The organism is Brevundimonas sp. DS20, from assembly GCF_001310255.1.
In the GTDB taxonomy this organism is placed as follows: Bacteria; Pseudomonadota; Alphaproteobacteria; order Caulobacterales; family Caulobacteraceae; genus Brevundimonas; species Brevundimonas aurantiaca.
Map to the genome: position 1 here is coordinate 2,999,218 of NZ_CP012897.1, position 224,176 is coordinate 3,223,393.

Annotated in this window: 218 protein-coding genes, 1 tRNA gene, 2 other RNA genes and 2 pseudogenes (2 of these 223 running past the window's edge); 114 read left to right on the plus strand and 109 right to left on the minus strand. The window is 68.0% G+C overall.

Going from position 1 to position 224,176, the window contains the following annotated elements:
• The 5 genes from JL11_RS14730 to JL11_RS14750 all read left to right on the plus strand — a co-directional run.
• Window positions 1-694 carry the 3' portion of an efflux RND transporter periplasmic adaptor subunit gene (locus JL11_RS14730; RefSeq protein ID WP_054766311.1) on the plus strand. Its footprint begins 572 nt before the window's first position, so 694 of the gene's 1,266 nt are visible here — the last part of the coding sequence; the start codon falls outside the window, past its left edge; the stop codon is at window positions 692-694.
• 15 nt (window positions 695-709) lie between these two features.
• The gene (locus tag JL11_RS14735) at window positions 710-3,895 is read left to right on the plus strand and encodes an efflux RND transporter permease subunit (protein WP_054766312.1); all 3,186 of its coding nucleotides are present in this window, start codon (window positions 710-712) and stop codon (window positions 3,893-3,895) included.
• Between the two features lie 80 nt (window positions 3,896-3,975).
• Window positions 3,976-5,064 (plus strand): acyltransferase family protein, encoded by a 1,089-nt coding sequence (locus JL11_RS14740; protein WP_197273319.1) that lies wholly within the window; start codon window positions 3,976-3,978, stop codon window positions 5,062-5,064.
• A complete protein-coding gene (locus JL11_RS14745) occupies window positions 5,061-5,792 on the plus strand; it encodes a HupE/UreJ family protein (protein ID WP_054766314.1) in 732 nt (243 codons plus the stop codon). Before JL11_RS14740 ends, JL11_RS14745 begins: the two co-directional genes overlap by 4 nt.
• Window positions 5,793-5,806: 14 nt before the next feature.
• A complete protein-coding gene (locus JL11_RS14750) occupies window positions 5,807-6,475 on the plus strand; it encodes a hypothetical protein (RefSeq protein ID WP_054766315.1) in 669 nt (222 codons plus the stop codon).
• Window positions 6,476-6,550: 75 nt separating this feature from the next.
• Here the strand turns inward: JL11_RS14750 and JL11_RS14755 are convergent, their stop codons facing one another.
• Window positions 6,551-7,885 (minus strand): MFS transporter, encoded by a 1,335-nt coding sequence (locus JL11_RS14755; protein ID WP_054766316.1) that lies wholly within the window; start codon window positions 7,883-7,885, stop codon window positions 6,551-6,553.
• Between the two features lie 139 nt (window positions 7,886-8,024).
• Between JL11_RS14755 and JL11_RS14760 the strand changes: the two genes are divergently transcribed.
• The gene (locus tag JL11_RS14760) at window positions 8,025-8,423 is read left to right on the plus strand and encodes a MerC family mercury resistance protein (protein WP_054766317.1); all 399 of its coding nucleotides are present in this window, start codon (window positions 8,025-8,027) and stop codon (window positions 8,421-8,423) included.
• Window positions 8,424-8,447: 24 nt separating this feature from the next.
• Here the strand turns inward: JL11_RS14760 and JL11_RS14765 are convergent, their stop codons facing one another.
• From JL11_RS14765 to JL11_RS14810, 10 genes and pseudogenes are all read right to left on the minus strand, one after another.
• Window positions 8,448-9,569 carry an acyltransferase family protein gene (locus JL11_RS14765; RefSeq protein ID WP_224760995.1) on the minus strand — a complete coding sequence of 374 codons (1,122 nt, stop codon included), beginning with the start codon at window positions 9,567-9,569 and terminating at the stop codon, window positions 8,448-8,450.
• Window positions 9,570-9,991: 422 nt separating this feature from the next.
• The gene (copM, locus tag JL11_RS14770; RefSeq protein ID WP_054766318.1) at window positions 9,992-10,432 is read right to left on the minus strand and encodes a CopM family metallochaperone; all 441 of its coding nucleotides are present in this window, start codon (window positions 10,430-10,432) and stop codon (window positions 9,992-9,994) included.
• A 28-nt stretch (window positions 10,433-10,460) separates the two neighbouring features.
• The gene (locus tag JL11_RS14775; protein ID WP_054766319.1) at window positions 10,461-12,965 is read right to left on the minus strand and encodes a heavy metal translocating P-type ATPase; all 2,505 of its coding nucleotides are present in this window, start codon (window positions 12,963-12,965) and stop codon (window positions 10,461-10,463) included.
• 174 nt (window positions 12,966-13,139) lie between these two features.
• Complete coding sequence (locus JL11_RS14780; protein WP_224760999.1) at window positions 13,140-13,784, minus strand: methyltransferase family protein; 645 nt, start codon at window positions 13,782-13,784, stop codon at window positions 13,140-13,142.
• Window positions 13,781-14,380 carry a cation transporter gene (locus JL11_RS14785; protein ID WP_054766320.1) on the minus strand — a complete coding sequence of 200 codons (600 nt, stop codon included), beginning with the start codon at window positions 14,378-14,380 and terminating at the stop codon, window positions 13,781-13,783. The genes JL11_RS14780 and JL11_RS14785 overlap by 4 nt, the downstream gene beginning before the upstream one ends.
• Window positions 14,377-17,605: pseudogene (locus JL11_RS14790) on the minus strand (efflux RND transporter permease subunit). The gene JL11_RS14785 and the pseudogene JL11_RS14790 overlap by 4 nt, the downstream one beginning before the upstream one ends.
• A gap of 9 nt (window positions 17,606-17,614) precedes the next feature.
• Window positions 17,615-18,818 (minus strand): annotated as a pseudogene (locus JL11_RS14795) (efflux RND transporter periplasmic adaptor subunit).
• Window positions 18,818-19,711: a TolC family protein gene (locus JL11_RS14800; protein WP_231681321.1), complete on the minus strand. Its 894-nt coding sequence runs from the start codon at window positions 19,709-19,711 to the stop codon at window positions 18,818-18,820. Before JL11_RS14800 ends, JL11_RS14795 begins: the two are co-directional and overlap by 1 nt.
• A 420-nt stretch (window positions 19,712-20,131) precedes the next feature.
• Complete coding sequence (locus JL11_RS14805; protein ID WP_054766321.1) at window positions 20,132-20,476, minus strand: hypothetical protein; 345 nt, start codon at window positions 20,474-20,476, stop codon at window positions 20,132-20,134.
• 40 nt (window positions 20,477-20,516) lie between these two features.
• Window positions 20,517-21,083, minus strand: a complete 567-nt coding sequence (locus JL11_RS14810) for a cation transporter (RefSeq protein WP_231681323.1) — start codon at window positions 21,081-21,083, stop codon at window positions 20,517-20,519.
• A gap of 155 nt (window positions 21,084-21,238) precedes the next feature.
• Here JL11_RS14810 and JL11_RS14815 point away from each other — a divergent pair, with 155 nt between their 5' ends.
• Entirely contained in the window at window positions 21,239-21,703 is a 465-nt protein-coding gene (locus tag JL11_RS14815; protein WP_054766323.1) for a MerR family transcriptional regulator, read from the plus strand.
• Between the two features lie 21 nt (window positions 21,704-21,724).
• On the opposite strand, the gene JL11_RS14820 is transcribed toward JL11_RS14815, so the two are convergent.
• From JL11_RS14820 to JL11_RS14840, 5 genes are all read right to left on the minus strand, one after another.
• Complete coding sequence (locus JL11_RS14820) at window positions 21,725-23,677, minus strand: ATP-binding protein (RefSeq protein ID WP_054766324.1); 1,953 nt, start codon at window positions 23,675-23,677, stop codon at window positions 21,725-21,727.
• Window positions 23,674-24,267, minus strand: a complete 594-nt coding sequence (locus JL11_RS14825) for a hypothetical protein (RefSeq protein ID WP_054766325.1) — start codon at window positions 24,265-24,267, stop codon at window positions 23,674-23,676. The genes JL11_RS14820 and JL11_RS14825 overlap by 4 nt, the downstream gene beginning before the upstream one ends.
• Window positions 24,264-25,541, minus strand: a complete 1,278-nt coding sequence (locus tag JL11_RS14830) for a dsDNA nuclease domain-containing protein (RefSeq protein WP_054766326.1) — start codon at window positions 25,539-25,541, stop codon at window positions 24,264-24,266. Before JL11_RS14830 ends, JL11_RS14825 begins: the two co-directional genes overlap by 4 nt.
• A 116-nt stretch (window positions 25,542-25,657) precedes the next feature.
• On the minus strand, window positions 25,658-26,059 hold the full coding sequence (locus JL11_RS14835; RefSeq protein WP_054766327.1) for a hypothetical protein: 402 nt from the start codon (window positions 26,057-26,059) through the stop codon (window positions 25,658-25,660).
• Between the two features lie 214 nt (window positions 26,060-26,273).
• A complete protein-coding gene (locus JL11_RS14840; protein WP_197273320.1) occupies window positions 26,274-26,516 on the minus strand; it encodes a response regulator transcription factor in 243 nt (80 codons plus the stop codon).
• 343 nt (window positions 26,517-26,859) lie between these two features.
• Here JL11_RS14840 and JL11_RS14845 point away from each other — a divergent pair, with 343 nt between their 5' ends.
• The 4 genes from JL11_RS14845 (at window position 26,860) to JL11_RS14860 (ending at window position 33,764) form a co-directional block, all read left to right on the plus strand.
• Complete coding sequence (locus JL11_RS14845) at window positions 26,860-27,348, plus strand: RNA polymerase sigma factor (protein ID WP_054766329.1); 489 nt, start codon at window positions 26,860-26,862, stop codon at window positions 27,346-27,348.
• A gap of 9 nt (window positions 27,349-27,357) precedes the next feature.
• Window positions 27,358-28,332, plus strand: coding sequence for a FecR family protein (locus tag JL11_RS14850; RefSeq protein ID WP_054766330.1), 975 nt, complete (start codon window positions 27,358-27,360; stop codon window positions 28,330-28,332).
• Between the two features lie 131 nt (window positions 28,333-28,463).
• Complete coding sequence (locus JL11_RS14855; RefSeq protein WP_183214894.1) at window positions 28,464-31,379, plus strand: TonB-dependent receptor; 2,916 nt, start codon at window positions 28,464-28,466, stop codon at window positions 31,377-31,379.
• A 27-nt stretch (window positions 31,380-31,406) separates the two neighbouring features.
• A complete protein-coding gene (locus JL11_RS14860; protein ID WP_054766332.1) occupies window positions 31,407-33,764 on the plus strand; it encodes a S9 family peptidase in 2,358 nt (785 codons plus the stop codon).
• Here the strand turns inward: JL11_RS14860 and JL11_RS14865 are convergent.
• From JL11_RS14865 to JL11_RS14875, 5 genes are all read right to left on the minus strand, one after another.
• On the minus strand, window positions 33,697-35,412 hold the full coding sequence (locus JL11_RS14865; protein WP_054766333.1) for an asparagine synthase-related protein: 1,716 nt from the start codon (window positions 35,410-35,412) through the stop codon (window positions 33,697-33,699). The genes JL11_RS14860 and JL11_RS14865 overlap by 68 nt on opposite strands.
• Before the next feature lies 1 nt (window position 35,413).
• Window positions 35,414-36,085 (minus strand): lasso peptide biosynthesis B2 protein, encoded by a 672-nt coding sequence (locus JL11_RS14870; RefSeq protein WP_183214895.1) that lies wholly within the window; start codon window positions 36,083-36,085, stop codon window positions 35,414-35,416.
• A 118-nt stretch (window positions 36,086-36,203) separates the two neighbouring features.
• Complete coding sequence (locus tag JL11_RS18105; RefSeq protein ID WP_257720134.1) at window positions 36,204-36,329, minus strand: hypothetical protein; 126 nt, start codon at window positions 36,327-36,329, stop codon at window positions 36,204-36,206.
• 92 nt (window positions 36,330-36,421) lie between these two features.
• Complete coding sequence (locus JL11_RS18110) at window positions 36,422-36,550, minus strand: hypothetical protein (protein WP_257720135.1); 129 nt, start codon at window positions 36,548-36,550, stop codon at window positions 36,422-36,424.
• A 70-nt stretch (window positions 36,551-36,620) separates the two neighbouring features.
• The gene (locus tag JL11_RS14875; protein WP_156314207.1) at window positions 36,621-37,187 is read right to left on the minus strand and encodes a GntR family transcriptional regulator; all 567 of its coding nucleotides are present in this window, start codon (window positions 37,185-37,187) and stop codon (window positions 36,621-36,623) included.
• A gap of 240 nt (window positions 37,188-37,427) precedes the next feature.
• On the opposite strand from JL11_RS14875, the gene JL11_RS14880 reads away from it, so the two are divergent.
• The 17 genes from JL11_RS14880 (at window position 37,428) to JL11_RS14960 (ending at window position 50,337) form a co-directional block, all read left to right on the plus strand.
• A complete protein-coding gene (locus tag JL11_RS14880) occupies window positions 37,428-37,910 on the plus strand; it encodes a helix-turn-helix domain-containing protein (protein ID WP_197273321.1) in 483 nt (160 codons plus the stop codon).
• Window positions 37,911-38,000: 90 nt separating this feature from the next.
• Window positions 38,001-38,264 carry a helix-turn-helix domain-containing protein gene (locus tag JL11_RS14885; RefSeq protein ID WP_054766336.1) on the plus strand — a complete coding sequence of 88 codons (264 nt, stop codon included), beginning with the start codon at window positions 38,001-38,003 and terminating at the stop codon, window positions 38,262-38,264.
• Between the two features lie 76 nt (window positions 38,265-38,340).
• Window positions 38,341-38,967 carry a lytic transglycosylase domain-containing protein gene (locus JL11_RS14890; protein WP_054766337.1) on the plus strand — a complete coding sequence of 209 codons (627 nt, stop codon included), beginning with the start codon at window positions 38,341-38,343 and terminating at the stop codon, window positions 38,965-38,967.
• A 5-nt stretch (window positions 38,968-38,972) separates the two neighbouring features.
• Window positions 38,973-39,284 (plus strand): TrbC/VirB2 family protein, encoded by a 312-nt coding sequence (locus tag JL11_RS14895; protein WP_054767017.1) that lies wholly within the window; start codon window positions 38,973-38,975, stop codon window positions 39,282-39,284.
• A complete protein-coding gene (locus JL11_RS14900; protein ID WP_054766338.1) occupies window positions 39,284-39,466 on the plus strand; it encodes a hypothetical protein in 183 nt (60 codons plus the stop codon). Before JL11_RS14895 ends, JL11_RS14900 begins: the two co-directional genes overlap by 1 nt.
• On the plus strand, window positions 39,459-39,794 hold the full coding sequence (locus JL11_RS14905; RefSeq protein ID WP_054766339.1) for a type IV secretion system protein VirB3: 336 nt from the start codon (window positions 39,459-39,461) through the stop codon (window positions 39,792-39,794). Before JL11_RS14900 ends, JL11_RS14905 begins: the two co-directional genes overlap by 8 nt.
• Complete coding sequence (locus tag JL11_RS14910) at window positions 39,787-42,162, plus strand: VirB4 family type IV secretion/conjugal transfer ATPase (RefSeq protein ID WP_054766340.1); 2,376 nt, start codon at window positions 39,787-39,789, stop codon at window positions 42,160-42,162. The genes JL11_RS14905 and JL11_RS14910 overlap by 8 nt, the downstream gene beginning before the upstream one ends.
• Entirely contained in the window at window positions 42,159-42,887 is a 729-nt protein-coding gene (locus JL11_RS14915; RefSeq protein WP_156314208.1) for a type IV secretion system protein, read from the plus strand. The genes JL11_RS14910 and JL11_RS14915 overlap by 4 nt, the downstream gene beginning before the upstream one ends.
• The gene (locus JL11_RS14920; protein ID WP_054766341.1) at window positions 42,884-43,108 is read left to right on the plus strand and encodes an EexN family lipoprotein; all 225 of its coding nucleotides are present in this window, start codon (window positions 42,884-42,886) and stop codon (window positions 43,106-43,108) included. Before JL11_RS14915 ends, JL11_RS14920 begins: the two co-directional genes overlap by 4 nt.
• Before the next feature lie 2 nt (window positions 43,109-43,110).
• Window positions 43,111-44,034 carry a type IV secretion system protein gene (locus tag JL11_RS14925; protein ID WP_054766342.1) on the plus strand — a complete coding sequence of 308 codons (924 nt, stop codon included), beginning with the start codon at window positions 43,111-43,113 and terminating at the stop codon, window positions 44,032-44,034.
• Window position 44,035: 1 nt separating this feature from the next.
• On the plus strand, window positions 44,036-44,260 hold the full coding sequence (locus JL11_RS14930) for a hypothetical protein (RefSeq protein ID WP_054766343.1): 225 nt from the start codon (window positions 44,036-44,038) through the stop codon (window positions 44,258-44,260).
• On the plus strand, window positions 44,257-44,940 hold the full coding sequence (locus tag JL11_RS14935) for a virB8 family protein (protein ID WP_054766344.1): 684 nt from the start codon (window positions 44,257-44,259) through the stop codon (window positions 44,938-44,940). Before JL11_RS14930 ends, JL11_RS14935 begins: the two co-directional genes overlap by 4 nt.
• The gene (locus JL11_RS14940) at window positions 44,937-45,755 is read left to right on the plus strand and encodes a TrbG/VirB9 family P-type conjugative transfer protein (RefSeq protein ID WP_054766345.1); all 819 of its coding nucleotides are present in this window, start codon (window positions 44,937-44,939) and stop codon (window positions 45,753-45,755) included. The genes JL11_RS14935 and JL11_RS14940 overlap by 4 nt, the downstream gene beginning before the upstream one ends.
• A complete protein-coding gene (virB10, locus tag JL11_RS14945) occupies window positions 45,752-46,888 on the plus strand; it encodes a type IV secretion system protein VirB10 (protein ID WP_183214897.1) in 1,137 nt (378 codons plus the stop codon). Before JL11_RS14940 ends, virB10 begins: the two co-directional genes overlap by 4 nt.
• Complete coding sequence (gene virB11 / locus JL11_RS14950) at window positions 46,888-47,895, plus strand: P-type DNA transfer ATPase VirB11 (RefSeq protein ID WP_054766346.1); 1,008 nt, start codon at window positions 46,888-46,890, stop codon at window positions 47,893-47,895. Before virB10 ends, virB11 begins: the two co-directional genes overlap by 1 nt.
• Window positions 47,861-49,714, plus strand: coding sequence for a type IV secretory system conjugative DNA transfer family protein (locus tag JL11_RS14955; RefSeq protein ID WP_054766347.1), 1,854 nt, complete (start codon window positions 47,861-47,863; stop codon window positions 49,712-49,714). The genes virB11 and JL11_RS14955 overlap by 35 nt, the downstream gene beginning before the upstream one ends.
• Window positions 49,711-50,337, plus strand: coding sequence for an LPD7 domain-containing protein (locus tag JL11_RS14960; protein ID WP_054766348.1), 627 nt, complete (start codon window positions 49,711-49,713; stop codon window positions 50,335-50,337). Before JL11_RS14955 ends, JL11_RS14960 begins: the two co-directional genes overlap by 4 nt.
• A 76-nt stretch (window positions 50,338-50,413) precedes the next feature.
• Here the strand turns inward: JL11_RS14960 and JL11_RS14965 are convergent, their stop codons facing one another.
• Window positions 50,414-51,145 carry an alpha/beta fold hydrolase gene (locus JL11_RS14965; protein ID WP_054766349.1) on the minus strand — a complete coding sequence of 244 codons (732 nt, stop codon included), beginning with the start codon at window positions 51,143-51,145 and terminating at the stop codon, window positions 50,414-50,416.
• Between the two features lie 82 nt (window positions 51,146-51,227).
• Between JL11_RS14965 and JL11_RS18160 the strand changes: the two genes are divergently transcribed.
• On the plus strand, window positions 51,228-51,851 hold the full coding sequence (locus JL11_RS18160) for a TetR/AcrR family transcriptional regulator (RefSeq protein ID WP_054766350.1): 624 nt from the start codon (window positions 51,228-51,230) through the stop codon (window positions 51,849-51,851).
• Between the two features lie 182 nt (window positions 51,852-52,033).
• Here JL11_RS18160 and JL11_RS14975 read toward each other — a convergent pair whose 3' ends face one another.
• Both JL11_RS14975 and JL11_RS14980 read right to left on the minus strand, forming a co-directional pair.
• Window positions 52,034-53,038, minus strand: coding sequence for a relaxase/mobilization nuclease domain-containing protein (locus tag JL11_RS14975; RefSeq protein ID WP_054766351.1), 1,005 nt, complete (start codon window positions 53,036-53,038; stop codon window positions 52,034-52,036).
• A complete protein-coding gene (locus JL11_RS14980; RefSeq protein ID WP_054766352.1) occupies window positions 53,035-53,556 on the minus strand; it encodes a MobC family plasmid mobilization relaxosome protein in 522 nt (173 codons plus the stop codon). Before JL11_RS14980 ends, JL11_RS14975 begins: the two co-directional genes overlap by 4 nt.
• Window positions 53,557-53,963: 407 nt before the next feature.
• Here JL11_RS14980 and JL11_RS14985 point away from each other — a divergent pair, with 407 nt between their 5' ends.
• The 3 genes from JL11_RS14985 to JL11_RS14995 all read left to right on the plus strand — a co-directional run bounded on the left by JL11_RS14985 (window position 53,964) and on the right by JL11_RS14995 (window position 56,355).
• The gene (locus JL11_RS14985) at window positions 53,964-54,464 is read left to right on the plus strand and encodes a helix-turn-helix domain-containing protein (RefSeq protein ID WP_054766353.1); all 501 of its coding nucleotides are present in this window, start codon (window positions 53,964-53,966) and stop codon (window positions 54,462-54,464) included.
• An 83-nt stretch (window positions 54,465-54,547) separates the two neighbouring features.
• The gene (locus JL11_RS14990; RefSeq protein ID WP_054766354.1) at window positions 54,548-55,231 is read left to right on the plus strand and encodes an Abi family protein; all 684 of its coding nucleotides are present in this window, start codon (window positions 54,548-54,550) and stop codon (window positions 55,229-55,231) included.
• Window positions 55,228-56,355, plus strand: coding sequence for a hypothetical protein (locus JL11_RS14995; protein ID WP_054766355.1), 1,128 nt, complete (start codon window positions 55,228-55,230; stop codon window positions 56,353-56,355). Before JL11_RS14990 ends, JL11_RS14995 begins: the two co-directional genes overlap by 4 nt.
• Window positions 56,356-56,391: 36 nt before the next feature.
• Here the strand turns inward: JL11_RS14995 and JL11_RS15000 are convergent, their stop codons facing one another.
• The 3 genes from JL11_RS15000 to JL11_RS15010 form a co-directional block, all read right to left on the minus strand.
• A complete protein-coding gene (locus tag JL11_RS15000) occupies window positions 56,392-57,276 on the minus strand; it encodes an ArdC family protein (protein ID WP_054766356.1) in 885 nt (294 codons plus the stop codon).
• Between the two features lie 72 nt (window positions 57,277-57,348).
• A complete protein-coding gene (locus tag JL11_RS15005; RefSeq protein ID WP_054766357.1) occupies window positions 57,349-57,642 on the minus strand; it encodes a DUF736 domain-containing protein in 294 nt (97 codons plus the stop codon).
• Window positions 57,643-57,989: 347 nt separating this feature from the next.
• A complete protein-coding gene (locus JL11_RS15010; protein ID WP_054766358.1) occupies window positions 57,990-58,568 on the minus strand; it encodes an SOS response-associated peptidase in 579 nt (192 codons plus the stop codon).
• A 151-nt stretch (window positions 58,569-58,719) separates the two neighbouring features.
• On the opposite strand from JL11_RS15010, the gene JL11_RS15015 reads away from it, so the two are divergent.
• From JL11_RS15015 to JL11_RS15045, 7 genes are all read left to right on the plus strand, one after another.
• Entirely contained in the window at window positions 58,720-59,478 is a 759-nt protein-coding gene (locus tag JL11_RS15015; protein ID WP_054766359.1) for an ImuA family protein, read from the plus strand.
• The gene (locus tag JL11_RS15020) at window positions 59,393-60,913 is read left to right on the plus strand and encodes a Y-family DNA polymerase (protein WP_054766360.1); all 1,521 of its coding nucleotides are present in this window, start codon (window positions 59,393-59,395) and stop codon (window positions 60,911-60,913) included. The genes JL11_RS15015 and JL11_RS15020 overlap by 86 nt, the downstream gene beginning before the upstream one ends.
• A complete protein-coding gene (locus JL11_RS15025) occupies window positions 60,910-64,167 on the plus strand; it encodes an error-prone DNA polymerase (protein WP_054766361.1) in 3,258 nt (1,085 codons plus the stop codon). Before JL11_RS15020 ends, JL11_RS15025 begins: the two co-directional genes overlap by 4 nt.
• A gap of 83 nt (window positions 64,168-64,250) precedes the next feature.
• Window positions 64,251-67,169, plus strand: coding sequence for a hypothetical protein (locus JL11_RS15030; protein ID WP_054766362.1), 2,919 nt, complete (start codon window positions 64,251-64,253; stop codon window positions 67,167-67,169).
• 76 nt (window positions 67,170-67,245) lie between these two features.
• A complete protein-coding gene (locus JL11_RS15035) occupies window positions 67,246-68,163 on the plus strand; it encodes a HEPN domain-containing protein (protein ID WP_054766363.1) in 918 nt (305 codons plus the stop codon).
• A 17-nt stretch (window positions 68,164-68,180) separates the two neighbouring features.
• The gene (locus tag JL11_RS15040) at window positions 68,181-70,028 is read left to right on the plus strand and encodes a DUF7380 domain-containing protein (protein WP_054766364.1); all 1,848 of its coding nucleotides are present in this window, start codon (window positions 68,181-68,183) and stop codon (window positions 70,026-70,028) included.
• Between the two features lie 95 nt (window positions 70,029-70,123).
• On the plus strand, window positions 70,124-70,363 hold the full coding sequence (locus JL11_RS15045; protein ID WP_156314209.1) for a hypothetical protein: 240 nt from the start codon (window positions 70,124-70,126) through the stop codon (window positions 70,361-70,363).
• A gap of 38 nt (window positions 70,364-70,401) precedes the next feature.
• Here the strand turns inward: JL11_RS15045 and JL11_RS15050 are convergent, their stop codons facing one another.
• Window positions 70,402-71,097, minus strand: a complete 696-nt coding sequence (locus JL11_RS15050; protein ID WP_156314210.1) for a hypothetical protein — start codon at window positions 71,095-71,097, stop codon at window positions 70,402-70,404.
• A 119-nt stretch (window positions 71,098-71,216) separates the two neighbouring features.
• Here JL11_RS15050 and JL11_RS15055 point away from each other — a divergent pair, with 119 nt between their 5' ends.
• Both JL11_RS15055 and JL11_RS15060 read left to right on the plus strand, forming a co-directional pair.
• Window positions 71,217-71,531: a hypothetical protein gene (locus tag JL11_RS15055; protein ID WP_054766367.1), complete on the plus strand. Its 315-nt coding sequence runs from the start codon at window positions 71,217-71,219 to the stop codon at window positions 71,529-71,531.
• Window positions 71,532-71,819: 288 nt separating this feature from the next.
• Entirely contained in the window at window positions 71,820-72,620 is an 801-nt protein-coding gene (locus tag JL11_RS15060) for a hypothetical protein (RefSeq protein ID WP_054766368.1), read from the plus strand.
• Here JL11_RS15060 and JL11_RS15065 read toward each other — a convergent pair.
• On the minus strand, window positions 72,607-72,840 hold the full coding sequence (locus tag JL11_RS15065; RefSeq protein WP_054766369.1) for a hypothetical protein: 234 nt from the start codon (window positions 72,838-72,840) through the stop codon (window positions 72,607-72,609). The two genes, JL11_RS15060 and JL11_RS15065, sit on opposite strands and share 14 nt — an antisense overlap.
• A 218-nt stretch (window positions 72,841-73,058) precedes the next feature.
• Window positions 73,059-75,122, minus strand: coding sequence for a ParB/RepB/Spo0J family partition protein (locus JL11_RS15070; protein ID WP_054766370.1), 2,064 nt, complete (start codon window positions 75,120-75,122; stop codon window positions 73,059-73,061).
• A 329-nt stretch (window positions 75,123-75,451) separates the two neighbouring features.
• On the opposite strand from JL11_RS15070, the gene JL11_RS15075 reads away from it, so the two are divergent.
• Complete coding sequence (locus tag JL11_RS15075; RefSeq protein WP_054766371.1) at window positions 75,452-75,760, plus strand: hypothetical protein; 309 nt, start codon at window positions 75,452-75,454, stop codon at window positions 75,758-75,760.
• Window positions 75,761-75,803: 43 nt separating this feature from the next.
• Here the strand turns inward: JL11_RS15075 and JL11_RS15080 are convergent, their stop codons facing one another.
• Window positions 75,804-76,703: an endonuclease/exonuclease/phosphatase family protein gene (locus JL11_RS15080; protein ID WP_054766372.1), complete on the minus strand. Its 900-nt coding sequence runs from the start codon at window positions 76,701-76,703 to the stop codon at window positions 75,804-75,806.
• A 266-nt stretch (window positions 76,704-76,969) separates the two neighbouring features.
• Here JL11_RS15080 and JL11_RS15085 point away from each other — a divergent pair, with 266 nt between their 5' ends.
• Window positions 76,970-77,164, plus strand: coding sequence for a hypothetical protein (locus JL11_RS15085; RefSeq protein ID WP_054766373.1), 195 nt, complete (start codon window positions 76,970-76,972; stop codon window positions 77,162-77,164).
• Between the two features lie 210 nt (window positions 77,165-77,374).
• Entirely contained in the window at window positions 77,375-77,533 is a 159-nt protein-coding gene (locus tag JL11_RS17585; protein ID WP_156314211.1) for a hypothetical protein, read from the plus strand.
• A gap of 232 nt (window positions 77,534-77,765) precedes the next feature.
• Here JL11_RS17585 and JL11_RS15090 read toward each other — a convergent pair whose 3' ends face one another.
• From JL11_RS15090 to JL11_RS15130, 9 genes are all read right to left on the minus strand, one after another.
• Entirely contained in the window at window positions 77,766-78,998 is a 1,233-nt protein-coding gene (locus tag JL11_RS15090) for a DUF3800 domain-containing protein (protein ID WP_054766374.1), read from the minus strand.
• Window positions 78,999-79,445: 447 nt separating this feature from the next.
• Window positions 79,446-80,477 (minus strand): hypothetical protein, encoded by a 1,032-nt coding sequence (locus tag JL11_RS15095; protein ID WP_054766375.1) that lies wholly within the window; start codon window positions 80,475-80,477, stop codon window positions 79,446-79,448.
• Between the two features lie 9 nt (window positions 80,478-80,486).
• Window positions 80,487-81,755, minus strand: coding sequence for a site-specific integrase (locus tag JL11_RS15100; RefSeq protein WP_224761007.1), 1,269 nt, complete (start codon window positions 81,753-81,755; stop codon window positions 80,487-80,489).
• A gap of 223 nt (window positions 81,756-81,978) precedes the next feature.
• Window positions 81,979-83,421 carry a M20/M25/M40 family metallo-hydrolase gene (locus JL11_RS15105; protein WP_054766377.1) on the minus strand — a complete coding sequence of 481 codons (1,443 nt, stop codon included), beginning with the start codon at window positions 83,419-83,421 and terminating at the stop codon, window positions 81,979-81,981.
• Window positions 83,422-83,461: 40 nt separating this feature from the next.
• The gene (locus tag JL11_RS15110; protein WP_054766378.1) at window positions 83,462-83,701 is read right to left on the minus strand and encodes a DUF3297 family protein; all 240 of its coding nucleotides are present in this window, start codon (window positions 83,699-83,701) and stop codon (window positions 83,462-83,464) included.
• Between the two features lie 303 nt (window positions 83,702-84,004).
• A complete protein-coding gene (locus JL11_RS15115; protein WP_054766379.1) occupies window positions 84,005-84,889 on the minus strand; it encodes a MotE family protein in 885 nt (294 codons plus the stop codon).
• A 17-nt stretch (window positions 84,890-84,906) separates the two neighbouring features.
• Entirely contained in the window at window positions 84,907-85,497 is a 591-nt protein-coding gene (locus tag JL11_RS15120; protein ID WP_054766380.1) for a DUF6468 domain-containing protein, read from the minus strand.
• A complete protein-coding gene (gene fliM / locus JL11_RS15125) occupies window positions 85,497-86,537 on the minus strand; it encodes a flagellar motor switch protein FliM (protein WP_054766381.1) in 1,041 nt (346 codons plus the stop codon). The genes JL11_RS15120 and fliM overlap by 1 nt, the downstream gene beginning before the upstream one ends.
• 3 nt (window positions 86,538-86,540) lie before the next feature.
• Window positions 86,541-87,224 carry a flagellar basal body-associated FliL family protein gene (locus tag JL11_RS15130; RefSeq protein ID WP_054766382.1) on the minus strand — a complete coding sequence of 228 codons (684 nt, stop codon included), beginning with the start codon at window positions 87,222-87,224 and terminating at the stop codon, window positions 86,541-86,543.
• A gap of 175 nt (window positions 87,225-87,399) precedes the next feature.
• Between JL11_RS15130 and flgF the strand changes: the two genes are divergently transcribed.
• From flgF to JL11_RS15170, 8 genes are all read left to right on the plus strand, one after another.
• Window positions 87,400-88,140 (plus strand): flagellar basal-body rod protein FlgF, encoded by a 741-nt coding sequence (gene flgF, locus JL11_RS15135; RefSeq protein WP_054766383.1) that lies wholly within the window; start codon window positions 87,400-87,402, stop codon window positions 88,138-88,140.
• A 12-nt stretch (window positions 88,141-88,152) separates the two neighbouring features.
• Window positions 88,153-88,941 carry a flagellar basal-body rod protein FlgG gene (gene flgG, locus JL11_RS15140; protein WP_054766384.1) on the plus strand — a complete coding sequence of 263 codons (789 nt, stop codon included), beginning with the start codon at window positions 88,153-88,155 and terminating at the stop codon, window positions 88,939-88,941.
• A gap of 3 nt (window positions 88,942-88,944) precedes the next feature.
• Window positions 88,945-89,538 (plus strand): flagella basal body P-ring formation protein FlgA, encoded by a 594-nt coding sequence (locus tag JL11_RS18150; RefSeq protein ID WP_054766385.1) that lies wholly within the window; start codon window positions 88,945-88,947, stop codon window positions 89,536-89,538.
• Between the two features lie 11 nt (window positions 89,539-89,549).
• Window positions 89,550-90,290 carry a flagellar basal body L-ring protein FlgH gene (gene flgH / locus JL11_RS15150; RefSeq protein ID WP_054766386.1) on the plus strand — a complete coding sequence of 247 codons (741 nt, stop codon included), beginning with the start codon at window positions 89,550-89,552 and terminating at the stop codon, window positions 90,288-90,290.
• A gap of 98 nt (window positions 90,291-90,388) precedes the next feature.
• A complete protein-coding gene (locus JL11_RS15155) occupies window positions 90,389-90,865 on the plus strand; it encodes a hypothetical protein (RefSeq protein ID WP_054766387.1) in 477 nt (158 codons plus the stop codon).
• A 52-nt stretch (window positions 90,866-90,917) separates the two neighbouring features.
• Window positions 90,918-91,361: a hypothetical protein gene (locus JL11_RS15160; protein ID WP_054766388.1), complete on the plus strand. Its 444-nt coding sequence runs from the start codon at window positions 90,918-90,920 to the stop codon at window positions 91,359-91,361.
• A gap of 11 nt (window positions 91,362-91,372) precedes the next feature.
• Window positions 91,373-91,873: a hypothetical protein gene (locus tag JL11_RS15165; protein WP_054766389.1), complete on the plus strand. Its 501-nt coding sequence runs from the start codon at window positions 91,373-91,375 to the stop codon at window positions 91,871-91,873.
• Window positions 91,874-91,929: 56 nt separating this feature from the next.
• Window positions 91,930-93,732: a DUF885 domain-containing protein gene (locus tag JL11_RS15170; protein ID WP_054766390.1), complete on the plus strand. Its 1,803-nt coding sequence runs from the start codon at window positions 91,930-91,932 to the stop codon at window positions 93,730-93,732.
• 154 nt (window positions 93,733-93,886) lie between these two features.
• Here JL11_RS15170 and JL11_RS15175 read toward each other — a convergent pair whose 3' ends face one another.
• Genes JL11_RS15175 through cysG form a run of 5 tightly spaced genes read right to left on the minus strand, consistent with a single transcriptional unit; the run spans window position 93,887 to window position 99,312 of the window.
• Window positions 93,887-94,885 (minus strand): cysteine synthase A, encoded by a 999-nt coding sequence (locus tag JL11_RS15175; protein WP_054766391.1) that lies wholly within the window; start codon window positions 94,883-94,885, stop codon window positions 93,887-93,889.
• Window positions 94,886-94,921: 36 nt separating this feature from the next.
• Window positions 94,922-96,001: a phosphoadenylyl-sulfate reductase gene (locus JL11_RS15180; RefSeq protein ID WP_082382729.1), complete on the minus strand. Its 1,080-nt coding sequence runs from the start codon at window positions 95,999-96,001 to the stop codon at window positions 94,922-94,924.
• Window positions 95,985-97,655 (minus strand): nitrite/sulfite reductase, encoded by a 1,671-nt coding sequence (locus tag JL11_RS15185; RefSeq protein ID WP_054766392.1) that lies wholly within the window; start codon window positions 97,653-97,655, stop codon window positions 95,985-95,987. The genes JL11_RS15180 and JL11_RS15185 overlap by 17 nt, the downstream gene beginning before the upstream one ends.
• On the minus strand, window positions 97,655-97,930 hold the full coding sequence (locus JL11_RS15190; RefSeq protein WP_007445714.1) for a DUF2849 domain-containing protein: 276 nt from the start codon (window positions 97,928-97,930) through the stop codon (window positions 97,655-97,657). The genes JL11_RS15185 and JL11_RS15190 overlap by 1 nt, the downstream gene beginning before the upstream one ends.
• On the minus strand, window positions 97,927-99,312 hold the full coding sequence (gene cysG, locus JL11_RS15195) for a siroheme synthase CysG (RefSeq protein WP_054767021.1): 1,386 nt from the start codon (window positions 99,310-99,312) through the stop codon (window positions 97,927-97,929). The genes JL11_RS15190 and cysG overlap by 4 nt, the downstream gene beginning before the upstream one ends.
• 122 nt (window positions 99,313-99,434) lie before the next feature.
• On the opposite strand from cysG, the gene gcvA reads away from it, so the two are divergent.
• The 7 genes from gcvA (at window position 99,435) to JL11_RS15230 (ending at window position 104,353) form a co-directional block, all read left to right on the plus strand.
• The gene (gene gcvA / locus JL11_RS15200; RefSeq protein WP_054766393.1) at window positions 99,435-100,364 is read left to right on the plus strand and encodes a transcriptional regulator GcvA; all 930 of its coding nucleotides are present in this window, start codon (window positions 99,435-99,437) and stop codon (window positions 100,362-100,364) included.
• A 50-nt stretch (window positions 100,365-100,414) separates the two neighbouring features.
• Window positions 100,415-101,716, plus strand: a complete 1,302-nt coding sequence (gene purB / locus JL11_RS15205; protein ID WP_054766394.1) for an adenylosuccinate lyase — start codon at window positions 100,415-100,417, stop codon at window positions 101,714-101,716.
• A gap of 43 nt (window positions 101,717-101,759) precedes the next feature.
• A complete protein-coding gene (locus tag JL11_RS15210; RefSeq protein WP_054766395.1) occupies window positions 101,760-102,005 on the plus strand; it encodes a type II toxin-antitoxin system Phd/YefM family antitoxin in 246 nt (81 codons plus the stop codon).
• The gene (locus JL11_RS15215; protein ID WP_054766396.1) at window positions 101,995-102,279 is read left to right on the plus strand and encodes a type II toxin-antitoxin system RelE family toxin; all 285 of its coding nucleotides are present in this window, start codon (window positions 101,995-101,997) and stop codon (window positions 102,277-102,279) included. Before JL11_RS15210 ends, JL11_RS15215 begins: the two co-directional genes overlap by 11 nt.
• A complete protein-coding gene (locus tag JL11_RS15220) occupies window positions 102,276-102,779 on the plus strand; it encodes a DNA-deoxyinosine glycosylase (protein WP_054766397.1) in 504 nt (167 codons plus the stop codon). The genes JL11_RS15215 and JL11_RS15220 overlap by 4 nt, the downstream gene beginning before the upstream one ends.
• Window positions 102,779-103,621 (plus strand): formyltetrahydrofolate deformylase, encoded by an 843-nt coding sequence (gene purU, locus JL11_RS15225; RefSeq protein ID WP_054766398.1) that lies wholly within the window; start codon window positions 102,779-102,781, stop codon window positions 103,619-103,621. Before JL11_RS15220 ends, purU begins: the two co-directional genes overlap by 1 nt.
• A 126-nt stretch (window positions 103,622-103,747) precedes the next feature.
• Entirely contained in the window at window positions 103,748-104,353 is a 606-nt protein-coding gene (locus JL11_RS15230; protein ID WP_227975973.1) for a fasciclin domain-containing protein, read from the plus strand.
• Between the two features lie 182 nt (window positions 104,354-104,535).
• Here the strand turns inward: JL11_RS15230 and JL11_RS15235 are convergent, their stop codons facing one another.
• Window positions 104,536-104,859, minus strand: coding sequence for a DUF1476 domain-containing protein (locus JL11_RS15235; protein WP_054767022.1), 324 nt, complete (start codon window positions 104,857-104,859; stop codon window positions 104,536-104,538).
• A 278-nt stretch (window positions 104,860-105,137) separates the two neighbouring features.
• Here JL11_RS15235 and purC point away from each other — a divergent pair, with 278 nt between their 5' ends.
• The 9 genes from purC (at window position 105,138) to JL11_RS15280 (ending at window position 110,350) form a co-directional block, all read left to right on the plus strand.
• Window positions 105,138-105,896 (plus strand): phosphoribosylaminoimidazolesuccinocarboxamide synthase, encoded by a 759-nt coding sequence (gene purC, locus JL11_RS15240; RefSeq protein WP_054766400.1) that lies wholly within the window; start codon window positions 105,138-105,140, stop codon window positions 105,894-105,896.
• Window positions 105,896-106,099, plus strand: coding sequence for a hypothetical protein (locus JL11_RS15245; RefSeq protein ID WP_054766401.1), 204 nt, complete (start codon window positions 105,896-105,898; stop codon window positions 106,097-106,099). Before purC ends, JL11_RS15245 begins: the two co-directional genes overlap by 1 nt.
• Window positions 106,099-106,383, plus strand: a complete 285-nt coding sequence (locus JL11_RS15250; protein WP_054766402.1) for a hypothetical protein — start codon at window positions 106,099-106,101, stop codon at window positions 106,381-106,383. Before JL11_RS15245 ends, JL11_RS15250 begins: the two co-directional genes overlap by 1 nt.
• Window positions 106,383-106,619, plus strand: coding sequence for a phosphoribosylformylglycinamidine synthase subunit PurS (purS, locus tag JL11_RS15255; protein ID WP_054766403.1), 237 nt, complete (start codon window positions 106,383-106,385; stop codon window positions 106,617-106,619). The genes JL11_RS15250 and purS overlap by 1 nt, the downstream gene beginning before the upstream one ends.
• Window positions 106,620-106,715: 96 nt before the next feature.
• Window positions 106,716-107,195 carry a YbhB/YbcL family Raf kinase inhibitor-like protein gene (locus JL11_RS15260; protein WP_054766404.1) on the plus strand — a complete coding sequence of 160 codons (480 nt, stop codon included), beginning with the start codon at window positions 106,716-106,718 and terminating at the stop codon, window positions 107,193-107,195.
• 126 nt (window positions 107,196-107,321) lie between these two features.
• A complete protein-coding gene (locus JL11_RS15265) occupies window positions 107,322-108,548 on the plus strand; it encodes an MFS transporter (RefSeq protein WP_082382731.1) in 1,227 nt (408 codons plus the stop codon).
• 25 nt (window positions 108,549-108,573) lie between these two features.
• The gene (locus tag JL11_RS15270) at window positions 108,574-108,804 is read left to right on the plus strand and encodes a hypothetical protein (RefSeq protein WP_054766405.1); all 231 of its coding nucleotides are present in this window, start codon (window positions 108,574-108,576) and stop codon (window positions 108,802-108,804) included.
• A gap of 33 nt (window positions 108,805-108,837) precedes the next feature.
• Window positions 108,838-109,500, plus strand: coding sequence for a phosphoribosylformylglycinamidine synthase subunit PurQ (purQ, locus tag JL11_RS15275; protein WP_054766406.1), 663 nt, complete (start codon window positions 108,838-108,840; stop codon window positions 109,498-109,500).
• Between the two features lie 31 nt (window positions 109,501-109,531).
• A complete protein-coding gene (locus tag JL11_RS15280) occupies window positions 109,532-110,350 on the plus strand; it encodes a hypothetical protein (protein WP_227975975.1) in 819 nt (272 codons plus the stop codon).
• A 315-nt stretch (window positions 110,351-110,665) separates the two neighbouring features.
• Here JL11_RS15280 and JL11_RS15285 read toward each other — a convergent pair whose 3' ends face one another.
• Both JL11_RS15285 and JL11_RS15290 read right to left on the minus strand, forming a co-directional pair.
• On the minus strand, window positions 110,666-110,899 hold the full coding sequence (locus JL11_RS15285) for a hypothetical protein (protein ID WP_054766407.1): 234 nt from the start codon (window positions 110,897-110,899) through the stop codon (window positions 110,666-110,668).
• Between the two features lie 260 nt (window positions 110,900-111,159).
• On the minus strand, window positions 111,160-111,579 hold the full coding sequence (locus tag JL11_RS15290; RefSeq protein ID WP_054766408.1) for a hypothetical protein: 420 nt from the start codon (window positions 111,577-111,579) through the stop codon (window positions 111,160-111,162).
• A gap of 117 nt (window positions 111,580-111,696) precedes the next feature.
• Between JL11_RS15290 and JL11_RS15295 the strand changes: the two genes are divergently transcribed.
• Window positions 111,697-112,494, plus strand: a complete 798-nt coding sequence (locus tag JL11_RS15295; protein ID WP_054766409.1) for a hypothetical protein — start codon at window positions 111,697-111,699, stop codon at window positions 112,492-112,494.
• Here JL11_RS15295 and JL11_RS15300 read toward each other — a convergent pair.
• Together JL11_RS15300 and JL11_RS17590 are read right to left on the minus strand one after the other, a co-directional pair.
• A complete protein-coding gene (locus tag JL11_RS15300) occupies window positions 112,491-112,730 on the minus strand; it encodes a hypothetical protein (protein WP_054766410.1) in 240 nt (79 codons plus the stop codon). The two genes, JL11_RS15295 and JL11_RS15300, sit on opposite strands and share 4 nt — an antisense overlap.
• The gene (locus tag JL11_RS17590) at window positions 112,730-112,876 is read right to left on the minus strand and encodes a hypothetical protein (RefSeq protein ID WP_152950781.1); all 147 of its coding nucleotides are present in this window, start codon (window positions 112,874-112,876) and stop codon (window positions 112,730-112,732) included. The genes JL11_RS15300 and JL11_RS17590 overlap by 1 nt, the downstream gene beginning before the upstream one ends.
• A 179-nt stretch (window positions 112,877-113,055) precedes the next feature.
• Between JL11_RS17590 and purL the strand changes: the two genes are divergently transcribed.
• From purL to JL11_RS15340, 8 genes are all read left to right on the plus strand, one after another.
• Window positions 113,056-115,266 carry a phosphoribosylformylglycinamidine synthase subunit PurL gene (gene purL, locus JL11_RS15305; RefSeq protein ID WP_054766411.1) on the plus strand — a complete coding sequence of 737 codons (2,211 nt, stop codon included), beginning with the start codon at window positions 113,056-113,058 and terminating at the stop codon, window positions 115,264-115,266.
• Between the two features lie 4 nt (window positions 115,267-115,270).
• Window positions 115,271-115,516 (plus strand): DUF4160 domain-containing protein, encoded by a 246-nt coding sequence (locus JL11_RS15310; protein WP_054766412.1) that lies wholly within the window; start codon window positions 115,271-115,273, stop codon window positions 115,514-115,516.
• On the plus strand, window positions 115,497-115,754 hold the full coding sequence (locus tag JL11_RS15315) for a DUF2442 domain-containing protein (protein ID WP_054766413.1): 258 nt from the start codon (window positions 115,497-115,499) through the stop codon (window positions 115,752-115,754). Before JL11_RS15310 ends, JL11_RS15315 begins: the two co-directional genes overlap by 20 nt.
• A 105-nt stretch (window positions 115,755-115,859) precedes the next feature.
• Window positions 115,860-117,245, plus strand: coding sequence for a cytochrome P450 (locus JL11_RS15320; protein WP_231681328.1), 1,386 nt, complete (start codon window positions 115,860-115,862; stop codon window positions 117,243-117,245).
• 171 nt (window positions 117,246-117,416) lie between these two features.
• On the plus strand, window positions 117,417-118,424 hold the full coding sequence (locus JL11_RS15325) for a glycosyltransferase family 4 protein (RefSeq protein WP_231681330.1): 1,008 nt from the start codon (window positions 117,417-117,419) through the stop codon (window positions 118,422-118,424).
• Window positions 118,425-118,491: 67 nt separating this feature from the next.
• On the plus strand, window positions 118,492-120,057 hold the full coding sequence (locus JL11_RS15330; protein WP_054766416.1) for an alkaline phosphatase D family protein: 1,566 nt from the start codon (window positions 118,492-118,494) through the stop codon (window positions 120,055-120,057).
• 58 nt (window positions 120,058-120,115) lie between these two features.
• Window positions 120,116-120,472: a type II toxin-antitoxin system RelE/ParE family toxin gene (locus tag JL11_RS15335; protein ID WP_054766417.1), complete on the plus strand. Its 357-nt coding sequence runs from the start codon at window positions 120,116-120,118 to the stop codon at window positions 120,470-120,472.
• Between the two features lies 1 nt (window position 120,473).
• The gene (locus tag JL11_RS15340; protein WP_054766418.1) at window positions 120,474-120,794 is read left to right on the plus strand and encodes an XRE family transcriptional regulator; all 321 of its coding nucleotides are present in this window, start codon (window positions 120,474-120,476) and stop codon (window positions 120,792-120,794) included.
• 49 nt (window positions 120,795-120,843) lie between these two features.
• Here the strand turns inward: JL11_RS15340 and JL11_RS15345 are convergent, their stop codons facing one another.
• The 7 genes from JL11_RS15345 to JL11_RS15370 all read right to left on the minus strand — a co-directional run bounded on the left by JL11_RS15345 (window position 120,844) and on the right by JL11_RS15370 (window position 123,822).
• Window positions 120,844-121,665: a TIGR00282 family metallophosphoesterase gene (locus JL11_RS15345; RefSeq protein WP_054766419.1), complete on the minus strand. Its 822-nt coding sequence runs from the start codon at window positions 121,663-121,665 to the stop codon at window positions 120,844-120,846.
• The gene (locus JL11_RS15350) at window positions 121,662-122,096 is read right to left on the minus strand and encodes a PIN domain-containing protein (protein WP_054766420.1); all 435 of its coding nucleotides are present in this window, start codon (window positions 122,094-122,096) and stop codon (window positions 121,662-121,664) included. The genes JL11_RS15345 and JL11_RS15350 overlap by 4 nt, the downstream gene beginning before the upstream one ends.
• Window positions 122,096-122,338, minus strand: coding sequence for a type II toxin-antitoxin system VapB family antitoxin (gene vapB / locus JL11_RS15355; RefSeq protein WP_054766421.1), 243 nt, complete (start codon window positions 122,336-122,338; stop codon window positions 122,096-122,098). Before vapB ends, JL11_RS15350 begins: the two co-directional genes overlap by 1 nt.
• A gap of 46 nt (window positions 122,339-122,384) precedes the next feature.
• The gene (locus tag JL11_RS15360; protein WP_054766422.1) at window positions 122,385-122,927 is read right to left on the minus strand and encodes a 5-formyltetrahydrofolate cyclo-ligase; all 543 of its coding nucleotides are present in this window, start codon (window positions 122,925-122,927) and stop codon (window positions 122,385-122,387) included.
• Window positions 122,928-122,981: 54 nt separating this feature from the next.
• Window positions 122,982-123,143: non-coding RNA, 6S RNA (gene ssrS / locus JL11_RS17305), on the minus strand.
• Window positions 123,144-123,208: 65 nt separating this feature from the next.
• Window positions 123,209-123,526 (minus strand): cell division protein ZapA, encoded by a 318-nt coding sequence (locus tag JL11_RS15365; protein ID WP_054766423.1) that lies wholly within the window; start codon window positions 123,524-123,526, stop codon window positions 123,209-123,211.
• Window positions 123,526-123,822 (minus strand): hypothetical protein, encoded by a 297-nt coding sequence (locus tag JL11_RS15370; RefSeq protein ID WP_054766424.1) that lies wholly within the window; start codon window positions 123,820-123,822, stop codon window positions 123,526-123,528. The genes JL11_RS15365 and JL11_RS15370 overlap by 1 nt, the downstream gene beginning before the upstream one ends.
• A 95-nt stretch (window positions 123,823-123,917) precedes the next feature.
• Between JL11_RS15370 and tkt the strand changes: the two genes are divergently transcribed.
• The 6 genes from tkt to JL11_RS15400 all read left to right on the plus strand — a co-directional run bounded on the left by tkt (window position 123,918) and on the right by JL11_RS15400 (window position 132,834).
• The gene (gene tkt / locus JL11_RS15375; protein WP_082382732.1) at window positions 123,918-125,909 is read left to right on the plus strand and encodes a transketolase; all 1,992 of its coding nucleotides are present in this window, start codon (window positions 123,918-123,920) and stop codon (window positions 125,907-125,909) included.
• A 182-nt stretch (window positions 125,910-126,091) separates the two neighbouring features.
• Window positions 126,092-126,925, plus strand: a complete 834-nt coding sequence (locus JL11_RS15380) for an alpha/beta hydrolase (protein WP_054766425.1) — start codon at window positions 126,092-126,094, stop codon at window positions 126,923-126,925.
• Between the two features lie 20 nt (window positions 126,926-126,945).
• On the plus strand, window positions 126,946-128,142 hold the full coding sequence (purT, locus tag JL11_RS15385) for a formate-dependent phosphoribosylglycinamide formyltransferase (protein ID WP_054766426.1): 1,197 nt from the start codon (window positions 126,946-126,948) through the stop codon (window positions 128,140-128,142).
• Between the two features lie 79 nt (window positions 128,143-128,221).
• Entirely contained in the window at window positions 128,222-129,301 is a 1,080-nt protein-coding gene (locus tag JL11_RS15390; RefSeq protein WP_054766427.1) for a site-specific DNA-methyltransferase, read from the plus strand.
• A 129-nt stretch (window positions 129,302-129,430) separates the two neighbouring features.
• Window positions 129,431-130,543, plus strand: a complete 1,113-nt coding sequence (locus JL11_RS15395) for a glycosyltransferase family 4 protein (RefSeq protein WP_054766428.1) — start codon at window positions 129,431-129,433, stop codon at window positions 130,541-130,543.
• Between the two features lie 143 nt (window positions 130,544-130,686).
• Window positions 130,687-132,834: an amylo-alpha-1,6-glucosidase gene (locus JL11_RS15400; protein WP_054766429.1), complete on the plus strand. Its 2,148-nt coding sequence runs from the start codon at window positions 130,687-130,689 to the stop codon at window positions 132,832-132,834.
• Between the two features lie 28 nt (window positions 132,835-132,862).
• Here JL11_RS15400 and mutY read toward each other — a convergent pair whose 3' ends face one another.
• Window positions 132,863-133,909 carry an A/G-specific adenine glycosylase gene (gene mutY, locus JL11_RS15405; RefSeq protein WP_054766430.1) on the minus strand — a complete coding sequence of 349 codons (1,047 nt, stop codon included), beginning with the start codon at window positions 133,907-133,909 and terminating at the stop codon, window positions 132,863-132,865.
• 21 nt (window positions 133,910-133,930) lie between these two features.
• Here mutY and JL11_RS15410 point away from each other — a divergent pair, with 21 nt between their 5' ends.
• From JL11_RS15410 to JL11_RS15430, 5 genes are all read left to right on the plus strand, one after another.
• Window positions 133,931-134,482, plus strand: a complete 552-nt coding sequence (locus JL11_RS15410) for a DUF721 domain-containing protein (RefSeq protein ID WP_054766431.1) — start codon at window positions 133,931-133,933, stop codon at window positions 134,480-134,482.
• 95 nt (window positions 134,483-134,577) lie between these two features.
• Window positions 134,578-135,222 carry a DsbA family protein gene (locus tag JL11_RS15415; RefSeq protein WP_054766432.1) on the plus strand — a complete coding sequence of 215 codons (645 nt, stop codon included), beginning with the start codon at window positions 134,578-134,580 and terminating at the stop codon, window positions 135,220-135,222.
• A 3-nt stretch (window positions 135,223-135,225) separates the two neighbouring features.
• Window positions 135,226-135,825, plus strand: coding sequence for a thioredoxin domain-containing protein (locus JL11_RS15420; protein ID WP_054766433.1), 600 nt, complete (start codon window positions 135,226-135,228; stop codon window positions 135,823-135,825).
• Window positions 135,826-135,837: 12 nt separating this feature from the next.
• Window positions 135,838-139,275: an AAA family ATPase gene (locus JL11_RS15425; RefSeq protein WP_054766434.1), complete on the plus strand. Its 3,438-nt coding sequence runs from the start codon at window positions 135,838-135,840 to the stop codon at window positions 139,273-139,275.
• Complete coding sequence (locus JL11_RS15430) at window positions 139,272-139,685, plus strand: surface-adhesin E family protein (RefSeq protein WP_054766435.1); 414 nt, start codon at window positions 139,272-139,274, stop codon at window positions 139,683-139,685. Before JL11_RS15425 ends, JL11_RS15430 begins: the two co-directional genes overlap by 4 nt.
• Here the strand turns inward: JL11_RS15430 and JL11_RS15435 are convergent.
• The 12 genes from JL11_RS15435 to rnpB form a co-directional block, all read right to left on the minus strand.
• Entirely contained in the window at window positions 139,636-140,844 is a 1,209-nt protein-coding gene (locus tag JL11_RS15435; protein WP_197273322.1) for a mechanosensitive ion channel family protein, read from the minus strand. The genes JL11_RS15430 and JL11_RS15435 overlap by 50 nt on opposite strands.
• A gap of 39 nt (window positions 140,845-140,883) precedes the next feature.
• Window positions 140,884-141,975 (minus strand): undecaprenyldiphospho-muramoylpentapeptide beta-N-acetylglucosaminyltransferase, encoded by a 1,092-nt coding sequence (murG, locus tag JL11_RS15440; protein ID WP_054766436.1) that lies wholly within the window; start codon window positions 141,973-141,975, stop codon window positions 140,884-140,886.
• Between the two features lie 252 nt (window positions 141,976-142,227).
• Window positions 142,228-143,406, minus strand: coding sequence for a peptidoglycan glycosyltransferase FtsW (locus JL11_RS15445; protein ID WP_054766437.1), 1,179 nt, complete (start codon window positions 143,404-143,406; stop codon window positions 142,228-142,230).
• The gene (gene murD / locus JL11_RS15450) at window positions 143,403-144,896 is read right to left on the minus strand and encodes a UDP-N-acetylmuramoyl-L-alanine--D-glutamate ligase (RefSeq protein ID WP_054766438.1); all 1,494 of its coding nucleotides are present in this window, start codon (window positions 144,894-144,896) and stop codon (window positions 143,403-143,405) included. Before murD ends, JL11_RS15445 begins: the two co-directional genes overlap by 4 nt.
• 4 nt (window positions 144,897-144,900) lie before the next feature.
• Complete coding sequence (gene mraY / locus JL11_RS15455) at window positions 144,901-146,010, minus strand: phospho-N-acetylmuramoyl-pentapeptide-transferase (RefSeq protein ID WP_054766439.1); 1,110 nt, start codon at window positions 146,008-146,010, stop codon at window positions 144,901-144,903.
• Window positions 146,011-146,019: 9 nt separating this feature from the next.
• Window positions 146,020-147,450, minus strand: a complete 1,431-nt coding sequence (locus JL11_RS15460) for a UDP-N-acetylmuramoyl-tripeptide--D-alanyl-D-alanine ligase (protein WP_054766440.1) — start codon at window positions 147,448-147,450, stop codon at window positions 146,020-146,022.
• Entirely contained in the window at window positions 147,443-148,900 is a 1,458-nt protein-coding gene (locus JL11_RS15465) for a UDP-N-acetylmuramoyl-L-alanyl-D-glutamate--2,6-diaminopimelate ligase (RefSeq protein ID WP_054766441.1), read from the minus strand. The genes JL11_RS15460 and JL11_RS15465 overlap by 8 nt, the downstream gene beginning before the upstream one ends.
• On the minus strand, window positions 148,897-150,669 hold the full coding sequence (locus JL11_RS15470) for a peptidoglycan D,D-transpeptidase FtsI family protein (RefSeq protein ID WP_054766442.1): 1,773 nt from the start codon (window positions 150,667-150,669) through the stop codon (window positions 148,897-148,899). Before JL11_RS15470 ends, JL11_RS15465 begins: the two co-directional genes overlap by 4 nt.
• Complete coding sequence (ftsL, locus tag JL11_RS15475) at window positions 150,666-151,091, minus strand: cell division protein FtsL (RefSeq protein WP_054766443.1); 426 nt, start codon at window positions 151,089-151,091, stop codon at window positions 150,666-150,668. Before ftsL ends, JL11_RS15470 begins: the two co-directional genes overlap by 4 nt.
• Window positions 151,088-152,056 (minus strand): 16S rRNA (cytosine(1402)-N(4))-methyltransferase RsmH, encoded by a 969-nt coding sequence (rsmH, locus tag JL11_RS15480; protein WP_054766444.1) that lies wholly within the window; start codon window positions 152,054-152,056, stop codon window positions 151,088-151,090. The genes ftsL and rsmH overlap by 4 nt, the downstream gene beginning before the upstream one ends.
• Window positions 152,053-152,529 (minus strand): division/cell wall cluster transcriptional repressor MraZ, encoded by a 477-nt coding sequence (locus tag JL11_RS15485; RefSeq protein WP_054766445.1) that lies wholly within the window; start codon window positions 152,527-152,529, stop codon window positions 152,053-152,055. Before JL11_RS15485 ends, rsmH begins: the two co-directional genes overlap by 4 nt.
• A gap of 394 nt (window positions 152,530-152,923) precedes the next feature.
• Window positions 152,924-153,303, minus strand: an RNA gene (gene rnpB / locus JL11_RS17055) — RNase P RNA component class A.
• A 111-nt stretch (window positions 153,304-153,414) separates the two neighbouring features.
• Between rnpB and JL11_RS15490 the strand changes: the two genes are divergently transcribed.
• On the plus strand, window positions 153,415-154,293 hold the full coding sequence (locus JL11_RS15490; RefSeq protein WP_054766446.1) for a hypothetical protein: 879 nt from the start codon (window positions 153,415-153,417) through the stop codon (window positions 154,291-154,293).
• On the opposite strand, the gene JL11_RS15495 is transcribed toward JL11_RS15490, so the two are convergent.
• The 3 genes from JL11_RS15495 to sppA all read right to left on the minus strand — a co-directional run bounded on the left by JL11_RS15495 (window position 154,290) and on the right by sppA (window position 157,282).
• On the minus strand, window positions 154,290-155,051 hold the full coding sequence (locus JL11_RS15495; RefSeq protein ID WP_054766447.1) for a peptidoglycan recognition protein family protein: 762 nt from the start codon (window positions 155,049-155,051) through the stop codon (window positions 154,290-154,292). The genes JL11_RS15490 and JL11_RS15495 overlap by 4 nt on opposite strands.
• Window positions 155,052-155,064: 13 nt before the next feature.
• A complete protein-coding gene (locus JL11_RS15500; protein ID WP_054766448.1) occupies window positions 155,065-155,388 on the minus strand; it encodes a hypothetical protein in 324 nt (107 codons plus the stop codon).
• Between the two features lie 115 nt (window positions 155,389-155,503).
• Entirely contained in the window at window positions 155,504-157,282 is a 1,779-nt protein-coding gene (gene sppA / locus JL11_RS15505) for a signal peptide peptidase SppA (protein WP_054766449.1), read from the minus strand.
• A gap of 224 nt (window positions 157,283-157,506) precedes the next feature.
• Between sppA and panD the strand changes: the two genes are divergently transcribed.
• Window positions 157,507-157,863, plus strand: a complete 357-nt coding sequence (gene panD, locus JL11_RS15510; RefSeq protein ID WP_054766450.1) for an aspartate 1-decarboxylase — start codon at window positions 157,507-157,509, stop codon at window positions 157,861-157,863.
• Between the two features lie 69 nt (window positions 157,864-157,932).
• Here panD and JL11_RS15515 read toward each other — a convergent pair whose 3' ends face one another.
• Entirely contained in the window at window positions 157,933-158,685 is a 753-nt protein-coding gene (locus JL11_RS15515; protein ID WP_054766451.1) for an SIMPL domain-containing protein, read from the minus strand.
• 223 nt (window positions 158,686-158,908) lie between these two features.
• Between JL11_RS15515 and JL11_RS15520 the strand changes: the two genes are divergently transcribed.
• Both JL11_RS15520 and JL11_RS15525 read left to right on the plus strand, forming a co-directional pair.
• A tRNA-Ile gene (locus JL11_RS15520) sits at window positions 158,909-158,984 on the plus strand.
• Between the two features lie 391 nt (window positions 158,985-159,375).
• The gene (locus JL11_RS15525; protein WP_054766452.1) at window positions 159,376-160,464 is read left to right on the plus strand and encodes a hypothetical protein; all 1,089 of its coding nucleotides are present in this window, start codon (window positions 159,376-159,378) and stop codon (window positions 160,462-160,464) included.
• Between the two features lie 137 nt (window positions 160,465-160,601).
• On the opposite strand, the gene JL11_RS15530 is transcribed toward JL11_RS15525, so the two are convergent.
• Complete coding sequence (locus JL11_RS15530) at window positions 160,602-162,095, minus strand: serine hydrolase domain-containing protein (RefSeq protein ID WP_156314212.1); 1,494 nt, start codon at window positions 162,093-162,095, stop codon at window positions 160,602-160,604.
• A 79-nt stretch (window positions 162,096-162,174) separates the two neighbouring features.
• Between JL11_RS15530 and JL11_RS15535 the strand changes: the two genes are divergently transcribed.
• A complete protein-coding gene (locus JL11_RS15535) occupies window positions 162,175-162,708 on the plus strand; it encodes a MarR family winged helix-turn-helix transcriptional regulator (RefSeq protein WP_054766454.1) in 534 nt (177 codons plus the stop codon).
• 12 nt (window positions 162,709-162,720) lie between these two features.
• On the opposite strand, the gene JL11_RS15540 is transcribed toward JL11_RS15535, so the two are convergent.
• The 4 genes from JL11_RS15540 to JL11_RS15555 all read right to left on the minus strand — a co-directional run bounded on the left by JL11_RS15540 (window position 162,721) and on the right by JL11_RS15555 (window position 166,174).
• Window positions 162,721-164,040 (minus strand): Hsp70 family protein, encoded by a 1,320-nt coding sequence (locus tag JL11_RS15540; RefSeq protein ID WP_054766455.1) that lies wholly within the window; start codon window positions 164,038-164,040, stop codon window positions 162,721-162,723.
• 67 nt (window positions 164,041-164,107) lie between these two features.
• Window positions 164,108-164,953 carry an HpcH/HpaI aldolase/citrate lyase family protein gene (locus JL11_RS15545; RefSeq protein ID WP_054766456.1) on the minus strand — a complete coding sequence of 282 codons (846 nt, stop codon included), beginning with the start codon at window positions 164,951-164,953 and terminating at the stop codon, window positions 164,108-164,110.
• Window positions 164,953-165,627 carry an SDR family NAD(P)-dependent oxidoreductase gene (locus tag JL11_RS15550; protein ID WP_231681332.1) on the minus strand — a complete coding sequence of 225 codons (675 nt, stop codon included), beginning with the start codon at window positions 165,625-165,627 and terminating at the stop codon, window positions 164,953-164,955. The genes JL11_RS15545 and JL11_RS15550 overlap by 1 nt, the downstream gene beginning before the upstream one ends.
• 37 nt (window positions 165,628-165,664) lie before the next feature.
• Window positions 165,665-166,174 (minus strand): GAF domain-containing protein, encoded by a 510-nt coding sequence (locus tag JL11_RS15555; RefSeq protein ID WP_054766458.1) that lies wholly within the window; start codon window positions 166,172-166,174, stop codon window positions 165,665-165,667.
• A 248-nt stretch (window positions 166,175-166,422) separates the two neighbouring features.
• Here JL11_RS15555 and JL11_RS15560 point away from each other — a divergent pair, with 248 nt between their 5' ends.
• The 4 genes from JL11_RS15560 (at window position 166,423) to JL11_RS15575 (ending at window position 173,120) form a co-directional block, all read left to right on the plus strand.
• A complete protein-coding gene (locus JL11_RS15560; protein ID WP_054766459.1) occupies window positions 166,423-167,928 on the plus strand; it encodes a tetratricopeptide repeat protein in 1,506 nt (501 codons plus the stop codon).
• 18 nt (window positions 167,929-167,946) lie between these two features.
• The gene (locus JL11_RS15565; protein WP_054766460.1) at window positions 167,947-169,389 is read left to right on the plus strand and encodes a hypothetical protein; all 1,443 of its coding nucleotides are present in this window, start codon (window positions 167,947-167,949) and stop codon (window positions 169,387-169,389) included.
• Between the two features lie 182 nt (window positions 169,390-169,571).
• Entirely contained in the window at window positions 169,572-172,250 is a 2,679-nt protein-coding gene (gene ppdK, locus JL11_RS15570) for a pyruvate, phosphate dikinase (RefSeq protein ID WP_054766461.1), read from the plus strand.
• Window positions 172,251-172,592: 342 nt separating this feature from the next.
• Window positions 172,593-173,120, plus strand: a complete 528-nt coding sequence (locus JL11_RS15575) for a porin family protein (protein WP_054766462.1) — start codon at window positions 172,593-172,595, stop codon at window positions 173,118-173,120.
• 67 nt (window positions 173,121-173,187) lie between these two features.
• Here the strand turns inward: JL11_RS15575 and JL11_RS15580 are convergent, their stop codons facing one another.
• The 8 genes from JL11_RS15580 to JL11_RS15615 all read right to left on the minus strand — a co-directional run bounded on the left by JL11_RS15580 (window position 173,188) and on the right by JL11_RS15615 (window position 185,207).
• Entirely contained in the window at window positions 173,188-173,448 is a 261-nt protein-coding gene (locus JL11_RS15580) for a hypothetical protein (protein WP_054766463.1), read from the minus strand.
• 136 nt (window positions 173,449-173,584) lie between these two features.
• Window positions 173,585-174,736: a beta-ketoacyl-ACP synthase III gene (locus JL11_RS15585; RefSeq protein WP_156314213.1), complete on the minus strand. Its 1,152-nt coding sequence runs from the start codon at window positions 174,734-174,736 to the stop codon at window positions 173,585-173,587.
• 28 nt (window positions 174,737-174,764) lie between these two features.
• A complete protein-coding gene (locus tag JL11_RS15590; protein ID WP_231681334.1) occupies window positions 174,765-176,819 on the minus strand; it encodes a capsular polysaccharide biosynthesis protein in 2,055 nt (684 codons plus the stop codon).
• A 228-nt stretch (window positions 176,820-177,047) separates the two neighbouring features.
• Window positions 177,048-179,360 (minus strand): glycine--tRNA ligase subunit beta, encoded by a 2,313-nt coding sequence (gene glyS / locus JL11_RS15595; RefSeq protein ID WP_054766464.1) that lies wholly within the window; start codon window positions 179,358-179,360, stop codon window positions 177,048-177,050.
• A 156-nt stretch (window positions 179,361-179,516) separates the two neighbouring features.
• On the minus strand, window positions 179,517-180,410 hold the full coding sequence (locus JL11_RS15600; RefSeq protein ID WP_054766465.1) for a glycine--tRNA ligase subunit alpha: 894 nt from the start codon (window positions 180,408-180,410) through the stop codon (window positions 179,517-179,519).
• 85 nt (window positions 180,411-180,495) lie between these two features.
• Complete coding sequence (locus tag JL11_RS15605; protein WP_054766466.1) at window positions 180,496-181,380, minus strand: 4-(cytidine 5'-diphospho)-2-C-methyl-D-erythritol kinase; 885 nt, start codon at window positions 181,378-181,380, stop codon at window positions 180,496-180,498.
• A gap of 223 nt (window positions 181,381-181,603) precedes the next feature.
• Window positions 181,604-183,508, minus strand: coding sequence for a tetratricopeptide repeat protein (locus JL11_RS15610; RefSeq protein ID WP_054767028.1), 1,905 nt, complete (start codon window positions 183,506-183,508; stop codon window positions 181,604-181,606).
• A 43-nt stretch (window positions 183,509-183,551) separates the two neighbouring features.
• Window positions 183,552-185,207, minus strand: coding sequence for an electron transfer flavoprotein-ubiquinone oxidoreductase (locus JL11_RS15615; RefSeq protein WP_197273401.1), 1,656 nt, complete (start codon window positions 185,205-185,207; stop codon window positions 183,552-183,554).
• A gap of 196 nt (window positions 185,208-185,403) precedes the next feature.
• On the opposite strand from JL11_RS15615, the gene JL11_RS15620 reads away from it, so the two are divergent.
• Together JL11_RS15620 and JL11_RS15625 are read left to right on the plus strand one after the other, a co-directional pair.
• Window positions 185,404-186,201 (plus strand): uracil-DNA glycosylase, encoded by a 798-nt coding sequence (locus JL11_RS15620; protein WP_054766468.1) that lies wholly within the window; start codon window positions 185,404-185,406, stop codon window positions 186,199-186,201.
• Between the two features lie 101 nt (window positions 186,202-186,302).
• On the plus strand, window positions 186,303-187,976 hold the full coding sequence (locus tag JL11_RS15625) for a lytic transglycosylase domain-containing protein (RefSeq protein WP_054766469.1): 1,674 nt from the start codon (window positions 186,303-186,305) through the stop codon (window positions 187,974-187,976).
• A 4-nt stretch (window positions 187,977-187,980) separates the two neighbouring features.
• Here JL11_RS15625 and JL11_RS17595 read toward each other — a convergent pair whose 3' ends face one another.
• From JL11_RS17595 to cysD, 4 genes are all read right to left on the minus strand, one after another.
• Window positions 187,981-188,124, minus strand: coding sequence for a hypothetical protein (locus tag JL11_RS17595; protein WP_156314214.1), 144 nt, complete (start codon window positions 188,122-188,124; stop codon window positions 187,981-187,983).
• Between the two features lie 90 nt (window positions 188,125-188,214).
• Entirely contained in the window at window positions 188,215-188,859 is a 645-nt protein-coding gene (locus tag JL11_RS15630) for a glutathione S-transferase family protein (RefSeq protein WP_054766470.1), read from the minus strand.
• Between the two features lie 29 nt (window positions 188,860-188,888).
• Complete coding sequence (cysN, locus tag JL11_RS15635) at window positions 188,889-190,802, minus strand: sulfate adenylyltransferase subunit CysN (RefSeq protein WP_054766471.1); 1,914 nt, start codon at window positions 190,800-190,802, stop codon at window positions 188,889-188,891.
• Window positions 190,802-191,761 (minus strand): sulfate adenylyltransferase subunit CysD, encoded by a 960-nt coding sequence (cysD, locus tag JL11_RS15640; protein ID WP_054767029.1) that lies wholly within the window; start codon window positions 191,759-191,761, stop codon window positions 190,802-190,804. Before cysD ends, cysN begins: the two co-directional genes overlap by 1 nt.
• Window positions 191,762-191,928: 167 nt before the next feature.
• Here cysD and JL11_RS15645 point away from each other — a divergent pair, with 167 nt between their 5' ends.
• The 9 genes from JL11_RS15645 (at window position 191,929) to JL11_RS15685 (ending at window position 203,094) form a co-directional block, all read left to right on the plus strand.
• Complete coding sequence (locus tag JL11_RS15645; protein WP_054766472.1) at window positions 191,929-192,480, plus strand: lipocalin family protein; 552 nt, start codon at window positions 191,929-191,931, stop codon at window positions 192,478-192,480.
• Between the two features lie 200 nt (window positions 192,481-192,680).
• Window positions 192,681-194,480 carry a long-chain-acyl-CoA synthetase gene (locus JL11_RS15650; RefSeq protein WP_054766473.1) on the plus strand — a complete coding sequence of 600 codons (1,800 nt, stop codon included), beginning with the start codon at window positions 192,681-192,683 and terminating at the stop codon, window positions 194,478-194,480.
• Window positions 194,481-194,566: 86 nt separating this feature from the next.
• Window positions 194,567-195,433: a flagellar motor stator protein MotA gene (gene motA, locus JL11_RS15655; protein WP_054766474.1), complete on the plus strand. Its 867-nt coding sequence runs from the start codon at window positions 194,567-194,569 to the stop codon at window positions 195,431-195,433.
• A gap of 137 nt (window positions 195,434-195,570) precedes the next feature.
• Window positions 195,571-195,885, plus strand: coding sequence for a hypothetical protein (locus JL11_RS17600; protein WP_054766475.1), 315 nt, complete (start codon window positions 195,571-195,573; stop codon window positions 195,883-195,885).
• A gap of 78 nt (window positions 195,886-195,963) precedes the next feature.
• The gene (mnmD, locus tag JL11_RS15665; protein WP_054766476.1) at window positions 195,964-197,739 is read left to right on the plus strand and encodes a tRNA (5-methylaminomethyl-2-thiouridine)(34)-methyltransferase MnmD; all 1,776 of its coding nucleotides are present in this window, start codon (window positions 195,964-195,966) and stop codon (window positions 197,737-197,739) included.
• A gap of 67 nt (window positions 197,740-197,806) precedes the next feature.
• Window positions 197,807-198,226, plus strand: a complete 420-nt coding sequence (locus JL11_RS15670) for a DUF6491 family protein (protein WP_054766477.1) — start codon at window positions 197,807-197,809, stop codon at window positions 198,224-198,226.
• Window positions 198,227-198,295: 69 nt separating this feature from the next.
• The gene (locus tag JL11_RS15675; protein WP_054767030.1) at window positions 198,296-198,736 is read left to right on the plus strand and encodes a hypothetical protein; all 441 of its coding nucleotides are present in this window, start codon (window positions 198,296-198,298) and stop codon (window positions 198,734-198,736) included.
• 139 nt (window positions 198,737-198,875) lie between these two features.
• Window positions 198,876-201,389, plus strand: a complete 2,514-nt coding sequence (locus JL11_RS15680) for a TonB-dependent receptor (protein ID WP_054766478.1) — start codon at window positions 198,876-198,878, stop codon at window positions 201,387-201,389.
• Window positions 201,390-201,399: 10 nt separating this feature from the next.
• Window positions 201,400-203,094 carry an alkaline phosphatase D family protein gene (locus tag JL11_RS15685; RefSeq protein WP_054766479.1) on the plus strand — a complete coding sequence of 565 codons (1,695 nt, stop codon included), beginning with the start codon at window positions 201,400-201,402 and terminating at the stop codon, window positions 203,092-203,094.
• Here the strand turns inward: JL11_RS15685 and JL11_RS15690 are convergent.
• From JL11_RS15690 to JL11_RS15715, 7 genes are all read right to left on the minus strand, one after another.
• Window positions 203,078-204,322: an MFS transporter gene (locus JL11_RS15690; RefSeq protein WP_054766480.1), complete on the minus strand. Its 1,245-nt coding sequence runs from the start codon at window positions 204,320-204,322 to the stop codon at window positions 203,078-203,080. The genes JL11_RS15685 and JL11_RS15690 overlap by 17 nt on opposite strands.
• Before the next feature lie 11 nt (window positions 204,323-204,333).
• On the minus strand, window positions 204,334-206,244 hold the full coding sequence (dxs, locus tag JL11_RS15695) for a 1-deoxy-D-xylulose-5-phosphate synthase (RefSeq protein WP_054766481.1): 1,911 nt from the start codon (window positions 206,242-206,244) through the stop codon (window positions 204,334-204,336).
• Window positions 206,245-206,304: 60 nt separating this feature from the next.
• Window positions 206,305-207,180, minus strand: a complete 876-nt coding sequence (locus tag JL11_RS15700; RefSeq protein WP_152951165.1) for a polyprenyl synthetase family protein — start codon at window positions 207,178-207,180, stop codon at window positions 206,305-206,307.
• Window positions 207,181-207,259: 79 nt separating this feature from the next.
• Window positions 207,260-207,511 (minus strand): exodeoxyribonuclease VII small subunit, encoded by a 252-nt coding sequence (locus JL11_RS15705; RefSeq protein ID WP_054766482.1) that lies wholly within the window; start codon window positions 207,509-207,511, stop codon window positions 207,260-207,262.
• Between the two features lie 48 nt (window positions 207,512-207,559).
• Complete coding sequence (locus JL11_RS15710) at window positions 207,560-208,222, minus strand: histidine phosphatase family protein (RefSeq protein ID WP_054766483.1); 663 nt, start codon at window positions 208,220-208,222, stop codon at window positions 207,560-207,562.
• A 41-nt stretch (window positions 208,223-208,263) separates the two neighbouring features.
• Window positions 208,264-208,536: a hypothetical protein gene (locus JL11_RS18115; protein WP_306414853.1), complete on the minus strand. Its 273-nt coding sequence runs from the start codon at window positions 208,534-208,536 to the stop codon at window positions 208,264-208,266.
• Complete coding sequence (locus JL11_RS15715; RefSeq protein WP_054766484.1) at window positions 208,511-208,876, minus strand: winged helix-turn-helix transcriptional regulator; 366 nt, start codon at window positions 208,874-208,876, stop codon at window positions 208,511-208,513. The genes JL11_RS18115 and JL11_RS15715 overlap by 26 nt, the downstream gene beginning before the upstream one ends.
• 91 nt (window positions 208,877-208,967) lie before the next feature.
• Here JL11_RS15715 and JL11_RS15720 point away from each other — a divergent pair, with 91 nt between their 5' ends.
• From JL11_RS15720 to JL11_RS15730, 3 genes are read left to right on the plus strand one after another with little or no spacing between them, the layout of a single operon-like run.
• Complete coding sequence (locus JL11_RS15720) at window positions 208,968-209,966, plus strand: zinc-binding alcohol dehydrogenase family protein (RefSeq protein ID WP_054766485.1); 999 nt, start codon at window positions 208,968-208,970, stop codon at window positions 209,964-209,966.
• Between the two features lie 16 nt (window positions 209,967-209,982).
• Window positions 209,983-210,510: a GNAT family N-acetyltransferase gene (locus JL11_RS15725; protein ID WP_054766486.1), complete on the plus strand. Its 528-nt coding sequence runs from the start codon at window positions 209,983-209,985 to the stop codon at window positions 210,508-210,510.
• 16 nt (window positions 210,511-210,526) lie between these two features.
• A complete protein-coding gene (locus tag JL11_RS15730; RefSeq protein ID WP_054766487.1) occupies window positions 210,527-211,171 on the plus strand; it encodes a hypothetical protein in 645 nt (214 codons plus the stop codon).
• Window positions 211,172-211,181: 10 nt separating this feature from the next.
• Here JL11_RS15730 and JL11_RS15735 read toward each other — a convergent pair.
• A protein-coding gene (locus tag JL11_RS15735; RefSeq protein WP_165906610.1) for an IS3 family transposase occupies window positions 211,182-212,371 on the minus strand; the annotation gives its coding sequence in 2 pieces (ribosomal slippage) (window positions 211,182-212,119 and window positions 212,119-212,371; 1,191 coding nt in all).
• A gap of 160 nt (window positions 212,372-212,531) precedes the next feature.
• Here JL11_RS15735 and JL11_RS15745 point away from each other — a divergent pair.
• Both JL11_RS15745 and JL11_RS15750 read left to right on the plus strand, forming a co-directional pair.
• On the plus strand, window positions 212,532-213,710 hold the full coding sequence (locus JL11_RS15745; RefSeq protein WP_054766488.1) for a vWA domain-containing protein: 1,179 nt from the start codon (window positions 212,532-212,534) through the stop codon (window positions 213,708-213,710).
• Window positions 213,711-213,762: 52 nt separating this feature from the next.
• Window positions 213,763-214,245: a hypothetical protein gene (locus JL11_RS15750; protein WP_054766489.1), complete on the plus strand. Its 483-nt coding sequence runs from the start codon at window positions 213,763-213,765 to the stop codon at window positions 214,243-214,245.
• A 63-nt stretch (window positions 214,246-214,308) separates the two neighbouring features.
• Here the strand turns inward: JL11_RS15750 and JL11_RS15755 are convergent, their stop codons facing one another.
• From JL11_RS15755 to JL11_RS15775, 5 genes are all read right to left on the minus strand, one after another.
• A complete protein-coding gene (locus JL11_RS15755; protein WP_054766490.1) occupies window positions 214,309-214,491 on the minus strand; it encodes a CsbD family protein in 183 nt (60 codons plus the stop codon).
• Window positions 214,492-214,576: 85 nt separating this feature from the next.
• The gene (locus JL11_RS15760) at window positions 214,577-215,020 is read right to left on the minus strand and encodes an NUDIX domain-containing protein (RefSeq protein ID WP_054766491.1); all 444 of its coding nucleotides are present in this window, start codon (window positions 215,018-215,020) and stop codon (window positions 214,577-214,579) included.
• Between the two features lie 15 nt (window positions 215,021-215,035).
• The gene (locus JL11_RS15765; RefSeq protein WP_082382734.1) at window positions 215,036-216,073 is read right to left on the minus strand and encodes a sensor histidine kinase; all 1,038 of its coding nucleotides are present in this window, start codon (window positions 216,071-216,073) and stop codon (window positions 215,036-215,038) included.
• A gap of 2 nt (window positions 216,074-216,075) precedes the next feature.
• Complete coding sequence (locus JL11_RS15770) at window positions 216,076-216,498, minus strand: response regulator (protein ID WP_224761032.1); 423 nt, start codon at window positions 216,496-216,498, stop codon at window positions 216,076-216,078.
• On the minus strand, window positions 216,495-218,021 hold the full coding sequence (locus tag JL11_RS15775; RefSeq protein WP_054767033.1) for a sensor histidine kinase: 1,527 nt from the start codon (window positions 218,019-218,021) through the stop codon (window positions 216,495-216,497). Before JL11_RS15775 ends, JL11_RS15770 begins: the two co-directional genes overlap by 4 nt.
• Window positions 218,022-218,153: 132 nt before the next feature.
• On the opposite strand from JL11_RS15775, the gene JL11_RS15780 reads away from it, so the two are divergent.
• Window positions 218,154-218,864 (plus strand): hypothetical protein, encoded by a 711-nt coding sequence (locus JL11_RS15780; RefSeq protein ID WP_054766493.1) that lies wholly within the window; start codon window positions 218,154-218,156, stop codon window positions 218,862-218,864.
• Here the strand turns inward: JL11_RS15780 and flhA are convergent.
• The 5 genes in view from flhA to JL11_RS15805 are tightly spaced (at most 46 nt apart) and all read right to left on the minus strand, a layout consistent with a single transcriptional unit that may run on beyond the window.
• A complete protein-coding gene (gene flhA, locus JL11_RS15785) occupies window positions 218,861-220,951 on the minus strand; it encodes a flagellar biosynthesis protein FlhA (protein WP_054766494.1) in 2,091 nt (696 codons plus the stop codon). The two genes, JL11_RS15780 and flhA, sit on opposite strands and share 4 nt — an antisense overlap.
• 10 nt (window positions 220,952-220,961) lie before the next feature.
• Complete coding sequence (gene bla / locus JL11_RS15790; RefSeq protein ID WP_231681337.1) at window positions 220,962-221,828, minus strand: class A beta-lactamase; 867 nt, start codon at window positions 221,826-221,828, stop codon at window positions 220,962-220,964.
• 32 nt (window positions 221,829-221,860) lie between these two features.
• Window positions 221,861-223,276 carry a sigma-54-dependent transcriptional regulator FlbD gene (gene flbD / locus JL11_RS15795; protein WP_054766495.1) on the minus strand — a complete coding sequence of 472 codons (1,416 nt, stop codon included), beginning with the start codon at window positions 223,274-223,276 and terminating at the stop codon, window positions 221,861-221,863.
• Between the two features lie 46 nt (window positions 223,277-223,322).
• Window positions 223,323-223,655 carry a flagellar motor switch protein FliN gene (fliN, locus tag JL11_RS15800; protein WP_054766496.1) on the minus strand — a complete coding sequence of 111 codons (333 nt, stop codon included), beginning with the start codon at window positions 223,653-223,655 and terminating at the stop codon, window positions 223,323-223,325.
• Window positions 223,655-224,176, minus strand: the 3' portion of a protein-coding gene (locus tag JL11_RS15805; protein WP_054766497.1) for a flagellar assembly protein FlbE. It continues 126 nt past the right edge of the window; only the last 522 of its 648 coding nucleotides appear in the window; its start codon lies beyond the right edge, outside the window; the stop codon is at window positions 223,655-223,657. Before JL11_RS15805 ends, fliN begins: the two co-directional genes overlap by 1 nt.

Here is a 224,176-nt window from a genome sequence, read left to right on the forward strand (position 1 = left end):
CCAAGCCGAGGTCCACGCCCGCTACCCCGGCCGTGTGGTCTCGCTGAACGTCCAGCTCGGTCAACGGGTGTCCCGCGGCCAGGTCGTCGCCCGGGTGGAGTCGAGCGAAAGCCTGCAGACCTATTCGGTCACCGCCCCGATCTCGGGCGTCATCACCGCCAAGAACATCAATCCGGGCGCCATCACGGGCAACGGGACGCCCATGCTGATGATCGGCGATCCGACCCGTCTGCATGCGGAGTTCTTCCTCTATCCGCGTGACGCCGAACGGGTGCGGGTCGGCCAGCGCGTCCAGGTGCGCAGGACCGCCGGCGAGAACACCACCACCGGCACCATCGAGGCGATCCTCCCGGCTGATGACGTGCTCAGTCAGACGCTCGTCGCCCACGTCGCCCTGCCGGCCCAAGGCGGCGTCTGGCGCCCGGGCCTGGGCGTCGACGGGACGGTCCAGGTCGGAACCGGGGAAGTGCCGCTCGCGGTCCGCACCCGTGCGCTTCAGCCCTTCCGGGACTTCACCGTCGTCTACGCCAAGGTGGGTAACACCTATGAGGTCCGCATGCTCGAGCTTGGGCGTCGGACGGACGAGTGGACCGAAGTCCTGGGCGGTATCGATCCAAACACGACCTATGTCGTGGACGGCGCCTTCCTCATTCGCGCGGACATCGACAAGTCCGGCGCGAGCCACGACCACTAGTGGGGGCGCGGCATCATGCTTGAACGCATCATCGCGCTGTCGATCCGGTTCCGCTGGGTCGTCATGGCGCTCGTCCTTGTGGCCTGCGCGGTCGGGGTCTGGAGTTTCCAGAAGCTCCCGATCGACGCGACGCCCGACATCACCAACGTCCAGATTCAGATCAACACGGAGGCCCCGGGCTACTCGCCCCTTGAAGCCGAACAACGCATCACCTTCCCGGTGGAGACCGCCATCGCGGGGGTGCCGGGCCTGAGCTACACCCGATCCGTCTCACGCTACGGTTTGAGCCAGGTGACGGTGGTGTTCGAGGATGGCACCGACATCTATCGGGCGCGTCAGCTGGTCAACGAGCGACTGCAAAGCGCGCTCGGCCAGCTTCCGCCCGGTCTGTCGCCTGAGCTCGGTCCGATCGCGACCGGGCTGGGCGAGATCTTCATGTACACGATCGAGGCCGAACCGAACGCGGGCAAGCCGGACGGAACGCCATACACGCCTGAGGATCTGCGCACCCTGCAGGACTGGGTCATCCGTCCGCAGATGCGCAACACGCCCGGCGTCACCGAGGTCAACACCATCGGCGGTTTCGAGCGGCAATATCACGTCACCCCGCGTCCGGAACGTCTCGCCGCCTACGGCGTGACCATGGCCGAGGTCGTGCAGGCGCTGGAGCGGAACAATGCCAACGTCGGCGCCGGTTACGTCGAGCGCTACGGCGAACAATGGCTCATTCGCGTGCCGGGTCAGGCCTCGTCGATGCAGGACCTCTCCAACGTCGTGATCACCACACGGGGCGGCGTGCCGATCCGGGTGGCCGAAGTGGCCGAGGTCGGTCTGGGCGAGGAACTTCGTACCGGGGCGGCGACCGAGAACGGCAAGGAAACCGTGCTCGCCACCGTGCTGATGCTGGCCGGTGAGAACAGCCGGATCGTCGCCCAGGCGGCCGCAGCCCGCCTGGAGGAGGCCGCCAAAGCCCTCCCCGCCGGGGTGATCGCCTCCCCGGTCTATGACCGAACCGATCTGGTCGAGCGCGCCATCGGCACGGTCGAGAAGAACCTGCTGGAAGGCGCGCTTCTGGTCATCGTGGTGCTGTTCCTGCTCCTCGGGAACATCCGCGCCGCCCTGATCACTGCCGCGGTCATCCCGATCACCATGCTGATGACCATCACGGGCATGGTGCGCACCGGGACTTCGGGCAATCTGATGAGCCTCGGCGCGCTGGACTTCGGTCTGATCGTCGACGGCGCCGTCATCATCGTGGAGAACTGCCTGCGGCGGTTCTCCGAAGCCCAGCACCAGCTCGGTCGGTTGCTGACTCGTCAGGAACGCTTCGACCTCGCATCCAAAGCGTCCAGCGAAGTGATCCGCCCGTCCCTCTTCGGCGTGCTGATCATCACCCTCGTCTACATTCCGATCTTCGCCCTCGACGGTGTCGAAGGAAAGATGTTCCACCCGATGGCGATCACCGTCGTCATCGCCCTGACGTGTGCGCTCGTCCTGTCCCTGACCCTGGTTCCGGCGGCCGTCGCCACCTTCGTCTCGGGCAAAGTGACCGAGAAGGACCCGTTCCTGATGCGTTGGGCGCGGGTCGGCTACCGTCCGGCGCTGGACTTCGCCCTGAAGTTCCGCACCGCGATGGTCGGCGCGGCGATCGCCCTGGTGGCCCTCGCCGCCTTCGGCGCCTCTCGAATGGGGTCGGAGTTCGTGCCGAACCTGGACGAGGGCGACATCGCCATGCACGCCCTGCGCATTCCGGGCACCAGCCTGAGCCAGGCCATCGAGATGCAGACCGCGCTCGAGGCGAGGCTGGCGGAGTTCCCGGAAGTGGAGCGCGTGGTCGCGAAGATCGGCACGGCCGAGGTCGCGACCGACCCCGTGCCGCCGTCGGTTGCCGACACCTTCATCCTGCTCAAGGATCGCAAGGACTGGCCCGATCCCCGCAAGCCGAAGCTGCAGCTCGTTCGCGAGATGGAAGAAGCGGTCAACGAGATCCCGGGCAGCAAGTACGAGTTCACCCAGCCGATCCAGATGCGGTTCAACGAACTGCTCTCGGGCGTCCGGGCGGATGTGGCCATCAAGGTCCACGGTGACGATCTGGACACCCTGGTTCAGCTCGGCTCCCAGATCGAGGAAATCGTCGGCTCGATCGACGGCGCGGCCGATCCGCAGTCCGAGCAGGTCACCGGCCTGCCCATGCTGCAGATCACGCCGAATCGGGCGGCTATCGCTCGCCTCGGCCTGAGCATCGAGGACGTGCAATCCGTTATCGCCACCTCCATGGGCGGCGCGACGGCGGGCCAGATCTTCGAGGGCGACCGTCGCTTCGACATCGTCGTTCGCCTGCCGGAAGACCTTCGGAGCAACACCGACGCCATCGGTCGCATCCAGGTGCCGCTGCCGTCGGCGGACGGCTCGCCGCGCGGCTTCGTGCCGCTCAGCGAAATCGCAACGATCGGACTTGAGACCGGACCCAACCAGATCAGCCGCGAGGACGGCAAACGCCGCATCGTGGTCACCGCCAACGTGCGCAACCGCGATCTGGGCTCCTTCGTCGGAGAAGCCCAGGACCGGATCGAGCGCGAGGTCGATCTGCCGGCCGGCTACTGGGTCACCTACGGCGGGACGTTCGAGCAGCTCATCTCGGCCGCCAATCGTCTGCAGCTCGTCGTTCCGGCGGTTCTGCTGCTGATCTTTGGCCTGCTGTTCGCCCTGTTCCGCTCGGTCAAGGACAGCGCCATCGTCTTCTCCGGGGTGCCGTTGGCGCTGACCGGTGGGGTCGCTGCGCTGATGCTGCGCGATCTGCCCTTGTCGATCTCGGCCGGGGTCGGCTTCATCGCCCTGTCCGGCGTGGCCGTGCTCAACGGCCTGGTGATGGTGACCTTCATCCGCAGCCTGATCCAGTCGGGCAAGCCGGTGCAGGAGGCCATCCACGAGGGCGCCCTGACCCGGCTGCGGCCGGTTCTGATGACAGCCCTGGTCGCCAGCCTCGGCTTCGTGCCGATGGCGATCAACGTGGGGGCGGGCGCCGAGGTCCAGCGTCCGCTGGCCACGGTCGTTATCGGCGGCATCGTCTCCTCCACGGTGCTGACCCTCATGGTCCTTCCGGCGCTCTACAGCCTCGTGCACGGCCGTGAACGGACCGTGGACGGCGCGCCGCGCGCCAGCTGGATGGATCGTCTGCCGTTCCGGAAACGGAGCGTCTGATGAACTCCGCTCTTCGCAGGAAGAGCGGGGGCGGCGCCGAGGCGGTCCCCAACGCGTCGGCGCCGGGCTTCCCGGACCGTTTGCCGGCCCTGACCGGCATTCGGTTCTGGCTCGCCCTCGGCGTCGTGCTCTTCCACTACCAGCTGAACATGACGCCCGAGGGCGGGACGGGGCTCGCCCTGATCGAGCGCGCACGCCTCGCGGTCGATTTCTTCTTCATTCTGTCGGGTTTCATCCTGGCGCACGTCTACGGGCGTCAGATCCGGAACGGGACCTACAACCACAAGCGCTTCCTCATCGCGCGGCTGGCCCGGATCTATCCGGCTCATCTCGCCATGATGGTGCTGATGGCGTTCATCGTCCTGGCGGCTATCGCCCTGGGTCAGCCGTTCGCGGCCGACAGTTACTCGCTGCCGGGGTTCGCGTCCGCCCTCGCCCTCACCCACGCCTGGTTCCCGGCTACCGTTCCCAATGAGTGGAACGGCCCGTCCTGGTCCCTGTCCGCGGAATGGGCCGCCTATCTGGCCTTCCCTGTGTTCGCCTTCATCGGGCTCAGGTCGGGCCGCCGCCCCTGGATGGTGATCGGTCTGTCGGTGGGCCTGTTCCTGGTGATCGACGGCCTCTACCGCTGGATCTTCAAGGACCAGCTCACCCATGCCGAGCTCGTGCTCGGCGTGCTGAGGATCATTCCCGAATTCCTGTTCGGGATCGGCCTTTACCAGCTCGGTTGCCGCATCCGTTGCGGTCGCCGGACGGCGACGCTCGCCGCCATCGGATCGCTTTTCGCCCTGATTTGCCTGATGGCGATCAGCGCCGACGAGCGCCTGATCGTGGCGGCCTCCGGCGTCGTCGTCCTCGCGCTGGCCCTCTGGGACCGCGCCGAGGATGACAGCGTCTTCAACCATCCGCTGCTGCTGGAGGCGGGCGAAGCCTCCTATGCCCTCTACCTCGTCCATCTCCCGCTTCTGATCATCTGGAAGAACGGGATGGCGATGCTGGGCGGCATCGACAGCACCTACCGGATGTCCGCTTCCGAAGCGGCTCTGTTGCTGGTCGTGACTTTGGCCAGCGCCTTCGCACTGCACGCCTTCTGGGAGCGGCCCGCCCGCACCCTGGTGCGCAGCCTTTTCCTCACCCCCTCCCCCAACTCCGCGAAAGGTCAATCATGACTTCTGCATTGCGCCGCGACTCCTGGTCGTGGCTCCGATCGCCCTGGACGGCGCTTCTGCTGATCCTCAGTTTCATGCTTCTGGACGGCGCCCTCAGTCAGGCCCTCGCCCACGGCGTCGCCGAGGGCGACAAGGGCTACATCCAGGAGACCACCGGCTTCCTGTTCTGGCCTTTCGTCTATCTGGGCGCCAAGCACATGGTCACCGGATACGACCACCTGCTGTTCCTCTTCGGCGTGATCTTCTTCCTCTACAGGATGAAGGACATCAGCATCTATGTGACGCTGTTCGCCATCGGCCACTCCTCAACCCTGCTGCTGGGCGTGCTGACCGACATCAGCGTCTCCAGCTACATCGTGGACGCCATCATCGGCCTGTCCGTCGTCTACAAATCCCTGGACAACATGGGCGCCTTCCAGCGCTGGTTCGGCTTCCAGCCCTCCACCAAGGCGGCGACCCTGATCTTCGGTCTGTTCCACGGCTTCGGTCTCGCGACCAAGCTGCAGGACTTCCAGATGTCGCCGGACGGCCTGATCGGCAACCTGATCGCCTTCAACATCGGCGTCGAGGCCGGCCAGCTGCTGGCGCTCGGCGGCATCCTTATCCTGATGGGCTTCTGGCGCCGCTCGAACAGCTTCTGGAACCACGCCTTCCTGACCAACGCCGTGGTCATGTGCCTCGGCTTCATTCTGACGGGCTACCAGCTCGTCGGCTTCTTCGTCATGTGATCGGAGCCCCCTCCATGTTTAACGCAAACCGCCCCGCCCGCTCCGAACTGCCCACCACGCAGGAGTTGCTGAAATCCACCGGCATCGCCGCCGTCGTCGCCGGCGCGATCCTCGTCACTGTGGTCCTTCCAGCCGAATATGGCGTCGATCCCACGCGTATCGGCTCGGTCTTCGGCCTGACGGAAATGGGCCAGCTGAAACGCCAGCTCGCGCTGGAAGCCGAGGCTGACGCTGCGGCGGACGCCGCCGCCGCCGGCCAGACCTCGGGCGTCGCCTCCACGCCGACGCCTGCCGCAGCACCGGCCGCAGCCACCGGTCCGGTGGCGCCGTCAGCCCGGCCGGTCACGGCTGAAGCCGCCGCAGCCGGCATCCGCTCGGACGAGACTGTGATCGAACTGGCCCCCAACCAGGGCGCAGAGCTGAAGATGGACATGGCCGAAGGCGCCAAGGTCCGCTTCACCTGGAGGAGCAGCGGAGGTGCGGTGAATTTCGACACCCACGCTGACCGCCCCGGCGTCCGCTATCACGGCTACGGAAAGGGCACCGATCTGCAGCAGTCCGGTGAGCTGACGGCGGCCTTCGACGGAAGCCATGGCTGGTTCTGGCGCAACCGGACCGGAGAGACCGTGACGATCACGGTCGAAACCGAAGGCGCCTACACCGAGATCAAGCGGGTGGTCTGACCCGCTTGTGGGTCGGCCGCCGCCAGTCGGCCGACCGGATGGCGGGGCGCTGGAACCCCCTGACGCGCCCCGCCATCATTTCTCGTCCGGTCGCGGCCAGCGCGGATGCGCCTCGTCGATCACGACCGGATGGGCGTGCCAACTGGACTGCCGGTCCGGACGCTCGCCTTCGGACAGGTGGGGGTCATCGGCGTCCAGGTCCGAGTGCGAGTGCGCGAGATTGGCCGGGTCGTAGCGGGGCCAGACCACGAGCGCGAGAACCACACCCACCGCGCAGAGGCCCGCGAGCACAAGGAAGGCCGCGCGGGGATCCGCCTCGGCGGAGACGAGCCCCGCGACCGGATAGGCGATCAGCCAGCAGGCGTGGGACAGGGCGAACTGGGCGGCGAACAGCGAGGGGCGGTCTTGCGAGGTCGAGGACCGTCGAAGCGCCCGACCGGCCGGCGTGATGGTCAGCGAATAGCCGAAGCCCATGACGATCCAGAGCCCCAAAAGGATGGGGTAGGACGTCGCCACAAAGGCGCCGAGCAGAAGCACGCCCGTCATGACGCCAGCGCCCGCGATCATGGCGGAGCGGTCGGGGATCCTTTGAAGGACGCGCGGCAGTAGCAGGGCGGCGGTCATCGACCCCGCGCCGAAGGCCGCGAGCGCCCAGGCCGTCGCCTGTTGAGAGAGGCCAAAGCTGCTCTGCACAAGCACGACGGTGTTCACGAACACCATCGCGCCGCCTGCGGCGGTCGCCAGGCTGACCGCCAGAAGGCCTCTCAGCCTCGGGGTCAGGGCGAACAGCCGGGCGCCAGCCGTCAGCCGGCGTATGAAGGGCAAGGGCGCTGCGCCGGCGGACCGGGGCAGGATCGCCCGGACGACAAAGACCGCCGAGAGCGCGAAGCCGAGAGCTGTCCCCACGAACAGATTGTTGTAGCTGATGAAGGCCAGCAGAACGGCGGCGACCACCGGACTGGCCACGCTTTCGAGGTCCGCCGCGAGGCGGGAGAGCGAGAGCGCCTTGGTATACTCCCCCTCGTCCTCCAGAAGGTCCGGGATCATGGCCTGGAACGCCGGGGTGAAGGCGGCGGAGGCCGTGTAGAGCACGGCCATCAGGGCATAGACTTGCCAGGCGGCGCCCACGAACGGCAGGGTGATGGCGACGCCCGCCCTGACGACGTCCAGCGACACGAGGAGGGTCTTGCGCGGCAAGCGCGCGGCGATGGCGCTCGCGAACGGCGCGACGGCGATATAGGCCACCATCTTGATCGAGAGCGCTGCGCCGAGAATTTCTCCGGCGTTGGCGCCGGCCAGATCATGGGCAAGCAGGCCGAGGGCGACGGTCGCCATGCCCGTACCGAGCAGAGCCGACACCTGGGCGATGAAGAGCCTGCGGTAGGCGGGATTGGACAGCGGAGAAAACATCTGCGGACCCGATCGGAAAGATACTCCCCCATAGTACCGCAAACCAATCCGCGGGTCGTCACGAAATCATCATCGCCGAGGCGCGTCCGCGACGACAATTCACTGGATCAACGGCGCGTTACACAATAACATTCTCAACATGCCTCCCGCCCCCACAGACACCGGTCGTTCCCGGCCAATCGACCTGTTCGGCGCCGGTCTTTCCGTGTTCTGCGTCGTCCATTGTGTGTCGAGCGCGGGGGTGCTTGGCCTTCTGCCCCTGGCGGGGCTCGCCGGCGGCGAGTGGCTCCACTGGACGCTTGCCGGCGTCGCGGCCTGTGCGGCCTGGATCGCGCTCGTCACACCTCGCGTGGGCGCACCCATGATGCTTCGGGGCCTCGCGATCGCCGCCATTCTGGCGCTTGTGGCGGGCGCGGCCGAACGCCCGACGGTGGAGACCGCTCCGATCGCCACCATCGTCGGCGGGTTGAGTCTCGTCCTCGCGCACCTCCTCAATGTTGTCCGGCTCAAGCGCGCAAGAACGCCCCAACCCGCCTGACGGCGACCCTTCCGGGAGAGCCCCTCAGGCGATGGGCCGCTCGGCGCTGACGCCGGGCGCCTGCGGTGGTCTTCGCGGCGGATTGAGACGGGCCTGAACAGGGCGGTCGAAGGCGTACCGGAAGATTGCAGCTCCGATGAAGGCGCTCGCCAGACCCGCAGTCCAGATCGCCCAGCGAACATCTGAGGACCAGCCTGCCTGTCCGATCGCATCGAAGACCCCGAACCAGAGGATCCGGACCACTTCATTGGTCAGGAAGATCGCGAACGACATCAGGCCGAGATGCTCGATCAGGCGTGAGGGTCTCGCGACCGGCGTCGCGCCCGCAGCCCAGATCATCACGGTCAGCAACAGAAGCGAGAGCAAGGCGGTGGTCCCGATCACCTGCGCGCAAACGAGGACGCCGAGGGCGACGATCCCCGCCATCGCGGCGAGCCTCGGCGGGATATAGACGCGCGCCCCGAACAGCGCCGCCGCAACACCGAGCAGGAACAGAGGCAGGGCTCGCAGAAAGCCGTGGCGGAAAGGCAGGCGATAGATCGGATCGCCGAGCCAGGCGCGGCTGGCGCAGTCCGCGAGGATCAGAAGCCCTACGGCGCCCGCCACGATCAGCCAGGGCCGCCTACGCCAGATCAGTCGGCATATCCACGGCAACAGGAGATAACATCCGAGCAGGGCCGAGAGCGTCCAGGTCGGCGCGTTCCAGCCCTGTCCCCCCGGAACGCCATAGGCCTGAAGCAGAGCCGCCTGCGCCGGGAGCTGCGCCCAGTCGAACCACTGGGGATTGCTCGGGCGAATGCCGACCGCGGCGGCGACGGCGACCATTGCGGCAAGTACGCCGATCACGACGAGATGAGACGGGACGACCCTGAGGACGCGCTGGCGGATATAGTCCAGGATGTTGAGCGAGCGGGCGGCGAAGCCGTCGCCATAGATCCGGGCCAGAATGTACCCGGAATCGATGATGAAGAAGTTGGTCAGCAGGAACCCCCGGTCAAACACCGGGTGGAGTTCGCCCAGCGGCGTCGGAGCCGCCTCGCGAAAATGATACAGGATGATCAGGGCGCCGGCGACGAACCGGAGAACGTCGAGCCAGCCGCCGCGCGCGATCCGGGCCGGCCTGCGGGGTTCTGCGACCTCGACCAACGTCAGTCCGCGCGCGTTGCGGCGACCGGGCCGGGGGTATCGTGGTGGTGACGGGACCCGAGGACAATCTGGTCGCGCCCGAGGAAGAGCGCAGCCGACCCAAGAACGCAGACCACCGCCATCACCCCCGCCATAACCCGTCCCGCCTTGTCTCGTCCGGCGACACGGTAGGTCATGAAGGTCAACAAAAGCATCAGCGCCCCGTAGGGGAGATACATCGGTATCCGGTAGAGCGATGCGAGCGGCACGGCGATGACGCAGACGACCAGGCCTGCGACGAGGCTGCCGGCGAGGGCGATCAGGGTATCTGGAACGGGATCGAACGGCCGAACCCGACGTTGTGTCCGCCCCCGAGGGCGATACCGGCCTGGCCGCCATCGGGGGGCGTGACTACGGATCGGGGAGCGTTTTCCGCCCATGATCTAGACCGCCGGCTCGACGGGACGCCCGGCGCGGTTGGCGAGCCACACACGCATGCGGACGATCTCTGCTTCCTGGGTGCGGATCACCTCTTCGGCGAGCCCGCGAACCTCGGCGTCCTTCCCGTGCTCCAGGGCGATCCGGGCCATCGCGACCGCTCCCTCATGGTGGGCGATCATCCCGCGCATGAAGTCGACATCGGCGTCGCCGCTGTAGTCGATCTCCATGGCCAGGTGCATGCGCTCGTTGGCCTCCTTGAAGGAGCGGGTGGCCGGACTGTCCGCCGCGGCGTCGGCATGACCCGCATGGGCGTCGATCGGACGCGCATCGACGGGCGTGCCCGCCTGAGGTCGGGTCGCGTTCTGGCGGGACAGCATCCCGAAGCCGAAGGCCGATATGAGAAGAAACAGCGCAATCACGCCGACCCATCCGGACCGTTTCATGGAAGTCTCCTTTTCTGGGATTTGAGGGTCAGGGCTCTGCGCGCGGATCGCGCCAGGCCAGCAGCCGCAGGGCGTTGAAGACGACGAGGAGCGTCGAGCCTTCGTGCAGGGCGACGGCCGGCCCGATCCCGAGACCGAGAATGGTGGCCGGGACGAGGAAGGCGACGACGCCGAGGCTGACGAAGAGGTTCTGGCGGATGATCCGGCGGGTCTGCCGACTGAGGCCGACCGTGAAGGGCAGCTTGGACAGATCGTCCGCCATCAGGGCCACGTCCGCCGTTTCCAGCGCGACGTCCGACCCCGCCGCTCCCATGGCGACGCCGACGGTCGCCGTGGCCATGGCGGGGGCGTCGTTGACGCCATCTCCCACCATGGCCACCTGGGCTTCGGCCCGAAGCTTCCTGATCGCCTCGACCTTGTCTTCCGGCAGGAGGTCGCCCCAGGCCTCGGTCAAGCCGACCTGTCCGGCGACGGCCTGGGCAGCCCTCTGATGGTCGCCCGAGATCATGATCATCCGACGGATGCCGAGGGCCCTCAGAGCCGTGAGCGTTTCGCGCGCCCTCTTACGCGGTGTGTCGAGCAGGCCGATCACGCCCAAGTCGTGTGAGCCCTGGCGAACCACCATGAGGGTGCGGCCCTGGTTGCGCAGGGCCGCGACGGCGATCTCGGCGTCGGGACCCAGCGGCGCGACGCCATCCGCCCCGAACATCTCCGGCTTGCCGATCCAGATCGTCTCGCCGTTCAGTGTCGCGGTGACGCCCTTTCCCGTCAGGCTGCGGAGATCCGTCGCGGTCTGCACAGGAGCCGCGATCAGGCGCTGGCTCCCGTCGCGGACGATCGCCTCCGCGAGGGGATGGTCACTGAGCCGCTCGACGGCGACGGCGACCGTCAGGAGATCGGTTTGCGAGGTCCGTCCGAGCGGAACAACGTCGGTGATCCGGGGTCGCCCCTCGGTCAGGGTGCCGGTCTTGTCGAAGGCGATGGCGTCGAGCGCACCCAGATTCTCCAACGGCGCGCCGCCCTTGATGAGCACGCCGGCGCGGGCCGCGCGGGCGACACCCGACAGAACCGCGCTGGGCGTTGCGATGGCCAGGGCACAGGGGCTGGCCGCCACGAGCACGGCCATGGCCCGGTAGAAGCTGTCGCGGAAAGGCTCGTCGACGACGACCCAGGCGAACAGCAGGACGAAGGCCAGGGCCAGCACGAGGGGTACGAAGATTCTTTCGAACCGGTCGGTGAACCTCTGCGTCGGCGACTTCTGCGTCTCCGCTTCGCTGACCATCCGCACCACCTTGGCGAGGGTGGTGTCGCTCGATCGTTTGGTCGTCTCGATCTCGATGGCGCCCGCGCCATTTATGGTCCCCGCGAACACGACCGAGGCGGCGATGACGCCCGCTGGACGCGCCCTCGCCTCTTCCGCGTTCGACACAGGCTGCTTGTCCACCGGCATGCTTTCGCCGGTGACCGGGGCCTGATTGATGCTGGTCGTCCCGACGACCACGAAGCCGTCGGCCGGCAGGCGCTCGTTCGGGCGCACCACGACGACATCGCCGATCTCCAGGTCCTCGACCGGAAGCTCCACGACCTCTTCGCCGCGACGCACATGCGCGGTGCGAGGCGCCAGGGCGGCCAGCGCCTCGATCGCCCGCTTCGCCCGCCCGAGCGCGTAATGCTCCAAAGCGTGACCCAAGCTGAACAGGAAGAGCAGCAAGGCCCCCTCGGCCCATGCGCCCAAGGCGGCCGCACCCGCCGCCGCGACCAGCATGAGGGTGTCGATCTCGAAGCGGCGTCGCTTCAGGTTCTCGACCGCCTCGCGGACGGTGAAGAAGCCTCCGAACAGATAGGCCGCAAGGAAGAGGACCAGTGGAGCCCACCCGGGAACACCGGGCGCGAACCGTTCGATCAGATAGCCGACGGCGAGAGCGCCGCCGCTGGCGAGAGCGAAATACAGCTCGGTGTTCGGCCCCAGCAAACCACCATGGGCATGGTCGTGCCTGTCCCCGGCCGCGTGATTGTGCCCTTCATGCCCCGCCTCGCCGGCTTTGCCGTCCTGACCGTGGCCGCTGTCCACGGAGACCGTGGCTTGGGGCTTCGCCGAGAGTTGCAGACCATGGCCCCGAAGCCGCGCCTCGAGGTCTGTGCGCTCCAGTTTCTGCCGGTCGAACTCGACCCGGATAGCTCCTGAAGCGTCGAGCGCCGCCTGCAGCACGCCGGGCTCTGCGGCCAGCGCCGCCTCCAGCGTCCTCGCATGCCGCGCGTGGCGCACCCCTTCGACCCAGCCGGTCAGGTGATCGTAGCGATCGCTGACCGATCCCCCGGCCTGTGTGGCCGCACGGCGAACCTGGGCGAGGGAAAGCCGCTCCGGATCGTAGTGGATACACAGTTTCGGTCCGTCATCCGTTTCCTCGACGTGCGCCTTTTCGACTCCGTCGGTGATGCGCAACAGACTGATCAGTCTGCCGACACAGGCGTCGGAGGCGTCGGGCGCACCCGGAAGGAGAACGGGCAGATCCAGTTTGACGGTCTTAGGCATGGTCGAACTCCACAGGAGCGGAAGGCGATGGGCGTTGCGGGGCTTCGGTCGGGCGACGCGGTTCCGGCCCCGTCCAGGCGAGGCGCGCCGCCGCCCCGGCGGCGAAGGCTGCGGCTGCCAAGCCGGCCGAAAGGAGCGTCACGAGACGTTTGCGGGTCATCCGAAGCCCTCCGGTCAGGGCAGGCGCAGGACGGCGTCGAACCAGCCGATCTGCTGCAGGCGCTCGAGGGACTCGAACACCGGCATCGCCAGCAGGAAGACGAGGCCGTCGCGGACGGTGCGCAGGAAGAAGGCGGGTCGCACCGAGAGCTCGGGCTCGTCGCGCCAGGCTCGCAGGTCGGGCCAGAAGCGCGGCGTACGACGGCGATAGTCGTCATAGACCTCCCCGAAGGTCTCGCTCAGATAGGCTTCTTCGCGCCCGACGACGGTGCGGAACACGATCCAGCAGGCCAGGGCGAAGCCCAGTCCGACCGTGGCGCTGCCTGTCTGGGCGCCGATCCCGAACGCCCCGATGAAGCTGAACAGGTAGAGGGGGTTCCGGCACAGCGAGTAGGGTCCCGCCGAAACGATCTCCTGCTTCTTTCGGCCGCCGATATAGAGGGAGCACCAGGCTCGCCCGATCACGCACAGCATGATGGCGATCAGACCGAGATGCTCCACCGGATGTTCGAGAACGGGCGTGGGTTCGACCAGCGCCGTCCAGGTGATGAGGGCGAACAGGCCGACGAGGATGAAGAGTTTCCGCCAGCGCTGGACCCGTGCGAGGTCGGGAGCTGAGGCTCCACCGGGGTGGAGATCGTGAGGCAGCAACGGGCTCACTGGGCCGCTCCTGTGTCAGAGGCCTTGCGCGCATCGCGCAGGATGTCGATGCCGCCCTTGGCGGCGATTGCGGCGACCAGAACGCCGACGAGAAGGTCCGGCCACGACTGGTCGAGCCACATGACGAGACCGCCCGCGACGAGGATGCCGCCGTTGGACGCGAAGTCGTTGAGACTGAAGGTCTCGGCGGCCTTCATGTTGACGTCGCCGCTGTGCTGCCGACGGATCAGCAGCAGGCAGACGAGGTTGATGACGGCGGCCACAACCGCGAGGACCATCATGGTCGGGCCGACTGGCTCGGTCGCGGTGAGGGTCCGCCGCAGCGCGTCGAGCAGGACGAGGACGGCGAAAATCAGGAGCATGACGCCTGAGGCTCGCGCCGCCCCCGTCTTCCAGACCAGGGCGCGTCCGACCGCCAGGAAGCTGATCAGATAGACCGCCGCGTCCGAACCGTTGTCGACCGCATTGGCCAGCAGGGCGCTGGAGTCGGCGGCGATGCCGCCGACTCCCAGGCCCACGAACAACAGGGCGTTCAGGACCAGCACCGTGAGGAGGGTGCGGCGCTGGACCTGCTCCGTTGCGTGGGCCTCGCTCATTCCTCGAGCCCTTCAGCCTTGCGGTGCTTCACGGCCTTGGCCGCGAAGGTCGGCAGGACCAGCAGGGTCAAGGCCGTCGCCGTCAGCAGGCCGCCGATTACGACGGTGGCCAGAGGCTTCTGCACCTCCGCCCCGGCACCGTGGGCGAACGCCATCGGAATGAAGCCGACGATGGCGACCAGGGCCGTGGTCAGGACGGCGCGCAGCCGGCTCGTCGCCCCTTCGATGGCGGCGAGGCGTGGGTCGGCGCCGCCTGTCAGGCGTTCCCGAATGGCCTGCATCAGCACCAGCCCGTTCAGGGTCGCGACACCGGATACGGCGATGAAGCCGACCGCCGCCGAAACCGAGAAGGGCATCCCCCTGAGGACGAGCGCCAAGGCGCCGCCGATCAGGGCCAGAGGCACGCAGGCGAACACCAGTCCCGCCTCCGCGAAGGATCCCAACGCCATGAACAGCAGGACGCCGATCAGGATGAAGACGATGGGAATGACCAGGCCCAGACGCTGTTCGGCCCGTTTCAGGTTCTCGAACTGCCCACCCCAGGTCAGGGAGTAGCCGGTGGGGAGATCGACCTCAGACTGCACCTTCGCCTGGGCCTCGGTGACAAAGCCGCCCAGATCGCGCCCGCGAACGTTGGCTTGAACCACCATCCGCCGGCTGCCGTCATTGCGGCTGATCTGGTTCTGCCCCTCGGCCACCTGGATGCGGGCGACGGAGGGAGAGCGGAACCGTCACGCCCGTAGCGGTGGGTGATCGGCAGGGCCGCGAGTGCCGCCGGATCGTTCCGGGCTTCATCCGCCGAGACGAACGACGACGCTGAAGCGGCGATCGCCCTCGAAGATCTGCCCCGGCCTCGGCGCCCCCGACCGCGGCCGAAACCGCTTCGGAGACATCGGCGGCGGACAGGCCGTAGTTGGCGGCCGCGAAGCGATCCACGCTGACAGTCAGGGTTGGGAGCCCCGACGCCTGCTCGACGCGAACGTCCGCAGACCCGGGCGTCGCGCGAAGGGCGTTGGCGACCCGGTCCGCCGTGGCCTGCAGCTGGGTGAAGTCATCGCCGTAGACCATGACCGCGAGGTCAGTCCGGACGCCGGAGATCAGCTCATTGAAGCGCAGTTCGATGGGCTGGCTGAACTCGAAGCTGTTGCCGAGCTGGCCGGCGGCGAGCTCTTCGAAGCGCGCGATCAGTTCCTCCTTGGGGAGGTTCGGATCGGGCCATTCCTTGCGGTCCTTCAGGACAATGACCGCATCGGAGATGTTCGGCGGCATCGGGTCCACAGCCGCCTCGGCCGTCCCGGTCCGGGCGAAGATGGTCTTCACCTCGGGCTGGGCCTTGATGACGCGCTCGAGCGCCATTTGCATCGCCAGGGATTGCTCCAGCGATGCTGACGGCACGCGAAGCGCCTGCATGGCGATGTCGCCTTCGTCCAGGGTCGGGATGAACTCACGCCCCAGGGTGCTGAAGGCGATGCCGCCGATGACGAGAGCGCCGAGCGCGGACGCCAGGACGATCTTCGGACGATCGACGGCCGCGCGGATGGCCGGTTCGATCCATCGGCGCGCATAGCGGAGGATGAAGGTCTCGTGCTCGTGCGCGTGGCCGTGCTCGTCGACCTCCACCTTCTTCGGATCCCGCACCAGCAGGGCCGTCATCGCCGGCACGAAGGTGAAGGAGAAGATGAAGGCGCCGACCAGGGCCAGCATGACCGTCGCGCCCATCGGGATGAAGGTCTTGCCCTCCACGCCCTCGAGCATGAGCAGGGGCGTGAAGACCAGCAGGATGATGAGCTGGCCGAAGGCGGCCGGCTTGACCATCTGACGCGCCGCGGCTCCGGCGACCGCCAGACGTTCCCGACGCGTCAGCATCCGGCCGGCCTCGGCCCGCTTCTGGCTGAGCATCAGCAGGGTGTTCTCGACCACCACGACCGCGCCGTCGACCAGAAGGCCGAAGTCCAGCGCGCCGAGGCTCATCAGGTTTCCGCTGATGCCGAAGCGGTTCATGCCGATGACCGCGAACAGGAAGCTGATCGGGATCATCAGGGCGGTAATCGAGGCCGCCCGGATGTTGCCCAGGAGCAGGAACAGAACCACGATCACCAGCAGGGCGCCTTCGATCAGGTTCTTGGCGACCGTCGAGATGGTCTTGTTGACGAGCGAACTCCGGTTCAGGACCGGTTCGGCGACGACGCTCGGCGGCAGGCTCGCGGAGACTTCCTCCAGACGTTCGGCGGCGGCCTGGGCCACCGTCCGGCTGTTGCCGCCGGCCAGCATCAGCGCCGTACCGACGACCGCTTCGTGGCCGTCGCGGCTGGCGCCGCCGAGACGCGGCGCCTGGCCGATTTCGACGGTGGCGACATCGGCGACCCGCACGACCAGTCCGTTGCGGTTGACCACGGGGGCCTGGGCGAGATCCGGAATGGTCTGCGCCAGGGCGTCGGTTCGGACGGTCAGGGCTTCACCGGACCGCTGAACATAGCCCGCACCGGCCTGGGTGTTGGCCCGCTCCAGAGCGACGATGAGGTCGTTGAGGCTCAGGCCGTATCCCGCCAGACGCGCAGCGTCGGGCCGAACCGCATACTCCTTCACATAGCCGCCGTTCACATCGACGCCGGCCAGGCCCTTCGCGGTCCGCATGCGCGGGGCGATGATCCAGTCCTGGACCGTGCGGAGATAGGTCGCGCGGGCCTGTGGCGTGGTCAGCAGTTCGCCTTCGGGCGTCAGATAGGCGCCGCCGGCCTGCCAGCCGGGCTCACCCGGTTTGGCGAGATTGGCGCTGTTGAACGGCTTGAAGTCGACCGTCCACATGAGGACTTCGCCGAGGCCGGTGGTGATCGGCGCAAGCGCCGGCTCCACACCCTCGGGCAGTCGCTCGCGCGCCTGGGCCATCCGTTCGGCCACCTGCTGGCGGGCGAAGTAGATGTCCGTGCTGTCGGAGAAGATGACCGTGACCTGGCTGAAGCCGTTTCGGCTCAGCGACCGGGTGGTCTGGATCCCCGGAATGCCCGCCATGGCGGTTTCGAGGGGATAGGTGACCTGGCGTTCCATCTGCTCGGGCGCGAGCGCCGGGGCGATGGTATTGATCTGGACCTGCCGGTTGGTGATGTCCGGGACGGCGTCGATGGGTAGCTGCGTCAGGTTGTAGAGGCCGAAGGCGGCGACAATCGCCGTCGCCAGGACCACGAACCATCGGAAGCGAACCGAGGCTTCGATAATCGCTTTGAACATGACGCCCCCCTAGTGCCCGTGCTCGGCTTCGCCCTTGGCCATCTCGGCCTTGAGCAGGAAGGCGTTGGCGGAGGCGACGCGTTCGGAGCCGGTCAGTCCCCGCAGGATCTCGGTGCGGCCTGCGGCCTGACGGCCCGCCAGTACCTGCACGGCCTGGAAGCCGCCCTCGACCTGAACGAAGACGACGGTGTTCCCGTCGACCGTTTGAACCGCCTCCGTGGGAACGGTCATCCCGCCGGCAGCCTGGCCGGTCACGACCGCGCCGGTGACGGCCGACCCGGCCGGCGGCAGGGTCGCGCCGGAAGGCCGGGCGCGGATCACGGTCGCACCGCTCTCGCTGAGACCGGCGTCGGCCGCGACACCGGTGACGACGGCGTCGAACTCCCCGTTCGGGCCGGTGACGCGCATGGGCGAGCCCGCGCGGACATTGGCCGCCAGGGCCGGCGGCGCGTTGAAGACCATTTCGACCCGGGCCGGGTTGCTGACCTCAGCCACCACGCCGCCCTGGGCGACGAAGCCGCCCCGGTCCGACCTGAACGCTGCTGACCACACCGGAGATCGGGCTGGTCACGCTCAGCCGTCCCGAGGCGTTCGGCGATCCTGCGGCCGCGGAACGGGCGCGGGCGGCGCGGGTCTGCGCCTCTGCACTCAGGAACTGGGCGCGTGACGCTTCGACTTCCTGACGCGCGACGATGCCCTGATCCGACAGGCTGCGATTGCGCTCATAGGCCTGACGGGCCGCCTCGGCGGAAGCTCCGGCTGCATCGGCCTCGGCGCGGAAGGTCGCCGCCTCGCCGCTGACGAGGCTGACGAGCGGCTGGCCCGCCCGGACCGACTGGCCCGGGGCGACGAGGACCCGCTCGACGCGCCCGCCGACGGCAGCGGCGACGGCGGCGCGGGAATCGACCATCGGCTCGACGCGACCGGCCAGACGGGTTTCGCCCCCGCCACCGCCGCCAACGCCGACGATCGTGATGCCCGCTGCCTGGATTTCTGCGGCGGTCAGTTCGACCCGCCCCTCGGTCTCGGTCTCGGCGGCCTCGCCCTCGGTATGTCCGCCCTCCTCTTCGGCATGGCCGGCCTCGCCTTCAGCGGCCGGCGGCGCAGCCGGTTCGGCGGACCGGGTAGCGAACCAGAGGCCGCCGCCTCCGAGTACGACCAAGGCGGCGACGCCGCCGATCAGCAGTGTCTTGTTGGATGTGCCTTTGCGCATCACTGGGCTCCTTCGAAGGGGGCGCGGCCGTTGAGGCGCGCGAGATCGATCTCGGCGCGGACACGCGCGAGACGCGCGTCCACGGCGGCGGACCGGGCGTTGACGAGGGCTGTGCGGGTGACCCGCAGTTCGACCTGGGAGATCCGGCCGGACTCGAAGCCGATCCGCGACAGGCGGTAGGCTTCCTCGGCGGCGGTGACGCCGGCGTCGGCGGCGTTGACGCGGCTGACGGAGGCCGCGAGGCGGGCGACCGCAGCGGCGCGATCCGCCTGGGCCTCCTGCCGTGCGCTCATCAGCCGGGCGTCGGCCGCGCGAAATTCGGCCTGGGCCGCCTCGATGTTCCCCCGGTTCCGGTCGAACAGCGGCAACGGCATGCTGATCCCGAAGGTCAGGGCCGTCGCGTCCTCCGCCTCGAAGCGGCGGATGCCGATGCTGGCGTTGATGTCCGGGCGGGCCTGAACCCGTTGAACATCGATGCGCCGTTCGGCTGCGGACCGCTGCGCCTCGGCCACGCGGACCGTAGGAGCGTCATCGATCACGGAGCCGATCGTCGCGGGCGTCTCGTCCAGGAGACTGTCGTCGATCCGGGTCACGGCGACCGGGGTCATGGCGACCGCGGTCAGGCGCGCGTAGGCGGCGTCGCGCTCAGCGACGGCCTCATCCCGCGTAGCGCGGGCCGAGGCGGCCTCGGCCTCGCCCTGGATGCCGCGCAGCAGGGGCTCGCGTCCCTCCTCCACCAGCGTCAGGGCGGCGCGGGCGTCCGCGACCGTGAGGGTCAGGGTTTCCTCGGCGAGGGTCGCGCGCCTCTGCGCCGCTTCCGCCTCGGCGTAGACGAGGGCGGAGACGGCCGGCGGCGTCGACCACGGCGAGATCCCGCTGCAGCCCGACCGCACCGGCCTCGGCGCGGGCGGCGGCGATACGCGTCGAAACGACGCCCCCACAGCTCGAGATCCTGGCTCAGCGCCAAGGTCATGTCCGCGTTGTTCAGGCCTGAATAGGGACCTGAGCCGTAGGCGTTCTCGACATCGAAGCCGAGGACGGGGTTGGGCCGCACCCGTGCCTGACGGACACGGGCCTCGGCGGCGTCATAGTTGGCGCCGGCTTCGAGTGTCGCCGGAGCGTCCCCGAGCTGGGCGAGGAGTTTGGGCATAGGTCGGGGCCGGGTCAGCCCATACGGGACTGGCCAGGCTCGCCGCGATCCGCGGCGAGGGCGCAGCCGACCGCGTAACGCGGCCGCCTGCGAGATGTGGGAGACATGATTCATTTCCAGAGTTTCTGAGGACGAAGAGGCGCGCGGAGGCGCAGGTCTTCGGTCAGACTCTGGGGGGGCGCTTCAGGCCGTCGGGCGTGATGGACGCCCGGAAGTCGTCGTGACGGCCGCTCTGCAACGGCGGTTCTCCGAACGCGGGTGCGATCGAGTCGACGCCGTTGGTGCGGGCGGTTGTCGTGTGGTGGCAGTGACCGTGCGAGCAGACGCCGTGACCGGCGCCCTTTCCACTGTGGTCGCCATCGCCCTGGTCATGATCGACCGCAGCATGAGCCGCGGGAGGTTCGGGCAGGCAGGTGGCGGCGTCGACGGCAGGCGCGAAGAAGAAGGCGGCGAAGACGATGGTCGCCGCCACGATCAGTTTCGCCCATGTCGTCATCGACCAGGTCATCTCGCGCTCGTTACTTCCGTTCCCGACATCAGGCAATGCGTTACAAAGTCCGCGCCGCAGACGTTGCTGCGCGGCTCTCCGCTCTTGCCTGTAACAGGATAGAGATCGCGGATTGCAGGAAGACCCCGCCCAACAGAAGGCCAGCCAGCAGGTCCGGCCACCGGGATCCGGTCAGCCAGACCAGCCCGCCGGCCGCGGCGACGCCGAGGCTGTGGATGAGGTCGTTCCGGGTGCAGAGCCAGACGGAGCGGACGTTGGCGTCGCCCTCGCGGAAGCGCACGAGTAGCAGGGCCGCAACCAGATTGGCTGCGAAACCGACCAGTCCAAGACCGGTGATGACGGCGCCTTCGGGCGGCTGGCCGGTGACGGCTCTCCAGACGGCGTAGCCGAGAATGGTCACGGCCATCACGAGGAGGCTCGCGCTCTTGAAGACTGCGGCGCCGGAGCGCACCCGCACGGACTTTCCGATGGCCCAGAGGCTGATGGCGTAGGTGGCGCTGTCGGCCAGGAAGTCCATCGCATTGGCGGCGAGCGCCGCCGATCCCTGCATGAGACCGCCCGCGGCGACCGCGAAGAACCCACCCAGATTAAGGGCGATGACGGCCACAAGCACGCGCCGATAGGCGGGCGAGGCCCCGTCGAACCGGACCTGGTGGCCGCAGCAGCCTCGGGACGGAGCGCAGGATTCTGTCGGAGCGGGCGTCGTCATGCACCCTTCATGCATCCTCTAGCCACTAGAGGATCAAGCCCTATATTTCGCGCATGGCCAGAGACCCATCCCTTCCCCCGCTCCGGACGATCGGTCGCCTTTCGGCCGAGACCGGCGTGAAGATTCCGACGATCCGGTTCTACGAGAAGATCGGCCTGCTGGCGGAGCCGCCCCGCACTGCGAGCGACCGGCGCCTCTACGACGGCGCTGCGACGCGGCGGCTGGCCTTCATTCGCCATGCGCGGCAGCTGGGGTTCGAGATCGACGACATCCGCGCCCTTCTGGCGCTGTCCGACGAACCCGACCGGCCCTGCACGGAGGTCAACCGGATCGCCGAGCGCCAGCTTGCGGCGGTTGAGGCTCGCATCGCCGGGCTTCAGGCGCTGCACGCCGAACTCGCCCGGATTCAGGCGGCGAGTTGCTCGGGTGGGAGGATTTCCGATTGCCGGGTGATCGAGGCGCTTGGAAACCACACGCACTGCGATGGTCACCACACTCGTTATTCGGCGCGCGATTAGCCGGGCGCCGGCTGCCGCCCTCTATTTGCCCCGGTAATAACGGATAAGCGGCTCGTGCTGGGTGCTGTCGGGCTGCATGTGCCGGCTGCGAATATCCAGTCCCAGCGCCGGATCAGGGGGTAGGTACTCCTTATCGATCAGGATGATCTGGGTCTCGGACAGCTCCCCGGCCTTCAAAGCGTAGACCATCCGATAGAAGCCTTCGAACTGCGCCCTGTTCTCTCGTTCACTGATGTTCTTCATCGGGGAGTCGATGATCAGAAGCTCCGGCAGGGGCGCGTCGAGCAGGGCCGCGATCCGGTGGACGGCTATGGCGAAGCAGCATTTGAACAGGGTCTTCTTCCCGCCGCTGCTCATTGAGGTGAAGGTCGAGGCCGTCAGATCGGAAGGGTCGCTACTGAAGACGGCGGGGTAGAAGGTCGGCGGCTCCAGGGCGACGCGGTCGTCGCGCTGGATGCCCGGCACGCCGGACTGGACTAGGGCGTCGAGGAAATAGTCGCCGAGTCTGGTCAGACTGGTCCGGTCGGCTTCGGCCGACGTGCGGGCGTCCTTCAGGGCCTCCTTCAGCGCGAGTTCCAGCGCGATGATCTGGGCAAGCGCGTCGCGCTGTTGCTGCAGGAGGTCGGGAAGCCGCAGCAGCCAGGCGAGGCTCTGTAGTTCGGCCTCGAGCGCCGCGCGCTCGCGCTCCTTCAACAGGACTGTCGACAGGAACGCCGAGTCCGCTTCCTCGCTCGCGCGGTTGCGGGCGGTTTCAAGGGACGCCTTCCGGTCCAGCGCGCGCTCCCGCCGCAGTCGGATACGGGTGAGACTGCGGTCGATCTCTTCGATCGCGCTGTCGAGGTCCGCCCGGCGCGAGGCGATGTCCAGTTCCAGAGCGGCCTGCTCCGCCGCGTCGGTCAGTTCGAGCCTGTCGTCCTGGCCGCAGACCTCGCAACAACGAGCCGGGCGCGCCGGAAGGCTCTGGGTGCATCGGGGGCAGTCCGCAAACCCGACGTCGCCGAGGATTTCCCGCGCCACGGCAGAGCGCCGGAACTTCAGGCCGAGGGTCTCGATCTCGTTTCGATGGCGCACATGTCGTTCGCGCGCGGCGAGCAGTTCATCGGCCGCGACGTCGAGGCGGGCGATGCCAGCGCCGAGACGGCGGGTCCGGCGTGCGAGGATATCGACGGCATGCTCGGTCTGGCCGACCCGCTTCAGCTCCCGCAGGGCCACGATGCTGGCCTCCGCTTCGGCCAGGGCCGCCTTCAGGGACGCTTCGCGCTCGGCGATCTGCGCTTCGGAGCCGGCGCCCACTTCGTCGAGGGTTCGGGTCAGGCTTTCGATGGCGGAGGCGCGGGCCGTGCGGTTGGCGCGCAGCTGGTCCAGTTCGGCCTCGAGATCGGCGACCCGTTCGTCGTGATATCCGATGACGTACCGGATCACGTCGCGGCTCTTCAGGCGCAGGTAGAACTCGGCGTCCTCTTCCAGATGGAAGAAGGCGCTGTCGATGTTGTCCTGATCCAGATAGCAGTACCAGAGCAGGTCCCTGACGGAGAGACGGACCGTCTTGCTGTCGTCCTTCAGCTTGCTCTTGCGAACGCGCGGCGGCTGGACGCCGGACAGCCAGAAGATGAGGTCCGACAGGGTCTCGACGCCGGTAAGGGGGATCAGCTCCCCGGCAGCGGCCCTGGCCGGCACGATCACCGACTGGACCTCGTCCCCGACGGTCCATGAGGCGAAGACATTGGCCCCGTCGCGCTGCCGCTCGATCGTGAGCGTGCTCCGCTCAAGCTCCACAGTGAGCGTCGCGGATACGAATTCGGCCTGCAGGGCCGGTGACAGCTGGATGCCGCCGCCGAGGCAGTAGTCTATCAGCCGGGCGATGCTGGACTTCCCGGCGCCCATCTGGCCCCAGAAATAGGTGATGTCCGAGAAGACGATGGTCTCGGTCGCATGCCTCAGATCGAGGCTCAGCGACTGCAGATGAAATTTCACGACTGATCACCGTCCAGGGCGGCGCCGTTTTCGGCGCCGATCTCCTGCCCCCACTTCATGCCCGTGATTTCCGGGACGATCTCGTAGACGAAGTCCTTGAGCTTCATGGCCGACATGTCTCCGACGGTCTTGACCACCAGCGTCCCTCGCTCGGCGAGGTCCGCGAACAGCGGCCGCTGCGCGAAATCGTCTGCGACCGCACGGCCGGCGTCGGTCAGCCCAATCTCGATCTTCCGGCCGGAGAGCGACAGGGTGACGAGGCCTCGCGCCGACAGCAGACTGAGCCACCGCCTGTAGCGCCCGTCCCATGGACCGTAGCGGAAGCGGATCATCCGCGTTTCCACGGTCGTCCGTTCACGCGGCGACAGATGAACCGCGTCGGGCGATTTCCCGCGCGCGACCAGGGCCCGCTCCAGATAGACGGGGTAGCGCAGAAGGAAGTCTAGCTTGGCCAGCTTCGTGATCCCTTCCACGGGCTTGGGCGTCCTGCCGCGCTTGTCGGCGCACCTGAGCAGGACCAGCAGCCGCATCAGATGCAGGCCATCGGTGTTCTCTGCCCGGGCGGCCGCCTTCAGGACCCCGAGGCTCATGGGCGCGGCTCCTGGACGTCAAAGCGCTTGCTCCACCAGACACGGCACTCCCGCGTCAGCATGGCGGCGACGCCGACCAGCACTTCGTAGGGCTGTCCACCCGTGAGCGACCTGCGGTCGCCCTCTAGCCTGCGCAGCCTGCCGGTCACATCCGTCAGCATGGCCGGGCCGAAGGTCTCGGAGTCGTTCGCGGCGGCGTAATAGGCCTCCACGCATTCGCCGTGGACGGCCTCCTCGATCTGCTTGAGCTGTTTCTCGGCGGCGACAGGGTTGCGCGCCTGATCCTCCAGCAGGGCGTATTCCGCGGCCATCTCCTTGGCGGTCATGTAGCTCACGGCTTCGCCCAAGCCGCCCGCTTCGAGCTTCTGTTCAAGGACGCCGGCTCGCCGGGGACCGCCGGGCGTCAGTCGGGACTGGCCCTGATAGGCGAAGGCCTTCAGGGCGATCGTGGGCGGGGCGAAGACGACATCGGCGCAGACGATGCGCTTTGCGGTGATGACGGGATCCTCGTCGTCCTCGGCCAGAAGGCTGCGGGTGTGGCGTCCCGGGGCGGTGACATGCAGGGAGGCGGCGCGGTGGACCCGCGCGACCAGGTCGTCACGAAGCTCGGACAGCTGGGCGGGTGTGAGGGCGTTGCAGTCGCCCAGCCCCCCGAGATGCTCGTGGGCCAGGGTCGCGTCAAACTCCGCCCTGGACGGTCCCTTGACCAGCTCCACCCGTCGCAGGACGTCGAACAGCCTCTGCCGGTCGGCGCCCAGGGTGGCCCCCAGTTCGTCGAAGGCCGCCAGGAAGGGTGGCGCGATGTCCGCAAGCGAGGGGCAGGCCCTCAGGTGCGCCAGCATCAGCGGAGGGCATCGGCCGCGGCGCTTCTGATCCTGGATGTCGTCGCCCACCACATCGAAGTCGGAGTTGGACACGAAGTACAGGACGCCAATCTGCGAGGGGTAGGTCGCGCACAGGTCGACGAAACGGCCGATCGACTTGACCAGGGCGGCATCGCGAAGCGTCCAGGGTCCGTTCTCCGGCGTGGACGTCTTGATCTGCCAACCGTCGAACAGGCCGTCCGGACGCTCGCACAGCAGATCCTCGTGGTGTTCGCAGTAGAGGTTCACGTAGGGGAAGGCGCCGCGCCGAACGGCGACGAGCAGAACCACCCCGTACTGGTGCTGATATCGGAAGTTGCGTTCGGCCTCATCGCCAGGGTCACCGCTTCTCGTTTCATCGAGACGCGGCTCCTCCAGGCCATCCGCCCCATCGCCATCAAGATCAATCACCTGCGGCCGCCCCTCCGCGAGCCCCCGTCGCCGTCCCCGGAACCGGCGACGCTACGCTGCGAGCCGAACCTGATCAACCGACACGACCTTGACGGGAAGAAATTCGCGCCCGGCGCTCACGGACGAAGGATCTGCGTCCTCCCGCCCCAGAACGCCACCGCGTCGGGCGTCTGATTGTCCGAAGGAATGACGGGCCCTTGGAAAACGCCGCTGGCTGTCTCGTAGAGCTGTGTCGCAACCCCTTTCATCCGATGGGCCTCATTGACGGTGATGGTATCGCACCGGACCGCATCGGCGTCGGCGGCGAAGGTCGCTTGTGCGACGAAACCGCCCTGCCACGTCGAGACGTCGAACCAGATCGCCCCGAAGCTCTTGGGCACCTCGATCGACCCTTCGGGGAAACGCTCCCCGATACGCGGGTCTTCGGGCGGCCCCGGCGGAAGACACCACATCACCACCCGATAGGGCTCGGCCGGATCGTCGATTTCGTACATCTCGAGTTTCGTGATCGGCTTCACGCGCTTCTCCTGGACCCGGACATCGGCCCGCCGACCACTTTCGACTTGTCCGGGCGCCACACCGCAGAGGATAAGCACCGTTGGCGGGTTCCGGAACGTATAGGCGCTGATCCTGAGCCAGGGGACGCATCGCGTCGGCGGCGATCAGGGCTGAAACCCCCGGCTTCCGTACAGAAGTTCCAGACCCGCCCCCTACTCTTCGTTGCACCAAACCTCACTCCGCGTCGGGATCGATGATGCCATCGCGAACGGCGACCGCGACCGCTTCGATACGCGTGCGGACGCGCAGCTTGGCGCAGGTCTTCTCCAGATAGCTGTCCACCGTGCGCGGCGAGAGGCCGACGATCTGGCCGATATCGGCCGAGCTCTTGCCCCGGCTGACCCACAGCAGGCACTCCGACTCGCGGGGGCTCAACGCCGGTATCTCGCGAGGCTGGGCCGGTGACGCGCAATCCATGGACAACTCCCTGAGTGAACAGGATTCACGTTGGGCGGGAATCGCCGTTTCAGGCAACGACAGTGAATTGCGGTCTCCCCGCCAGATTTTTGCGGAAAGGTTGCTGACGCCCCGCGACGCCGGGCGACTTGCACCCGCCCCACCTTTGATTCATGCTTCCCCTGCCGACGTCCGCGTTGGTGGGGCCTGGAATCCCCTGTGCGACATCAGATCATCGACGACCCCGTGCGACGCGCGGATGTCGGTTGCCGACGCCTGCGAAGGCGTGCGCTGACGCGCGCGCTGTCGTGTGCGCCGTCTCGCCCGGATTCCGGACCTTTTTGGAAGAGGTCGGAGAGGCGTGGTGACAGACACGAAGCAGCTGGGCGCGGAGGGACAGGATGGTCTTGGCCGTCTTTACCGTCAGTACGCACCCTGGCTGGGACGGCGTCTGCGCGGTCGGATCGGCGCGGATGCGGCCGCGGACGTGGTTCAGGAGACCTATATCCGCGCCGCGCCCTACGCCCTGGCCGACATCCGGCACCCCAAGGCCTTCTTGCTCCGGATCGCCTTGAACCTCCTGACTGACTCGCACAGGCAGGACGCCCTGCAGCGACGTCATCAGGTGGCGGCGCCCCCGCCTGTCAGCGAAGCGGCCGTGCAGTTCGACGCCGCGCTGCTGACGGAGACGATCCGCGATATGCCGCCCCTTTACCGCAAAGTCTTCGTTCTCAGTCGCTTTGGCGGTATGACTTACCCGGAGATTGCCCGGACCCTCGAGATCAGCGAGCAGACCGTGAAGTGGCGGATGGCCCGGGCGCTCGAGTATTGCGCGTCTCGGCTGGACCTTTAGGCAAGACGGATGACGATCGAGGCGGAGGCCGACATCAGGCGCAAGGAAGCCGTCGAGTGGTTCACTCGGCTCAATCAGCGCAAGGTCACGACGGCGGACGTGCGCGGTTTCAGCGCCTGGCGCCGCGATCCCGCCAATGCGCACGCCTTCCAGAAGATCGAGGCCATGTGGGACGCCGCGGGCGCGCTGGCCGGCAACCCCGAGCTGGCGGCCCTGACGGCCGAGGCCAGGCGCGGGACTGAAGCCCGAGAGAAGCGCAGGCCCTCGGGCCGTCTGGTCTCTCTGGGCGTCGCCGGTGCGGCGGCCGTGGCCGTGTGCGCTTTCAGTCTCGCCTGGCTCCAGCAGCGGCCCGCTACTTATGCCACGGCCGTCGGGGAGCAGAGGACGGTGCAGCTGCACGACGGCTCGCGCATCACTCTGGACACCAACACCCGGGTGGCGGTGCGCTACACGCGTGACCGCCGCGCCGTCACCCTCACCTCGGGCCAGGCCATGTTCGATGTCGAGGGCGACGCGGCGCGCCCCTTCGTGGTGGCGGCCGGGGACACAAGGGTGACGGCTCTGGGCACCCGCTTCGACGTCCGGCGCTCCGGCGCGGGCGCTCGCGTCATTCTGGTCGACGGGCGGGTCGCCGTCCGGCACGACATGGACCGACCGGCTCAGTGGTCCCTGACGCCGGGGCAGCAGGTCGTCACCTCCGCCCGCCAGCCCCAGGTGATGACCACAGACGTCGCGGCGGCGACGAGCTGGACGGTCGGACGGTTGACGTTCGAGAACACCCCGGTCTCGGTGGCGGTGGCGGAGGTCAATCGCTACAGCCGCGAGCCGATCGAGTTGCAGGACGCCCGCGTGTCCGAAATCCGGGTCAGCGGGGTCTTTAACGCGGGCGACATCGACGGCTTCGTCGCCGCCCTGACGGACCTCTATCCGCTTCAGGCCGCCCGGACGGAAGACGGTCGCATCGTGCTCAGCCGCGGCGCCTGAAAATAATTCGCTCCCGGACTTAGCCCAAGGTCCGCGACCCAACGTCTCCTCCCCGCCCCGCACATTCGCGGGTAGAAAAACGGGGGAAAGCCATGGGCCACGGATACACTTCAACCGCGTTCGCCGCGCTGATGATGGCAGTCGCGACGCCAGTGATCGCGCAGTCGTCGGACAGCGTCCGCCGCTTTGACATCGCTGCGGGACCGCTGGAGCGCACCCTGCCCGCCTTCGGCCGGCAGAGCGGTCTCCAGATCCTCTATCCCAGCGCTCTGGTCGCCGGCCGCCAGTCGACCGGCCTGAGCGGCGATCACGCACCGGAAGCCGCCCTTCAGATCATCCTGCGCGACACCGGTCTCTCGTACCGCCAAAGCCGGCCTACTGTCTTCGTTCTGTTCGACCCTTCCGCGCGGGCCGAGCTCGAGCCGGATACGGCCACGGAGCTGGAGGAAGTCGTGGTGACCGGGACCTATCTGCGCGGCGCCGACAGCCCCTCCCCCGTCACCGTCGTCACCCAGGCTGACATCGATCGGCAGGGACGGGGCACGGTCGCCGAGACGCTCGCCGCCCTCCCCCAGAATTTCACAGGCGCGGCCTATGAGGGGTCGGCCGGGACTGGGGCCGACCGCACGAGCCGCAACCTCGCCTATGCGACCGGGGTGAACCTGAGGGGTCTCGGCGCGGACGCCACCCTAGTCCTGGTCAATGGTCGTCGGATCGCGGGCACGGGCAGCGCCGGCGATTTCTCAGACATCTCCAACATTCCCACCAGCGCTGTTGCACGAACGGACGTGCTTCTCGACGGCGCCTCGGCCCTGTACGGCGCGGACGCGGTGGGCGGGGTCGTCAATGTCATTCTGAAGTCTCGTTTCGAAGGGGCCGAAACCCGCCTCCGCGTCGGAGGGACGAGCGACGGCGGCGCCGAGGAAGTCCTGCTGTCGCACAGCGGCGGCTTCGACTGGTCGAGCGGCGGAATCGTCGCCGCCTATGAATTTCACGACCGGGGAGAACTCCGGGCGGCGGATCGCCGGGCGACGGCCGATGCCGACCTTCGGGCGCTTGGCGGGTCCGACCGCCGCTTCTTCTACAGCGCGCCCGGCAATCTGATGGCGTTCGACCCTGTCAGCGGTTCATATGAACCGACCCATGCCATTCGCCCCGGGCAGAACGGGCTGAACCTCACGCCGGGTGACTTCCGGCCAAGGGCGGTCAATCTGACCAATCAGATGGAAGGACAGTGGAGCCTCCCGCATCAGAGGCGGCACAGCGTCTTTCTGGCGGGACGTCAGGATCTCCCGGGTGGTTTCAGTCTGGACGGCGACATCCGCTACACGGACCGGCGGTACGATCAGGACACGATGGCTGATATCGGCATCCTGTTCGTCACTCCCGACAACCCTTACTTCACCCCTGTCGCCGGTGAACCGTTCCAGGAAATCGCCTACTCCTTCATCAACGACCTCGGGCCTGGTCGGGACGAGGGGTTCTCACGGAGCGTGGGCGGGGCCCTGGGAATCAGCGGGACCCTGCTGGGCTGGAACACCGCCGCCTACATCAGCGGCGGGCGTGAGACGACGGGGCTGATGGCGACGAACCGCGTCCAGACGTCCCGGCTCGACGAAGCCATCGGCGCGACGCCCGACAGTCCGTCGACCGCTTTCCGCACCTCGGTCGACGGCTTCTTCAACCCCTACGGCGATCCCGCCTCTCACAGCGCGGCGCTGCTGGCCTTCATCGGGTCCGGCTACATTCGGTCGGAGAACATCAGCACGGTGGGCTCGCTGAACCTGAAGGCGGACGGCGTCCTGCTGAACCTGCCCGGCGGCGACCTTCGCATGGCCGTCGGCCTCGATGTCCGGCACGAGCGGTTCGAGACCTCCGGTGAAAATTTCATCTCCGGCGCGACGCCCCGTATCGCGGCCCCGACCCGGTTCGAGCGTGATGTCACCGCCGCCTTCGCCGAGCTTCGTATTCCGATCGCGGGGCCGGACAACGCCCGCCCCGGCCTCGAGCGGCTGGAGGTGTCGCTCGCCGGGCGGATCGAGGACCACGAAGGCGTCGGTCAGACGACCAACCCGAAAGTCGGACTGCTCTACAAGCCGACCTCGGACCTGCTCTTTCGCACGAGTTTCGGGACCTCCTTCAGGGCGCCCTCGTTGCGCGAGCTGAACAGCGCCTATCGTCTGGGTCCGGTTTTCCTCGACCGCGCGGGCTCCAATGTGATCAGCATCGTCCAGTACGGCGGCAATCCTGATCTGTCCCCGGAGACCGCCGAATCCTGGACCGCCGGGTTTGTCTGGACGCCGAACGCGGTTGAAGGGTTGCGGATCGAAGGCGGCTGGTTCCGCACCACCTTCGAGGACCGGATCGCGACCCCGGTCGCGGAGAACCTGATCGACGCCCTGAACGATCCGACGCTTGCGCCCTTCATCCGCTACGTCGCCCCTCGCACCAGTGCGGTCGATCTCGCCTATGTGCAGTCGCTCCTCGACCACCCCGGCAACTTCAACCCGCGCGTCTTCCCCGCGACGGCCTATGGCGCGGTGATCGACAACCGGTACGTCAACGCCTCGGCGGTGGAGGTGCAGGGACTGGATCTGTCGACGCGCTATCGCTTCACCCTGGGGTCCGGCGACCTGGCCCTCGACGCGACCGTTACCCACCTTCTCACGAACGACCGAACGATAACGCCGGCCTCGCCGACGGAAGATCTGCTCGGGAGCCCCAACTTCCCCGCGCGCTGGCGCGGCCGGGTCGGCGCGCAATGGATGCTGGGCCCTCTCACCATCGGGGGCGCCATCAATCACGTCAGCGGCGGACGAGACGCAGCCAGCGGCCGGGCGATCGATGACTGGATCACCCTGGACGGTCAGGCGCGCGTGGATCTGGAGTCCGGGTGGGCCAAGGGCCTGTCGCTCACCCTGAATGTGCTCAATCTTCTCAATGAGGAACCGCCCTTCTACGACGCTCCGGCGGGCATCGGCTACGACGCCGCCAACACCAACGTCCTTGGGCGTCAGGTCTCCCTCCAGCTCGTCAAGCGCTGGTGAGCATACATGCGCAGAGGTTTGGTTCTGATGGCGAGCGCCCTTGCGCTCGCCTGCCCTTCCGTCGTGCGGGCCGACCCCCTCACGGTTGAGGTCGTCCTGGGTCTGGAGAGCTACGGCCGCGTGGCGATCGATCCGTCCGGGGCGGTGGCTGTCTTCGAGGAACGCCTCAGCCGGATCGATCTCCCTCGGCATGACGTGGAGGCAGAGGGCGCCAATCGGTATGCCAGACTGTATCGTCTGGACCTCGACGAAGCCGCCTCGCCGCGGCCGCTTCTGCCGATGGCGGAGAACGCCGGCTACACGGCGGGCCCCTTCTCGCCCGACGGTAGTCGAATGGTCGTCTTCTGCCTTCAGGACGACGCCTGGCGTCTGGGTGTCGTCGTGCTGGCCACGGGACAGGTGATATGGACGGAGGTCGCACCGGACCTGGGGCTTTGGGGCCGGTCGGTCGAATGGGTGGGGAACGACAGCCTGATCGTGCTGGGGACAGCTGACGGTTCACTCCCCGCACGACTGGCGGGTCCTCGCACGGAGCAAGCCCGCCTGCTGGCGCTGAGGGCGGCGGCGATGGAGGGGGCCGCTGCGGCCGTCATGGTGGGCTCCGACGCAAAGGACACCCTGGCTCCTCGCCGCCTCTGGCGGATCACGGCCACGACCGGGCGCGCCTCCCCGATCGCCGACGGCCCCTTCCTGGACTTCGAAGTCTCGCCGGATGGCCGCCATGTCGCGCTCCTCCTCGATGGCCCGCTCCTGCCGCCTCCGGCCGCCGATGCGTCGACGGAGGTAAGGCGCGCTCGAGGTTTGCAGATCGTCTCGCTGGAGGATCGCCGGCTCGTGTCTCCCCCTGGAACCGGCGACATCTCCACCAGCCTTCTCGCCTGGTCGCCCCGGTCGGACGCGCTCCTGGTGGTCGCCATCGTCGGCGACCGCACGCGGCTTCTGACCGTGACGCCTTCCGGCGAGGTGCGGGATGAAACCCCGCCCGGCGTCACGCCCGTTGCCGCGATCGACTTCCAGGGCATGCCGACCGCCGAGGGCGGCTGGCTCGATGACACGCCGTTAGTCAAAGGCCGCACTGAACTCGGTGAAGGCTGGTTCCGCGCCGATGGCGGAGTCCGGCCCATTTCAGGGCTCGGACCAAACGCCCGGCTCGTGGCCGAACACCCTTCCGGTGTTCTCTTCAACCGCGCCAGGGACCTCGTTCGACTCGATCCCGATGGCGGTATGACCGTTCTCGGAGCGGCTGGAAGTTCAGTCGACCCTGGCGGACCGTTTGGCCTGCGGGCCATGAACGGCCCGATGAAGCGGCGCTTCGCGACCCTGTCCCAATCCGACGGGAGGCTTTGCCGGGTCTATGCCGACCCGACGCTCGACACAGCATGTGCTGTCGCCGCGCCCGGGGCTGCGGTCAGCTGGAGCCGTGGGGTGAGCCTCGATCGAAGTACACAGGAGGACGAGCCGGACGTGCTGCGACGGCAGGACGAACAAGGGCGAACCGTGATCCGGCGTCTCAACCCCGAGCTGGACCGGATCGAGGTGGCCGCGCCTCGCCGGGTTTCAGGTCCGGGCGGCGTCGGCGGGTGGCTCTATCTGCCGCGCGACCTGTCCTCGAAACCACCGGTCATCGTCGTGCCCTATCAGGGGGACGCCTATGACGCGCCGCCCTGGTGGATGCGACGGGAATCCACGAGCCTTTCCATGGCCCCTCAGTTGCTGGTGGCGGACGGCTACGCCATCCTCATTCCGGACCTTCCGCCGACGCGCGAGCCCGCTGATGGACTGGCCGGCCGCATCCTTGCGGTCGTCGATGCTGCGGGCGCCGAAGGGCTGATCGATGTGGAACGGATCGGTGTGTGGGGCTGGAGCTTCGGCGCCTGGTCGGCGGTCATGGGCGCCGCCCAGTCGGACCGCTTCGACGCCGTGGTCGCCTTGAACGGACCGATGAATTTCTCGACGGTCATTGGCGACGTCGGCTCAACGCTCAGGCTGGAGGGCGGACATCCGCTTGCTGCTGCGGCCAGCGCGCGTTGGCTCGAGTCCGGCCAGGCCGCCATGCGGACGTCCTACTGGAGCGCGGCCGACCGCTATCGCCGCAACAGTCCCTTCGACCAGGCGGATCGGATTCACACGCCGACCCTTCTCGTCGCCGGGGAATACGACCTCATGCTCGGCCAATCGGAACAGCTCTATGGCGCGCTTCACCGCCTGGGACGCCCCGTCGCCCTGACGCTCCTGATCGGCGAGGAACACGGCCTTCGGAGCCCCGGCAATATCCGGCTCTATTACCGACAGGTCCGGCAATGGTTCGACCGGTATCTCAGGCCGCTCGAGCCGCCAGCCGATCACGCCACCGCCGTACCCACGCTTCCGTCTGCGCCAGACTGAGCAGTTCCGAATGGCCGCCTCGCCAGAGCAGGTGTTCACGGGTCAGGCGGGCATCCAGCGAGGGGTCGATCAACCCGGCCTCCGCCAACGCGCCGCCGAGGAGGTAGTCTCTGAGGAAGGGAAGATGCTCGGCCACGGCTCGACCATAGTAGGCGCCGAGTTCGCCCTTGGACCGACGATCGAGGACGACCGACGGCACCGTGTCGGCGAACGCTGCCCGTGCCGCCGCGCGGTCGCGACCGCCCCAGGTCAGATCGACGGAAGATCGGGCGAGACCAGCCTCCATGACCGGCTGACTGAGCAGGGGGTTGATGCAGGGCCCGCGGCGGCTGCGCACCGACGGCCCCTGGAAGGTCTGGCAGAAGGACAGCGCCGAGATTTGCATGGCCTTGGCGGGCGGCACGCCCCGGAGATCCTCGAGCCACGGGTGCGTCCAGGACGAACGGTGACGGATTTCCTCGCGCCAGTCCCTGGCCAGGGCGGTCGGCCAGAGAGGGCGGCGCAACCAGCGGGACAGGCGATGCAGGACCTCGACTCTCGCCCCGAACCGGCGCTCCCAGATCTCGTCCAGGCCGATCAGCAGTGTCGGCATCTGGAAGAAGACGGCGTCGCCGCCCTGCCCTGTCAGTGAGCCCCAGGCATCGAGTGTCTCGATGCGCTCGGCGATGTCGTCATTGTAGTCGGGGTCGATATCATTGGACGCCGGCCGAAATCCGTCCGCGGCCACCTCGAGCCGCCGGGCTCCGAGACGCAATCCCACCCGACGCACCTCGGTCAGGGTCACCCCGTGACGCCGAGCCACCGCCAGCGCGTAGTCCCGCTCATCGCCTTCCCTGTGATCGACATAGTGATTGACCCAAGCTGCGACCCGGCCGCGCTGATCCGTGGTCAGGGCGGCCGCCACGATGGCGGAATCGAGCCCGCCGCTGAGCTCCGCGATCCACTTCCGGGTTCCGGCCAGCGCGGTGACGCCCAGGACCACGGATGCCCTGAGGTCAGGCGGCGCGGCCGGGTCGCGACGCCTGTAGACTTCGGCCGGGGTCCAGATTTGTTCGCTACGGTGGGTTCCATCCCCGATGCTGCGCAGCTCGCCGGCCGCGACGGGCGTCAATCCGGTCAGGGGCAGGCGATGCCGGTGCTCACCGGGGCGACGCACCAGGGCGGCGACCTCTCCCCAGTCGATCGACGTCGTATCCGGAAGCCAGGGATCTATGAGATCGCCGCCCCCGGTCGCAATGAAGGTCACGCCGTTCCGGCGCCAGACCACGCAATCGATCCCGCCGGATGGATCGCGGAGGATGGCGACCTCGCCCGAGAACCGGCGGACGAGGAGATAGCGACCCCAGTAGGTCGAGCACACATCCCGGGCGCGCGCGCTGTCGAGAGGACGGCAACCGAGGACGCCTCGTTCCCGTCCTTCCAGCCGACCTCCGTCCCGGTCGTAGAGGTCTCCGATCAGGATCCCATGGCCGTCCAGACCGCAGGTGATGTCGAGCCGCCCGGCGGAAGGCGCATAGGCCTCGAGAAAGGGCGCCTGGACCTTCCGGGACCAGCCTCGCCGGCTCAGGCGCTTTCGCATCGGCGCAATGGCCGCTTCGAGCGCGGCCGGATTGTCGCCGACGAGGATGATGGCTGAATCCGCGGCCATGTCAGATCACCATGATCGGGCGATAGACGGTCAGGGTCTCCGGCGCCTCGCTGACGCATTGATCTCCACACTGGATCCAGCAGTGGGCGAGGAAGGGGAACGTCCTCACGCCGAATACCCAGTCGGCGTCGAGGCCGTCCGCATTGAGAAAGCGGAGGAGCATCTCGGCCTGCAACAGGCAGGCCCCGGTCACTGGTGCGAAGGGCAAGAGTTGGCGGAACACCTCGACCCTGGAGGCGAGCGCGGAAGGGTCGTCCCGGCGCCCGCGGCGGCCGGTGTGGCGTCGCTTCAGCTCAAGCAGTGTCGACCGGCGCCCTGCGCATTCGGCCCATATGCGGGCAAAGACCAGGATGTCGCGAAGGCCGGGCCTGATCCGCGGCGGCGCCGGAAGGCGGGTGGACGGGAGCGTCGGCGCATCCGGTCGTTCGTCCTCGACCTGGTTGGGATGCAGGAGCTCTTCCGCTGCAAGGCGCAGAAGCGCGTCCATCGGACCGGCGACACTGCGGCCGGCGACAGCGATGTCCCCGCACTCCGGGAGGCAGAGATAGTCGTCTGCGTTGAGGTCGAGGAGGACGAGGTCGCCTCCGATCTGCACGGCGTAAAGCCCCTCGGCCAGGGAAGCGCCCTGTCGCTCCCCACCATCGAGACGATGCCCAGACGCGGAGACCCCCATGGCGGGGGCCCGTCGGTCGAAAGGGACGCGAGGCGGCATAAGGCGACTCCACAGGTCGACAAGGGCCCACCCAAAGCGGGGGCCGTCGGGGGTCGCCGGGAGGGCGACCCCTTCGGGATCATTCGGGCGGCATGGTCCAGTGCCGGGCCGGATTCAGTTCGGTGAACGGCCCCATCGCGATGGCCCGGGTCAGCCGGCGAGCGGCCCCCAGTCGCAGGATCGGCGCGTCGGTCCGGATCTTCATTGATCCATCTCCTTCACGAAAAACGCCTCTGATCGCGGGGTCCGGGGCGAGGCCCAGCCCGGACGTCCGGGCCGCCGAAGCGGCCCGTCCGCTCATTCGGTCGGCGGAATCGTGTACTTCAGCACGGGATTCAGCTCGTCGAATTCGCCGCGCGAGTTGGCGCGGGTGAGCTGGCGAGCGGCGCCCAGGCGAACGAGGCGCGAGATGCTCTTGGTGGTCATGGTCGTCTCCTCTTTCTGAAGGTCGACAGAAGGTCGACGACGCACCATCAGCGCCCTATCGCAAATCGATTCAAACAATATTGCGCGTGTATTCGGAGAGGTCTGGGTCGAGGCGTCGGACATGGGCGGCGAGCCGACCCGCCGCGACCCGCCACCGGGCATAGTAGGCGTCGAGCCGATCATCCGACTGCGGCGTGTCCTCATCCAGCAGCGCCTCGCCCAGCCGGCGCAGGGGCCCCAAGCGACGTCTGACCCTCACGAGGCTTTCAACGAGCGGCTGGTTCTCGCAGCGGGCGACCACCTCCAGGATCCAGAGATCGACAACCGCGTTGGCCGCATCGTGGGGTCCCGGAACCAAGCCGTCTCGCGCCGCGAGGCGCACATGGGCCGCCTCGAGATCCAGCAGACCGATGATGTCCTCAAACGGTGCGGCGCGGGTGAAGTATCCGAGCCCCCTGCGATCCTCGATCAGTCCCTCGCCACAGAGCCGGGAGAGCGCCTCCCGGACGGGGCTGGTGCTCAGCTTGAGCGAGGCCGCGATGTCCGCGACAGACAGATGCTGGCCCGGCGCAAGACCCTCCTCGAGGGCTGTTCGCAGGCTTGCCATGGCCATGCCGAAGGGATCGCGCTGTCTCAATCGGATCGCACCTGATGGGGAGGAACGCCCCGTAGATGGACGACCGCCCGCAAGAGGGTCGCCTGCGCGGGTGAGTGGCGCCTATGATGGGTTCCGCAATAAACTTGCGTCATGTCCGCAGCTTTTACGTCGTTGATATTTCTAGGGTTTCATTTGACGCATGGCTGAGGCATTTTTCAACCTGTAGGGGTGCGGAGGTTTTGATCGCGTGATGTGGATGGCGGGGGCATAGACTGACAGATGGACTCCCAGCACCCCCTGACGCCGAACGCCGTCCTCTCCACCAGCCTGCGCCTGATCCGCACGCACAGGCGTATGCGCACGATCGATGTGGCCCAGGGAATGAACATGGCCCTGCGATCCTACGAGCATTTCGAGTCCGGCGCGGGCCGGATCAACATCGAGCGGATCCACCGGTTCGCCGAAGTCACGGACAGTGACCCCCACGGCATTATCGCCGCCCTCGCCCTGGGCTCTCCCGACTTCGCCTTGCGGTGCGCCGACAACAAACTTGCGACCATTCTGGTCGTGGTGCTCCAGGAGTTCGACGAGGAAGCCGGCGATGCGATCAACGACCTCGACGCCCGGACCCTGATCAACACCTTCACCAAGACCCTGAGAGATCTGGCCGTCCAGTCGGTTCACCGTGACGCCGAGGCCGATGCCTGGCTCGAGGAGCGACGCACCCGTTTGATGCGGCCAATCCGGGACGAAGGGACCTGACTTCGCCACCGGAGCGCAACGACCGACCGTAGATCTACGGCGCCAGTCTCACGGGCTTCCCAGCGACGCGAAGGCGCGGATTCATGAGGCATGTCCCTCGTCCCGACATCGCCGGGCGCATCCGCGTCGTCGATCGACGACCTGTCCGACCGGCAGATCGCCTGTCTGCGGCTGGCCGCCACGGGCCTCTCCTCCCCAGGCATCGCCGAGCAGATCGGGATCTCTCCCCGCACGGTGGACGAGCATCTGGCGGCGGCCTGCGAGGTCCTCGGCGTGCGCACCCGGATCCAGGCCGTGGCGCAACTCGCCAAGGTCACGCGCGCCCTCGAGGAACCGCGCTCCTTCCTACCGTAAATCTCCCACGGGAATCTCGCGGGTGGTCCGCGAACCACCGCTCCTGCTGAGGTGAAGCCTTCTCGCTGGAGGCTCCATGCTCGAACTCGCCGCCGTCCTCGCCTTGTCGCAGGCTTGCGCCCCGTCGGTCGCGCCCGAGACGCTCGCGGCGATCGCCCATGTCGAAAGCCGGTTCGATCCGTTGGCGATCGGCGTCAATCGCGGCGGCCCGGCGCCCGTGCGATCCCGGGACGCCCGGGAAGCGGCGCGGACCGCCCGGTCGCTTCTGGCGCGCGGCGCCAACATCGATCTCGGGCTCGCCCAGATCAACAGCAGCAATCTCGACTGGCTGGACCTGTCGGTCGAGGACGCCTTCGACCCCTGCCGCAATCTGGCGGCGGCGGCGACCGTGCTGAAGGCCGGATACCGGGTTTCCGGGAGTACGCCGTCCGACCGCCAGTCGGCCCTGCGGGTCGCCCTGTCCCGCTACAACACCGGCGACGCCCGGCGGGGTTTCGACAACGGCTATGTCGGGCGGGTGGAGGCCGCGGCTGTCCGGCTGAGCCTGATGGCGCCGCCGATCCTCCGGGACGTCGCTCCCCCTCTCGAAACAACCGCCGTCGCGGCCTCGCCGGAGCCGGTGTCCCCGCCCGCGCCGCCCTGGGATGTCTTCGGCCGGGCGCGGGCCGGCGTCGTCGTCTTCTCAACCTCAGCCGAATGGTGATCCCGATGAGCCCGATCGCGTCCGCGCGCCGCCCTTCCCACACTCTGGCGGCGACCCTGGCCATCGCCCTGGCCGCCACCGCCCTGTCCGCTCAGCCGGCCATGGCCTCGGCCAATGTCGAGGGCCTCCTCCAGAATGTGGTCGACATGCTGACGGGCAATACCGCCCGTTTGCTGGCCGTCCTCGCGGTCGTCGTCGTCGGCATCCTCTGGATGTTCGGCCTGTTCGATCTGCGACGCGCGGCGATCGTCGTCCTCGGCATCGTCGTGGTCTTCGGCGCGGCGGAGATCGTCAATCTGATCACGGGCGGCGCCTGATGCCCTCGCCCGGCCTACTTCTGACGATCGGGGCGACCTCGGCCTTCCTGGCCCTGTGCCTGGCGCTCGGGCTCGGCCTCCTCTCGCCCAAACGGTTCGCCCAGAGCGTCGCCGGGGGCGCCTGCGGGATCGCCCTGGTGGTCGCCGGATCCTGGATGATGGAGGGCGGCGCCCATGGCTGAGGAACGTCTCACCGAGGACCCGTTGTTCCTGGCCTGCACCCGTCCCGCGATGGTGATGGGCGTGCCGATGGAGGCCATGGGGGTCAATGTCATCCTGTCGGGGGTCGTCTTCCTCGTCGGCGGCAGCCTCCTCTATCTGCTCGTGGCGCCGGCCCTGCACCTGGTGTTCCGGGCGATCTGCCGGGCGGACCACAACGCCTTCCGCCTCCTGTTCCTCTATGTGGACACCAAGGGCCGGTGCCGGAACGGCGCCCTGTGGGGCGGCAGTTCGGTGTCTCCCCTCCCGCTCGTCCGCCGCTACCGGCCGGTGGAGGTTCTCCGTGGGTGACGGCGGCGCGCCATCGTCCCGCCTGCGCCGGGAGACCGAGTTCCGGGCCCAGCTCCCCTATGCGCGCCATGTGAACGACCATGTGGTCGCGCTGGACAGCGGCGCCCTGATGATGGTGTTCCAGGTCGCCGGCGCCAGTTTCGAGACCGCTGATGCGCTCGACCTGAACGACTGGCACGTCAAGCTCAACCAGGCGTGGCGGAATCTCGCTGACGACCGGCTGGCGGTCTGGCACCACGTCGTCCGCCGCGAGGTCGAACCTTCGCCGTCGACGGGCCATGCCTCGGCCTTCGCTGCCGGTCTTGCCGAGGCCTATGACGCTCGGATGGCCAGCCGCCGGCTCTGGGTCAACGAGCTGTTCGTGACCCTGGTCCTGCATCCGGGACGCGACGGCGCGGATCGCGCCGCGGCCATGATGCGGCGCCTGCGTCAGGCTCGCCGGGACGACGGCGAGGTCATGACGGCCCAGGTGAGGCGTCTCGAGGAGGCCGGGCGCGACCTGGCGCAGTACCTCGATCGCTATACGCCGCGGTCCCTGGGCCTCTACGAGAAGAGCGGACTTTGGTTCTCCGAGCCTCTGGAGGTCATGGGTCTGATCCTGACCGGGCGCCGGTTCGCCGCGCCGCTCGTCCACGGCCACCTCGGAGCGGCGATCTACACCGTCCGCACGATCTTCGGCCGCGAGATCCTGGAGCTGCGCGACGCGGCCGGGGAGCGGTTTGGCGGGGTGCTGGCTATCAAGGAGTATCCGGCGACGACACGGCCGGGTCTCTGGGACGCCCTGCTGAACGCCCGGTTCGGCTTCGTCATGTCGCAGTCCTTCGCCTTCCTGTCGAAAGCCGCTGCCCGCGCGGTGATGGAGCGCAAGCAGAACCAGATGGTCTCGGCGCGCGATCGCGCCGGATCGCAGATCGAGGGCCTGTCAGACGCCCTGGACGAGTTGACCAGCAATCGGTTCGTCATGGGCGAGCATCAGGCCTCCGTCCTGATCCACGGCGAGACGCCGTCGGCCCTCGCGGACCATCTGTCCAAGGCCCGCGCGGTGCTCGCCGATTCCGGCCTCGTCGTCGCGCGGGAGGATCTCGGGCTGGAAGCGGCCTTCTGGTCCCAGTTCCCCGGCGTCTTCTCCAGACGCACCCGGCCGGCCGCGATCACCTCGCGCAATTTCGCGGCGCTTGCGCCTCTTCACGCCCACCCGGTCGGCAAGGCCGAGGGCAATCACTGGGGGCCGGCCGTTGCGGTGCTGCGCACCACGGCCGGCTCACCCTTCCACTTCAACTTCCACGTCGGCGACCTGGGCCACACCTTCATCTGCGGCCCCTCGGGATCCGGCAAGACAGTCGTCCAGAACTTCATGCTCGCCCAACTCGAGCGGTTCGGCGCCCAGCAGCTCTTCATCGACAAGGATCGAGGCGCGGAGATCTTCGTCAGGGCCAGCGGCGGGACCTATCTGGCGCTTCGCAACGGAGAGCCGACCGGCTTCGCCCCCTTCAAGGCGCTGTCGCCCTCGGCCGCCAACCGGGCCTTCCTCGTGCGCCTGATCCGCACCCTTGTGGCCCGACCGGACGAGACGCTGACGGTCGCACAGGCGCGCGCCATCGACGACGGCGTCAGCGCGCTCGAAGCCCTGCCGCGCGAACGCCGCTCGGTCGCGGCCCTGCGCAGCCTGCTGGGCCAGGCCGACGCCGGGGGCATCGGCGCGCGCCTGGAACGCTGGCAGAAGGGCGGGCCTCTCGGCTGGGTGCTCGACAATGACGAGGACGCGCTCAGCCTCGGCGCCCGGTTCACCGGCTTCGACATCACCCAGGTTCTGGACCACGACGAGGTCCGCACGCCAGCGATGCTCTATCTCTTCCATCGCATCGCCGAACGGGTGGACGGCCGCCGTCTGGTTCTGGACATCGACGAATTCTGGAAGGTTCTGGGCGACTCCGCCTTCACCGACCTGGCCCAGGACGGGCTGAAGACCTGGCGCAAGCAGAACGCCTTCATGGTGTTCGGCACCCAGTCGCCCGCCGATGCACTGCGGTCGCCGATCGCCCACGCGATCCTCGAGCAGTGCGCGACCCAGATCTTCCTGCCGAACGCCCATGGCCAGGCGCGGGACTACATCGACGGCTTCGGCCTGACCCGCGAAGAGTTCCGCCTCGTCCGTGAGGAGCTGACGCCGGAGTCCCACCGCTTCCTCGTCAAGCAGGGCCACGACAGCGTCGTGGTCGAACTCGACCTCGGCGGCATGGACGACGCCCTCGCCGTGCTGTCCGGCCGCGCTGGAACGGTCGCCCTTCTGGACCGCCTGCGGGCCGAGGTCGGCGACGACTATGCGCAGTGGCGCGCCCCCTTCCACGAGCAAAGGAGAAGCCTGTGATCTTCCGCCCTCTCGCCGCGACGGCCCTGGCCGCCGGCCTGTTGTTCGCCGCCCCCGCCGCCCATGCCCAGTACGTCGTCCACGATCCCCCGGCCCTGGTGCAGATGATCGAGGATGCGCGGACCAGCTTGGAGCAGTTGCGGGCCCTGCAAGCCCAGATCGAGGAACAGCGCGCCCTGTTCGACAGTCTGAACGATCTGTCGGACGTCAACCGCCTGGCCGAACGCCTCGGCCTGCCCGAGGTGCGCAACCCCCTCCCCGACAGCCGCGCGCTGCGCGCCGCCGCCGAGGGCGACCTGGGCGCGCTTGGCGCTCTGGCGGAGCGGGCCGATGCGATCCGCCGCCAGACCCGGCTCTACACCCCGGCTGAGGGCGACCTGTCCGAGGCCGACGCCTACTACCGGGACAGTCTGGAGCGGGCCGGCGCGCGAACGGCCCGGGACCTGGCGATCGGCGAGGCTGTCGGCGCGGCCTCCGATCAGAGACTGGACGGTCTGGAGGCCCTGCGTCGGGCGCTGGACACCGCGCCCAATGCAAGGGCGGTGATGGATCTGGAAGCGCGGCTCTCGGCCGAACAGGCGCTGATCCAGAACGAACAGCTCCGCCTCCAGGGCCTCGCCGTCACCCAGGCGGCCGAAGCCCGCCTTGAGGAACAACGCCACAGGGAGCGCGCCGCGGCCGCGCGCGCCGCGCGCCAATCCGCCTACGAACGGACGTTCCGGTGAAGCGGCTCGTCGGTCTCGCCGGGCTGCTGGTGGCGGCCTGTTCCAGTCCAGAGCGGACTGCGGCGGAGTTTGCCGCGGATCCGGAAGCGGCGGTGAGGACCGCGGCCGAGTGCGATGCGGGCGCCCGCCATCCGGACTGTTCGGCCGCGCGGGAAGGCCTGGCGGAAGCCCGTCGCCGGGAGCGGATGGACGTCTATGCCCGGACGATCGGCGAGCCCTGATCATGTCGTTCCGCGTCTTCGAGCCGAGCTACGACTTTATCGACGAACGCCTGAATGTGTTCCTGGGCGAGCGTCTCGCCTCGGTCATCGGCGAGGTGGACGGCCCGCTGCGCATCGCCCTGCTCCTCTATGTCGTCCTCTACGGCATCGCGATCCTGCGGGGCGCCATCGCCGAGCCGGTCATGGATTTCGCCGTCCGCTCGATCAAGCTGGCCTTCCTCTATGGCCTGGCGACGACGCCCGCCTATTCCAGCTTCGTCACCGAGCCCCTGTTCACCAGCCTGCCCAACGCCCTGACCCGGGCGGTCAGCGGATCGGAGACGCCGAGCGTCGGAGCCGCCTTCGACCAGTTCTTCGCCTATGCCGCCTGGCTCGGCGAGGACATCTCGCGCGACGCCTCGGCCTTCAACCCGGCGCCCTATATCGTCGCCGCGGCGGTCTTCATCATCGGCGCCTTGGCCGCGGCCCTCGGCTTCGGCGTGGTCCTCGTCGCCAAGCTCGCCCTGGCCCTTCTGGTCACCCTCGGCCCGATCTTCATCGCCTGCGCATTGTTCGACGCCACCCGCCGCTATTTCTTCGGCTGGCTGAGCCAGGCCGTGAACTATCTGGTCCTGTTCGCCCTGATCATCGTCATCTTCCAGCTGGTCCTCTCGCTGGTGCGTGACCAGTGGGGCGCCATCCAGGGCGCGGATCCGATGATTGGCGGCCTGATCTTCGTCGCCCTGTGCCTGCTGGGCGCGATCTTCTTCCTGCAGACCCCGGCGATCGCGGCGGGTATCGCCGGCGGCGCCAGCGCCGGCCTCGCCGACTTCGCCAACGCCGCCGCCCTCGGATCCGGGTACTCGGGCCGGGCGCGCGGACCACTGGAAGCCAGCCGCCAGCCGCCCAAGGGCGGCGGAACCATTCGACCGACGAACGGAGCCTGACATGAGCCTTCGCCTGCTGCTGATCCTGAGCTGCCTGCTCGCCGGCTGCGCCACCGGTCGCGGGGACCCGGCCCCGACCTGCGACGGGCGCGATCGCCGGCCCGCCAATCCCTATGGATCGATCCTCCTGCCGCCGTCGCCGCCTGCCCAGACGGGCGGCCAGCCGACGGCCGGCGAACTGCCCGACGCCTCCGAAGAGGCTCCCGTCGCGGGAGGTTGCGCATGACCGGCGTCCCGACCAACGACCTGAAGCAGTATTTCACGGAGGCCCGACGCTGGGACCAGGACCGATTGGCGGCGGCCCTGCGCTCCCGACGCCTCGCATGGGCGGCCGCCGGCGTCGCCACGGCCCTTGCCGTCTCGGCGACCGCCGCGGTCACCTTTCTGACGCCTCTGAAGACCAGCGAGCCCTTCGTCATACGCGTCGACCAGGCGACCGGGGCCGTCGATGTCGTGCGGGGCCTGTCGGAGGAGACCGCTCCCGTCCGCTATGATGAGGCGGTCAGCAAATACTTCCTCGGCCAGTACGTCCGGGCCCGGGAGGGCTATCTGGATCCCGCGGCGGAGGACGCCTTCCGGCAAGTCTCGCTGCTGTCGGGACCGGGCGAGCAACGCCGATGGGCCGATCTCTACCGCGGCTCCAACCCCGCCAGCCCGCAGAACCTCTACGGTCGCAACGGCGAGGCGGTCGTCTCCATCCGCGCCATCGGCTTCATCAACGACAGCGTCGCCAACGTGCGGTTCCGGCGCACGGTCCGGCAGGCGCAGCAGGTCACCGAGAGCGACTGGATCGCCACCATCGCCTTTTCCTACACCCGGGCGCCGATGACGGAAGCCGATCGCCTCCGCAATCCCCTCGGCTTCCAGGTTACGTCCTATCGCGCCGACCCGGAGGTCATCCGATGAAGCCCTTGAGCCTGCCCATCGCGGCGGCCCTGCTGTCGCTCGCCCCCCCGGCCGGACCCGCCCAGGCGAACGATCGGATCCAGGAGCTCACCTATGCACCGCATGCGGTCTATGAGATCTCCGGCGCCTTCCGCACGGCGACCCAGATCATCTTTTCGCCCGAGGAGACCATCCGTCACGCCGCGATCGGCGACAGCGTCGCCTGGGAGGTGGCGGCCGAGGGTTCGGTCCTGTTCCTGAAGCCCCGCGAACGCCACCAGGCCACGAACCTTCTGGTCGTCACAGAGCGGGGCGGTCTGGCCCGCCACTACGTCTTCGAGCTCGTCGCCCGCGATCCCGGCGCCCGCTCCGCCGCCTACCAGATCCGCTTCCGATATCCGGAGGACGAGCAGGCCCGGGCGGCCGCCCAGCTGGCCGCATCGGCGACCGCGGTCGAGGCGCGGCTGGTCGGACTGGAACTGCAGGCCGGCGCCGTCGAGGGGCGGCGCAACCTGGCCTATTCGCTTCAGGGCGACGCCCGTCTCCAGCCGAGCGAGGTCACCGACAATGGCCGGTTCACCGTCCTGCGTTTCCCGGGCAATCAGCCCATTCCGGCGATCTTCGAGGTGGCCGGCGACGGCTCGGAGCGGCTCGTCCCCTACGACGTGCGCGGCGAGTTCGTCGTCATCCACGGCGTCACGGCCGGGCTTCGGCTGCGCCATGGCGGCTCCGTCCTCTGCATCTTCAACGAGGCCTTCGATCCGCGCGGCGTTTCGACCGGTACCGGCACGGCCTCCCCGGTCGTCGACCGCACCGTGACGGGAGATCGGTCATGACCGCGGACTCGCCGACCCCGCCGCTCGCCCCCGAGCCCCGGGATTCACCGATCGCCCAGGATCGCGGCGTGTCCCCGATCGCCGGCCGCATCGGCGGCCGTCAGGGGCGTATGATCACCCTGGCGGCCCTCGCAGCCGGCTGCGGGGTCTTCCTGTTCGCCACCTGGGACCGGGGCGATGCGCGCGACCGCGACAATCCGGCCGAGGACACGCCGCCTCGTCAGCTCGCCCCGTTCGAGCCCGCCCGGCGACCGGAGCCGCCGCTGCTGGAGACGGCGGACGCCGATCCGGATGCGCCCCTGTTGGGCGACGAAGGCGAGGTGGTCCCCGCGATCGGCCCGACCGAACCCGACGCCCGGTCGTCCGGCCCCACAGCCGCGGAACAGCGACAGGCGCTCGCCGAAAGCGCCCGCCGCGCCCCGGTCTTGGCCTACAGCCGACCCGGGGCGATGGCGCCGGACCGCGCGCTGGTCGCCTCGTCGGGTCAGGTGGTCGCCCCGCAGGCGGGCGCCGACCACGCCCTGGACCAGTTGCGCCGGATCAGCCCGATCGGACAGGCGCGAGCCGGTCGGCTCCCGGACCGCAATCTCCTGATCACGGCGGGCTCCAGCCTGCCCTGCGTCCTCCAGACGGCGATGGACAGCGCCACCCCCGGCTATGTGAGCTGCCTGATCTCCCGGGACGTCTATTCCGAGAACGGCGCCGTGGTCCTGCTGGAGCGAGGCACCCGGGTCTTGGGCGAGTATCGTGGCGCGCTGGAGCCCGGTCGCGGTCGCCTGTTCGTGCTCTGGACCCGGGCGGTGACGCCCGGAGGCGTCGCCATCGCCCTGGCCTCCCCGGCCGCCGACGCGCTCGGTCGATCCGGCTTCGACGGCGCGATCGACACCCGGTTCTGGGACCGGTTCGGCGGCGCCCTTCTGCTGTCGATCGTCGATGACGCCGCCTATGCCGCCGCCGGCGGCGGCCAGGGCCTCCAGTCCACCGCCCGCGTGCCGTCCGACGCCGCGTCCGTCGCCCTTCAGGGATCGATCGGCATTCCGCCGACCCTGCGCAAGGCCCAGGGCTCGGAGGTCTCCATCTTCGTCGCCCAGGATCTGAACTTCGCCGATGTCTACGGCCTGCGTCCGAGGTGATGCGCGACACCTCCGTCATCGACCACTATCTCGCGCCGCTGCGCCCGTACCTGGAACCGGCGACGGTGACCGAGGTGGTCGTCAACCGGCCGACCGAGGTCGGGGTGGAAGGTCCGGACGGCTGGCGCTGGCACACGGCGCCGGAACTGACCGAAAGCTGGCTGCGCACCCTGGCCGTGGCGGCGGCCGCCTATACCGGACAGGATGTCGATGCGGAGCGACCGATCTGCTCGACCGTGCTTCCCGGCGACGCGCGCTGCCAGATCGTGCTCCCGCCGGTGGTTCCGGCGGGCACGGTCTCCCTGACGATCCGCAAGCCTTCCGGACGGCGGATGGGTCTGGAGGACTTCCACGCCGCAGGCCTGTTCGCCTCGGCCGAGACCGTAAGCGGCGGCGAGATCGACGAAACCGACGCGGCCCTGATCCGGCTGCGGGAGGCCGGCGAGTGGGTCGGCTTCTTCCGGTTGGCGGTGGAGAGCCGCCGCAACATCCTGATCTCGGGCGCGACGGGATCGGGCAAGACCACCTTCGCCAAGGGCCTGGTGGAGCTGATCCCGTCGCACGAGCGGTTGCTGACGATCGAGGACACGCGCGAGTTGATCCTGCCGCAGCGCAACGTCGTCCATCTGGTCTATTCGAAAGACGGACAGGGTCTGGCGAAGGTCGGCCCGAAGGCGCTGCTGGAAAGCGCGCTGAGGATGAGACCCGATCGGGTCCTGCTCCAGGAGCTGCGCGACGGGACCGCCTTCTTCTTCCTGCGCAACGTCAACTCCGGGCACCCCGGATCGATCACCACGGTGCATGCCGACTCCGCCAGTCTCGCCTTCGAGCAGCTGACGCTGCTGGTCCGTGAGTCCGAGGGCGGGCGCGACCTGCCGCGCGACGACATCCGCACCATGCTGCACCTGATGGTCGATGTGGTGGTCCAGATGAAGAAGATCGACGGCCGGTTCCTGATGACGGAGGTGTGGCATGACCCGCTTCGCAAGCGCCACGCCGGGAACTAGGGCGGCGCTGATCGCGGCGGGGATGGCAGCCGGGCTCGCCATCTTCTGCATCGGGACGTTCCTCGTCGCCCTTGTCGGCCTCGGCCGGTTCTCGGGCGATATCGATCCGGTCCGCGTCCCGGCCTGGTTTCTCTATTACCGCCACGATCCAGAGGTGCGGCGATGGCTGGGCGTCGGCGCGGGCGTCATGGGCCTCATCCTTCTGATCCTCGGGACGGCGATCGCCCTGGGCATCCGCCGTCCCCTTCACGGCGCGGCACGCTGGTCCACGGGCGGCGAACAGCGCCGCCATCGTCTCCGGGACCGGACCGGCATCCTGCTGGGCCAGACCGCCGAAGGCCTGCTGATCGCGGGAGGTCCCGACCATGTGATGCTCTACGCCCCGACCCGGACCGGCAAGGGCGTGGGCGTCGTGGTGCCCAATCTCCTGACCTGGCCGAGCTCCGTCGTGGTGCTCGACATCAAGCGGGAGAATTTCAACGCCACGGCAGGCTTCCGGCAAGACGCGGGACAACAGGTGCACCTGTTCGACCCGCTCGCCCCGGACGGTCGGACGGCGCGTTTCAACCCGCTCCACCATATCGATCGCACCGCCCCGATCATCGTTCTGGACGAGCTCCAGCGTATCGCGGGCATGCTGTTCCCGGCGCACAGCCACGCCGACCCCTTCTGGTCCGAAGCCGCCCGCACCGGCTTCATCGGCGTGGGCGCCTATGTCGCCGCGACGCCGGGCCTCCCGTTCACCCTTGGCGAAATCTACCGTCAGCTGACCGAGGGCGACCCGCGCGAGCGGTTCCCCAAACTGCTGGAGGAACGCCGCCGGATCGGCGATCCGGTCCCGGCCGGCGCCGCCTCCGCCGTGTCCGACTTCTGCAGTTCGGGCGAGAACACCTTCGCCTCGATCCGTCAGTCGATCACCACCCGGATGGGGCTTTGGCTCAATCCGCTGGTGGATGCGGCGACGTCCGCGAGCGACTTCGATCTGCGCGACATTCGCGGCGGCCGCCTGTCTCTCTATCTGGCGACCTCGCCGGAGAATATGGACCGGGTCGCCCCGCTTTACGCCCTGCTGTTCCAGCAGCTCGTCGATCTCAACAGCCGCACCCTGCCGCTGGCCGACACCCCACCGACGCTCGTCTTGCTGGACGAGTTCGCCCGGCTCGGTCGCGCCCCGGTCCTGGCGCACGCCTTCGCCTGGGTCGCCGGCTATGGCCTGCGGCTGCTCCCCGTCATCCAGAGCCCGTCCCAGCTCCGCGCCCTCTACGGTCCCGACGCGACCGAGGACATCCTCACCAACTGCGGCCTCGAGATCGTCTTCGCGCCCAAGGAGCTGAAGGTGGCCCAAGAGCTGAGCGAACGCCTCGGCTACTACACCTACCGGGCACGCAGCCGGAGCCGTCCGATTGGACTGGGCCAAGGCCGTCGCAGTCTGACGGACTCCGACCAGAGACGCGCGCTCATGCTTCCGCAGGAGCTGATGCAGCTGTCGGACAAGGCCCTGATCGTCTTGAAGGCGGGCCTCGCGCCGACGCGCGGCCGCAAGCTCGTCTACTACCGCGACCGGCGCTTCACGGATCGGCTGCGTCCGCCGCCCTCGCCGCCGCCGACGGCGCCGCGCGCGCCCGCGCCGCTCGCGCAGGAACCCCAGCCCCCGACCGAGGTGGAGACCGACATGGATTTCGACAGCATCGTCCGCCGCTTCACGGCTGAGGGTCTGAAGCCCCCGCCCCCCGGCGCGACGGAGGCCGAGGTGCAGGCCTGGCTGCAGCGGGTGGTGACGGCCCCCGTCGGCGCTCCGTCCCGGGAACGTCTGCCGTGAGCGCCGCCCGGCCAAAGCCCGATCCGGTCAACCGCGTCTCGCCGCGACCGGCGACGCGAGCGGACGGCCGCTCGCTCGACAAGGGTGATGTCCCGACCCAGCTGCTGGATCGCTATCTGATCGAGCGTGACCGTCAGGGTCGACCGGAGCGCTACTATCGCGACCACAAGGCGGCTGACGCGATGTTCCGCGACCATGGCCGGGCCCTGTCCTCACAACAGGCCTATCCGGACGCCGTCGCCTCCATGCTCCGGATCGCCCAGCACCGCGGCTGGTCCGGCATCAAGGTCTCGGGTGACGAGGCCTTCCGCCGGGAGGTCTGGGTGCAGGGACGATCGCTCGGCCTTGAGGTCGCAGGCTACAAGCCCACCGAACGGGATCGACAGGCCGCCAATGAGCCGGCCGAGCGGGCGGGCCGCCGCGCCGTGGAGCCGACGCGCGAGGAGGTGAAGCGGCGTCTGGACATGGCCGCCGTCGTAGTCCGCACCCTCATCTCGGACCCCGCCGCCCAGGCCCGCCTGCTCCAACAGGCGTGGGCGAGAGTGCGCCCCGAGCCGGACAAGTCCCGCAATCTCGAAACCCGCGGTGCCCGTCAGCGAGCTGAGCGAACCCGGCAGCGCTGATGAGACGGAGGCGGACGGCGGGTCGAGAAGCGGTGACTGGCAACGTCAGCCATGGGTGGGAAGCGGGCCTGCCAGGTCAGTTCAAGCTGTTCAGTATCTCGCTCAACTCGCCGGGAGCATCGATCATGATGTCATGTCCTGACGCAACCTCGAACACCCGCCAGCCGGGACGCTTCCTGGCGCGCTCGAACTGTTCTGTGATGGCGGGGAACCCCCACTCTGTCGCATAGATGTACGTGTGGCCCGGAATGCGATCAGCCTGGTCGCCGATGCTGATCCTTTCGCGCAGCGAGGGATACGGATGGGAAGTCATCAGCCTGTCCACCATCTTCCGGTCAGCCTTGTTGACCTTGAAGAAGCTGGCCGGCGGAGCGATGACCCTGGAGCCGCCACCCAGCAGTGCGACCATGATTTTCAGCATGACGCCGCGCCAGCCGGGGAAGATGTAGTCCGCCATGCAAGCACCATTGTCCGGCACGACAGCGTCCAGAAACACGAGGTTGCTGATGCGGTCCGGTATCTGATCGGCCACGCCGCTGATCACCATGCCGCCATACGAGTGACCGCACAGGACTACGTCGTGAAGATCCTCGCGGCTGAACAGTCCCAGGATGTCATTGACGTGGGTGGTCAGATTGATCTGGCGCGCGTCCTCGTTTGAGCGTTCCGCCAGCCCCGCAAGGGTCGGTGTGAAGACTCGGTGCCCGAGCGCTCGAAGCCGATCCGCGACGCGATCATAGCACCAGCCGCCGTGGCTGGCCCCATGGACAAGGACGAACGTTCGAGCGCTCGTGGGTAGACCAGTCATGACGGCCTCCAAAAACTGACGGCGAAATAAGATTGATCACTTGATCAGTCAAGACTGATCGTGCGATTAGGGCTCGAAGCTGATGGAGGCGCTGCTGTCTGAGTTGAGTCGAGCATTCGCCGAGGGAGACGCCCGCAACGTCATCATGGACGCCGCGCTAGAGGTCTTCGCGGCTCATGGCTTTCATGGTGCGGGCACGCGGGCGATCGCCCTGAAGGCGGGCGTATCGCAGCCCCTTCTGAACCATCACTTCGGTGGTAAGGAAGGTCTATGGCGCGCAGTCGGCGAGCGCATCACCTCCGACTTCATCGCCTTCATGAGCGGCGCTGTCGATCCGACGAAGCCGTCAGACGCCGGGATGGTCGCGATGCTGCGGGGTTACCTCGAGTTCTGGGGCGACCGTCCACTGGCTTTCAGGTTCAACAGGTGGCGACGTCTGGACGGCCTCACCGACGAGAGGATCGACCGCTCCGAGCAGATGACCCGGTACGGCGTCGCCTTCATGCAGAAGGCCCAGGTCGAAGGTGTCGTTCGCGACGATCTCCCCCCTGGACTGGCCTTGGTGATGAGCGGCGGTCTCATTCAGTTCTGGCTGGAAAGTCAGATTGAAGTACGCGATGCGGTCTCCGTCACCGGTGACGCCGATCTTTCAGACGAAGCATTCATCTCGCACATTATGTCGATGCTTCGCGCTGACCCTGAATAAGGTCTGCAACGGGTCGGGAGCCGTCATAGCCTTCATGGCGGATAGCAGGCACTGATCCGTCAGCTGGAGGCGACTTCCCTCATGGTCCCCCGCGGTGGGTAACCGATCAGCTCCCGGATTGAGAGCTTCCCTCGACCCTTGAGGCTCCGTTCAGTTGAGGTGTGGAGTCTCTTGTGACCTCGTCAACGGGTCCGAGCTCTGCCCCGCTCTTTCCGTCCCTGATCTTCGCCGAGCGCCCGGGCGAGGATTTCCCGCCGGGTCGCGACGGGCGGCAGGGTCCGGACGAATACCTCCAGATCTCGCCCTAATGTCCGGTCCGCGTCTGTCTTCGACGCCTGGAGCCGCAAGGCCTCGACCACGAGCGCTTTGCGGATCTGCGCCTGTCTTTGGCGCAGTCGGACTTCCCAAGGCGCCGCTTCCGCCGGCGACCGGGCCGCGTCTTTCAAGGCGCCCTTGAGGGTCTCCGGCATCGCCCCCTCTCCACGCTCGAACCGCTCACGCAGCTTCCGAACGGGCGTGCGTTCGCTCTTGCGCACCACGCCACGCGCGCGTCGGGGGGTGGCTTCGGCCTCGACGCCGCGATCGCGCAGGGCCGCCGCGAACGTCTCGCGCCAGAGCTGGAGGTCCGCCTTGCGCGGATTGAGCCTTTCCCCATCACGTCCCAGCGCCCGGACTGTGAGATGGACGTGGGGGTGACGATCATCCGTGTGGAGGGCGAAGACATAGGGATGTCGATCGCCGAACAGGGCGTCCGCGAAGGCGCGCGAGGCATCGTGGACCCGGCCGGGATCGACACCCGCCGGCATGCTCAGAACGATCGACAGAGAAACCGGGGTATCCTTTCGGGACGCCAGCACATCCAGTTCGGCACGCCAGTCCTCGGCCAGGGCGCGAACCTCCGCCGGTCCGGACAGACGCTCGCCGTCGGGTCCCTCCAGGACCAGTTTTCCGTTTCGGGTAATGTAGTCCAGGTGGCGCTGCAGATGGCCGCCGTCCCGCGTTCGTCCGGTGATCTTGACCATCACCTCCGGAACACGGCGCGCGACGCGCTGAAGCCTGGCGTTCGCCGGCTCGCTTCCCTTCCCCCGCGTGACCCGCAGCACCGCGTGCGCCAGCCTCGCCCGCCGCATGCGGACGGGAGGACGCAGCGCCTCCTCGAAGCCGGACGGGACGCGAAAGTCGGTCATGGTTCGGGGGACCAGTACGACAGGTTTCCCGCGAAGGCCTCCCGCACCCCGACCAGGTGCGCGCGGATTTCATGGACGTAGGCGTCCAGCTGAGCGACCTCCAGGTCCAGCACCGCGCCCTCCATCACGGCCGTGTTCAGGGCCCGGGCGATCTGGTTGATGTTGACGCCGATCCGCCGAAGCTCGCGCTGCACCTCCAGAAAGGCGATCGCCTCGCCACGGCCGAGCTGGGGTTGACCATGCAGCCGCGCACGGATCAGGGCCACGGCCCATTGTGTTCGGGACTGCCCTCTCAAGGCCGCCTCGCGCTCCAGGGCGACCATGTCCGCGAGGGTCAGCCGCAGACCCAATTTGGCCGCCAGGCGCGCGGGCGGTGCCGTCGGGGCCTCGGGAAACGGCGCCTGGGCCGCCGCCTCCATCAGCCGTCGAAGGAGCCGCGCGCGTCCGCCGCTCGAGGCCGCGGCGGCGTCGAAGCGGCGGATCAGGTCGGGCGGGACACGAAGGGTGAGGCGATCCATAGGGAGTGGGTCTGTCAGACATTGCCGGCGCAAAGCCTATCCTGCCCTAGACTCTCACCCCCTTCGCCCCGTAGGCCTACGGGGCTGCCCGCCCTCCCCTCGGCGGCCGGTTCCGGCCGCTCGCCCGCCGCCCTGAAGGGCGCCCCAACCAAGCGGGAAGAGGAAGACCTCGCGGCGCGCCCGCTCGGAGGGTGGGTCTTTTTCCTGCCCTACCGGTGGGGCTCGTGCGAACCCCACCTGGGTCCTCAGCCTGCCGCTGAATCAGCAAGACGTTAAGCAGCGCATCTGGCGTAACGATCGTAAGCATACCCAGTCAGGTAGGTCATGACGGCGCCATACCTCCGCAACCCCGGAACCTTGTTCGCCGCCCATCGCACCCATAGGTTCGTGGGGAAGGAGTTTCCGCCATGTCCACCCCCGCCTCGCCGAGCATCGTGCCGTTCCCGCCGCTCGTCCCCGCCCCGCCCCCCGCCAAGACCGCCGCGTCGCAGGACCGGATCTGGGGCAAGGCGGTCATCGCCAACGGCTATGCCGGTATCCCGTCGATCCTGATTCAGGCGCAGTCGCGACTGGGTCTGACCGCGATGCAGTTCAACATCCTGGTTCAGCTGCTGGACTATTACCGGGACCCGAACCGCGCCCCCTTCCCGTCGCGGGCGGAACTCGGCCGCCGCATCGGCGTGAAGCCGAAGACCATCCAGACCAATATGCGCCAGCTTGAACAGGCCGGTCTGGTGCGTCGCGAGATGCGCAAGACGGCGGCCGGCGACTGGGCCTCCAACGTCTATCATCTCGATGGTTTGATCGAACGGGTCCGCAAGCTCGAACCCGAGTTCACCCAGGCGCGCAAGGATCGGGAGGCCGCCCGGCTTCGCGTCTCCACTCCGGTGGGACTGCGCCAGCCGTAACGTCAGGGCCCAGAATTGATTTACCCCGGGGGCATGCTTTGCAGCAGAGGCGATCCCGGGGTGTACGCAGGTAGAGATAATCCATGACCCACCCCGACGCAAGGCCGGCGGCCGACGCCGATGCGGTGGAAGCCGCGCTCTCTCTCGAACGCTTCGCCCGTTATGTCGCGTGGGCGGAAGGCGACCGCGAGCGCGCCGTGGCCCTCTATACGCTGAACACCCAGGTCTCCGAAGCCCTCTATGTGCCCCTCCAGGCCCTGGAGGTCGCGCTGCGCAATCGCATCCATACGGTGATGTCCGAGGCCCATGGCCCGGGATGGTTCCAGCCCGAGGCCGGTCACGTCACCGACCGTCAGGCCGAACAGGTGCGCACGGCGATCGCCGAGCTGACCGAGGCGGGCAAGCCGATCGAGGACGGCCGCGTGGTCGCCGCCCTGACCTTCAGCTTCTGGACCTCGATGTTCGGGCGGGAGCAGGACGATCTGTGGAAGCGCACCCTGCACAGGATCGCCACGCGGGAGGGCCGCTTCCTGGCCCGGAAGGACTTCACGGCGCGACTGACGCAGGTGCGGCTCCTGCGGAACCGGATCGCCCACCACGAACCCATTCTCTACTGGAACCTGCCCAAGCTGCATCAGGCCATGCTGGAGATGACCCGCTGGCTGTCGCCGGCGATGGACGACTGGCGCGGGACGGTCGATCGCTTCCCCGAGGTCCACCCGGCCGAACGTCTCGCCCTGCCCCGTCCCGGCAAGGACGAGGCATGAGCGAGCCTTCCAAGCCGACGAGACGGGTCGTCGACGTGAACGCGCTGAGGCGGCCGTCCATCGAGGCGCACGGCCTGGTTGACGCCGACCGGGCCTACTGGCTCTACTACGACGAAACGAACAACATCCGGCGACTGCATCTCCAGGCCGACGCCTTCAACGTCCCGGACCTGAACTGCTGGGTGCTCGGCGGTCTCGGTCGTCGGGATTCGACCCCGATCGATGTCGCGCCGCTGAGGGCGCGGGCCTTCATCCAGCCCAACGCCGAGGAGCTGCATTTCGCGCTCTTCGGCCGGGGCGAGTTTCCGAAGGTCCTCGGGTCGAGGAAGCTGGAGACGTTTCTCGACTGGGCGCTGGAGGAAAACCTCCTCGTCCACTACCTCGCGCTCGACCCCTTCTACTGGTCCGTCGTCGACGTCGTCGACTCGGTGCTGGCGGCCGGGGAGATGCCGGACGGCTTCGGGGAAACCCTTAAGTCGGACCTCTGCACCGTGCTTCGCGCCGACCGGGCCCGGACCGCGGCCCTGATGGCCCGATTCGACTATCCGGACCTGAAGCCGGAAAACCGACGCGCCTTCATGACCGAGCTGATCACCTTCGCGGAAGATCACGCCGGTCTGCTGGATCATTTCGGCTACCAGATGCTGCGGGGCCTGCTGCAGATGGGACGCCACCATCCCCTGCCCTTCATCGAGGGCGGGGAGGCGCGGGTTCTGATCGACGGCTTCCGGGACTTCTTCCTGGAGCGCATCTGCATTCTGAAGAATGCGCACCACGTCTTCGACGCCGAGGACGTCGTCTCCGGCGAGCTCGCCCGGATGACGTTGACCGACGGCGACGCCCCCTTTTGCAACTATCGCTTCGTCGAGAGGTCGCATGACGATCCCGGCGTCCAGGTCTCCGATGTAATGGTCGGCTTCCTCGCCAAATTCTTCAGCTGGATCTCCAGTGTGGACGAGGACGAGGTTCGGGATTTGAAGGCCGCCCTGAGCCCGGCCCAGGCGCGCAACCGGGAGCGCCTCATCGGTCTTCTCGAGGCCAGCTACGCCGAGAACGCGGCGTTCACGCACACAGTCGTCAGCCTCGCGGACCGACAGAAGGGCGCGATCTTCCTCGACTTCTGAAGAAACGGGCCGACGGCTCGTCGGCCCGTCCCGGCCTCAGGGCTGCAGACCGTGCAGATGGTCGACCGCCTTCTGCGCGTGCGAGGCCGCCGAGACGATGAAGCGCTTGTCGTCCTTCAGGACCTCGAGCCAGTTGGCGATATAGGCCGCGTGGTCCTCGCGCGGTTCGAGGGCGAGCCCGAGGTCCGCGCAGAGGAAGGCGGCGCCGAGCTCGGCGACCAGCTCTTCGCGGGCATAGCCGGCGTCGCCGAAGCGCTGACGGCCCAGGTCCCGATCGAGACGGGTGGGATGGCGCGTCCAGTGGGTCATCTCGTGGCCGAGGGTGCTGTAGTAGTCGTCCGCCGTCTCGAAACATTCGAACGGCGGCATCTGCACATGGTCCGGACCCGGGGCGTAGTAGGCGCTGCCGCCGCCGTGCCGGACCTCGGCGCCGCAGTGTCTGAAGAAGGCGTCGATGCGGGCGATCCGCTCGTCCGGATTGATCTCGATCGTCTCCGGTTCGCCGTAGCGCTCCGGCAGGCCTTCGATCTGATCGACGTTGAAGACGGTGTAGGCCCTCAGAAACGGGATGCGTTGCTGGACCTCCGCTCCCGTGTCGTCGGTGTCCTCACGGACGATCTGGTTGGTGTAGACGACCGTCGCGCCGCGTTCGCCCTTGCGAACGTGGGCGCCGAGGGCCAGCGCCTGACGGAAGGTCATCCAGGTGGAGCGGCTGAAACCCCGGCTGGCCGCTTCGCCCCAGAGCAGGACGACATTGATGCCGTTGTAGGGCGTCCCATCATGGCGGAGCGGGCGGCTGACGGAGATCGAGGCCTTCCAGGGCTGGGTCCAGGGGCGGACCCCGGCTTCGAGCTGAGCGATGATCTGTTGGGTGATCCGGGTATGGATTTCCGGGCGTGCGGGATTGGCGGGGCGCGTCATGGCGGCCTCCTCGAAACGGAGTGTGGGAAGAAGGAGCGACGGCGCGGTCTCCGCGCCGCCGCGGCTCTTGGGTCAGCGGGACCAGATCAGGCTGTGTCCGCCCTCGACCTCCACCAGGGAGGCGTAGATCGGTCCCGGGAAGCTGGGATCGTCGAGCTTGACCGAGAGGTAGTCGCGGTCTTGCTGGCTCTTGCGCTTCCAGGCGGCGCCGAACTCGGTCTGGCCGGCGAAGATCCGGAAGTCGGGGGCCTTGTCGTCGGTCTTCTCGTTGGGCCGAAGAACCGCCGTCTTGACGTTCAGGGTGAGGGTCTTGATCGAACCGGTGTAGCCGTCGCCTTGGGCGGTGAAGGTGCCGATGGTGGCCATGTCAGTCTCTCCTTTGCTTCGGGCCACGCCTGCCGCGGCCTCGATGGCGATCGGGAGACCGGGGCCCGGGCGGCGCGCAGGGAGAGCGGAGCGAGCCCCCGCAGCGAAGCGGAGGACCGCGACAAGAGACTTTCTTGTTTCGCGAGGAAGGCCGTCAGGCCGGGGATGAAAGTCGCGCAAGCGGTTGCGCCAGCCGACCGGGTTTCGGTCAGATCCGCCTCATCGAGAGGCCGCGCCGGCTGGCGCGAAAAGGATGTGAGACCCCGGCCGCCCCGAACACCCCGTCATCGCCATTGGCCCCCGGCATGGTCGGTCAGGCCCCGACCCGCCCAGGCTCAACCCGGCGCTCAGGCTGCGGCGGGGAAGACCTTCTCGACGTCGAGGCTCCCGGCGGGCAGAGCCCGCAACAGTTCGGTCTGGGGCCGCTGGAGGTCGAGCCAGGCCGCCCCGTCCTCGGGCCGAAGCACCACGATCTGCCGGTCGTGATAGGGGGCAATATCCTCCCCCGGCTCGGTGGTCAGCATGGCGAAGGCGCCCTCCTTGATCAGGCCCGCCACCCAGAAGAGCCGCTGGCCTGACAGGGTGAAGCGCCATTTGGTCTTTCGCTTCTGCCCGGGTTCAGGGTCGGTGAACTCGAAGAAGCCGTCCGCCGGGATCAGGCACCGGTGCGAGCCCTCGAAGGATCGCCCGTCGGAGCGGAAGTTGAAGACCGGGCGTCCGCCCGGCCCCTTCCAGGCCCAGGGGGTCATGACGGCCTCGGGCCCCTCCGCCCCCATCTGGATGATCGGGGCCCGATCCCCGATGCGGATCGAGGCCATCGGGCCGAAGTTCGGCATGCCGCCGGGAAAGACGAGCCGGTTTCCCGTCAGATTGAACGCCGCAATCACATCGTCGAACGGCAGGATGAGTTGGTATTCGTTGCACATGACCTGAGCTCCCGTGACGTCGAGCCGAGGATTTCACGGCTCCGGGGTCGCCGCAAATCCCGGGGGAAAAGGCGCCGGCCGGATTGACTCCGACCTCACCTTCGAACCAGAACATTTCAGGAACATTATAGAGGCGAGGAGGAGTTCGTCCATGCCGGCCGCCCGCTCGGCCCACTTCGAGGACTTGCGCGCCAAGGTTCGCGCGCTGGAGCAGGCTGACCGTCGAGCGGTCGGCGTGCTGCCGTTCGAGGTGGCGAGACTGGACGCCGCCCTGCCGGGCGGAGGCCTCGCGCTCGGGGCGCTCCATGAGGTGGCCGGGGGCGGCGACGACGCCGTCGGCGGCGCGGCGGCCGCTCTTTTCGCGGCGGGCATTGTCGCCCGTCTGCCCGGACCGGTTCTGTGGTGCATCACCCGCCCCGACCTGTTCGCCCCCGCGCTCAGCCATGCGGGGCTGGGACCGGACCGGGTCATCTACGTCGAGGCGGGCGACGAGAAGGCGCTGATGGCGTGTTTCGAGGAAGGCCTGCGCCATGGCGGGCTGGCGGGCGTCGTCTGCGAGACGTCCCGCCTGACCATGACCGCCTCGCGCCGACTGCAGCTGGCCGCCGAGGCGTCGGGCGTTATCGGCCTTGCGGTCCGGCGATGGCGCCGGGCGGCGGAGGCCGCCGACTTCGGCCAGCCGACCGCCGCCGCCACGCGCTGGCGCGTCAGCGCCGAGCCATCAGCGCCCTTGCCGGTCCCCGGGATCGGTCGGGCGCGATGGCGGATCGAACTTATGCGTTGCCGCGGCGCCGACGCGGCGGACTTCATTCTGGACGCTTGTGATGAGACGGGTCGTCTCGCTCTTCCTGCCGAACTGGCCCGTCGATCGGTTGCGCCGCCGGTTGGGCGCCGACGCGCCGCCGCCTGAGCATCCTCTCGTCCTTACGGGCCGGATCGGTCGCAAGCGGGTCGTGACGGCCTGCAACGCCGCCGCCGCCGGCTCCGGCGCACGCGTGGGCATGGCCGCAACCCAGGCTCAGGCCCTGATCCCGGGTCTGGACGTGAGAGACGCCGATCCGCATGGCGACGCCGAGGCTCTGGATCGCCTCGCCCTGTGGGCGATGCACCGCTACGCCCCTGTGTGCCAGGCCGATCCGCCGGATGGACTGGCGATCGACGTCACCGGCGCCGCCCATCTTCAGGGAGGCGAGCCGGCGCTCCTGCGCGATCTGGCGGCGCGCCTCCAGGGCGTCGGCGTGACCAGCCGGGGCGTCGTCGGCCCAACGCTCGGCGCCGCCCATGCGGTCGCCCGTTTCCGCGCCGACCAGAGCCTCATCGCAGATGACGGCGTCGATGCGGCTCTCTCCCCCTTGCCGCTCGAGGCCTTGCGCCTGCCGGCCGACCTTCCCGTCGGGCTGAGGCGGATGGGGTTCGAACGGATCGGCGACGTCGCCCACCGGCCCCGCGCGCCCCTCCAGCTCCGTTTCGGAGCGGAGCTTGGCCGGCGTCTCGACCAGGCCTATGGCCGGTCGGGGGAGCCTCTGATCCCGGTCGAGGCGCCTGAGACGCCCCGCGTCGAACGGGTCTTCGCCGAGCCGATCGGGGCCCCAGAAACCCTGGCCCGGTACGCCGGCGCCCTGGCCGAAGCCCTGTGCGGGCAGTTGGAAACGCGCGGCCTGGGGGCGCGGCGGCTCGACTGGCTCTGCTACCGCGTGGACAACCGGATCGAGGCAGTCCGCGTGGGTCTGGCCCAGCCGGTGCGCGACGTGCGCCGGCTGACCCGGCTGCTGACCGACAAGATCGAAACGATCGCGCCCGGCTTCGGCATCGACCGCATGACGCTGGCCGCGAGTGCGGCCGAGCCGCTGAACTGGCGGCCCGCCGCCGCGCGTCTCGGCGCGGAGGTCGCGCCGGACGTGTCCATGCTCGTCGATACCTTGGCGAACCGGATCGGCGCTGACCGGCTCTACCGGCTGTCTCCGGTGGAAAGCGACGTCCCGGAGCGCTCCACCCGAAAGGTCGCGCCTCTGTCAGCCCCTACGGGAGTGTCATGGACGCCGGACTGGCCCCGCCCGACACGGTTGTTCGGCAAGCCGGAGCCGATCGAGACGATCGCGCTCCTGCCCGACAACCCGCCGACCCATTTCACCTGGCGCGGAGTCCGCCGTCGGATTCGCCGGGCCGACGGCCCGGAACGGATCTTCGGCGAGTGGGGGCGACGCGATGCGGAGATGCGGGCGGTCCGCGACTACTTCCAGGTCGAGGACGACGCCGGCGAGCGCTTCTGGCTGTTCCGGGCCGGCGACGGCGAGGATGCGACGACCGGCTCCCAGGCCTGGTTCATCCACGGCCGGTTCGGATGAGCGAGACCGCAACGCGGCGCTATGCCGAACTCCAGTGCGCCTCCCACTTCTCGTTCCTGCGCGGCGCCAGCGGCTGCGACGAGCTGTTCGCCCAGGCCGCCGTCTGCGGCCTGGAGGCGCTCGCCATCACCGACCGGAACAGCGTCGCCGGCATCGTGCGAGCGCATGAGGCCGCCAAGGCGACCGGGGTTCGACTGGTGATCGGCTGTCGTCTCGAACTCGTCGATGAGACCGCTATACTGGTCTATCCGACCGATCGGGCGGCCTACAGTCGCCTGTGTCGACTGCTGACCCTCGGGAAGGGGCGCGCAGGCAAGGGTGCGTGTCGCCTCGACTGGTCCGATCTGGCGGACCATGCCGGGGGCCTGATCGCCGTGCTCGTCACCGATCGCGCCGATGCGTCGTACCGCCGACGCCTCTCGGCCCTGGCCGACATCTTCGGCGCTGACGCCTATTGCGCCCTGACCCTGCGCCGCCGCCCCCGGGACCAGATGCGGCTGCATCAGCTTTCGGAGCTGGCCCAGGATCTTGGGGTGAACACTGTCGTGACCAACGACGTCCTCTTCCACCACCCGGACCGCCGCATCCTTCAGGACGTGCTGACCTGCATTCGCGAGGGCTGCACGATCGACGATGTCGGCTTCAAGCGGGAACGCTCGGCCGATCGTCACCTGAAGCGCGCCGAGGAGATGCACCGGCTGTTCGCCCGCTATCCGGACGCTCTGCGCCGGTCGGTCGAGATCGCCGACCGGTGCCGGTTCAACCTCGACGAGCTGTCGTATCAGTATCCCAGGGAGGCCGCCCTGCCCGGCCTGACGCCGCAACAGGCGCTGGAGCGATTGACCTGGGAGGGCGCGGCCGGCCGCTATCCGGACGGCTTGCCGGACAAGGTGCGCGCCAGCCTGAAGCATGAGCTGACGCTCATCGAGGCCCTGGGCTATGCCCCCTATTTCCTGACGGTGAACTCCATCGTCCGCTTCGCCCGAAGCCGGGACATCCTCTGCCAGGGCCGCGGATCGGCCGCCAATTCGGCGGTCTGTTTCGTGTTGGGCATCACCTCGATCGACCCGGGCCGCAACCACCTGCTGTTCGAACGCTTCGTCAGCCAGGAGCGGAAGGAGCCGCCGGACATAGACGTCGATTTCGAGCACGAACGGCGCGAGGAGGTGATCCAGTGGGTCTATGAGACCTACGGCCGCGATCGCGCGGCGCTGTGCGCCACCGTGATCCGCTACCGGTCACGCGGCGCCCTGCGCGCCGTGGGAAAGGCGCTCGGCCTGTCCGAGGATCTGATCAAAACGCTGTCGTCCCAGGTCTGGAGCTATTCCAGCGAGGGCGTCGAGGATCGACACGCCGAGGAACTGAACCTCAACCTCCAGGATCGGCGCCTTCGGCTGGCGCTCGACCTGTCCCGCCAGCTGATCGGCTTTCCCCGGCATTTGAGCCAGCACCCGGGCGGCTTCGTCCTGACGGACGACCGACTGGACGATCTCGTCCCCATCGAGCCTGCGGCGATGAAGGACCGCCAGGTGATCGAATGGGACAAGGACGACATCGACGCCCTGAAGTTCATGAAGGTCGATGTGCTTGCGCTCGGCATGCTGAGCTGCATGCGACGGGGCCTGGACCTGCTGCGGGACCACAAGGGCGTCGAGCTCGATCTGGCCTCGATCCCGGCCGAGGATCCGAAGACCTATGCGATGATCCGCAAGGCGGACACGCTGGGGGTCTTCCAGATCGAGAGCCGGGCCCAGATGGCCATGCTCCCCCGGATCAAGCCGCGCACCTTCTACGACTTGGTCATCGAGGTGGCGATCGTCCGCCCTGGCCCGATTCAGGGCGACATGGTCCACCCCTATCTGCGACGACGCGAGGGCAAGGAGCCGGTCGACTATCCCAAGCCGGAGCTGGAGCGGGTGCTGGGCAAGACGCTCGGCGTCCCCCTCTTCCAGGAACAGGCGATGCGGGTCGCCATCGAATGCGCCGGGTTCACGGCGTCCGAGGCGGACCAGCTGCGCCGGGCCATGGCGACGTTCAAATTCACCGGCGGCGTCAGCCACTTCAAGGACAAGCTGGTCAACGGCATGGTCGAGCGCGGCTATACGGCCGAGTTCGCCGAGAAGACCTTCAGCCAGCTGGAGGGCTTCGGCTCCTATGGTTTCCCCGAGAGCCATGCGGCGTCCTTCGCCCTGATCGCCTACGCCTCCTCCTGGCTCAAATGCCATCACCCCGACGTCTTCTGCGCCGCCCTGCTGAACGCCCAACCCATGGGGTTCTATGCCCCGGCCCAGATCGTTCGCGACGCCCGTGAGCACGGCGTCGAAATCCGCCCGGTCTGCGTCAACGCCAGCCGCTGGGACTGCACGCTTGAGCCCACCGACCGTGAGGACCGCTTCGCCGTTCGTCTCGGCCTGCGCATGGTGCGCGGCCTGGCGAATGCGGACGCGGGGCGCCTCGTCGTTCATCGGCGCGCGGCGGCCTTCACCAGTGTCGAGGATGTCTGGCGACGCTCCTCGACGCCGGTCGGCGCCCTCACCCGCCTCGCCGAGGCGGACGCTTTCCTGCCGTCCATGGGCCTGCAAAGGCGCGAGGCACTATGGGCGATCAAGGCCCTGCGTGATGATCCCCTACCCCTGTTCGCCGTCGTCCAGGACGATGGCGCGACAACACCGGAGGTCGCTGAGCCGGACGCGACCCTGCCCGGAATGCCGGCGGGCCAGGAGGTGGTCGAGGACTACAGCCATGTCGGCCTGACCTTGCGCGAGCATCCGGTCGCCTTCCTGCGCGACACCCTCCAGTCGCGCCATGTCATGACCTGCGCGGACGCCTCAGCGATGCGGGACCGCCGCCAGACCCGGGTCGCAGGTCTGGTGCTCGTCCGTCAGAAGCCCGGCTCAGCCAAGGGCGTGATGTTCATCACGATCGAGGACGAGACCGGCGTCGCCAATCTGGTCATCTGGCCCAGCCTCTACGAACAGCAGCGCCGCATCGTGCTCGGCGCCAGCCTTCTCGTCGTAGACGGGACGGTCCAGCGCGAGGGCGAGGTCGTCCACATCGTGGCGACACGCATGCACGACGCATCCGACCTATTGGCGTCACTGGGCCAGCGGGATCACTTCCCCCTGCCGCACGGCCGGGGCGACGAGGTTTATCGCGGCAGCGCGCCCGACGCCCGCACGCCCAAGGTGCGGGACATCTACATCCCCGATCTGTCGCTTGAGGCGATCAGGGTGCGAACGCGGGACTTCCGTTAGCCTTCCACAGCGACCAAATCAGCATCACAACTACAGCTAGGACCCGGAAACGGGCGCAAAAACCTAGACGGGACAAATACGCCTTGGCCGACGGCCCCTCGCCAGCACAGCTTTCTCGCGTTCTCCGCTATCACCTGAACGAGCTGGGCGCGCTCAATGCGCACCATGACTTCGAGCATCTGACGCGACACGTCGCGCGAGCTCGGCTCTATTCGAACATCCTGCCCGCGACCGGCCCCGTCAGTGCGGGCGGTGATGGAGGCCGGGATTTCGAGTCGTTCAGGACGAACCTGCCGCTTCCCTTGACCGCGAACTCGCCGTTCGTCGCACAGGCCTCCGGAGCCCGCGAGGTCGTGTTCGCCTGCAGTCTCGAGAAGCGGATCGAACCGAAGATCAAGAAGGATGTGAAGTCCATCGTCGCGGGCGGGGCCGTCGATGAGATCGTCTACTTCTGCGAGGCGGATTTCCCGATCGGTCGGCGCCGCAGATTGCAGAAGTGGGCGAGAGACGAGCACAACATCGAGCTCAGGATTTTCGATGGCCAGGCGATCGCCGAATGGCTGGCAGATCGCGATCTGTTCTGGATCGCCCAGCAGTACCTTTCGCTGCCGGCCGAGATCGGCCCCGCAGGTCCTGCGAGTGGCGACGGGTACGATGATCGTCTTGCCCGTTGGCGAGACCGCGAACCGCTGGTGATAAGCCAGGCCGACTTCACGGACATAAAGCGCGGTGTGCGGCGAGCGACCTTCGACATCGAAGCACGTCACGATCTCCGCTTCTGGATTTCGAAGATGGAGGTCTTCGCGGCGCACGAGGCGGCACCGCGTGGTCTCGCCCGGAACGCGGCCTATGAGATCGCGGTCGCGTCCCTTCGAGGGTTCGGGGATCTGAACCCCCAGGCGCACAGGCTCCGCGACTACTACTCCGACGTCGGGGAATGGACCGGGCAGGCTGACCTGCAGAACGCAGCCACCTTGCTCGTCTATGCGCACGGCGGCTTGCTCCACTCGACCTATCACGGCTCATTGGACGAGCTCGTTGAGTGGCGAAACACCCTTCTCGACGTGATCGATCGCGAGATCGAGACCGCGCCCGGCCCGGTGCGTCGCACCGGGCTGCTTCGCGTTCGCGGGCACATCAGCGGACTCCCGAGCGCTCCGGACGCGCCAAGCGATCCAAACGCATCTCGTTTGGACTGGGGACGGATGCTCGATGAAGCCAAATCTACGCCACTCTTCCCGATCGAAGACTTCTCGGATTTCCTGACCAAGGTGATCGCGATCGCGGGCGAGGATGCGGAGCTGCTCGCCTTGGCGGAACGCGCCGACGAACTGATCGCTGAACGGGCTGGCGGCGCGGTGGCAGGTGAAAAGGCCCTCAAAAGGGCGCTCGCGCTTCTGGACAATGATCATCCACTGACGGCGATCCGCGAGCTCCACAAGGCCAAGGCGAAGTGGTTTTCTGGGGACCGCATCGAGGGCGCCGTCCGCGTCATGCTCCTGCTCGCAGGCTGCTACCGGGATTTGGGGCTGACCTATGCAGCCAAGAACTACGCGCTCGCGGCGGCCTTCATTGCCGAGTACCACCCCGAGGACGCGCTCGGCCCGCTTCTGCCCACCGCGCGCTTGTCCGTGGCGGACTTCGAGGACAACGCAGGCTGCGCGGTTGGTTTCATTCAAGCGATGGCGGCGATGCTGCGCGCTCATGTCCAGCATCAAGCGGACCCTCTCGACCTTGAGAAGCACTCGGACCTCAACGTCAACATCGGGCAACTGACGACGTGGCGAGGGGCTCTTCTCAGGCTCGCCCCCGAGGCGCTGCCTACCTTTGACAGACTGTACGCCGACTGGCCGCCTGTGCTCTGGGATCCAATCCGGTCCGCCTCGGAGTCGGCGGACGGCTTCTGGATTCAGGATAACCCGGATGAACTGTGGGAGCGTCTCCAGGAGGCTTTCCTTGATCGTCCGTTCAGTGATTTTGGCCCCAAGCGAACCGTTCGCTGGCGCGCGATGGATATCGATTGGACGTGCGTGTTCGAGAACCGCTACGCCGTCGTGCCCGAGGCCGAACAGGTTATAGCCAGCCTCCAGCTTTTCGCCGTCATCCTGCTCCGGGTCGATCTGGTGACCCTTCCGGGTGAAGTGCATATCGATGTCCGGGTGGATCCGACACACGCGGAGCCTGCGTTCGAGGAAGTCGAACCCAGCACGCCGACCACAATACGCACCTTCAGTCTCACCCTTCCGTCTGGAGGCCCGCCAGACCCATGGCCGATGATTCAAGGGGTCCTCGCTCCGATCCTCGGAGCCCTGTCGCTGTTGCCGCCGAAGGAAGCGGCCGAAGCACTGAGCGACCAGGTGGAAGCGCTCGCCGGCGAGCTCTTCACCGCTCGCCCTTACCCGGAACTCTACCGAGACCTGATCTCTGAGGAGGCGTTCGGCGAGGCGATCCGCCAGGCGTTGCCGACCATCGAGCCCGAACGCGTCTTTGAGCTTAGAAAGATCGAGGCGCTGTCGGGGCCGACGGGGCCCGGGCCAGGATATGATGCGGATGAAGCCGCACTGTCGATTGAGCAGCGATACAATCGCTCGTTCGCCTATCTCCGCCACACCCTCCCAGTAATTCTAGCGGATCCGGATGTGCGCGCCCGCCTCGCGGCGATGCGCGACGAGGGACTCAAGGACTGGGAAATCCTGAGCATCCTGGCGAATATCGCCTTGAACGCCCGCTTTTCGTTCGATGTGGCGGGAAGACCGTCGCGCGAGGTGATGGAGAAGGCGAAAGCCGAATTGAACAGGCCTGAAGAACCGGATGAAGCGCTGTCCGCCGAGGCCTTTTCGGACGAGGCCATCAGAGTGAACAGGCTGATGTTCATCGGCGCCCACGTCGGTTCGTGGGGCTTGCAGGGCGGACGAATGAGAGATCCGGACGCGCTGGAAGCGCTGTTGATCCGGCGTTATGGCCTGCGGCGAGACGACGTCGATCACGAGCCCCTGTTCTGATGCCCGATCGCCGCTGCGACAGGGATGCGATGTTTTCGACCTTGCTTCGAGGCCGGGCATTTCCGAGACTCACCCCATGAAACGCCCTCTCCGCAAACTGTCGCCGACCAAGCAGCGTGAGCTGGAACGGTACGTCGACATCATCGAGGAGGGGTTCGCCAAGGCAATCTCGACGCGACGGGCCGACCGACTAAAGAACGGTCGCATCCTGAAGATCATCCTCTACGGGAGCTACGCACGAGGCGACTGGGTCCACGATCCTATCAGCCGTTACTTCTCGGATTTCGATCTGCTGGTCATCGTCGATCACGAGGACCTCACGGACATCGAGTTCTGGGAGAAGGTCAACGAGGAGCTGATGGAGCAGTGGACGCTCGGCGCCATGCGCACCTCCACCGAGCTCATCGTTCACAGCCTCGACGACGTGAACTTCAAGCTGGAGCACGGCCGTCCGTTCTTCATCGACATCGTCCGCGAGGGCATCGTCCTGAAGGATACGCCCGGCGTGAAGCTGTCGGACCCGCAGCCTCTTCCGCCAGCGACCGCACTGGAAGAGACGATGGAGTACGTCGAGGAGTGGAAAGCAGCTTCGAACGGCTTCACGAAAATCGCGCGGTTCTGCATCGACGATCACGAGCTAAAGCTCGCAGCGTTCAATCTGCATCAAGCGACCGAGTCCCTCTATCAGGGCTTGCTGCTCGTCCTGACGCTCTATGCGCCTCGCAGCCACAACCTCGTCCATCTCCGGAAGATCACGGAGCCGCTGGAACCGCGCCTTCGCGAAGTGTGGCCGCAGGAGACCAAGTTCCAGAAGCGCTGCTTCGAACTGTTGCGCGCGGCCTACGTGAAGGCTCGCTACTCGCGCCACTACCGCATCACGGAGGAGGAGCTCGCGTATCTCGGAGAGCGCATCGAGTTGCTCCGCCAGATTGTGGCCGAAGCCTCCGATCGCCGGCTCGCTGAGCTGCGGGCTGAGGGTTCGACCGAGACCTAGAGCCGCCGTCCACGACGATGTCCACGACCTCTTCCGAAGGCTTGACCTGGCCGCCGCCGACCACGGCGATCATCGGCTTCGATGTCGAAGCGATAAACGCCGAAACGGCGGACCATTCGCACGTCGATGCGGGCGTGTTCGAGCAACGCTTCATGGTGCTCGCGCGAGCGAGCGAGGGACAACTGGCCTCCGGGTGGTACTGGCTGTCCGGCGCCGTCGGACTCCTGCTCCGCCCCGCTGACCAAGGGTCGCCGTGGGGCCCGCGATATGTGGGCGAGGGCTGGCGGATGCCCGCGATCGAGGATTTCCTCCCTCAGGCCGGGGTTTTCGAAACCCTGGCGGCTCAACTCGATCACCCCGGGCTGAAGGCGCGACTGGCCGACATAGCCTGGACCAATGAACGCCATCGCGGTGCAGCGGGACGCTGTGCGATCGACGGCTATGTGGATAGCCTGGATCGGTTGCTCGATGGGCGCTCCAGACCGCGATACGGCGAAGCCGAGGGCGCGTCGTTTGAAGCGCTAGGGTTCGCCCAACGCGCCCTGCAGCTGGCGCTCAGGCTGACCGGCAAGAAGAAAACCGACCCGGCCGCGCGTGACGCCTTTTTGCGCCTCTATGGTAGAGCGGTGACCGACCGCGCGGTCACGGTCTTCGGTTCGGCGGCGGCACTTGCGCGCTACTACGATCTGGTCCCGGCCCTCGACGTCGCCGCCGACCTCGAGGCCGTCGCTCGCGACGCGCCGGATCGGTTCGATCCCTTGGCGTCCGCGCAGTTGCTGGGACACGCCGCGCACCTTCATTTGCAAGCCCGCGACGAGGACGCCAGCAGGCGGTGTCAGGTCGAGAGGGTCAGCACAATCCTGAAGATGGTGGACCAGGTCAGCACCTCCGGCGCCAAGGCGCATTGGGTGCAGTCCGCCCTGCACGCCCTGCGCGGCATAAGGGGACAGGATGAGTGGCGCCGTTCGCTCCGGCGGGACTTGCGTGATCTTCAGGAAGACGCCCTGTCCGAGTTCGTCATGATGACCGTTCCGCTCGACCTCGGCGAAGAGCGACGGGAGGCGTTCGAGACCTTCGCGCAGCTGGATCTCCCGGCGGCGTTGAAGGCCTTGGCCTGCATCGGACGGTCCCAGCCCGTCGAAACGCTTCGCGAGGACGCACTGGCCTCGCTCGATCAGTTCCCGCTCGGCGCCATGATGGGAACCCGGCACTCCGACGAAGACGGACGAACCGCCGCGAACACGCCATCCGGAGATCGGGAAGATCCCGACGAGGATTGGCTGAAGCAGAGGATCAACGAATCCGAGCGATTTCGTCGGCAGATCGTTGTGCAGGGGAGTTTCGACCCGGCCCGGCTGACCCTCTCCCAACGGCACAACATTCATGAACGGCATCTTGGGGCGATCGTGTCCCGCTCCCCGTTCGTGCGCTGGGAGCAGCAAGGTCTCATGGCGCTGGGCTTTACCCGCCTTCTGCAGGGTGACGATCAGTCAGCGGTCCATCTGCTCGTTCCGCAACTGGAGCCGTGCCTGCGCCATGTGCTCCGGGTTGCGGACCATGACCCGGTCGTCGATTTCGACGACATGACGGAGGAGAATGTGTCTCTGTCGGCGATGTTGGGCAGACTGCGCCCTCAGCTGGAAGCCATCCTGCCGCCGGCCACCGTTCTGGAGCTTGAGCTCTTGTTCGATTTCCGGGCGGGGTCGGCCCTGCGCCATGCGGTGGCCCATGGACGGATCGGCACCGGGGGATGCCATACGACCGAGGCCGTTTACGCCTGCTGGCTGCTGTACCAGCTGACGTGCTGGCCGTTGCTGCGGACGTGGGATTCCATCACAGCACCGGCTATAAGAGAGCAATGTTAGCCGACAGGCCCGCCCAACAGCGGCCCGCCCCGGTAGTCTTCGCATGAGGCCGCGCCATGAGTGACAAACGGACTGATTTTCTCTGGATCGTCCAGATGATCATGATCAAGCATCAGGAGCGTGTGACGGGTTGGTCCGGCGTGGCGGGCGACGCGGTTGCAGCGAGCCACCGCATTCCCGCAGAGATGACGGCGAGGGACGCCGCCCTCGCCTTCTGCAGCGTCTTCGTCGAAGGCTTTAATGGCGAGACGCGCGCTGAGGTCCCAGCCTGGCTGAGCGCCCTCCGCGATCCGTCCCGCTCGGTTTATGAGGACCGAGGGCTCCGCTCGGTCTGACGCGCAAGTGCGAACGGGAGCGATCGAGGGTGACCCCGTCAGCCCAGCGCGCCGAGACTGACCACCACCCAGGCCGACCGATCCGCGCCGTGGCGGGCCGACAGTTCAACCCAGACCATCTCGCCGACGCCGACGCCTTGAAGAAGATCGACCGGGGCCACGGCCGTGTAGCTTTCGATAGGGTCGAGATCATTCTTCTCGATGGTGATCTGCCGGGCGGCGCCGCGCGCAGGCAGGTCCAGGAGCTTGCGTCCAAGGTCGCCGAGATCCGCGTAGAGCTCCTTGATCCGGGTCGTGTCGACCTTCAGATCGCGCACGACGCCGATGAAGCTCTCGTGCTCACCCGGCATCGGGTCCATCGCCTTGACCCCGACAAGCTGGTGCGCCGGAGCGACGATGTGGGCGGGTGGCTCCGGCGTCGGTGCGCCCGTGCCGATGGCCACAAAGCCTTTGAGGGCCTCAAGAGGCTGTCCCTTTCCGGTCGAAGGATCGAGGCCGGCTTTCAGCCAGCCGCCCGCGCCCGCCATTGAAGCGCCGACGATCGCGGCGCTGCAGTCGTGTCGCGGCCACGGCGGCTGATTGGTTTCGAAGAAGACGCCGCTGCCGCAACTGCATTGATAGACGTAGATCGCCGAGGTGCAGTCCGGACATCGCCACGGATAGATCCAGGACCGGCACTCCGATCGATGCAAAAAATGTCCCATACACGCCTCCCGACGCGCAGCTATCCGCATCTTCGGCGAGTCCACAAGCGGAGGTTGACGGCGCGATGCGCCACAGCCCCTCAAGGTAGTCGGCTTGCGGCGATCGTACCGAGCGGGCAACGTGGCGCTCCGCCTGACAAGGAGCGCTCATGCCGCCATCCATCCTGACCTTCATTGCCTTCTATCTGAACGGGGCGATGGACTCCGGTCGCTACGACGACATCATGATCGATGAGGTCAAGGAGGAGATCAGGAACGGAACCGTCTTCGACTACCTGCGTCGTCGCCTCGGACGGGACATCGACCTGAGCCTGCTGGATTCGGCCCAGGAGGCGGAACTTCTCGGGGAGTGGCAGGACCTGCTCGACGCCGTGAACGAGCGCCGCAAATTCTGCGTGGAGCGCCGGGGCCTCACCCTGCTCGTCGCCTATCTGCTGGAAGGCGTGCAACGCCGGATGCCCTAAGGCGACGCCGGGCAAGCCTCGCCCGGCGCAGCCTCCCCGAGGTGCATGACCAGGCTGCCCGGGGGAAAAGCGCCATCGACGAACGCAGGGCGATCAGGATGCCAGTCGGCCCGGTCGTGCCACTCCTTGCGCATCCTGCGACTCACGGCATCTTGTGAGTCGGGTTAGGCGCCTGTGACCTGTCGCCGGGTCAAACGTCTCGTGGCTTGCAATCCCTTCCTCGGCCCCACGTTTTCCTCGTGTGCCGCAGCGTAATCGGCGACCTGCGCACCCACAGAGGCAAACGCCATGGTCGAACTCGACATCACTCTGAACCCTGTCACCCTCGAGCGCCTCAAGGCCGGACTTCGACAGACCGCTCCCGAAATCAAATCCTCCCACCGCGTCGAAGCGCTGGCGCGTGGACTGGGCTTCCACTCCAACGCCGAATTGCGCGCTCGCATCGACGCGGGCGGTTCTCGACGGATCGATCCTGAGCCGTTCGGCCGCTACCTGACCGAACGTGACTTCGATGCGCCGGCATCGATGCTGCTGCGCGCCGCAGCACATGCGATCACGCTCACGGCGATGGACCGCGACGATCGTCTCCATAAATGGGGATGGGGTTTCGGGCGGCCCGAACGCCGAAGCGATGGTCGCTGGGAGACGCCCTACGAGCACTATGACCGGGTCCAGGCGTATCGGGAGGAGCTGAAGGAGATCGCAGTCGCCGACCATGTGCTGCGCGCACTCGCCATGCTGGCGTCGGTGCCCGCGACGAAGACCATCCGCCCCGACACCGACAGCTATCGCCTGAAGCACATCGCGGAGAACTTCGCCTGCACCTTCCCCGACGGCGCGCCCTTGGGCCCGGACTATGTCGCGAACGGCCCTCTGATCGTGGCGGCCGTCCATCTTGGTTTCCGATACCGGACGGCGTACGACCGGGACGGAAACGAGTGGCCGAACGTCACCTTCAACATGTCGCAGTCACACCTGCTTGAGCTGGACATCGCCTGTCGGCCCAACGGCGCACGGGCACAGGACCGGCGCCGCAAACAGGAGGCGCGGAAGTACAGTTCGTTGTGGCCGCGGATCAGAGCGGCCTAGCTCTCGCGACGGCGCCCTGACGCTGGTGGGACGGTTTCTCGCGAGGGTTCTCAGGATCGGGTTCAGGCGCGTCGTCCAGCGCCTTCCACATCGCCTTGACCGTGTCGGACTGGCCCGTGGTCGTATCCTCGCGGGCCTGTTCGACGGCGTCGCGCTCGTCGTCGCTCAGCGCACGCTTCAGCCGCCGTTCCTGATGCGCGATGAATTTGCTCGGCTTCATGCGCGGATCACACCTTGACCGGGGGCCGTGGGCGACCCGACCCGGAGCCGTTCGGTTCGGAAAAGGTCGCCCGGGTTCCGGTCCATCGGTCCGTCCCCCCGACCATTGGACTTACAGCGTTATGCCGAAGCGGAACACCACGCTTCGCCGCCTTGCCCGGAGACAAAAAGCCGCGCGCCCCAAAGGGCGCGCGGCGAGTTTTCGGCCCCTTACACCGTCTATTCGGCGGCGAACCGGTAGGCGTCGTCATCGGCTGCGGGCGGCTCGGTCGCCTCGCCTTCCGGCTCCGGGGCCTCCGGTTCCGCCGCATCGGAGACGGTGCGCAGTACGGACGGAAGCCAGCCCTTGCCCTCGACCAGCCGCTCGGCGGCATCGGCCATGTCGCCCTTCTTGAACCCGGCGATCCGCCCGGCTTCCTCGGGCGTGGTCGCCTCGGTCACCGCTTCCAGAACCCGCGCCTTGGACACGCGGGAGAAATAGCTGGCGGCGGTGGCGGTCCACGTTCCTGTCATATCCAGACCGGTGGCGGTCGCCAGCGTCTCGGCATGGGCGAGGGCGTCCGGCTTGCGGTCGTGGGGGTCGCGCACGGCATAGAGGCCGACGCCCGCGCAACAGGCCATCAGGTCCAGAAGGTCCGACGGCGGCACGGTCATGAGCACGGCCCAGAGGTCTCGCGCCTCTTCCGGCAGACGGGCGCCCCACGCCTCCAGCCGGTCGGCCACCCGCCGCCCGGCCGGGCTGTCGCTGACGCCGGGCGCCAGCCGCTCCAGACCGGTCACGCCCAGACGCAGTTGCAGGGGCGTCCACGTCCCCCACGCCGGGTAGAAGACCTGCAAGGCCAGCGCATGGACCACCACCGTCAGGGCGATGTTTTCATCGGCCTGAACCGCATCGCGCAGCCCCATGGTCCGATGGGCGGTGAGGTCGATCACCAGCCGTTCGGACAGGGGCGCCGGTCCCTCGTCGGCCTCGGCTTCCGGCGCGGGCGGGGCCGTTTCGCCGTCCTGCGTCTCCGCCTCGGACCAGCTTTCCGGGGCGTCCGGATCGGGCGCCCGGTCGCTGACCGCATCCTCGGCCCTGACCAGACCCCGCTCGAACCGGGCCAGTCCGTCGTGGCCCAGCAGGACCATGACCCCGGCCCGCGCCTTGACCTCGGCGGGATAGTCGAAGTCCGGGCCGAAGGCTTGCAGGGCCTTGTCGATCTCTTCCAGCCGGGCGTCGGCTTCGGGCGTCAGCCCTTCCGGCCCGGCCTCGGAGACGAGGGCGTCGTATTCCTCGGACAGGGCGGCGATCTGCGCCGCATCGTCCTCGGACCGGACGACCTCGACCGGATAGACCCGGCCCAGGGCGTTGACGGCGACATAGTCGGACGCGGCCTCGGCCCATTTCCAGTCCTCGCGCTGGCGCGCCTCGTCGGCCAGAGCGGTGAGCTTGTCGCCCACCATCCGGTCCAGCAGGGCCGGGTCTTCCAGCCAGCCGCCGCCGTCCTCGGTGAACAGGTCGCGCAGCACCGAACCGCCCTCGGCCTCATACGCCTCGACGCCGACGAAGACGGCGCGGCGGTCGTCCGCCCTGACCTTGGCCTCGGTCATGGCCCGGCGAATGGCGTGGACGGGACGGTACTCGCCCAACTGCTCGAACACCTGACGCTGCCGGTCCTGATCGCCGCTGACGCAGAAGGCCATCAACTGATCAAGCGCCAGCGCCCCCTCCCGATAGGCCGCCATCAGCTCCGGGGCCGCCGCCCCGAGCCGCAGACGTTGACGCACTACGGTCGCCGTGACGCCGAACCGGGCGCCGATCTCCTCGGCGCCATAGCCCTTCTCGTCCGCCAGCCGCTTGAACGCCTCGAACTGGTCGGCGGGGTGCATGGCCTCGCGGGTGGTGTTTTCGTCGAGACTGATTTCATGGGCGTCATTCTCGGTATCTACGACAACCTTGACCGGATGGGTCCGCTTGATCTGCTTGCGCTTGGCCAAGAGCCTCAGGCCCTGACGGCGCCCCTCCCCGATGGTTACGAGGTAATTGCCGGTGGCCGTCCCGTCCTCGCCGCGTTCGATCTCGACCACGGGCGGCTGCAACACCCCCTTGACCTTGATGGAGGCGGCGAACGCCTCGATGGTCGCCGCGCTGTGCGGCACCTTCCGGGCGTTCTTCGGGGACGCCTTCAACCGGTTCAGCGGAACCACGATCTCCGCACCGTGAACCGGCTCCTGATCCGCTCCGGTCGCGGCGGCGCCAGCCGCCGCAGGGATACGGGCTTGGGTGGATTGAGCAGTCATGTCTGCCTCCTTTGGGCAAGGGTTGCAGGCACGCGAAACGCGCGCCTGAAACCCTGCCCGTCGGCGAGACCGGGGTAGCAAGGGCCAGGGCGGATCGGCCGGAGGGGGATCGCCCGGCCTGCACAAGCCTCGTATCGATCGCGGGCATCGCCCCTGTCGCCGGCGCGGAAGGCCGGGGAGACCGGCCGATCCGGCGGCGGAGCCGCTTCACCCTGGCCCGCGCGAGGGCGGAGCCCTTAGATCTTCAGAGGCATGCGATCGCGGTTCGGCCAGCCGAATCAGCGAGGGTGATGTCCCTTCGCCGATTGCGGCCCACACGGAGTGCCCAGATGACCACCGCTGCATCCCCCGCCCGACCCGTCTGCTACGCCCGGATCATTCTGACGGCCGCAGGCGTTCAACTCCCCCGTCAGCACTTTTTGGTCGCCGGATCCACGCCGGCTCAGATCAACAGCGTCGCAATCGGCCTACGCGACGCGCACGATCAGGCTGACAACTATCTTAACAAAACTGTTCCGGCCGCCGAAGTGCCGGAGCACGTCCTGCTCCAGGATGGTCAGTCGCTGCCTCTCGACGTCGAGCTGAGTTGGTTCGACAACGATCTGGGCAAGGTGGATTGGTCGAAGTTGAAGATTTGAACTACAGTACGCGGCGGCGAGCGTTCAGGACGTGTTGCCAGTGTCAGCCCACGAGCCGCACCGAGATCGGACAGTGGTCCGACGGGTGCTCGGCCTCGGGCACGCCGCCGTAGACATATTCCTCGAATGACCCCGGCTCGATCCGGGCGGTCGCGGCAGCGCCCGTGGCGATGAAGTCGATGTATTCGCGGTAGCGCGCCTTACAGCCGGCCGGCCGGTCGCCCGAGGTCAGGGTCAGGGTCGAGCCCTCTGGGTCGCCGTCGTTCAGGTCGGCCAGGAAGGCGTCGTTACGGCTGGCAAGACGACGGTTCCAGTCGCCCAGCACGACGAAGGCGGCGCCTTCGCGGGCGCGCGCCTCGGTCCATCCCTCCAGCACAGGGAGCTGGTCGAAGAGCACGGGGCAGTCCGGGTCGGTCGGCTCGCGGCCGGAGTTGCAGCCGGACTTCAGATGCACCGCCAGGAGCCGAACCGGCCGCCCGCGCGACACCGTCACATCCACGCCCCAGCGAAGATCGGGGTTACCGAGGGCCAGGGCGCTAAGGTCGGGATTGCGGGTCCAGGGCACGCCCTTGCGGATGGCGAAGCCGACGGCCTGGTTCTGGATAGAGAGCCCCGGACGCCCACGGCACTCGCCGCCGCGGGTGCTGGGCGGACGGCCGGACATGACCACGTCGTAGAGCGCCGGATCGAACACCCGTTCGGCGGCGGCCCGGTTCTGCACTTCCTGAAAGGCGATCACGTCGGCGCCGAGGGCCGAGGCGTGCGCCCGCAGACGGGCGTAGTCCGCCCCGGTGCGCGGGCTGCAGCCCTCCCCGTCCCGTTCGGCCAGATGCTTCATGTTCCAGCTGGCGATCTTGAGGCCGCCGCCGTCGCGGGGCGGCGTCATGCCGACGCAGCCCGACAGGAGGGCGGCCGAGAGGGTGAGCGCGATCAGGGATTTCATGACAGGGGGCCTCGCGGGGAAGGGTGCGGCCCGGCCGACGGCGGGTCGGCGCGGGACCGCTGCCGGGCGCAAGGTCGGTCGCGGTCCGGCGGTCCCCGCCTATCCCATCGAACCGATTCCCGCGATGCGTCATTCGCGGCGCCCCAGTTGAGGGGCGTTTCGGCGCCAGCAAAAGTGTTCAGACCCTCCCCGCCTTCGGCCATTGCCCAGCTTAAGGGCGAATTCACTGGCGAGCCCTAGCCTGTGATCCAACACGGAGAGGGTTCATGAAAAACGCCATCTTGCTGCGTCAGTCGGGTCTCAGTCTCATCAGTGTCACTGCGGTTCTCGCCGCAACGTTTACTGGCTGGGGTATCGCTATCGGACACGGTGCCGAGGCCCTGTCGATAGCCTCGTTCGCTGCCGCGCCGGTCGCTTTGGGCGCCTTGTTGATCCGCGCGGGAGCGAAGCGGCCCGCCTGAGCCTGCTTCAACGCCAGGTCATCTGCGGCCCGCTTCGATTGCGTCGGGCCGGTGAGCCTGTAGGCTGGCCAACGACGGGTTCCGGAACGATAGGGACCGATCGGGAGCCGGGGGACGTCCTCGACGTCGGCGGCGGCCGGTCCTGAAACACCGGGCTTCCTCGCAGAAGTTCCAGGCCCGTCCCCCATTCGCCGTCCCGAAAGGATCGCCGTGGCCGATGAGTTCACCGCCGAGGAAACGGCCCTCTATGACGAGCTGGCGGAACGGGCGGGCGAGGTCGCGCGCCGGATCCTGGCCGAACGCGGCCTGATCTATCTTGACGATCTCACTCCCGCGGCCGCCCGCGACCTGCTTCGGATCGCCTGGTGAGAAGCTGCCGAGGCGCGGTTCGCGAACCAGGATGTCAGCGAGCTTCATGCCGAGATCGACCTGATGGTCGACAGCCTCGTCATGAGCTCCGAAGGCGGCAGCGCCGCCCCGGCTTCGGTTCACTAGGCGGGAGCGCGCGAGTCCGCCGACGTGCGCGCCCTTGTGTCGCGATAGGGAGCCGGGGTCGACGACTTCATCCGGAAGCCGACCGACCCCGACCCTGAGACCTCCGCTAACCTTGAGCCAGCGGCGCCGGCGGCCGGGCCGTGGAAACGCCGGGAGGCGGGGTCCGCATGAACGGCGGCAGTCCGTCGATTTCGTACTGTTCCATCGACGCGACACGGCGTTCTTCGCTCATTTTCACCAGCGCACGACCCGCTTCCAGCTTCTCCTCGGGCATGTCTCCGAACATCACCTCTCCGAACTGATTGAGTAGCGAGTGTTCGACTCCCTCGAAGGAGAAGTCGTTTTGCCAGCCATTGGCGAGGATGAAGAGCAGCAGACGCTCGCAGTTCTCCGGAAGGACCTTGCCCTTCAGCCACTGACCGTAAAGCCACAGCGCGACGTCAGCCATCTGGATGCCGGGGCTCTGATCGTCGGGCTTCATGGCGAAGAGACTGCCAGGAGCCCGCTGCAGGGAGTAGCGCTCGCCAGCCCATTCGATGACATCCGGCGAGGCGTTGGAAAACAGACCGTGCCAAGAGCTCAGCGTGCGTCCGAACTCGTTCTGCTCATCGTGGATGATCGACGCGATCTTCTTGTTCAGGCGCCTGGACATGGACTGGAGCCCTTCCAGAAGGTTCGCGAAGGCCACCAGATTGGGGAAGTGGCCCTGCTTGGCGAGCTTCTGCTCGGTGGCGAACTGGACGCACTCCGGGTGCGCGATGATCCAGTCCAGCCCCTGCCCCAGCAACTCGCGCGATCGCGCATCCGGCAGGATGTCGAGCCGGGCCTTGATCGCCTCGCAGATCGGCGGAAGCGCCGCACGGGCGTCCGCCTCCTTGGGCATCAGCAGACACTTCCAGAAGTCCCGGGCGATATCGTCGGTGATGACACCAGCGAGCTTGAAGGCTCCGATGATCTTGAGCGGCTTCAAATTATAGGCGTGCCACGGGACGGCGGCGTTCTCCCCGGAGTCGAACAGGGTGTCGAACATCTTGGTCGCCAGCAGGTACTTCTTCTCGACCCGCGAGACGAAGAAGTTCGCTCCGGCGCGATGGAGCAGGCGGAGCAGGTCGTCGGCGATCAGTTCCAGCCGCCCGAGGCCAAGCTCGTTCGCGTGGATGGCGGTGGCGCCAACCTTCCCGGCGATGGCCCGAACCTGATCGCCATAGTTCCGGTCGAAGTCGCCCCGGCTGACCAGGGCGGCGGTGTAGTAGTCGGGCTGCGCCGTATCGAAGATGTTTCTTCCGGTGTTTCCGGACTCATCGACGTAGGCGAACAGCGGGGTGCGGGCTTCTCCCATGGTTTCTTATTCTCCGTTCTCAGGGGGGCCTGAGAGATCGGAAGCGGCCCTCGCCATTTCAAGGCGCAGCGTTCATCGAATTCGGGTTGGTGCGGGCGGCCGGGGTCGAACCGGCATGGGCAAAGCCCGACGGATTTTCATACCACTTCGACTTTCGCCGCCGCCGGATGGCGTTCGTGGTCTGGACTATCCCTTCGCCGTAGCCGAAGCCTTAGGCGCCGCCCGTCTAGTCTCTACACCTTCCCGTCCAAGGGGGACGGGCTTGGCTCGGGATCGCCATCTGACAGGGTTCCCCGACTTTGAGCGGTTCTACGTCCGGGATTTCCCCCGGCGCACTCAATCCTCAGCTTAAGTCCGTTGCGTCTACCAGTTTCGCCACGCCCGCGAGCCGAGGCTTCCCTATAGCGAGGAGCCCTCCCCGGTCCAAGAGACTTGGTTCTGTGAGCGTCAGGGCGGCGACCGCAGGCCGACCTCGGGACGGCGCAGTATCTCCCGGACGACGTTCCATCGGACTGCGCGGGCCCAACGCTGCTTCAGCTCGGCGCTCTGGATCGCGACGATCTTCATGGTTGCGGAAGGGGACCAGAGGCCCGCCCTTTCGCGGGCCGCCCAGATTGGGCCGCCGCTCAACCCCTTGATGCTTCCGATCGCCTCCGTCTCGCCGTCCAGCCGGGCGCCCTGCGCGTCGAGATAGATGAACAGGTCGTGGGAGTAGATCGGCTGGCTGGCTTTCTTGGGGATCGCGGTCAGGGGATCGGTCGCGAGATTGAGCATCCTTTGATGGACAATCCCGTCAACGTTCCGGGCTCCCTCATGAAGGAAGCCACTCACTACCAGGCGGTCGCCAACCCGGTCGTCGCCCCCTTGCTCCAGTGGCAGAAAGCCCCAGTTCTCCGCCAGCATGGCGATGGTCTCGGGCTCCTTGAGCTCTATCACGACGACGTCGGCCGTGACGGGCGGTGGTTGATGGTAAACGATGTGATGCCCGAACGTTCGAAAGTTGCCCCGCACCGGCTGTTCGGGAATGACGACCTCTTCGGTCGGGATCATCGCTGAAGAGGCGTCTTCGGGGTCCTCCCGGAAGAGGTGGTCGGCTGTGACCAGGAAGATTCTGTCTTCGTGTTTGAACAGGGTTCCGGTGCCTAGGATTTCGATCTCGCCGCCGGGCACATCACGCAGGATTGGCAGGGTGACCCGAAGGCGAAAGGCGTTCAGCGCTTTGTCGGCCTCGAGATGGACCGTCTCCGGCGGACTCTGATGCAGGTAGTAGAAGACGCCATCGGTCGTGACGTCGGCGAGCGCTGCTCCGGCGTCGAACGGAAGGGTCGCCGTGGGCCGGCTCAGGTCGGCTTCTGCGATCAGCATCCAGTGCTCAGCTTCCTCACCGCCCCGATCGACGCCCCACCCGGACGCCTTGGAGAAGACGGCGTGCTCGGCGGCCGAGGTGGAGTACGGGGAGCGGTAGATCTGGACGTCCATGGGGAAGACTTAGGTCTCCGACGCCGTTTCGCCAGCGCGCGCCCCTCGCTGTCTCGCCGGCTTCGGCTTGCGGACGTTGATTGCCGAGGCGTCGAGCACGTTCTTGATGTGCGAGGCGTAGTATTTCTCGATCATCTCCACGCTGGTCCGGCAGTTCTTGGCGACCTGGTAGATGTCCGCCCCCTCCATCAGCCGCATCGAGATGTAGGTGTGCCGCAGGCTGTAGGCCGTCCGCGGCTTGCCGTCCCGGTCCTTCTTAAGCCCGAGTTCGTCCAGGATGGCGTTCAGGAGCTCGCGCTGGACCAGTCCGAAAACGAGATCGGTCGGCTCGCCGTTCTTGCGCTTCAGGACCCGCTCGAAGGGACGCACGGCGCCCGGCATGCTCTTGCAGTACCCGACGCCCCGCTTTCCCCGGACCTCGATCTCAAGGATCCGCTCGCCGGTGGCCTCATCCTCGACGATGGAGACGTCCCTGAACTCAAGGCGCTGAGCCTCGTCGGGACGAAGGCCGGTGTTGACCATGAACAGGACGAAATCGTGGAACTGCTCGCACTCCTCGCGCCACCGTTCTTTTTTCGGGTTCTTCGCCCTCTCCCGCGTCGCTTCATAGAGTCGCTTGTACTCCTCGGGGGAGAACCACGCCCGATGGCTGATCTTCCCGGACGCCCGATAGGGGTTGCTCATATCGGGAAGGGCCGAAATCCAACCCTTGCGGTTGGCGCTCTTCAGGATCTGTCGGAGGCAGACCATCTCGTTGTGAAGCGTCTGCCGGCTCGGTCTCTTCCAGGCCTTGACCTTGCCGATCCGCTCCCGACCGTCCGACACGAAGCGCACCCGCTGTGGCTCCTCGGGAGGTGTAACCCGCTGAAGCCGATAGTCCTGGATCCGACCGGCCGAGACTTCGGAGATCGCCAGGTCGCCGAAGAACGGGTTCAGGTAGAGCCGGATCACCCTGCCTTTGCTCGCGACGTACTGAGCGTTGCGCTCGCCCAGCGTCATCGCCGCGTACTCCTTCTCGAACGCTGCTGCGGCTTCGCGGAATGTCTTCTCGCCGCTTCGGCGCGGCGCGATCCGCTCCGGAATCACGACCAGTGAGTTTGGAGGCGTCGGCAACACGCCGTGCCTCCGCAGCCGGTCCTCGGCTACGCGATCGAGATACCAGTCTCGAGCGAACTCTCGCGCGTAGGCGATGTTCGTTTCCTTCGTCGACTGACGGTAGTTGCGACCGCTCAGGTACGTCGCGCACTGCCAGAAGCGGCTGTTCTCGCGACGGTACACATGGAGCTTTCCGTCCATGAGGGAGTGAGACTCCGACACATGACCTCCTTGCCGATGACGGCAACTGTGTAAGGCATGTGTAAGTCTCTATCCCTCGTAACCGTTTGATTTAGATACGTAAATCTACGGTAGTGGGTTTTAAGTCTGCTGCGTCTACCAGTTTCGCCACGCCCGCGAGCCGGTCCGGCTCTATAGCCAGAACCGGCGGCCGGGGCCAAGCGGCTCAGCGCGCAGGCGTGGCCGGGGCGGCGGGGCGCATGGCGCGGAAATCGACGTCCGAATCGGCGATCAGCCACAGCAGCCCCGCCCAGGCGGCGACGTTCTGGCTCAGTTGGGCCGGGTCGATCTTGTCCAGGGTGTCGTTGGCCGTGTGGTGCAGGTCGAAATAGCGGGTTCCGTCCTGGGCCAGGCCGAAGAAGGGCACGCCCAACGGCCCCATAGGCCCGACATCGACCCCGCCCTCGGTCTCGACGCGGTCCGAGGCCAGGACGCCGATCGGATAGAGGACGCGCGTGGCGGCCTTCTGGAAGTCGGAGCCTTGCGCGCCGGCCGGCAGCCGCAGCGCATAGACCCGGTCGGCGCCGAAGTCGCTCTCGCCGGCGATGATGTGCTTGTCCAGGGCGGCGCCTTGGTTGCGGGCGTAGACGCCGCCGCCGTTGCCGGTCCGGGGCGTCGGCTGGGCCACCTCTTCGGAACCATAGAAGATGACGCGCAGGGTGCGCGCCGGGCGACGGCCGCTGTCGGCGATGGCCTTGGCTGCGGCCACCGTAATGGCGCCGCCCGCTCCGTCGTCGATCGCGCCGGTGCCCAGATCCCAGCTGTCCATGTGCGAGCCCAGGACGATGATCTCGTCCGGACGGCTGGCGCCGGGCAGGTCGCCGATCACGTTCTGGCTGTGGGTCTCATAGGTATGGGCCGTCGAGGTCAGGCGCATCCGCACCGGCTCGCCCAGGGCGACCAGGCGGCTGACCTGGTCGGCGTCCGGCGCCGACAGGGCGAAGGCGGGGATGGTCGGCTTGCCGTCTACATAGCGGGTGGTGCCGGTGTGCGGCATCCGGTCCTCGTCGGACCCGACCGAGCGCATCACGAAGGCCGCCGCCCCCTTGGCCGCGGCGACGCCCGGCCCGGCCCCGCGCACGCGGGTCTGGGGACCATAGCCCGAGCCGTCCTGCATCGGATGCATCTGGCCCAAATCGACATAGACGATCTTGCCCCGCACAGCGGCGTCCGGCGCGGCCTGAAGGTCTTCCATCGAGGCGAAACGGACGATCTCGGCCTCGACTCCGCCTGTGGGGGTGGCTGGCGAATGGCCCAGCGCGGCGGCGACCAGGGCCTGGGCGTGGTCGCCGACAATGGCGGCGGAGCTTTCGCCCCGCTCCCACCCGACCAGAGGAAACTCTTCGATGCGGACGTTCTGGAAGCCGTGGGCGCGCAGATAGTCGGCGGCCCAGGCGGCGGCGTCCTGTTCGGCTTTCGATCCCGCCGGGCGCGCGCCGAACCGGGTCGTCAGCTGGGTGACGTAGTCCAGGGCGATGTTGGAGCGCAGGGCCGCGTCGCGAATGGCGATCGCCCGCTCCACCGTCGCGGCGTCCTGGGCCGACGCCAGGGGCGCAAAGGCGACAAGGCCCAGCGCAAGGGCGCTGGCGGTCAGCAGACGAAGGGACATGGGCGCGGCTCCACTTGGAAAGCCGCGACCCTAGAAAGAGTCAGCCGTTCTGGAAATAGGGTTCCACCGTCCCCTGCAACTTGACGGTCAGGGCCTTGCCCTTGCGGTCCACGCGATTGCCCAGAGCCAGCCGCACCCAGCCCTCGGAGACGCAATATTCCTCGACATTGGTCTTTTCCTCGCCCTTGAACCGGACGCCGACGCCGCGCTGCAACGCCTCGGCGTCGTGATAGGGGCTGGACGGGTCGACGGAGAGGCGGTCGGGAGGCGTGTCGGACATGGTCGGTCAGCGGGCTCGTAGGTCGGAAAGGCGCGGTGATAGCCGCGCCCGGCCGCCCTGCCAACCGAAACCGCCGCTCAGAACCCGAGCCAGAGCCGCGCCAGCGGTATGGCCAGCCACAGGGGCGCCGTCAGCAGGCCGCGCGCCAGCGGGCGCCGAAGGCGGTGCGCAATATACAAGACTTCCCCGAGCATGGCGGACCATCCTCAATGCCTCGCCCCCAAATCGGGCGTGAAGGGAGGATGCGCCCAAATGGGTTAGCGGATCGCCGTCATCCCACTAAGGATGAATCCGCAAGGGACGTCACTGCACCGTCTGGCGCGGCTGGGCGTCGGCGGCCGAGGGCTGATAGGCTTGGGGACCGCTGGCCGGAGCGGCGGCGGGGGTCGCGGTCGGGCGGGCGGCTGGACGGTTCGCCGGGCGGCGGGCGGCCGGACGCGGGGTCTGACGCGCCGGGGTCGCCGCAGCAGGCGTCGGCGCCGGGGACGCAGCCGTCGGACCAGAACCCGGCGTCGCGGGCGCGGCGGCGGCCGGGGCGGGGGTCGCTTCGGCGGCGGCGGCGCGGGCCGCCATCTGCTGCGCCTGGAAGCGGGCGGCCATCTTCTCCGTCAGCTCCTTGGCCTGGGCCGGCGTCATCTGGGCCATGACGGCCGCCAGGGTGCGCGGCCGCATGGCCGCCGCGACCGGCAGACGAACCCGATCCTCCAGCGAAGCCATGACGGGGGCGGCGTCCTTGGGCCGCATGGCCGAATAGACCTGAACCAGCCGGTCGATCTCGGCCTTTTCGCGCTCGTCGACCTGGCCCAGCATCTGCTTCATCTCGGCCTTCAGCGCCTCCAGCGCCTTGACCTTGGCGTCCAGCTTCTGCTCGGCGGCGACCATCAGCGGCAGGGTGGTGGCGAAGTCCTGATCCCGCGCGTCCAGCTCGGTTCGGCGCGCCGACAGGGACTGGATGATCTTCAGCTCGGCCGGAGAAATGCCGGCCTGCTGCGCCAGCTGTTCGGGCGAGAGCGCGCAGGTCCCGGCCGGGGCGGGCTTGGGCGCCGCAGCGGCGGCGGCCGGCGCAGCCTCCTCGGCCCAGGCCTTGGCGCCTTCGAACAGGCCCGGCGCGACGCCGACGGCGCGCACGGCGACGACCCCGCCGATGGCGACGGCGATCAGGGGGAGAAGGCGGGGGATGCGGGCCATGAAAGAAGGTTCCGAACTCAGGCGGCGAACAGGTCGTCGTCCAGATTACGACGCGCGGCGTTGAGGCTTTGTTTTGCGGTTTGGTTAGCGGAGCCGACGGCGGTCAGGGCCTGGACGATGGCGGCGACATTGTCGCGCCCGGCCGGCGCCCGGCCCGTCGCGGCGCTCGCGACGGTCGGGGTCATGCCCTGGATGCGTTCGGCCAGGGCGGCCATGCGGCGGGCGCGCTCGTCGTCGTCATTGACCAGGGCGGCCGGCGAAGGGGCGATCGCGGCCGAACGAACCGGTTCGGGACGGGCGACCGCCTCCTCTTCCCGGCTCCGGCTCGTCGCGGTCGGGGCCCGCGCGATCAGAACCTCCAGCTGCTGCTTGACCTCGCGCGCCTTGATGATCCGGTCGTGCAGCAGATCCGTCTCCTGGCCCGAAGCGCGCAGATTGGCGAGGGCGGCCTCGGCGCGGCCGGCGGCGGCGTTCAGCTCGGTCACCGCCTGGGCGAAGGCGATCTGCCCGGTGCGAAGGGCCGCCAGCTTGCGCTCCAGCTTGATCCCGTAGCCGACCGCCGCGACCAGCAGCAGCATCAGGACGGCGTCCATGATCATTCCAGCCATCAGCGCGCGCCCTTTATTCTTGCGGCGGATTCAGGGCTGATCGGCCCTTCGACGCGCACGGCGATATGTTGTCCCTTTCGGCCCATGCGACCGGTCGTCAGGGGGATGGAGCCCGCACGGATCGAAACCTCCGAATCCGGCGTGGCGTTCAGCATCATCGTGTCCCCGACCTTCAGGTTCAGGACGCTGGACAGGGGCATGACCTGCTCGTCCAGCACCGCCCGCACCTCGGTTTCGGTGGTCCAGATCTCGGTGGCCAAGTGGCCTTCCCAGATGTTGTCGCGGCCGAACTTCTCACCCATGAACTGCTGCAGCAGCATCTTGCGGATCGGCTCCAGCGTCGCATAGGGCAGGAGCAGTTCGATCCGTCCGCCGCGATCCTCCATGTCGATCCGCAGCTTGATCAGGATGGCGGCGTTGGCCGGGCGCGCAATGGCGGCGAAGCGCGGATTGGTCTCCAGCCGGTCCAGATTGAAGGTGACCGGGGTCAAGGGCTCGAACGCCTGGCGGGCGTCGTTCAGCACCACCTCCACCATCCGCTGCACCAGCACCCGTTCGATGGTGGTGTAGGGCCGCCCCTCGATCCGCAGGGCCGCCGTGCCGCGACGGCCGCCCAGCAGCACGTCGACGATCGAATAGATCAGGTTGGAATCGACGGTCAGCAGGCCGTAGTTGTCCAGTTCCTCGGCCCGAAACACCGCCAGGATGGCCGGCAGAGGGATGGAGTTCAGATAGTCGCCGAACCGGATCGACGAGATGTTGTCCAGCGACACCTCGACGTTGTCCGAGGTGAAGTTGCGCAAGCTGGTCGTCATCAACCGCACCAGGCGGTCGAACACGATTTCCAGCATCGGCAGGCGTTCGTATGAGACGAGCGCCGAGTTGATGATGGCGCGAATGCCGGACTTTTCCGACCCGTCGTCGTCGCCGAGATCGAAGCCCAGCAGGCTGTCGATCTCGTCCTGGTTCAGGACGCGCTCGGACAGGGCGTCCGCAGGATCGCCCAGTCCGGCCAGGGAATCGATCGGCGCGTCGGTCATCGCCTATTGCACCAGCATTTCTTCGATCAGAACGGCGTCGACCTTGCCCGGCGCGGCGACCAGATTGATGCGGCGCAGAAGCTCGGCGCGCAGCTGATAGGTGCCGGCGGAACCGCTCAGATCCTCGGGGCGAAGCTCCCGCACGAAGCCCGTGAACATGTCCTGCAGGCGCGGCATTTCTTCCTGCAGATGCGTCGCCACCTCGGCGTCATGCATCTCCAGCGTCAGCTTCAGCTTCAGGAAGGTGGGGCGTCCGTCCGGCGACTGGATGTTCATCACCATGTCCGGCAGGGTGTAGAAGGTGACGCCGTCCGGCCCTTCCGAAATCTTGCCCAGCGACGGATCGGCCTCGCCCTCCTTGCCGCCCCCGCCGTGGCCGCCGCCCTTTTCCTCGCCCTTCTTCTCTTCCTTGCCGTGACCGCCCTTTTCCTCGGCCTTGGCTTCGCCGTGGCCGCCTTCCGCTGCGGCGGCTTCCTCGCCATGCGTCTCGGCCGGCTTGGGCTTCATCAGGAAGAAGGCCGCCGCGCCGCCGCCGCCCAGGACCAGCAGGGCGACCGGGGCGATGATGAACAGGATCGGCAGCTTCTTTTTCTTGGGCGCGCCTTCTTCGCCCTCGGCGCCCGCCTCGGCCTCGGCCTCGGCCGCGTCGGCGCTGGGGTCGCCCTTCTTCTTGCCAAGTTTCAACATGCGCTCGCCCCGGAGAATCTACAGGGGAAGATCGGCCCGGCTTGGTTAATGCGACGTTTACAAACGGCAGTTTTTGCCGGGCGAACCCGGCCCTCCTCCCCCGCAAAGCCCCGCCGCGCCTGAATTAACCCTGTTGGCACGGTCATTGCGTAAGGGATTTCGAAGGAGCCTCGTCGTGGAAAACGCCGCCTATATCGGACTGTCCCGTCAGATGACGCTGCGCCGCGAGCTGGACATCGTGGCCAACAACATCGCCAACGCCGACACCACCGGCTTCAAGGTGGAGCAGCTGATGGTCGGGACGGAAATCGGCCAGCGGGCGCGCAACGACGCCATCCGGCCGTCCGCCAGCTTCGTGCTGGACAACGGCGTCGGCCGGGACTTCGGCCAGGGCGCCATGTCCGAGACGGGCCGCACGCTGGACTTCGCCATCGCCGGAGAAGGCGCCTTCTTCACCGTCCGCGACGGCGCGAACGGCGAGGCCTATACCCGCGACGGCGCCTTCACCCTGGACCCTGAGGGCCGGTTGACCACCAAACAGGGCGCGCCTGTGCTGAGCGGCGGCGCCGAGGTCGTGCTGGACCCTGCGCTGGGCGCCATATCGGTCGGCGCGGACGGGACCATCACCCAGGCGGGCCAGATCACCGGCCGCCTCTCCGTCGTCCGCTTTGACACCCTCGGCGTTCTGGAGAAGGGCGGCGACGGCCTCTACCGCAACAGCTCGAACACCCAGCCGGTCGAGGCGAACGACGCCCAGGTCCATCAGGGCGCTCTGGAAGCCTCCAACGTCAACTCCCTCGTCGAGATCACCAACCTGGTCGAGATCAGCCGCGCCTATGAGAGCGTCACCCGGATGATCGAGAACACCACCGACCTGAGCCGTCGCGCCGTCGAGCGCCTCGGCAAGGTCGCATAAGGAACCCTGGACATGCGCGCACTTCGCACCGCCGCCTCGGGCATGGCCGCCCAGCAGCTGAACGTGGAGGTCATCTCCAACAACATCGCCAACATGAACACGGTGGGCTTCAAGAAGCAGCGCGCCGAGTTCCAGGATCTGCTCTATCAGAACGTCGAACGGATGGGGGCCCAGTCCTCCAGCCAGGGCACGGTCGTCCCGACGGGCATTCAGATCGGCGCCGGCGTCAAGGCCGGGGCGGTCTATCGCGTGACCGAACAGGGCACGCCCCAGCAGACCGGCAATCCCTATGACATGGCGATCGACGGCCGCGGCTATTTCCAGGTGACCCTGCCCTCGGGCGAGATCGGCTACACTCGCGCGGGCAATCTGCAGCTCAGCCCCGAAGGCCAGATCGTCACCGACGACGGCTATCCTCTGGAACCGGCGATCTCGATCCCGCAGGACACGGTCAAGCTGACCATCTCCAAGACCGGCCTGGTCCAGGCGACGCAGCAGGGTCAGACGGCGCCGACCACCGTGGGCCAGATCCAGTTGGCGACCTTCTTCAACGAGGCGGGGCTGGAAGCGATCGGCGACAATCTTTTGCTGGAGACGGCCGCCTCGGGCGCCGCCAACATCGGCTCGCCCGGCGACGTCGGTTTCGGCCAGATCCTGCAGGCCTATACCGAAGCCTCGAACGTCGATGCGGTGTCCGAGATCAGCGCCCTGATCATCGCCCAGCGCGCCTATGAGATGAACTCCAAGGTCATATCGACGGCGGACCAGATGATGTCGGTCACCTCCCAGGTGAAGGGCTGAGCCATGAAGATCGTTCGTAACGCCCTGGCCCTGACCGCCGTCTTCGCCGCGATCGCCGGCGCCGCCTCAGCCGGCTCGGTGGTCCTGAAGTCCAACCCTGTCGACGACGACGGCCGGGTGACGCTGGGCGACCTGTTCGAGGGCGCGGGCGCCGCCTCTGAGGTGGTGGTGGCCCAGCGCGTTGGCCCGTCCGTCGTTCTGGAAGCCGGCGCCCTTCAGGCCCAGGCGCGTCAGGCGGGTCTGGACTGGGACAATCCGACGGGCCTGCGTCGAGTCGCCGTGCGTCGCGCCGCCGCCGTCCCGGTTCAGACCGCCGCCGCCTCGGCCGGCCAGACGGCCCGCCCCGCCTTTGTCTCCGCCGGCGCCCAGGTCATCGCCCGCAACGACATGGTGCGCGTCACCTATCAGGTCGGGGGCGTCAATCTCAGCGTCATGGGCAAGGCGCTGCGCAACGCCGCCCTGGGCGAGCCCGTGGCGGTCATGAACACCTCCTCCAACCGCATCATCGACGCCGTGGCCTCCGGTCCCGGCCAGGCCGTCGCCGGTCCCGCCGCCGACATGGCCCGCGCCAATCCTCAACAATTCGCCGCCCGCTAGGGAAGTCCGTCATGCGTAAGCTCGTCCTCGCCGCCGCCGTCTCCGCCGCCGCCTCCCTGGGCGCCTGCTCCACCGCCGTCGAGGCGGTGCGCGGCCCCCAGCTGGCGCCCATCGGCTATCCCGCCGCCCTGGTTCCCACCCAGCAGGCCTATATGGCCGCCCCGGCGATGCGGACTGAATCGACCCCCGCCAGCGCCAACAGCCTGTGGCGGGTCGGCGCCCGCACCTTCTTCGGCGACCAGCGCGCCCGTCACGTCGGCGACATCCTGACCGTCCGCATCGACATCGACGACCGCGCCCAGACCCAGAACACGACCCAGCGGTCGCGGTCCAACGACGCCTCGACCGGAGTGTCCAACTTCTTCGGCCTAGAGAGCAGCCTGGGCCGCGCCTTCCCCGGCGGTTTCGATCCGGCCAAGATGGTCGGGCTGGAAGGCGAAACGAACGCCTCGGGCTCGGGCTCGGTCAACCGGTCCGAAAAGGTCTCTCTGACCATCGCCGCCGTCGTCACCGAGGTTCTGGCCAACGGCAATATGGTCATCCAGGGCCGCCAGGAGGTCCGCACCAATCGTGAGGTTCGCGAACTGACCGTCGCCGGCATCGTGCGGCCGGAAGACATCTCCTCGGCCAATTCGATCAACCACACCCAGATCGCCGAGGCCCGCATCTCCTACGGCGGCCGCGGCGACATCAGCCGGATGCAGGCCACGCCCGCCGCCCAGAGCCTGGTGGAGCGCTTCAGCCCCTTCTGACCCGCTGCGGCGCGAAAGCCACAACCATCAGCCGCACAAGCGGAGCCGTGAACTGTTGACGAATACCCGCGTTTGACCGTCAGACGCGAGTTAATGAAATGTTCAAGGTCCTGATCCCCGCCGCCGCCGCCATCGCCTTGGTCGCCTTCGCCGCCAAGCCGCAGGCGACCGAGCCCTCGGCCCCGATGTCGGCGGAAGCGCCGGCCATGGCCTGGCATCTGAGCCACGAGGGCGCCATGGCCAAGCTGGCCTACGGCGTGGCTAACTCCGATCAGTTGGCCCTGATGGTCACCTGCTCGCCCGGCGACCGGACGGCCGTGGTCTATGGCGACGTTCAGCCGGACACGCCTCGCCTGATCAACGCCTCGCACGGTCCCAGCCTTATCGATCCCTTGACCGGCGGCGACGCTACGGAGTCGCGCCTGTCCTTGCAGGACGCCAGTCTGAAGGGTCTCGCCGACCGCGGCGTGATGCGGGTTCAGGGCGATGCAGGCCAGTTCGACCTGACCGCTGACAGGGCCGAGCGGCGGATGATCGCGGACTTTCTGGCCTATTGCGGATCTTCGCGCGCTTGACAAAATACGCGGCTGACGCAGGCTTGACTTCCACCGCCAGCAGGGCCGACCGATGAACCTCATTCTCGCCGCCCTCCTGGCTTTCGGCCAGGCGGGAGCTCCGCACGCCGCCCCGGTCTGGACCTGGACCCTTTATGAGAACGAGGGTCCGGTCGTTCTGGCCAATGAGGCGCCCGACACGCCCAATCTTCGCGCCACCGTGGAATGTGATCCGCGCTCAGGCGTCGTGGACCTTACCGTATACAAGGAAGACGCCCCGGCGCCCGGCGCCGCCTTCGCGCGCCTGAGCTCCGGCGACGTCGCCGCGACCAGTCCGGCCCGGTTCGGACGGCGGGGACGGCTGCAGGTGACGGTCCGCACCGACCATCCGCTGTTCGCCGCCTTCGTCGGCTCGGGCGATCTGACCATTCAGACGGGCGATCGAACAGACCGGGTGGCCATCCCCCGCGCCCATCTTGCCAAGCTGCGCCGTTTGGCGGACCGTTGCGCCGGTTGAGGAGACCGACGATGTCCCGGCTTAAGCTGATCCCGCCCCTTCTGTCCGTCGCGGCCCTGGCCGCCTGCGCGACCCAGCCGCCGACGGCCGACCTGTCCCCGGCCGCATCCGCCCCCGCACCGACGCCGGGCTACGACTGGATCCGCAACACGGACGAGCCGCCGCAACAGGCTCTGGTCTACGGCATGGCCCACAGCGACGAAGTCAAGCTTCAGCTCTTCTGCCGTCCCGGTTCCGACACCCTGGATCTGGCCGCCATACTCGACAAGCCGGCGCGCCAGCTGCGGCTGGAGTCCGGCGGCGACACCGAAACCTATCGCGCCACTTCTGAAGAGGCGGCGATCAGCGACGGCTACTACGCCCAGGCCCGCGCCAGCACCAAGGACCCCGTCTTCCAGCGGTTCCGCCGGCTGGGCTGGATCGCCGTCTGGGACGGGGACGAACGTCACGCCTACGCCGCCCGCCCCGCCGCCCTGGCCGAGATCGAACGCTTCTTCGCCGCCTGCGGATGACGGCTTGACGCCCCCCGTCCGCTCCGCTTGCGTGGCGGTGGAAAGCGGAGGGCGTCATGAAGATCATCGGTTTGGCCGTTGCGGCCGGTTTGGCGACGGCGGCGACCGGCGCGGCTGCGGCCCCGCAGGCTGCGCAGACGGGGGGCCCGGTGACGGCGCCGGCGACGGCCCGCCCGGCTGAGGCGGCGCTGAACGCCCTGATCGCGGACTACGAAACCTATCTGAAGGCGATCGACCCCTTCGCTGCGGGCGGAGAGGGCGATGTGGAGGCCATGGGCCGGGTTCCCGACCTGTCGCGCGCCTTCGAACTGGCCCAGCGCGCGCCGCTGGAAGCCTTCGTCGCCCGGCTCGAGACCATCGACCCGGCAAGTCTTTCCCAGGCGGCGCGGATCAATCACGCCTTTCTGCTGTACAGCCTGAAGCGCGGCGTCGAGGGTCTGGATTACGACGCCTCTCGCCTGGCCTTCGACAGCGAAGGCGGGCCCGGAACCTGGGCCCTCTATGTCGGTCAGAGCACCCGGCTGAACACGGTGGCGGAGGCCCAGGCCTATATCCGGCGCATCCGGGGCTTCGGCGACATCTACGCCCAGACCACCGATAACGCCCGGCGGGGTCTCGCCACCGGCATGGTCCAGCCCCGCTCCGTCACCGAAAGCGCCCTGGCCGGGGCGCGCAACGACGTGGCGATCACGCCCGAGGACGAGCCCCTGCTCAAACCCTTCGCCACCCTGCCGGCCACCATCGCCCCCGCCGACCGCGACCGGCTGAGGGCCGAGGCCGCCGCTGCGGTCGCCGCCGTCATCGTCCCCGCGCGCCAAGCCTGGCTGACCTTCCTGGAGACCGAATACCTGCCCCAGGCTCCGATCGAGCCCGGTCTGGGCAACCGCCCCGGCGGCAAGGCCCTCTACGCCTATCTGGTGCGCGGCCACACCACCACGGACCTGACGCCGGACCAGATCCACCAGATCGGCCTGTCCGAGGTCGCCCGCATCCGCGCCCGGATGGAGATCGAGATGAAGGCCGCCGGCTGGACCGGCGACTTCGCCGGCTTTTTGAACTTCCTGCGCACCGACCCGCAATTCTACGCCCAGACGCGCGAGGACCTGCTGGAGAAGGCGTCGGAGATGGCCAAGCGTGCGGACGGCGGCCTGCCCGCCCTGTTCGCCACCCTGCCCCGCCTGCCCTATGACGTGCAGCCGGTCCCGCCCCAGATCGAGGCGACCTACACCACCGGCCGCTACAATCCCGGCTCTATGCAGAACGGCGTCCCTGGCCACTATGTGGTCAACACGTCGAAGCTCGACCAGCGCCCCCTGTACGAACTGCCGGCCCTGAGCCTGCACGAGGCCGTGCCCGGCCACCACCTTCAGATCGCCCTGCAGCAGGAGGCCGAGGACCAGCCCTATTTCCGCCGCCAGGCCAATGTGACGGCCTTCACCGAAGGCTGGGGTCTCTATTCCGAGTTCCTGGGCGAGGAGATGGGCTTTTATCGCACGCCCTATGAACGCTTCGGCCGCCTGTCCTACGAGATGTGGCGCGCCTGCCGCCTGGTGGCCGACACCGGCCTGCACTGGATGGGCTGGTCGGAAGAACAGGCCCGCGCCTGTTTCCGCGACAACTCGGCCCTGGCGCCCCACAATATCGAGACCGAGCTTCAGCGCTACATCGGCTGGCCCGGCCAGGCCACGGCCTACAAGATCGGCGAGATCCGCCTGCGCGAAATCCGCGCCCGGGCGGAACGCGAACTGGGGCCGAAGTTCAACATCCGCACCTTCCACGACGCCCTGCTGACGGAGGGCCCGCTGCCGCTGGCCCTGCTGGACCAGCGGATGGACGCCTGGATCGCGGCGGAGAAATAGGACCTTCCCCCGCTTGCGGGGGAAGTGTCAGGTCGTGGCGCGCAGCGACACGCCTGACGATGGGGGAAGTCTTCTGTTCAAACGAGACTCCCCTCTCCGACCCTGGTCCGCTGCGCGGACGCCGGGCCACCTCTCCCGCGAGCGGGAGAGGGTCTTAAGCCCACGCCGGAACCGGCAGGCCCTTCGACGTCAGGAATTCCGGGTTGAACAGCTTGGACGCATAGCGCGACCCCGGATCGCACAGGCAGGTGACGATGGTCTTGCCCGGCCCGATCTCGCGCGCCAGCCGCACGGCCCCGGCGATGTTGACCCCGGCCGATCCGCCCAGCGACAGACCTTCGTGCTTCACCAGATCGAACAGGATCGGCAGAAACTCCGCATCCTCGATCCGGTAGGCGTAATCCGGCTTGAACCCCTCCAGATTGCCGGTGATCCGCGCCACCCCGATCCCCTCGGTGATCGACGAGCCCTCGCCCGTCATCTCGCCCTTGGTGAACCAGTTGAACAGGGCCGCGCCGGCGGGATCGGCCAGGGCGATGGTCACCTCGGGCTTCTTCTCGCGCAGATAGGCGGCGACGCCCGAGATGGTGCCGCCCGACCCCACGGCCGAGACGAAGGCGTCGATCTGGCCGCCCGTCTGTTCCCAGATTTCCGGCGCTGTCGTCGTATAATGGGCGTCTCGGTTGGCGGTGTTGTCGAACTGGTTCGCCCAGATAGCGCCCGCCTCCTCGCTCTCGTTCAGCTCGGTCGCCAGACGGCCCGAATAATGGACGAAATGGTTGGGACTGGAGAAGGGGGCGGCGTCCACCTCGACCAGGCGTGCGCCCAGCGACCGGATGGCCGACTTCTTCTCCTCCGACTGGGTGCGGGGCATGACGATGACCACCGGATGGCCCAGGGCCGCCCCGACCAGGGCCAGGCCGATGCCGGTATTGCCCGCCGTGCCCTCGACGATGGCGCCGCCGGGCTTCAGCGCGCCCGACGCCCGCGCGCCCTGAACGATGGACAGGGCGGCGCGGTCCTTGATCGAGCCGCCGGGGTTCATGAACTCGGCCTTGCCCAGGATTTCGCAGCCCGTCTCGTCGGACAGGCGATTCAGGCGGACCAGCGGCGTATGGCCGATCAGGTCGATGACAGACGGTGTGACGGACACGTTTCAGCTTTCAGGCGAGGTCGAACGGGAGGACGATCAGGCGGCGACCTGACGCTTGCCTAGGTGGATGCCGCATTCGACCTTGTCCATCCCCGACCAGCGTCCGGCCCGCGCGTCTTCGTCGTCTTCGACGGCGCGGGTGCAGGGCCAGCAGCCGATGGAGCGGTAGCCCTGCTCGACCAAGGGATGACGCGGCAGGTCGTGCGCCTCCAGCCAGGCCTCGACAGCGTCGGCGTCCCAGTCCGCCAGTGGGTTGATCCGCAGCACCCCGTCCAGCACCTCGAACGGCTTCAACTCGGCGCGAGTGGCGGCCTGATAGCGTTTGCGTCCAGTGATCAGGGCGTTGAACCCGACCGTCGCCCGCGCCAGGGGCCGCACCTTCCGCAGGTCGCAGCAGGCGTCGGCGTCGGTCTTCCACAGGTCGTCGCGGGCGTCCAGGGCCGCCTTCTCGTTCGCATCCGGCGTGACCAGACGCACATCCGTCAGCCCCAGGGTCTTGGTCAGCTGGGTGCGATAGGACAGGGTCTGGAGGAAATGCTGGCCGGTCTCCAGGAAGACCACCGGCACGTCCCGGTCCGTCTCGGCCACGATGTGCAGCAGGGCCGCCGATTCCGCCCCGAACGAGGATATGGCGCCGACGCGCAGGCCCAGGGCCGGATCCAGCGCCGCCTTCAGGATCTCGGACGCCTCCTTGCCCTCGGTCTGGCGGTTCAACCGGTCGGCCAGGGCCTGCAGATCCCGATCGTTCGACGCCGCCCGCCGCCTTTGCCAGATGGTCGGGGCCGGATCGACAGCCGGCTGATAGGAGCCGCTGAAAGCCTGATCCATCCGCGCCCAGGCCGCCGTGTCAGCGCCCGGCGCCAGTTCCACCGCATCGAATCCCGACCGCCGCAGATGGCGCGCCTGGTCCGGCAGGACCTTGCCCGCCGCGATCAGCCGCCCAGCGTAGCCCCGCTCGCGCAGCACCGCCGCCAGCGAGAAGCCGCGCCCGTCGCGAAAGGCGTCAAACTCCAGCACCAGGACGTCGGTTGCGGCGGCGGCCGCCTCGACCTCCTCCAGCGGGGTCGTCACCGGCAGGCGCGGTCCGTTCTGAACTCCCTCAAGCGTTTGCAGCATCGAGCGTCTCATAGATGGCGTCGCGGAAGGGATCGGGTCCGACACGGCGCACCGTGTCGATGAACCGCTCGCCCTCGGCGCGGATTTGCAGATAGCGGTCCAGGGTCCGCTGAATGGCGGGCGCGACTTCGTCCGCCGGCAGGCTCTTGCCGACGATGTCGCCCAGGGCCGCCTGTTCGTCGGGCGAGCCGCCGACGGTGATCTGGTAGTATTCCTCGCCCTTCCGGTCGACGCCCAGCACCCCGATGTGGCCGACGTGGTGGTGGCCGCAGGCGTTGATGCAGCCGCTCATATTGATCCGGACCGGCCCCAGCCTCTCCTGATAGTCCAGGTCCGCCAGTCGCTTCGACAAGGCCTGGGCCACCGGGATCGACCGGGCGTTGGCCAGGCTGCAATAGTCCAGTCCCGGACAGGCGATGACGTCTGTCGCCAGATCGGCGTTGGCCGTGGCCAGCCCCGCCTCCAGCAGCGCCCGCCAGACCGTCGGCACGTCGTCCAGCTTCACATGGGGCAGGACCAGGTTCTGCTCATAGGCAGCGCGCAGTTCGTCGAAGGCGTAGCGTTCGGCGAGGTCCGCCACCGCGTCCATCTGGTCCGCCGTGATGTCGCCCGGCACCCCGCCGACCGGCTTCAGCGACACCACCACCGAGGCGTAGCCCGCCTGGCGGTGACGCCGCACATTGTTCCGCGCAAACCGCGCAAAGTCCGGATCGGCCAGCAGGGCGCGCTCGAACGGAGCGCTGGCCTTGGGCAGATCCTCGAACGGCGGCGGGGCGAAATAGGCCTTGATCCGCTCGGCCTCGTCCTCGGGGATCCGCAGGTCTTCCAGGCGCAGGGTGGCGTAGTGTTTGTCCACCTCCTCGCGGAAGGCCTCCAGCCCGACCGAGGCGACCAGGATCTTGATCCGCGCCTTATGGATATTGTCGCGCCGTCCCAAGAGGTTCCACGCCCGCAATATGGCGGTCAGATAGGCCAGCAGGTCCGCAGCCGGAACCGCCGAGGCGATCTCCTGGCCGATATGGGGCAGTCGCCCCTGCCCCCCGCCGACGAAGACGCGGAAGGCCGTCCCGCCGTCCTCGCCCTTTACGATCTGGAGGCCCACGTCATGGGTCCGGATCGCCGCCCGGTCCTTCTCGGCCCCGATCACCGCGATCTTGAACTTGCGCGGCAGGAACGAGAATTCCGGATGGATGGTCGACCACTGTCGGATGATCTCGCACCAGGGCCGCGGATCCTCGATCTCGTCCTCCGCCGCCCCGGCGAAGACGTCGGTCGTGGTGTTGCGGATGCAGTTGCCCGAGGTCTGGATGGCGTGCATCTCGACATCGGCCAGATCGCTCAGGATCGCCGGCAGGTCCGTCAGGGCCGGCCAGTTGTACTGGATGTTCGTCCGCGTCGTGAAATGGCCGTAGCCCTTGTCATAGGTGCGGGCGATATGGGCCAGCCGGCGCATCTGGCGGCTGTTGAACGTTCCATAGGGAATGGCGACCCGCAGCATATAGGCGTGAAGCTGCAGATAGACCCCGTTCATCAGCCGCAGCGGCTTGAACTCGTCCTCGGTCAGGGCGCCGGAGGCGCGGCGCGCCACCTGGTCGGAAAACTCCGCCACCCGCTCACGCACCAGGGCGTAATCGAACTCGTCATAGCGATACATCAGCCCACGCCTCCCGCCACGCTGTGGCCGACGGTCGGGCCGGCGGCGCGAATCCGCTCCTTCAGCCGATCCCGGCCCGACGGCGCGCGATCCTGCACCTCGACCAGATAGGGATTGACGAAGACGTCGGGCCGCCCGGCGACCTCCGCCAGCACGATCTCGGCCGCGGCCTCGTCCAGGGTCGAAGCCTCGTCCAGGCGCTCGACCGGCTGATTGTTCAGGCCGGCATAGATGACGCGGCCGTCCGACAGGCGGTTTGCGGTCACGATCTTCACGCCGCGAACTCCGCCCGGACGTCCAGCTGAGCCGCCGAAAACGCCGCCGTCTCGCCGACGAACAATAGGGCCGGACCGGTCAGATGGGCGCCCCGCACCAGGGCGCCGAGCCCGTCCAGCCGCCCCGTCAGCACCCGCTCGTCCGGCCGGCTGCCGTTCTCGACGATGGCGACTGGGGTCGAGCCAGACCGCCCCGCCGCCATCAGCCTGGCCGCCGTCTTCTCGGCCCGGTCCACGCCCATATAGATGGCCAGGGTATGGTTCGGGGCCGCCAGTCGGGTCCAGTCGGCGTCGACGCCGCCCGGCTTGGCCTGGGCCGTCACGAAGGTCACCGCCTGGGCGTGCTCGCGGTGCGTCAGAGGGATCCCGGCCGAAGCCGCGCAGGCCAGGGCCGCCGTCACCCCCGGCACCACAAAGACCGGAACCCCGGCCGCCCGCATCGCTTCCAGCTCCTCGCCGCCGCGCCCGAAGACGAAGGGATCGCCGCCCTTCAACCGCACCACCCGGTGACCGGCCTTGGCCTCCTCGATCATCAGGGCCTCGATCTGATCTTGGGGCACGGAATGTTCGCCGCGCGCCTTGCCGACATACAGCCGCTTGGCGTCGCGCCGCGCCCGTTCCAGCACGGCCTCGGGCACCAGCCGGTCGTGAATGATCACGTCGGCGTCCTGCAACACCCGCAGCGCCTTCAGGGTCAGCAGCTCAGGATCGCCCGGCCCCGCCCCGACGATATGGACCACCCCCTGTTCGGGCGCGGCGACGTTCAGCAGCCGCAGCATCTCGCGCCGCGCCTCGGCCGTGCGGCCCGCCGCCGCCAGATCGGCCGCCGGACCCCGGAAGGCCTTCTCCCAGAACCGCCGCCGGGCCATGAAGTCCGGCACGCTGGCCTTGACGGTGTCGCGCAGTTCGCGCGCCATTCGGGCCACATTGGCCAGGCCGGCCGGCAGAACCCCTTCGATCCGCGAGCGCACGTCGCGGGCCAGTATGGGCGCCGATCCCCCGGTGGCGACCCCGATCACCACCTCGTCCCGGTCGATCAGGGCCGGGGTCTGGAAGTCGCTCAGATGGGGCTTGTCCACCACATTGACCTGGGCCCCCGCCGCCCGCGCCAGGGCGCCCAGCCGCGTCAGTTCGTCCGCGTCGTCCAAGGCCATAAAGACCAGACGCGCCCCCCCCAGATCCTGGGCCTGGGGCGCGCGCAGCACCGGCTCCGGCGCGCTCAGCGGGATTTCCATCCGGGGCGGGGCGCCGTCAGGCGCGAACCACAGCAGCTGGGCCGGCGTGTTCAGGAACAGTCGCAGCTTGGCCAGGGCGGGCTCACCGCCGCCGATGATCACGATCTTGGCGGCCTCAAGCGGAATGGAGGCGAGAAATACACGCATCGTCTTGCTTTCAGGGCCGGCGTCGGGGAAGGAGGACGGCGGCGGAGCCCGAACCATCGGCCTCCCCGTCCAGACCCGCAAACCAGATTGCCTTTGGCACGCTGATAGGATTTCTAACGGCGATGGCCCGTTCCCTGCTCCCGCTCAACGCCCTGCGCGCGTTCGAGGCCGCCGCGCGTCACCTGAACTTCTCGCGCGCCGCCGACGAACTGGCGGTGACGCCCGGCGCCGTCAGCCAGCAGATCCGCCTGCTGGAGGACATTGTCGGCGGCCCCCTGTTCGTGCGCGAGGCGCGCGGTCTCCAGCTGACCGACCTCGGCCGATCCTCGGTCCCCCTGCTGCGCGAGGGGTTCGAGCGGCTGATGGACGCCTCGGCCCTGCTGCGCGAACCGCCGCGCCGCAAACAGGTGTCGATCAGCATCGCCCCCGGCTTCGCCTCCAAATGGCTGATGCCGCGCATGGACGACTTCCACGCCGCCCATCCCGAGATCGAGCTTTGGATCTCGGCCGACATGGAGCCGGCCGACCTGACCGAGGGCAAGGTGGATCTGGCCATCCGCTACGGCCCCGGCGACTACCCCGGCCTGACCGTGGACCGGCTGATGACCGAAACGGTCCTGCCCGTCTGCGCCCCGTCTCTGATGGACGGCGAACATCCGATCCGCAAACCCGCCGACCTGATGCGCCACACCCTGCTGCACGACATGTCCAACGACGGCGACCCCAGCCGCCCCGACTGGGCCATGTGGCTGAAGGCGCGCGGCGTGCGCCACCCCGACCCGCGCCGGGGCTCGCGCTTCAACCAGTCCAGCCTGCTGATCGAGGCCGCCGTCTCCGGCCGCGGCGTCGCCCTGGCCAAACGGACCCTGGCCCAGGCCGACCTGGCCTCGGGCCGTCTGGTCGCCCCCTTCCCCGACGGCTCGGAAGCGGTCGGCTTCGCCTATTACGTCGTCCAGCCCCGCGACCGCCCGCCCTCGCCCAGCGCCACCGCCTTCGTCGCCTGGCTGAAGCGGCAGGCCGTCGATCACGACAATACGATGGGACAGCTTTAGAGCACCGCAAACCTTGACTCCGACGGCGGCCGGACCGACACGACCGCCCCATGATCACGCGCTATTCCCGCCCCGACGCCGCCGCCATCTGGTCGCAAGAGACCAAGTACAAGATCTGGTTCGAGATCGAGGCCCATGCGGCGACCAAGATGGCCGAACTGGGCGTCATCCCCCAGCAGGCCGCCGACGCCATCTGGGCCAAGGGCAAGGACGCGACCTTTGACGCCGACCGCATCGACGAGATCGAGCGCACCACCAAACACGACGTCATCGCCTTCCTGACCCACGTCGCCGAGATCGTCGGCGAAGAGGCGCGTTTCCTGCACCAGGGCATGACCTCGTCGGACGTGCTGGACACCTGTTTCGCGGTCCAGCTGGCCCGGTCGTCGGACCTGCTGATCGAAGGCGTCGATCGCGTCCTGGCCGCGCTGGAAACCCGCGCCAAGGAGCATAAGTACACCCCGACCGTCGGCCGCAGCCACGGCATCCACGCCGAGCCCGTGACCTTCGGCCTGAAGCTCGCCGGCTATCACGCCGAGTTCCAGCGCGCCAAACGCCGCCTGATCACGGCCAAGGAAGAGATCGCCACCTGCGCCATTTCCGGCGCCGTCGGCACCTTCGCCAATGTCGACCCCGCCGTCGAAGCCTATGTGGCCGAACAGATGGGGCTCCAGGTCGAGCCGGTCTCGACCCAGGTCATCCCGCGCGACCGCCACGCCGCCTTCTTCGCCGCCCTGGGCGTGGTCGCCTCTTCGGTCGAGCGTCTGGCGGTCGAGATCCGCCACCTGCAACGCACCGAGGTGCTGGAGGCCGAGGAATTCTTCGACAAGGGTCAGAAGGGCTCGTCGGCCATGCCGCACAAGCGCAACCCCATCCTGACCGAAAACCTGACCGGCCTGGCCCGTCTGGTCCGCTCAGCCGTGACCCCGGCGATGGAAAACGTCGCCCTGTGGCACGAGCGGGACATCAGCCATTCCTCGGTCGAACGCGGCATCGGTCCCGACGCCACCATCCATCTTGACTTCGCCCTGCAACGCCTGGCCGGCGTGATCGAGCGGCTGAACGTCTATCCCGAGAACATGCAGAAGAACCTCGACCGCCTGGGCGGTCTGGTGCACTCGCAACGGGTCATGCTGGCCCTGACCCAGGCCGGCGTCTCGCGCGAGGCGGCCTATGCCGCCGTGCAGGAGAACGCCATGAAGGTCTGGCGCGGCGAGGGCGCCTTCCTGGACTTCCTCAAGGCCGACGACCGCGTCACCCTGCCCCACGATCAGCTCGAAGCCCTGTTCGACCTCGGCTATCACACCAAGAATGTGGACGTGGTGTTCAAGCGGGTATTCGGCGAGGGATGATCTTCAGTATTGAAAATGGCACCGATTTTCGTACTCTATCATCATGCAACGCGTCGAAGCCTCTATCGCGGTCAGCGTCTCTGACCTGAAGAAGAGCCCCAGCGCCGTCATGGACGACGCGGCGGGCCAGACCGTGGCCGTGCTGAACCACAACCGGGTCATGGCCTATATGGTCCCGGCCGCCGCCTATGAGGCGATGATCGAACGCCTGGACGATCTGGCCTTGATCGAGACTGTCCGCCAGCGGCAGGACGAGACGCCGGTGCGCGTCTCGCTCGATGCCCTTTGATCTTCAGTTCCTCCCCTCCGCGCTGAAGGAGTGGGAGAAGCTGGGCGCTCCGGTCCGGGTCCAGTTCAAGAAAAAGCTCGCCGAACGACTGGAGAGTCCGCGTGTTCCGAAGGATGCGCTCCACGGGATGCGCGATCACTACAAGATCAAGCTGCGCGACGCCGGATATCGGCTGGTCTATCGGGTCGAGGACGCAATCGTCACGGTGACCGTCGTCGCGGTGGGCAGACGCGACCGCAGCCAGGTGTATCGGGACGCGGCGCGTCGGGAATGACCAAGAGCCAGTTCCCCCCCGTCGTCGACGCCGCCACCCGCCTGCTGATCCTCGGCAGCCTGCCGGGCGACGCCTCGCTGAAGGCGGCGCAATATTACGCCCACCCGCGCAACGGCTTCTGGCCCTTGATCGGCGGGGTGCTGGACGAGCCCCTGGCCGCCCTGCCCTACCCCGACCGCCTGGAGCGGTTGAAGGCGCGCGGCGTCGGCCTGTGGGACGTAATTGCCTCGGCCCGGCGATCCGGCAGTCTGGACGCGGCGATCAAGTCGCCCGAGGCCGCCGATCTGCGCGGTCTGATCCAGGACCTCCCCGAACTGCGCGCCGTCGCCTTCAACGGCGGTCTGGCGGCCAAGCTGGGTCGGCGGATCCTGGCCGACCTCGCCGGCCTAGCCCTGGTCGATCTGCCGTCGTCCAGCCCCGCCCATGCAATATCCTTGTCGGCAAAGGCGGAAACCTGGGCCATACTCGGCAAGTTTCTCCCGGATAAGCCTGCCGTCTGATGATCCTGACCCTCTCCTGCCCCGACCGCCACGGCATTGTGGCGGCCGTGTCCGCCTTCCTGCTGGAGCGGGACGCCAACATCTCCGACGCCCAGCAGTTCGGCGACGCCGCCGGCGCCACCTTCTTCATGCGTGTGGTGTTCGAACCGCGCGAAGGCGACGACCCGGCCGCGATCCGCACCGCCTTCGCCCCTCTGGCTGGGCGATTCGACATGGACTGGACCCTGAGGGGGCCGGAACCGCGCAAGGTGATGATTCTGACTTCGCGCTTCGACCATTGCCTGGCGGACCTGCTGTACCGCTGGCGGATCGACGAACTGCCCATGGATGTGACGGCGGTCGTTTCGAACCATCCGCGCGAGATGATCGGCCACGTCGATCTGGGCGACCTGCCCTTCCATCACCTGCCCGTCAGCGCCGCCGACAGGCCGGCCCAGGAGGCCCAGCTTCTGCGCCTGATCGAGGAGACCGGCACGGAACTGGTCGTTCTGGCCCGCTACATGCAGATTCTGTCCGACGATCTCAGCGGTCGGCTGGCGGGGCGCTGCATCAACATCCACCACTCCTTCCTGCCCGGCTTCAAGGGCGCCCGCCCCTATCACCAGGCCCATGCGCGCGGGGTGAAGGTGATCGGCGCCACGGCCCACTATGTCACCGCCGACCTGGATGAAGGTCCGATCATCGAACAGGACGTGGAGCGAATCAGCCACCGCGACACGCCCGAAGATTTGATCAGAAAAGGCCGCGACATCGAGCGCCGCGTCCTGGCCCGCGCAGTCCGTCGGCACCTGGAAGACCGGGTTTTGCTGCATGGCGCCAAGACGGTCGTCTTCGAGGACTAACGGCCAAGCTGCGTCCTCTTGTCACGCCGCAGGCATCCTTTACCCGCCTCAAGCCGTAACCTTTCCGTCAACGCCGCAGTGCGGACCAACAGGGAAGGAACAACCATGCCAAATCTTCGGACACTTATGCTCGTCGCCGCCTCCGGCGGCGCCTTGATGGCGCTCGGCGCTTGCAACAACAACGAGACCGCCCCGGCCGAATCGACGGCCATGGCGCCGGCGGAAGGTACCGCCATGGCGCCTATGGCGGCCGAACCCATGGTCGGCGGCGCCGCCATGAGCTCGAACGAGACCATCGTCGCCAACGCCTCCAAGGCCTCGAACCTGTCGACCCTGGTCGCCGCCGTTCAGGCCGCCGGCCTGGTCGAAACCCTGCAAGGCCCCGGCCCCTTCACCGTCTTCGCCCCCGACAACGCCGCCTTCGACAAGATTCCCGAAGCCACCCGCACCGCCTTGATGCAGCCTGACATGAAGGCCGATCTGACCAAGATCCTGACCTATCACGTCGTCGCCGGGCGTCTGACGGCCGCCGACATCGCCGCCCAGGCCCAGGCGAACGGCGGAACCGCGACCCTGAAGACCGTTCAGGGCGAGGAACTGAAGGTTTCGGCGGGCCCGAACGATACCTGGGTCATCACCGACGCCAAGGGCGGAAAGTCCACCATCACCCAGGCGGACGTGGCTCAATCGAACGGCATGGTCCATGTCGTAGATACGGTTCTGATGCCGTAAAAATATTTACGATCCGCCCGGAACCGGCGGAAACCAAATCCCGCCCCCCGTGTTCTTAGGGGGCGCGAGACGCACAGTAAGCCGGGTGAGACATCCCCCCAACGTCCCCGGCATAAAGAAAGGGCCGCACTTTCCCCCGGGTGCGGCCCTTTCGACGTCTGAAGGCCCGAAGGCCGGAATCCTTATTCGCCGGCGCGAATCTGTTCGCGGGCGATCGAGGCCAGTTCGTCGATCTTGGAGCGGATTTCGCCCTCCGAGACCGTCAGGCCCGAGGCCTTGAAGTCGCCCGCCACCTTGCGGAACACGTCTTCGTCGCCCGGCTGCTCCATGTCGGCGCGCACGATGGCGGCGGCGTACTGGTCCGCGCTGTCGGCCGACAGGCCCATCTTCTCGGCCGCCCACAGGCCCAACATCTTGTTGCGCCGGGCGATGGCCTTGAATTCCTGCTCCTGATCGAGGGCGAACTTGGCCTCAAAGCCCTTTTCCCGATCGTCGAACGTCGTCATGTCGCTCAGCAAGCTCCGCACACCCCTGACCTCGGGGCAAGCGCCGTCTATAGCCCGCCCGCGCCCGAACGCAACATGGCTTGCATAGACCTTGGTCCTGTTGCGGCGTCGCACGCGGCGTTCATTTGTATCGGGCGCCGCCTTCCGCTAAGGAGACCGCGAACGAGATTGACTGCCCGAACGATTCCGAAACGCGCCGCCAGGACCGGGTCTTCCCCTTTCCACCATGGCCGCGCGATTTTTGTTTCTGGAGGGCGCCCGTAAGCCGGGACCGGAATATGAACAGCAAGCGCAAGAAGATTTACGAGGGCAAGGCCAAGATCCTGTACGAAGGACCTGAGCCCGGCACCCTGATCCAGTACTTCAAGGACGACGCCACCGCCTTCAACGCCCAGAAGAAGGCCGTTCTCGAAGGCAAGGGCGTGGTCAACAACCAGATCAGCGAATTCATCATGTCGCGCCTGAACGGCATCGGCGTGACCAATCACTTCATCAAACGCCTGAACCTGCGCGAGCAGCTGATCCGCGAAGTCGAGATCATTCCGCTGGAAGTCGTCTGCCGCAACATCGTCGCCGGCTCCATGAGCCAGCGCCTGGGCATCGAGGAAGGCACGCCCCTGCCCCGCTCGATCATCGAATTCTACTACAAGAAGGATGAGCTCAACGACCCGATGGTCACCGAAGAGCACATCACCGCCTTCAACTGGGCCTCGACCCAGGAACTGGACGACATCCTGGCGATGACGGTTCGGGTCAACGACTATCTGTCGGGCCTGTTCAGCGCGGTCGGAATCACCCTGGTCGATTTCAAGATCGAGTTCGGCCGAATCTGGGAGAACGACTTCAGCCGCGTCATCCTGGCCGACGAGATCAGCCCCGATTCCTGCCGCCTGTGGGACTCCTCGACCGGCGAGAAGATGGACAAGGACCGCTTCCGCCGCGACCTGGGCAACGTCATCGAAAGCTACACCGAAGTCGCGCGTCGCCTGGGCATCATGAAGGGCATGCCGACGGTGATTCAGGGCGGGCTGCACTGATGATTGACGTAGCGGAAGAGGGCGGCGAGTTCCGACGGTCCATTGACCTGGCCGGAACCAGCCGCTTTCGCCGCATCGCGGGCGTCGGGCCGGTCTATGAAGTGACCGCCATTGTCGGGGACCGCGTCAGGGCCTGTCTAATCGACAGCGACGAAGCCTTCGACTATCCGCTGGCCGACGCCGAAAACGACCCCCTGGCCTGATGTTCGCCATTTCCTTCGATCTGGACCTCAACGAGACGACCGCTATCCATCCCGCCGGGGTGAGGCAGGCGTATCGCGAGATCGAACGGACCCTGAAACGCTATGATTTCCACCGCGTCCAACAGAGCGTCTATCTCACTGAAATCCCGGACCTCGCTAATCTGACTCTGGCCATGACCGCCCTCAAGGCTCTGCCCTGGTTCCCCCAATGCGTGAAGGACGTTCGCGGCTTCCGCGTCGAGAACTGGTCCGACTTCACTCCCTTCATGAAAGGCAACGGCTGATGGCCAAAATCAAGGTTCACGTCTTCCTCAAGGCCGGCGTGCTGGACGTCCAGGGCAAGGCCGTTGAAGGCGCCCTTCAGGGTCTGGGCTGGTCGGGCGTATCGAACGCCCGCGTCGGCAAGCTGATCGAGTTCGACCTCGACGGCGTCGAGGATCCGCAAGGCGAGGCCAAGAAGATGTGCGAGCAGCTGCTCGCCAATACGGTGATCGAAGGCTACCGTATCGAGGCGGCTTGAAGCATTCGGCCTCTTCCGCGCGAAGGTGCGGAAGAGGCGCTTGCATCCATACAGCGGACTCCTAGTTAAGCTAACGGCTTGAACGACGGAGCACCTATGCCCTTCACCCTCACCTCCACCGACATTCAGGACGGCGGCGTCCTGCCCGACGCCCAGGTTCACGCCAAGGGCAACACCTCGCCCCACCTCGCCTGGTCGGGCGCGCCGGAGGGGACGAAGAGCTACGCCGTCACCTGCTATGATCCCGACGCCCCCACCGGCTCCGGCTTCTGGCACTGGACGGTCGCGAACATCCCGGCCGATGTGACCGAACTGGCGACCGGCGCCGGCTCGCCCGGCGGTCAGTTGCCGACCAGCGCCGTCCAGGGCCGCACCGACTACGGCAAGGCCGGCTTCGGCGGCGCCGCCCCGCCGCCCGGCCACGGCCCGCACCGCTATGTCTTCACCGTCTTCGCCGTGGACGTGGAGCGGCTGGACGTCACCGCCGACGATTCCGGCGCGGTGTTCGGCTTCAACCTGCATTTCCACACCCTGGCCAAGGCCTCGATCACCGCGACCTATGAGAACCTGGGCTGAGCCCGCCCCTCGGCGGCCGCGCCGCAACCTTATGTGATCGACGATCATTTCTGGCGGGTTGAAGCCCGCGAGGGGCCCCCTATGTTGCAGCGCAACACCCCTCCGTTCTCGCCCCAGGATTTTCGCATGGCCGTCTCCGGCGCCGTGGCCGACACTGACGTCGCCGTAAGACCCATGGCTGCGGGCCGTGTGGCCCTGGTCCTGATCGCCCTGGCCATGGGCGGTTTCGCCATCGGTGTGACCGAGTTCGCGGCCATGAGCATCCTGCCGGACTTCGCCGCCGGCCTGGGCGTCGACGCCCCGACGGCGGGCCATGTGATCAGCGCCTATGCGGCCGGCGTGGTGGTCGGGGCGCCCATCCTGGCGGTGCTGGGCGCGCGCAGCCCCCGCTGGCTGCTGCTTATCGGCTTCATGGCCCTGTTCGCCGTCGGCAACGGCCTGTCGGCCATGGCGCCCACCTATGAATGGATGTTGGTCTTCCGCTTCCTCAGCGGCGTGCCGCACGGCGCCTATTTCGGCGTGGCGGCCCTGGTCGCCGCCTCCATCGTGCCGCTTCACCTGCGCACCCGCGCCGTCTCGACCATTCTGATGGGGCTGACGGTCGCCACCGTCATCGGCGTCCCCTTCGCCAATCTGGTCAGCCACGCCTTCGGCTGGCGCTGGACCTTCGCCATCGTCAGCGTCCTGGCCGTGATCACCATGGGGTTGGTCGCCCTGTTCGCCGCGCGCGACCCGGCCCATGCCGACGCCAGCCCCTTGCGCGAACTGGGCGCCCTGAAGCGCAGCCAGGTCTGGCTGACGCTCGGCGTCGGCGCGATCGGCTTCGGCGGCATGTTCTGCGTCTACGCCTATCTGGCCTCGACGCTTCAGGCGGTGACCGGCGTGGGGCCGGAGATCCTGCCTTGGGTCTTCGCCGTCTTCGGCGTCGGCATGTTCCTGGGCAATATCCTGGGGGCCTGGGCGGCCGACCGGATCGGCTTTCCGGCGGCGGGCGGCCTGCTGCTGTGGAGCGCCGCCGCCCTGGCCCTCTATCCCTTCGCCGCACCGCACCTGTGGGCCGTCATGGTCGTGGTCTTTCTGATCGGCGGCGGCGGCGGCCTGGGCTCGGTGCTTCAGACCCGTCTGATGGACGTCGCCGGCGACGCCCAGACCCTGGCTGCGGCCTTGAACCACTCGGCCTTCAACACCGCCAACGCGCTGGGCCCGCTTCTCGGCGGTCTGGCCATCGCCGCCGGCTACGGCTGGACCTCGACCGGCTGGGTCGGCATGGGCCTGTCCCTGGGCGGGTTTGCAATCTTCGTGATCGCCTGGTTGGCGGGGCGCAAACGTGCTGCGTCCGAGCGTTTGGCGTAACCACAGTTTATGGTAGTATGGGCGTATGGCGGACGTCACCAATGACCTCATCTACGAAGTGCTGAAGTCGATGCAGACGCGCCTGGATCGGATCGACGGCAACATCGCCGACGTGAAGGGCGAACTTCAGGCCATGCGCCTCCACCTCAACGGCCTGAACCAAGACGTCTCCAACCTCTATCAGATCGTTGATCGTCAGGACGCCCGTCTCGGCCGGATCGAGACCCGCCTCGGACTTCTTGAACCCGCGCACTGACATTTGCTGAAAACGGTGCTAGAGGCCCGCGCCATGAGCGCAGCCGTCATCGTCTTCCCCGGTTCCAACTGTGATCGCGACTGCAAGGTCGCCGTCGAACGCTCCACCGGCGAGCCCGTCTCGATGGTCTGGCACGCCGAGACCGAACTGCCCCAGGGCCTGGACCTGATCGTCATTCCCGGCGGCTTCTCCTACGGCGACTATCTGCGCTGCGGCGCCATGGCGGCCCAGTCGCCGGTGATGCAGGCCGTGAAGAAGGCGGCGGACGACGGCGTCGCCGTGGTCGGCATCTGCAACGGCTTCCAGATCCTGTGCGAGGCCGGCCTGCTGCCCGGCGCCCTCTTGCGCAACAAGGGCCTGAAATACGTCTGCAAGCCCATCGCCCTGACCGTCGCCAACGGCCAGACCCGCTTCACCGCCGGCTATCAGGGGCAGCGCGAAGTGGTCATGACCCAGGGCAACGGCGACGGAAACTTCTTCGCCGACGCCGAGACCCTGGCCCGGATCGAGGGCGAGGGCCAGGTGGTCTTCCGCTACGTCGACAACCCCAACGGCTCGGTCAACGACATCGCCGGCATCCAGAACGCCCGCGGCAATGTGCTCGGCATGATGCCCCACCCCGACCGCGCCTTCGAAGCCGAACTGGGCTCCGCCGACGGCGCGGTTCTGTTCCAAAGCATCTACGCGGCGGCTTGACGGCAATCATGCGTTGAGGCGGAGTGGGGTTATGAAAGCCTTCCTCCCCGCCCTCGCCGTTTCCGCCCTCTTGGCCGGCGCCGTCTCCGCGAAGGCGCAGGACGCGCCGCCGCCCCAAGAAGACTGGGTGTTGACCTCCATCCCCGAGCGTAAGGCTACCCTGGCCCTTGCTGAATTCACTTCGGGCGTCACCCTGGTCGCCCGATGCATCGACGGGGCCTACGACCTTTTCATCACCGGCCTGCCCGAGGCCCCCTTACGCGCCACGACGCGCGATCTTGGGCTTTCGGTCGGAGAAGATGCGGCTCTTAAAACCACCGTCTGGACCGTGGGAGAGGATCGCACGACGGCTTTCAGCCGTCTGCCGGCCATGGTGGCGCGCCAACTGGCGGAAGGCGGCGAACTCCAGATCGTCGCCCAAGGCCCCGACCACCGACGCTACCGCTTCATCATGGCCCTCAACCCGTCCAGCACCGCCCTTGAGCAGACCTTGACCGCCTGCGGTCGGCCTCTGATCGATCCCCGCGACAAGGACACGGAGGGCGACGGGCGAGAAACGCTTCCTGCGCTCGCGCGATGGGAAATCGTTCCCCGACCCCGGTTCCCGGCCCCTGTCGGCGGCCGATCGCCGACGGAGGGTTACGCCGTCCTGTCCTGCGGCGCTGAAAACGACGGTCGGCTGGTGAACTGCCAGATCGAAAGCGAATGGCCGCGCGGTTACGGCCTGGGGCGAGAAGCCTTGCGCTCGGTGGATCGGGCGCGGCTCCGCCTCAGCGACGAGGCTGCAAGCGCTGGAAGGCGTCTTGAAGACGGAATAATCGTCTTCTCCGTCAGCTTCAGGATGGATTGAGACTCACGGTCGCCAGCCCCCTTCGAAGGCTGGGACGTAGGAAAACCACGGTTCTCTCGCGCTCGTGACCCGTGATGATCGCGTTCTTGGCTAACCTGAAGGTGCATCAGCGTCTCGGGGGTGATCATGGCGACTATTCTCGATCCACCGCCCCCAGGCGGTGCTGGACGACCTCCAGCGGCTGAACGCCCTGGGACGCCGTGGCGTCCAAGACGGCCGGCGACAGTCTGCTGATGGCGACCTGGAACATCCGCGCCTTAGGCGTGAGAGAGGGCGGCGCCCGCGCGCCCCGCGTTCATCCTCGGCAAGGTGGGATCAGCCCGCGTCGTCCACGCCCTGAACCGCCAGGTTCTCATCCAAAGCATCGTCGCCGTCCTCGATCACCGAGACGCCGTTCTCGAGTTGGGGGTCTTCATCGGCGGTGTCGACGCCGCCTGGCTCGCGCTGGGCGGCCAGTTCGCGGGCGCCGACGCCCTGACCGTTTTCGATGGCGCGGTTGGCGGCGACTTCATCGGTTTCGAAATGCGGGGTTTCGGTCTGATCGGCCATGTCGCCTCTCCAGTTGGAACTGGACTGACAACCGGCCGCACGGCCGCCGGTTCCTGACGTCGGTGCAATTCTCAGATGGAACCCTCGGCGCTTCAACGGCTTGCAGAAGCCCCAACCCAAACGACCCGCCGCTGCGGCAAGCGGGCGTATGGTTCAGGGGGTCTTTGACGGAGTCGGCGCCGGTTTCGGACACATCGGACACATCGGACACATCGGACACATCGGACACATCGGACACATCGGACACATCGGACAGTGTTTTAGGGCGCGCTCCGCCGCGTCAAGGGCTCCAGACTGGCGCGGGACAGGGGCCGGAAGGTCAGGAACCGCCCCCCCACGCTCAAGGTCGCCTCATAGGCCTGGGGCCTTTGCAGCAGGGCGGGATCGTCCGCCGCCGCCGCCCGGCCGGAGGCGATCTCGCGCGCGTCCATCGGCGGGACGACCGGTCGCCCGTTGGCGTTCGCCAGGGCCGCCATGAAGCGCCGCACGGCCAGGGCCTGCTGCGGCGGCGTCAGGGCCGCGCGCACCTCGGCCCAGGCCGCCTCGGCCGAGGCGTTCAGAACCAGCGCGGGCGCGGCCTGGGCCTGGGCCTGGGCCTGGCCCAGGGCCGGGTCGCTTCCCCACGCCCCGAGAAGCAGAACGGCCAGGCCGGCGCAGGCGTGAAGGCGGCAACGGATCATCCGGCGACACCAGCATGGGCCGTCCCTCTCTCGCAAGCTTCACATTTTCAACCCAGGCCGGTGAACCTTCCGTCCCCGTGGGGCGTACAGAGCGCTGAACCGTGAAGTGGAACCCCCATGTCTTCGATCCTTCGCCCCACGCCCGCTCAGCGCACCCGTCGCCTGGTGGTCCTGGCCGCCGCCGTCTTCGCCGTGGTCGTCCCCCTGGTTCAGAACCTGGCCGGGCTGGGCCTGACCCAAGCCGAGTTCGCCGCTGAAGGGAACCAGACCCTGCGGGTCGCCGGCTACGCCTTTTCGATCTGGGGCCTGATCTATCTGGGGCTTCTGGCCTACGCCGTGCGTCAGGTCTTGCCCCAGACGGGCGAGAGCGTCCTGATCAACCGGATGGGCTGGCCCTCCGCCGTGGCCTTCTTCGGCCTGGGTCTCTGGATCATCGTGGCGGCCCTGAACCTGAAGGCGGCCAGCGTCGTCATCATCTTCGCCACCCTGATCGCCCTCTTGGCGCCGATGCTGGCCCTGTCGGGCGAGGTGCGGCGGCTCGCCCGCTTCGATCGCGACCGGCTGCTGCTGGTCTGGCCCCTCGCCGCCCTGGCCGGCTGGCTGACGGTGGCGGCGCCGCTGAACCTGATCACCACCCTCACCGCCTTCGACGCCCTGCCCGCCGCCCTGACGCCGACGGCATGGGCCGTGCTGGCCGTCGTCGCCACGACAGGGGTCGCCCTGGCGGTGACGGCGGCGCTGCGGACCCTGGCCTATCCCCTCCCGACGGCCTGGGGCCTCCTGGGCGCCTTCGTCGCGGAACAGGCGGAAAAGCCGGCGGTGGCCTTCACGGCCCTGGCCGGCGCCGTGATTCTGCTGGTCGGCGGCGTCCTTCTGGTGTTCCGCCTCAAGCCTGGGGTCGAACGCGCCGTCTAGGTCGAGGTCGAGGTCGAGGGCGGAACCGCCTCGCCCGCCCCCACGTCAAAGGCGCCCTCCTCGTCATAGCCGACGCTGCCGACGCCGGTCGCCTCTCCAGTCATCCACTGGCGGCGGCTGGCCAGGGCCGCCTCCGGCGCCGCCGCGTCCATCTTCCGCGTCGTGTCGGGATCGCTGGACCGGTCCATCTGCTGGTGCTCGGCGGGGCTGGGCTTGGTCAGATCGTGGGAGGCCATCAGATGCCCTCCCCGTCTTCCTCGGTCTCCTCGACCTCCTTTTGCGCCTCTTCGGCCATGGCGGAGGCGCCGGCGTCGTCGGCGGCGATCTCGGCGCGGTCGTCCTCTTCCGGGGCGGCGGCAGGGTCGTTGGGGGTGTCGGTCATGCGGATGCTCCTTTGTCGCCAGGAGACAATGGCGCGGCGCCCGACCCGTTCCGTCCGTCCGTCCCTGGCTCAGATCACGGCCGCGACATCACAGGTCGGCGCCGAGTCTCAGGCCAGAACGCCCAAAATGCTGTCTGGAATGTAGCTTATCGGCCCGTCTGCCGTTAGAAGGCGCGGCCATGAGCGCTCCCCAGAAGACCATGGCCGAACTGGCCGCCGAATACGGCCTGGCCCCGAACGAATATCAGGTCGTCCTCGACCGGCTGGGCCGCGAGCCCAATCAGGTGGAACTGGGCGTCTTCTCGGTCATGTGGTCCGAGCACTGCTCCTACAAGTCCTCCAAGATCCACCTGGGCAAGTTCCCCACCACCGGCGAGCGCGTCATCTGCGGTCCGGGCGAGAACGCGGGCGTGATCGACATCGACGACGGCGACGCCTGCATCTTCAAGATGGAGAGCCACAACCACCCCTCCTATATCGAACCCTACCAGGGCGCGGCGACGGGCGTGGGCGGCATCATGCGCGACGTCTTCACCATGGGCGCCCGGCCGGTGGCCCTGCTGAACGCCCTGCGCTTCGGCGATCCGTCGCATGAAAAGACCAAACGCCTGGTCAAGGGCGTCGTCTCGGGCATCGGCGGCTACGGCAACTGCGTCGGGGTGCCGACCGTGGCGGGCGAGACCAACTTCCACGCCGGCTACAACGGCAACATCCTGGTCAACGCCATGTGCGTCGGCCTGGCCAAGTCCGACAGCATCTTCTATTCGGCCGCCCCCTCGGCGGGCCTGTCGGTCGTCTATTTCGGCTCCAAGACCGGCCGCGACGGCATCCACGGCGCAACCATGTCCTCGGCCGAGTTCGACGATGAGTCGGAATCGAAACGCCCCACCGTCCAGGTCGGCGACCCCTTCGCCGAGAAGCTGCTGATCGAGGCGACCCTCGAACTGATGGCCTCGGGCGCCGTCGCCGCCATCCAGGACATGGGCGCGGCCGGCCTGACCTCCTCCTCGGTCGAGATGGCCGGCAAGGGCGGCGTCGGCATCGAGCTGAACATGGACGCCGTGCCCCAGCGCGAAGAGGGCATGACCGCCTATGAGATGATGCTGTCGGAAAGTCAGGAGCGCATGCTGGCGGTCCTGAAACCCGGCCGCGAGGAAGACGGCTATCGCATCTTCCAGAAGTGGGGCCTGGACGCCGCCGTGATCGGGATCACCACCGACACCGGCCGACTGGTGCTGAAGCATCACGGCGAGACGGTCTGCGACGTGCCGCTGGCCCCCCTGTTCGACGACGCGCCTCTGTACGACCGCCCGTGGGTCCAGCCCGCGCTGCAGCCGAAGCTGAACCACGCCGATATCCCCGCGCCCGAGAACTGGGCCGATGCGGTGATGAAGGTCGTCGCCTGCCCCGACATGGCCTCCAAGCGCTGGATCTGGGAACAGTACGACCGCCACGTCATGGCCGACACGCTTCAGGACTCGGCCACCGGCGCCGACGCCGGCGTGGTCCGCGTCCACGGCACCGACAAGGGCCTGGCCGTCACCTCGGACTGCACCCCCCGCTACGTCCAGAACGACCCCTACGAGGGCGGCAAACAGGCGGTGGCCGAGGCCTGGCGCAACCTGACTGCCGTGGGCTCGCGCCCCATCGCCATCACCGACAATCTGAACTTCGGCAACCCCCAGCGCCCCGAGATCATGGGCCAGATCGTCCGCGCCATCGACGGCATGGCCGAGGCCTGCCGCGAACTGTCCTTCCCCGTCGTCTCGGGCAATGTCAGCCTCTATAACGAGACCAACGGCGTCGCCATTCCGCCCACCCCGACCGTGGGCGCCGTGGGCCTGCTGCCCAACTATGATGTGGTGACGGGCTTCTCCGGCATGGCCGAGGGCGATGCGCTCGTCCTGATCGGCCAGACCGTCGGCGAGTTGGGCGCGTCCCTCTATCTGCGCGAGGTGCTGGGCCGCGAGGACGGCGCCCCGCCGCCCGTCGACCTGAAGCTGGAAAAGAAGACCGGCGACTTCGTGCGCGACCTGATCGAGGCCGGCGACCTGACCGTGGTCCACGACCTGTCCGACGGCGGCCTCATCGGCGCCGCCGCCGACTTGGTCCTGGCCTCCGACGTCGGCGTGACCCTGGACGCCTCCAGCGCCGCCCACGCCCACATCTTCCTGTTCGGAGAGGACCAGGCCCGTTATCTGGTCGCCGTCCCCGACGCCGACGCCCTGATCGCCAAGGCCCAGGCCGCCGGCCTGCACGCCTCGGTCGTCGGCCACGCCAGCGGCGACGCCTTCGCCTCAAGGGGCGAGAAGGGCGAGCTGTTCAGCATCCCCGTCGCCCACCTGCGCGAATGGCACGAGGGCTGGATGCCGGGCTGGCTGGAAGCCTGATCGAATGCCGGTCGTCTTCCGAGATCGCGGCAGACGGTTCCACTTCTATTCGGACGAGGGCTCGCCGCGCGAGCCCATCCACATCCATGTGTCCGAGCCAGGCAAGGAGGCCAAGTTCTGGCTTTTGCCAGCCGTTCGCCTCGCGCGCAAAATCGGGTATAGTGATCGCGAGATCAGGGAACTCCTCCGCCTCGTCGAGGCGAACCGCGACCTGATAGAGCAACGGTGGAATGACTTCTTCGCACCCTAGTCCTGAGCGCGTGTGGTTCGATGAGCAGCGATTGTTCGTCGATCTGTCCGACGGGCGCCAGCTGGGGGTTCCGCTCGCCTGGTTCCCCCGCCTGCTCCACGCCACCCCCGAGCAGCGCGCCGCCGTCTGGCTGAGCCCCGCCGGCCTGCACTGGGACGAGATCGACGAGGACATCTCCGTCGAAGGCCTGATCGCCGGTCGCGGGGACATGACGCACCGACCGAACGCCGCAGCCTGAGCGATCGGCCCTAAGCCAGTCACACGTCGATACGCACTGTCGCACGGAGGCCCTTGTTCAGCCTCGACCGGACCCCAAGTCTAGGGCCTTACTGGAGGCATGGACATGACCCTGGCTGCCGACGCCGTCTTCCGCCCCGCCATTCCGCCCCGTCGCACGGGCGGCCCGCTGTCCCTGTTGCCCTTCCTGTGGATCAGCTGGCGCGATCCGATCCGCATGTGGTCCGAGCGGCATTTCACCGAGCCGCAGCTCTACGGAAACAGCGCCTTCGGCGAGATCCTGGTGGTCAGCCACCCCGAGGGCGTCCGCCACGTCCTGACCGAGAACGCGGCCAACTATGTGAAGGGCGACCTGCAACGCCGCGTCCTCGGTCCCATGCTGGCCGAGGGCCTGCTGCTGACCGAGGGGGACGCCTGGCGCCGCGTCCGGCGCATCCTGGCGCCGCTTTTCACCCCCGCAAAGATGGCCACCCTGAACGCCCGTATGGCGGAGGTTTGTCAGGCGCGCGTCGCCGGCTGGTCCCTGTCTGCGCGCGGCCGGGTGCTGGATATCGACAGCGAGATGTCGGGCCTGACCTTCGACATCCTGTCGGCTACCATGTTCTCCGACGACCTGGGCGGCGAGGCCCGCGGCTTCGAACGCGCCCTGAATCAGTTCCTGGCCAACGGCGCCCGCATCGATCCGCTGGACGTGCTGGGCGCGCCGGACTGGGCGCCCCGTCTGGGTCGTCTGGCCAGTTTCGGTTCGGCCCGCTTCTTCGAACAGCGCGTCACCCGCTTGGTCGAGGCCCGCCGCGCCCGCATCGAGGCTGGGGACATGCCGCCCCAAGACCTGCTCAGCGCCCTGCTGCTGGCCCGCGACGAGAACGGCGGACCCGGCCTGTCTGACGAAGAAGTCGCCGCCAACATCCTGACCTTCATCCTGGCGGGGCACGAGACCACCGCCCGCGCCCTGGGCTGGACCCTGCACCTGCTGTCGCGCCAGCCTGAGTACATGGCCCGGCTCCAGGCCGAGGCCGACGCCTTCGACGTCTCCGATCCGCAATGGGCCGAGGCCCTGCCCTGGACCCGCGCCGTGCTGGACGAGACCATGCGCCTGTTCCCGCCCGCCCCGACCATGGCCCGCAAGGCCCTGGCCGACGACGAGATCGGCGGTCAGCCGATCAAGGCCGGCGCCACCGTCATCATCTCGCCTTGGATTTTGCAACGCCACAGCCTGTTGTGGGACGACCCGGACGCCTTCAGGCCGGAGCGCTTCCTGCCCCAGAACCGCAAGTCCATCGACCGCTATGCCTACATCCCCTTCAGCGCCGGTCCCCGCGTCTGCATCGGCGCCGCCTTCGCCATTCAGGAGGCGGTGATCGCCCTGGCCTCCATCCTGCGCGCCGCCGAGATCGAGCCGATCACGACGATCGAACCCCGCCCCGTGCACCAGATCACCCTGCGCAGTCGCGAACCGATGCGACTTCGGCTGCGGATGCGCCGAGGCTGAAGAATTCACGCGACGGAATTCGCCGCCCGGCGCGTTAAACACAGGTGTCGCCGACCGGGCGCCATTGTTCAGCTTGCCATCAGCTTCAGGACGACCGCGCTGCGAACCGCCATTCTGCTGCCGCCGGGTTCGCTCTTCTCCGAAGCGCGCCCCAACTCCATGGAGACGGTCGTGCGGACGCTCGCCCGCTGCGATCATGATCCAGACACCCGAATTCTCTGCCAGGAGGGCGCCCAGGACCACAACGCCTCCCGCGTGATCGCCCTTCCACGACGCAACACCCAACAGAGTCTGTTCGACGCCCTGCGCGCGCTTCAGCCGGAACTGATCGAACACCATCAGCAGGTGAAACAGGCCCTGGCCGTGTCGGCGCGTTTCCCCCAGGCGGTGCATGTCCTTTATCGACACAATGCATTGAAGCCCGCGCGCCGGTGGTTTGATCGGTGGCGCTACGCCTTGCGCTACAGCCGGATGGACGGCTTCATCTTCGTCAGCCAGGCGGAGAAGACGGCCTTCGCCCGGACCTATCCGCAGCTGGCCGATCGCGCCCACGCCGTGCCCAATCCCATCGACGCCGGCGCCTGGCTGGCGCCGCCGGAAGATCGCCAGCCGATCATCGCCTTCGCCGGACGGGCCATGCCGGAAAAGGGATTGGACGTCCTGTGCGCCGCCTTGCCGGCCGTGCTGGACAGCCACCCGACCTGGCGCGCGGTCCTGATGTTGAACGACTGGGCCGCGCACGCGGACTGGGCCGCCCCGCATCTCACGCCGCTTCAGCGGTTTGGCCCCCGGGTCGCCGTCCTGCGGTCCGCCCCGCTGGACCAGGTGCGCGAACAGATGAAATCCGCCGCCATCGCCGTGACGCCCTCGACCTGGGACGAGCCCTTCGGTTTGACGGCGGTGGAAGCCCATGCGGCGGGCGCCGCCCTTATATCATCGGGGCGCGGCGGCCTTCGCGAAGCCAGCGGCGACCACGCCCACTATCTGGAGGCCGTGACCCCCCGGCATCTGGTCGCGGCGTTGGACGCCTTGATCCGGGAGCCGAACCGCCGCCTGGCCCTGGCCCGCGCGGCCCAGCACTATGTGCTCAAGACCCACACGCCCGAAAGGCGCGCCGCTGAACTGGCCCAGGTGCGCCGCCAGTTGGTCGAAAGCCGGAAACGCCGAGACGCGGCCTGACGCCCCCCGCAGTCGGAAGACCTGTCACATTGTAGGGATAAGGGCGACGAAAACTCAGGATGCGCCGATGACCCGCCTCGCTCTTTCCCGCCGTTCCATGCTTGCGGCTTTCGGCGGCGGCCTGGCCCTGTCGCCGACCGGCCCCGCCCTGGCCGAGGCCGTGTTCGATGTGAACCCCTTCCGGCTGGGCGTGACGGCGGGCGACCCGCTCCCGGACGGCTTCGTCATCTGGACGCGCCTGGCCCCCGACCCGCTCGCCTACGGTTCCGGCATGCCCAAGGCGCCCGTCGCCGTGAAGTGGGAGGTCGCCGCCGACCGTGGCTTCAACACCGTCGTCCGTTCCGGCGAGGCGATCGCCCGGCCCGAGCTGGGCCATTCCGTCCATGTCGAGGTCGAGGGGCTGGAGCCCGCCCGTCCCTATTTCTACCGCTTCCAGTGCGGGACCGAGCGCAGCGGCGTCGGCCGCGCCAAGACCGCCCCCCTGGCCGGCGCCTCCGTCTCGGCCGTCCGCTTCGGCGTCGCCGGCTGCCAAGACTATGAGCAGGGCTATTACACCGCTCACCGCAAGATGGCGGACGAGGAGCTGGATTTCATCTTCTGCTACGGCGACTACATCTATGAGGGCCGCGGCAATCCCATCTACCAGTCGGGCGCCGGTCCGCAGGACAACACCCGCGTCCACCTGGGCGGCGAGGTCTACAGCCTGGACGACTATCGCCGCCGCTATTCCCAGTACACCATGGACGCCGACCTTCAGGCCTCGCGCGCCTCGGCCGCCTGGTTCTGCACCTATGACGACCACGAGGTGGACAACAACTGGGTCGGCGACATTGATCAGGACGATACGCCGCCCGAAGTCTTCCTGCTGCGTCGCGCCGCCGCCATGCAGGCTTTCTACGAATTCATGCCGATGCGGAAGTCGGCCTTCCCGCGCGGCGCGGGCATGCAGGCCTATCGCCGGGCCCAGTACGGCGATCTGCTGGACGTCGCCTTCCTGGACACACGCCAGTATCGCACGGACCAGCCCTGCAGTGGCCGCTTCAACGCCGCCTGCCCCGGCATAGAAGCGACGACGGCTCAGGTTCTGGGCGACGCTCAGGAAGCTTGGCTGCTGACCAACCTCGACCGGTCCAAGGCCCGATGGAAGGCCCTGGCTCAACAGGTCATGATGATGGACCTGAACCGCAACACCTCCGGCGGCCAGGGGGTCAACACCGACAGCTGGGCCGGCTATCGTGTGCCGCGCAACCGGCTGCTGAGCCACATCCGCGACCGCCGCATCGACAATGTCGTGGTCCTGACCGGCGACGAGCATCAGAACTATGCGGGCGGTCTGTGGCTTGACGGCAGCCAGCCCGAGGGTGCCCCTATCGCCGTCGAATTCGTCGGCACCTCGATCAGCTCGCGCGGCGACGGATCGGACCGCGGCGCCGACTACGACCGGTTTATGGCCGTCAATCCCCAGCTGAAGTTCCGCAACTCCCAGCGCGGCTATGTGGTCTGTGAAGCCACGCCGACCGTCTGGACCACTCAATTCAAGGTTTTGGACAAGGTGTCGGACCGCTCGGGCGTGCTGACGACCCGCCAGACCTTCGCGATCGAGGCGGGATCGAACACGCTGACGCCGGCGTGATGACCTCACATAGGCTGGAGCCTATGGACAGGATATAGCCTCTCAGCTATATAGCGACATGCCATGGGCCGTCAGCAACCATGATGAGTTCGACCCAGAGTTCGACGCCCTCCCAGTCGAAGTCCAGGACGAGCTATTGGCGATGACGGCGCTGTTGGAAGTCTATGGGCCCCGGCTGGGCCGCCCCCATGCCGACACCCTGGCAGGGTCAAGGCACGCCAACATGAAGGAACTTCGGTTCAAGGCGGCCGACGGGGTCTGGCGGGTTGCGTTCGCATTTGATCCGGAGCGGCAGGCCATCCTGCTGGTCGCCGGCGACAAGGCAGGCGCGGCCCAGAAGCGATTCTACAAAGGCCTTATCGCCAAGGCGGACAGCCGGTTCACCAGCCACTTGAGGGCGTTGAAGGAGACATAAGATGGGTCGCACGCGCGAAGAGATCATGGCTGCGCTGCCGGAGGCCCGGCGGACGCGCATCGACGCCCGCGCCGCCGAACTCGTGGGCGAAGTGGAAGGCCTGAAGGCGTTGCGCGAGCTCGCCGAACGCAGCCAGGAGCAGATCGCCCAGGCGCTTGGAGTAAAGCAGCCTTCGGTGCTCAAGATGGAACGCCAGGCCGATCTCTACCTGTCCACTCTGCGCCGGTTCGTCGAGGCGGCCGGCGGCACCCTTGAACTGCGCGTCGAACTGCCCGGAAAGGGCGTCCTTCACCTCACGGGCATGGGCGACATCAGCCACTGAGATAGGATCCGCCTCGGCCAGGAGAGCGCGGCGACTTCTCCCGTGCGGATCAGAGAACCGGCACCGCCTGGCTCAGCCGCCCGCCGACCCGGATCGGCTCGACCCGCGTCGCCAGCCCCGTCCGGTCGTCCGTCTCCACGAAGACGCCGCACACGGTGGCCGGCCCGGACGCCGGCGTATAGCGCCCGCCCGAAATCCGGGTGGTGAAACGGCGCAGCGGCTCTTCCTTCTCGTTGCCTATCACGCTGTCATAGTCGCAGCAGCCGCCGGCGTCGGTCTGATAGGCCGTACCGCCGGGCAGGATCTGGCAGTCGGCGGTCGGGACGTGGGTATGGGTGCCGACCACCAGCGACGCTCGCCCGTCGCAGAAATGGCCCATGGCCATCTTCTCGCTGGTCGCCTCGCAGTGCATGTCGACGATCACCGCATCGGCCACGGCGCCCAGGGGCGCGGCCGCCAGCTCGCGCTCCACCGCCCCGAACGGATCGTCCATCGGGTCCATATGCACCCGGCCCAGCACGTTCATCACCAGGACGGTGCGGCCCGTGTCGGTCTCGAACAGATTGGCCCCGGCGCCCGGCGCATCCATCAGCCGCGGATAGTTGGCCGGCCGGATCAGGCGCGGCTCGCGCACGATATAGGTCAGGGCCTCGCGCTGGTCCCACGAGTGATTGCCCAGGGTCAGGCAGTCCGCCCCCGCCATGAACAGCTCACGCGCCGTATTCTCGGTAATGCCGAAGCCGCCCGCGGCGTTCTCGGCGTTCACCACCACGAAGTCCAGCTTCAGGTCGCGCTTCAGGCCCGGAAGATGATCGCTGATCCCGTCACGGCCGGACTTGCCGATAACGTCGCCGAAAAACGCCAGTCTCATTTGACGCCCGGCGCGTTCGGACCCGCAGGCCAGTCTTCGACCCGCAAGCCTTCGACGCGTTCGAACTCGCGCAGATTACCCGTCACCAGGATCAGACCCCGACTACGGGCGTGCCCCGCAATCAGAATGTCGTTTGAACCGATCAATTCGCCGCGCCTTTTCAAATTGGCCTTGATGTCGGCCGCGTGTTCGGCCGCCGCCGCATCGAAATCAAGCACGGTCATCCGCGCCAGCAGTCTTTTGGCCTGTTCTCGCCGCTGCCCGGGCCGATCCGATACGGCCGCGCCATACAGAAGCTCCATCGCCACAATGGTCGAAGCCGCAATGGAGTCGGCCGCATCGTTCAGCCGATCCGCCAGGGGCCCGTTCAAAAACGGCCTGTTTCTCAGAATTCGGACACAGACATTGGTGTCCAGGCTGTAGCGCAGCATCAGAATTCCACGACGGAATCGTCGATCGGATCTTCAGGCTCGCAGATATCTATGCCGGGCTCGGCCAGAAAATCGGTCCAGACCGCGTCCGCAGGCACCAGCAACAGGCTGCGCCCCTCCTGTATGACGCGCAACTCCTTCACGTCATCCGGAAAGGCCACGGCCTTGGGCAACCGCACCGCCTGCGAGCGATTGGACATGAAGATCGAAGCCTTCAGCGGCGCTTTCCACGGGGCGTTCATTTCGAAAGGATGGGCCGAGGCGAGGTATATGTCAATGACATATCCCTCAGAACGCCCGATACCCCGCCTCGGTCAGCACCCCGTGCAGCCGCATGTCGTGCGCCTCCAGGCGCAGCGCCTCCACCGCCTGCCCCGCATAGGCGAAACCCACCCGGATCACCTCGGGCCGGGCCGCGAAGGTGCGGTCGTAGAAGCCGCCGCCCTGCCCCAGCCGGCCGCCGGACGCATCGAAGGCCAGTAGCGGCGTAATGATCAGGTCCGGCTCCACCAACTCGGCCAGCGGCAGGGGCGCGGGACAGCCGGCGGCGTCCAGCTCCAGCGGCTCGCCCGGCGACCAGGCGCGAAAGACCATGGGCGCGTCCCGCTCCAGCACCACCGGAAGGCACAGCCGCCGCCCCGCCGCCTCCAGCGCCACAGCCAGGGCTCCGGTGTCCAGCTCGGACCCCATGGCGCGATAGAGGGCGACGACCGACCCCCGCGGCAGCGCGTCGATGTGGTCGGCGGCGCGTTGGGCGGCGGTCGGGTCGGCGCCGGCCAGGGCCTTGCGCCGCGCGCGGGCGGCGGACCGGAGTTCATGCTTGTCGAACATGGGTGCGCTCAGCTGGCGCGCGTCTCACGCGCAGGGCGAAGAAGGGGAAGGGTTGGCGGCGCCGCGTGAACCGTGAAGAGCGGTTTAAATCCTCTCGACCTGGGTAGCCAGGTGGGCTCCATATGCCCAGGCCCTCGAGCCCGGACAGGGACAGATCCCTTCGAGTGAATTAAGGTCGCGAGGAAATGTTGCCTCCGACGTGAGCCGCAGCAGGACCCGCCGTCGCACAAGATAGGGCCTGCGCCCCGCCTTCTCAAGCGGTGTAATCCGATCAGCCGCCTTCAGATGGATTGGGCGATCTTCTCGATCCGGGCTGCAACCGCATTCAGCGCCTCAGCGACGCCGTCACGGGTGGGCGCCGGGTCGCCCGTCGGGGCCGGCGCTCCGCCGCCGTTCAGTCGGGCCTCATGCAGCTCATCCGCCAGGATCAGAGCCGACATCAGGAAAAGCCGCAGATCCCCCACATGGCCGACGTCCTGGGCCACCTGGCGCACCTGGTTGTCGAACTGTTTGGCCAGGATGCGGACCCGCTCCTCCTGTCCGTCGGCGCAGCCCACCGCATAGGGGCGACCGTTCACCTCCACCGTCACCGTCGCCATCAGTCGGCCTCGCCTTCGATTTCATCGCGAGCCTGACGTTCGCCCTGGACCAGCACCTCTCGCACGGCCTCGGCCGCCCGCCCCAAGGCTTCAGACGCCTCGCGCCCCGCAGCCTCGAGTTCGGCCAGGCGTGCGGCGTCCGCCGCCCCGTTCGCATCGCTGCGGGGCGCGAACAGATCGTCGTCGGCGATCGGCGGCGCCGAAGCCGGTCGGGCCTTCAGCGCCAGGATCTTGCGTTCCAGTTCGGCCAGGGCCCGGTCGATACGGGCCCGTGCGGCCGTGGTGGCGTCTGCCATCGGTCGCTCCTTCAAATTGCGTATAGAACCCGAGGACGCGCCGGGGTAAAGCGGCGCGCCTCTGAATTTCCGTTCCCGCCGAAAGGTCTCGCCTCGTGAACGACGTCAAATCCGCCCCCAAGGCCACGCCCCAGCAGATGGCCAACGCCATCCGCGTCCTCGCCATGGACGGAGTCGAAAAGGCCAAGTCGGGCCACCCCGGCATGCCGATGGGCATGGCCGATGTCGCCACGGTGCTGTTTTCGAAGTTTCTGAAGTTCGACGCGAGCCGCCCCGACTGGGCCGACCGCGACCGTTTCATCCTGTCGGCCGGCCACGGCTCGATGCTGATCTACGCGCTTCTGCACCTGACCGGCTACAAGGCCGCGACCAAGGAAGAGCTGTCGAACTTCCGTCAGTGGGGCTCCAAGACCGCCGGCCACCCCGAGTACGGCCATATGCCGGGCGTCGAGGTCACCACCGGCCCCCTCGGCCAGGGCCTGGCCACCTCGGTCGGTTTCGCCATGGCCGAGCGTCACCTCGCCGCCAAATACGGCGAGGACCTGGTCGATCACCGCACCTGGGTCATCGCCGGCGACGGCTGCCTGATGGAAGGCGTGTCCCAGGAGGCCATCGCCCTGGCCGGCCGCTACCGTCTAAACAAGCTCACCGTCCTGTGGGACGACAATGAGATCACCATCGACGGCAAGGTCTCCCTGTCGGACGCCACCGACCAGAAGGCCCGCTTCAAGGCCGCCGGCTGGGCGGTCAAGGCCATCGACGGCCATGACATGAACGCCATCAAGGCCGCCCTGAAGTGGGCGACGCGCCAGGACAAGCCCACCCTGATCGCCTGCAAGACCAAGATCGGCAAGGGCGCCGCCACCATGGAAGGCAGCCACAAGACCCACGGCGCCGCCCTGGGCGCCGCCGAGATCGCCGCCACCCGCCTGGGCCTGGCCTGGGATCACGAACCCTTCGAAATGCCCCAGACCATCGCCGACGCCTGGGCCAAGGTCGGCCGTCGCGGTGCCAAGGACCGCAAGAAGTGGGAGGCCCGCCTCGCCGCCTCGCCCCAGGCCGCCGATTTCACCCGCGCCATGAAGGGCGACCTGCCCGAGGGCGCCTTCGACGCCCTGAACGCCAAGATCGCCGAACTGATCGAAACCCAGCCCGCCCAGGCCACGCGCCAGTCCTCGGGCGCCGCCCTGGACCAGGTCTTCGGCGCCATTCCCGAACTGGTCGGCGGCTCGGCCGACCTGACCGGCTCGAACAACACCTTCGTCAAGGGCACCCCCATCCTCGACGCGCCGAACTATGAAGGCCGTTACGTCAACTGGGGCATCCGCGAGTTCGGCATGGCGGCGGCCATGAACGGCCTGGCCCTGCACGGCGGGATCATCCCATACGGCGGCACCTTCATGGTCTTCTCCGACTACAGCCGCCCGGCCATCCGTCTGGGCGCCCTGATGGGGGTCCGCGCCATCCACGTCCTGACGCACGACTCGATCGGCCTGGGCGAGGACGGCCCGACCCACCAGCCGGTCGAACATCTGGCGGCGCTTCGCGCCATCCCGAACCTGAACGTCTTCCGCCCCGCCGACACGGTCGAGGCCATGGAGTGCTGGCAGATCGCCCTGCAGTCCAAGACCACCCCTTCGGCCATGGCCCTGTCGCGCCAGAAGACCCCCGCAGTCCGCACCGTCGCCGCGACGGAAAACCTTTCCGCCAGGGGCGCCTATGAGATCAAGGCGGCCTCGGGCGAGGCCAGGGCCACCCTGTTCGGCACGGGCACGGAACTGGCCCTGGCCCTGAAGGCGGCGGAGACGCTTGAGGCCGAAGGCGTGCCGACCCGCGTCGTCTCCGTCCCCTGCTTCGAACTGTTCGAGCAGCAGGACGCCGCCTACCGGGCCTCGGTCATCGGCCGCGGCACGGTGCGTGTCGCCGTCGAGGCCGCGATCAAGCAAGGCTGGGAGCGGTTCATCGGCGAAGACGGCGCCTTCATCGGCATGACCGGCTTCGGCGCCTCGGCCCCGGCGGAAGTGCTCTACGACAAGTTCGGCGTCACCGCCGACGCCGTCGTCGCGGCGGTGAAGGCGCGGCTGTAATCTCTCTTCATCTCCCTCTCCCCCTGCGGGAGAGGGAGACCGCGCACGGCGGCGCAGCCGTCGTCCTGGCGCGGTCGGGCGAGGGGTCACGCCGGCCGAGCCGTTTCGCATCATCCAACCCCTCATCCGGCCCTTCGGGCCGCCTTCTCCCGCAAGCGGAGAAGGATCAGCAGGAGCAGACGATGAAATCGGGCGCCCTCGCCCTTCTTCTGACCCTCGCCCTGTCGGCCCCCGTCGCCCACGCCCAGACGCCCGCCCCCGCCGAAACCCCCATCGTCATTGGCCGGTCCTACGCCCTCCCCTCCGCCGTCATGGGCGCGACGCGCGAGATCAGTGTCTGGCTGCCGCCCGGCTATGCGGGCAGCGGCAAGACCTATCCCGTCCTCTATGTCCTCGACGGCGGCCAGGATCAGGACTTCCACCACATCTCGGGCCTCGCCCAGCTGGGAACCGTCGTCGGCACGACCCGCGACGTGATCGTGGTCGGGATCGCTTCGGTCGACCGCCGCAACGAACTGGCCCTGCCGACGCAAGACCCCGAACTGATCGCCCGCTATCCGACCCAGGGCCATTCCGACCGCTTCCGCCGCTTCCTGGCCGAAGAGGTCCAGCCTTTCGTCGAGACGCGCTTCCGCACCAGCGGCGAGACCGCCCTGATGGGCGAATCCCTGGCCGGCCTGTTCGTGGTCGAGACCTTCCTCAAGGAACCCCAGATGTTCGACGCCTATGTCGCCGTCAGCCCCAGCCTGTGGTGGGACGGGGGCGAACTGGCGCGTCAGTCCGGCGCCCGTCTGCGTGACCAGTCGAACGACCCGCGCACCCTGATCCTGACCCTGGGCGACGAGGGCCCCGAGATGCAGGCCCCGATGGACGTCCTGACCGCCAATCTGCGCGACCACGCCCTGCCCGGCCTGAGCTGGAGCTTCACCCCCCGCCCGACCGAGACCCACGCCACCATCTACCACGGCGCGGCCTTGGACGCCTTCCGCAAGCTCTACGCCGTCCCCACGCCCTGATCCAAACCCCGGAGCCCCCCATGAAACTCGGCACCCCGCTTTCCGACACCGCCGTCCGCGTCATGCTGCTGGGCTCCGGCGAACTGGGCAAGGAGGTCGCCATCGAGCTTCAGCGCCTGGGCGTCGAGGTGGTCGCCGTCGACCGTTATCCGAACGCCCCAGCCATGCAGGTCGCGCACCGCAGCCACGTCATCCCGATGACCGATCCCCAGGTGCTGAACGGCCTGATCATGGCCGAGGCCCCGCACATCATCGTGCCCGAGATCGAGGCCATCGCCACCGAGGTCCTGGCCGACATCGAGGCCGCCGGCATGGCTCGCGTCATTCCCACCGCCCGCGCCGTCCAACTGACCATGAACCGCGAGGGCATCCGCCGTCTCGCCGCCGAAGAGCTGGGCCTGCCCACCAGCCCCTACGCCTTCGCCGGCAGCGCCGAGGAATTGGCCGCCGGCGCCGAAACCGTCGGCTACCCCTGTTTCGTCAAGCCGGTCATGTCCTCGTCCGGCAAGGGCCAGTCCTTTGTCGAAAGTCCCGATCAGATCGCCGACGCCTGGACCTATGCGCAGGACAGCGGCCGGGTCGCCGGCGCCCGCGTCATCGTCGAGGGTCGGATCGACTTCGATTTCGAGATCACCCTGCTGACCGTCCGCTCACGCGCCGCCGACGGCTCGACCGCCACCTCCTTCTGCGCCCCCATCGGCCACCGCCAGGTCAAGGGCGACTATGTCGAGAGCTGGCAGCCCCAGGCCATGAGCCCGGCCGCCCTCGCCGCATCACAAGACATCGCCGGCAAGGTCACCGACGCCCTCGGCGGTCTCGGCGTCTTCGGCGTCGAACTCTTCGTCAAGGGCGACCAGGTCTGGTTCTCCGAGGTCTCGCCCCGCCCGCACGACACCGGCCTGGTCACCCTGGCCAGCCAGACCATGAGCGAGTTCGCGCTGCACGCCCGCGCCATCCTGGGCCTGCCCGTCGACGTGACCCAGCGCGAACCCGCCGCCAGCGCCGTGATCTACGGCGGCATGGAAGCCCAGGGCGTCGCCTTCGAAGGCGTGGCCGACGCCCTGTCCGTCCCCACGGCCGATCTGCGCCTGTTCGGCAAGCCCGAAGCCTATGAGCGCCGCCGCATGGGCGTGGCCACCGCGCGCGGGGCCGCTGTGGACGAAGCCCGCGAACGGGCGCGAGAGGCGGCGGGTCGGGTGAAGGTGGTCCCGGGCTGACGCCGAAACGGGCGGAATCAACACTGCCTTAACCGTAAGGATTCACCATGCCGGTCTCATCGTTCCGAGGCCGCGTTCCATGTCCCAGTTCCAGACCGACGTCATCCACCGTGGCGACTGCATCGAGATTCTGAAAAGCCTGCCCGACGCCTCGGTCGACATGGTCTTCGCCGACCCGCCCTATAATCTGCAGCTGGGCGGCGACCTGCTGCGGCCCGACAATTCCAAGGTCGATGCGGTCGACGACGACTGGGACAAGTTCGGCAGCTTCGCCGAATACGACGCCTTCACCCGCGCCTGGCTGACCGAATGCCGCCGCGTACTGAAGCCTGAAGGTTCGATCTGGGTGATCGGCTCCTATCACAACGTCTTCCGCCTGGGCGCGGCGATCCAGGACCTCGGGTTCTGGGTGCTGAACGACATCATCTGGCGCAAGTCCAACCCGATGCCGAACTTCAAGGGCACCCGGTTCACCAACGCCCATGAGACCCTGATCTGGGCCGCCCGGTCGCGCGATCAGAAGCGTTACACCTTCAACTACGACGCCCTGAAGGCCTTCAACGAAGACACCCAGATGCGCTCCGACTGGACCTTCGCCCTGTGCACCGGGGACGAGCGCATCAAGGACGCCGACGGCAAGAAGGCCCACCCGACCCAGAAGCCCGAGGCCCTGCTGCACCGGGTGCTGCTGTCGGCCACCCGCCCCGGCGACGTCGTCCTGGACCCCTTCTTCGGCACCGGCACCACCGGCGCCGCCGCCAAACGCCTCGGTCGCCACTATATCGGCATCGAGCGCGACGAGACCTATGCGACCGTCGCCGAGACCCGCATCGCCTCGGTCATTCCCGCCAATCCCGAAGACCTCGCCGTCATGGGCTCCAAGCGGGCCGAGACCAAGGTGCCCTTCGGCGCCCTGGTCGAGGCCGGCCTGCTGAACCCCGGCGACCGTCTGTACTGCCCCAAGGGCGAGCGTGAGGCCCGGGTCCGCGCCGACGGCTCCCTTGTGTCGGGCTCGCTGACCGGCTCGATCCACAAGCTGGGCGCCCTGCTCGAAAACGCCCCCGCCTGCAACGGCTGGACCTACTGGCGCTTCAAGACCGACCAGGGGCTGAAGTCGATCGACGCCCTGCGCGCGGAAATCCGGGCGGGGATGCAGTAGCCGCCCCACGGTAAAGCTCTGTAAGTTGGCGGATTTTCGATGAAAATTTCGTCTCCGCGACGGAACCGCGCACCCGCGTGAACATTGATGTCAACAGCCCCGCAGCGCCGGGCTGGAGCAAGCACATCAATGAAGATCGCGCAGGTCACCCCGCTTTATGAGGCTGTGCCTCCCAAACTGTATGGCGGCACCGAAAGGGTCGTCGCCCATCTCACCGACGCCTTGGTGGATCTGGGCCATGAGGTCACCCTGTTCGCCTCGGCCGACGCCCAGACGCGGGCCCGGCTGATCCCGGTGCGCGACCAGGCCATCCGTCTGGATCCCGCACCGCTGAAGTCCGACCTCGCCGCCCATATGACCATGCTGGGCGAGGTCCTGGATCGCGTCGATCAGTTCGACGTCATCCACTTCCACACCGACATGATCCACTTCCCTCTTTTCCGGCCCTATGCGGACCGGACCATCACCACCTTGCACGGACGGCTCGATCTGAAGGATCTGCCCGGCGTCTATGAACGCTGGAGCGACTTCGGCCTGATTTCCATCTCGGACGACCAGCGCCGCCCCCTGCCCCATGCGAACTGGAAGGCGACCGTGCATCACGGCATACCCGGCGACCAATATGTCTTCTCGCCGAGGTCTGAGGGCTATCTGGCCTTCCTGGGCCGCATCTCGCCCGAGAAACGACCCGACCGCGCGATTGAGATCGCCACCAAACTGGGCCGCCCGCTGAAGATGGCCGCCAAGGTGGACGCCGCAGACAAGATCTATTGGGAGGAGACCATCCGTCCCATGGTCGAGGCCAATCCCCTGATCGAGTTCATCGGCGAGATCGGCGACCATCAGAAATCAGCCTTCCTGGGCGGCGCCGAGGCCCTGTTGTTCCCGATCGACTGGCCCGAACCCTTCGGCCTGGTGATGATCGAGGCCATGGCCTGCGGCACGCCGGTGGTGGCCTTCCGCTGCGGATCGACGCCGGAAATCATCGAGGACGGCGCCACCGGCTTCCTGGTGGACACCATGGAACAGGCCGTCGCCGCCGCCGACCGTGCCCGCCTCCTGGACCGCGAGGCCATCCGCGCCCGGTTCGAACTGCGCTTCTCGGCCGCCGCCATGGCGCGCCGTTATCTGGACGTCTACGGCGACCTTCTGGCGCGCCGTCCGTTCGCCGAGGCCCCGCTGGCGGACGTGGTGACGCCCCTGCGCCCCTTGGAAGATCGCAGCTTCGCGGCCATAGCCTGATCCCCGTCTTATTGTCGAGGTTCAGCGGCGGAGGGTGAAACCCTCCGCCGCCGGCTTCATTTCATCATCGGAGCGGCCCTTGAGCGCCGCATTCCAATGAGACGTTTCGCGCAGGCTGCAACAGCGACGGGGACAGATACCGCATGGACGACGCCTATTCCACCCAGCTGACCGCCGGTGAGTCCGTCGAGGCTTCGGGCCTGGAACAGTTGATGGCGCTGAAGGCGGGGGACGCCTTCCTGGTCGCCGACGGCTGGGGCGACATGAAGGGCGGGGCCGACGGCCTGTTCGCCGGGGACACGCGGGTTCTATCGCGCTGGACGATGACCGTGGGCCTGTTGAAGCCGTCGCGGCTGTCGTCCGGCGTCAGCCAGGACAACGTCTTCTTTTCCTGCCACACGACCAATCGTCCCCTGCCGCCGATGGGCGGACGCTCGGCCCCGGCCGGGGTGATGCATATCGAACGGCGGCGCTTCCTGTGGGACCGGCGCATGTTCGAACGCATCCAGATGGTCAACCACGGGGTCGAGGACATACTTCTGCCCCTCGCCTTCGACTTCGGGGCCGACTTCGCCGACATCTTCCAGGTGCGGGGGACGCCGCGGCCCAAGCGCGGCACGATCCACGCCCCCACCACCGACGGGCGCCGCGTCACCTTCCGCTACACCGGCCTGGACGGGGTGGACCGCGGCAGCTGCCTCGCCTTTTCCGAACCGCCCGCCCGCCTGACCCCTAACCGCGCCGAGTTCATGTTCAGCCTGCCCAAGGGCCGGTCGATGGAGCTGTTCATCGAATGCGGTGTCGATTCCTGCGAAGCGCCGGACGCCCGTCGCTGGCGGCTGAACGCCATCCAGGCCCGTCTGGCGATGCGGACCAAGCGGCGGCGCGGCGCCTCGGTGCGCGGCCCCCGCAGCCCGCGGTTCAACGACTGGCTGGACCAGTCGCGGGCGGACATGGCCCTGTTGACCACCGACCTGCCGACCGGCCCCTACCCCTATGCCGGCACGCCCTGGTTCTCGACCCCGTTCGGGCGGGACGGCATCATCGCCGCCTGGCAGATGCTGTGGCTGGACCCGTCCCTGGCCAAGGGCGTCCTGACCTATCTGGCCTCGCGCCAGGCGACGGAGACGTCGCTGTTCCAGGACAGCCAGCCGGGCAAGATCCTGCACGAGACGCGCGGCGGCGAGATGAGCGCCCTGGGCGAGGTGCCCTTCGGCCTCTATTACGGCGGGGTCGACACCACCTGTTTGTTCATCGCCCTGGCCGGCGCCTATGCCGGGCGCACCGGCGATCTGGAGCTGATCCGCAAACTATGGCCCAATCTGATCGCCGCCGCTGACTGGATGCGCGACTATGGGGATTCCAACGGGGACGGCCTGATCGACTATCAGCGCGGCGCCGATACCGGTCTATCCAATCAGGGCTGGAAGGATTCCGAGGATTCCATCTTCCACGCCGACGGCCGCTTTCCCAAGGGGCCGATCGCACTCTTAGAAGTTCAAGGCTACGCCTTCGCCGCCTGGCGCGCCCTGGCGGATCTGGGCGAGCGGCTGCACGACGACCGAGCGGTGGAATGGCGCATCCGCGCCGAACAGGTCCGCGCCCTGGTCGAGGACAAGTACTGGATGGAGGACGAGGGCTTCTACGCCGTCGCCCTGGACGGAGACGGGGAGCCGTGCCGGGCCATCGCCTCCAACGCCGGCCATCTGCTCTTCACCGGCCTGCCGTCGCCAGAACGGGCGCGGCGCGTGACCCGACGCCTGTTGTCGTCACGGTTCCGCACCGGCTGGGGCGTGCGGACGCTGGAGCTGGGCCAGGCCCGGTTCAATCCGATGAGCTATCACAACGGCTCGGTCTGGCCGCACGACACCGCCATGGCCGCCGCCGGCATGGCCGCCTATGGCGAACGCCAGGCGGTGGCCGAGATCCTGGCCGAGATCTACGCCGCCGCCGCCCATTTCCATCTGCGTCTGCCCGAGCTGTTCTGCGGCTTCCCGCGCGCGCCGGGCGAACCGCCGATCGCCTATCCGGTCGCCTGTCTGCCCCAGGCCTGGGCGGCGGGGTCGGTCTTTCTGATGCTTCAGGCGTCGCTGGGCCTGTCGATCGACGCCTGGAGCGGAACGGTCGATCTGATCGACCCGGTTCTGCCCGCCGGGTTGCAGACGCTGAAGATTCAGGGTCTTCAAGTCGGAGACGCCTCGGTCGATCTGGACATCCAGCATGTGGACGGCCGCGCCGTGGTGGTGCCGCGCCGCAAACAGGGCGGGATCGCCATCCGCACCCTGCGGTGAGCCCCCTCTTGGGGTTGGCGGCTCCGACCTAGTCGATCGCCGCCGTCGCGCGATCCAAGGCCTTGGCGAAGACGGTGGGCAGGGCGGCGCGCGCCTCCCCTGTCCTCATCCATCGTGCTCCCTCCCGGCCCGCCGCGATCGCCGTCCGCACCGACAGGGTCAGGCTGAAGTGGGTGAAGACATGCTCCACCGTTCCCGCCTCGCGCCAGGGCGCGTCGAAAGGCGGGGTTTGGCTTGGCTCTCCCGTCGTCCAGTCGCTGGTCGGCAAGCCCAGCATTCCGCCCAGCAGTCCTCTCTCCGGCCGTGTCTCCACCGCCACTCGACCTTGGTCATCGAACAGCACCCAGGCGACGCCTTTCCGCTGCGGCCGGTCCGCCTTCTTGGTCTTGAACGGATAGCGTTCAGGCTCGCCTGTCACCCGACCCGAGCAGTAGTCGGCGATCGGGCAGGTCCCACACAGCGGCGACTTGGGCCGGCACACGGTCGCGCCCAGGTCCATCAGGGCCTGGGCCCAGTCGCCGGGCCTTTGGTCGTTGATGAAGAGGCCCGCCAGCCGCCGGAGTTCGGGCCGTGCCTGGGGGACCGGCGTCTCCACGGCGAACAGCCGCGCCATGACCCGTTCGACATTGCCGTCGACCACATTGGCGGGGCGGCCAAAGGCGATGGCCGCCACCGCTGCGGCCGTATAGGCGCCCACGCCGGGCAAGGCTGAAAGCCCCGCCTCCGTATCGGGAAACACCCCGCCATGTTCGCCCGCCACCGCCCTGGCGCAGGCCAGCAGATTGCGGGCGCGGGCGTAATAGCCCAGCCCCGCCCAGGCGGCCATGACCTCGGCGTCCTGGGCCGCCGCAAGGTCCGACACCGTCGGCCAGCGGCTGGTGAAGGTCTGGAAATAGGGGGTGGCGTGCGGCGTGGTGGTCTGTTGCAGCATGACCTCCGACAACCAGACGCGATAGGGGTCGGGCCTCTGGCTCGTCCCCGGCGGAGCGCGCCAGGCCAGGCTGCGTGCATGGCGGTCGTACCATTCCAGCAGACGAGCGCGGATCAGGGCGATGTCGGGAGAGACGTCAGTCATGGGATCGGTCTATATAGGCCCATGCGCCGCCCGCTGCCCACAGACGCCGAGGTCCGCGAGATCCTGTCGCGCCGCCGCACCCGCCCGGCGCCGCGCCCGGCGCCGCGCGCGGGCCAGGCCCTGACGCCCCTGATCAAGAAGCTGGACGAACAATTCGGCCGCGGCGCCGGCGCCCTTGAGCCGCGCTGGCGCGAGATCGTCGGAGACCGCCTGGCCCGCGTCACCCGGCCCCAGAAGCTGACCAAGGGCAAGGGCGGCCAGCCCGGCGTGCTGGAGCTGCGCGTCGCCGGCGCCGCCGCCCTGCTGGTCCAGCATCAGTCCGAGGACATCCTGGCGCGGGTGAACCTGTTTCTGGGCGCCGGTTCGGTCGATCGGCTTCGCATCGCCCAGGGACCGATCAAGCCCCTGACCGAGCCGGCCGCCCGCCCCAAACGCGCCGCTGTTCCACCGCCCCTGCCCGCCTCGGCCGAGGCGGAACTGGCGGCCTCCCTGGCCGCCGCACCCGAGGAACTGAAGGCGGCCCTGGCCAAACTGGGCCGAGCGGCGATATCGCGTTCGAACGACCGCGATTGACAAATCTTCGCCGCACCTGTTCTCGAATGATCAAGGTTGCGCGGTTCACCCGGAATCACGCCGCCGATCGCCAACGATCCGACCAAGGAAGTCCCATGGCCCCGACCGAATCCCGCTTCGCCCGCATGAGCCGCCGTGCGGCCATCACCGGCGCCGCCATGGCGACCATGGCCCTGGCCGCCTGCGGCGGCGGCTCCAAGGGCGCCGTCGAGGGCGACATGGGCCTGGGCGCGCCGGAAGGCGCCAAGGTCACCGTGGTCGAATACGCCTCGGTCACCTGCCCCCACTGCGCCCTGTGGCAGAAGAACACCTGGCCGGCGTTCAAGGCCAAATACGTCGACACCAACAAGGTGCGCTACGTCTTCCGCGAACTGCCGACCCCGCCGGTCGACGCCGCCACCGCCGGCTTCCTGGTCGCGCGCTGCGCCGGGCCGGACAAGTATTTCGACGTCGTCCACCAGCTGATGGCGACCCAGCAGGAGATGCTGACCTCCTCGCCGCGCGACTGGCTGCTGCGCACGGCCCAGGCCGCCGGCCTGTCCGAGCAGCAGTTCAACGACTGCGTCACCGACAAGGCGGCCGTCGCCGCCATGGAGAAGCGCGTCCAGGCCGCCCAAGCCCAAGGCGTGACGGGCACTCCGGCCTTCTACGTGAACGACACCCAGGTCATCACCCCCGGCGGCGAAGGCGCCAGCCTGGCCGACCTGTCGGCCGCCATCGACGCCGAGCTGGCGAAGTAAGCCATGGTCCGGCGCGCCGTCCTCGCCTTTGCTCTGACCGCCGCCCTGGCGGGTCCGGCCTCGGCCGCCGAGCCCCCGCCGCCGGTCACGGCCCAGGACCATGTTCTGGGTCAGGCCGACGCGCCGGTCACGGTGATCGAATACGCCAGCTTCACCTGCGCGCACTGCGCCGTCTTCCACAACGACGTCCTGCCGGCCTTCAAGGCCCGCTACATCGACACGGGCAAGGTCCGGCTGGTGCATCGCAACCTGCCGACCCCGCCCGCCAATGTCGCCGCCGCCGCCGCCGCCGTGGCCATCTGCGCCGCGCCGGGCCGCTATTTCGACGTGGCCGAGGTCTTCATGCGTGACCAGGCCAATCTGCGCACCACCGGCGCCAAACCCTGGTTCGACGCCGGCCTCGCCGCCACCGGCAAGACGCGGGAACAGGTCGAAACCTGCCTGAACGACCCCGCCACCCGCGCCGCGCTTCAGGCCCAGATCGCCGGCGCCGAGGCGGCCGGGGTCGAGGGCACGCCGACCCTGTTCGTCAACGGCAAGCCTGTCGCCGGTTACTCGCTGGAAGCCCTGTCGGCCGCCGTCGACCCGCTGCTGCGCCGGTAAGCGCCAGGACCGATGCAGTTCCAGCGCCTCCGGCTCGTCGGCTTCAAGTCGTTCGTCGATCCGGCGGAGGTGCACATCGAATCCGGCCTGACCGGCATCGTCGGACCCAACGGCTGCGGCAAGTCCAACGTCCTTGAGAGCCTGCGCTGGGTCATGGGCGCCAATTCGGCCAAGGCCATGCGCGGTCAGGGCATGGACGACGTCATCTTCGCCGGCGCAGCGGGCCGCCCCCCGCGCAGCCACGCCGAAGTCCAGCTGACCATCGACAATGCGCAACGTCGCGCGCCCCAGCCCTTCACCGACAGCCCGGTGCTGGAGGTGTCGCGCCGTATCGACCGGGGCCAGGGTTCGACCTATCGGATCAACGGCAAGGAGGTGCGCGCCCGCGACGTTCAACTGCTGTTCGCCGACGCCTCGACCGGCGCCAACTCCCCCGCCCTGGTCCGCCAGGGCCAGATCTCGGAACTGATCGCCGCCAAGCCCCAGAACCGCCGCCGGATCCTTGAGGAAGCGGGCGGCGTCGCCGGCCTGCACACCCGCCGTCACGAGGCCGAACTGCGCCTGAAGGCGGCCGAGGCCAATCTGGAGCGGTTGGACGACATCGGCCGCGAGCTGGAGACGGCGCTGAACCGGCTGAAGCGCGAAGCCCGCCAGGCCGAGAAATACAAGAAGATCTCCGCCGAGATCCGCGCCCTCCAGGCCGCCCTGCTCTACGCCCGCTGGAACGACGCCCAGATCGCCGCCGAGGCCGCAGCCCAGGAGCTGCGCACCGCCGACCGCGCCGTAGCCGAGACGACGACCGCCGCCGCCGCCGCCCAGACCGCCGCCCTCGCCGCTCAGGAGGCGCTGAAGCCGGCGCGGGAAGAGGACGCCGTCGCCTCCGCGCTGCTGCACCGGGCCAGTCTGGAGCGCGACCGGCTCGACATGGCCGAACAGGCCGCCCGCGCCGAGGTGAATCGCCTGAAGGCCGAGGCCGCCCGCATCGCCGCCGATACGGAGCGCGAGACCAATATGGCCGCCGACGCCAGGCGCGAGCTGGACCGGCTGGATCACGAACTGGCCCGCCTCCAGGCCGAGATCGCCGCCGCCCCCGCTCGCGGCCCCGAACTGGACAAGGCACTGGCGGCCGCCGAGGAGGCCCGCAAGACCGCCGACGCCGAGGTCGAACGCCTGGCCGGAACCCTCGCGGCCGTCGAGGCCCGCGCCAACGCCGAGGCCGCCCGCCGCCGCGACGCCGAAGCCCGCCTGTCCCGCGTCGCCGCACAGCTGGAACAGGCGAGGCGCGAACGCGAGGCCCTCGGCCCGCTGGAGACGCCGGAACTGGAGGCCGCCCGTCAGGCGCTGGAGACCGCCCAGGCCGAACTGACCGCCGCCCGCGAGGCCGTCGAGGCGGCCGAGGCCAACCGCAGCGACCTGGCCCGCGCCGAGCAGGAGGCCCGCACCGCCGCCCGCGCCGCCGAGGACCGGCTGGGCCGGCTACAGACCGAGGCGCGCGGCCTGGCCCAGCTGCTGGTCGGCGGCAAGCGCGACCATCCGCCGGCGCTCGACAAGGTCCGCGCAAACCGAGGCTATGAGGCCGCCCTGGCCGCCGCCTTGGGCGAAGACCTGGACGCGGCTCTGGACGCCCGCGCCGCCGCCTACTGGGGCGGGGCGGAACCCCGGCCGCCGGTCTGGCCCACAGGCGTCGAACCGCTTTCGGATCATGTCCAGGCTCCCGACCAGTTGGCGGCGCGTCTGGCCCAGTGCGGCGTCGCCTCCCGCGCCCAGGCGGCCGAACTGGCCCGCACCCTCCCGGTCGGCGCCCGTCTGGCGACGCCCGAGGGCGACCTGTACCGCTGGGACGGCTTCGTCAGCCGGGCCGAGGCGCCGCGTCCCGCCGCCGTGCGTCTGGCGCAACGGACCCGGCTGGCCGAGCTGGAAACCGAGATCGACAAGGGCAAACCGGCCCTTGAGCAGGCCCAGGCCCAGCAGAAGGCGGCCGCCGAAGCCTTCCGCGCGGCCGAGGAGGCGGTGAAGACCGCCCGTCTCAAACCCTTCGCCCTCGACAAGGCCGTGACCGCCGCCCGCGACCGCGTCGAAAGCCTGACGCGGGACCAGACTCGCCGCGAAGCCCGCGCCCAGGCGCTGGATGAGGCCCTGGCGCGGCTGGCGGCCGAAGTGGCCGAGGCTGAAGCCGCCCTGGCGGCCGCGCAGACGGTCGAGGCCCCGTCGGAAACCCTGGCCGGCCTGCGCGACGATCTGACCGCCGCCCGCGCCGCCGCGGAAGCCGCCCGCGTCGCCGCCCAGACCGCCCGGTCGGATCGTGACGCCGAGGCCCGCGACCGCCAGGGCCGCGAACAACGCCTGGGCGGCCTGACCCGCGCGCGCGACGGCTGGATCGCCCGATCCAAGGACAGCGGCGGCCGGCTGGCCACGCTGGAGAAGGACGCGGAGAAGACGGCCGCCCTGCTGAAACAGGCCGAGGTCGCGCCCCAGGGGTTCGCCGAACAGCGCGGCAAACTGCTGGACACGCTGACCGCCGCCGAACAGCGCAAACAGGCTTCCTCCGACGCGATGGCTGTAGCCGAGAGCGCCGCAGCCGAGGCCGACCGCGCCGCCCGCGCCGCCGAAACCGCCGCCTCCCAAGCGCGCGAAGCCCGCGCCGGTCTGGCCGCCCGAGCCGAGGCTGCGGCCGAGAAACTGACCGAAGCCGAGACGACCTTGCGCGAGACCGCCCAGATGTCGCCCGAAGACCTGGCCCGCAAGCTGATCGACGAGGCCGTGGCCCGACCGCCCGACGCCGCCGGGGCCGAGAGCCTGCTGTATGGGCTGGAGCGCGAGCGCGAGGCCCTGGGCGCCGTCAACCTGCGCGCCGAGGACGAGGCGGCCGAATACGGCGAGCGGCTGAACAGCATGAAGTCGGAACGGATCGACCTGACCCAGGCCATCGCCAAGCTGCGCGACGGGATAGACGAGCTGAACGCCGAGGGGCGCGAACGGCTGATCGCCGCCTTCGACGTGATCAACGCCAACTTCAAGGCCCTGTTCGAGGCCCTGTTCGACGGCGGCCAGGCCGAGCTGAAACTGGTCGAGAGCGACGATCCGCTGGAGGCGGGGCTGGAGATCTACGCCTGCCCGCCCGGCAAGCGGCTGTCGGTCATGAGCCTGATGTCGGGGGGCGAACAGGCCCTGACGGCGGCGGCCCTGATCTTCGGCGTCTTCCTGGCCAACCCCGCCCCCGTCTGCGTGCTGGACGAGGTGGACGCCCCGCTGGACGATGCGAACGTGGACCGGTTCTGCAAGATGCTGCACGAGATGCGGTCGCGGACCGACACCCGCTTCATCGTCATCACCCACAACCCGGTGACCATGAGCCGGATGGATCGGCTGTACGGCGTCACCATGCCCGAGCGTGGCATGAGCCAGCTGGTTAGCGTGGATCTGAAACAGGCGGAGACGCTGGTCGCATGATCGCCCTGCTGCTCGCATTCGCCGATCCCCAACTGGTCGAGACCGGCGTCGGCCGGTTCGCCGTCTACGCCGATGTCGCCTCAATCGAGCGGCACGGAGACTTGGCCCGGATGCGCGAGCTTCAGGTCACCGAGGCGGGCTTCAAGGTGGGGGACGTGACCTATGTCGGCGGCTGGTCGCGCTGGGTTTTCGATTGCCGGGCCCGCACGGCGGACCGGCTGGATTTCGCCTCCCTGCGCGAAGACGGGACAGAGGGGCCGGCCACGCCCGACGCCGCGCCCGCCTATCAGGCCGCGCCCGGCGGGGATGCGGCGGAGTTGCTGGCCGTAGCGTGCGGGGAGGCTCCGGCGCGGGAGATCCTCACGCTGGATCAGGCGATCGCTCGGGGCCAGGCGGCGTTGAAGGACTGACGCCGCCCCACCCGGCCGCTGCGCGGCCACCCTCCCCGGAGCGGGGAGGGAGATTAGGGGGCCGCTCTTCCCCCTGCGGCCATTCCAGGCGGTCGCGCGGCAGGGCTTCGCGGCATTGGTCGCGCATGAAGGCCATCAGTTTCTCGCGAATCTCGCAGCGCAGGTCGAAGGCGACCGGGGCCGAGCGGGCGCTGGCCAGGCAGCGGACCTGAAGCACCCGTTCGGTGATGTCGGTCACCTGCATGACCTGGACGTCGCCGTCCCAGAGCTTAGAGTTCTTGACGATCCCCTCGAAAGCCTCGCGCAGCTTATCAATCGGGGCCTCGTAATCGACGTAGAAGAAGGCCGTGCCGATCAGGCGGGCGTTCTCGCGCGTCCAGTTCTGGAAGGGCTTGGTGATGAAATAGGACAGGGGCAGGACCATACGCCGCCAGTCCCACAGCTTGACCACCACATAGGTGGCGGTGATCTCCTCCACATTACCCCACTCGTTCTCGACGATGACGGCGTCGTCCAGGCGGATCGGCTGGGTCAGGGCGATCTGGATGCCGGCGACCATGTTCGTCAGGATCGGCTGAAGCGCCAGACCGGCGATGATGCCGACGACGCCGGCCGAGGCCAGCAGGCTGACGCCCCACTGGCGGAAGCCGGAGATGGTCATCAGGGCCAGGCCCACGGTGACGATGAACAGGATCACCTTGGCGACCCGCTGCAGGATGCGAGTCTGGGTCAGGTGTTTGCGGGCGAGCAGATTGTCCTCGACTGAGATATTGTACCGCTTCAGATGCATGACCGACCACATGTCGAGCACCCCTGACGCCATCCAGCCCAGCGTCAGGATGGAGAGGAACAGCAGCACCGCGCGGATGTCGGCCGAGGGTTCGGGATGCATCGGCGACACGGTCACGCCGATGCCGACGCCGATGATGATGATCAGCACCCGCAGCTTGACCCGCGCCCTCTCGACGATCCCGCGCCAGAAGACGTCCTTGTTCCTGACCATGCGGCGCAGGACCGCGAAGACGACCTTGTGCGTCAGCCAGCCGCCGCCGACGAAGACCAGTAGGACGAGGCCGATCACCGCCCATTCGGGCAGCCAGTCGAACTGACGCCACAGGGCGCGGACTTGACGGGTCAGGGCGATGATTTCGGGAGGCATGGGCTCCTAAACGCGCGACAAGCGGGACGGTTGTCGGTCTCAGGCGGCCCCCGCCGTCGCCTCGACCAAGTCCGCCAGGCGTTCGGCGGCGTCGGGGATGGCGACCGAGCGAGCGGCGGCGGACATGGCGGCCAGGCGGGCTGAATCGGACAGGACGCGATCCAGGGCTGCGGTCAAGCTCTCGACGGTCAGGGCGTCCTCCAGAATGACCTCCGCCGCCCCGGCTTCGGTCAGGGCCTTGGCGTTCAGGCGCTGGTGGTCGTCGGTGGCGATCTTGAGCGGGATCAGGACCGAAGGCAGGGCCGCAATCGCCAGTTCGGCGCAGGTCGAGGCGCCGGAGCGGCCGACCACCAGATGGGCCTTGTACAGCCGTTCAGCCATGTCGCGGAAGAAGGGGGCGACCTCGGCCTCGATCCCGGCCTCCAGGTAGATTTGGCGGGCGGTTTCCAGGGTCTCTGGCCGCGACTGCTGCTGAACCTTGAGCCGCCGCCGCAGCGCCTCGGGCAGGGCCGCAAGCGCCCGGGGGGTGGTCTCGGACAGGATCCGGGCGCCCTGGCTGCCGCCCGTCACCAGCAGCTGGATGGGGCCGCCTTCGGCGGGGGCGACATAGGGGCGATCGAACAGGGCGCGGATGTCGGCGCGCACGGGCGAGCCGACGACGTGGGACCGTCCCTGAACCTGGGCCGGCGCCCGTTCCAGGGTCGGGAAGGACGAGGCCACCTGTCCCACATAGGGGGCCAGGATGCGGTTGGTTCGGCCCAGGACGGCGTTCTGCTCATGGATGACGGTCGGCCGCTGCGACGTCACCGCCGCGACCAGGGCCGGGGCCGAAGGATAGCCGCCGAAGCCCACCACGACGTCGGCGCCCAGCCGGTCGAAGGCGGCCCGCGCCTGCATGACGCCCTTGAAGATCTGCACCCCGGCCTTGATCAGGCCCAGGGGGCCGGCGCCGGTCGCGGCGTCCAGGGCCAGCCGTTCCTCGGCCGGAAAGGCGTGGGCGTACTGCTCGCCCCGATGATCGGTCGCCAGGACCACGCGCCAGCCGCGCCCGGCCAGCTCCCGCGCCAGCGCCTCGGCGGGGAACATGTGGCCGCCGGTGCCGCCGGCGGCGACGACGCAGAGTTTGGACATGGGGCCTCCGGGAGAAACAGTGTCTGAATAGTCCGATTTGTCCGGTCTGAGGACGGCGGGCGGAAAAAAGAGTGTCCGATGTGTCCGATGTGTCCGATGTGTCCGGACTGTCCGGTTGGGCCGTTCGAGCCCTTCGTCCCATAGAATGCCACGGTTTTCCGGCGCGATGAGGAGAAGGCGGTCGGTCGAGGTCAGCGCCTTGATAAGACGGCGGTTTACGACCCAGGTTGTGGGCCTTCACGCGCCGCCGCCCTAAAGCAGCCGCCGCCCCGGCCGCGACAGGCTGGCGCCCGGCTCATAGGCGCCCGGCCGACGCCGGGTCAGGGCCAGGGCGAAGCCCATGGTCAGGCCCATGGCGATCATGGAGGAGCCGCCGTAGCTGACGAAGGGCAGGGTCATGCCCTTGGTTGGGATCAGGTTCAGGTTCACCGCCACATTGATGCAGGCCTGAAGCCCGATCAGCATGAAGAGGCCCGCCGAGGCCGTCTGTTCGAACGGATCGGTCAGCTTCATGGCCCGGCGCATGCCCCGGACGACGATGAAGGCGTAAAGGCCGATGATGATCAGGCTGAGAATCAGGCCGAACTCTTCGGCGCCGACGGAATAGATGAAGTCGGTGTGCAGGTCCGGCACCCGGCGCTTCATCACCCCCTCGCCCACCCCGCGGCCCAGAAGGCCGCCCGCGCGGATGGCCTCGGCGGCGGCGTCGATCTGGTGGGTGTCGGTGGTCTCGGGCGAGAAGAAGCGGCTGAGGCGGTCGCGCATATGGCCGAAGACGAAATAGAGCGACACCAGCCCCGCCATGCCGGCGCTGGCCAGGACCGCCATCCATTTGAACGGCACCCCGGCCATGAAGAAGACGGCCATGAAGGTGGTGGTGATCAGCAGGGTCTGGCCGATGTCCGGCTGGATCAGCAGCAGGCAGACCGTCAGGGCGTAGAATCCAAAGGCGATGGTCACGCCCGGCACCCCCTGCCCCTTCTGCGCCTCGGCGAACATCCAGGCGGCAAAGACGATCAGGCCCGGCTTGGCGAACTCGCTGGGTTGCAGGCTGAAGGGGCCGAAATTCACCCAGCGCGCCGCCCCCTTCACCGTGTCGCCGATGAAGGGCAGGGCCATCATCACGACGATGGCCCCCAGCAAAGCCAGGACGGCGATCCGCCGCACCCCGCGCGGCGACATCAGCGAGGTGGTCAGCATCAGGGTCAGGCTGATCCCGGCGAAGACCATCATCCGCCACGAGTAGTGGAAGGGATCGGTGATGGATTCATCGGCCAGGATGGCGGCCGGGCTGGAGGCGAAGCTGAGGGCCACGCCCAGGCCCATCAGGGCAAGCGCCGCGCCCAAGAGGCCGCGGTCCACGGTCCAGAACCACTGGGCGATCGGGCTCTGGTCGTTTCGGGAAAAGGCGGGGGTGTAGGAGGCGCTCATCGGGCTGTCTCCGGGGTTGCGCCGAGGGCCAGGACGGCGGCGCGGAAGGCCTCGCCCCGCGCCTCGAAGTCGGGGAACTGGTCGAAACTGGCGCAGGCGGGCGACAATAGCACGATCTGGTCTCCGCCCGCAGCCTGGGCGTCTGCGGCGGCGGCGGCCACGGCGGCGTCCATGGTCTTCGAGATGACATGGGGCGTGTCGCCCAGGGTGTCGGCGAAGGCCTGGGCCGCCTCGCCGATCAGATAGGCCTTGGCCACGCGCGGGAAGAGGTCGGTCAGGTCGTCGATGCCGCCGTCCTTGGGCTTGCCGCCCGCGATCCAGAAGACCTTGGGATAGCTCGACAGGGCCTGACGCGCAGCGTCGGCGTTAGTGGCCTTGGAATCGTTGATGAAGCGGACCGGGCCGATATGGCCGACGGCCTCCATCCGGTGGGCCAGGCCGGGGAAGGTCAGCAGGCCTTTGACGGCGGCCTCATGCGACACGCCCAGGGCGCGGGCGGCGGCATAGGCGAAGGCGGCGTTCTGGGCGTTGTGGCGGCCGGGCAGCGAGCGGGCCTGTGCAATATCTGCAATAATCCGGCCCTCGGCGCGGATGGCGCCCGGCATGGCCTCAATCCCGCTCATCCCCGCGAAAGCGGGGACCCAGGTCTTTGGGCGGTCCACTTCGTCCGTGCGGCCACGATCTTGATCCCCAGCGCCCTGCCCCTGCGAAAGGACTGGGTCCCCGCTTGCGCGGGGATGAGCGGAAGAACAGATCGTGATGACCCGCCCGTTCAGGCCGGACAAAATCCCCTGTCCCCAGTCCTCGTCCACCCCGACCAGGGCCACAGCCTCCGGCCCCTGGGCCTGGAAGATCCGTCGCTTGGCCGCGACATAGCCCTCCATCCCGCCATGCCGGTCGAGATGATCGGGCGAGACATTGGTCAGGATCGCCACGTCCGGCGCGAAGCGCGTGGTCAGGTCCAACTGATAGCTGGAGACCTCGATCACATAGACGGCGCCCGGCGTCGGCTCCGGCAGGGCCAGGACGCCGATGCCGATATTGCCGCCGACATAGACGGTCAGGCCCGCCTGCTGCAGCACCCAGCCGATCAGGGCGGTCGTCGTGGACTTGCCGTTGGTGCCGGTGATGGCGACGACCTTCGGCCGCCGCCCCTGCGGCAGGGCGTCCAGGGCGCGGGCGAACAGTTCGATGTCGCCGACGACCGGAACGCCGGCCTCGCGCGCCTTGTCCACGGTCCAGTGCGGCTTGGGATGGGTCAAGGGCGCGCCGGGCGACAGGACCAGGGCGGCGAAGCCGGACCAGTCGGCGGTCGTCAGATCCTCGACGACGAGGCCCTCGGCCTGGGCCTGAAGCCGGCCCGAGACGCCGTCGTCCCACAGGACGGGGATCGCGCCCCCGGCCTTCAGGGCGCGCGCCGCCGTGATCCCCGACCGTCCCAGGCCGAAGACCGCGACCCGCCTGCCCTCATAGCCGGGAACCGGGATCATGGCGTCAACGCAGTTTCAGCGTGGACAGGCCGAGCAGGGCCAGGGCCCCGGCGATGATCCAGAAACGGATGACCACGGTGGATTCCGGCCAGCCCATCTTTTCGAAATGGTGGTGGATCGGCGCCATCAGGAAGATGCGCTTCTTGGTCAGCTTGTAATAGCCGACCTGGATCATGACCGAGGCGGCCTCCATCACGAACAGACCGCCGACGATGCCCAGCACCAGCTCGTGCTTGGTGGTGACGGCTATGGCGCCCAGCGCCCCGCCCAGGGCCAGGGAGCCGGTGTCGCCCATGAAGATCTTGGCCGGGGGGGCGTTGTACCAGAGGAAGCCCGCGCCCCCGCCGATCATGGCGGCGCAGAAGATGGCCAGCTCGCCCGATCCGGGAACGTGGTGGATCTGAAGGTATTGGGAGAAGACGAAGTTGCCGGCGAGATAGGAGATCACGCCGAAGGCGCCGGCCGCCATCATCACCGGCACGGTCGCCAGCCCGTCCAGACCGTCGGTCAGGTTCACCGCATTGGAGAAACCGACGATGGTGAAGGCGGCGAAGGCCACATAGAACCAGCCGATGTTCAGCAGAACCGCCTTGAAGAAGGGGAAGGCGATCGAGGTCTCAAGCCCCGGCGAGGTCGGCGAGGCGGTCATCCAAAGGACGGTCAGGACGCCGGCGATCACGGCCACCGCCGTCTGGGCGACCAGCTTCTGTTTCGAAGTCAGGCCCGCCGAGGTCTGTTTGGTCACCTTGGCGTAGTCGTCGATGAAGCCCAACACGCCAAAGGCCGCCGTCACGAAGCTGACGATCCAGATATAGGGATTGGTCAGGTCGCCCCACAGGAAGACGGCCACGCCGATGCCCGCCAGGATCATCAGCCCGCCCATGGTGGGGGTGCCGACCTTGGACAGGTGGGAGACCGGACCGTCGTCGCGGATCGGCTGGCCCCGGCCCTGTTTGGCGCGGATCCAGTTGATGAAGCGGCTGCCCATGGCCACGGCGACGATGGCCGCCGTCGCCAGGGCCAGGGCCGTGCGGACGGTCTGATACTGGATCAGGTTCAGCAGCGGATACTGGTGCGCGACGTCGGCGTAATAGAGGTACAGAAGATAGAACATGCGGGGTCTCTATCGGGGCGCCGGGGGCGTGTCAGGGCTTGAAGGGGCGGTTTGAAGATCGGCCAGGGCCTTGGCGACCAGGGACGCCCTGGACCCGTTCGATCCCTTGACCATGACGATATCGCCGGGGCCCGCCAGCACGGACGCCTCGGCGGCGAGTTCGGCGGCGGTTTCGCGCCACAGGCCACGGCGCGAGGTCGGCAGGGCCTCGTAGAGCCAGCGCATCTGAGGCCCGGCGGCGTGGACCAGATCCAGGCCCGCCGCCTCGATCGGCTGGGCCAGGCCCTCGTGCAGGGCGCGGCTCTGGTCGCCCAGCTCCAGCATGTCGGTCAGGACCGCGATGCGGCGGCCGGCGGCGGGGCGGGCGGCCAGGCTCTTGAAGCCCGCCGTCATCGACAGGGGATTGGCGTTGTAGCTTTCGTCGATCAGGGTGAAGGCGCCGCCGGGGACGGCGACGGCGCGGGTCTGGCCGCGTCCCGCCAGGGGCTGGAAGCCGGCCAGGGCCTGGAGCCCCGTCTCCAGTTCGACGTCCAGGGCGTTCAGCATCAGAAGGACGCACAGGCTGTTCAGCCCCCAATGGGCGCCGGACTGGGCCAGACGATACTCCAGCGGCTTGCCGAACAGGTCTGCCAAGACCGTCGCCCCCTCGGCGTCCGGGCGGAAGTCCTTGAGGCGGGCGTCATGGCCCGGATCGGTCCCGAAGGTCACGAGCCGCGCCCCGGCCGCCCGGGCCGCGTCACACAGCAGGCCGGAAAAGGCGACGTCGCCGTTGGCCACCGCCGTCCCGCCGGGGATCAGACCCTGGAAGATGGAGGCCTTTTCGCGCGCCACCCCCGCCTCTCCATCCGAGAAGGCCTCGATATGGACCGGACCGACCGTAGTGACGCAGGCGGCGTGGGGCGCGACGAAGCGCGACAGGGGCGCGATCTCGCCGGGGGCGTTCATGCCGATCTCGAAAACAGCGCGCCGGGTCTCGACCGGCATCCGCGCCAGGGTCAGAGGCACGCCAATATGGTTGTTGTAGCTCTTGATCGAGGCGTGGGCGGGGCCGGCCAGATCAAGCCCCGCCTTGATCGCCTGGGTCACGCTGGTCTTGCCGACGCTGCCGGTGACGGCGCCGCGCTTGACCTGGGGCGCACGCTCGCGGGCGGCGACGCCCAGGGCCTCCAGCCCGTGCAGGGTGTCGGGGACCACGACATAGGGTCCGCCCTCGACCGGCCGTTCGACCAGGGCGGCCGCCGCGCCGGCGGCGAAGGCGGAGGCTGCGAACTCATGCCCGTCGCGCGCGCCCTTCAGGGCCAGGAACAGGTCGCCGGGGACGATCTCGCGGCTGTTGTAGGTCAGGCCCGTGACGGGGCGGTCGTCGCCATGCAGCACGCCGCCCGTGGCGGCGGCGATCTCGGCGGCCGTCCAGAGCGGGCGGGCGGGTGTATCAGGCATACAAAGACAGGGCCTCGGACGCGACGGTGGCGTCGTCGAAGGGATGAGTCGTCCCGCCGACGATCTGGCCCTGTTCATGCCCTTTTCCGGCGATGACCACCACATCTCCGTCGCGCATCATTTCGATCGCCGCCTCTATGGCCGCGCGGCGGTCGCCGATCTCGAAGGCGTCAGGACAGCCGGCGCGGACCTGGGCGCGGATGGCGGCGGGGTCTTCGGAGCGGGGATTGTCGTCGGTGACGATGGCGACGTCGGCCAGACGCGCCGCGATCTCGCCCATCAGGGGCCGTTTGCCGCGATCCCGGTCGCCGCCGGCGCCGAAGACCACGATCAGACGGCCGGTCGCATGGGGGCGCAGGGCGGTCAGCACCGTCTCCAGCCCGTCCGGCGTATGGGCGTAGTCGACATAGACCTCGCCGCGTCCCGTCTCGGCGCCGATCCGTTGCAGCCGGCCTTGCGCGCCGGTCAGGCCTTCCAGGGCGCCGATGACGGCGTCGGGGCGGTCGCCGGCGGCGATGCACAGGCCCGCCGCCACCAGGGCGTTCGAGGCCTGGAAGGCGCCGGCCAGGGGCAACAGGATGTCACGCACCTCGCCCTGCACGTCCAGGGTCAGGCGCTGGCCCTCCGGCGTCGCCTGGCGGCCGATCAGGGTCAGGTCGCGCCCGCGTTCGCCCACGCCCATGACCCCCAGGCCCGCCATGATGGAGGCGGCGGCGAAGGCGGAATAGGCGTCGGAATCGGCGTTCAGCACCGCCGTGCGGCCGCGCGGCAGCAGGGCCTCGAACAGGCGCAGCTTGGCGGCGCGATAGGCGTCCATGGTGCCGTGATAGTCGAGATGGTCCTGGGTCAGGTTGGTGAAGGCCGCCGCCGTCAGGGCCACCCCGTCCAGACGGCGCTGGTCGATGCCGTGAGACGAGGCCTCGACCGCCACATGGGTCACGTCCTTGGCGGCCAGCTCGGCCATCAGGCGGGCGGCCTCGGCCGCGTCGGGGCTGGTCAGGCCGGGGCCGGTCAGGGCGTAGGTCTTGTCCCCCTTCTGACCGACGACGCCCAAGGTGCCCATGCTGGCCGACTTGTGGCCCAGGCCGGCCCAGATCTGGCGGCAGAAGGCGGCGACCGAGGTCTTGCCGTTGGTGCCCGTCACCGCCACGCAGGTCTTGGGCTGAGCGCCGTAGAAGCTGCGCGCGGCGATGGCGTAGGTCCGGCGCACGTCGCCCGAAGTGACCAGGACCGGCGCCGCGCCGTCGGGCGTGTCGCTGGGCGCCAGCACCGCCGCCGCCCCCTGGGCCAGGGCCTGGGGAATGAAGGCGCGGCCGTCGGCCGTCGTACCCGGCAGGGCGACGAACAGGGCGCCGGGCGCGACCTTGCGGCTGTCGGCGGTCACGCCGGTGATGATCGGATCGGACGCCAGGTCGCGGCGCAGCAGATCGGACAGGTGAAGCGCGCTCACAGCCCGTCCCCCTGCACGTCCTGATATTGCGGGATCTTCTCGCCCGAGGCCGTGCGCCAGCGGTCGGCGCGGCGCTCGACGCCCAGGAAGCCGGCGATCCGGTCGGCGATGTTGCGCACGGCGGGCGCGGCCACATAGGCGCCGGTCTTGGGATAGGTTCCCGGCTCGTCCATCAGGACGAAGACGGCGTAGCGTTTGGCGGTCAGAGGCCCGTCCACGGGGAAGACGGCGGCGAAGGAGCCCAGGGCGTGGCTGGGGTCATAGCGGCCGTTGACCAGCTTGTTGGCCGAGCCCGTCTTGCCCCCGACACGAAGCCCCGGCGCGTCGGCGAAACCGCCCGAGCCCTTGACCACATTGGCGCGCATCAGCTCCAGCACCGCCCGCGAGGTGTCCTCGGTGACGATCTGCTGCGGCTTGGCGCCGCGCGCGCCGCCGCGACGCAGGGACAGGGGCACCATCCGCCCGCCGTTGGTCAGGGCGCCCATGGCCTGAACCATCTGGGCCGGGGTGATCATGATGCCGTAGCCGAAGGAGAGCGAGGCCAGGGTCGAGTTGTCCCAGCGACGCGGCAGGACCGGTCGGGCCGATTCCTTCAGCTCGATGGTGGAGGCGTCCAGCAGCCCCAGGCGCCGGAAATAGTCGCGCATCGTGTCCGGCCCCATCTGCACCGCCAGCTGGGACGTGCCGATGTTGGACGAGTGCAGATAGACCTCTTCCAGGGTCATGACCCGGTTCTGGGCGTGGAAGTCCTTGATCTTGCGGTCGCCGATCTGGAACGCCTCGGAGGCGTCGAACAGGGTGCCCATGTCCGCCCGGCCGGTGTCGAGACCGGCCGCCACCGTAAAGGTCTTGAAGACCGAGCCCATTTCATAGTGGCCCGACACCGCCCGGTTCAGGGTCGCGCCGTCGGGCGCCGCGCCGCGGTTCGACTGGCTGAAGTTGGGCCAGCTGGCCATGGCCAGGACCTCGCCGGTCTGGACGTCGGTGACGATGGCGACGGCGCCCTTGGCCTGGTTCTTGATCGCTGCGGCGGCCAGTTCGTTCTCGACCACCCCCTGCACCCGCAGGTCGATCGACAGGGGGAAGCTTTCGCCGCGCTGGCCTGCCGCCCGGATCTCGTCGTTGAAGGCCAGTTCGGCGCCGGAGATCCCCTGCCCGCCCGTATCGGCGTCGCCGATCAGGTGAACGGCGGAGGTTCCCAGCGGATAGGCGCGCCGGTCCTCCGGCTCGAAGGTGACACCGCCCAGGGCCAGATCGTGGACGGCGGCCTTCTCCTGGGGCGTCAGACCGGTCAGCACGATCAGGCGGCGGTCGCCGTCCAGCACCCGCCGAAGCCGCTCGGCCGGAATGCGCGGCAGGGCGCGGCGCAGCTGGCGATAGGCCAGGCCGCGGTCCCAGATCTCCGCCGGGTCGATATAGAGGCCATAGTGGACGATGTTGATCGCCAGCAGCTCGCCGTTGCGGTCCGTCAGGTCGCCGCGCACCAGGGCGTCGGGGCTGGCGCCGGACCCGCGGGCGCCGGCCGGGGCCAACAGGGCCCGGTAGGAGGCCCCCAGCGCCAGACCGGCGAAGACGCAGGAGAAGACGATCAGGATCAGGAAGATGCGGACGCGGGTGTCCTCTTCCGGGCGGGCGTCGGCGCGGGCGCGTTCGAAGCCGTGCTCCAGCCGCCAGACCAGTTCCGACAGCCAGCGCCAGAAGGGCGACAACCGGCCTTGCAGATCCACGCCCGGCGCCGGCCGGTGATAGCGATGATCCTGAACCGTCATTGCGCCGCCTCATCGGATGGGGCGTCGGCGGACGGGGCGGCGGCCTGAGGCTGAGCCGGGGACGCGGGCGCGGCGGCCGACTTCAGGTGCGGCAACTGGGCTTCATCGGCCTGACGACGGACGTCCACCGGAGCCATGCCGATCTGGCGCGACAGATTTTCCAGCCGGGCGGGCTGTTCCAGACGGGCCACCTCGGCGCGCAGCAGGCGGACCCGCTGGCGGTTTTCGCGAATGTCGCGCTCAAGCTCGGCGATGCGGCTGCTTTCGCGCGCGGCGGCGGCCTTGGCCGCATAGACCGAGACGATCATCACCGCGACCAGGGCCACGCCGATGATCTCGATCCAGCGGACGCCGCGGATCTTCCAGTCGAACAGCCGCTGCAGGGCGTTGCGGGAATAGCCGAAGAAGGGCGCCGTGGTCATGCCGCCATCCTCTTCTTTTGGGGCGCCCAGGCCGGGGCCTCGGTGCGGATCGCCGCCCGCAGCTTGGCCGAGCGAGCGCGGGGATTGGCCGACCGCTCTTCGTCCCCGGCCTCGCGCGCGCCTTTGAACTGCAGGGTGAAGCTGGGCTTGCGCGGATCGACGGCGATCGGGGCGTGACGCGATCCGGCCGGCGTATTGCCGGTCCGCTCGGTCAGGAAGGCCTTCACGATCCGGTCCTCCAGCGAATGGAAGGTGACGACGGCCAGACGGCCGCCCGGCGCCAGGGTCGCCTCAGCCGCCTCCAGCCCGCGCTCCAGCTCGCCCAGTTCGTCGTTCACCGCGATGCGCAGAGCCTGAAACACCCGCGTGGCCGGATGGATCGGCGCGCCGCGACGGCCGCCCAATGCCTTTTCGACCACCTCGGCCAGGTCCAGGGTGCGGGTGAAGGGCTGTTCGACCCGGCGACGCAGGATGGCGGTCGCGACGTGACCCGACTGACGCTCCTCGCCGTACAGTTTGAAGATATGGGCCAGGGGGCCGTGGTCCCAGCCGTTGACGATGTCGGCGGCGGTCTCGCCCTCATCCGACATCCGCATGTCCAGCGGGCCGTCGCGCATGAAGGAGAAGCCGCGCTCGGCCTGATCCAGCTGCATCGACGAGACGCCGATGTCGAAGACGGCGCCGTCCAGCCGGGCCTTGCCGCTGTCGGCAAAAGCTTGGGCCAGGCCCGAGAAGGGAGTGCGGACCAGTTGGAACCGGTCGGGGAAGTCGGCGGCCACGGCGTCGGCGTGGGGCTGAACCGTCGGATCGCGATCCAGGGCGATCACGGCGGCGCCGGTCGCCAGAATGGCGCGCGTATAGCCGCCGGCGCCGAAGGTGGCGTCAATCACGACCTCGCCGGGCGCGGGCTTAAGAGCCTCGATCACCTCGGCGAGCAGGACGGGGGCGTGGGGCGCTTCAGTCACGAACCGCCTCCTGCCAGCTTCATCTGGGCCGCCAGTTTCAGAGCGCCGATCTGGGCCATGCCGGCCTTGGCCAGGGCGCGCTGTTCGGCGCGACGGGCCGCCCACTTCTCGCGCGACCAGATCTGGAACCGGTCGTTCAAGCCGACGATGACGACCGTGTCCTCCAGACCCGCCTCGGCGCACAGGGATTCGGGCAGGGTGATGCGGCCGCCCGCGTCATAGGCCAGGCGGACCTGTTCGCCCATCACCTGCCATTCCAGGGCCGAACGTTCCTCGGAGCCGAACGGCAGGGATTCGATCATCTCGGCATAGACGGCGAACAGACGGTCGCCGCCCGCTTCCAGACAGTCGGCCTCGATGGAGGGAAAGATGAAGACGCCGCCGGCCGCGCCGTTTTCGGCCGTGCGGAAATCATTGGGGATCAGGAGACGGCGTTTGCCGTCCAGCTGCTTCTCGTAGGTCGAGAGAAACACGCCCTGCCCAATCGAACCCTTCGGCCCGTCCCTTAGATGCCTGACGAACGCCCGCCGCGCCCGCCTCTCAGCCCCATCTCATGAGAGTGGGATAGCATGGGATGAAATGGGTCTCAATGGGATCAGCAGTGTTACTTAACCATGTTTTCACGCGATTGGACTTGAAGTCGCTCCGACGGAGAGAACATAAGCGGAACTTGCAAAGTATTCACAGGCTGTGGATCAGTCTAGGCAGTCCAGCGCCCACAAGAGGTTAACGGGCGCCGCCGTGTGGACGGCCCGATCCGGCGGCGAAAGATGGGGATGGAAGCAACTGCCTCAAGCGGGCTGAAGACGCGCCGCCCAAACGAAAGGCCTCAAGTAGGCCGAAGGCCGATAGGCCCTCAAAAAAAGATATGCCAGACGGCCTGTAAGCCGGGTTTTGTTCCGCCCCGAAGGACGGCGACGATCATTCCTCTGGACCGTCCATTGCTGAACGGTTCTCGCGACCTACCCGGACATCCAGGGCGGTGAGCCCCGCGAGGCGAACCCCGCACGATGTCCCTATTTGGTCTTGCTCCAGGCGGGGCTTGCCATGCCGTCCCTGTCGCCAGGTCCGCGGTGGGCTCTTACCCCACCCTTTCACCCTTGCCGCCCGCGAACGGGAGGCGGTTTGCTTTCTGTGGCGCTATCCCTCGGGTCGCCCCGGGCGGAAGTTATCCGCCGCCTTTTCACCGTGGAGCCCGGACTTTCCTCGACGGACGCGAAGTCCGCCGCGACCGCCCGGCCGTCTGGCGGGGGCTAGATGCGCCGCCCGGCCGCCCAGGTCAACAGCAGGCGGATCATTCGCGGCTTGACGAGACCGGGGGCGCCGTGACTGCTGGGCGTGGCTGGAGGGGCGCGATCATGGCGAAGACGGCGACGGGCAAGAGCGCGCGGCTGATGGCGGGATTCGGCCTGGCGTCCCTGGCCGCCGTGGGATTGGGCGCCGCCGTCTGCGCCCTCAGCGGCGTATCGGCGGCCTCCTGGGGACGGAACCTGGCGGCCTGGCTGGTCGGGGCGGTGATCGCCGCTGCCCTGGCGGCGGCGGGGCGGCGCATCGTCTCGCCGGGGGCGGCGCTGGCGGTCGCCGGACTGGCCGTGGCGGGGCTGGCGGCCAGCTTCTTCAATCCAGCCCAGGAGAGGGTGCATCGCTGGATCGACGCCGGGCCGCTGCACGTCAATATCGCCATGGTCGTCCTGCCGTCCCTGTCGGTCGTGCTGGCGGCGGCCGAGGACCGTTGGGTGGTCTGGGCGACCCAGGCGGCCGCCGTTGTGGCCCTGATCCTGCTGGTCGCCCAGCCGGACGCTTCTCAGACCACGACCCTGGCGGCGGTCCTGATCCTGGTCGCCGCCTTTCGTGCGCCCGGCCGTGGAGTGAAGGCCGCCTTGATCCTGTTCGCCGGACTTGCGGCTGCGGCGGCCTGGATGCGGCCCGATCCGTTGCAGCCGGTGGCCGAGGTGGAGGAGATCGTCGGCCTGGCCTTCCAAGTCTCGCCGCTGATCGGCAGTCTGGCCCTGATCCTTCTGGCCGCCTTCGCAGCGGTTCCGGCCACCCTGACCCGGCCTGACGCCAGACTGAAGCTGGCCGGCGCCGCACTGAGCCTGTGTCTGGCCGCCTGGGCGGTCACGCCCTTGTTCGGCGCCTTTCCGGTTCCCTTGGTCGGGGTGGGCATGAGCCCGATCCTGGGCGCCTGGCTGGGGGTCGGACTGCTGGCGGCGACGGCGCGCGCGCGAACCTACTAATCCAGCACGCCCGTGACGCTCTCGACGCTGGCCAGCTGCAGCAGGCCGACCAGACGGGCGCGGGTCTCGCCGTCGGCGACACCGTCGACGCGCCCGGGCCGCCAGTGGCGCTGGAAGGCGCGAACAGTGGTCTCGGTCTCGGCGTCGTAGTCGCCGCCGGGCGCCAGCCCATAGCCCAGCCGGTGCAGGCCGGCGCGCAGGACCACGACCCCGATCCCCTGGTCTCCCTTCTGCAGTAGGCCGCCCAGGGCCTTGATCCGTTCGGGCGCCGGTTCGAACCACAGGCCGTGTCCGGCCTCGGCCAGCCGCTTCCAGGGAAAGAGTTCGCCGGGATCGGCCTTGCGATCCGGCGCCAGGTCGGAATGGCCGATGATGCGGTTGTCCGGAATGGTCCAGCGCTGGCGAATCTCGCCGATCAGGGCGATCACCGCGGCGATCTGGGCCTCGGGAAAGGGGCGATAGCCGAACTCATGGCCCGGATTGACGATCTCTATGCCGATGGAGACGGCGTTGCAGTCGTCCTCGCCCCGCCAGACGCCCCGACCGGCGTGCCAGGCGCGCCGTTCCTCGGGCGCCAGCTGGAAGATGCGGCCGTCCTCCTCGACCAGATAATGGGCCGAGACCTTGGCCTCCGGGTCGCGCAGACGGGCCAGGGCGGCCTCGCCGGTCTCCATCCCGGTATAGTGCAGGACCAGCATATCGGGCGGCGCCCGGCGCGCATCGAAGTTCGGCGAGGGCGCCGCGATCAGCTCAACCATGGTTCAGGGGGCTTCAGCGGCCGTGGCGGTCCCAGCCGTAGGCGACCCAAGTGCCGTTGACCTTGTGAGCCTCGATCAGCTCGGGGTCTCCGGCGCGACGGCGCGGGGTCAGGTTGCGGCGCGCCCGCATGGCCAGACCGGCCAGAAAGACCAGCACGCCGGCGAACAGGGCGATCACGGCCACCGCGGCGGCGGTGAAGACGGCCAGAACAGCGCCTACCGCCATGGCGGCGACGGCGGCGATCAGGCCGGCGACCCACAGGATGGAGGCCACCAGGCCGTTGGGCCGGCGACGGGCCGCGACGCCCAGGGAGGCGAGACGTTCAGACTGGAACATGGATCATCCTTTCAGACGTTCCGCAGAACGCCCAAGCCTCAATGTCGGTCCATTGAGACGTGCGGTCAATGGAGCGCCCCCTCACGCCTGTGTGCGATGGATCGTCACGCCTCCTTCAGAAGACCGGCTGATCGGCCAGCACGACCGCGCCCTCGCTGCGCATCCGCTCGCCCTCGATGCGGCGCATGACGGCCTGGGCCTGAGGGTCGGCCATGACCCCGCCCAGCATGACCAGGGCCTGGGCCGCCTCGCTCTGGACCCCGAACATTTCCGACAGGGCCTCCCACGGCGACTTCTGCTTGGGGAAATGTTTGAAGCGGACCGACTCGCCGGCCGGAATCTTGGCCAGGGCCTTGGCCTTGGCCACCGCCTCGTTCAGCCCGCCCAGCTGATCGACCAGTCCCAGAGGCAGGGCCTGGGCGCCGGTCCAGACCCGGCCCCTGGCGATCTCGCGCACCCGCGCCGGCTCCAGCTTGCGGCCGGTGGCGACGCGCGTGATGAAGTCGTCGTAGATCCGGTCCATCGAGGCCGCAAAGGCCGCGCGCTGGCTGTTGGTGAAGGGCTGGGTCGGGGAGAAGGCGTCGGCGTAGGAACCGCCCACGGTCAGCTCGCGCATGTCCACGCCGAACCGGCCCAGGGCGTCGGCGATCACGAACTTGCCGCCGAACACGCCGATGGAGCCGGTCAGGGTCGAGGGCTGGGCCACGATCCAGTCGGCTTCGGAGCTGATCCAATAGCCGCCGGAGGCGGCGTAGGCGCCCATGGAGACCACCACCGGCTTGCCGGCGGCCTTGGCCGCGCGCACCGCCGCCAGGATCTGTTCCGACGCCTCGGGCGAGCCGCCGGGCGAGGAGACACGGAAGACGATGGCCTTCACGCTCTTGTCCTCAATGGCGTCATAGATGGCTTCGGCCGTATCGTCCGAATGGATGGAGGAGCCGCCGCCGAAGCCGCCGCCGTCGCTGCGGCCAGTCACGATCGCCCCTTCCCCGCCGACGATGGCTATGGCGTTGCGGCCCGATCCGGTCCGTTCGCCCTTTTCAGAGACGTATTTGCCGAATTCGACGATCTCGGCGCCCTTGCCGGCGCGGCGCTTGATCTCGGCCTCGGCCTCCTCGACCTGGCCGATCTTGTCGACCAGCTTGTTCGAAAGGGCCTGTTCCGCCGAATAGGGGCCGGCCTCGATCACCGTCTTCAGGGCGGCCGAGGTCGTCTTGCGGTCCTGGGCGGCGTTGGCCAGGGCGCTGTCGTACAGCGACGTCATCCAGGCCGTCATGGCCTCGCGGTGGGCGGGGGTGTAGTCGCTCTGGGTGTATTCGTTGACGGCGTTCTTGTATTCGTAGCGCTGCTCGAAATCGGCGCGGACGCCGTATTTGTCGAAGGCGCGCCCCAGGAACAGACTGTCGGCCGAGAAGCCGGTGGCCTGGAATCCGGCGGTGTTCTGCATCCACAGTTCCGACGCCGAGGCGCCGACCATATAGGTGGACATCACCGCGCCCGCAGGGGCGAAGCCCTGGCTGTGAGCGATGACCGGCTTGCCCGAGGCGCGGAAGCGGCGGATCGCCTGGCGCAGCTCATCCGCCGAGGCCGGGGTCATGCCGCTTTCCGGCAGGCGGACCAGCACGGCCTTGACGCCGGCGTCCTCCTGGGCCTGGGCCAGACCGTCCACCACCTGGGTCACCGACAGGCTCGATCCCCCGAAGGCCGCGAACGGATTGGTCGAGGGCTGGTCGCTGATCCCCTCGCGCAGGTCCAGTTCCAGCACCATGGTCGCGGGCGTCGTCGGCTTGGAGGCGCCGGCGATGGCGACCGTCAGCAGAACGACCGGGACCACGACGACGAACAGGATCAGTCCGGTGAAGACCCCCAGAACCGTCAGAAAGAATTGCTTCATGGGAAAAGGCGCGCTCGTAAGAGGCCGGAATGGCTCAGCCGCACCATAGAGCGGGAACAGTCACCGTCAAATGAACGTCGTGCAACGTGAGGGCGCAGTTCGGCGCCGCACACGGCCGCGGTTGCAATGCGGCGCCGCGATTGATGCGGAATGCGGAAATGCCTATATGAGCCGCCTGCGAGCGGGGGCTATCGCCCCGTGTCCTATTTCGGAGACCGCCGTCCATGCTGGTCACCCTGATGAAGTCCAAGCTGCACCGGGCCACGGTGACCCAGGCCGACCTCGATTACGAGGGGTCGATCGCCATCGACATGGACCTGCTGGATGCGGCCGGAATCTATCCGAACGAACAGGTCGATGTGCTGAACATCACCAACGGCGCCCGTTTCACCACCTACGCCATCGAGGCCCCGCGCGGCTCCAAGGTGATCGGCGTCAACGGCGCCGCCGCCCGCCTGGTCCAGAAGAACGACAAGGTGATCGTGGTCACCTACGGCCAACTGCCCCAGGAAGAAGCCCGCCAGTGGACGCCCAACGTCGTGCTGCTGGACGACAACAACGAGATCAAGCGCGCGGCCTGAGCCGAGATCGTCGCCGATGCAAAAAAGGCCCGCCGTCGACGGCGGGCCTTTCTCATTCTGCACCCGGGATCAGCGGGCGATGTCGTAGACGCCGGTGATGTCGATCCGCACCGTCAGTTCGCCGGCGGCCACCGGCGTGCTGTCGCGGCTTTCCAGCGCCACGGCGCGGGCGGCGAACATCGGCTGCGGCGGCTGGGGCGCATAGCCGCCGCCTTCGCTCAGGTTGCGGATGCCCGCCAGCTGGACGTTCAGGGCCTGGGCGTACAGCTGGGCCTTGGCCTGAAGCGCCTGCACGGCCAGTCGGCGCGCCTGGTCCTCGGCCGCCGAGGGATCCTTCAGGCCGAAGCTGATGCCGTCGATCTGATTGACCCCGGCGGCCACCACGGCGTCGGCGGTGGTCCCGACCTTGGTCAGGTTGTTGATCGTCACCGTCACCCGATTCACGGCCTGATAGCCGCGCAGCTTGGGCGGTTCGTTCTGCTGATAGTCATATTGCGCCGACAGGTTCAGGCCCGAGGTCTGGACATCGCGCTCGGCGATCCCGGCGCGGCGCAGGGCGGCCATGACCTGGGTCATGCGGGTCGCATTGTCGCGCATCGCCTCCTGGGCCGTCGCCGCCTCGGTCTGGACGCCGAAACTGATGGTCGCCATGTCCGGCGCGGCCTTGACCTCGCCATAGGCCGACAGGTTCAGCGAGGGCGGAGGCTGCATCATTTGGACGCCCGGCTGGACCGTCTGGGCCGCAGCCGGCGCGACGGCGCCCATCACCGCAGCGGCCGTCAGGGCCCCGCCCAGCATCAGGGATTGGAAGGCGCGTTTCATGAAGATGTCTCCGTGGAAGATCCCGACCGACGGGGTCGTCGATCCATGGCCGTAACCTTGGCCTTTTACGCCTGAACGAACGTCCGGTCGTCGATGTCGGTTTCCGTTCATCTTGATGAATTCGCCGAAACGGACGCGGCGAAGATCAGGCCCTTGGCAAGCCGCGCCCTCCCCTGCTAGGCCGTTCCTCCCGCCGCGCCGCGCCTCTCGGCCGCGTCCCTGGGGGCCTGTAGCTCAATGGTTAGAGCCGACCGCTCATAACGGTCTGGTTGGGGGTTCGAGTCCCTCCGGGCCTACCACGGGACTTCTTTCTCTGAATTTCTCAGCCCTCAGGGGTCTAGCCGGAACGGCCGAACACAAGTAGTCAAACAGCAGATCGCTTGTGCGGTCGATGTCGAACACCCACTTCTCTCTCTTCCAACCGTCGGGAACACGGCGGCGGCGAAGGGATTTTCTTAATCATGGGCCGTTAGGCTCTGAACGTCGGTATTTTCCGACTCTGGAAGCGAGGCAATGAGTATGCGTGCGACCGAAACGATCTAAGCCCCGCCAGCGGGCTGCTGGTTTTTCGCCGAACGGCGAGTGAAAGGGACAGGGCCTCACCAGCCCTGTCCTTTTTGCTTTTTGGCCCTTCCTTTTTGGATTGCCGCGTTCGCTGAAAACGAGCTTTATGCCACCGGGAGGCGCGTGATGTTCAAAGGCAGGTGGTGGGACAGGCTGGGTTGGTTGGCGGGCGCCATAACCTGGATCGCGGGCTGGGCGGCGATCTTTTGGCCGCCGATCCGAGAGTATGGAAAATGCGTGGCGATCAGCGACCCTGCCTTGGCCCACCGGCTGAACGCTGTTGCGGCGGGCCAGGCAGGCGAACTGCCCAAGGTCTGCACCCACGACGCCGTCGACACCTTCATCGCCCTCCTGCAAATCCCGACGCCGATCTATCCAGACGTGCCGATCGGCGGCTATCTGTTCTTGGCGGCGAGCGTCATACCCTTGGTGGTGCTGGGCATCTGGGTTCGACAGGCGATCGAATACTGGGACAATGCGCGCGTCCCACTGTCGGTTTTGGAGACCGACGTCACCCTAAGCTTCGCCGAGCCCGACATGAAGCGGGCAATTTTGACGAGGAAGCAATTCTTCCACGCCAACCAACCCGACGTGGGCGCCTATCATTCGACCACCAAGGTGGATGGGGAAAAGGCGTCGATAGACCCCGACCACCAAGTCTTTGACGCCCAGGTCGGACATCGCTCGATCAAGGGGGAAATCATAAAGCAGGGCAACGAAAAATCGATCAATGTGATCGAGATCTACAACGAATCCCTGCCTCGAAATCCGCTCATAACCATACTGCCCAACCAGGTAGTACATTCGATTTACAAGAATTTCGGCGCATTCTTCAATGTGATCGTCAAGAGAACGACTGTCATTCATCTGGTCGATGAATACAACGCAAAAGAACCGTTCTACTCCATATCTTCGATGCGATATCCGGTGACGAACGTAAAACTGAGGTTCCTTTTCCATTCTGAAACCGCGCCGTCTCCAGAAGACATCTCCGCCTTCCTGATCAAGGACAATCTGGCGATGCGGCTGGCCTTGCCGCCTTGCCATGAGGGCGCCTTCACCACCTATGAGGTGGCGGTGCGAGAGTTCAAATCCGCGACGATCCGCGTCGCCTGGAACAATCGGAACCTGTTCGCTTGGAAGGAGCGGCAGCCGACGGCGGACAAGCCGTCTCAGCCGCAAGCCCCGACCGCGGAGAAGCCTGCGAAGAAATGAGACGTCGCGCCGAACGCGCAGCGCGAGCCTCAGCCGCCCTGGGTCCAGCGTTCGACGTCCGGCTCCAGTCCGATCAGGGCCAGGCCGGCGGGGATGGATTCGAACTCGCGGAAGACTCGGTCCGACAGCGCTCGCCGTCAGCTTTCAGGGAGGCCTTTTAGGCGCTTCAGCCCCTCGCGGGCGTACTCATTGTCTGGATCAAGCCGCAGCGATGTTTCGAAATGGGCGATCGCCGCCGCAAAGTCGCCCTCGGCCGCTGAAAGGTCGGCGAGGCCGTCATGGCTGAAGGCCGATTGCGGAAACTGTTCGAGGGTGAAGGCGAACAGGCGGCGCGCCTCCTCCATGACCGGCAGGCCGGACAGTTCATAGCCGATCTCGACCAGAAGTTCGTCGGTGGAGAAGGCTTCGGCCGAGGGCTGGGCCGCCTTCATGGCCTGATACTGACGGATTCCGGCCTCGGCCCCGCCCGCCATCACCGCATCCAGGATCGCCGTCTTGGGCTGAACCTCCGGCAGGGACGTCGGCTCGCCGAAATAGAGGCCGGCGAGGGCCCGGGCCGTCCCGCCGCCGCTGGCCTCGTCGCTGTTGCTGAGGACCACGATGGTCAGGTCGTCGTCGGGAAAGCGGGCGACCATGTTGGAAAACCCCGGACCGCTGCCCGCATGGCCGACCATGCGGCGACCGTGCCAGGTGCGAATCTCCCAGCCGAAGCCGTAGTTGTTGCGCGCCCCTTCGGTCATCTGGGCCAGGGAGGCGGGCGAGACCAGCCGACCGCCGTCGACGGCCTGGGCCCAGGTCAACAGATCGTCCACGGTGCTGCTCAGCCCCGCCTCGCCATAGACGCCGGTCATCGACTGCGGCGTCGCCTCGATGAAGGTGGAGCCGATCGAATAGTAGCCGGTCGCCAGATGAGGGATGATCCGCCGAGAGGCGTTGAAGACTGTGTGGTCCATGTGAAGCGGCGTCAGAATCCGCTCACGCAGGACCTCCGGATAGGGTTTGCCGGCGACCCGTTCGATGATCGTACCCAACAGATTGTAGCCGGTGTTGCTGTACCGATAGCCCTGGCCCGGCGCGAGTTCGAGCGGCCGGTCCCGCACCAGGGCCACGACGCCGCCGGGGCCGTAGGTTCGGCTGTCCAGGGTTTCGTCCCAGTCCGGCAGGCTGGTGTAGTTGGGGATTCCCGAGGTGTGGGTCAGCAGCTGCCGCACGGTGACGGCCCGCCAAGCCGGGGGACAGTCGGCGAGGTGGTCGCAGGCCAGGTCATCGACGCTGAGCCGGCCCTCCTCCTGCAGCATCATGATCAGAAGGGCGGTGAAGGGCTTGGTGACCGAGGCCAGTTGATAGACGGTGTCGGTGTCATTGGGGACGTCGAAGGCCCGGTTCGCCAGTCCATAGCTTCCCCGGAAGACAGGCCTCCCGTGCGCGGCGACCAGGACAGTCCCGCTGAAGGCCGCGTTCTGCACCACCGCCTTCATATAGGCGTCGAAGGCCGCGCTCAGATCGGGTGCGACGGCGGACGGTGACGGGGCTGACTGGAGCTGGGCGGCCTGGATCGAGGTCGCGCACGCGCCGCTCAGCAGGGCGCAGGCAGCTGCGGCAGCCGCGCGCCAGGTCTTGTTCAAAGCCACGTCAAATCCTCCGTCACATCCAGATATCTTTGCATCAACTTATTTTACGTCAAGATATTTTACACAAAGGTTTGTACGCGTGGTTTTCACCGCCTATCCTCCCCCCATGATCCAGACCCCCTCCTCGCCGGACGTGATCGACGCCGTCCTGGCTGACTGGCGAAACGCGCGGCCCCAAACCCAGGCCGACGCCCTGAACATCGTGGGACGCATCCTGTGGCTGGGGCGACGGTACGAAGAGGCCGTGGCGCAGATGCTGGCCGAACACGGCCTGTCCTATTCCGACTATGACGTGCTCGCGACCTTGCGCCGCGCCGGCGCGCCCTTCGAACTGTCGCCGACGGATCTGGCTAAGCGTGTCCTGCTGAGTTCGGGCGGCCTGACGGCCTGCCTGCGACGCCTGGAGACGCGGGGCTTGGTGTCGCGTCACAGCGTGCAGGAGGACCGTCGGCGTCTATTGGCCCAGCTGACGCCCGAGGGGCTGGATCTGGTCGAGGGCTTTATTGATCCGCGCTTCGCGATGGCCGAACGCGCGCTGGCCCCGCTGGACCCGACCCAGAGGCGGGAGGCGGAGACGGTGCTGCGCCGCCTGATGACGGCGGCGGAAGACTGAGGCTGCTGCGAATCAGCCGCCCTGGGTCCAGCGTTCGACGTCGGGCTCCAGTCCGATCAGGGCCAGGCCGGCGGCGATGGATTCGAACTCTCCGCCTGTCTCGATCCGGTCGGGGCCGAAGCGGCGGGTGAACAGGGTCCGGACGGCGGGGGTCAGGGAGGTGCCGCCGGTCAGGAAGACGCGGTCGATGGCGGAGGGGTCCAGTCCGGAGCGGTCGATGGCCTGGTCCAGCGCCGCCTCCATCTCGGCCAGTTCGGGGGCGATCCAGGCGTCGAATTGGGCCCGCGTCACCGTCGCCTCGATCCGCACCCCGCCCGCGACGAAGCGGAAATCGGCCGTCTCGTCCCGCGACAGATCCTGTTTCAGGCTGGATACGGCGCGGTACAGGGCGTGGCCGTGGTTGTCGTCCAGCACCTCGATCAGCCGCTCGATCTTCTCCGGCTCAAGCGAGGTGGTCGCCAGGGCGCGGATGTCGCGCATGTCGCGCGACGCCCGCAGCAGGGCCAGCTGGTCCCAGCGGGCGAAGGCGGAATAATAGCGCTGGGGCGCCGGCAGGGTCTTGCCCAGGCTGGTGTAGAAACTGCCCTTGCCCAGTTCGGGCGAGACCAGATGGTCGATGATCCGATAGTCGAAGGCGTCGCCGGCCACTCCGACGCCGGATTGGGCCAGGGGCGTGGATTTCAGCCCCTCGGGCGTGCGTTCGAACCGGACGATGGAGAAGTCGCTGGTGCCGCCGCCGAAGTCGGCGACCAGGACGGTGGCGTCCTGTTTCAGGGTCCGGGCGAAATAGAAGGCGGCGCCGACGGGTTCATAGGCGTAGCGGACGTCCTGGAACCCTAGCCGCTTGAACGCCGTCTCGTAGCGCGACAGGGCCAGGGCCTCGTCGGGCCGATTGCCGGCGAAGGTCACGGGGCGGCCGACGATGACGCGGGGCGGCAGATCGGCCATGGCGGCCCCCGCATGGTGGCGCAGCTTCAGCAGGAAGGCGGACAGCAGATCCTCGAACGTATAGCGCCGGTCGTGGATGCGGGTCTCGGTGAAGGCGGCGCTGGCGGCGAAGGTCTTGAACGACTGAATGAAGCGCGTGTCCACCGGATCGTCCACATAGGCCTCGATGGCCCAGGGCCCGGCCTCGACCACCCGTTCGGGGCGACCGCCGTCTTCGGCCGGGTGAAACTGGAAGCTGAGGGCCGAGCGGAAGGTGGAGACGCCGCCCGCCCCGTCAACCGTGAAACGGACCAGCTCGGCGCCGGTCGCCGGATCGGCCAGGGCCACGACCGAATTGGTCGTGCCGAAGTCTATGCCGATCGTGATCGGCTGCGGCGTGGTCATGACCCGGCTCCTCGAAGGGCGGGCTTCCTACAGTGTCCCGGCGGATTAGGAAACGCCGGATCGGGCCTTACCGGCGGTTCGTCGCCTGGGCGTGTCGCGCCAGCAAGGCCTCGGCCTGGTCCAGGTGCAGGCGTTCGACCATGGCGCCCCCAACCCGGATCGCGCCTTGTCCCTCGGCTTCCGGCGCGGCGAAGGCCGCCACCACCGCCTGCGCCGCCTGGACCTCGGCCTCGGACGGGGCGAAGGCGGTGTTGGCGGCGGCGATCTGGGACGGGTGGATCAGGCTCTTGCCGTCGAAGCCGTACAGCCGCCCCTGGGCCGCCTCGGCCGCCAGGCCGTCGACGTCCTCGATCCGGTTGAACACCCCGTCGACGGCCAGCAGTCCGTGCGCCCGCGCCGCGACCACCAGGGCCGCCAGCCAGGGCTTGAACGGTTCGCGATCCGGCGAGACGCCCGTTCCCAGGGCCTTGGCCAGGTCGTTGACCCCCAGCATCAACCCCTGAAGCCCCCGGCCCGCCGCCGCAATCTCGTTCAGGGCGATCAGGCCGCGCGGCGTCTCGATCATGGCCCACAGGGCCGCGCGCGGCGCCCCGGCCGACAGGGCGTGAACCGTCTCGGCCGTCTCGACCTTGGGCGCGACGATCAGACCGGCGCCCGCATCCGCCAAGGCACTCAGATCGTCCTCGCCCCACGCCGTGTCCAAGGCGTTGATCCGCACGCCCAACCGGGGCCGGAAGCCCCCCGTCTTCACCGCCGCGACCGCCGCCGCCCGCGCGTCGATCTTGGCCTCGGGCACCACCGCGTCCTCCAGGTCCAGGATCGCCACGTCGCAGTCCAGCGTCCGCGCCTTCTCCACCGCCCGGGCGTTCGAGGCCGGCAGATAGAGGACGCTGCGGACCAGATCGCGCCGCATCAGACCCGCCCGGTCACAGGAACCAGCGCCCCGGTCATGGCCCGGCTCTCAGGCGAGGCCAGGAACAGGATCACCGCCGCCAGATCGGCCGGCGCCACCCAGGTCGCCGGTTCGGCGTCGGGCATGTCCTTGCGGTTGGCGGGCGTGTCAATGATTGACGGCAACACCGCATTGACCGTGACGGACGTGGTCTTCAGCTCCTCCGCCAGGGCTTGGGTCAGGGCGTGGACGCCCAGCTTGGCCGCGCCGTAAGCCCCCATGCCCGCGCCGGGCTTCAGCGCCGCAGCCGAGCCGACATTGACGATCCGCCCGTCCGACGCCGCCTTCAGATAGGGCAGGGCCGCGCGACTGGCGTTCAGGGCGGTGGTCAGGTTCAGGGCCTGCATCCGGTCCCAGGCCGGCTGCGCGTCGTCCGTCGTCTGCCAGACGAAGCCGCCGGCGATATTGGCCAGGACGTCCAGCCGGCCGTAGCGGCTGATGACAGAGGCCACGGCCTCCTCGGCCTGGACCGGGTCGGTCAGGTCGACGCCGCCGATCTCAAGCACCCCGGGCGGAACCGGATGGCCTTCGGCATGGTCGATGACGGCGACCGCCAGCCCCGCCGCCAGGGCGGCCTCCAGCACGGCCCGGCCCAGCACCCCGTGCCCGCCCGTGATCGCGATCACCCGTTTCATCTCGTCCTCCATCCCTTTGCCCCTCTCGTCTGTCGGCTCAGCCTGCGGCGAAGACCTTGGCCATCAGGCGTTCCAGCCCCGCCTGGTCCACGGCGTCGAAGGCCGCCGGGGTCGTCGCATCCACGTCGAAGACGGCGATCAGTTCGCCCGAAACGTCAAGCACCGGCACCACGATCTCGCTGGCCGAGCGGCTGTCGCAGGCGATGTGACCGGGAAAGGCGTGGACGTCCTCGACCAGCTGGGTCTGGCGTGTCGCCGCCGCCGTCCCGCACACCCCGCGCCCGAAGGCGATCCGCAGACAGCCCAGCGTCCCCTGATAGGGTCCGACCACCAGTTCGTCCGCCCCATCCGGCGTCTTGTCCGGCGCGACGACGTAGAAGCCGGTCCAGAAGAAGTGGTCGAAGGCGTCGGCCAGCATCGAGGCCACGGTCGCCATCCGCGCGGTCAGATTCGGCTCCCCGTCCAGCACCGCCAGGATCTCGGCCTCGACCTCGGCATAGCGGTCCGCCTTGTCGGCGGCGCGGTCGTCGCGGGGGACATAGGACATGGGCGCTCCTTCGATTCGCAGCCGATATAGGCGCCCCTGCCCCCGGAAGCGAGCCTTCGTCCACAGGGTTCAATTTGTTAAATACCGGAAATCGCACAACAAGGTTCGGCGTAGCCAAATTTGCCGCTTGCTGTGGCGCCGCTTTGTCGCAAAACATTGTTAACCATGTTTGGCGGTCTGACCCGTCGGCGCCGGCGCGCCGTCCTGCGTCGCGTCGGCCAGTGGGATTGCGGGAGCGACAGGAAGGTATGGGCGAGTACGACAACGCCGGTCACGGTCCATCCCAGCTCCAGCGGCATCGCATGCCCCTGGCCGGCGGCGCCGTGGCGGTTCTGGTCCTGCTGATTGCCGTCCTGCTTCTGGCCAGCTGCGGCGACGGCGCCCCCGGCTTCTGGCGCCGAGGGGCCCAGAACGAGGCCGCCCTGTCCTGCCCCCGCCCAGCCTCGGTCACAGGGTCCGAGTTCAACGCCCAGGAGGCGAGCCTGCGCCACCTGCGCCGCGCCGCCTTCCGTGGCGACGTCTTCGCCCAGCTGGAGCTGGGCTCGCGCTACGCCGCCGTCCGCGCCACCGACAAGAATATCGAGGATCCGATCGAAAGCTCGGTCTGGTACGCCATGGCCCTGGCCAATGACGAGGGCTACGCCCCGATCAACGGGGTCGAACCCCAGGGCGGCGGCCTGTTCGGAGGGGGTCTGCGCCGCCTGTCGAAATACGACGACTGCCGCGCCTTCGAACGCCACCGCGCCTATCAGGTGCTGGACCGCCAGTTGTCGCGGATGAGCCGGCAGGAGCAGGAGGCGGTGCGCGACCGCGTCATCTACGTCCTCTCCACCCAGGACGCCGAGGGCTATCGCACCCTGGCCCGCCTCCACGACGGTCTCTACGGCCCCTTCGGCGAGCCTGCCGACAATCGCGAGGCCCGTGAGGCGCTCGGCCGCAAGCCCGAGGGCAAGAGCTTGGGCCAGCCGCGTTCGCGCGGCGGCTACTGGGCGGCGGTCAATCTGTTCCAGCGGAACGACGTCGACGCCTATCTCTACAACTATCTGGCGGTCCAGACCGGCGACGTCGGCGCCTATGTGCTGATGAAGGACTTCGAGCGCTCCTCGCCCGGCCGCGCCCAATATGCAGGCTTCGTCGAGGCCAAGGCGCGTCAGTGGACCCCGCCCTTCGAATTCTATCCGCTGGAGGCCCCGGCCTCCGGCGTCCCCTTCTCGGACGAGAGCCGCCCGCGCGGCGACGCCTATGAATACGCCCTGTCCCGGCTTCAGGGCGAACTGCCCTTCATCCATGTGGGCCGCGCCCTGCGCTATCTGGGCGTGACGCCCGAGGCCGTCACCGCCCCCGAACAGCTCTCCCGCCAGCAGATCGAGGCCTTCGAAGCCATGCTCGGCCATGCGACCGAGAGCCGGCTGTCGCCGCTGGAACGGGTCCGCGCCATCCAGCTGGCCGCCGTCAACGGCTCGTCGGAGGCCCAGCTGGTCCTGGCCGTCATGTACGCCGAAGGCATCGGCCTGCCCCCCGACTACGCCCGGTCGTTCAAATGGTTCGAGGAGGCGGCCCGCCAGGGCAGCCCCGAGGCCAAGTTCGCCATGTCCACCTATTTCGCCCTCGGCGTCGCCGGGGTGGCGGACCAGGACAAGGCCGAGGCCGTCGCCTTCCGCATCGAATCCGCGCTGTCGGGCTTCGGCCCCTCGGCTTCGCGCCTGCAGGCCCTGTTGTCCCAGGTGTCCCGCGCCCAACAACAGCGCCGCTAAAAGGGAGGGTCTGGTCGCATGAACATCCGCTCGCTCGCGAAAGTCTCGCTCCTCGTGGCCTTGGCCCTGTCCATCGTCACCGCCCAGCCCGACCCGGTTGAGGCCCAGGTCGCCGCCAAGGTCGAGGCCCAGACCCGGCCCAATTTCGGCGTGCTGCTTGATCCGCCGACCCGCAGCCGCCCGCGCGCCCATCGTCGCTACGACTATGGCCGTTATCGCGGCCCCGACTGGCGTCCCCTGCCCCGCCCCCCGCACCAGGAAGAGGTCGTCCTGGTCGATTGCGGCGGCAATCCCGGCTCGGGCGCGATCGAGAGCGCGGTCCAGCGCGTGCGTCCCGGCGGGACCTTGATCATCCGGGCCAGGGCCGGCGCCTGCGTCGGCTGGCTGAACATCGACAAGCCGATGACCATCATCGGCGACAGCGGCTTTGATCCGCGCCGCTGGGATGCGGCGACGCCCACCCTTCAGGCGCCGGACGGCCTGCCCTGCCTGACCGCCGCCCCCGGCGTCCGGGTCGAGGTCCGCGACCTGGTCTTCGCCTCACCCCACGCCGGCGACGCCGCCTGCGTCATCGGCTATGGGGCTGAAATCGTCATGAGCCGGGTCGGCTTCCGCCACGCGGGCGACGAGGCGGCGATCTATGTCGACGGCGGGCTTCTGGACCTGCGCGACGCCCTGATCGACGCCCGCACCGTCTCGGCCGCCGTGGTGGCCGACGGCGCCGCCGTCACCCTGTACGAAACCGCCATAACCGGGGCCGTGTCGGGCGTGGATCTGACGCCGGGCTCCGCCGCCCCCTCCAGCCTGACCTCGGTCACCTTGATCGGCTCGGAACAGCCGAACAACTTCGGGCCCCGCGCCATCGGCCTGATCGTCCGCGCCTCACGCGACTACGGTCAGGTGGCCGTCAGCAACGCCAAGATCTGCGGCTATGTCGAAGGGGTGGCGGTGGAGGGCGCCTCGGTCTCGGTCTCCAACAGCCGGATCTGCAAGGGCGACAAGGGCGCGGTCCTCTATAACGGCGAACTGCTGTTCGATCAGAACCGCGTCCGGGTGGATCAGGTCGGGGTCGCCGCCGCCTCGGGCCGGGCCGTGATCACCGGCAACAGTTTCGCCGGCGTTCGCGACGCCATCTATGGCGAGCCGCGCGCCAGCATCGAGGCCCGCGACAATCGGGTGTGGTCGCGCGACCTGTGCCGCCCCCGTTTCGAAAACCGCTATCGCGACCGTTATGCGCCTTCATGGGGCGGCGGCGACCGCGGCTATGACTGCCAATACAGCCCCTATCCGCGCGACTGGTGGGAGGCCGAAGACGGTCAGTACTATGACTACGGCTATCCGCTGGACGGCTATGATCGGTACCAGCAGGGCTACGGTTGGTATGATCGGGACGGCCGCTATGTGCCGGACAACCGCTACTATGGCGATGATCGTTGGAGTCGCGGCGGGCGCGGCTGGTAATCGTCCCTGTACGGCGCAGTCCGACGGTTCGGCGTGATCGAAAAACCGAGGATCGGAAACCGGTTTCAGGCTCACGCTTTGTTACAAACGCCATGGTCAAGCCGGTTTCGCCGCGCTAGAGCAGGCCGCATGTGCGAGCGGGTCAACCCGCCGAACCTTAAGACAAAGCTCAGGGGCTTAAGATGACTCAGTGGGTGTACGGCTTCGGCGGAGGCTCCGCCGACGGCGACGCGTCGATGAAGAACCTTCTCGGCGGCAAGGGGGCGAACCTGGCGGAAATGTCCGCCCTGGGCCTGCCCGTCCCGCCCGGCTTCACCATCACCACCGAGGTCTGCACCTACTATTACGCCCACGGCGAGACCTATCCGGCCGATCTGGAAGACCAGGTGAAGACGGCCCTGGCCAAGGTCGAGGGCGTGGTCGGCAAGACCTTCGGCGACGTGGACAATCCCCTGCTGGTCTCGGTGCGTTCGGGCGCGCGGGCCTCGATGCCCGGCATGATGGACACGGTGCTGAACCTGGGCCTGAACGACCAGACGGTCGAGGGCCTGGCCAGGCTGTCGGGCGACCGGCGATTCGCCTTCGACTCCTATCGCCGCTTCATCACCATGTATTCCAACGTGGTCCTGGGCCTCAGCCACGACGATTTCGAAGAGGTGCTGGACGCCCACAAGGACCGGCTGGGCGTCAGCGTCGACACCGATCTGAAGGCCGAGGACTGGGAGCGGGTCGTCGAAGACTACAAGGCCGTGGTCGAGCGCGAACTGGGCCACCCCTTCCCCCAGGATCCGAAGGACCAGCTGTGGGGCGCCGTCGGCGCCGTGTTCGAAAGCTGGATGAACGACCGGGCCAAATTCTATCGCCGCATGCACGACATCCCGGAAAGCTGGGGCACGGCCGTCAACGTCCAGTCGATGGTGTTCGGCAATATGGGCGAGACCTCGGCGACCGGCGTGGCCTTCACCCGCAACCCCTCGACCGGCGAGGCGCGGCTGTACGGCGAGTTCCTGATCAACGCCCAGGGCGAAGACGTGGTCGCGGGCATCCGCACGCCCCAGTCCCTGACCAGGATCGGGCGCGAGGAGATGGGCGAGACCGCCCCTTCGATGGAAGAGGCCATGCCCGAGGTGTTCGGCCAGTTCGTCGAGGTGGTCGGCAAGCTGGAGAGCCACTATCGCGACATGCAGGACATCGAGTTCACGGTCGAACAGGGCCGGCTCTGGATGCTGCAGACCCGCCACGGCAAGCGCACCGCCAAGTCGGCGCTGAAGGTGGCGGTCGATCTGGCGGCGGAAGGCGTGATCAGCCAGGAAGAAGCCGTCAGCCGGGTCGAGCCCTCGGCGCTCGATCAGTTGCTGCACCCGACCCTGGACCCGGAGGCGCCCCGCACCGTCATCGCCGCCGGCCTGCCCGCCTCGCCCGGCGCGGCGACCGGCAAGATCGTGTTCGACGCCGACGAGGCCGAGCGTCTGGCCGGGCTGGGCGAGGCCGTCATCCTGGTGCGTGAGGAGACCAGCCCTGAGGACATCCACGGCATGCATGCGGCGCGGGGCATCGTCACGGCGCGGGGCGGCATGACCAGCCACGCGGCCGTGGTGGCGCGCGGCATGGGCCGGGCCTGCGTCTCGGGCGCCGGCGAGATCCATATCGACGAGGCCAAGGGCGTCTTCACCGCCCGCGGCCGCAGCTTCAAGACCGGCGACATCATCACCATCGACGGCTCCAAGGGCGAGGTGCTGGACGGCGCCGTGCCGATGATCGAGCCGGAACTGACCGGCGACTTCCAGACCCTGATGGGCTGGGCCGACAAGGTGCGCCGCCTGAAGGTGCGCGCCAACGCCGAGACCCCGCTGGACGCCAAGACCGCGCGCGGCTTCGGCGCCGAGGGCATCGGCCTGTGCCGGACCGAGCATATGTTCTTCGACGACACCCGGATTGCCGCCGTGCGCGAGATGATCCTGGCCGACGACGAGGCCGGGCGCCGCACGGCCCTGGCCAAGATCGCCCCGTTCCAGAAGTCGGACTTCGTCGAACTGTTCGAGATCATGGCCGGTTTGCCTGTCACCGTTCGCCTGCTGGATCCGCCGCTGCACGAGTTCATCCCGCATACGGACGAGGACATCGACGCCCTGGCCGCCTCGTCAGGCATCGACGCCGAGAAGCTGAAGCGCCGGGCCAAGGAGTTGCACGAGACCAACCCCATGCTGGGCCACCGCGGCTGCCGGCTGGGCGTGGCCTATCCCGAGATCTACGAGATGCAGGTCCGGGCCGTGCTGGAGGCGGCGCTGGAGGTGAAGAAGAGCTCGGGCCAGGCGCCGATCCCGGAGATCATGCACCCGCTGGTCGCCCTGGGTCTGGAGATGAAATATCTGCGCGAACTGACCGACCGCACGGCCAAGGCGGTGTTCGACGAGGCCGGCGACAGCGTCGACTATCTGGTCGGCACCATGATCGAACTGCCCCGCGCCGCCATCCGCGCGGGCGATCTGGCCGAGCACGCCCAGTTCTTCAGCTTCGGCACCAATGACCTGACCCAGACCACCTTCGGCATCAGCCGCGACGACTCGGGGCGGTTCCTGCAGGCCTATCTGGACAAGGGCATCTTCGAGACGGACCCCTTCGTGCGTCTGGACCAGGACGGCGTCGGCGGCCTGATCGAGATCGCGACCGAACGCGGCCGTGCGGTTCGCCCCGAGGTCAAGCTGGGCATCTGCGGCGAGCACGGCGGGGATCCGTCGTCGATCGCCTTCTGCGAAAAGGCCGGCCTGGACTATGTCTCCTGCTCGCCCTACCGCGTGCCGATCGCCCGCCTGGCGGCGGCCCAGGCGGCCCTGAGCGGTGAGCGCGAAAAGGACCGCTGAGGTTAGACATTCTCCGTCATCCTCGGGCTTGACCCGAGGATCGGACGCGACGCCGCTTGTGCGAAGACTTTGACGCACAGCCCGATCAACGTCTGGTCCTCAGGTCGAGCCCGAGGATGACGGGGTGAAAGATTAGAGGGCGGTCTCTGACGAGGCCGCCCTTTTTGTTGCATCGCCACAAAGTCGCCGACCTTGACAGAACGCAGTGTGTGTCTCTCCGTCCACAGACGACAGACCGTTCTGGCGGCCTCTGGAACAGAGAACGCCCTCACCTATTTAAGCACTCGCTGGATGGGGCTGATGATCCAACCGGTCATCACATCTAGGAGTTAATAAGAAACAATGCGCAACATTCTTCTCGCTGCTGTCGCCGTTTCCGCAATCGCCGCTCCGGCCTTTGCTCAAACCAATCCTGAACCGCGTGGTTACGGATCACTGGGCTATACTCATCTTGAAGGCGACAACGCCACCACCGGCGCCGTGACCGGCCGCCTGGGCGTCAATCTGAACCGCTATCTGGCGCTGGAGACCGAGGCTTCGGTCGGCGTCAAGGACGACGACTTCACCGTCGCCGGCGTGGACGGGACGACCAAGCACGAGTGGGACGCGGCGGGCTATGTGGTCGGCAAGGTGCCGGTTTCCGACAAGCTGGAGCTGTTCGCCCGCGGCGGTTACGGCCACACCGAGCTGAAGCAGGAGTTCCCCGGCGCCAATACCGACGTGGGCGGCGACAGCTGGAACTACGGCGCCGGCGCCAACTACTATCTGGACGGCGTTAACGGCCTGCGCGCCGACTGGACCCGCCGCGACTACCGCGACGACGCGGGCGAGGCGGACGCCTATTCGCTCAGCTACATCCGTCGCTTCTGATCCCGGCGATCAGGCGGATTGAAGAAGGCGCGCTCCGAAAGGGGCGCGCCTTTTTTCTTTCAGGACTTCAGGCGAAGTCGCCGGCCAAGGCCCAGCGCTGCGAGCCTTCGCCGAACGGACGCACGAACCAGTCGCGGTACTGTTCGAAGGCCTCGATGATCTTCTGACGCAGGGCCTGGGCGTCCACCGCCTCGCCGCGCTGGCGCCTGAGGGCCGCAACGCAGTCAACGACCAAATTCTGATGAGCCGAGCCGCCCATGCTCTTCAGCACGGCGGCGATATCCTGAGCCAGGCTTTCCAGCACTGTCTTCGGCGTCGTCTGAGCCATCTGGGAACTCCCCTGTTCTCGACAATCGAACGCCTCGCAAAATCCGCCGCCGGATTCAAGCGTGGCCTCAGAAATTATCGTCGCAGATCGGGATTAACCTGCCGTAACGCCGGTCGAAACTTTTTGTTTCGAACCCCTAGCCGCGCTTTCGCACGAACACCGTCCCGGCCGAGTAGCCCGCGCCGAAGCTGCAGATCAGGCCGGTCTCGCCGGGGGCGAAGCCGTCGTTGTGCAGGTGGAAGGCGATGATCGAGCCGGCCGAGGAGGTGTTGGCGTAGTCGTCCAGGATGATAACGTTCTCTTCCGACGACGGTTCGCGACCCAGCACCTTCTTGCCGATCAGCTGGTTCATGTTGATGTTGGCCTGGTGCAGCCACAGCCGCTTCAGTTCGTGCGGATCCAGGCCCAGTTCGCCGGCATGATCGACGATCATGTCCGAGACCATCGGCACCACGTCCTTGAACACCTTGCGGCCCTGCTGGATGAACAGCTTGTCGTTCTGAACGCTGTCGTCGGCGACCGGCGAATCCAGATGGTCGGTGTCGCGCGCGTTGCGGTTCAGGAAGCCGAAATTGTTGCGGATATTGTTCGAGAAGACGGTCTTCAGCCGCGTGCCCAGCACGTCCCAGCCGCCGGGTCCGGCGGTGTCCGAGGATTCCACGATCACGGCGGTCGCCACATCGCCGAAGATGAAATGGCTGTCGCGGTCGGTGAAGTTCAGGTGGGCGGAGCAGATCTCCGGATTGACCATCAGCACCGCCTTGACCGAGCCGCCGGCGATGAAGTCGGCCGCCGTCTTGATGCCGAAGGTGGCCGAAGAGCAGGCCACGTTCATGTCGAAGGCGAAGCCCTCGATCCCCAGGGCCTGCTGCACCTCGATGGCCATGGCCGGATAGGGGCGTTGCATGTTGGAGGCGGCGCAGAGCACCGCGCCGATCTCGCTGACCGGCTTGCCCCAGGCCTCGATGGCCTGGCGGGCGGCCTTGACCGCCATCTCGGCCAGGATCGACAGCTCTTCATTGCTGCGTTCGGGCAGGTTGGGCGCCATGCGGGCGGGGTCGATCACCCCGGCCTTGTCCATCACGAACCGCTGCTTGATGCCCGAGGCCTTTTCGATGAACTCGGGCGAGGAATGGGGCTTGGCCTCCAGTTCCCCCGCCTCGATCCGATCTGCGTGACGGGCGTTCCAGCCGTCGGCCCAGGCGTTGTAGCTGTCGACCAGTTCGGCGTTGGAGACCGATTGTTCGGGGGTGAAGAGGCCGGTTGCGGCGATGACGGCGTGTTGCACGGGTAGACAGTTTCCTTTGCGAACGCCTTCAATAGGACGGCGGCGGCCTGCGGTCGAGAGAGGCGATGATCCCGGCGGCCCAGCGCTGAATCTGGCCACGCGGCGCCGGAGGCGGCGGCTGGTCGCGGGCGGCGATCAGGGCCTGGACCAGATCCTCCGCCTCGCAGGGCCAGCCCTGAGGCGTCACATAGATCGGATAGTGGATCAGGGCGGCCAGGATCAGATGATCGACGGTGGCGCGCCGGGTGCGGCGGTCGAAGCCCAGCCGGTCGTCGGTCAGGCCCCAGCCGGCGTAGAAGGGGCGGCCATAGACCGACACCGCCCGGCCCCGCATCAGGGCCTCGAATCCGGTCAGGGAGGTCAGGGTCGCCACCCGGCGGCAGGCGTTCAGGCAGTCGATGATGTCCAGCCCGTCCGCCACCGCATCGACCGAGGCCAGGGCCGAGGCGTCCAGCCGTCCGGGCCGGTTGCCCGCCAGAACGTCGGGGTGGTTGCGATAGACCAGGAAGGCGTCCGGGTGATCGGCCCGCGCCGCCTCGACCAGGGCCGAGTTGGTCGACAGATCGGGCTCGCAGCCCAGCAGGATGGACTTGTCGTTCTCCACCTGGCCGACGACCAGAAGGATGTCGCGATCCGCAGGCCAGTCCGCCGGCGCCTGGCCCTTCAGATTATATTTCGACAGGCCCGCCGCGACGATGCGGGTCCGAAGCGCAGCGGCGCGGGCCAGCTGCTCCGGCGTGGCCTCCGTCGTCTCGATCAGGGTCTCCAGCCGCGACGGGCGCGACGGGTCGTAATAGACGCCCTGATCGTCCAGGGCGACCGACAGGGCGCCGACGAAATCGGACCCCAGGCCGCGTGAACGGATGAAGCCGTCCTCCATGCGGACGGTCGGGCCGTCAAAGGTTGCGGCGGCCCGGCGCACGGCCTCGCTCTCCTTGCCCGCCCACCAGATCAGCCGACCATTGGTCGCGGCGGCGTGGGCGGCGGCCCGGGACGGCGACATGAAGTATCGCATCCGCGCCTTGGGCGAGTTCAGCAGGCGGCGCACCGGCGGGCGTTTGGCCGGGGCGAAGCCGACGGCGGACCAGGCGCCCGCCAGCCGGTCGGCCCGGTCGCGGAGCGCAATCAGCCGCTCCAGCGCCTGTTCGGCCTCGCACCGTTCGCCGGTGACGGGATCGACATAGCGGCTGTAGGCGATCAGGGCGGCGGCGGCGACCTGTTCCACCGTGCGGGCCACGCCGCGTCGGCCGGCGCCCACAGCGTCGGTCGTCAGGCCCCAGCCGGAATAGAAGGGCGCCCCGAAACAGCGCACCGGCAGGCCGCGCAACAGGGCCTCGAATCCGAGCGCAGACGTGACGCAATAGACGGCGTCCACCGCCGCCAGCAGGTCGGCCGGCCGCACGTCGGCGTCCACCAGGGTGACGCCGGACAGATCGGTGATGCACCCCCGCTTCCGGCCCGCCGCCACCGCCGGGTGGCGTTTGACGATCAGCTGGGCCTCGGGCTCGTCGCGACGGGCGGCGGCGACCATGGCGTCGAAACTGTCTTGCGTCGCCAGCCCATAGCCGATGGAGGCGTCGCCGAAGGTCTGGTCCACGATCAGCACACGGCGGCCGGGCCGCAGCAGGCCGGGGTCCAGCGGCCCGCCCATGTTTGTCTTGGACACGCCTGAGGCGACGATCCGGTCGATCAGGGCGCGGGCGCGGGCGGTGGTGGCGGCGTCGCACCAGGCGTCGGCGGTCTGGATCAGCTGTTCCAAGCGGCTGGGCCGGGTGGCGTCATAATAGACGCCCAGGTCATCGACGATCAGGCTGAGGCTGGCCGCCCCCGCCTCCCCTATGCCGACCGAGCGCAGGAAGCCGTCTTCCAGCGCCACATAGGGGCGGTTGTTCGCGTCCGCCCAGCGGCGACCGGCGGCGGCGGTCGGCTTCAGGCCCCAGCCCAGCACGGCCTGGACCTGATCGCCCGGCAGGCGGCGCAGGTCGTAGTCGTTCAGGAAGACGTCGAGAAAGGGAACCTTCAGCACGCCGGGCGCGCAGACCCAGGCGGGGGTTTTGGCGGCGATGTCCGAAGTTGGGGTCAAGGCGGGTCCGACGGATTGAGCGCGAGGTTTAGGGCGGTTGGGGGCGTCGGGCTAGAGTGCGCTGATCTTCCCCCGCTTGCGGGGGAAGTGTCAGGCCGTGGCGCGCAGCGACACGCCTGACGATGGGGGAAGTCTTCTTGTCGAAACAAGACTCCCCTCTCCGACCCTGGTCCGGCTACGCCGGACGCCGGGCCACCTCTCCCGCAAGCGGGAGAGGGTCTTCAGCGCCTACCCCGCGATCTGGCCGAAGTCCGCCACCTGGCCCATCACGTCACGCACCTGGCCCAGCAGTTTCAGACGGTTGTCGCGCTCTTCGCGAACCTCGGAGTTGACCATCACCGCCTCGAAGAAGGCGTCGACCGGGGCGCGCAGGGCCGCCAGGGCCGTCATGGCGGCGGCGAAATCCTCGGTCTCCAGCGCGGTCTCGACCGCGGTGCGGGCGGCGGCGACGGCGAAGGCCAGGGTGGTCTCGGCCTCGGGCTGGTTCGCCAGGCCGGTCTGGACCATGCCGGTCGGCAGCGGTCCCTTCTTCTCCTCGGCGCGCAGGATGTTGGAGGCGCGCTTGTAGCCGGCCAGCAGATTGGCCCCGTCATCGGTGGCGAGGAAGGCGGCCAGGGCCTCGACCCGGCGCACGATGCGGACGAGGTCGTCGTCGCCCAGGGCGAAGACGGCGGCGACGAGGTCGTGGCGTTGGCCCTGATCGCGGAGGAGGACGGTCAGGCGGTCGGCGAAGAAAGAGACTATGCTCCGATAGAGCTCCACGCCCTCTTGTGCAGAACGCTTCGACAGCGACACCGCAGCCTCGTAAGATACATCTTCTTCGCTAAGGTCGCGCAGAAGAGCCGCTGCTTTTGTATCGCCAGCAGCCTCCAAATCATCTGCAGTCTTGTCTCGCTTTGCCACGACCTGGATGTGGCGTTGCGCGACTATTTCGCCCCAGGTGTTACCCAGCTCAGCAAGCGAGTAGCGAGCGTTATTGGCTATGGCTAGCCGGATCACCCCCAGCGCCGCTCGCCGCAGCGCGAACGGATCCTTCGATCCCGTGGGCTTCTCGTCGATGGCGAAGAAGCCGACCAGGGTGTCCAGCTTGTCGGCCAGGGCGACGGCGACCGTGACGGGTGCGGTCGGGACCGTGTCGGCGGGGCCTTGGGGCTTGTAGTGGTCGCGGACGGCGTCGGCGATGCGGTCGCGCACTTGCGGCGTCCAGCCCCCTCCACCGCTCCGCGGTCCCCCTCCCCCAAGGGGGGAGGATTGATCCGTGCGATCTCCCCCCTCAGGGGGGAGTGGCCGCGAAGCGGACGAGGGGGGCGCGCTCAGCAGACGCGCGTAATAGCCGCCCATGATCCCCTGCAGTTCCGGGAATTCGCCGACCATGCCGCTGGCCAGATCGGCCTTGCACAGGCGGGCGGCCATCTCGGCCTCGTCCGCGTCGGCGCCGACCAGGGGGGCGATCTCGCGGGCGAGCGCCGCGATGCGCTCGACGCGCTCGGCAAGCGTGCCCAGTTTGGCGTGGAAGGTGACGCCCTTCAGCTTTTCGTTCCAGGCGTCGAAACCGACCTTCTGGTCCTCGTCCCAGAAGAAGCGGGCGTCGTTCAGGCGGGCGGACAGGACGCGGCTGTTGCCTGCGGCCAGGGCCTTGCCGCCGTCGGTCGCCTCGACATTGGCGACGACCAGGAAGTTGGGGGCCAGGCCATCCTTCGACGGGTCACGGACGGCGAAATACTTCTGGTGCACCTTCATCGACAGGCGCACGACCTCGGGCGGCAGGGCCAGGAACTGGGGGTCCATGTCGCCCAGGATCGGGGTCGGCCATTCGGCGAGCCCCGCCACCTCGTCCAGCAGGCCGTCGTCATCGACCAAGACGAGGCCGCGCGCGGCGCAGGCGGCCCTGGCCTGTTCCAGGATGCGCAGCTTACGATCGGCCACGTCGATCAGGACGAACTCCCGCTCCAGCTGGGTGCGGTAGTCGACGAAGTCGCTGACCTTCAGCAGCTGGCCAGAGCCGAGGAAACGGTGGCCCTCGGTGATCGCATCGGACGGGATGCCGTCGATCTCGAACGGGACCACCTTGCCGTCGAACAGGCACAGGATGCGTTTGATCGGCCGGACCCAGCGCAGGGTTCCCGAACCCCAACGCATCGACTTGGGCCAGGGGAAGGCGCGGATGACCTGGTCCACCGTCTCGGCGACCAGATCGGTGGTCGCGCGGCCCTTGGACGACAGAACGGCGTACAGGACGCCGTCGCGCTCGGTCAGTTGATCGCGGGTCAGGCCGGTCTTGCGCAGGAAGCCCTCCAGCGCCTGTTCCGGCGCCGAGGCCTTGGGCCCCTTCACCTCTTCCTCGCGGTCGGGCGTGGCGGCGGGCAGGCCGTCGATCACCAGGGTCAGACGGCGCGGGCCGGCGTAGGTCGTCAGGGCCTCCCAGGTCAGGCCGGCGGCCTTCAGCCGGTCGGAGACCATGCGGTCGAGGTCGCGCGCGGCGCCCTGCTGCATCCGGGCGGGAATTTCTTCGGAGAAGATTTCGAGGAGGAGTTGGGGCATTAGAGTCTCAAATCTGTCCGCTCATCCCCGCGAAAGCGGGGACCCAGCGCTGTGGGCGCACGACCGGCGCCGTAGGGGCTTCAACCGCCATCCCAGACACCGCGCCTCGCGACAGGACTGGGTCCCCGCTTTCGCGGGGATGAGCGGAAAGGGAAATCATGCCTCGGCCCGTTCCCGCTCTACATAGGCCGTCGCGCAGGCTTTGCAGAGTTCGCGGATGCGGCCGATGTAGCTCTGGCGTTCGGCGACGGCGATGGCGCCGCGGGCGTCCATCAGGTTGAACAGGTGGCTGGCCTTCAGCACCTGATCATAGGCCGGCAGGACCAGGGGCTGGCCCTGGGGTCCGGTCAGGGCCAGAAGGCGCGAGACCTCAGCCACCATATCCTCGAACCGGCGTTTCAGCCCGTCGACGTCATAGCCGTGGAAGTTGGCCTCCGACTGCTGGCGTTCGTTCTCCAGGAAGACCTCGCCATAGGTCAGCCCCTCCTTGGTGAACTTGAGGTCATAGACGTTGTCCACGCCCTGGACATACATGGCTAGACGCTCCAGCCCGTAGGTCAGTTCGCCCGAGACCACATCGACCTCAATGCCGCCGACGCCCTGGAAATAGGTGAACTGCGTCACCTCCATCCCGTCACACCAGACCTCCCAGCCCAGGCCCCAGGCGCCGACCGTCGGGTTCTCCCAGTCGTCCTCGACGAAGCGGATGTCGTGCAGTTTCGGATCGATGCCGATCGCCGCCAGCGAGCCGAGATAGAGCTCCTGAAGATTGTCCGGGTTCGGCTTCAGAATGACCTGGTATTGGTAATAGTGCTGGAGGCGGTTCGGGTTTTCGCCGTAGCGGCCGTCGCCGGGGCGGCGGCTGGGCTGGACATAGGCGGCCTTCCACGGCTTGGCGCCGAGCGCGCGCAGGACGGTGGCGGGGTGGAGCGTGCCGGCCCCGACTTCGATGTCATAGGGCTGGAGAATGGCGCAGCCCTGCTCGCCCCAATAGCGATGCAGGGTCAGGATCAGGTCCTGGAAGGCGAGCGGCTCGGTCGAGGTAGTCAAATCGGGCTCGGGAGGGGCTGGAAAAAGGACGGCGGACCATAGGGCCCGGCGCCGCGCGCTTCAACACGCGCGGGGGATTTATGGCTCAGGCGGCGCCGAGGCGGGTCGGGGCGACCCAGGCCGTGGGATGGGCGGCCGACAGAGCGACTGCGGCGGCGGCGGCGTCCTCGCTGGACCGGCACAGGCCGAAGACGGTGGCGCCCGAGCCGGACATCCGCGCCAGGGCCACGCCGGGGGCCGCCGCCACCGCTGAAACCGCGTCGGCTATGGCGGGCGTCAGGGCCTCGGCGGGCGGCTGAAGATCATTGCGGAGGCCGGCCAGCCAGTCGATGACGGCCGCCGGGCTCCAGTCGGCGGGCGGCGCGGGCCAGGCAAGGGCGTGGGCAGCGGCGCGCGGCGGACCGGCGTCATAGGCCCGGTAGACGGCGCCGGTGGGCGAAGGGACGCCCGGATTGAACAGGACGGCGTGGAGCGGCGGCAGGCGCTGTTCGTCGGTCAGGACGTCGCCCCGCCCCTCGGCCCAGGCGGTGCGCATGCGCAGGCACATGGGGCCGTCGGCCCCGATGACCCCCGCCACGGCCTCCAGTTCCACATCGTCTATGTCCAGCTCCAGGGCCTGACGCGCCAGTTTCAGGGCGGCGCCGGCGTCGGAAGACCCCCCGCCCAGGCCGGCGGCGATGGGCAGACGCTTGTCCAGCGTCACCCGCAGCGGCGGCTCGCCGGTTCCGGTCGCCTGGCCCAGGGCGCGAAGGGCGCGCAGGATCAGATTGTCGGGCTCGGCCGCCAGACCCGCGCCGAACGGGCCGGTCACGGTCAGGGACAGGCGCTCCGCCGGCTCGACCGTCACCCGGTCGCCGACGTCGGCGAAGGCGATGAGGCTGGACAGGGGATGATAGCCGTCGGCGTCCACCGGGCCGACGTGCAGGAACAGATTGATCTTGGCCGGGGCCAGGGCCGTGAGTGGTGGCATGGAGTAGGTCTTAGCGACTTGGGGGCTGGGTCGGAACGGGGAATACGGCGCCCCTCTCCCTTCCCGGTCGTCATCCTAGCGCTTGTCCCCAGGATCCAGACTCCCGGTGTTCGAGCGGGCGCACGTCTGCGGACACACCGGGAGTCTGGATCCTCGCCACAAGGGCGAGGATGACGGGCGTGGGTGTGGCAGCGCGGGGGCTGAGCGTGCGGTGGCGCGCCCCCTATTGCGGCACGCCGGTCGCGGGGCCGACGCCGTCCAGGCCGTTGGCGATCTTGCGTTCGACCTCGACCTTGCGTTCGGGCTCCGGGTCCAGGCTCAGGACGCGGTTCCACAGCCAGACCGCCTCGCGCCGACGTCCCACCTTCCAATAGGCGTCGCCCAGGTGGTCGTTGATTTCGGCGTTGGCCGGTTCCTTGTCGGCCGCCTGCTCCAGGGTGACGACGGCGGTGTCGTAATAGCCTTGCTTGAACTGGGCCCAGCCCAGGGAGTCCTGAATATTGCCGTTGTCGGGCGCAGCGGCGTGGGCCTGGGCCAACAGGCCGGCGCCCTGATCGACACGCAGGCCCCGATCCACCCACAGATAGCCGAGATAGTTCAGCACGTCGGCGTTGTTCGGGTCCGCCTGATGCGCGGCCCACAGTTCGGCCTCAGCCTCGGGGATGCGGTCCAGCGATTCCAGCGCCACGCCGCGCAGGAAATGGATGTGGGCGCCCTGGTCCGCCGTGTTCAGCAAGGGACCGTTCAACAGGGTCAGGGCCGCCTCGAACTGTTGCGCCTGGATCAGCTGGCCCGCCAGGACCAGGGCGATGCGCGGATCGTCAGGCTGGGCGGCGGCGGCGGCTCGCAGTTCGGTCAGGGCGGCCTCGGACTGGCCGTCCTCCTCCAGATTGATCGCCAGTTGGGCGCGGGCGCTGGCGTAGAGGACCGGGTCCTCCGGCCCGACGCGCGACAGGGCGGTGCGGGCGGCGGACTTCAGCCCCACCCGGTCCAGCACCTGGGCCAGCTGAATCTGGGTCGCCGCATCCTCGTGCAGGTTCAGGGCGAGCCGCAGATAGACCACCGCAAACTCATTACCCCGTTCGGCCACGGCCTGGGCGGCGGCCGTGGTCAGGGCCTGGGCCGCGCCCTGGCGGAAGTCTGGAACGGGCGGAGGCGGATCTCCGGCCTGAAGCCGCGCCAGGGCGCGGGCGGTCGCCAGATCGGTCTGTCCCTGCATCGCCGCCTGATAGACGGCCAGGGCCTGGTCCCGCTTGCCGCGCCGCTCCAGAAACTCGCCATAGGGCCGGTGGAACAGGGCGCCCAGGGTCGGCAGATCGGACAGCGCCTTCAGCTCGGCCTCCGCCTCGGCGTATTTGCGGCGCTTTTCCAAGAGAAGGGCGCGGTTCTGGCGCGCAAAGGCCAGGGTGACGGGATCGCCCTGGGCCGGTGGCGCGGCCAGGGCGCGGGTCCAGTCGCCGGCCGCCCCCGCGATCCAGGGCGCGACCATCAGCCCGGCGCGGGCGTGCGGCGCGGCGATGGGTCGGGCGGCCAATGCGGCGTCGGCGGCGCGGGCGTCGCCGTGCACGAAGGTCTGGACCGCTGCGATCAGACGCCCGCCCTCGGTGAAGGCCGGCGAGGCGTCGGCGGTCGGCGCCAGCCGCGCCGCCACGTCCAGATCGCCGCTGAGCAGGGCCGAGGTGAAGGCCTGTTCGCGCAGGCGCGGCTGTTCCGGCGTCAGGGCCTCGGCCTGGGCCAGAAGATCGGCGCCCCGTTCGCCCTCCCCCGTCATCAGGGCCAGTTTTCCGGCGAGATACAGGCCATAGGCGCTGCGGCCCTGGGCGTCGGTCGGGATCGGCGACCAGATTTCGGGGATGGGCGGGGCGGCCGGTTCGTCATCGCCCGCGACGTCGATCGCCGGATCGCCGCCGGGCGTCATTTCCTGGGGCGCGCCGTCCTCGGGTTCGTCTTCGGCAGGCGCGGCTTCAGGCGTCTGACCCGGCTCGAGGATTATGGCGGGCAGATGGTCCTGGGACGGATTGACGGACGGCGACGCCGGTCTTGTCTCCTGCGCTACGGCCCCCTGTGCTATGGCCAGTGCGAGGACGGTCAGGGAGGCGGCGAACAGGCGCGGACGGGAGGCGATCATGCGCCGACCCTTCACGCTTTCCACCGCCCCCGCAAGAGCCCCGTCACATGTTCGGATAGTTCGGGCCGCCGCCGCCCTCGGGCGTGGTCCAGACGATGTTCTGCGACGGATCCTTGATGTCGCAGGTTTTGCAGTGGACGCAGTTCTGGGCGTTGATGACGAAGCGCGGGTCGGTCTTGGCGACCTCGTCCGCATAGACGACCTCGTACACGCCCGCCGGGCAGTAGAGCCGGGCCGGTTCGCCGTATTTGGGCAGGTTGACCTGGATCGGCTTTGACGGATCCAACAGCTTCAGGTGGGCCGGCTGGTCCTCGGCGTGGTTGGTGTTGGAGATGAAGACCGACGACAGCTTGTCGAACGACAGTTTGCCGTCCGGCTTGGGATAGGCGATCGGCTTGTGATTGGCCGCCGGCTCGGTCGAGGCGGCGTCGGTCTTGCCGTGTTGCAGGGTCGGGATCGGCGACCAGCCGCCCAGCAGGGTGCGGCACCACATGTCGAACATGCCCAGAGCCCCGCCCAGGGTGGTGCCGAACTTCGACAGCAGGGGCTTGGCGTTCCGGACGACCGACAGCTCCTTATAGACCCAGCTCTTCTTGAAGGCGGCCTCATACTCGACCAGTTCGTCGCCGCCGCGTCCGGCCTGAACCGCGTCATAGGCGGCGTCGGCGGCCAGCATGCCGGTCTTCATGGCGTTATGGCTGCCCTTGATGCGGGGCACGTTCACAAAGCCGGCCGAGCAGCCGATCAGGACGCCGCCGGGGAAGCTGAGCCTCGGAATGGACTGAAGACCGCCCTCGGTGATGGCCCGTGCGCCGTAGGAGATGCGCGTGCCGCCTTCCAGGTGCGAGGCGATGGCCGGGTGGTGCTTGAAGCGCTGGAACTCGTCGAACGGCGACAGATGCGGGTTCTTGTAGTTCAGGTGGACGACATAGCCGATCGCCACATAGCGGTCGCCGAAATGGTACAGGAAGCTGCCGCCGCCGGTGTGCTCGTCCAGCGGCCAGCCGGTGGTATGCTGGGCCAGGCCGGGCTGGTGCTTATCCGCCGGCACCTGCCACAGCTCCTTCAGGCCGATGCCGTATTTCTGAGGCGACCTGCCGTCCTGAAGCCTGTGCTTGGCGATGATGGTCTTGGCCAGGGAGCCGCGCACGCCCTCGGCGATGAAGACATATTTGCCGTGCAGTTCGATGCCCGGCTGGAAGTCGCCGGTCGGCTTGCCCTCGCGGTCGATGCCGAAGACGCCGGCGACGACGCCCTTCACCCGACCCGTCTCTTCTTCCCAGACGACGTGGCTGGCGGCCATGCCGGGATAGACCTCGACGCCCAGGGCCTCGGCCTGTTCGCCCAGCCAGCGCGCCACATTGCCCAGGGACGCGATGTAACAGCCGTCATTGTGCATGAAGGGGGGCATCAGCCCCATCGGCAGGGCGGCCGACCCTTGCGGGCCCAGCAGCAGGAAACGGTCCTGGGTGACCGGCGTCTCCAGCGGGGCGCCGCGCTCCTTCCAGTCGGGGAAGAGTTCGTTCAGCGCCTTGGGGTCGATGACCGCGCCCGACAGGATGTGGCCGCCGACCTCGGCGCCCTTTTCCAGCACGGCGACGCTGATGTCCTTGCCGTCCTTTTCCGCCCGCTGTTTCAGACGGATGGCCGCCGACAGGCCGGCGGGGCCGCCGCCGACGATGACGACGTCATACTCCATGACCTCCCGCTCGACGCCCTGAAGAGCCTCCAGCGGCGGCAGATTGTCGATGATGGCTTCCTGGCGGGCGTTTTCCGCGCCGCCCTCGATGGCTTCTTCGGCCATGTCTTCCCCTGAAATCCTGCTTATTCGTGTGGTTATGCCGCTTATCGGAAGGTGACGCGAGGGCGGTCAAGGCTTATCGGTGTGGTGAGACATGAACGCGCAACCCCACGAGATCGCTGCAATCGAAAGCCTGCTCGCCTTCTGGCGGGATGCGGGGGTGGACGCCTGCTACGGCGAGGCGCCGGTCGATCACACCCATCTGGCCCCGCCGCCCGCCCTGAAGGCGGTGCAGAAGGCCACAGCCTCGGTGGCCGCGCCCCTTGCCGGACCCGGCGCAGCCGATGCGATCGCCCAGGCACGACATTTGGCGGCGGGGGCCGCCACGCTCCAGGATCTGGCTGCGGCGGTGGCGGCGTTCGAAGGCTGTCCCCTGCGCGCCATGGGGGCGACCCAGTCGGTCTTCGGCCGTGGCGACCCGAACGCGCCGGTGCTGATCATCGGCGAAGGCCCCGGCGCCGAAGAGGACCGGATGGGCCAGCCCTTCGTCGGCAAGGCGGGCAAGCTGCTGGATCGAATGCTGGCGGCGGCCGGACTGACCGGCAAGGTCTTCATCACCAACACCGTCTTTTGGCGACCGCCCGGCAACCGCACCCCGACCCCGCAGGAACAGGCCGTGTGCGCGCCCTTCGTCGAACGCGCCTTTGCTCTGCTCCAGCCCAAGGCCGTATTGCTGCTGGGCGCGGCCTCGGCCAAGTCGGTGCTTCAGACCGAGGAGGGCATCATGAAAATCCGGGGCCAGTGGCGGGAGTGGCGCCTGAACGAGGGCGCCGTGTCCGCGCCGGTCGTGCCGACCCTGCACCCCGCCTTCCTGCTGCGTCAGCCCCAGGCCAAGCGGCTGGTCTGGGGCGATCTGTTGGCGCTTTCGGCTCGGCTGGACGGCGCAGGTTGAGGTTACCGCCGCTTTAAGGCATGCTGATCGTTTGACGACCAACGCCACACGATCCCCGCCTGACGAGAACGGGCAGGGCGACGCCAACGGGGCCGCCGCGTATGTTGATGTTCCGCCGGGCGCTGATCGCCCCGACTCTGGTGCTTTCGCTCGCCTTCGCCGGCGCGGTGCAGGCCGAGGCGCCTGCAGAGGGAATGGCTGACGTCAGTTCCGGTTCCGTCCGCCCCACGGCCCTGAGTTCATCGGATCGCCTGTCCTACACCACCGCCTTCGACGCCCTGCGGCGCGGCGACATCGAGGCGGCCCGCCTGTCGGCGCGTCAGGCTCAGGACCGCGTCCTGCTGGGTCAGGTCGAGTTCGAAAGCCTGTTCCACCCCGACCATGTCGCCACCTATGAAGAGCTGACGGCCTGGCTTGAATCCTATTCAGACCTGCCCTGTGCGGACCGGGTTTACGCCCTGGCGATGCGGCGTCGGCCCGACGGGGCGCCGGAACCGGTCAAGCCGGGCGGTCTTCTGGGACGGACCTGGAACAGCGTCGTCGCCGCCGTCTCGGGCGGACCGGCCGTCGATCCGATGAAGGCGGCGCGCGTCGCATACAACAACGACGACCTGACCGGCGCCTCGGCCGTCGGCCGCGAGATCGGCGACTGGTGGACGGTCGGCCTGGCCGAATGGCGGCTGGGTCAGTTCCATCAGGCCTTCGCCGCCTTCGAGCGCGTCGCCAATGATCCGACCGAAGACCCGTGGGTCCGCGCCGGCGCCGCCTATTGGACCGCCCGTGCGGCCTCCCAGTCCGGCCGCCAGGACCGGGTCAACGACTATCTGCGTCTGGCCGGACAGTGGCCGGCGACCTTTTACGGCCAGATCGCCCTGCGTCAGCTGGGCGAAGAACCGGCGATCGAAAACCTGGGCCCCCGCCCCTATGAGGCCCAACCCCGGCTGCAGCGCGCCGTCTATGTGCCCCAGGACGGCCGCGTCGGGGCCGATGAGCTGAACGCCTTCGTCCAGAGCGACGCCCGCGCCCGGCGCACCGTCGCCTATTACGAGGTCGGCCGTCGCACCGAGGGCGAGAATGAGCTGCGCGCCGGGCTTCGCACGGCGGTGGGCGACGCCGCGCGGATGTGGATGGCCCTGGCGCGGGTGATGATGCCCAGCAGCGGCGGCGACGTCGCTCGGATCGACGCGACCCGCTTCCCCATGCCGGTGCTGGAGCCGGAGGGCGGCTTCGTCATCGAAAAGGCCCTGGTCTACGCCCTGGCGCGCAAGGAGACCGACTTCAATCCCGACGCCCGGTCCGGCGCCGGCGCCTATGGGCTGATGCAGGTCATGCCGACGACGGCGGCCGAGATGACGGGCGACCCCACCTTCGTCTCAGACCCGACCAAGCTTCTGGTCCCGGCGACCAATATGCGGCTGGGTCAGGCCTATGTCAGCCGGATGCTGAACCTGCCGGCCTTCCAAGGCGATCTGTTGCGCGCGGTGGCGTCTTACAACGCCGGCCCTGGCCCAATGCTGGCGGCCCTGAGAAAACTGGGGCCGGACGCCGATCCCCTGCTGCTGATCGAGACGATCGACGTGCCCCAGGCCCGCGAATATGTGGAAAAGGTCGTCGCCGCCTATTGGATCTATCAGCGTCTGTTCGGCGGCCCGCTGAAGACCCTGGACGCGGTCGCTTCGGGCGCCCGGCTCGTGCCTCTGGCCCTGGACTATACGCCGCCGGCGGAACAGCCCCTGATGGTGGCCCAGGCCAGCCCGATCGCCGGCGCCCAATAGGTTTTCAGAACACCGCCGCCAGCAGAAGAGCCCAGAAGGCCGCTCCCACCAGGGCCGCCAGGCCGTAGCCGGCTAGCGGACTGAGGCCTTCGGACGAGGCCTTGACCTGAACGGCGGCCTTGGTCGGCGCAGGGGTGTGAAGCGGCATCTCGTCCTCCGGGTGGAACGGGCGGTCCCACGCCGGTCAAGATAACGACGTCATCTTAACGGCCCGTCTGCGGCCAAGGTTGCGAAACCCTTAAGCCAGGGCCTCAGCCTCCCACTGCCGGAAGTCGGGCTGGGCCAGCAAGGCGGCGACATAGGCGACGGCGACGCCATCGTCGCCATAGGCGCTCAGGTCGATCTGGAAATGCCGAATGCGCGCAGCGACCGGGGTGAAGAAGGCGTCGGCGATCGACCAGTCCCCGAACAGCCAGGGCCCGGCCTGCCCGAACCGGCCGCGCATCTGGCGAAACAGATCGACCAGCCGGGCCAGATCGCGGTCCAGGGCCGGGTCCGACGGGGTCTCGGACCGGGCCTCGCCGACCATGGGCCGGTCCGGCCCCGTGCCGCAAAAGGTCCGCAGGGCCGAAAAACCGGAATGCATCTCCGCCGTCGCCGATCGGGCCAGGGCGCGGGCCATCGGGTCCGCAGGCCACAGCCGCGCCTCGGGATAGGTCTCGGCCGCCCATTCCGCGATCGCCAGCGTATCCCAGATCAGCGTATCGCCGTGCTTCAGTACCGGGACGAAGCCGGAGGGCGAGATCTGACGCAGGGCCGCCTTCTGGGCCTGGGTCTCATAGCGGACGTCCACGGTGGTGAAGTCAGCGCCCGTGCGCTTCATCACCAGCCACCCCCGCAGGGACCAGGTCGAATAGGTCCGGGGCCCGATGATCAGTTCCATATTGGCTCCTCCCGGCGATGCAGGCCGCCTCAGATGCTGAAATCCTCGGTCGAGAACCGGCCGTCCAGCCAGGCCACGATCCGTTCCGCCGCATCTTCGGCCGACATGGTCGTGGTGTCGACGACGATCTCGGGCGCCTCGGGCGCTTCATAGGGGCTGTCGATGCCGGTGAAGTTCTTCAGTTCGCCGGCGCGGGCCTTCTTGTAGAGGCCCTTGACGTCGCGTTGCTCGGCGACGGCCAGGGGCGTGTCGACATGGACCTCGACGAACTCGCCCGGACCCAGCAGCTCACGGGCCATGCGGCGTTCGGCGCGGAAGGGGGAGATGAAGCTGACCAGGACGATCAGCCCGGCGTCCACCATCAGTTTCGACACCTCGGCGACGCGGCGAATGTTCTCGACCCGGTCCTCCTCGGTGAAGCCCAGGTCGCGGTTCAGGCCGTGGCGGACGTTGTCGCCGTCCAGCAGATAGGTGTGGCGGCCGTCGGCATGCAGCCGCTTCTCGACCAGGTCGGCGATGGTGGACTTGCCGGCGCCGGACAGGCCGGTCAGCCAGATCACCCTGCCCTTCTGGTTCTTGATGGCCGCGCGCGAGCCCTTGTCCACCGACAGGGCCTGCCAATGGATGTTGTGGGCGCGGCGCAGGGCGAAATGCAGCAGGCCCGCCCCGACCGTTCGATTGCTGATGCGGTCGATCAGGATGAAGCCGCCGAGGTCCTTGTTCTGAGCGTAGGGGGCGAAGGCGACGGGGGCGTCCAGCGACAGGTTGCAGACGCCGATCTCGTTCAGCTCCAGCCGTTTGGCCGGCTGCTGCTCCAGGGTGTTGACGTTCACCTTGTGCTTGGGCTCGGTGATGGTGGCGCCCACCAGCTTGGCGCCGATCTTCAGCAAGTAAGGCCGGCCCGGCAGCAGGGGTTCGTCGTCCATCCAGACGACCGTGGCCTCGAACTGGTCGGCGGCCTCGGGCGGGGCGTCGGCGCCGGCCAGGACGTCGCCGCGCGAGACGTCGATCTCGTCGGCCAGGGTCAGGGTGATCGACTGTCCGGCGACGGCCTGGGCCAGGTCGCCGTCGGCGGTGACGATGCGGGCGACGGTCGAGGTCTTGCCCGACGGCAGGACGCGCACCGGATCGCCGGGGCGCACCGTGCCGGCGGCGATCTGGCCGGAGAAGCCGCGGAAGTCGAGATTGGGCCGGTTGACCCATTGCACCGGCAGGCGGAAGGGATCGGCCTGAAGATCGTCCCCGACCTCCAGGGTCTCCAGCAGGCTCATCAGCGGCGGGCCGGCGTACCAGGGCGAATGGGGGCTGGCCTCGGTGATGTTGTCGCCGCGCAGGGCCGACATCGGGATGGCGTCAAAGGTCTTCAGCCCGATCTGGTCGGCGAAGGCGGAGAAGTCGGCGACGATGGCGTCGAACACGGACTGCGACCAGCCCATCAGGTCCATCTTGTTCACCGCCAGGATGACATGGCGAATGCCCAGCAGGCTGACCAGATAGGCGTGCCGCCGCGTCTGGGTCAGGACGCCGCGCCGGGCGTCGATCAGGATGACGGCCGCGTCGGCGGTCGAGGCGCCGGTGACCATGTTGCGGGTGTACTGCTCGTGACCCGGCGTGTCGGCGACGATGAATTTGCGCTTTTCGGTCGAGAAGAAGCGATAGGCCACGTCGATGGTGATGCCCTGTTCCCGCTCGGCGGCCAGGCCGTCGACCAGCAGGGCGAAGTCGATGTCGCCCCCTTGCGTGCCGACGCGGCGGCTGTCGGCCTCCAGCGCCGCCATCTGATCCTCGAAGATCATCTTGGAGTCGTAGAGCAGCCGGCCGATCAGGGTGGACTTGCCGTCATCGACGCTGCCGCAGGTGATGAAGCGCAGCAGGCTCTTGTGCTGGTGGGCGTCCAGATAGGCGTCGATGTCGCGGGCGATGAGGTCGGACTGGTGAGCCATCAGAAATAGCCCTCCTGCTTCTTCTTCTCCATCGAGGCGGACTGGTCGTGGTCGATCATCCGGCCCTGACGTTCAGAGGTGGTGGTCAGCAGCATTTCCTGAATGACCTCGGGCAGGGTCGAAGCCGTGCTCTCGACCGCCCCGGTCAGGGGGTAGCAGCCCAGGGTGCGGAAGCGGACGGACTTCATCTGGGGCGTCTCGCCGGGCCGCAGGCGGAAGCGGTCGTCATCGACCATGATCAGGGCGCCGTCGCGCTCCACCACCGGCCGTTCAGCGGCGAGGTACAGAGGCACGATGGGGATGTTCTCCAGATGGATGTATTGCCAGACGTCCAGTTCGGTCCAGTTGGAGATGGGGAAGACGCGGATGCTCTCGCCCGGCCGTTTGCGGGTGTTGTAAAGCCGCCAGAGCTCGGGCCGCTGGTTCTTGGGATCCCAGCGGTGTTCGGCGGTGCGGAAGGAGAAGATCCGTTCCTTGGCCCGCGACTTTTCCTCGTCGCGCCGGGCGCCGCCGAAGGCCGCGTCGAAGCCGTGCAGGGACAGAGCCTGTTTCAGCCCCTCGGTCTTCCACAGGTCGGTGTGGAGGGCCGAGCCGTGGTCGAACGGATTGATGCCGCGCGCGAGGGCTTCCGGGTTCTGGTGCACCAGCAGTTCGACGCCCAGGTCGGCCGCCGCCTGTTCGCGCATGGCGTACATGGCGCGGAACTTCCACGTCGTATCGACGTGCAGCAGAGGGAAGGGCGGTTTGGACGGATAGAAGGCCTTCCAGGCCAGATGCAGCATCACCGCCGAATCCTTGCCGATCGAATACAGCATGACCGGGCGCTCGGCCTCGGCCGCCACCTCCCGCATGATGTGAATGCTCTCGGCCTCCAGGCGCTGAAGATGGGTCAGCCGCGAAGGGCTGATCGCCAAGGGTCGGATCGGGGTCGGCTGTTCAGTCAGAATGGCGGCGTCCACCAGGTCAGGTCTCCATCGAACCCTGACGTGAAAGCCCAGCATGCAATGGGTCGCAAGCGAATGATACTGTCGCCCGTCGAGAGATTTGCACCTGACGGACCAACGGCCAAGCCTGGGCGGAACCTGAGCCGCGTGTGGCGGCTTTATGGCCGAAAGGGGATTCCATCATGAAAACGCTCGCCCGCCTCGCCCTGTCTCTGAGTCTTTGCGGCGCCTTGGCCGCCTGCGTCACGGCCCCTTCGCCGTCCGAATATCGGGCGCCGCAGCCGCTGAAGGCGATCGAAATCGACCGACTCTGGTCCGGGCGTTGGCATGAGGTGGCGCGCCTGCCGGACCGGCTGACCGACGGCTGCGTCGCCGGCGCCTCGGCCTATCGCCCGCTGGGCGGAGACCGGATCGCGGTGCGCGACACCTGTCAGATCGGCACGCCGGAGGGCAGGGAGAAGGCGATCAGCGGCGACGGACGCATCCTGGACCCCGGAACGAACGCCAAGCTGCGCGTGCGTTATCTGCACGGCTTCGTCACCTGGGACTTTTGGGTGCTGGACCGCGCCGACGACTACAGCTGGTTCATCTCCACCGATCCCACCTTCCACCGCCTCTTCATCTACACGCGGGACGTGCCGAGCGCGGCCGAGATCAAGGCCCTGACGGATCGCGCGCGCGCCCTGGGCTATGACGTGAGCCGCCTGGAATACCCTGCCCTTCCGGCCCGCTGAGGATCAGGGTCGGCGACGCATAACGTCGCTGTCGCGTTTTTGGGTCTAGATTTACGTCACGTCACGCGAACAATTGGGACACGCCCGTCGGCAATCGTGGCGCTTTCGCAGGTGATTGACCGCCACACGGTTGACCCGACGGACCGGCTTCGTTCATCACGAAGACGGGTGGAAACGCACAGACCGGAGAATCGGCGAGCATGGGTTTGGTAGCGAATATTCGCAGGGACGTGAGGTTCGCGCGGGGCCTGTTCCGTCTGCTCAAGCGCATCAAGCCGATCGAGCTGGATAGCGACGTCCTGCTGTGCGACGACTTCGAAGAGGCCGTCGACAAGTTCGCCGACAACATCGCCGTCGAGGACGAGCGCCGCAGCCTGACCTATCGCGACCTGGACGCCATGGCGAACCGCTTCGCCCACTGGGCCAAGAGCCGGGGCCTGCGCCGCAGCGACACCATCGCCCTGATGATGACCAACCGGGTCGAATATCTGGCGGCCTGGATCGGCTTTTCGAAGGTCGGGGTGGCCACCGCCCTGATCAACACCAATCTGACGGGCCAGGGCCTGGCCCACTGCCTGACCATTTCCAATGCCTTCCAGGTCGTCGCGGACGAGGACTGCTGGCGCCAGATCGAGGACGCCCGCCCCCTGGTCGGCCACAATCTGATGCTGTGGGTTCTGGGCCTGGACGACGAGGACGAGAACAGCGAACGCCGGGGCCTGGACAAGCCGGTGCGCGGCGGCTCTTCGGTGCGCCCCGCCCGCAGCGGACGCGAGGGTCTGACCAACCGCGACACGGCTCTGTACATCTACACCTCCGGCACCACCGGCCTGCCCAAGGCGGCCCGCATTCCGCATTCGCGCGCCCGCACCTATATGCGCGCCTTCGCCGGGGCGACCCGTTCGACCCCAAAGGACCGCATCTTCAACGTCCTGCCGCTTTACCATTCGACCGGCGGTCTGGTGGGCGTGGGCGCGGCCCTGCTGAACGGCGCGCGCCTGGTGATCCGCAAGAAGTTTTCAGCCAGCAGCTTCTGGCCGGACGTCGTGGCGTCGGGCGCCACCATGTTCGTCTATATCGGCGAACTGTGCCGCTATCTGGTGAACTGTCCGCCCCAGGCCTATGAGAAGAAGCACAAGCTGCGCTTCGCCTTCGGCAACGGCATGCGCGGCGACGTCTGGCCTGAGTTCCAGAGCCGGTTCAACATTCCCGAGGTGCTGGAGTTCTACGGCTCGACCGAGGGCAATGTCTCCCTGTTCAACTTCGACGGCAAACAGGGCGCCATCGGCCGCGTCCCCAGCTATCTGAAGAAGCAGATCAACATCCGTCTGGTTCAGTGCGACGTCGAGACTGAACAGCCGGTCCGGGGGCCCGACGGCCTGTGCCGCCTGGCCCGCGTGGGCGAGATCGGCGAAGCGATCGGCGAAATCGGCAACGACATCCGTCACGACTTCTCGGGCTATGCCGACAAGGCCGCCTCTCAGAAGAAGATCCTGACCGACGTGTTCAAGAAGGGCGATCGCTGGTTCCGCACCGGCGACCTGATGCGGCAGGACGCCGAGGGCTATTTCTATTTCGTCGATCGGATGGGCGACACCTTCCGCTGGAAGGGCGAGAATGTCTCGACCTCCGAGGTCGAACAGGTCCTGATGGATGCGCCGGGCGTGGCCGAAGCCATCGTTTACGGCATTCCCGTGCCCGGCCAGGAAGGCAAGGCGGGGATGGCCGCCCTGGTGATCGAAGGCAAGTTCGATCCCAAGACCTTCGCCGACCACATCAATGGCAAACTGCCGGCCTACGCCCAACCCGTCTTCCTGCGAATGATCGAGGCGGCCGAGACCACCGGCACCTTCAAATATCGCAAGTCCGACCTTGTGGCCGACGGTTTCGATCCCGAAAAGGTCGGAGCGTCCCTGTATGTGCGCGGCGGCAAGAGCGGCTATCAGAAGCTGACGGCGGCGGCGCGCACGGCCATTCTGAACGGTGAAGGTCGGCTTTGACGGCGGCTGGACGGCGTTTGGCGAAACGCCGTCTTAATCAATAACCGCCATGGTCGACGCCTCTCCGTCTAGGATGTCGCGTCCCCATGTTTCAGATCATCGGCATTGTGCTGCTGTTCGGCCTCGTCTTCGGCAGCTACGCCATCTCCGGCGGCAAGTTCGAAGTCATCATCCACGCCGCCCCGCACGAACTGATGGCCATCGGGGGGGCCGGCATCGCCGCCTTCCTGATCTCCAACTCCCTGCCCGTGATCAAGGGGTCGATGGGCGGCCTGGGCAAGACCTTCGCCGGACCGAAATGGAAGAAGCAGGACTATAAGGACCTCTTGTCCCTGCTGTTCCAGCTGACCAAGACGATGAAGTCCAAGGGCGTGGTGGCCCTGGAAAGCCACATCGAAAAGCCCAAGGAATCGACGATTTTCCAAAAGTACCCCAAGGTGCTGAAGGATCACTTCGCCGTCGACTTCATCTGCGACACCCTGCGGATGATGACGATGAACCTGGAAGATCCGCACCAGGTCGAAGACGCGATGGAAAAACAGCTCGAGAAGCACCACCACGAGCATCTGGAAAACGCCCACGCCCTGCAGAACCTAGCCGACGGCCTGCCCGCCCTCGGAATCGTGGCCGCCGTGCTGGGCGTCATCAAGACCATGGGTTCGATCACCGAACCGCCCGAGGTGCTGGGCACCATGATCGGCGGGGCCCTGGTCGGCACCTTCATGGGCGTGTTCCTGGCCTATGGTCTGGTCGGTCCGTTCGCCGCGCGCCTGACGGCCATCATCAACGAAGAAGCGGCCTATTATAAGATCATCCAGTCGGTCCTGGTGGCCCACCTGCACGGCAATGCGGCCCAGATCTCGGCCGAGATCGGCCGGGGCGACATCCCCTCCTCCCTCCAGCCGTCCTTCAGCGAGATGGAAGAAACGCTGAACAACGTGTCGAACGACTGAACCGGAACACGCCCCAGGCCGGGGTGTTTTCGTCCTGATCTGCGCCGTCGCGATCGCCGCTTGCCCCGGCCTTTGCGGCGGCGCTATCGTTTCGGGCAAGGCCTCAGACCTTGCGAACCGCCTTCTGGAGGATTGTCATGCGCATCACCGCCCTCATCGCCGCCTCGGCCGCCGCCCTCGCCATCGCCGCCTGTTCCAAGGCCCCCGAGGAAAAGGCCGAGGAGGCCGCCAGCGACGCGGTCGAAGCCGCCGGGACCGCAGCCGACGCCGCCCTGACGGCGGACCAGGCCGCCGCCGCTGCGGCCGCAGCCGCCAATGAGGCGGCCCAAGACGCCGACGCCGCGAACGCGGCCACGACGCCGACCGAAACTCCGCCCGTCGACGCCGCCCATTCGGAAGCGGCCAAGCCGGCCGAGCCGGCGCACGACGCCGGTCACGACGCCGGCCATTAAGGTCCAGCCCCTGTCTGAAAGGCCGCTCCGTTCGGGGCGGCCTTTTTCGTTGCGGCCGTCCGGGTGTACAGCCGCCCCATGAGTTCCCAAGACGCCTCCCCCCGACTGACCTGGACCGAAGAGGGCGAGCCGCGCTCGGGCCGGTTCGGCGACGTCTATTTCTCGCGCGACGACGGTCTGGCGGAAAGCCGAGCGGTCTTTCTGCAGGGCTGCGATCTGCCGGGGGCCTGGGCGGGCCGTCAGGGCTTCACCGTGGCGGAACTGGGGTTCGGAACGGGGTTGAACATCGCCGCCCTGCTGGACCTGTGGCGACGGACGCGGCCTGAGGGCGCACGGCTGAACGTCTTCTCCGTCGAGGGTTTTCCCCTGGCCGTCGAGGAAGCCCGTCGCGCCCTGAGCAACTGGCCGGAACTGGCCGAGCCGGCCGAGGCCCTGCTTGAGGCCTGGCCGGAGGCGACGCCCGGCTTCCACCGGGTCGATCTGCCGGGGTTTGACGCCGTGCTTGATCTCGCCGTCGGCGACGTAGGCTGGGCGCTGGATCAATGGAGCGGGACCGCCGACGCCTGGTTCCTGGACGGCTTTTCGCCCGCCCTGAACCCCGACATGTGGTCGCCGCAGGTCCTGGACCGGATCGCAGAACGATCCGCGCCCGACGCCCGTCTCGCCACCTTCACGGTCGCCGGCGCCGTGCGACGGGGATTGAGCGAGCGAGGCTTCGTGGTCGACAAGCGGCCGGGGCATGGGCGCAAGCGCGAACGGCTGGAGGCGCGACGGCCGGGGCCGCCACAGGCCGAACACCGACCCCAGGTCGCGATCGTCGGGGCGGGCATAGCCGGCGCCTCGGTCGCGCGCGCCCTGGCGGCCGCGGGGCTGACGGCGGTGGTGATCGAGGCCGACCGGCCGGGCGCAGGCGGTTCGGGCTTCCCCGCCGGCCTGGCGACGCCGCGCCTGGATGCGGGAGACGCGGCCATCGCCGGCCTCTACGCCCAGGCGCTGGAACGGGCGCGACATCTGTACGACGCCACGCCGGGCGCCGTCCTGGGCCGAGGGGTGCTGCAACTGCCCCAGGCCGAGAGAGACCGGGCGGAGAGAGACCGGACCCGCTTCGCCAAGATCGCCGACCAGCCCGTGTGGCGCGAGGGGGCCATGACGGTGATTGACGCCGCTGCGGCCGAACACCGTCTGGGCGAGGCCCAGGCCGACGGCGGTCTGATGATGGCCGACGCCCGCGTGGTTCGCCCCGCCGCCATTCTGGAGGCCTGGCTGGAAGGGACCCCCGTCCTGTCCGCCTCCGTGGCAAGCATCCGGCGCGCGGGCGACCGCTGGGACCTGCTGGACGCCCAGGGTCGGATCATCGTCACGGCCGACGCCGTCGTGGCGACGGCCGGCTGGGGGGTCGAGGCCCTGCTGGAGACCGGCGCCCTGTCGCCTGTCAGAGGTCAGGCGGACTGGCGCGACGGCGCCTCGGTCGAAGGGGCAGCCTGGGGCGGCTATGTCGCCCCCACCGGCGCCGGCCTGCTGTACGGCGCGACCCACACACGCGGAGACGTGGACCTGACCCCGCGCGACGCGGACAGCCGCCAAAACCTTGAGACATTGAAGGCCCGTCTGCCGCAACTGGCCGCGCGACTGTCGCAAGAGGGCGGGCGGCGCGTCGCCGTGCGCGCCACGACCCGCGACCGCCTGCCCGTCGCGGGTCTGAGGAGCGACGGCCTCCATATTCTGTCGGGTCTGGGATCGCGCGGCTTCTGCATCGCGCCCCTGCTGGGCGAACATGTCGCGGCCTTGATCGCCGGCCAGCCCTCGCCCCTCCCCGCAAGCCTGGCGGAACGGGTGTCGCCGGATCGCTTCTGAACCGCGCCTGCCGACGGACTTAACGAGACGGATCGTGTATCGTGGCGCCAAGCTGAAAGGATACGCCATGCGCTTTACGCTGATCGCCCCCGCCCTCGCCTGCCTGCTGACCGGCGCCGCCTTGACGGGTTGCGCCGCCCCTGGCCCGCAGAAGACCCTCGCCGAGACCGGCTCCGAGGCGGCGCGCTGCTTCCGCACCGATCAGGTCCGAAACTTCCGCGCCGAGCGGCCGGCGAACCTCTATGTGCGCTCGGTCCGCGGCGACGTGTTCGAGATCAACACCAGCGGCGGCTGCTGGGATCTGGATTCGGCGATCTCCATCGCCATCACGCCCACGGCGGGCGTGTCCGAAAACGTCTGTGTCGGCGATCCGGTCAACATCCTGGTCCCCAGCGCCACGCCAGGCAACCGGACCTGCCGTGCCTTCATCACCCGTTCCCTGACCGAGGCGGAGGTCGAGGCCCTGCCTGAACGGGTCCGCCCCTGACGCGACGTCGCGGCCGCTTGAAATTGGACGATCACGGGTATCAAATCGCCTCTTCTTGGGGAGGATATGATGCGCGGAATCGCCACATTCGCACTGATCGCCGGCCTGACTCTGACGGCCCAATCCGCTGCGGCCGAAAGCTGGAGCCGTTTTTCGGCGACGGATCGGATCGCCTATCTGGTCGATCTGGACCAGTTGAACGCCGTGGACGGCGTGGTCGCCGCCCGCTTCGCCCGCGTGCCGTCTCAGGGCGATGCGGCGGATCAAAGCCATGAGATCGAAGAAGTTTCGATCCGCTGTTCGGACGGCCAGTCGCGCACGACGACGAATGTGACCATCGGGGCCGACGGGGCGGAGACCGACCGCTATTCCGAGGAGACGCCGTGGGAGCCGTCCCCGGCCGGCGGCATCTACGGCGCCCTGAAAAGCTTCGCCTGCGACAGCATGCGGCCCAGGGGCGACACCTGGCCGACAATCGCCGCCTTCATCGCCGCGGGCCGCGGCGGCTGACAAACGGCGTGAAAGCCTCCGCATACGGCGGATTTGTCGTCAATCTTCAAGCCTAGCGTCATGCAGACGGCACGCTTTCGTCGTCCATACGACATCGCCCCCCGCTACTGAGCGCCATTCAGCCAAGTTGGGGATAAAGATGGCGAACGAACTGAAGACGCGGCTGATGGCCGCGGCCGCCCTGAGCGGCGTCCTGGCCATGGCCCAGGCCGCTCAGGCGCAAAGCCAAGAGGCCGGACCGACGGATCTGGACGAGATCGTCGTCACGGCCCAGCTGCGCGAACAGAAGACCATCGAGGTTCCGTTCGCCCTGACCGCCTATTCCGGCCAGTTCTTGGAAGACCTGGGCATCCAGGAGTTCGAACAGCTGTCGGCCTTCGTGCCGGGCTTCCTGGTGCAGAACCAGTCGCCGAACAACCCCGGCTTCGTGATGCGCGGCATCACATCCGACTCGGGCGCCGCCACGGCCGAGCCCCGCGTCTCGGTGTTCCAGGACGGCGTGTCGATCTCCAAGTCGCGCGGCTCCTATGTCGAACTGTTCGACCTGGCGCGCGTCGAAGTCGCCAAGGGCCCGCAATCGACCCTGTACGGCCGCGGCGCCCTGATCGGGGCGGTCAATCTGGTGCAGAACCGCGCCGAGCCCGGCCAGACCGAAGCCTACGCCAATATCGAGGCGGGCAATGAAGACTATCGCATGGTCGAAGGCGCGCTGAACCTGCCGGTCGGCGAGACCGCCGGCCTACGCCTGGCGACCCGGCTGAAGACCCGCGGCGGTTCGGTCGAGAACCTGCGGGGCGGCGACGATTTCAACGGCATCGAAACCAAGGCCGTTCGCCTGTCCGGCGCCTGGGCCCCGTCGGACGCCCTGCGTTTCGACGTGATCGGCAACTATCAGAACGACCACGCCTCGGGCACTTCGTTCAAGTCGATCGCCTATGCGCCGGCCGACCCTGACACGGGCGCCGTCCTGGGCGGCAAGGAGCCCTGGGAAGGCGCGGCCCTGACGCGCGGCGGCGCCTTCGACGGCGGCAAGGACCTGGGTCTGGATCGTGAAGTCTGGGGCGTGACCGGTCTGGCCCGGATCAATCTGAACGCCGCCTGGACCCTGAATTCGACCACCGCCTATCGTGAGTTCGACAACTACGAAACCTTCGACGCCGACGGCGTCTCCCTGCCCGTCCTGACGGCGGCGGAAGAGACCCATGGCGAACAATGGAGCCAGGATCTGCGCCTCGGCTTCGACAACGGCGGTCGCCTGACCGGCTTTGTCGGCGCCGGCTGGTTCCACGAAGAAGGCTATCAGCGCACCCCGGCCCAGTTCGACGAACGCCTGGCCCTGGCCCAGCTGGCCGGCCTGCTGGACGGTTCGCCGACGACGGTCGGCGACCGCACCCTGCCGCTCGCCGCCTATCCCACCGTGGCGCGCGGCGCCCTGGCCGCCCTGTTGACGCCCCTGGGCGCGGGCGCCCTGGCCACGCCGATCGCCGCCAATCTTGACCCGGCCCATATCGAGACCTCGACCAACCGGTCGGAGCTGACCTCCTATGACGTCTTCGGCGACGTCACCTACGCCTTCACCGACCGGTTCGAGATGTCGGCGGGCCTGCGTTACACCCGCGACGACAAGACCACCGGCTACGCCAGTTCGGTGGAGCGCCGTTCGGCCCTGGGCGCTCTTCTGGGTCTTCAGACCGGCGCCGTTCCCGCCACCCAGGTTCCCAGCTTCCTGGCGGCCCTGGCCAATCCGAGCTTCGCCGTCCTGCCCGCCGGCCTCTTCCCGCTGTTCGGTCTGACCGCCCAGCCGACGACCAACAACGGCGACTTCTCCTACTTCGACTCGGAAGACGACGGCCTGACCTGGCGCCTCACGGCCCGCTATGAACTGACCGACGAGACCAATCTGTACGCCAACTACGCCCGCGGTCGTCGCCCGGAAGTCATCAGCGCCTCGGGGCCGTCCGCGCCCAGCGGCGCGGCGCGCTTCACCCCGGTCGATGCGGAAACCGTGGACAGCTATGAGGTCGGCGCCAAGTCGGCCCTGCTGGACGGCCGCCTGCGCGTCGACGGCGCGGTCTTCCTGTACAACTACGAAAACTTCCAAACGACGATTCAGCAAGGCACGCAGTTCATTACGACGAACGCGGGCGAGGCCAAGTCTTACGGCTTCGAGGGTCAGGCGAACTTCGCCGTGGCCTCGACCTTGGACCTGTTCGCCACCTACGCCTACAACCACTCGCGCTTCGAGAACGGCATCTACGACGGCAACCAGTTCCGCCTGTCGCCTGACCACGCCGCCTCGATCGGCGCGACCTGGCGCCTGCCGACGACGGGCGGCGAGATCGAGGTCCAGCCGACCTACACCTGGCAGTCCAAGGTCTTCTTCAGCGACGACAACGACATCCCCGCCCTGCAAACGCAGAACTTCGTCGCGGACCTGATCCAGGACGAATATCAGGACGCCTACGGCCTGCTGAACATTCGGGTCCGCTATACGCCGGAAGGCGGAAACTGGGGCGTCGAAGCCTTCGGCGAAAACGTCCTGGACGAGAAGTACATCAAGGACGCTGGCAACACCGGCGACGCCCTGGGCATGCCGACCTTCATCGCCGGTCGTCCGGCGGCCTATGGTCTGGTGTTCAAGCTGAAGCTGTAAGGATCGAACGATGAAACTGGATCGCCGCAGCCTTCTGGGCCTGTTGGGCGCGGGGGCGGCGACGCCCGCCGTCGCCCAGGCCGCCGATGGCGGTCAGGTCGCCTTCCTGCACGGCGTGGCGAGCGGCGATCCCGATCATCATTCGGCCGTCTTCTGGACCCGCGTCACCCCGGCCGATCCGTCGGCCGGGGAAATCCCGGTCGTTCTGGAAGTGGCCAAGGACGCCGAATTCACCGACATGGTGCGCCGCACCGCCGACCTCACCGCCCGGGCCGAGCGCGACTTCACCGTCAAACACGATCTGCATGGGCGCGGCCTGGAGCCCGGCCATGAGTATTTCTACCGGTTCATCGCCCGCGGCGTGACCTCGCCGGTGGGGCGGGTCCGCACCCTTCCCTTGGGCGCCACGCCCCAGGTGAACCTCGCCGTGGTGTCGTGTCAGCTCTATCCGGGCGGCCTGTTCAACGCCTATGAGGCCATTTCCCAGCTGGATCGGCTGGACGCCGTCGTCCACCTGGGCGACTACATCTATGAATACGGCGCCGCGCCGAACGACTACGGCATGAATACCGGTGCGCCGCTGGGCCGGTCGCCCCTGCCGCCGCATGAGATCGTCAGCCTGGCCGACTATCGAACGCGCCACGCCCAGTACAAGACCGATCCCGACCTTCAGGCCGCCCACGCCCGCGCCGCCTTCATCTGCGTCTGGGACGACCACGAGGTCGCCAACGACACCTGGATGCGAGGCGCCGAGAACCATCAGCCCGCGACCGAAGGCGACTTCGCCGCGCGCAAGGCGGCGGCTCTACGGGCCTATTTCGAATGGATGCCGATCCGCGAAGCCCGCCCCGGGACCATGAAGGAGGCGATCAACCGCAGCTTCCACTTCGGCGACCTGGCCAGCCTGCATATGGTCGAGACCCGGCTGCTGGCCCGCGTCGAACAGATGGAGTTCGCCGACATTCCCAAGACCGCCGACGGGCGGCCGGACCTCGACGCCTTCGAGGCCCAGCGCCAGGACCCGTCGCGCGATCTGCTGGGCGAGCCCCAACGCCGCTGGCTGGGCGAGGCCATGCGCCAGTCCAAGGCCGCCGGCCGGCCGTGGCAGATCCTGGGTAATCAGGTCATTATGGCCCGGGTCAAGGGGCCGAACATTGAACAGATGGTGCCCCCCGCCCAGCTGGCCCAGATGGTCTCCGGCCTGCCCGACGACGTCCGCCCCCAGGTCGAGACCGCCATCCAGCTGTTCAGACTGGGCCTGCCGTTCAACCTGGACAGCTGGGACGGCTATCCGGCCGGACGCGAGCGTCTGTACGAGACCATGAAACAGGCGGGGGTCGAGCCCATCGTCCTGGCCGGCGACAGCCACGCCTTCTGGGTCAATGAACTGTATGACAACGGCGGAGAGCGCCGGGCGGTCGAGTTCGGAACCTCGGCCATTTCCAGCCCCTCGCCCGGCGACCATGTCGGCGGCCTGCCCCTGGGTCTGGCGCTGCAAGCCGCCAATCCCGAGGTCAAGTTCTGCGACCAGTCGGCCAAGGGTTTCGTGCTGCTGACCCTGGAGCGGGATCAGGCCGTCGGCGAACTGCGCACCGTCTCCACCATCCTGGCCAAGCCGTATGAGAACCGGACGCTGAAACGCTATCGTCTGGCGCGGACTGAGACGGGCCTGGGGCCGTTGGAAGACGTCACCGCACCCGCCTGATCGCCGCCACCGCAAGGGCAGCTCCCAAGAAACACAGGGCGGCGGCCACGAACAGGCTGCGCAAGCCCAGATCCAGCCGCTCCAACAGGACCAGGGCGATCAAGGGGGCGATCGCCTGGGGCAGGGTCACGGCCAGGTTGATCAGCCCCAGATCCTTGCCCCGATCCTGAGCCGAGGGAAGGACGTCAGTCATCAAGGCGATATCGACGGCGCCGTAGCAGCCTTGGCCCAGGCCATAGAGGGCGAAGGCGATCAGGACCAGGGTCCAGTCCGGGGTCGCCGCCATGACGGCCGCTGCGATCGTCAACAGGACCGCCCCCGTCACCCCCAGGGGCTTTCGCCGCGTCACACGCGACCCGTTGACGGCGACCACGGCGCTGACCGCGACCACCCCGACCACGGCGATGGCGGTGACAAGGGAATGACCCGCCTCAGCCGTCCGGCCGGGGAACAGCCGAGCAAAGCCGATGGCGTCGGCGATGTAGAAGAGCAGATAAAAGGCCACCAGCGAATAGCCGGTGACGACCAGGAAACGATAGGACCAGGCCAGGCTGAAGTCGCGGGTTGCAAAGGGCCTGAGCAGGCTCGCCAGGGAGAAGCCCGAAAACACCGGGCGGACCTGCGCCGACGGCGGCGGGTCTTCGCGCGACAGCAGGGCGAAGGGCACGGTGGCCGCCGCGACGACGGCGGCCAGGACCGCCAGCCGCGCCGCCTCGCCCTGCGGTCCCCAGGCCATGACCACCGACCCGATCATGGCGGCCAGAGGATAGCCCATGCCCATGACGGCCGACATGGCGCTGCGCCGGTTTTCCGGCACCCGATCAGCGAAGAGGGCCAGGAGCGGCGCCAGCAAAATGTTGAACGCCAGTTGAAACCCGACGAGCGCCAGAACGAAGCCGACGGGCGTCGATGCGCGATGAAGACCGGCGTAGCTGGCGATCGTCAGCACCGCGCCGACGATGATCCAGGGCCGTCTGCGCCCGTGTCTGGACCGGGTGCGGTCGCTGAGGGCGCCGCCGATGATGTTGCCGACCCCGGCCGCCATACAGCCCCAGAACAGGGCCTGGCTGAGCAGGGGGCCTTTGGCCTCGCCGCCGATAAGCTCGGCGTGGAGGGGCGCAAGCACCTGAAGCAGGGGCGCCACGCCGATGAAGCCGCCGATATAGGCGACGGCGTAGCCGAAGAGGAAGGCCGGCCCGGCCGGCCGGGTTGGAATGCCGGCGACCACGGGCGGGGGCGTCAGGCGCGAACGGCCCGCGCCGCCGCAAGCCCCAGCGCCTGGACGGCGGCGGCGGCGATATGGTCGGCGTTCAGCCCGGCCTGGGCGTACATCGCCGCCGGCGTGTCCTGGTCCTGGAAGACGTCGGGCAGGTTCAGGGTGCGGACCTTCAGCCCGCGATCCAGGGCGCCCTTTTCCGCCAGCAGTTGCAGGACGAAGGCGCCGAAGCCGCCCATGGCCCCCTCCTCCACCGTGATCAGGGCCTCGTGCTCGCGGGCCAGGCGCAGGATCAGGTCGGCGTCCAGCGGCTTGGCGAAGCGGGCGTCGGCGACGGTGGCGGATACGCCTCGCGCAGCCAGAAGATCGGCGGCCTTCAGCGATTCCTGAAGTCGGGTGCCCAGGGACAGGATGGCGACGGCGGTCCCCTCGCGCACGATCCGGCCGCGGCCGATCTCGAACGGAGCGGCCAGGTCCGGGATCTCGACCCCGACGCCGTCGCCGCGCGGATAGCGGAAGGCGCTGGGGCGGTCGTCGATGGCCAGGCTGGTCGAGATCATGCCCGCCAGTTCGGCCTCGTCAGCGGCGGCCATCAGCACCATGCCGGGCAAGGCCCCCATGAAGCCGATGTCGAACGATCCGGCGTGGGTCGCCCCGTCGGCGCCGACCAGACCGGCCCGGTCCATGGCGAACCGCACCGGCAGGGACTGGATCGCCACGTCGTGGACGACCTGGTCATAGCCGCGCTGGAGGAAGGTGGAATAGATGGCGCAGACCGGCTTCATCCCGTCGGCGGCCAGACCGGCCGCGAAGGTGACGGCGTGCTGTTCGGCGATGCCGACGTCATAGGTCCGCTCGGGGAAGGCTTGGCCGAACAGGTCCAGCCCGGTGCCCGAGGGCATGGCGGCGGTGATGGCGACGATCGACGGATCGGCCTTGGCGTGTTTGATCAGCTCGGTCCCGAACACCTTGGTGTAGCTGGGGGCGTTGGAGACGGCCTTGGTCTGTTTGCCGGAGACCACGTCGAACTTGACCACCGCGTGGAGTTTGTCGGCGCTGCTCTCGGCGGGGGCGTAGCCCTTGCCCTTCTGCGTCACGACATGAACCAGAACCGGCCGGTCCTCGATGGCCGCCGCCTTCTTCAGGATCGGCACCAAGTTCTCCATGTCGTGGCCGTCGATGGGGCCGACGTAGTAGAAGCCCAGCTCCTCGAAGAAGGTGCCGCCGGTGACCATGCCGCGGGCGTATTCCTCGGCCTTCTTGGCGGCGTTGCGGAACGGGCGCGGCAGGTGCTGGGCGAAGGAGCGGCCCAGGCGGCGAACGTTCTGATAGGCGCCGCCGGACACCAGACCGGCCAAATAGGCGCTCATCCCCCCCACCGGCGGGGCGATGGACATGTCGTTGTCGTTCAGTATGACCATCAGCTGGCCGCTGGTGGCCTCGGCCGCATTGTTCATCGCCTCATAGGCCATGCCGGCCGACATGGAGCCGTCGCCGATGACGGCGACCACCTTGTTTTGTTCGCCCTTCTGGTCGCGCGCGGCGGCGAAGCCCAGGGCGGCGCTGATCGAGGTCGAGGCGTGGGCGGCGCCGAAGGGATCGTATTCGCTCTCGCTGCGCTTGGTGAAGCCGGACAGGCCGCCGCCCTGGCGCAGGGTGCGGATCCGGTCGCGACGTCCGGTCAGGATCTTGTGCGGATAGCACTGATGGCCGACGTCCCAGATCAGAATGTCCTTTGGCGTCTCGAACACATGGTGAAGCGCCGTGGTCAGCTCGACCACCCCCAGGCCCGCGCCCAGGTGGCCGCCAGTGACCGAAACCGCGTCGATGGTTTCCGCCCGCACTTCTTCCGCCAACTGCTTGAGCTGGGCGATGTCGAAGCCCCGCATGTCGGCGGGAAACTTGACGGTGTCGAGAAGCGGGGTGTCGGGCATCAGCCGGGAAAACCTTGAAAGTCTGATCAATCAACCCGCGAGGGCGATCGACGTTTCGTATCAGGACCGGCGCCTTAGCACAAAGTCCACGCTCGCCTTGAGGATTTCCGCCTCATCGCCAAAGGACTCCAGATGGGCGCGGGCCTGATCGGACAACAGCGCGACCCTCTGTCGCGCCTCGTCCAGCCCCAGCAGGGTGACGAAGTTGGTCTTGCCCAGGGCCGCGTCCTTGCCGCCGGCGGCCTTGCCCATTTCCTCGGCCGAACCCTCGGCGTCCAGAATGTCGTCGACGATCTGATAGGCCAGGCCGACGTCGTGGGCGAAGCTGATCAGGGCGTGCTGATGCTGGGCCGAAGCCTCGGCGATGATCAGCGGAATCTCGAAGGCATAGGCGAACAGGGCGCCGGTCTTCAGACGTTGCATCCGGGCGACCCCGCCCAGGTCGTCGCGCACGCCCAACAGGTCGATCATCTGGCCGCCCGCCATGCCCCGCGCGCCCGAGGCCAGCGACAGCCGGGCCGCCAGTTCGCAGCGGACGGCGGGATCGTCGTGGGTGTCCTCGTGCAGAATGATGTCGAAGGCCGCCGTCTGAAGCGCGTCGCCGGCCAGGACCGCCGTGGCCTCGTCATAGGCGCGGTGGACGGTCGGGCGGCCGCGCCGCATGTCGTCGTCGTCCATACAGGGCAGGTCGTCGTGGACCAGGCTGTAGGCATGGACGCATTCCAGGGCGCAGGCGGCGCGCAGCACCGACCGCGCGTCGATGTCGAACAGCCGCGCCGCCTCAAGGGCGAAAAAGGGCCGCAGCCGTTTGCCCGGTCCCAGGGCCGCATAGCGCATGGCCTCGGTCAGGCGGGATTCCGGCCCTTCCGCGCGCGGCAACAGCTCATCCAGCGCCACCGTCACCAGATCGGCGACCTCGGCGACCCGGTCGATCACGGCCTGCTCGGGCGAATTGGCGGCGATGACCCGGTTCAAGACGATCGACCGCCCTTGGCCGCAAGAGGACGATGCGGCTTCATTCGAACGACGCCGCCTCAACGCCCTTGGCCTGGCCGTCCGGCCCGACCACGATCTTTTCGACCCGCAGCTGGGCCGCCTTCAGACGCGCCTCGCAATGGGCCTTCAGCCGGGCGCCCTCTTCGTACAGGGCGATGGATTCCTCCAGCGGGGCCTGGCCGGATTCCAGGCGCGAGACGATGGTCTCCAGACGCTGCAGCGCGTCTTCAAAGCTGAGGTCGGCGGGAATGGCGGGTGCGGCGTCGGTCATGGCGCGCGACCCTAAAGACCCGGTCGCCCCGCATCAACGGTTATGCGGCTAGCGTTTTTCGTAACGGCGCTGCGACCAGTATTTGAAGCCCTGGTTATGCACCAGTTTCCACCCGTCGGCCTTCAGACGCGCGCCGACCATATGGTTGAAATAGCCGTGGGCGAAGACCAGGACGTCCTGGCCGGTCTCGGCGCGGGCGATCAGCTTCTGGGCGGCCTGTTCGGCGCGGACCTCGGCCTGGGCGCGGGTCTCCTGGCCGCCGTGATGATCGAAGGCGTGCCACCAGAAGCGCGACACCACCCCCCACCATTTCGGCGACAGCTTGATCCAGTCGGGAATGGGCGGCGGCGGCAGGGGCGCCTCGATGAACATGACGTCCGACATCACTTCCCGCCCGGCGACGACCGCGGCGGCCGTCTCCTGGGCCCTCTGGCGGGTGGAGGCGTAGATGGCGCCGGCGCCCTGGGCGGCGGCGACCAGTTCGGGCGGCGGCGTCTGGCCCGCCAGCAGACCGCCGACCTCGTACTTCGCCCACCAGTCTCCGTACTCGCGGGCAGTGATCAGGCACTTGCGCGACAGGGCGGGTTCGCCGTGGCGCGTCAGGATGATGGCGCCGGGCCGCACGCCGCTCGCAGCAGGCGCGCCAACAGAGCCGCCCACCTGAACGGCGGTCTCTTCAGTCGAATCGAGGGACAGGGCGGGGGCTGACATGGCGATGGGACGAAGCTTAAGGTTTCAAGGCCTTATACGTCCTAATCCTCCCCGAGCGCGGCGACGTGTGCGACCGCGGAGCGGCCTGGTCCTTCAAGGTCGTAACCGCCCTCGCGCGCGGACACAACCTTGCCCGAACAGGTCCGGCGCGCGTTTCCCCGAACCGCGCAGGTCGCCCAGGCGAAATCCTCGGCCTCGAGCGACAGGAGCGCCAGCGGATCGCGCGCCGCAGGGGGGCGACCGGCGCATGGGCCGGCATCGACGGGTGGGTGAAGATCGGCAGGTGGGTCATGTCTCAGCCTCCATGCGCAGATGAGCCTCGCCCCAGGCGCGCAGGGCGAGGATGACCGGAGACAGCGTCCGCCCCGCCTCCGTCAGGCCGTAATCGACGCGGGGCGGAACCTGAGCATAGACCGTCCGATGCACCAGTCCCGCCGCCTCCAGCTCGCGCAACTGCTTTGTCAGCATCCGCTGAGTGACGCCGGGAAGATGACGTTTCACCTGACTGAACCGCAAGGGGCCGTCGAGCAGATGATAGACGATCACCCCCTTCCACTTGCCGCCGATCAGATTGAGGGCGGCGTCGACGACGCATTCACCCGGCCGCACGTTTCGAGGCGGCGCGACGAAGGTCTCGGAAAAGACGGTATCCATTCGGGTACTACATACAGAAAAATGCCGTTCTTGCGCCGAATGTAGCTGAAGGCGATGTGGGACGCGACGACACAAGCCAAGGAGCATTGTCATGAAGGCCATCGGCACGACCGGCCCCCGCCCCGTTTCGGATCCCGCCGCCCTGATCGCGTTCGAGGCGGCCGAGCCTGAACTGCGCCCGCGGGATCTGCTTGTTGCGGTCAAGGCCGTCAGCCTGAACCCCGTGGACACAAAGGTGCGCAGCAGTCGGCAGCCGGACCAGCCCAGCATCCTGGGCTACGACGCCGCAGGCGTGGTGATCGGCGTCGGGGCGGAGGTCAGCCTGTTCAAGGTCGGAGACGAGGTCTTCTACGCCGGTCAGATCGACCGCCCCGGCTCGAACGCGGAGCGTCACGCGGTGGACGAACGGATCGTGGGTCGCAAGCCGCAGTCCCTGACCTATGCCGAGGCCGCCGCCCTGCCCCTGACCGCCGTCACCGCCTGGGAACTGCTGTTCGACCGGATGAAGGCCGACCGGGACGAGGACGAGAGCCTGCTGATCGTCGGCGGAGCCGGCGGGGTCGGGTCCATCCTGATCCAGATCGCCAAGACCATGACGAAACTGCGTGTCGTCGCCACCGCGTCTCGCCCTGAGACTCGTCAATGGTGCCTGGACCAGGGGGCGGACGCCGTCATCGACCATTCCCGCCCCATCGACGAAGCCCTGACGGAAGCCGGCGAACGGGCGCCGAAATATATCGCATCCCTGACCCACACGGCCGGCCATTTCGAGGCCCTGGCCCGCGCCGTCGCGCCCCAGGGGGTCATCGGCGCCATTGACGACTTCAAGGGTCTGCCGGTCGAACTGCTGAAGCAGAAGGCGGCCGGTTTCGTGTGGGAGTTCATGTTCACCCGCCCGGTCCACCAGACCCCCGACATGATCCGGCAGCACGAAATCCTGAACGCCGTGTCGGAGGCGGTCGACGCCGGCGCCATCCGCACCACCCTGACCCGCAACCTGGGCCGGCTTTCGGTCGAGACCCTTCTAGACGGGCATCGCCAGTTGGAAAGCGGCTCGACGATCGGCAAGGTCGCGCTGGACGGCTTCTGAGGCTAAGGGGCGGGTCATGACCGAGATCCTGATCCGCACCCCCCGCCCTGGAGACGCCGAAGCCCTGGGCGTCCTGGGGCGTCGGACCTTCGTCGAGACCTTCGTGACCGGCTTCGGCATTCCCTATCCCGAGGCGGACCTGACGGCCTTTCTGGACGCCAGTTTCGATCCCGAGCCGACGCGGAAAAAGCTCGCCGAACCCAACGCAGCCTGGTGGGTGGCCGAGCGGGACGGCGAACTGCTGGCCTTCGCCAACGCCGGCCCCAACGGCCTGCCCCATCCGGAGGCGCGCCCGGAGCATATGGAGCTGCGCCGCCTGTATGTATCCAAGGCCGCCCAGGGTCTGGGCCTGGGCACGAAGCTGCTGACCCTGTCGCTGGACTGGATGGAGGCCCACACCCAGGGGCCGCTCTGGATCGGCGTCTGGAGCGGCAACGAAAAGGCCCAGCGCCTGTACGCCGCCTATGGGTTCGAGAAGGCGGGCGAGTACGAGTACCCGGTCGGCGCCTGGCGCGACCACGAGTTCATCTTGCGGCGCGGATAGACGTTCGGCGAGCTGCGTGCTTTTCTTAAAAAAAAGGGAGGAGTTCACGGTGTCAAACCGCGTCGCTGCAATTGCGCTATTGCTGGCTGCCTATTCTACAGCAGCCCATACTCAAGACACGGCGCCTGACAACAAACCGCCGAATGTTGAGGAGATCGCCACCGCCCGATCCTACGCCGACCAGTTGATCGCCTCGGCCAATGCGGCACGCTATTTCGAGAATATCACCACCGACGCTACCCCCACGGTCCGTCACAAAGCCAGCGGCATGGTGTGCGCCTTCTCAGACCCGGAATACGACAAGATCACCATCTACCCCGCTGCAGCCTCGATTGGGGAAGGTGAGGACGTGGGATGCAACACGCGCCTGCTGGAAGTTAACTTCACTAGCTACGCCACACGCTATGCGCGATACTTCAGCGAGGAAGCCATAATTCAAGACACAATGAACGCGATTGTGCAGCGATGGCCGGATGCAAAGCCCCACGCCGAGGGGCTGATTACAGCCACCATCAACGATGCCCCGGCCCAGCGCGTCGCCGGCTATGATATCAAGATCGACGGTCGTCCCATGCTCACACTCGTTCTGGTGACCCATCAAGGCGAATGGAGTTTCAAGGGGCGTGTGACGGGACCGTCAGAAGGCGATACGCTGACGTGACCCCCGTTTCTCATCCAGCCATAACGAGAGTCCTAGGTTGATCTGAGCTGTGATCGGCTGGGTTGGCAAGAGGCCGGTCTGCGCAGCCATCAACCAGCGCAGCAGGCCGGCCGATGTGTCCGGTGAGCGCTTCTGCATAAGCCTGCGGCGTCAGCCACCCGAGCTTCGAGTGCGGACGCTGCTCGTTGTAATCGCGTCGCCACGCCTCCAGCACGGCGCGAGCGTGCGGCAGCGAGCGGAACAGCGTCTCGTTCAGCAGCTCGTCACGCAGCCGCCCGTTGAAGCTTTCGTTGAAGCCGTTCTGCTGGGGCTTGCCCGGCGCGATGTAGTGCCAGCCGACGCCGGTGTCGTCGGCCCAGGCCAGGACCGCGTTCGAGGTGTACTCCGTGCCGTTGTCGCTGACGATGGTGTCGGGCCGCCCTCGCTGCCGGATGACGGCGTCCAACTCCCGCACGACCCGCGCGCCCGACAGCGAGGTGTCGGCCACCAGCGCCAGGCACTCGCGCGTACAGTTATCGATCACCGTCAGGATGCGGAAGCGCCGCCCGTCCGTCAGCTGGTCTGCGACGAAGTCCAGCGACCAGCGCTGGTTGGGCGCCAGCGGCAGGTCCAGCGGTCGCCGCGTGCCCATCGCTCGCTTCCGGCCGCCGCGCCGGCGCACCGTCAGTTGCTCGTCGCGATAGATCCGCTGGACCCGTTTCCTGTTGACCGCATGGCCCTCGCGCCGCAGCAGCACGTGCAGGCGACGATAGCCGAACCGTCGACGTTCCTGGGCCAGGGCCTTCAGCCGGTCGCGCAGAGCGCCGTCGTCCGGGCGCGTCGCCTGATAGCGCACGCTCGTCCGATCGACGCCCAGAACACGGCACGCCCGCCTTTCGCTCATCTCGTAGGCGGCCTGCAGATGGCCAGCCGCCTCGCGATAGCCGGCGGGCGTCACCACTTTTTTCCCAGCAGGTCCTTCAGGGCCACGTTGTCCAGCATCGCGTCCGCCAGCATCCGCTTCAGCCGGGCGTTCTCATCCTCGAGCGCCTTGAGCCGCCGAGCCTCCGACACGTCGAGCCCGCCAAACTTGGCCTTCCATTTGTAAAAGGTCGCCGAGCTGACCCCGTGGCGTCGGCACACCTCCGCCGTCGCTACACCGGCCTCCTGCTCCCGCAGGATCCCGATGATCTGCTCTTCCGTGAACCTCGATCGCTTCATTCTGTCCGTCCTTCGTTGGGCGGACTCTAGCTATTCCTGGAGGAGTTTCAGGGGGTCACGTCAACGCCCACAAACCTCGTGGGCGCGATCATGTTCTCGCGCAGCCTCCCGACAGAGAAAGTCGCTCCCTAAAGCTTCGGCTTTGCGGCATTAAGAGCCCATGCTCCTGCCCTTCTTCACTGCCCTGCGCGACGCCAAGGTTCCGGTGTCGATGAAGGAATGGCTCCATCTGATGGAGGCCATGGATCACGATCTGGCCGGGCGCGAGATCGAGGCCTTCTATCACCTGTCGCGGGCGGTGCTGGTCAAGGACGAGAAACACTATGACCGGTTCGACCAGGTGTTCGGGACGGTGTTCAAGAGCGTCGAATCTGTCGGGGCGGGCGAAGATCTGACGACCGACATCCCCGAGGAATGGCTGCGGCTGCTCAACGAGAAATATCTGACCGACGAGGAAAAGGCTCAGATCGAGGCGCTGGGCGGTTTCGACAAGCTGATGGAGACGCTGAAACAGCGGCTGGAGGAGCAGAAGGAGCGCCACTCGGGCGGGTCCAAGTGGATCGGCACGGGCGGGACCAGCCCCTTCGGTCACGGCGGCTATAATCCGGAAGGCGTGCGGATCGGCGGACCCGGACGACATGGCCGGGCGGTCAAGGTGTGGGAGAAGCGCGAGTTCAAGAACCTGGACGACACGGTCGAACTGGGCACGCGCAACATCAAGGTGGCCTTGCGCCGCCTGCGCCGCTTCGCGCGCGAAGGGGCGGCGGAAGAGCTGGACATCGACGGCACCATCGACGGCACGGCCCGCCAGGGCTGGCTGGACATCCAGATGCGGCCCGAGCGGCGCAACACGATCAAGGTGCTGCTGTTCCTGGACATCGGCGGATCGATGGACGGCCATATCAAGCTGGTGGAGGAGCTGTTCTCGGCCGCCCGGACCGAGTTCAAGAATCTGGAGTTCTTCTACTTCCACAACTGCCTGTACGAGGGTGTCTGGAAGGACAACCGGCGGCGTCACACCGAGCGGATCGCCACCTGGGACCTGCTGCACAAATATCCCGGCGACTGGCGCGCCATCTTCGTCGGCGACGCGACCATGTCGCCCTATGAGATCACCATGCCCGGCGGTTCGGTCGAACACTGGAACGAGGAGGCCGGGGCGGTGTGGATGAAGCGAGCCCGCCAGCAGTGGGAAAAGTCCGTGTGGCTGAACCCGGTGCAGGAACGGTACTGGAGCTACACCGCCTCGGTCGGCCTGTTGCGGGAGCTGATGGACGAGCGAATGTTCCCCCTGACGCTGGAAGGGCTCGACAAGGCGATGCGGGCGCTGACAAGGTAGGTTTCGCGTCCGGGGCGAAACCGCCCTGGCGACAGTGCAAAGAGGCCTGAGAATGCTCGCCGCCTTCGCCCTGCTTCTTCTGGCCCAACAGGCCGCCCCGACCGTGGTGTGGGAGGCGCCGCCCGCCGCCGAAGCCCCGCCGCCGCGTCCCGCCCACAATGTTCCGGAATGGGGTCTCGCCGATCCGTTCGGCTATGAGCGGGCGCGGTGCAGCCCGCAGCTGCGCGGCGCGAGATCGCTGGAAGTCTGTCAGGCCGAGGTTCGCGCCCAGCTGGCCCTGGCTCTGGGGCCGGATCTGCCCGACGCCCTGCGCCCTGAGGGGATGGCGGGCGACTGCCAGATGGCCCAGGCGGCCCAGGGCGGCTCGTCCTACGGCCTGCAGTGCGGCCCCCAGTCGCGGGCGCCGACCGACTCTCCCCGGCCCAAGGAGGTGGATTGCCGCCCCCGTCCCGAACGGGGCGGCTTCAGCTCGGAATGCCGACCGGTTGGGGCGCCCCAGGACAAGGGGCTAACGCTGAAGCTATGGGGTGACTGACCCGAACGAAAACGCCGCCCGCGACTGCGGACGGCGTTGAACGTCTTTAAATAGTCGGTCGCGTCAGTTGCGATTGTCGCGCAGACTGTCCTTCACGCCGCCGACCGCGTTTTGGACCTTGCCTTCGACCTGGTCCGCCTTCCCCTCAGCCTGAAGCTTGGAATCGCCGGTCATCTTGCCGACGCCTTCCTTGATCTTGCCGCCGACATTCTTGGCGGAGCCTTCAATACGGTCATGATCTGCCATGGGAATTCTCCTGTTTCGAGCGACGCCGCGATGGCGCTGCAAGGTGAAGGAGAAACGGGAGCGGGTCCGGGCCGTTCCGTAAGGCTCAGCTTGCCCGGCGCAGCCACACCGCGACCGCCCAGGCGTGGGAGTCGTGGCGGAGGCGCGACAGAGCCACGGTCGGGTCCAACCAGACCAGGGTGTGATCATCCTCGCACTTGGCCTGGGGGTTCTCGGCCGTGACCGTCGCGGTCCAGAAGCCGCCGACGTTGTAGAGGGGCTCGCCGGTGCTTTTCAGATGATACTGGCCCGCCTCGGCGATGCGGTTCAGAGGCGTCACAGACAGGCCGGTTTCCTCGACGAACTCGCGCACCAGGGCCTCGACCTCGGTCTCCTCGCCATCCACCGCCCCGCCGGGAAGATCGAAATAGGCGCCGGCCGCTCGTTCGACCCGGACGCAGGCGATCAGGCCGTCGCGCTCCACCACGCCGAAGGCCGTGGCGCGGTGGCGATAGTCGAGCGCGGGATTACGAAGGCCGAACTGGAGCATGATGCAGATCCGACCTTAGAGGTCGAACGCCAATTTGGCGCGCACGCCCTTGTGCGCCGCGTCGAACTCGACGGCTGAGCGCAGGCCCGAGGCCATGGCCGAAATGATCTTGCCGCCCAGGCCGGTGCCCTTGGGTGTTCCGTCGCCCAGACCCGGCCCGTCGTCTTCGACCGTCAACAGGGCGCGATGCTCGCCGTCCGGCTTCAGACTGATGCGTATCTCCCCGCCCTGCCCAGGCTGATAGGCGTATTTCACCGCATTGGTGACCAGTTCGGCGACGACGACGCCCAGGGACACGGCCTGGTCCGTCGTGACCCAAAGAGGAGCGACGTCGATGACCAGACGCGGCGAACCTTCACCGGGCCCGAGCGACTTGGACAGCTCGTCCATCAGGCCTTGCAGATATTCGTCCATGGCCACCCGGCTCATGTCGCCGGAGGTGTAGAGGCGGCGATGGACGTGGGCCACGGCCTCGATCCGGGCCTGGGATTCGCGCAGGGCCTCTCTGGCGCCTTCATCGCTGATGTGGCGCATCTGCAGGGACATGAAGCTGGACACCAGCTGCAGCGAATTGCCGACGCGGTGATTGACCTCGCGCAGCATGGCCTCGGCGCGGTCGCGGGCCAGACGAATCTCTTCCTGGGCGATCTCGTTCTCGCGCTGAAGCCGCCGGCGCAGCAGGGCGTCCTCCAGGGCCGACCGCAGCAGGGAGGTGAAGTCCTCGGACACGTCCTTGATGACATAGTCCGCCGCCCCGGCGCGCAGGGCGGCGACGGCGATCCGCCCGTCCTGGGCCCCCGTCACATAGACCACGGGCGGCGGCGCCGGCAGGGCCAGGATGTCCGGCAGGACGTCCAGACCGTCCCGGCTGGGCATATAGTGGTCCAGGGCGCAGATGTCGTATTCGTTGGCGGCGAGCAGCTCCAAACCCGCGTCGCCGTCCGGGGCGCAGGTGACGGCATAGCCGTGGCGGGTCAGTTCCTTCTCGACCAGCCGCGACAGGCCGCGGTCGTCGTCGATGTAGAGCAGACGGATGGGGCCGGACAGTCCGATCGTTAAATCTCCGGCGCCTGCATGACCGAAAGGAAGAGACCCAGCTGACGGATCGCGCCGGCGAAGGACTCATAATCGACAGGCTTGGTGATGTAGACGTTGCAGCCCAGGTCGTAGCAGCGCTGGATTTCGACCTTGTCGTCGGTGGTGGTCAGAACCACGACGGGCGCCCGCTTCAAACGGTCGTCGGCCTTCACCTTTTCCAGAATGTCCGTGCCCGACATGTCGGGCAGGTTCAGGTCCAGCAGGATCAGCAGCGGGCCGTTGGCCAGGATTTCCGCGCTGAACAGATAGTCCAGAGCGGCCCCGCCCTCATCGAAATGCTTGATCTCGTTGCTGATGTTGGCGCGACGGATGTTCTTTTCGATCAGTTTGGCGTGACCGTGGTCATCCTCGACCATGATGATTTTGACGGCTTGCGTCACAGTACGCCTCCAGGTTCCGACAGGATCAGTCGTTTGGGGAATTTCAGGAGGAAAGTCGAGCCCTTGCCAAGCTCGGACTCGATATCGATCGTGCCGCCGATGCGCCGAACGCTGTTGCGGACGAAGGCCAGGCCCAGGCCCTCGCCTCTTCGGTCCTGTTTTCCGGAGCGCCGGAACAGTTCGAAGATGCGTTCGTGGTCCCGCGCGGCGATGCCGCGACCGTTGTCGGCGACCCGGTAGACGACCCAGCCGCCGGGCAGGTCTTCGCCGGATATGACAATTTCGCCAGGGCGGCCGGCGTCCAGATATTTGACCGCATTGTCGATCAGATTGCCCAGAATCTGTTCCATCGACAGGCGGTCGCTTTCGATCGACGGCAGGGCCTCCACCAGGATCTGGGCGCCGGCGGCCTCGGTCTGATGGTGAACGCTGTCGGCGATGTTGCGAGCCATGGCGGTCATGTCCAGGGTCTCCGGCAGGAGATTGCGACGCCCCTCGCGCGACAGGCGCAGGATGGCGTTGATGAGCCGGTCCATCTTTTCGGTCGAGGCGCGGATGAAGCCCAGGGCCTCGGGCATGTCTTCGCGCACGGCGGTGACGATGTCGGCCGACACCTCGCGTTCCGCCTCGGCCTCGGCCACCCCGCGCTCGATGATCTTTCCGGCCTGCTCCAGTTCGGAGGTGTAGCCCATCACATTGACCAGGGGCGCGCGCAGATCGTGGCTGACGATATAGGCGAAGCGCTGGATTTCCTCATTGGCGCGGGTCAGGGCGGCGGTGCGGTCGCGCACCATGTCCTCCAGGCCGGCGTTGATGGCGGCCACCTCCTCGCGCGCGTGCTGAATCTCGCCGACATAGCGCCGCACCATCCAGGCCGAGAGCAGCGCAAGGACCAGGACCAGCAGGCCGGTGATGGCGTTCATCACCACGGTCATCATGGCGGCGCGCTCGGACACGCGGGTCCGTTCGGCGATGCGCGCGGACTTGAAGGCGTCGAAATCGTCGATGGTCTGGCGCAGCTCGTCCATATAGCGTTTGCCTTCGCCGGACCGCACCGTCTGGATCGCTTGGCCTATGCGGCCCTCACGCGCCAAGGCCAGGGTCGCCTCCATCTCCCTCAGCTTGGCGTCGGAGAGCCTACGGATTTGGGCCACCGGCGCCCGGAGCGTCGGGTCGGCCGCCGCGCCTTCTTCGAGAAACGCCAGGGCAGGCTCGCGCTCCGCGCGCGCCTCCTCAAAGGGCGTCAGGAAATCGCTGCGGCCGGTCAGCAGAAAGCCGCGTTGCGCGGTCTCCGCATTCAGCATGGAGATCAGGACCGTGCGCGACTGGCGGCGCATCTGCTGGGCGTGTTCGATCGCATCGTTAACCGTGGCGGTGCGCTGTATCATGACGAAGGTCGAGATGTTGACCGTCAGCAGCAGGACGAAGGCCAGGACCAGCAGGCCGGTGACGGATCGCGCCAGGGAGGGCGTGCGCACAAAATCGCTGAACCGCGACCAGCTTTGGCTCGAGGGAAGTTTCATGCGGCGCAGCATTAGCGGCGACCGAGGCTGCGTCAAACGGCAGTCACACGAAACTCTTGGGCCTTTCGCGTCTTCTGATGAGTATGGTCTGGCTTGCCGGTCTGCGGCGGGCGGAAAACGGGGGGAAGAGCGATGATCTGGTGGTGGTGGATTTTACCGGCGGCGGCGGCCCTGATTGGCCTGGTTCTGCTGGTCCGCGGCTTGCGCGCCCTGTTCGGCGGCAGGGCGGTGCGGGGCGTGGCGGGCGCGGCGCTCGGCGGCGGCGTCCTCTGGCTGGCGTCCCTGGCGACCCTGTTCGGCCTGAACCTTCAGACCTACGACCGGCTGACCTATGAACGTCCGGTTGCGAGCCTGGAACTGAGGCGCCTCGGGCCGCAGTATTATGAGATCGAGCTGACGCCCCTGTCGCAGGACAGGCCGGCCGCAGCGACCCTCTATCCTGTCCACGGCGACGACTGGCGGATCGACGCCCAGGTGCTGAAGTGGAAACCTTGGGCCAATGTGCTGGGCCTGGATTCCCAATATCGGCTGGAACGCCTGTCGGGTCGCTATCGCACGGTCGAACAGGAGTTGACCGCCGAACGCAGCGCCTATGATCTGGCGGCCATCGAGGAAAACGCCCGCAACGGCGCCCTGCCCTATAAGGTCGAGGCCTGGGACGCGATCCGGCGTTACCGGCGCTACATCGACGCCGCCGATACCCTCTACGGCTCGGCCGCCTATATGCCGATGGCCGAGGGCGCGCGCTATGAGGTCTGGATCACCCAGTCCGGCCTGATCGCCCGCCCGGTCAATGAGGCCGCGCGCGCCGCCTCCGCCGGCGGCTGGACGGTCGCCGACTAGACCTGGCCCAGGGTCCGAAGCTTGGCGCGGGGGTGGATTTCGTTCTGGCTCATGACCACCGTCTGGCCCCGGAACCGCTCGATGATCGAGCGGACATAGGGGCGAGTCTGGGGCCCGGTCAGCAGGACGGGATTCTCGCCGGACATGGCGATCCGTTCGAAGGTGTCGCGGACGGCGCGGATGAAGTCCTGCAGCCGCGACGGCGCCATGGCCAGCTGCTTGTCCTCGCCGCCGCCGATCAGGCTTTCGGCGAAGGCGTTCTCCCATTCGGGCGACAGGGTGACGATCGGCAGGGCGCCGTCGCCGCCCTGGTGCTGCCAGCACAGCTGACGGGCCAGGCGGGCGCGGACGTGTTCGACCAGGGTGGTGACGCTGGTGCTGTGGGGCGCGGCCTCGGCCAGCCCTTCCAGAATGGCGGGCAGATCGCGGATCGAAACCTTCTCGCGCAGCAGGGCCTGAAGCACCCGTTGCAGGGTGGTGACGCTGACGACGCTGGGGATCAGCTCCTCAACCAGCTTCTTCTCTTCGGTTCCCAGCTCCTTCAGCAGCTTCTGCACCTCGCCGTAGGACAGCAGGTCCGCCATATTCTCCTTCAGGATCTCGGTCAGGTGCGTCGTCAGGACCGTGGAAGGATCGACCAGCGTATAGCCGTGGAAGGTCGCTTCTTCGCGCAGGGTTTCGCTGATCCAGGTGGCGGGCAGGCCGAAGGCGGGCTCGCGCATATGTTCGCCCGGCAGATCCACCTGGCCCCCCGCCGGGTCCATCGCCATCAGATGCCCTAGACGCACCTCGCCCGCCCCAGCCTCCATCTCCTTGATGCGGATGGCGTAGCCCTGGGTCGGCAGGCGCATATTGTCCAGAATGCGGACCTGCGGCATGACGAAGCCGTATTCCTGGGCCAGCGATCGACGGAGCGCCTTGATCTGGTCGGTCAGACGCCGCCCTTCCAGATCATTGATCAGGCTGAGCAGCGAATAGCCCAGCTCGATCTTGACCTCGTCGATCGTCAGCACGTTCGAGATCGGCTCTTCGACCTCCTCCTTGGGGGCGGCCGCAGCGGCGACCTCGGCCTCCGTCGGCTGGGGCTTGAGCCGTTGGCGGCCCAGGCGCCAGGCCATGAAGCCCGAACCGATGGCCAGGGCGGCAAAGGGGATCAGCGGCATGCCGGGGATCAGGCCGATCAGACCCGCCGCGCCCGACACCACGCCCAGAGACACCGGATTGGTGGCCAGCTGGGTGACCAGGGCCTTGTCCGCCGTGCCCTCGACGCCCGCCTTGGACACCAGGAAGCCGGCGGCGATCGAGATGATGATGGCCGGCACCTGGGTGACCAGACCGTCGCCGATGGTCAGCTGCACATAGGTGTTGGCGGCGTCCATGGCCGGCATGCCGTGCTGCAGGGTGCCGATCAATATGCCGCCGATGGCGTTGATGAAGGTGATGATCAGGCCTGCGACGGCGTCGCCGCGCACGAACTTCGAGGCGCCGTCCATGGCCCCGAAGAAGGTCGATTCCTGCTCCAGCTCCTTGCGGCGCAGCTTGGCCTGGTCCTCGGTGATCAGGCCCGACGACAGGTCAGCGTCGATCGCCATCTGCTTGCCCGGCATGGAGTCGAGGGTGAAGCGGGCCGAGACTTCGGCGATCCGGGTCGAACCCTTGGTGATGACGACGAAGTTCACCACCAGGATGATGGCGAAGATGATCACACCGATGATGAAGTTGCCGCCCATCATCAGCTCGCCGAAGGCGTTGATCACCTGGCCGGCGCTGTCGTGCCCCTCCTGCCCCTTGGTCAGGATCAGCCGCGTCGAGGCCAGGTTCAGGCCCAGGCGGAAAAGGGTCGAGACCAGCAGAACCGTCGGGAAGATGGCGAAGTCCAGCGGCTTCTTCATCATCACGGCGGTCATCAGGATCAGCACGGACGAGACCAGCGAGATCGCCAGCAGCAGGTCCAGAAGCATCTTCGGGACCGGCAGGATCAGCAGCATGATCACGCCGATCACGCCGACCGCCATCAGCACTTCGCCGCGGTTGACCCAGCTCAGCACGTCGCGCCCGGTGGGGCGCGCCATGCCGTCCTTCATCATGATCGGCGCATCAGTCACGGCCCAGGGCCTTCAAGACGCGGCGGGTCGCCTCGGCGATCACGGCGTCGCGCTGATCCTCCGTCGCCGAGGCGGCGCCGGTGAAATAGGCGGCGATGATGACCGGCGAACCGCTGAGCGGGGTCAGCATGCCCACGTCGTTCGTCGTGCCGCGGGCGCCCGAACCGGTCTTGTGCGCGACGCTCCAACCCTCGGGCGCGCCCGCCTTGATCCGGTTGGGGCCGGTCGGGGAGGCGGTCAGCCAGCCGTGCAACAGGGCGTCGTGCGCCGGCGTCAGTCGATCGCTGAAGGCCATTTCGCGGATGTTGGCGACGGTCTGTTCCGGCAAGCAGGTGTCGCGCGGATCGTCAGGCAGGGCGGTGTTCAAGTCCGGCTCCAGACGAGAGATGACGGTCGTCGTGTCGCCGAAGGTCGGCCACCACGAACGCCATACGCCGATTCCGCCCATCTCGCGGATCAGGATATTGGCGGCCGGATTGTCGCTGACCTCCACCGCCGCCTGCATCAGTTCGCGGATGGTGAGCGTCCGCCCCACCGCCTTTTCGGTCACGGGCGCATGGGGAATGATGTCGGCCGAGGTGATGCGGACCGGCCGGTCCAGCCTTTCCTCGTCCCGCTGCACCCTTTGCAGGACGGCCGCCGCCAGAAAGGGTTTGAAGGTCGAGCAGAAGGGAAACCGCTCCTGGCTGCGCCACAGCGCCCGCACCCCGCTGCCGACGTCCAGGGCGGCGACGCCCAGCCGCCCGCCCCACCGCGTCTCCAGATCGTTCAGGAACAGGTCCGGGGCCGCCTCGGCCTTGACCTTGGTCTGGCTGCGCGGCGTGCAGGCGGCCAGGCCCAGCGCGCCTGCGCCGGCCATCAGCCTCCGCCTGTCCAGACCGCGCCCCATGCTCAGGCGGCGTAGCCCGAGGCCGAAACGCCGGACTGCGGGGCGGGAATGACCGTCCCCTCCTCGGCGTATTCGTTAAGCTTGTTGCGCAGGGTGCGGATGGAGATGCCCAGGATGTTGGCCGCATGGGTGCGATTGCCCAGACAGTGGGTCAGGGTGTCCAGGATCAGGGTCTTCTCCATCGCCGCCACCGTCTGGCCGACGAAGCTGCGGGTCACGGCGTCGGCCGCCTGGGCCGCCCGGGCCGCAACGCCGCCGCCATAGGGGTTCCCCACGGCCGCCGTTCCCATCATGCCGCCGCCTTCCGCCGTCAGCGGCTGGCCGTCCGGCAGGCGGATGGCGTCCACATCGATCTCGGGTCCGGTCGCCAGCAGCACGGCCCGGTGCATGGCGTTTTCCAGCTCACGGACGTTGCCGGGCCAGCGGTGGGCGCTGATCGCCTGACGCGCCCGCGCCGACATCGGCCGCTCGGGCACGCCGTTGGCCGCCGCATATTTCTTGATGAAGTGATCGGCCAGCACCCCGATGTCGCCCGGCCGTTCGCGCAGGGCCGGCAGGCGCAGATTGACGACGTTCAGCCGGTACAGCAGGTCCTCGCGGAACGTGCCTTCCGCCACGGCCTTGGCCAGGTCGCGGTTGGAGGTGGCGATGATGCGGATATTGACCGGCACGGGCTTGGAGCCGCCGACCCGGTCGATCACCCGCTCCTGGATGGCGCGCAGCAGCTTGGCCTGGAGCCGGGCGTCCATCTCGGAGATTTCGTCCAGCAGCAGGGTGCCGCCGTCGGCCTCTTCGAACTTGCCGATCCGGCGGGCGACGGCGCCCGTGAAGGCGCCCTTCTCGTGACCGAACAGTTCCGATTCCAGCAGATTATCGGGAATGGCCGCGCAGTTGACGCTGATGAAGGGCTTTTCGGACCGGCGCGAATGGTCGTGCATGTAGCGCGCCATCACCTCCTTGCCGACGCCGCTTTCGCCGGTGATCAGGATGGAGGCTTCGGAGCGCGCCACCTGATCGGCCAGTTGCAGCACCGCCTTCATCGCCGGATCGGCCGAGATCATCGGCTTTTCGTCGTCGGCGACGGCGGCCAGGACCGCCGCTATCATCTCCGCATCGGGCGGCAGGGGGATGAACTCCTTGGCCCCGGCCTTGATGGCGGCGGCCGCCTCGCGGGCGTCGGCGTCGACCCCGAAGGCCACCACCGGCACAGTGATCCGCTCGGCCTCGTTCGCGGCGATCAAGGCGGCGATGTCGAGCTGATAGTCGACCATCAGCAGGTCGGCGCCCTGCCCCCGTCGAAGCTGTTCTGTCGCCTGATCCGCGCGCTCGACGTGACTGACCTTGGCGCCGTGCGCCATGGCCATCTTCACCGCCGAAGCGAGCTGTCCGCTCAGTCTGCCTACCACCAGAAGACGCATCGTTCTTCTCCTCTAATCCTTCACCCGGTCCGACGCGCAGCGCGCGTCAGCCGCCCGAGTCCTCAGTCTTGATGATTTCCGTCATGGTCACGCCCAGCCGATCCTCGACCACGACGACCTCGCCGCGTGCGATCAGACGGTTGTTGACGAAAATGTCGATCGCCTCGCCGACCTTGCGGTCCAGCTCCAGCACCGAACCCTTGTTCAGCTTCAGCAACTGAGCGACCGACATGTGCGACTTGCCCAAAACGGCCGAGATATTGACCGGAACCTCGAACACCGTCGCCAGGTCGGCGGCGGTTTTTTCGCCCGCGTCGTCGGCGACGGCCAGGGCGGTGGAGTCGGGAAATTCCTCGAGCGATAGATCGTCGGAGGCCATCAGAACTCACTCCGGTCGGTGTGGATTGGGGGTTCGGCGTGTCCCGCCTCGGCCGCCAGGGCGGCGCTCAGGGCCTCCGCGACGCGGGCGGCGGAACCTTCGGGATCGTGATCGGCGCGACCGTCGGCCCACTCCAGCTGGAAGGCGGCGACCGCCATGCCGGGTTCGTCGCGGAAGGCGACGACGCCGGTGAAGCCGCTGTCGGCGCAGGCCTGTTCGATTTGGCCGCGCACCACCTCGTCCAGGCCCGAGGCCCGGATCACCAGGCGCGGCGAGGCGTCGATCTCTTGAGCCAGGGACTCCAGGGCGGCGCGCAACGGCGCCTGGGGGAAGCGGTGCAGGGCGGCGTCGGCGATGGCCCGCGCCGCCGCCAGGGCCAGGTCGGCGGACTGTTCGCGATGGGTCTGGGCGACGGTTCGCAGCGACGGCAGGGCGGCGGCGGCGGCCTGGGCGATGTTGGTCAGGGCCATGGCCCGGATGTTTTCGACCTCGGCGAGGGCCTCCTGGCGCGCCTCCAGCCG

Bases quoted from the DNA above. Each gene is read 5' to 3' on its own strand.
- fliN (WP_054766496.1), bottom strand. From the start codon at position 223,655: ATGGCCTCCGACGATCTATCGCTCGAGGAATTTCCCGACTCCACCGCC.
- JL11_RS15460 (WP_054766440.1), bottom strand. From the start codon at position 147,450: ATGCCTGATACACCCGCCCGCCCGCTCTGGACGGCCGCCGAGATCGCC.
- JL11_RS15775 (WP_054767033.1), bottom strand. From the start codon at position 218,021: ATGAAACTTCCCTCGAGCCAAAGCTGGTCGCGGTTCAGCGATTTTGTG.
- JL11_RS15155 (WP_054766387.1), top strand. From the start codon at position 90,389: ATGTTCAAGGTCCTGATCCCCGCCGCCGCCGCCATCGCCTTGGTCGCC.
- JL11_RS14855 (WP_183214894.1), top strand. From the start codon at position 28,464: ATGATGGCAGTCGCGACGCCAGTGATCGCGCAGTCGTCGGACAGCGTC.
- panD (WP_054766450.1), top strand. From the start codon at position 157,507: ATGCTGGTCACCCTGATGAAGTCCAAGCTGCACCGGGCCACGGTGACC.
- virB10 (WP_183214897.1), top strand. From the start codon at position 45,752: ATGACCGCGGACTCGCCGACCCCGCCGCTCGCCCCCGAGCCCCGGGAT.
- JL11_RS15715 (WP_054766484.1), bottom strand. From the start codon at position 208,876: ATGGATACCGTCTTTTCCGAGACCTTCGTCGCGCCGCCTCGAAACGTG.
- JL11_RS15015 (WP_054766359.1), top strand. From the start codon at position 58,720: ATGCCGGCCGCCCGCTCGGCCCACTTCGAGGACTTGCGCGCCAAGGTT.
- JL11_RS14745 (WP_054766314.1), top strand. From the start codon at position 5,061: ATGACTTCTGCATTGCGCCGCGACTCCTGGTCGTGGCTCCGATCGCCC.
- JL11_RS15365 (WP_054766423.1), bottom strand. From the start codon at position 123,526: ATGGCGACGGTGACGGTGGAGGTGAACGGTCGCCCCTATGCGGTGGGC.
- JL11_RS15295 (WP_054766409.1), top strand. From the start codon at position 111,697: ATGTCTTCGATCCTTCGCCCCACGCCCGCTCAGCGCACCCGTCGCCTG.
- JL11_RS14995 (WP_054766355.1), top strand. From the start codon at position 55,228: ATGAGCGAGCCTTCCAAGCCGACGAGACGGGTCGTCGACGTGAACGCG.
- JL11_RS14750 (WP_054766315.1), top strand. From the start codon at position 5,807: ATGTTTAACGCAAACCGCCCCGCCCGCTCCGAACTGCCCACCACGCAG.
- JL11_RS15565 (WP_054766460.1), top strand. From the start codon at position 167,947: ATGAACATCCGCTCGCTCGCGAAAGTCTCGCTCCTCGTGGCCTTGGCC.
- JL11_RS15040 (WP_054766364.1), top strand. From the start codon at position 68,181: ATGTCCACGACCTCTTCCGAAGGCTTGACCTGGCCGCCGCCGACCACG.
- JL11_RS15320 (WP_231681328.1), top strand. From the start codon at position 115,860: ATGACCCTGGCTGCCGACGCCGTCTTCCGCCCCGCCATTCCGCCCCGT.
- murG (WP_054766436.1), bottom strand. From the start codon at position 141,975: ATGTCCAAACTCTGCGTCGTCGCCGCCGGCGGCACCGGCGGCCACATG.
- virB11 (WP_054766346.1), top strand. From the start codon at position 46,888: ATGCGCGACACCTCCGTCATCGACCACTATCTCGCGCCGCTGCGCCCG.
- JL11_RS14760 (WP_054766317.1), top strand. From the start codon at position 8,025: ATGCCTCCCGCCCCCACAGACACCGGTCGTTCCCGGCCAATCGACCTG.
- JL11_RS15285 (WP_054766407.1), bottom strand. From the start codon at position 110,899: ATGGCCGATCAGACCGAAACCCCGCATTTCGAAACCGATGAAGTCGCC.
- JL11_RS14755 (WP_054766316.1), bottom strand. From the start codon at position 7,885: ATGTTTTCTCCGCTGTCCAATCCCGCCTACCGCAGGCTCTTCATCGCC.
- JL11_RS15650 (WP_054766473.1), top strand. From the start codon at position 192,681: ATGGGTTTGGTAGCGAATATTCGCAGGGACGTGAGGTTCGCGCGGGGC.
- JL11_RS15070 (WP_054766370.1), bottom strand. From the start codon at position 75,122: ATGACTGCTCAATCCACCCAAGCCCGTATCCCTGCGGCGGCTGGCGCC.
- JL11_RS14935 (WP_054766344.1), top strand. From the start codon at position 44,257: ATGACCGGCGTCCCGACCAACGACCTGAAGCAGTATTTCACGGAGGCC.
- JL11_RS15720 (WP_054766485.1), top strand. From the start codon at position 208,968: ATGAAGGCCATCGGCACGACCGGCCCCCGCCCCGTTTCGGATCCCGCC.
- JL11_RS14975 (WP_054766351.1), bottom strand. From the start codon at position 53,038: ATGACCGACTTTCGCGTCCCGTCCGGCTTCGAGGAGGCGCTGCGTCCT.
- JL11_RS14775 (WP_054766319.1), bottom strand. From the start codon at position 12,965: ATGCCTAAGACCGTCAAACTGGATCTGCCCGTTCTCCTTCCGGGTGCG.
- JL11_RS15710 (WP_054766483.1), bottom strand. From the start codon at position 208,222: ATGTCAGCCCCCGCCCTGTCCCTCGATTCGACTGAAGAGACCGCCGTT.
- JL11_RS14925 (WP_054766342.1), top strand. From the start codon at position 43,111: ATGTCGTTCCGCGTCTTCGAGCCGAGCTACGACTTTATCGACGAACGC.
- JL11_RS15610 (WP_054767028.1), bottom strand. From the start codon at position 183,508: ATGATCGCCTCCCGTCCGCGCCTGTTCGCCGCCTCCCTGACCGTCCTC.
- JL11_RS15315 (WP_054766413.1), top strand. From the start codon at position 115,497: ATGACTTCTTCGCACCCTAGTCCTGAGCGCGTGTGGTTCGATGAGCAG.
- purQ (WP_054766406.1), top strand. From the start codon at position 108,838: ATGAGCGCAGCCGTCATCGTCTTCCCCGGTTCCAACTGTGATCGCGAC.
- JL11_RS15185 (WP_054766392.1), bottom strand. From the start codon at position 97,655: ATGTATCGCTATGACGAGTTCGATTACGCCCTGGTGCGTGAGCGGGTG.
- JL11_RS15675 (WP_054767030.1), top strand. From the start codon at position 198,296: ATGCGCGGAATCGCCACATTCGCACTGATCGCCGGCCTGACTCTGACG.
- JL11_RS15025 (WP_054766361.1), top strand. From the start codon at position 60,910: ATGAGCGAGACCGCAACGCGGCGCTATGCCGAACTCCAGTGCGCCTCC.
- JL11_RS14860 (WP_054766332.1), top strand. From the start codon at position 31,407: ATGGCGAGCGCCCTTGCGCTCGCCTGCCCTTCCGTCGTGCGGGCCGAC.
- mnmD (WP_054766476.1), top strand. From the start codon at position 195,964: ATGAGTTCCCAAGACGCCTCCCCCCGACTGACCTGGACCGAAGAGGGC.
- JL11_RS15755 (WP_054766490.1), bottom strand. From the start codon at position 214,491: ATGGCAGATCATGACCGTATTGAAGGCTCCGCCAAGAATGTCGGCGGC.
- JL11_RS15055 (WP_054766367.1), top strand. From the start codon at position 71,217: ATGCCGCCATCCATCCTGACCTTCATTGCCTTCTATCTGAACGGGGCG.
- JL11_RS15035 (WP_054766363.1), top strand. From the start codon at position 67,246: ATGAAACGCCCTCTCCGCAAACTGTCGCCGACCAAGCAGCGTGAGCTG.
- JL11_RS15330 (WP_054766416.1), top strand. From the start codon at position 118,492: ATGACCCGCCTCGCTCTTTCCCGCCGTTCCATGCTTGCGGCTTTCGGC.
- JL11_RS14885 (WP_054766336.1), top strand. From the start codon at position 38,001: ATGTCCCTCGTCCCGACATCGCCGGGCGCATCCGCGTCGTCGATCGAC.
- JL11_RS15085 (WP_054766373.1), top strand. From the start codon at position 76,970: ATGAAAAACGCCATCTTGCTGCGTCAGTCGGGTCTCAGTCTCATCAGT.
- JL11_RS15515 (WP_054766451.1), bottom strand. From the start codon at position 158,685: ATGAAACGCGCCTTCCAATCCCTGATGCTGGGCGGGGCCCTGACGGCC.
- JL11_RS15360 (WP_054766422.1), bottom strand. From the start codon at position 122,927: ATGTTCGACAAGCATGAACTCCGGTCCGCCGCCCGCGCGCGGCGCAAG.
- JL11_RS15645 (WP_054766472.1), top strand. From the start codon at position 191,929: ATGAAAACGCTCGCCCGCCTCGCCCTGTCTCTGAGTCTTTGCGGCGCC.
- JL11_RS15110 (WP_054766378.1), bottom strand. From the start codon at position 83,701: ATGTCCGACACGCCTCCCGACCGCCTCTCCGTCGACCCGTCCAGCCCC.
- JL11_RS15005 (WP_054766357.1), bottom strand. From the start codon at position 57,642: ATGGCCACCATCGGCACCTTCACCGCCCAAGGCGACGGCTACACCGGT.
- JL11_RS18150 (WP_054766385.1), top strand. From the start codon at position 88,945: ATGAAGATCGTTCGTAACGCCCTGGCCCTGACCGCCGTCTTCGCCGCG.
- JL11_RS15270 (WP_054766405.1), top strand. From the start codon at position 108,574: ATGGCGGACGTCACCAATGACCTCATCTACGAAGTGCTGAAGTCGATG.
- JL11_RS14930 (WP_054766343.1), top strand. From the start codon at position 44,036: ATGAGCCTTCGCCTGCTGCTGATCCTGAGCTGCCTGCTCGCCGGCTGC.
- JL11_RS15725 (WP_054766486.1), top strand. From the start codon at position 209,983: ATGACCGAGATCCTGATCCGCACCCCCCGCCCTGGAGACGCCGAAGCC.
- flgH (WP_054766386.1), top strand. From the start codon at position 89,550: ATGCGTAAGCTCGTCCTCGCCGCCGCCGTCTCCGCCGCCGCCTCCCTG.
- bla (WP_231681337.1), bottom strand. From the start codon at position 221,828: ATGGCCGGCGCAGGCGCGCTGGGCCTGGCCGCCTGCACGCCGCGCAGC.
- copM (WP_054766318.1), bottom strand. From the start codon at position 10,432: ATGAAACGGTCCGGATGGGTCGGCGTGATTGCGCTGTTTCTTCTCATA.
- JL11_RS17590 (WP_152950781.1), bottom strand. From the start codon at position 112,876: ATGACCGACACCCCCAACGACCCTGCCGCCGCCCCGGAAGAGGACGAC.
- JL11_RS15020 (WP_054766360.1), top strand. From the start codon at position 59,393: ATGAGACGGGTCGTCTCGCTCTTCCTGCCGAACTGGCCCGTCGATCGG.
- JL11_RS17600 (WP_054766475.1), top strand. From the start codon at position 195,571: ATGCGCATCACCGCCCTCATCGCCGCCTCGGCCGCCGCCCTCGCCATC.
- JL11_RS14980 (WP_054766352.1), bottom strand. From the start codon at position 53,556: ATGGATCGCCTCACCCTTCGTGTCCCGCCCGACCTGATCCGCCGCTTC.
- mutY (WP_054766430.1), bottom strand. From the start codon at position 133,909: ATGACTGACGTCTCTCCCGACATCGCCCTGATCCGCGCTCGTCTGCTG.
- JL11_RS15060 (WP_054766368.1), top strand. From the start codon at position 71,820: ATGGTCGAACTCGACATCACTCTGAACCCTGTCACCCTCGAGCGCCTC.
- JL11_RS15630 (WP_054766470.1), bottom strand. From the start codon at position 188,859: ATGGAACTGATCATCGGGCCCCGGACCTATTCGACCTGGTCCCTGCGG.
- JL11_RS17595 (WP_156314214.1), bottom strand. From the start codon at position 188,124: ATGCCGCTTCACACCCCTGCGCCGACCAAGGCCGCCGTTCAGGTCAAG.
- JL11_RS14895 (WP_054767017.1), top strand. From the start codon at position 38,973: ATGAGCCCGATCGCGTCCGCGCGCCGCCCTTCCCACACTCTGGCGGCG.
- JL11_RS15670 (WP_054766477.1), top strand. From the start codon at position 197,807: ATGCGCTTTACGCTGATCGCCCCCGCCCTCGCCTGCCTGCTGACCGGC.
- JL11_RS15415 (WP_054766432.1), top strand. From the start codon at position 134,578: ATGGCCCCGACCGAATCCCGCTTCGCCCGCATGAGCCGCCGTGCGGCC.
- ppdK (WP_054766461.1), top strand. From the start codon at position 169,572: ATGACTCAGTGGGTGTACGGCTTCGGCGGAGGCTCCGCCGACGGCGAC.
- JL11_RS15045 (WP_156314209.1), top strand. From the start codon at position 70,124: ATGATCATGATCAAGCATCAGGAGCGTGTGACGGGTTGGTCCGGCGTG.
- purL (WP_054766411.1), top strand. From the start codon at position 113,056: ATGAGCGCTCCCCAGAAGACCATGGCCGAACTGGCCGCCGAATACGGC.
- JL11_RS15400 (WP_054766429.1), top strand. From the start codon at position 130,687: ATGGACGACGCCTATTCCACCCAGCTGACCGCCGGTGAGTCCGTCGAG.
- flhA (WP_054766494.1), bottom strand. From the start codon at position 220,951: ATGATGAAGGACGGCATGGCGCGCCCCACCGGGCGCGACGTGCTGAGC.
- JL11_RS14990 (WP_054766354.1), top strand. From the start codon at position 54,548: ATGACCCACCCCGACGCAAGGCCGGCGGCCGACGCCGATGCGGTGGAA.
- JL11_RS15310 (WP_054766412.1), top strand. From the start codon at position 115,271: ATGCCGGTCGTCTTCCGAGATCGCGGCAGACGGTTCCACTTCTATTCG.
- sppA (WP_054766449.1), bottom strand. From the start codon at position 157,282: ATGAAGCAATTCTTTCTGACGGTTCTGGGGGTCTTCACCGGACTGATC.
- JL11_RS15075 (WP_054766371.1), top strand. From the start codon at position 75,452: ATGACCACCGCTGCATCCCCCGCCCGACCCGTCTGCTACGCCCGGATC.
- JL11_RS14785 (WP_054766320.1), bottom strand. From the start codon at position 14,380: ATGAGCGAGGCCCACGCAACGGAGCAGGTCCAGCGCCGCACCCTCCTC.
- JL11_RS14815 (WP_054766323.1), top strand. From the start codon at position 21,239: ATGGCCAGAGACCCATCCCTTCCCCCGCTCCGGACGATCGGTCGCCTT.
- JL11_RS15350 (WP_054766420.1), bottom strand. From the start codon at position 122,096: ATGCTGCGCTACAGCCTGGACACCAATGTCTGTGTCCGAATTCTGAGA.
- JL11_RS15760 (WP_054766491.1), bottom strand. From the start codon at position 215,020: ATGCTCCAGTTCGGCCTTCGTAATCCCGCGCTCGACTATCGCCACCGC.
- JL11_RS14940 (WP_054766345.1), top strand. From the start codon at position 44,937: ATGAAGCCCTTGAGCCTGCCCATCGCGGCGGCCCTGCTGTCGCTCGCC.
- JL11_RS15280 (WP_227975975.1), top strand. From the start codon at position 109,532: ATGAAAGCCTTCCTCCCCGCCCTCGCCGTTTCCGCCCTCTTGGCCGGC.
- JL11_RS15625 (WP_054766469.1), top strand. From the start codon at position 186,303: ATGTTGATGTTCCGCCGGGCGCTGATCGCCCCGACTCTGGTGCTTTCG.
- JL11_RS15380 (WP_054766425.1), top strand. From the start codon at position 126,092: ATGAAATCGGGCGCCCTCGCCCTTCTTCTGACCCTCGCCCTGTCGGCC.
- JL11_RS15555 (WP_054766458.1), bottom strand. From the start codon at position 166,174: ATGTCCTATGTCCCCCGCGACGACCGCGCCGCCGACAAGGCGGACCGC.
- JL11_RS14825 (WP_054766325.1), bottom strand. From the start codon at position 24,267: ATGAGCCTCGGGGTCCTGAAGGCGGCCGCCCGGGCAGAGAACACCGAT.
- JL11_RS15090 (WP_054766374.1), bottom strand. From the start codon at position 78,998: ATGGGAGAAGCCCGCACCCCGCTGTTCGCCTACGTCGATGAGTCCGGA.
- JL11_RS15620 (WP_054766468.1), top strand. From the start codon at position 185,404: ATGAACGCGCAACCCCACGAGATCGCTGCAATCGAAAGCCTGCTCGCC.
- JL11_RS15095 (WP_054766375.1), bottom strand. From the start codon at position 80,477: ATGGACGTCCAGATCTACCGCTCCCCGTACTCCACCTCGGCCGCCGAG.
- JL11_RS14865 (WP_054766333.1), bottom strand. From the start codon at position 35,412: ATGGCCGCGGATTCAGCCATCATCCTCGTCGGCGACAATCCGGCCGCG.
- JL11_RS18160 (WP_054766350.1), top strand. From the start codon at position 51,228: ATGGAGGCGCTGCTGTCTGAGTTGAGTCGAGCATTCGCCGAGGGAGAC.
- JL11_RS15080 (WP_054766372.1), bottom strand. From the start codon at position 76,703: ATGAAATCCCTGATCGCGCTCACCCTCTCGGCCGCCCTCCTGTCGGGC.
- JL11_RS14955 (WP_054766347.1), top strand. From the start codon at position 47,861: ATGACCCGCTTCGCAAGCGCCACGCCGGGAACTAGGGCGGCGCTGATC.
- JL11_RS15180 (WP_082382729.1), bottom strand. From the start codon at position 96,001: ATGCTGCAAACGCTTGAGGGAGTTCAGAACGGACCGCGCCTGCCGGTG.
- JL11_RS15550 (WP_231681332.1), bottom strand. From the start codon at position 165,627: ATGAAACGGGTGATCGCGATCACGGGCGGGCACGGGGTGCTGGGCCGG.
- JL11_RS14905 (WP_054766339.1), top strand. From the start codon at position 39,459: ATGGCTGAGGAACGTCTCACCGAGGACCCGTTGTTCCTGGCCTGCACC.
- JL11_RS15495 (WP_054766447.1), bottom strand. From the start codon at position 155,051: ATGGTTGAGCTGATCGCGGCGCCCTCGCCGAACTTCGATGCGCGCCGG.
- JL11_RS14900 (WP_054766338.1), top strand. From the start codon at position 39,284: ATGCCCTCGCCCGGCCTACTTCTGACGATCGGGGCGACCTCGGCCTTC.
- JL11_RS15250 (WP_054766402.1), top strand. From the start codon at position 106,099: ATGTTCGCCATTTCCTTCGATCTGGACCTCAACGAGACGACCGCTATC.
- JL11_RS15420 (WP_054766433.1), top strand. From the start codon at position 135,226: ATGGTCCGGCGCGCCGTCCTCGCCTTTGCTCTGACCGCCGCCCTGGCG.
- dxs (WP_054766481.1), bottom strand. From the start codon at position 206,244: ATGCCCGACACCCCGCTTCTCGACACCGTCAAGTTTCCCGCCGACATG.
- JL11_RS15680 (WP_054766478.1), top strand. From the start codon at position 198,876: ATGGCGAACGAACTGAAGACGCGGCTGATGGCCGCGGCCGCCCTGAGC.
- JL11_RS15615 (WP_197273401.1), bottom strand. From the start codon at position 185,207: ATGGAGTATGACGTCGTCATCGTCGGCGGCGGCCCCGCCGGCCTGTCG.
- JL11_RS15580 (WP_054766463.1), bottom strand. From the start codon at position 173,448: ATGGCTCAGACGACGCCGAAGACAGTGCTGGAAAGCCTGGCTCAGGAT.
- JL11_RS15435 (WP_197273322.1), bottom strand. From the start codon at position 140,844: ATGCCTCCCGAAATCATCGCCCTGACCCGTCAAGTCCGCGCCCTGTGG.
- JL11_RS14840 (WP_197273320.1), bottom strand. From the start codon at position 26,516: ATGGATTGCGCGTCACCGGCCCAGCCTCGCGAGATACCGGCGTTGAGC.
- purT (WP_054766426.1), top strand. From the start codon at position 126,946: ATGAAACTCGGCACCCCGCTTTCCGACACCGCCGTCCGCGTCATGCTG.
- fliM (WP_054766381.1), bottom strand. From the start codon at position 86,537: ATGACCGACGCGCCGATCGATTCCCTGGCCGGACTGGGCGATCCTGCG.
- JL11_RS14890 (WP_054766337.1), top strand. From the start codon at position 38,341: ATGCTCGAACTCGCCGCCGTCCTCGCCTTGTCGCAGGCTTGCGCCCCG.
- JL11_RS15220 (WP_054766397.1), top strand. From the start codon at position 102,276: ATGACCAAGAGCCAGTTCCCCCCCGTCGTCGACGCCGCCACCCGCCTG.
- JL11_RS15560 (WP_054766459.1), top strand. From the start codon at position 166,423: ATGGGCGAGTACGACAACGCCGGTCACGGTCCATCCCAGCTCCAGCGG.
- glyS (WP_054766464.1), bottom strand. From the start codon at position 179,360: ATGCCCCAACTCCTCCTCGAAATCTTCTCCGAAGAAATTCCCGCCCGG.
- JL11_RS15685 (WP_054766479.1), top strand. From the start codon at position 201,400: ATGAAACTGGATCGCCGCAGCCTTCTGGGCCTGTTGGGCGCGGGGGCG.
- JL11_RS15410 (WP_054766431.1), top strand. From the start codon at position 133,931: ATGCGCCGCCCGCTGCCCACAGACGCCGAGGTCCGCGAGATCCTGTCG.
- JL11_RS14850 (WP_054766330.1), top strand. From the start codon at position 27,358: ATGACGATCGAGGCGGAGGCCGACATCAGGCGCAAGGAAGCCGTCGAG.
- motA (WP_054766474.1), top strand. From the start codon at position 194,567: ATGTTTCAGATCATCGGCATTGTGCTGCTGTTCGGCCTCGTCTTCGGC.
- JL11_RS15115 (WP_054766379.1), bottom strand. From the start codon at position 84,889: ATGGCCCGCATCCCCCGCCTTCTCCCCCTGATCGCCGTCGCCATCGGC.
- JL11_RS15160 (WP_054766388.1), top strand. From the start codon at position 90,918: ATGAACCTCATTCTCGCCGCCCTCCTGGCTTTCGGCCAGGCGGGAGCT.
- JL11_RS15575 (WP_054766462.1), top strand. From the start codon at position 172,593: ATGCGCAACATTCTTCTCGCTGCTGTCGCCGTTTCCGCAATCGCCGCT.
- JL11_RS15290 (WP_054766408.1), bottom strand. From the start codon at position 111,579: ATGATCCGTTGCCGCCTTCACGCCTGCGCCGGCCTGGCCGTTCTGCTT.
- JL11_RS15300 (WP_054766410.1), bottom strand. From the start codon at position 112,730: ATGGCCTCCCACGATCTGACCAAGCCCAGCCCCGCCGAGCACCAGCAG.
- JL11_RS15500 (WP_054766448.1), bottom strand. From the start codon at position 155,388: ATGTTCCAGTCTGAACGTCTCGCCTCCCTGGGCGTCGCGGCCCGTCGC.
- JL11_RS15210 (WP_054766395.1), top strand. From the start codon at position 101,760: ATGCAACGCGTCGAAGCCTCTATCGCGGTCAGCGTCTCTGACCTGAAG.
- JL11_RS15430 (WP_054766435.1), top strand. From the start codon at position 139,272: ATGATCGCCCTGCTGCTCGCATTCGCCGATCCCCAACTGGTCGAGACC.
- gcvA (WP_054766393.1), top strand. From the start codon at position 99,435: ATGGCCCGTTCCCTGCTCCCGCTCAACGCCCTGCGCGCGTTCGAGGCC.
- JL11_RS15390 (WP_054766427.1), top strand. From the start codon at position 128,222: ATGTCCCAGTTCCAGACCGACGTCATCCACCGTGGCGACTGCATCGAG.
- JL11_RS15425 (WP_054766434.1), top strand. From the start codon at position 135,838: ATGCAGTTCCAGCGCCTCCGGCTCGTCGGCTTCAAGTCGTTCGTCGAT.
- purS (WP_054766403.1), top strand. From the start codon at position 106,383: ATGGCCAAAATCAAGGTTCACGTCTTCCTCAAGGCCGGCGTGCTGGAC.
- JL11_RS15340 (WP_054766418.1), top strand. From the start codon at position 120,474: ATGGGTCGCACGCGCGAAGAGATCATGGCTGCGCTGCCGGAGGCCCGG.
- purU (WP_054766398.1), top strand. From the start codon at position 102,779: ATGATCCTGACCCTCTCCTGCCCCGACCGCCACGGCATTGTGGCGGCC.
- JL11_RS15130 (WP_054766382.1), bottom strand. From the start codon at position 87,224: ATGTTGAAACTTGGCAAGAAGAAGGGCGACCCCAGCGCCGACGCGGCC.
- JL11_RS14985 (WP_054766353.1), top strand. From the start codon at position 53,964: ATGTCCACCCCCGCCTCGCCGAGCATCGTGCCGTTCCCGCCGCTCGTC.
- JL11_RS15335 (WP_054766417.1), top strand. From the start codon at position 120,116: ATGCCATGGGCCGTCAGCAACCATGATGAGTTCGACCCAGAGTTCGAC.
- JL11_RS15230 (WP_227975973.1), top strand. From the start codon at position 103,748: ATGCTCGTCGCCGCCTCCGGCGGCGCCTTGATGGCGCTCGGCGCTTGC.
- JL11_RS15470 (WP_054766442.1), bottom strand. From the start codon at position 150,669: ATGACGGTTCAGGATCATCGCTATCACCGGCCGGCGCCGGGCGTGGAT.
- JL11_RS15545 (WP_054766456.1), bottom strand. From the start codon at position 164,953: ATGCGGCGCGATCTGGTCCGCAGCGTCCTCTATCTGCCGGCCTCGAAC.
- vapB (WP_054766421.1), bottom strand. From the start codon at position 122,338: ATGAACGCCCCGTGGAAAGCGCCGCTGAAGGCTTCGATCTTCATGTCC.
- JL11_RS15235 (WP_054767022.1), bottom strand. From the start codon at position 104,859: ATGACGACGTTCGACGATCGGGAAAAGGGCTTTGAGGCCAAGTTCGCC.
- murD (WP_054766438.1), bottom strand. From the start codon at position 144,896: ATGATCCCGGTTCCCGGCTATGAGGGCAGGCGGGTCGCGGTCTTCGGC.
- JL11_RS18110 (WP_257720135.1), bottom strand. From the start codon at position 36,550: ATGACCACCAAGAGCATCTCGCGCCTCGTTCGCCTGGGCGCCGCTCGC.
- JL11_RS15165 (WP_054766389.1), top strand. From the start codon at position 91,373: ATGTCCCGGCTTAAGCTGATCCCGCCCCTTCTGTCCGTCGCGGCCCTG.
- JL11_RS15345 (WP_054766419.1), bottom strand. From the start codon at position 121,665: ATGAGACTGGCGTTTTTCGGCGACGTTATCGGCAAGTCCGGCCGTGAC.
- JL11_RS15370 (WP_054766424.1), bottom strand. From the start codon at position 123,822: ATGGCAGACGCCACCACGGCCGCACGGGCCCGTATCGACCGGGCCCTG.
- JL11_RS15490 (WP_054766446.1), top strand. From the start codon at position 153,415: ATGGCGAAGACGGCGACGGGCAAGAGCGCGCGGCTGATGGCGGGATTC.
- JL11_RS15215 (WP_054766396.1), top strand. From the start codon at position 101,995: ATGCCCTTTGATCTTCAGTTCCTCCCCTCCGCGCTGAAGGAGTGGGAG.
- JL11_RS15170 (WP_054766390.1), top strand. From the start codon at position 91,930: ATGAAGATCATCGGTTTGGCCGTTGCGGCCGGTTTGGCGACGGCGGCG.
- JL11_RS14870 (WP_183214895.1), bottom strand. From the start codon at position 36,085: ATGGGGGTCTCCGCGTCTGGGCATCGTCTCGATGGTGGGGAGCGACAG.
- cysN (WP_054766471.1), bottom strand. From the start codon at position 190,802: ATGGCTCACCAGTCCGACCTCATCGCCCGCGACATCGACGCCTATCTG.
- purB (WP_054766394.1), top strand. From the start codon at position 100,415: ATGATCACGCGCTATTCCCGCCCCGACGCCGCCGCCATCTGGTCGCAA.
- JL11_RS15445 (WP_054766437.1), bottom strand. From the start codon at position 143,406: ATGAGCGCCTCCTACACCCCCGCCTTTTCCCGAAACGACCAGAGCCCG.
- JL11_RS15780 (WP_054766493.1), top strand. From the start codon at position 218,154: ATGATCTGGTGGTGGTGGATTTTACCGGCGGCGGCGGCCCTGATTGGC.
- JL11_RS15265 (WP_082382731.1), top strand. From the start codon at position 107,322: ATGGCCGTCTCCGGCGCCGTGGCCGACACTGACGTCGCCGTAAGACCC.
- JL11_RS15065 (WP_054766369.1), bottom strand. From the start codon at position 72,840: ATGAAGCCGAGCAAATTCATCGCGCATCAGGAACGGCGGCTGAAGCGT.
- JL11_RS14735 (WP_054766312.1), top strand. From the start codon at position 710: ATGCTTGAACGCATCATCGCGCTGTCGATCCGGTTCCGCTGGGTCGTC.
- JL11_RS15605 (WP_054766466.1), bottom strand. From the start codon at position 181,380: ATGCCACCACTCACGGCCCTGGCCCCGGCCAAGATCAATCTGTTCCTG.
- cysG (WP_054767021.1), bottom strand. From the start codon at position 99,312: ATGCGTGTATTTCTCGCCTCCATTCCGCTTGAGGCCGCCAAGATCGTG.
- JL11_RS15395 (WP_054766428.1), top strand. From the start codon at position 129,431: ATGAAGATCGCGCAGGTCACCCCGCTTTATGAGGCTGTGCCTCCCAAA.
- JL11_RS15705 (WP_054766482.1), bottom strand. From the start codon at position 207,511: ATGACCGACGCCGCACCCGCCATTCCCGCCGACCTCAGCTTTGAAGAC.
- JL11_RS14965 (WP_054766349.1), bottom strand. From the start codon at position 51,145: ATGACTGGTCTACCCACGAGCGCTCGAACGTTCGTCCTTGTCCATGGG.
- flgG (WP_054766384.1), top strand. From the start codon at position 88,153: ATGCGCGCACTTCGCACCGCCGCCTCGGGCATGGCCGCCCAGCAGCTG.
- flbD (WP_054766495.1), bottom strand. From the start codon at position 223,276: ATGCGTCTTCTGGTGGTAGGCAGACTGAGCGGACAGCTCGCTTCGGCG.
- JL11_RS14880 (WP_197273321.1), top strand. From the start codon at position 37,428: ATGGACTCCCAGCACCCCCTGACGCCGAACGCCGTCCTCTCCACCAGC.
- JL11_RS18105 (WP_257720134.1), bottom strand. From the start codon at position 36,329: ATGAAGATCCGGACCGACGCGCCGATCCTGCGACTGGGGGCCGCTCGC.
- purC (WP_054766400.1), top strand. From the start codon at position 105,138: ATGAACAGCAAGCGCAAGAAGATTTACGAGGGCAAGGCCAAGATCCTG.
- JL11_RS15745 (WP_054766488.1), top strand. From the start codon at position 212,532: ATGCTCCTGCCCTTCTTCACTGCCCTGCGCGACGCCAAGGTTCCGGTG.
- ftsL (WP_054766443.1), bottom strand. From the start codon at position 151,091: ATGACCACGGCGCCCTTCTTCGGCTATTCCCGCAACGCCCTGCAGCGG.
- JL11_RS14805 (WP_054766321.1), bottom strand. From the start codon at position 20,476: ATGACCTGGTCGATGACGACATGGGCGAAACTGATCGTGGCGGCGACC.
- JL11_RS15245 (WP_054766401.1), top strand. From the start codon at position 105,896: ATGATTGACGTAGCGGAAGAGGGCGGCGAGTTCCGACGGTCCATTGAC.
- JL11_RS15260 (WP_054766404.1), top strand. From the start codon at position 106,716: ATGCCCTTCACCCTCACCTCCACCGACATTCAGGACGGCGGCGTCCTG.
- JL11_RS15525 (WP_054766452.1), top strand. From the start codon at position 159,376: ATGTTCAAAGGCAGGTGGTGGGACAGGCTGGGTTGGTTGGCGGGCGCC.
- JL11_RS15120 (WP_054766380.1), bottom strand. From the start codon at position 85,497: ATGGCTGGAATGATCATGGACGCCGTCCTGATGCTGCTGCTGGTCGCG.
- mraY (WP_054766439.1), bottom strand. From the start codon at position 146,010: ATGTTCTATCTTCTGTACCTCTATTACGCCGACGTCGCGCACCAGTAT.
- JL11_RS15105 (WP_054766377.1), bottom strand. From the start codon at position 83,421: ATGTCCCTTCGTCTGCTGACCGCCAGCGCCCTTGCGCTGGGCCTTGTC.
- JL11_RS15000 (WP_054766356.1), bottom strand. From the start codon at position 57,276: ATGACGCGCCCCGCCAATCCCGCACGCCCGGAAATCCATACCCGGATC.
- JL11_RS15010 (WP_054766358.1), bottom strand. From the start codon at position 58,568: ATGTGCAACGAATACCAACTCATCCTGCCGTTCGACGATGTGATTGCG.
- JL11_RS15050 (WP_156314210.1), bottom strand. From the start codon at position 71,097: ATGCGGATAGCTGCGCGTCGGGAGGCGTGTATGGGACATTTTTTGCAT.
- JL11_RS15750 (WP_054766489.1), top strand. From the start codon at position 213,763: ATGCTCGCCGCCTTCGCCCTGCTTCTTCTGGCCCAACAGGCCGCCCCG.
- JL11_RS15540 (WP_054766455.1), bottom strand. From the start codon at position 164,040: ATGACCACGCCGCAGCCGATCACGATCGGCATAGACTTCGGCACGACC.